A 230,686-nucleotide genomic window follows, 5' to 3' on the forward strand; every position below is an offset into this window, starting at 1 on the left:
AGTTTTGCTTCAGACGAATCACCAGACATTAATGCATTGTGGATCGCAGCCGTTCTGTCTGCTTCAAGCTGGATCGTCGTCACCTGAAGAAAAGCTAATTCGTTCTGTTCTGTCGGGCTTAAACTACCTTTAACACGCGCCTTTTCCAGCAACTCGCCAGTACGACGAGCATATCAGCGACGCACAGCAGAACCACCCGTAAGTGGCTGATAAGGCTTTTTAACGGGATTATCCGGGAGTATGTGGGATAAGACTGGAGAGGCCCTGCTGGCCTCAGCTCGGGCTGTATTGCCCGGCTACCTTCCGGGAGGTATGAAGGACGCGCAGGATGCGCACCCGGGCATTTTCAGTTGCATACACGATAATGAACGGGAAGTGAGGCACCACCAGTTTACGCTGCGTCTCTGAGCGTCCGGCTTTCACCCCGGCAAGCGGGTTTTCTGCAAGGATGCCCGCCATACCCGCCAGCCGTTCATCAGCGGCGATAGCGACCAGTGCGCCCGCTTCCCGGTTCAGATACAGGAAGATATTCTCCCTGTCGCTTTGTGCGCGTTTTTCCCATTCAACACAGACCGTCACAGCTTACCCCGCGTGGCCCGTTGCTTCAGGGCATTCATCCGGTTTTCCATTTCATCGTTGCTGATGTACTCGCCTTCGCCTGCATCATAACGGCTGAACGCCTGTGCTATCTGTTCTTCCAGCCAGCCTTCATGCTCGCTGCTCTGATGGCGGCGCTCTTCAGCGGCCAGCTCTTCCGCACGCTGGCGCATCAGCTCCGTCAGGCTCATCTGCTGACGCTCTGCGGCCTGCATCGCCAGGCGTTTGGTTTCTTCGTCGATACGGAAGTGGATGGTGCTGCTCATCGTCATAACCTCGCGTGGTGTCGATTGTGTTGTCATTATGATGTCAGTCCTCCATGTTGTCATCCGGGATTTCTGTTTCCCGCTCTGCCGGATGTCGGGGCATCGCCCTGATCGGGTAGTTTTTGGGGCACGGCCAACTGGCGGTGGCCACAAAACATTTCCTCCCGGGGGTTTGAAGCACTTTCAGGTCTCAGGATCAAGGCGGCAGGGTGAAGGCGGTACGAGGAGTCTGACCGCTAAAAACACAATCCCGGCGCGAAGGCCGGGATCTGTGCCTCGATTTTTAGTCAGCTGGTTAAGCAATTAGATTGTAAGCATACCTGTTTTAGTTCCACGCACTTTTTGAGATTTCCGGGGTTTCAGCCATCAGCCGGTACTCTTCCGGTGTCAGGTTGTTAAGGGATTCATGAGGCCGCTCGCTGTTATATTCAGCCAGCCAGCGCTCGGTAATTTCCCGTGCTTCATTCAGGGTTCTGAACAGGTAAAAATCCAGGATTTCTGTCCGGTATGTCCGGTTGAACCGTTCGATAAAAGCGTTTTGTGTTGGCTTACCCGGCTTGATAAATTCGAGCTGCACGCCATGTTCTTCAGCCCATTGTGCCAGCGCCAGTGAGACTAGTTCTGGCCCGTTGTCCATCCGCATCTTCAGCGGGTAGCCGCGATTTACCACGATCCTTTCCAGCCCCCGGACGACTCGCTGAGCCGGGATATTAAGGTCAATTTCTATCGCCAGTGCTTCACGGTTAAAATCATCCACCACATTGAAGGTCCGGAAGCGTCTGCCGCAGATCAGCGCGTCGTGCATAAAATCGATGGACCAGCTCTGGTTTAACGCATGCGGCGTCGCCAGTGGTGCTGGATTACGCACTGGCAGTCGCTGTTTTCCCTTGCGACGAAAGTTCAGTTTCAGCAGGCAGTAAATCCGGTGAACGCGTTTATGGTTCCAGGTATTGCCCTGCCTGCGCAGCAGCTGGAACAGCTTCTTAAAACCGTAGCGCGGATAGCGTTCTGCCAGTTCAGTCAGCGCATGGATCACCGGTTCATCACGCCGGGTATCGGGCTGATAAAAATACACTGTCCTGCTCAGCGATAACGTCCTGCAGGCCTGGCGTAAACTCATGGCAAATTGCGCCGTCAGATAGTTGACAAGTTCACGCTTTATCGCTGGTTTTAAAGCTTTTTTTCAATGACATCTTTAAGTGCCCGGCACTCAAGGCTGAGATCAGCAAACATCTGTTTGAGGCGTCGGTTTTCATCCTCCAGATCTTTCATCTTTTTGATATCAGAGGCTTCCATACCGCCATATTTTGCTTTCCAGTTGTAGTACGAGGCTTCAGAGATACCGGCTTCACGGCAGACATCCTTGACGGTACGTCCGGTTTCGACGGACTTCAGAACGGCAATGATCTGGTGTTCGGTGAATCGGGCTTTACGCATGGCGATCTCCTCAGGGGACATAATCAGTATGTCGGAAGATCTCTAAAAGTGAATGGGCCGTTTTGCAGGGATGCTTACACCATCACGGCTCGGATCGCGTACTGCACACTGCTCACGCGTTCCTTCACAACCCCCACCGGCATCCCAGTCATCGCCGTTTGCTGAACCCTTGCTTCCGTTTCCGGTTGCACCGGCTATTGCGGCGGCTGTATTTGCGACTGCTTCCGCAGCAGTTCCCAACACACTCAGCGAGTTATTCTCAACAATACAGGTGGATTATGCGCAGTTGATACTTTCCAACCACGCACAATCAGCATTATGTCTTACGCCCTTTGGGGGTGATAACAATTAAGATGTCTCACCTCAGTTAATATAATTTTACTTTTTAAAATATTTCTTCTTGGCATCATTTAAATTGCTTGAATTTGCTCCACCGGAAAAATCAGGATCCTCAGATTGCACGGGGTCATCTTCCCATCCACAAATAGGACAAATTTCATAATCACCAAGTTCACTTATTGTTTTATTGCCACAACAAGGGCAAGGATATAAATCTTCTATTATCATTTTTGTTTTTCCCAATATTCAAGCCCATTTTGAGGTTTAAACATTGTTTTAGGAGTTCCGTCCGCATTTTTTACAGCAAAAGTATTTGTTGCCGGATTGTAATACATCGTATCTCCGTTCGCTCGTTCTTTTATCAAAGTACCCTTTGGAGGAGTGTTTACAAAATCATGGGCTGCATCAACATACTGCTTTGAATTTTGAAATTCAGGGAATTCACTTTTATGTTTATCCCAGTGACCATAAGCATTAGATACGGGATCTGTTTTTTTAGTTTCAGTCCATATCTGAGAATCTTTTTGTTTACCTGAACCAGTATTTACCTCTACATCATGATCTGGTTTCCATACTCCACTTGATGATTGCGATGTAGGACTTGAGGCAACTTTGTTGGTATACCATCACTCGCTTCTTTTATGAGCTTATTAGCCCCATCAAGATCGCCGGCTTTTAACAGTAATTTAGCCTCTTTCAGTGGTTTCGTGAAAACTTTAGCAAAAGGCAATGTGCCCGCAGCAGCTAATGTGTAATCAATCCAGTCATCAGCTTCAGCAAAACTTTTAAAATCACCGACCACTGGCACAAAATCAATACCTAAAGAAGCGGCTTCTCTGAAAAATTTGTCGCGATCTTCTGCCATTTTAGCTGAGCAGGCACCTGCACTCATTCCTGCACAGTTTTCTTTCCTGTAACGCTCAATCTCTGCATTAACACGCTCTTCAGCAACCTGTTGAGGTGTCTTACCTTGTGATGTGGCATCGATAACATCACTGAGCGAGTTATTCTCAACCTCAACCCGCGCTGCATTACCCGCACTCACCATCCCGCGTGTGTCGCCGCTGGCCACGCTACCGCCCGCAGAAGCCAGTGCAGTAACCAGGGTCGTCACCACACTTTTCTCTTCCGATGTCAGCTCTTCTGCGTCCTTGTTATACAGCGCTTTCGCCAGTTCCTGAGCGCTTACTGAGGATACCAGCCCTCCCACTCCACCGGCTACCGCATTTCCTCCCTGCGCCTTCGCCAGGGCGGCCGAAACCAACGTATGCAATGCCACCCGCGCACTGTCATGCTTCTCTGTCACATCTTTCACCAGCCGCGCCAGTACCGGTGCCGCACCTGATGCCATGCCTCCCTGGATATTCCCACCCAGTACGCCGGATAACAGGCCGGTTACTGCTGTGCCTGCCGTCCAGTATGTGCTGCCAACACCATAATTCGCCTCTGCCTCTTTGTATGTTGCCGATGCCTCCACCCGTTTGTTTACAGCCTCTTCACTCAGCCCCGCCAGTTCTCCGTTGGCGGCCAGTTCCTCACGCGCTTTCTTCCGCGCATCATCAAGTTGGCTGTTCATCCAGGCATCCATTGCCTGTGAACCCAGCGCCGTTGCCTGCAAAGATTCCGCTCTGCTCAACAACAGACTGGTAGTTATTGGTTAACCCGCCGTCGCAACTCACGCTGAAGGGCCGCTGGCTGGAAGATCTCCGCTTTAACACCGGACAGCCCGTTATCGTCACCGTCGAGCGCGGGCGGCTGGAGATTGAGGCGGAGCTTAAGATCTGACAAGCAGATAAAAAATCTCGGCCTGTTAAGGACCGAGATTTTTTAATTAAACGTACTCAATATAGGAGTTCGTCATTAAAAAACACCGCCCTATTCATTCAAGAAAAAATTGAAACTCTTTTTCCTGCCCTTTACCCTGATATCTATCTTTAGTTTTCTCAAATAGTTCAATGATAATATCAAAAGCAGTTCCCAGTTTTTTCCGGGAAACGGCTGATTTTTTCCAATGTAAACACACACCGCAAGCCATCCCTGAACTTAACATGTCCCAAAGGGCATCAGTATTATTACCGTAATATGCCCCAAAATCTAAAGCATTCGCTATTGCACGATGAAAATCGTACTCTGAATCTACTTCATCACCATCTATTGTGACATTGTGGCACATACATACCCCTGATTATTTCCATTTTCCTATTGATGTCGCCGTTTCATAATAATCTGTAGTGATATACAGTAATCCATCGTTAGAATACAACAAGCGTGTACCTGCTTGCTTTGCTCTTGACATCGTATTATTTAATCCAACATCAGCCTCATACCAAGACCGTCCTGGAGCTGAAGGTAGCAAATTGGTTGTATTATGGAATACATCACCGCCTATCTGCCCACCAGAAACATAATTATTTAAGGCTTTACCACCGGCCCATCCATTATCCTCTGCAACTTGCTTGGTTACATAATTTGATGGTAATTTTCCGGTAGTCCGCAAGCTATCCACAACATCATTTGCTGCTTGAGTAGTCTGTAAGTCCAATTTTAATCCAGCATAGCTTGCTGCGTTATGGGCTTCATTACTTATAACCCCAGCCGCCGCTGATTCAGCTTTATTCGTCGTAGCGGTGTTTTTTGCTGTCTGGCTTTCTCCCTGTAAAATATCATCAAGTGTGGATTTTTCCGCTTTTGCAGTTGCAGAAACTGTTGGTGTAGGTAGCGAGCTACCCTTTCCTCCTTTCCCAATCCCAGCCGCTATCCCCGCTGCGCTGGTTCCGGCCACCTGCGCTAACGAGTTTATCGCAAGTTGTTTTGCTTCAGACGAATCACCAGACATTAATGCATTGTGGATCGCAGCCGTTCTGTCTGCTTCAAGCTGGATCGTCGTCACCTGAAGAAAAGCTAATTCGTCCTGTTCTGTCGGGCTTAAACTACCTTTAACACGCGCCTTTTCCAGCAACTCGCCAGTACGACGAGCATAATCTGCTTGTAACTCGCTCACCTCATTGGCTTTATTAACACAGTCCTGAGCGCCTTTACATCCCACAACGCGTTCATGCTGCTCAGCATTTATTTTTTTATATTTATCAACAACAGCATCACAGGCATCACCCTGACACTGAGTCATTTCTCTGGCCCGGTCCTGGTTTTGCTTCACACTCAGCGAGTTATTCTCAACAACAACTCGATCCGACGCATACCCCTGTGATGATAACAGTTTTTCCCTGTACTTTCCGTGAGTTACAATCTATTTTCCCTGCTGTACTTCCGGAGCAGAAACTTTTTACCCTGACGCGCTTTTTTCACAGCTCAATCTTACATTGTCTTTAAAAATGAACAAAGTCATCCAAACTAGAATTATCTTCAACAAGCAATCACAGGATAATCCCCCAAACTAGTTGTAATTACATAAGATTCAAAACCATTTTTTTCAGGAATAATGCGTATATAATTTTCATTGCTAAAACATATGGTTAATATTTCACCATTAAGCATGGGGCATGACTCAACTTTTTGATTAAGCGTAGGGAATAGAAGAATACTTGTTGTTAGATCCTCGCCATGCCCGCTCTTAAGATGACTTTTTTTGCCGCACTGGAAAGGACATTGGATCATAATTCTGCTGCCTGACGAAAATAGCAAAACTAAAGAGCCAACCCCCACAATAACTCCAGTAAGTATCGACTGCTCAAACTCTTTCAGTTCATCGATTGTAATCATTTAAAACTTACCTTTTTGGTGGAATCGTATCCACTGGCAGCGGTATATGAGTTTCCCCACGAGTAAATAGCTTCTCATATTACCGCTCCACCTTTGCCAGCCCATGTTGATTCCCGGGGAAAGGTGGAGCCGCTTTCATAAACTGATTTACCTGTTTGAGTAATTGCCACATACAACAGGGTTATGACGGCTGCCGCTCCACGTTGCGTCAGTATGTGCATCCCAAACGAGCCCTGCGTGCGTCCAAACAGACCGTACGCTTCGAGACGCAGCCTGGTCAGCAACTCCAGCACGACTTGGGTGAAATCGAGACTGTTGTCAACAACCAGCGCTGTAAAGTGAGCTTCGCCGTTAACACCCTCGGTTACTCCCGGCACGTCTATGCATGGGCAACTGATAGCCAGGATGCTGAGCATACCTATGAATCACTGGTCAAAGCCTTTGCCTACTTTGGTAATCCCCCCAAATAAATGCAATCTGTCACTCAAGAGTGATTGTTATTAGTCAAACTCGCCCAGTAAAGCCGGGCGTGTATCTTTCGGGGGTTCAGGCTTCAATCGTGCGGGATCTATCTGGCAAACTGCATGGTCTATAATACCGGCTAATGAGTTTTCTGGAATGTCTTGCCACTGCCCTATTGGGCTTCTTTTAGCGATAACATCCCCTTCCCCCCAATACTGCGAAAAATAGATACGTTCAAACTGCGCTCTCTGATGAGTGTCGCAGTTTACAACATTAATTACCGTTGAACTGGCAACATAGACAGGCTTCTCAGCGCTCATGTGCTGCGCAGGGATATAATGATTGATTAGATGGAATCGCCTTAAATGGTTATTTCCCTGATAAGCAGAGACACTACGCATATCCATATAAGTACCACCGCTCTTATCTTCCAGCATGGTTACCAACCCGGCCGGGCGAGGGCCAGCTTCAGGCTTTTGCGATAGTGTTTCATTGCCAATACTTTTACATCCAGATAACAAGATAAGTGCAATGCATAACATACAGGACTTCATTATTTATTTTCCTCAAGGTCTGGGCGCACAGGTAATATATCTTCTGCTGTAACACTCCCCTGAACCGAACAAAGAAGCCGTGTTTTACCCTGCCAGGTGTCGAGTAACACTAATTTTTCAACACTACCTTTTGCCGGAGCAATACCACTCGCAGAACCGGTATTCACTTGCCACTCACTGTTTGACCCGGCCTGTTTTATCATGGGATTTGCGAAGTATTCACCGTTCCCACCACTTTTGTGCCAGTTTACCTTTGCCAGGGACGCCATAACTGCCTCTGGTGAATCGTCAAGAAGAACGCCCCAGAAGTAGTATTCTCCCATTTCATCAAGGTTACTCTTATCCTGCCAGTAACCAGAAACTGACAATACTCCGGATTTAATTGGCTGAGAGAACCACACTACCTGATTTCCCGGTTCGCTAATAAACCATGCATGATGTGCATTATCTGTCTTCAGCGGAGCAGCATGGTTAAGCGAAATACGCTGGTTATATAACTCGCTAAAAAAACGACTATCACAGTGCAACAGGCTTCCGGGAAGCGTGTCTGCACATGCTGAACCCACCACTGCGATGGCGATGGCAAGTGCCAGCGCTATGCGATATTTCATGAAAACTCCTTAGTAGAAAAATAAAATAAATAAGCCACCATTTCATTTTTGTACCCGGCATTACCGGTGAGCATGAGTGTGCGCCTATTTACAAAAGACCGTATCAATCCTTTTTGAAAACAAGAAATAAGGGATCCAGACAAGAACCCCAACAGCTGCGCCTGTTAAGGCTCGCATGGCATATGAATCGAACGGTGCTTGAAACCAAAGGATGGGGAGCACTGTCAGATAGAGTGCGCCAAGCAACCGAATAACATAATTAATGACCATGATTTTTCGGATACCGGACTTACGCCTGAAAAAGAACCATGAGGTACCGAGCGAGATAACATACCCTATCATCAGAAATGCAACTGCACCCATTGCATAGTACGAAATAAACCCTGTTTTTCTGAAATAACTAACAACAGCATCTATATAGGTATACAGATCAAACAAACCCAGCGTACAAGAAGAAATTAGCCCCAGAGCGGGTAGATACAGCAGCCCATTAATTTTGCGTAACTCTTTTTGTTCACAGTTATCACATAGCCCGGATTCTTTATTTGACTCAAGCTCATTGCATTGAATGCATTTCATTACTCTCTATCCCTTTATGAAAACCAGAAGCTCAGTTACAAGTAGGTATGTATTGCAGCATAGAAGTATCAAACCGAGTTTATTCAGTAAGATGCAAATCAGCTTTATCGGCTCCGTTAGCCATATGTACATATGGATACTAATAACCCCCCATAATAAGTGCATTATCAAAACTTAAATTAAAATATCAGAATATAATAAAAATATTATGCAAACTTATGGTGAATACCCTCCCAGCCAGAATTGTGTTTCTCTTAAAGCAGAATTCTGCCGTACTGACAGGCACAGTTAAACCGTCACCCTTCTGTCATCGTTTTCACACATAACCCTGCCATGCTAACCCTTCCAGTGATCTGCGGAGGACTATGAGATGTTTTTTCCTGCAATCCCAGGCAAGTACAGTACCGACAAGTTTCCGGATACCGTGATGGATGACGAAGCGGAAGCACTGGCAATGAAAATACGGGAGTTAAGGCTGACGCTCTGGAGTGAAGAATCTACTCAGCCCGTTGAAGACCTGCATGGTTTTCATGATGATTAACCAGCAAGTAATGGTTACTACTCATAAGTAATCACTTCCCGTTAATAACACCGGGCGAAGTTTTGTGGGGCGTTAGCCTGCACGAACATCGCCCATTTTTTATTCCCTGCCCCATTACTTTATTATCTTTTTGCAGGCACTGACCTTTTTTATTCCCTGCCCCATTACTTTATTATCTTTTTGCAGGCACTGACCTGTTTCGTTTTTCTGGCTGGTTGTCTCATAAATCCAGATAAACGGTGATTTGCTCGCGCTTTAACCGAACGGCATGTAAACCCTAAATTCTTCTTGACCGTATGGGGATGACTCCCTATAGTAGCGCCCCGTTGCTGCTCACGCAGTAGCGCAAAAATTTGGTGAGGTGTCCGAGAGGCTGAAGGAGCACGCCTGGAAAGTGTGTATACGGCAACGTATCGAGGGTTCGAATCCCTCCCTCACCGCCATCTTTCATAGAAGAGCCTGTACTCACGTACAGGCTTTTTTATTGCCCGTGATTCATTAAGGGAGGGTGAGAACCCTCGCCAGGGTTCGACTGATACCGCAGGTATCAGGACAACCTGTGCAACAGGTTGCCCCGCAGGGGTGAGCGTAGCGAATCAATCCCTCCCTCGCCATTCCCCTGCATACTTCACCCTGCAGGTGTGTTGGCTGTGCTCGTTCGCACCGGTCACTTACTCCAGTAAGCTCCCGGCAACTCTCTGCGCTGCCGCCTTCCTGCACGGCGAATTATTTTGGGGGATCCATCACTCAATGCCGCTCATAAACGGGCAGTTTGCTGGATGTATAAAACCTGAACAATAACCCCACTCACCTGTTCGACTAATACCCTACCGACTCCCCGCTGATTGATTTTCCCCGGCGCACCGGGTAGCGTCACACAATGATTTAACTATGCAGGGATAAACAGCATGAGCGAGTTAACCGCCATTATCGAACGGAACTATGAACAGGCGAAAGCAGGCAATTGGGTGGAGGTTTTGTCTGGCTGGGAATGTTACCCGGTACTGGCACGGCGTTGTAGCCGGTACAGTAAACCCGGGTCGGGTTGGGGTTTTCTTCACCAGGCAGCCTGGTTTGGGCATGAACCAGCCTGCCGCCTGTTAATAAGCCTGGGTGCACCATTAACCGCGCTCACTCATGATTCATCTACCCCGACAGATATTGCCCACCAACAGGGCCACCAGGCACTGGCAGCTTTATTGCAGCACGCCGCTAAAGGCACGGATTCACTCTGGAAGGCGCCAGGTGACCCGGATGTGTTACCAGCCAGCCCGTTATATAAAGAAGCAACGCAGACACAGGCCAGCACCGGGCTGTTGGTTGCTTATGGCGGTGGGCTGGTGCGTATTCCTGCAGGTGCTGCCTGCTTTACTGATTCTTTTGGCCGCATTCTGGTTGGCTGGCACGGTACGTTCAACCCGCCTTGTGGGATGGATGGGGAATCCATGCTAACTGACTCGCCATACCAGACTTAATAAGTAGCGCATTGCACAGACAAAAAAGCCTGCATTCATTTGCAGGCTTTGGCTCTTTCACTACGCCGTTATTCAGACCGGGACGTCATCAATACTCTGTACCCCCTGAGCCGTGCGCACCCAGCGTGGTGCCTTCATTTCTGCCGTGAAGTAGTTCACCAGGTCAAACAACAGCCGGAGTTCTTTGCCGCAAGCCCTTTCCCCTGTGCCACACCATTACACAACAAATCCTCTGCCCTGCTCGCAAAATACGGCAACACCCCATATAACACTCACCCGGCTTGCTACCAGGCTTCCGGCTCTGCCGGGTGGCTGTCATTCATTAAATGCGGGGATTTAACAAACACCCCTTTCCAGGGCACATCGCCACGGTTAACCAGGTAATGTGCTTCGCCGGGTTCACACTGCAAAACATCCCCTTCCTGCAACACATGCAGCACCCCTTCCAGGTAGAGGCACACTTCACCGCTTAGCGTATAAAAAACCTCGCAGGCTTCTTTGTGCCGGTGGTTGCGAAATGACTGGCCCGGGTTCAGTACCACGACGCCCATATCGCACTGTGGGCCACGAACCAGGTACTTGGGCCCGTTATCCCCAAAACGGTACTGGTGCTGCTGCTCACTGGTTTTCAGCATGATTCGCTCTCCTGGGTTACAAACCGGGTGCCTTCCACATTGATGTGGTTAAGCCATGGTCCACCAGCCCGCGCTGGTCCTGGTAAACCGCCAGCCACTTCTGCTGGGCTTCGTGGTACACCGCATAATTGGCCGGGTCTGGTTGGTGTTCCCGGTCCCAGCGCACCAGTTTCTCACCGGTTTCAGCAAGCGATGGGTATATACCGGCCCCCACACCAGCGGCAATGGCACAGCCCAGCGCCGTCGCCTCTTTGACTACCGGAACCCGTACTGTAAGGCCGGTAACATCCGCCAGAATTTGGCTCCAGAGTTTGCCCTTCGCGCCTCCGCCTGCAAATACCAGTGAATCTGCTTCCACGCCGGAGAATTCAGCAATCTGTTTAAGATTACAGGCCGAGACAATGGCTGCATTTTCTTCCAGAGCGCGGAACAACGTGGCTTTATTGCATTTTTCAGGGTCAATCGACAGGTTAATAAACGAAGGTGCCGCGTGGTACCAGGTTTTAAAACGCATTACATCTGAAAAGATGGGCATCACGCCCCAGGCGCCGGCAGGCACCCGGCCCGCCATCTCTTCAAGCAGGGTATACGCATCAATCCCCAGGCGCTCAGCAATCAGCTTTTCCTCCGCGCAGAATGCATCACGGAACCAGCGCATAGTCAGCCCGGTAAAGAAACTGATGGATTCCGTCTGCACCATGCCAGGAATAACATGAGGGTTAATACGTACATTCATGTTTGGGTCGGTGACCGGCTCAGGCAAATTAACCACCTGCTGCCAGAAAGTACCACCCAGTACAGCGGTTTGTGCCGGGCGAACCACCCCCAGCCCCAGGCAACCCAGTTGTACATCGCCACCGCCCACCACCACCGGCGTACCCGCTTTCAGGCCACAGGCTGCAGCGCTCTCAGTGGTAACAACACCCAGTAAACTGCCAGTTTCCCTGACTGGCGAAAGAATATCGGAGCGCAACCCGGCCATTTCCAGCAGGCCTGGTTTCCAGTCCCGGGTTACCAGGTCCAGTAACCCGGTAGTGCCCGCATTGGAAGGGTCCACCGCCAGTTCGCCACTGAGCATAAAGGCCAGCCAGTCGCTGATCATTGTTACGGTGGAAGCCTGGCGGTAGATATCTGGCCGGTGGTGCGCCAGCCACAGCAAACGTGGCATGGCACTCAGTGCCAGCGTTTGCCCGGAACAGCGGTACACCTCATTTTCGAATGTGTAGTCATACAGTTCTTTCAGTTCACTGACTTCATGGGCAGCACGGGCATCAACGTTCGCGCAGGCCCACACTGGCGTGGCATTGCTGTCATAAATCACAATGCCTTCGCGCATAGAGCAGGCAGAAACGGCAACGATAGATTCCGCAACAACATTGCCATTATGCAAAGCCTGGCGAATGCAGTTACAGGTGAGTTGCCAGTTTTTGGTGAGGTCAAATTCCATTGACCCCGGCACATCCGGCACGGCCAGGTGTTGCCACTCAGCCTGGCCGACACTGATTTGATTGCCGTCAAAGTCAAAAATAACGGCGCGGACACTTCCTGTACCGGCATCCAGCGCCATCAGGTAGTGTGGTGAAAGGTTAGGAGTACAGAGTCGGGCCATAAAAAGATCCTCGGCGTTATGTCGCTTCCTGCCGTTGACTGCTCCATGTATCAGGGTAAGTGTTCATTATTAAAATATTTATTTTTCAATCAGTTTCAGTATTTCTGCTGCAGTATTCTGGTCTGTGACCAGTGCGTTGATATAACCGCCTTTCATGGCGGCAAGAATGGTTTCGGCTTTCTCTATTCCCCCAGCCACACCAATCACCAGGGGGATCGTGGTTAATGCATCCAGGCTGAGCCCAATTAACTCCTTGTGAATACGCATGTCTGGCACAATTTGCCCCTGCGCATCAAAGAAATACCCAAGAATGTCGCCCACCGCGCCTTTGCGGCCAATCATCAGTTGTTCGCCTTCGGTGATATAGCCCGAATGCAGAATGGTGGCATCCGTCCGCTGGCTGATGGAGCCAATACCGACAACGGCCACATCGGCAGCCTGCGCCGCCAGCAACACATCACGCACGCTGTTTTCATTTCTCAGGGTTTTGGCAATATCCGCGGACGATGCCCGCAAAGGAGCCGGAATAATATTGACGCTACAAGCGGCATCCAGTTGACCTATCCCGGTCATATAGGGGCCAACACCACCAGACAGCGTCACCAGGCGAATTTGCTGTGAAGAGATAAAACCACTCAGGCGTTTCAGTGTGCTCATGGTGGTTTTACCGAACCCCACCGCCAGCAACTGCTGCGCGCTGAGCGACTCCATTAACATATGTGCGGCGCCAATCCCCAGCCGGGTACAAATATCGGCATCCGGTAACGCCGGGAGCACCCGCACCTGGCGCAAGCCAAAGTGCTGCTTTAGTGTGTCTTCATATTGCAGGCACCCTTCAAAGCGCGAGTTAATCTGCACCCGAATAATGCCCGACTGGTGCCCTTTCTCCAGCAAGCGGGACACTTTCAGGCGGGTCAGCCCCAGGCGCTCGCTGATTTCACTTTGCGTTAAGCTGTCGTGGTAATAGAACCAGGCGATACGCGCCACCAGCTCCTCTTCACTCATTTCATTGCCAGGAATAAATGTGGTTTCACTCATTGTGGTTACTTCGCTTCACTGTGAACATTTTTAAATTTTAAACACAATTGTTCTCATTGCGACAACTAATATCTGTGACATATACCACAAGCCTAACTTTCTTGATGAACAAATAAAAAATAAAAATACAAATATTACAGAAACGTGATCCGTCCAGAGGTTTTATCCTCGCCCCGCAACTATGTTTATGAACAATTAATTTTTCAAAACACATTTGTTCAAATTTCCCGAGTTCAGTTACGGACGGAGGCGCAATGCAAACCAGTCACCCGACAGCCCCACCACTCTTGCAGGTAAGCCAGTTGTGTAAGCAATTTTCCGGCGTCGATGTGCTTAAAAAGATCGATTTCACACTGCAACGGGGTGAGGTACACGCGTTACTCGGTGGCAATGGCGCGGGGAAATCCACCCTGATGAAAATCATTGCCGGGGTTACACCGCAGGATTCAGGCACAATCGCTATTGATGGCGCGGTATGCAGCCGGTTAACCCCGGTTAAAGCACACCAACTGGGGATTTACCTGGTACCTCAGGAGCCGTTGCTGTTCCCCAGCCTGACAGTAAAAGAAAACATTCTGTTTGGGCTGAAAGGTTCGCAGGCAACCACCGCAAAAATGGCCCTGTTACTGAATGAACTGGGCTGTAAATTCGATACCGCCAGCCCGGCGGGAATGCTGGATGTCGCCGACCGGCAAATGGTGGAAATCATGCGCGGGCTAATGCGTGATTCCCGCATTCTTATTCTTGATGAACCGACGGCTTCATTAACCCCTGCTGAAACTGCACGCCTGTTCTCCCGGGTGCGGGAACTGCAGCGCAAAGGTGTGGGGACGGTGTTTATCTCCCACAAGCTCCCGGAGATCCGCCAGATTGCCGACGTGGTGAGCGTAATGCGCGACGGCAACATTGCCCTGAACGGCAAAACACAGGAACTCTCTACTGACGACATTATTCAGGCAATCACGCCAGCGGCCCGCAATGAAGCCCTGTCGCCCACCCAAAAACTGTGGCTCAGCGTTCCCGGCTCCCGCCCGGATGTTGATAAAGGCAGCCCGGTACTGTCGGTTGAACAACTGAGCGGTGAAGGCTTCAGGGATATTGCGCTCGAAGTACGCGCAGGCGAGATTCTGGGGCTTGCCGGCCTTGTTGGTGCCGGGCGCACCGAACTTGCGGAAACACTGTATGGGTTGCGCCCGGTATCTGCCGGGCAGCTTCACCTTAACGGGCTGAACATCACTCACCTGAATACCCGCCAGCGGCTGGCGCATGGCCTGGTGTATTTGCCTGAAGACCGGCAATCCTCTGGTCTGTATCTGGATGCTTCGCTGGTGTGGAATGTCTGCTCCCTCACTCATAACCAGCAGGGGTTCTGGTCCCATACGCAACGTGATAACGCCACGCTTGAGCGCTACCGGCGGGCGCTGGATATTAAATTCAGCGATACCGAACAACCGGTACGGACCTTGTCCGGTGGTAACCAACAAAAAATCCTGATTGCGAAGTGCCTGGAAGCCTCGCCACAAGTTCTGATTGTGGATGAACCCACCCGCGGTGTGGATGTGGGTGCCCGCAACGATATTTACCAGTTGATCCGCAGTATTGCCGACCAGAACGTCGCCATCCTGTTTATCTCTTCCGACCTGGAGGAAATCAGCATGATGGCCGACCGGGTTTATGTCATGCATCAGGGGGAAATCAACAACCTGCCATTGAGTGGTGCAGATATCAGTGTCGACACCATTATGCGCCTCGCCTTTGGCGAAGGGAGCGCCGCACTCCAGCCTCGATCTGACTCTTTAGCCAGCACACAGGGGAAACATGTATGTTGAAATTTATCCAGCAGAACCGGGAAGTGACTGCGTTTATCGCCATTCTGTGTTTGTTTGCCCTGCCTGGTGCGCTCGACAGCCATTACTTTGGTATTGGCACCGTCACCATGGTATTCAGCAGTGCACAAATTCTGATGCTGCTGGCGATGGGTGCAGTGCTGGTCATGCTGACGCGCAATATTGATGTTTCCGTGGGTTCCATCACCGGGATGTGCGCGGTATTACTGGGGCTGATGCTCAATGCTGGTTACAGCCTGCCTGTTGCCATTGCCGCCACTCTGTTACTGGGGCTGTGTGCGGGCCTGGTGAATGGCATTTTGGTTGCCTGGCTGAAAATTCCGGCGATAGTCGCCACACTGGGAACCCTCGGCCTGTATCGCGGCATTATGCTGCTCTGGACGGGAGGGAAATGGATTGAAGGCCTGCCCCCGGAATTAAAAAACCTTTCCGAACCGGTGATTCCGGGCCTTTCCCCAATTGGCATTGTGATTATTTTCCTCGCGCTGGGCTTCGCGTGGGTCCTGGCAAAAACACAAACTGGCCGCAGTTTTTACGCCACGGGAGATAACCTGCAGGGTGCCCGCCAGTTGGGGGTGCGTACAGAATCGGTACGCCTGGCCGCCTTTGCGTTTAATGGCATGATGGCCGCACTTGCCGGGATCGTCTTCGCCTCGCAAATCGGCTTTATTCCCAACCAGGCAGGTACCGGGCTGGAAATGAAGGCCATTGCTGCCTGTGTACTGGGTGGTGTCAGCCTGCTGGGCGGTTCCGGGAGCATTATTGGCGCGGTGCTTGGCGCTTATTTTCTCACCCAAATAGACAGCGTACTGGTGCTGCTGCGTATCCCCGCCTGGTGGAATGATTTTATTGCCGGGCTGGTGTTACTGGGTGTACTGGTCTTTGACGGCCGGTTACGTATGGCACTTGCCCGCAATATTCGCAAACAGAAATATGCACGTTTCGCCCCAAAGCCCCCGGCCAGCAAGAGCGCGATAAACCCGCCAGAAATAACCGCCCATGACAAAAAACGGAGGGTAGCCTGATGAATAACCTCAAACGTTATGGCTGGGAACTGGCACTGGCTGCGCTGCTGGTAATTGAAATCCTCGGGTTTGGTGCAGCTAACTCGCAAATGCTGAACATCAATGTGCTGCTGTTCAGCACCAGCGATTTTATCTGCATTGGCCTTGTTGCCCTGCCGCTGACCATGGTGATTATCAGTGGTGGTATTGATATTTCGTTTGGCTCAACCATTGGGTTATGCGCCATTACGTTCGGGATGCTGTTTCAGGCAGGTGTTCCGCTACCGCTGGCGATTGTGCTCACCGTGCTGGCTGGTACTGTGTGTGGGCTTATCAACGCAGCGCTGATTCTCTACACCGGAATTAACCCACTGGTGATAACACTCGGCACCATGTACCTGTTCGGCGGCAGTGCCCTGCTGCTTTCCGGCCTGGCGGGTGCCACCGGTTATGAAGGCATTGGGGGGTTCCCGGACAGTTTCACCAACTTCGCCAACCTGTCCGTGCTGGGGCTACCGGTTCCTCTGCTGTTCTTCTTATTCAGCGTACTGCTTTGCTGGGCCTGGCTGCATAACACCCACCAGGGGCGCAACGTGTTTTTAACCGGCCAGAATGCCCGCGCCGCCCAGTACAGTGCCACGCCGGTTAACCGCACACTGTTCTTGCTTTACGCCATGACCGGGTTTGCCGCGTCCATCGCTGCCATTTTGCAGGTTTCCTATTTCGGTTCAGCCCGTTCTGACTTGGGTAGCGCCTTTTTAATGCCAGCTATCACTGCGGCTGTACTGGGTGGCGCCAATATTTACGGCGGCTCTGGTTCCATTCTGGGCACAGCGCTGGCGACTTTGCTGGTGGGCTTCCTTCAGCAGGGTTTACAGATGGTGGGCGTACCCAACCAAATTTCCAGCGCCCTGTCTGGCGCACTGCTCATTATTGTTGTTGTCGGGCGTTCCGTCAGCCTTCATCGCGGGCAAATTCGCGACTGGCTGCGGCGTACCCAGGCTGCCTGGCAACGCTAGCGATTACCACTTTTCACGGCCAATGCAACGCACTATTCGGAGAGAACAAATAATGACTATGCAAAGCATCAAAAAAATCGCCTGGCTGGGGGCTGTCGGCCTGGCAACATTAAGCCTGTCTGTGCAGGCGGCTGAGCGCATCGCATTTATTCCCAAACTGGTTGGTGTAGGTTTTTTCACCAGTGGCGGGAATGGTGCCAAAGAAGCTGGCAAAGCGCTCGGCGTGGATGTCACTTACGATGGGCCAACAGAACCCAGTGTGTCCGGCCAGGTGCAGTTAATTAATAACTTCGTAAACCAGGGGTACAACGCCATTATTATTTCGGCAGTGTCACCCGACGGCCTGTGCCCTGCGCTGAAGCGAGCCATGCAACGTGGCGTTAAAGTGCTCACCTGGGATTCAGATACCCGCCCCGAGTGCCGCTCTTATTATATCGACCAGGGAACACCCACTCAGTTGGGCGGCATGCTGGTTGATATGGCGGCACAACAAGTGAAGAAAGAAAAAGCCAAAGTGGCCTTCTTTTACTCCAGCCCAACGGTAACCGACCAGAACCAGTGGGTGAACGAAGCGAAGAAAAAAATAGCCAGCGAACACCCGGGCTGGGAAATCGTCACCACCCAGTTTGGCTATAACGATGCCACTAAATCACTGCAAACTGCCGAAGGGATCATCAAAGCCTGGCCCGATCTGGACGCAATTATCGCCCCGGACGCCAATGCGCTTCCTGCCGCAGCTCAGGCTGCCGAAAATCTCAAACGCGACAATATCGCTATTGTCGGCTTCAGCACCCCCAATGTTATGCGCCCCTACGTTAAGCGCGACACCGTTAAAGCCTTTGGCCTGTGGGATGTCGTCAACCAGGGGAAAATTGCTGTTTACGTTGCGAATACCTTGCTGAAAAACGGCGAACTTAACACTGGCGACAAGCTGGATATTCCCGGTGTCGGCCAGGTGGAAGTTTCACCCAACAGCGTGCAGGGCTACAGCTACGAAGCAAAAGGCAATGGCATTGTTCTGCTGCCCGAACGCGTGGTGTTTACCAAAGACAATATCGATAAATACGACTTTTAACTTTCCGGCACGCTTCAGGCGTGGTTTTACCGCTTTATTATCCGATGGAGTGAACAAATGGCTGACTTAGACGACATCAAAGATGGCAAGAACTTTCACACCGACCAGGCGCAGCGTAACACGGTATTTGCCCTGAAAGGCTGTGGTGCGCTGGACTGGGGCATGCAATCACGCCTGTCGCGGATTTTTAACCCGAAAACAGGCAAAACCGTGATGCTGGCCTTTGATCATGGCTATTTTCAGGGGCCGACAACCGGGCTGGAGCGTATCGATATTTCGATTGCGCCACTGTTTGAACATGCGGATGTGCTGATGTGCACCCGTGGCGTGTTACGCAGCGTGATCCCCCCGGCAACCAACAAGCCCGTGGTGCTGCGGGCTTCAGGAGGCAACTCGATTCTGACCGAGCTGAGCAATGAAGCAGTCGCCGTCGCCATGGATGATGCCGTGCGCCTGAACAGCTGCGCGGTTGCCGCTCAGGTCTACATTGGCAGTGAGCATGAGCACCAGTCCATTAAAAACATTATCCAGCTTGTGGATGCCGGGTTGCGGGTGGGCATGCCCACCATGGCAGTCACCGGTGTGGGCAAAGATATGGCGCGCGACCAGCGTTATTTCTCACTCGCCACCCGCATTGCCGCCGAAATGGGGGCGCAGGTTATCAAAACCTACTATGTGGACCAGGGGTTCGAACGCATTGCCGCAGGTTGCCCGGTTCCCATTGTGATTGCTGGCGGGAAAAAGCTGCCGGAGCGTGATGCGCTGGATATGTGCTACCACGCCATCGATCAGGGTGCCAGTGGTGTGGATATGGGGCGCAATATTTTCCAGTCTGATGCCCCGGTCGCCATGATTAAAGCGGTTCATGCCATTGTGCATGATGGCTTCACAGTCCAGCAGGCTTATGAACTTTTCCTGAGTGAAAAAGGCTAAAAAACCGGTGATAAGGGCCAGTGCAGTCGCCATGCTGGCCCAACCCCAAAGGAGGAAGATTATGCATGTCACGCTGGTTGAAATTAATGTGCATGAAGACAAAGTCGAACAGTTTCTGGACGTATTCCGGCTGAATCACCTGGGCTCGGTGCAGGAGCCTGGCAACCTGCGCTTTGATGTTCTGCAAGACCCGCAAGTGCCCACGCGTTTTTATATCTATGAAGCCTATGCCAGTGAGCAGGCCGTGGCCTTTCATAAAACCACCCCGCATTACCAGGCCTGTGTGGCGGCACTTGAACCGTTAATGACCTGCCCACGCAAAAAGACTGCTTTTATTGGTATTCTGCCCTAAGGAGCCTGCAATGAACGCACACTTTGCCGGGCTGGACAGAGCCGCCTGCGTCCAGTTGCTGCGGCATTACCCGCTGAGTACCGGCATTCTGGCCGGGAAGTGGCTACACCTCAACGACCATTTGCAGGTACTCCGGCAACGGGAGCAACCACTACTCCATGTTGATATTATGGATGGGCAGTTTTGCCCGCAATTCACTGTCGGCCCCTGGGCGGTGGAGCAGTTGCCACAAGAGTGGCTGAAAGATGTGCATCTGATGGTAAATAACCCTTTTCCCGTTGCACAGGCTTGCGTGGCAGCAGGCGCACACTGCATTACGCTACAAGCCGAATCCCCCGGTAATGTGCATGCGGTTTTGCACTGGCTGGGCGAGCAAACTGTACCGGTGGATGGCGGGGAAATGCCGGTGATACGCGGTATCAGCCTGAACCCGGGCACACCACTGGAAACACTGGTACCACTGCTGGAGCAGGTTGAAGTGATTCAGATCCTGGCGGTTAACCCAGGCTTTGGCAGCAAACTCGCTGTTCCGGTACTGAAGCAGCGTTTGGCAGACTTGTTCCGGTTGTTGGGTAATGCACGGGAACACAAAATCATTGCGGTGGATGGCTCACTTCTTTTGCAGGATGTCGCCAGTTTGCGTGCCGGTGGTATCGACCGTGTGGTGTCAGGCAGCGCCCTGTTCAGGGGAAACATGCTGGATAAAAATCTTACTGACTGGCTTGCTGTCTTGACCCCGGCCTGACAACTTTGTGCCTGCCTTTATGGCGGGCACCGCACCCATTAGTCACTTAACCTGTTAGTCCTTATACCCTGATAACCTCACGGCTGTTCGCACCTGCCATTTAACGCCACACTCAGTGTCCTGACATAAAGGAGACTGACTATGCGTGTATTCCTTACCGGTGCCACGGGGTTTATTGGTTCCCATATTGTTACTGAACTACTGGCTGCGGGCCACCAGGTAACTGGACTTGCCCGTTCAGACAGTGGCGAGCAGGTTTTGCGCGCCAAAGGGGTGGATGTGGTGCGGGGAAATTTAGAAGACCCGGCCAGCCTGTTACCCGGTGTCGCCCGGGCAGATGCAGTGATTCACACCGCGTTTGACCATGACTTCACCCATTTTGCCGCCAATTGTGAGAAAGACCGGCGGGTAATTGAAGCACTGGGAAGCGCGCTCAGGGGCACCCACCGCCCGCTGCTAATTACTTCTGGCGTGGGCCTGGGTGATGCAGGAGATGGCCTGCCCGCAACGGAAGCAGTGCAGAATTTCAGCCACCCAAACCCGCGCATTATTTCTGAACAAGCCGGTAACCAGTTACTGGAACAGGGTATCGATGTGCGGGTGATGCGCCTGCCCCAGGTACATGACACCCGCAAACAGGGCCTGCTGACAGCGTATATTCAATTAGCGCTGGAAAAAGGCATGGTGGCGTATACCGGCGATGGCACTAACCGTTTTTCAGCCTGCCATGTGACAGATGCTGCGCGATTATACCGCCTGGTTCTGGAGCATGGGGAAGCAGGTAAACGCTACCATGCGGTTGCCGAGGAAGGTGTGGCGATGCATGCGCTGGCGGCAGCTATTGCCACCCGCCTGGCGTTACCGCTGACTTCGCTGGCAGTTGAGCAGGCACAAGCCCATTTTGGCTGGTTCGCGATGTTTGTTGGCATGAACCTGACGGCAAGCGCCAGCTGGACGCAACAACAATCAGGCTGGTTACCTGAAGGGCCAGGGTTACTGGCAGATTTGCAGCACCTGGAGCTTAGCGGCGCTTAATGGCGCAGCACAGAGTATAAAAAACCTCTCCCCTGAGGGAGAGGTTTTACCAGGCTTACGAGCGCGGTGTTATTCCGGGTTAGTCATAAGCCTGCAGTGTGCGTTGGCACAACTCAGAACGCACGCAGTCATCTTTACCAAACCGCACAACGCCAATCATATCGTCGTTAGCAAAGCGCGCCAGCGCATCACTTAACCCGGAAGCCACGCCACGGGGTAAATCGCACTGGGTGACATCCCCGTTAACGATAACCGTGACATTTTCCCCCAGGCGGGTCAGGAACATTTTCATCTGAGCTGCTGTAACATTCTGCGCTTCATCAAGGATGACGAACGCATTTTCAAACGTCCGCCCGCGCATATAGGCGAAGGGCGCAATCTCCACCTTACCAATCTCTGGCCGCAAACAATACTGCATGAATGAGGCCCCCAAACGCCGGACGAGGACATCGTAAACCGGCCTGAAATAGGGTGCGAACTTCTCTGATATATCCCCAGGTAAGAAGCCGAGGTCTTCATCGGCCTGCAATACCGGGCGGGTGACAATTATCCTGTCCACTTCTTTGTGAACCAGGGCCTCTGCAGCTTTAGCGGCACTAATCCAGGTTTTCCCACAACCGGCTTCACCGGTGGCAAAAATCAGCTGTTTATTGTCGATAGCATGCAGGTACTGCGCCTGAGCGTCGTTACGCGCAACAATTGGCGAACTGTCCCGGCTGTCCCGCGCCATGCCAATTGCTTCAACACCACTCATTTGCACAAGCGAGGTGACCGATTCTTCTTCACGTTGCTTATGGCTGCGTGAATCCCGTCTGAGCACACGTTTGGCTTCACGACGAGCTTTGATCACTGCTTTTTGTCTTCCCATGGATGGCACCTTCTGTTGGTTTCAATTCCCGTATCTGGCGCACAGACACGATTTTAACTAACGTTGAGGTTTGTTGTTGGCTTCCTTGTAAGCCATAGATTGCCTGAAGAGCAGGTACTGCTGTGCGATGGGTTGCACAAGGCAGACCGGTGAAAACAGGTTCAGAGTTGAAAATCAGGGAGTATTCAGGGGTGACGGCTTTTACAGGGTCGGAAGCCCCGGGCCTGTGAAGAAGGCTGTGTTTTCTACAACTTAGTCCATAACAGGACGCTACAACCATTCGCGATCTCCGGCGTAAAAACGCACTTCGTTGAGTTACGCTATGCTCTAAGTACACCAAAAACTATTACAAATGCAACATTTATTTTACGTTGTACTTATTGCATCACATCCAATCACTGTGAATGTTATTGCACAGAAATATTACCGTTTTATAACAGTAAAAAACTCATAGTAAATTCTGATGACCGAATGGCAAAAAAAACGGCGGGCAGTAAGGCATTAATAAGTGCGGGAAAATACTGACGCTCCCCCGGTCCGGCAGGGAGCGTCACATCACGGACTGGTCAGGCTTCAAGCAGTTGCTGAGCCAGGTAGTGCTGTGCATCTGCCACACCTGGCAGGGCAAAAAAGTAACCGCCGCCAATCGGGCGAATATACTCTTCCAGCGGCTCACCATTCAGGCGTTTTTGTACCCCGATAAACCCTTTTTCCAGATCATGCTGGTAGCAGACAAACAGCAGGCCCATATCCAGTTGCCCGGAACCGGTGATCCCTTGGGAATAGCTGTACCCCCGGCGCATCATCAGGCTGTCCTGGGTTTCAGCTGTACGCGGGTTGGCAAGGCGCATATGCGCATCCAGCGGGATAACCTTGCCATCCGGGTCGCTGGCGTAATCCGGCACATCATGCTCATGCTTCATCCCCAGCGGCGCACCGGTGATTTTATCCCGGCCAAAGATATTCTCCTGTTCACGCAGCGGGGTTCTGTCCCAGAACTCAACATGAAACTGAATGATGCGCACGGCCTGGTAGCTGCCGCCATGGGTCCAGGCCGGTTCCTGCTGGCCGGGTGTCACCCAAATCACTTCATTCATCAGCGGCTGGTTCTTGCTGTCCGGGTTACCAGTACCATCTTTAAAGCCCAGTAAGTTAACCGGCGTCACCTTCCCTTTGCTCAGTGCGGCATGCTCGCCAATAAAGCCGTCACGCCGCCAGCGGACACTTAGCAAATCAGGCGTGTGCTTGATAATGTCACGCACGGCATGCACCACGGTATCTACTGAGTTGGCGCAAATCTGCAGCAGCAGGTCGCCATGGCATAAAGACGCATCCAGGGAGTCATTGGGGAAACGAGTCATCACCTGCAGCTTGTCAGGCTTCTGTGCCGCCAGGCCAAAGCGTTCATCAAACAACGCGCTGCCAACTGAAACGGTAATGGTCAGGTTATCCGGCCAGATATGCTCCCCTAAAATACCGGAATCCAGCGGTGGCATTTGCGGGTTTGGCGTGGCTGGTGCTAACCCGCCATGGGTCAGAAAAGCAATTCGTTTGGTCAGCAGCTTAAACAGGCGCACCAGGTCGTCTTTGTTTGCCGCCAGCACGTCAAAAGCCACCAGCATGATGGAAGACTGTTGTGGCGTCAGAATACCGGCCTGGTGTTCACCATAAAAATCCACCGCCTGTTTACGGGCATCTTCATCATCAAAGGTTTTTTCTGCACGTTGCGCAGCCGGTGCCGCGTGAGCCACCGGGCAACCGCCCATCGCCAGCGCGCCACCCAGCATCCCCAGCCCTTTCAATAAGCGCCGACGCCCGGGTTCGGCGCCAGCGGCTAAATGTTTATCAGCCATGATTAATCCAGCCCAAGCACGCCACGCAGCAGTGCAAGGTCTTCCGCCAGGGCGGTAATCGGGCCTTTCAGGGCTTTGCGGTCGGCATCAGTCAGTTTTTCATAACTTTCAAAACCATCTTTGGTGCGGTATTTCGCCAGAATGGTATCCACACGTTTAAAGTTATCGTCCACTTTTGCCAGCAGTTCCGGGTTGGCTTTGCTCAGTTGTGGGCGCAGCAGGTCGACAATTTTCTGGGAGCCATCTACGTTGGCCTGGAAATCCCACAAATCGGTGCGGCTGTAACGGTCTTCTTCACCACTGATTTTGCTGGAGGCCACTTCTTCAATCAGGTCTGCCGCACCACCGACAACTTTGCCTGGCGGGAATGCCAGTTCGGAAATGCGGGTTTGCAGATCCAGCACGTCTTTATACAACTGGTCTGCGTACGGAGTCATACCTTTGGTGGAATGGTCGCCAAACAGCGCTTTTTCCAGGCGGTGGAAGCCACTGAATTTCGGGTCTTCCGCTTTTTTCTCATAATCATCTTCACGGGCGTCAATGCTGCCATCCAGGTCAGAGAACAATTCAGCAATCGGCTCAATACGTTCATAGTGCTGGCGGGTTGGCGCATACAGTGCCTGCGCTTTCTCGATATCACCGGCTTTTACTGCATCGGTAAAGGCTTTAGTGCCAGTAACCAGCGCAGCAGTTTCAGACGTCACCCAGGCTTTGTACTGAGTAATAGCATTGCCCAGCGCCAGGATATTGTCTTTCGCGACGGGTTCTGCTGTGCCGTTCGCCCGCACAATCAGCTTACCTTTCGGGTTGGTCAGCAAGCCACAGGTCATTTCATATTCGCCGGGCTGCAGGTTGGCCGTCATTTTCTGGCTGAAGCCCGGAGCAATGTTTTCCCGCTCTTCGACCACCATCACCCCTTTCAGGATTTCCCACTCCAACGCTTTCTGGCTGTGGTTCTGAATAAGAAATTGCGTTTTACCCGCATCTACAGTGATGCTCATTGGCTCACACTGTTTGTCATTAACGGTCACCTTAACCTGGGGAATATCCGCCGCCAGGGAAGTTGCGGAATAAAACAGCGCGGCTAAAGAAAGTGTCAGAGTGCTGTGTCGAAAATGTTTCATCAAACCCATCCCTATCAAAGTCAGAGTGCAAACAAGAAGATTAACGAGTGCTCCGGGCAGGCTGTACTGCCGGGCGCGCAGGGAGAAAATAGAAAAACAGTGCGGGTATCAGGTAGAGGAAGTACACCGCCACCTCACTCACGCTGGGTGTTTCCTGGTAACCAAGCATGCCTTCCAGCAAAGTGCCAAACAGCGAGTGCGTGGAGAGCACGCCGCTCATATCAAATGCGATGTCCTGGAAGTAGTTCCAAATGCCCGCCTCGTGGAAAGCGCGAACAGCGCCTGCAGCCAACCCGGCAGCAACCAGTAAAATAAACAAGCTGGTCCATTTAAAGAACGCAGCCAGGTTCAGGCGAACACCGCCCCAGTAAATCATAAAGCCCAGTATCACCGCGGTTGCCAGACCAAGCATGGCGCCTAAAGGCGGCCATATTCCCAGGTCCTGCTGGAATGCAGCTAACAGGAAAAACACCGATTCCAGCCCTTCGCGAGCCACAGCGAAAAACACCATCAGTATTAATGCCCAGCTCTGGCCATTGTGCTTTTTCAGCGCAACTTCAACGGCCTGCTCAAGCTGAACTTTTACGTTACGGGCAACTTTGCGCATCCAGAACACCATCCAGGTGAGGATGACCACCGCAATAACCGCAACAATTGCTTCGAACAGCTCCTGTTGTTTCTGGGGAAATTCACCGGTGGTTTCGTTAATAACGATACCCAGCCCCAGGCACAACCCGGCCGCCAGCAGTACCCCTACCCACATAACACCTATCAAATTTCCGCGTTGGGTACGCTTCAGATAACTGGCAATCAGGCTCACGATCAAGGCGGCTTCCAGCCCTTCACGCAACATGATCAAAAAGGGGACAAACATGAATCACTCCCGGTGTGAAGAAACGAATCTTTGCAGTAAAGAAAAGTAAATGGCACTGATAGTGATTATCATTAGTCTTAATCGAAAAACAAGAGCGAATGTTAATTAAAATCGACTGAAACCAGAAAAATTTTGTCATTTGACAACAAACTGCCGTGGCTACGTAGCCAGCTACAACTAAAGTGCTATAAAAGACAGGCAAACCAGGGAACTGAGCCAGAAAAAAACAGGCCCGGCAAAATGCTGCCGGGCCTGTTTTCAGGTGCTAAAACTGCAGAGTGAATTAGCTGTCCGTTTGCAGAGAAACAGGTGCATCACCTTTGTAATGCGCATCTGCTTCAGCAAAACGTTTTGCCATGGCGCTGGACGGTGCTTTACCCAGCAGGCTGAACACCACAATCCCAATACTTGCAAAGATGAAGCCGGGAATAATTTCGTACAGATCAAGCCAGGCGTTCTGTTTCCACACCACAACGGTAATGGCACCAATAATCATCCCGGCCAGTGCGCCGTTACGTGTCATACGGTTCCACATAACAGAGAACAGAACGACCGGGCCAAATGCCGCGCCGAAACCAGCCCAGGCATAGCTCACCAGCCCAAGCACACGGTTTTCCGGGTTCGCCGCCAGAGCAATAGCCACCAGCGCCACCACCAGCACCATCAGGCGCCCGACCCACACCAGCTCACGCTGTGAAGCCCCTTTGCGCAAGAATGCTTTATACAGGTCTTCGGTAATCGCACTGGAGCACACCAGTAACTGGCAACTTAATGTCGACATCACCGCAGCCAGAATGGCTGAGAGCAGCACCCCGGCAACCCAGGGGTTGAACAATATTTGCGTCAATGCAATGAAGATGCGCTCACCATTCTGGTTAACGTCCCCTGCCTGAGCCGGGTTGTTCTGGAAGTAAGCAATACCGAAGAAGCCAACTGCAACCGCACCTGCCAGGCACAAGATCATCCATGCCATACCAATGCGACGTGCTTTAACAATGGTGTGATGCGAATCGGCGGCCATAAAACGCGCCAGGATATGTGGCTGGCCGAAATAACCAAGCCCCCAGCCCATCAGGGAAATAATGGCAACAAAGTTGAGCCCTTTAAGCATGTTGACGTTTTCTATGCTCTTCTGGCGAATCACTTCCAGTGAATCACCCAGTCCACCAACAGAGGCCACCACAATCACCGGCGTAATGATCAAAGCAAAAATCATCAAAGAGGCCTGAACGGTGTCAGTCCAGCTTACTGCCAGGAAGCCCCCAATCAGGGTGTAGAGAATGGTTGCTGCAGCCCCCGCCCACAAGGCGGTTTCATAGCTCATCCCGAAAGTGCTTTCGAACAAACGCGCGCCGGCGACAATACCAGAGGCACAATAGATGGTGAAAAACAGCAGGATAACCAGTGCAGAGATAATGCGCAGTGCGCGGCTGTTATCTTCAAAGCGTGCCGTGAAATAATCTGGCAAAGTCAGCGCGTTATTATTGTGCTCGGTATGGACACGTAAGCGCCCCGCCACCAGTTTCCAGTTAACCCAGGCACCAATAACCAGGCCAATGGCAATCCAGCTTTCTGAAATCCCGGACAGGAAAATCGCCCCCGGCAGCCCCATCAGTAACCAGCCACTCATATCTGAAGCGCCTGCAGATAACGCAGTAACCAGGCTTCCCAGACTACGGCCGCCCAGAATGTAATCGTCGAAGTTTTTCGTCGAACGCCAGGCAATAAACCCTATCAACAGCATCGCGCCAATGTAGATAAGGAAAGTCACCACCATTGGTGTACTCATAGACATTAAAGTTCTCCTGATTATTATGCCGGGTTACACCCCGGATGGTTGCGCCGGAACGTGGTCGCAACCCTTGTTATCACTCTGCAACATTGTTAACGCAGCAGCCATTGTTGTGTTCACAATTGATTTAACACGGTGATTACAATTATTTCACCCCTGCCCAGGTGCTTTTTTGCCACCTGGTTGCACTCGCTCACACTTTCACGAGTTGCACCTTACAAAACTGCCACACAAACCACATAAAACAGACTTCACAGTGATCTTAAGCAATAAACATACCTGTTTTTTAGTTTTAACAAATCAGCATTTCTTAAGCTTGCAACCGAAATCACATTTAACAAGGTTGCACAAAGTTGCAACATAGAGGATATTGCCTGATAACTAACAATAACCGAACAATGCAAACACAGGAGTTGAGGGTATGGGAACCACCACTATGGGGGTGAAGCTGGACGAAGCAACCCGCGAACGCATCAAGACCGCTGCGTCACGTATTGATCGCACACCTCACTGGCTCATTAAGCAGGCAATTTTTAATTACCTTGAACGGCTGGAGAACAACGATGAGTTGCCTGAACTGCCGGCTTTACTGGCGGGTGCTGCGAACGAAAGCGAAGAACCGTCCGCAAGTGGTGATGACCAGCATCAACCCTTCCTCGAATTTGCCGAGCAAATATTACCACAATCTGTGACGCGAGCCGCAATTACTGCTGCATGGCGGCGTCCGGAAACCGATGCCGTGCCAATGATTTTGGAACAGGCACGGTTATCAGGTGAGGTTTCCGGCCAGGTACATAAGCTTGCCTGGCAGCTGGCAGACAAACTTCGGAACCAAAAGAGTGCAAGCGGACGCGCCGGAATGGTGCAAGGTCTGCTCCAGGAGTTCTCACTTTCATCACAGGAAGGCGTGGCATTAATGTGCCTTGCTGAAGCGTTATTACGTATTCCGGACAAAGCCACTCGTGATGCGCTGATCCGCGATAAAATCAGCAATGGTAACTGGCATTCTCACCTGGGCCGCAGCCCGTCTCTGTTTGTTAATGCTGCCACCTGGGGGTTACTGTTCACGGGCCGCCTGGTTGCCACCCATAACGAAGCGAATCTTTCCCACTCCCTTAACCGCATTATCAGTAAAAGTGGTGAGCCGCTGGTGCGTAAAGGTGTGGACATGGCGATGCGCCTGATGGGCGAACAGTTTGTTACTGGCGAAACCATTGCTGAAGCACTGGCCAATGCCCGGAAACTGGAAGAGAAAGGGTTCCGTTATTCCTACGACATGCTGGGTGAAGCCGCACTGACCGAAGCCGATGCGCAGGCCTATATGGTTTCCTACCAGCAGGCGATTCACGCAATTGGTAAAGCTTCCAATGGCCGTGGTATTTATGAAGGCCCGGGGATTTCAATCAAACTGTCTGCCCTGCATCCGCGTTACAGCCGGGCGCAGTATGACCGGATGATGGAAGAACTCTACCCGCGCCTGAAATCCCTCACCTTGCTGGCACGCCAGTATGACATCGGCATTAATATTGATGCCGAAGAAGCAGACCGGCTGGAAATATCGCTCGATTTGCTGGAAAAACTCTGTTTTGAACCGGAACTGGCGGGCTGGAACGGCATTGGCTTCGTTATTCAGGCCTACCAGAAACGCTGCCCGTTTGTTATTGACTACCTGATTGACCTGGCAACCCGCAGCCGTCGCCGCCTGATGATCCGCCTGGTGAAAGGGGCTTACTGGGACAGCGAAATTAAACGTGCACAGCTCGACGGGCTGGAAGGTTACCCGGTTTATACCCGCAAAGTGTACACCGACGTTTCTTACCTGGCCTGCGCCCGCAAATTACTCTCAGTGCCGAACCTGATTTACCCGCAGTTCGCCACCCACAACGCCCATACGCTTTCGGCCATTTATCACCTGGCCGGGCAGAACTACTACCCCGGGCAATATGAGTTCCAGTGCCTGCACGGCATGGGTGAGCCACTGTATGACCAGGTGGTGGGCAAAATTGCCGAAGGCAAACTTAACCGCCCATGCCGTATTTATGCACCCGTTGGCACCCATGAAACACTGCTGGCCTACCTGGTACGCCGCCTGCTGGAAAACGGGGCCAATACCTCCTTTGTTAACCGCATTGCCGACACCGCACTGCCAATTGACGAACTGGTAGCCGACCCGGTAGAAGCCGTTGAGAAACTGGCACATCAGGAAGGGTTACCCGGCTTACCTCACCCTAAAATCCCATTGCCGCGAGACCTCTACGGTAAAAACCGCCATAACTCGAACGGGCTGGATCTGGCAAACGAACACCGTCTGGCATCCCTCTCTTCTGCCCTGCTGAGCACCGCCGGTGAAAAATGGCGCGCGCTGCCAATACTGGAAGGTGATGTAACAGAAGGCGAACTCCAGCCGGTAATTAACCCGGCAGAGCCTGCCGACACCGTGGGTTATGTTCGTGAGGCCAGCACAGAAGAAGTAGAGCTGGCACTGAATAACGCCGTCAATAATGCGCCTATCTGGTTTGCCACCCCGCCTGCTGAGCGTGCTGCCATTCTTGAGCGTGCCGCAGTGCTGATGGAAGACCAGCTACAGCCTCTGCTGGGGGTTCTGGTACGCGAAGCCGGTAAAACATTCGCCAACGCAATTGCTGAAGTGCGTGAAGCCGTGGACTTCCTGCGCTATTACGCAGACCAGGTGAAGCATGATTTCGATAATGAAACCCACCGCCCGCTAGGCCCGGTGGTGTGTATCAGCCCGTGGAACTTCCCGCTGGCCATTTTTACCGGGCAAATTGCTGCCGCACTGGCGGCAGGTAACAGTGTTCTGGCGAAACCTGCTGAACAGACACCGTTGATTGCCGCCCAGGCCATTCAAATTCTGTTGCAGGCAGGTGTGCCTGCCGGTGTGGTGCAGTTGTTGCCAGGCAGTGGTGAACGTGTTGGTGCACAGCTTACGGCAGATAACCGCGTACGCGCTGTCATGTTTACGGGCTCAACCGAAGTCGCCAGCCTGTTGCAACGCAGTATTGCCACCCGGCTCGACCCACAGGGCCGCCCAACACCACTGATAGCCGAAACCGGTGGCCTGAATGCCATGATTGTTGACTCATCGGCCCTGACTGAACAAGTAGTGATGGATGTGGTTGCTTCCGCATTTGACAGTGCAGGCCAGCGCTGTTCAGCACTGCGTGTGCTGTGTGTGCAGGAAGATGTTGCCGAACACACACTGACCATGCTCAAAGGCGCCATGGCTGAATGCCGGATGGGTAACCCGGGCCGCCTGACTACCGATATTGGACCGGTGATTGATGCCGAGGCCAAAGCCAATATTGAACAGCATATTCAGGCAATGCGCAGTAAAGGTCATACCGTTTTTCAGGCCGTGCGTAGCAACAGCGATGATGCCCGTGAATGGCAAAGTGGCACATTTGTTCCGCCGACACTGATTGAACTCAACAGTTTTGATGAACTGCAGCGTGAGATCTTCGGGCCGGTTCTGCATGTGGTGCGCTATAACCGTAACAGCCTTAGCAGCCTGGTTGAGCAAATTAATTCTGCCGGTTATGGCCTGACACTCGGGGTGCATACCCGTATTGACGAAACTATTGCTCAGGTAACGGGCTCTGCCCATGTCGGGAACATGTATGTTAACCGCAATATGGTAGGGGCTGTGGTTGGTGTTCAGCCGTTTGGTGGTGAAGGGTTGTCCGGCACCGGTCCCAAAGCAGGTGGCCCGTTGTACCTGTACCGGTTGCTGTCTCACCGCCCGGAAACTGCCGTACTGGTAACGCTTTCGCGTGATGACACACAACTGGCCACCGAAGCAGGCAGCAAACAAGCTGTCCAGGCGGCACATACTGCACTCACTGAGTGGGCTGCAGGCAAGCCTGAACTGGCGGCACTCTGTGCTCAATTTGGTGAACAGGCTCAGAGTGGTACCCGCCGCCTGTTACCCGGGCCAACTGGTGAGCGCAATGCATACTTGTTGTTGCCGCGGGATACTGTGTTGTGTATGGCAGATAATGAACAGGATGCACTGGTGCAACTGGCAGCGGTTACCAGTGTAGGTTGCCAGGTGTTGTGGCCGGATGATGCATTGCACCAGCAACTGGTCAAACAGTTGCCCAAAGAAGTTGCTGCGCATATCACTTTTACGGGTACAGATGCGCTGGCAGATGCACATTATGATGCGGTAATTTTCCACGGTGACTCGGACCAACTGCGTGACCTCTGTGTCACCGTTGCCAACCGTGCCGGGGCGATTGTTTCGGTACAGGGTTTTGCCCGTGGGGAAACCAACATTCTGTTGGAACGCCTGTATGTAGAACGCTCATTGAGTGTCAACACTGCGGCAGCCGGTGGTAATGCCAGCCTGATGACCATTGGCTAAACAGCAGGTTACCCGTGAACCCTGAGCGGCAAAGGGTTGCCGCGTGGGTTCAAATAGCCAGCTCACGTATCACGACTAATAAGAAAACGCCCTCAAGTCTGAGGGCGTTTTTATTTATCTGTTGTACGTAAGCCTGGCTTACGGCTCTCAGACTCAGGCTTTAGGTTCAGCTTCTTTCAGCTCACCCATCACTTTGAGTTTTTTAGAGATATCACGGCGTTCTTTCGAAATTTCCGCATTTTTGATGATGTAGTCATCAACACGGTCTTCATAGTCGCTTTTCATGCTGGCGATAATGCCCTGAATAGCTTCAACACTCATACCTGGTTTGATGTAATCGCTCAGGTTATCAAGCAACAAGACACGTTTTTGGTTGTCGCGGATTTTCTTCTCAACGTCCTGGATTTCACGTTGCAGTTTGTTTTTACGACGATTCAGACGCACAAACTCCAGCACATCCTGGAATGAAGGTTTGGTATTTTCCATTTTCACACCCCTAATAATTAAGTCTCGGATTCGTTCAGAACGACCGCCTTGCCTTTAAAATACTGACTGAGGCCGTCGATGACAATGCTTTTACGGGTTCACCCTCTTTCAGCCATCATAACCGTAAATAGTGCTGAATCGAAACAAGCTACCACTATTTTGCGACTGGTTGCAGGTTATTTGCGCAATGCTTTACAGATTAATTGCGACAGCAACTCCAGTTGGCGCGCCAGTTCCAGGTTAAGCCAGACATAGCCATGAATGGATGTTTCCTGTAGTGCGCCGGGTGGTTGTTGCTGCATCAGCTCACGCAGTTCGGCAATGATTTCCGTAAGACGTTCACTGTTGGCTTTGACCGGCAAAGGGTTGCCCTCATATAACGCCTGTGAAATTGAAGTAAGCGTGGTATGGGTCAGCGCCTGGGCATCGCGCAGCTTGCGTGAATTAATCATTAAAAAGTGGCTTTCCCGGGAGGCCCAGTGCGCATTTGTTTGTAACTCCAGCGTGCAGATCATATTGCGACTGATAGTCTGAATCGCTTCGAAAATACTTTTCTGTATATGGGTTTCTTTGCTGGCGGGGGTTATCAGTGCGCGGAACTTCACAACATTATTCAGCATCCGGTTAAGGTGGCGTTCAAGCCGGGGGCGCTCAACCAGGTTTGGCGAAACACTGGTCTGATACAGATTACTGAAGGTATGAATGTATTCAGCCATTTGTATACGCCAGTGAATAAATGCCCGCTGCGGGTACAAGCTGGTGAACAACATAGCCAGCAGTGAACCAAAGATGACATCGCCACTGCGCCACAGCGCCGTTGCCATATCACCCGGGGGTGCCCCTACCACAACCGAAAGCGTAATGCCGATTAGCAGTGCCTGGTATGGCCGTTTACCCAGAGCAAGATAACCACAGATAAACATCGCCATACCACACCACAGAAACATCAGCGGCAGTGAATACAGCTCCAGCTTCAGGGCAACCAGGCCGAGTGTGGCACCAAAAACAGTACCGCCAATACGTTGAAAAGCGCGTGGTACCACGTTTCCCCAAAAAGAGATTGGCCCCATCACGACAACCAGCGTAATCAGAGGCCAGGTGCCTTCGGGAATATTCAGCATTCGTACCAGAATAAAAGCCAGCACAAAAGCGACAGCAATGCGAATGCCGTGCACCAGCCGGTAATGGCGGTAGATACGGATCTCAAATGGTGTTAATGACTTGTCGGGACGCACACCCGCTCTCCAGAATACAAAAAGCGCAATTGTACTCTCTTTTTCTCAATGCTCATCCCCATTGTTACAAACAGCAGCATATTTTTTGCAACCGAAATTGACCGGGCGAAGGGGTTTTGTAGTTAAAAAAAGGCAGGTTTATGAAAAAACAGACTTCAGGGGCATCGCTGGTGAAGTTTTTCACCCGGCAACAGTGCAATAGCTGTTACCGGGTGTTGAACACCCAACGTTATACGGGTTCTGATTTACTCGTCACCGGGACATACATATCAATCATCCAGGTTCCTGTTTGAGAGCCATCGCTCTGGTAAACTTCATAGCAGGGTTTGGCATCCATTTGGTAATGGTTGTCCTGCAAGAGTTGCGTAAAAAACGCCCGCCATGGTGTTTCGAAGTCGTTATTCTCGACCTGTACAGAGGCCACGGCATAAGTTCCCCCTGCCAGCGCGGTACAAATTACCCCTTCACTTGCTGGTGGAACAACAAAATCAGCATTCACCCGAATAAAAGTTGAACAACGCAGTTTTTCTGGCGGAACCACATCGGGGTTATCGTAATAAGCGGCAACCCACTCTTCCGGATCCAGTTGCTGGGTACGTACCCATAACATGAGCTGATCAAACCCTTGCTTTACCGTAACATCCCAGGGGCCAACCAGATGAAAGCCGGCAACATGGCGCACAGGCACATCACGAATCTGGTACATGCTACTCTCCTGTTAAACCCGACACACTTGCCACTGAGTTAAGCAAATGCTGAGCAAAACACCACCGTTCAGGGTGAAAACCATGAAGGGCATCGCTTTTCATTACAGGTTACGGCTGTCTTGCGCAGGCCTGTGAGATCCTGGTTATCGATGGTTGCCCATATAGGTTTTTTTATTGTCAAACAGGCTATCCCAGCTATCAATATAGCCATCCACCTTTGCCTTAAGTACTTCATAATGCGGCGATGTCTGGAAAATAACTATTTCGTTCCCGCTTACCGCACGCCAACTGTAGTTAAAAACAGTAAAACCACGTTGTTGCTGATTATAAGTATTCAGACTGCTTTGTTTATCGCCTGTATTTAGTTGATGGCGTGTATGCACCAGGTAAATAATTTGGTTCATAAAACTCAGTTGCCGTGCACTTACCACCCAACGGCTACCTGTCTGGGTATCCGTCTCTACCATATGTAATACACCCCAGCGGCACACCCCTTCATAGTGGGCACTCCCCGCATTAAGGGTCATTTCATAGTTGCAGCCCATACCATTAAAATAAGGCACAGCAAACATTATGCAGGCGACTCCCATCATGGATAACGCAGCAACTGTTCTTTTCTTCATTTCGTTTTCTCTTGAATATTCACAGTCACTGAGCTTTCACCAGAAATAAACATTACCTGATTATTGCCTGGCAAAGGTTTTGCCCCGGTATGTGTTTGCTTATCGGAAACAGAACAGATGTAGCCTTCCCCGGCCTGCTGGCAAGATACCGGTATCCACACGGAATAAAAAAAGTAAACCGTCAACAGCAGCAATAATGCACATCCGGCGACAAATATATTATTAGCGATATTATTAGCAGCCAAATATTTTACCCACTTCGCCACCCCAAAAGTGCCAGGCACTGGTAGCGGGTTATCTTGTGGTACCATTTCAGCAGGTGAAGTTTGTGTTTCTGGTATTAATTCTTCACGAAGTTCACTATCAATTTCAATCAGATACCCTTTACGGGGAATGTTTTTTATTTCCAGCCCATGTTCACCTGAATCAAGATATTTTCTAAGTGTTGCAATTGCGACAGGTAATGACTGAGCACTTACCGGGCGCCCTTGCCACGCAATAGTTGTCAGGTTGTCCTTATCACATAATTGGCCGCAATGAGCCAGTAACTGGTCAAGGATTGCTGCTTCAGCCGCAGACAGGCGCTGACGATATTCGGTATGCGCATGTTTTCTTAACAACAGTTGTAAATGTGGTGCAAAAATAAAGTCACCAAAGTGCCACTTGATATGCTGCATTTCCTTTAGCCAGCAAGCCATTCTTCATCGCGGAATTATAGCATATATTCTAAAAGAAATTAATTAATTGAAAAATAAGCACTTATAAGTTTTTTAATAATTTTTAATAAATATACCGAACCGTTACTATCACTTAAGATTAAAGCCTCCCCATTCCCTGACGATCAATTTATCTTGTTGATATATGAAGTGGTAATGATTCGCAATTACGCATAATCTTGAGTGCTGAACAATGGCTATTGTAGTAATGACAAACAATGACACACTGAAAGCCGGTATTGATTCAATCATTTCCGGTCTTCCCATACAAAATAAACATTCCACCAGAAACTATTATATTGTTGACAGCCATTCACTTACGTTTAATGCAAACACTATTTCACTGAATGACTACGTTATATTATTTTATGAAAACCAGTCTGACCTGAACGTGTTACACTACTTGTATGAATCCTGTCAGATATTTTTTATTTCACTCAAACAAAAAGTGAATGAAATAAAAAACATCATTAAACAAATACTGTCAGCCGGGGGAAAACCCAGTATTGATAATTCCCCTCAGTCAATATGCAAAAATTGAAGAGAAGGCACAACCAGCAGGTATATACCGGCCTGCTGGCTGAACCCAGCCGGGTTACAGTTTCAGGTGAACCCAGTCGCTCAGGCGCGAGAACATGCCGCCTTTTTCTACTGAATCAAGCGCCACCAGCGGCCACTGATCCAGCACTTTATCTTTATCGTACAAAGTTATCTGGCCAATTGCCGAACCTGCCTGTAATGGCGCTTCGAGAATTGGCTGAGTAACGCTGTATTTCGCCTTGATGTTCTGCAGTTCATCTTTGGGTAACACCATCCAGTGATCCTGGTCCGTGCCTACCTGCACCGATGATTTATCCCCGTACCAGACACGTTCATCACCCACTTTCTGGCCCTTGTGCATTACTTCCACTGTCTGGAAGTTTTGCTGGCCCCAGGTGAGCAGTTTGCGGGCCTGGTCTTCGCGCCCTTTGGCGCTGTCAGCCCCCATAACTACCGCAATCAGGCGCTGGTTGCCATTAACACTGGAGGCAATCAGGTTAAAACCCGCACCCGAAGTGTGCCCGGTTTTCAGCCCATCGACATTCAGGGATTTATCCCACAACAGGCCGTTACGGTTATTCTGAGTGATACCGTTCCAGCTCAGTGTTTTCACACTGTACATCTGGTAGAACGAGGGTTCGCCATGAATAATGGCCCGTGAGAGCACCGCCAGGTCATAGGCTGAACTGTGCTGCCCGGGTGCGTCCAGGCCATGGACGGTTTCAAAATGTGTGTCCGTCAGGTGTAATTTCTGAACATACTGGTTCATCAGCGACACAAACTGAGGCTGGCCGCCTGCCACATAATCGGCAAGTGCCACACATGCGTCGTTACCCGAATCAACGATCAACCCGAGGCTTAACTGGTGAACCGACAGGCGGTCGCCAGGCTTGAGGAACATCAGCGAAGAACCATCAAACACCGGGTTGCCTTTCGCCCAGGCATCTTTGCCCACGGTGACCATGTCATCAGCAGTGATGCGCTTACTGTCGATAGCCCGGTCAACGACATAGCCCGTCATCAGTTTGGTCAGGCTGGCCGGATCACGTTGTTGATGCTCGTTGTGCGCAGTCAGCACCTGGCCTGTGGTGTAATCCATTAACACCCATGAAGCCGCCTGAATAGCGGGCGGCGCTGGCGGACCAGAGAAAAAATCTGGTACCTGGGCCGTTGCCGCGCATGCTGTGCCGACGGACGTAGCCAGTAAAGTGGCAATAGTTAAAAAACGGAGCTTCAACGCAATTTCCTCATTCAACGTCAATTATTTCTCTCGCCGCTCTTTTTACGGAAACTGACGTGTCGTTTCCTGTTGAAATTGCAAGAAAATGTGACAGAAGCCGGTTGCAGTTCGTCTTGTTATGTTCCATGCACTTGAAAAGCCTCGGCTCTCAGCACAAAAAACAGGCTGTCTGCCGGATAGCGGTGGTCATCACGACGTTAACTCGCCATAATTCATGGTTAACTGTATTGACCGAAGATGGACACTACCTGCAATGACTGACGCCGCTCAACCAACCTTCCTGTTCCATGATTACGAAACCTTCGGCACGCACCCGGCGCTGGACAAGCCAGCGCAGTTCGCAGCAATACGCACAGACAGCGATTTCAACCCCATTGGTGAACCGGAAGTGTTCTTCTGCCAGCCGGCTGATGACTACCTGCCTCAACCCGGCGCAGTAATGGTTACCGGAATTACACCACAGCAGGCGCGGGAACAGGGTGAAAATGAGGCACTGTTTGCCCGGCGTATTCACGACATTTTCACCGTGCCAAAAACCTGTATCGTGGGCTACAACAACGTCCGTTTTGATGACGAAGTCACCCGCAATATTTTCTACCGTAACTTCTATGACCCTTATGCATGGAGCTGGCAAAACGGCAATTCACGCTGGGATTTGCTGGATGTTATGCGCGCCTGCTATGCCCTGCGCCCGGAAGGCATTAACTGGCCAGAAAATGAAGACGGGCTGCCCAGTTTTCGCCTGGAGCACCTGACTGCCGCCAATGGCATTGAACACAGTAATGCGCACGATGCCATGGCTGATGTCTGGGCAACCATCGCCATGGCACAACTGGTAAAAAAACATCAGCCACGGTTGTTTGATTACCTGTGGCAGTACCGCAGCAAACAAAAGCTGATGACGCTGATTGATATTCCCAAAATGTCACCCCTGGTGCATGTTTCTGGTATGTTCGGTGCCAGCCGGGGCAATACCAGTTGGGTTGCCCCACTGGCATGGCACCCGGACAACCGCAACGCGGTGATTATGGTGGATCTGGCTGCTGATGTTTCGCCGTTACTGGAGTTGGATGCAGATACCCTGCGTGAGCGGTTATATACCCCGAAAGCAGAACTGGGTGCTAACCTGCCCGTGCCGGTTAAACTGGTACACCTGAATAAATGCCCGGTTCTGGCGCAGGCTCGTACATTACGCCCGGAAGACGCGCAACGGCTGAATATTGACCGGGAGCTGTGCCTGTCAAACCTGCGCGTGCTACAGGCCAACCCGGACGTGCGGGAGAAAGTGGTGGCATTGTTTGCCGGTGCAGCGCCTTTTACCCCACCAGAAAATGTCGATGCCCAACTCTACAACGGCTTTTTCAGTGATGCAGACCGCAATGGCATGAAGATTATTCAGGAAACCGAGCCGAAAAATTTACCGGCGCTGGATATTACTTTTGGCGACCCAAGAATTGAAAAACTGTTGTTTAACTACCGCGCGCGCAACTTCCCCGGCACCCTGGATGAAGCCGAACAACAGCGCTGGCTGGCACATCGCCGCGAGGTGTTCTCTCCAGAAAACCTGGAGCACTATGCCAGTGAGCTGGCGCAACTCTGGCAACAGTACGAAGGCCCGGCAGACAAACAGCAACTGCTGAAAGCACTCTACCAATATGTGCAGGAACTGGTGAACTGATAGCTCAGGCAGGGTAAGCCATAAACAATAACGGCCCCAGTGCAGCAACACTGGGGCCATTTATTATTGCAGGTGAGTCAGGTTAATCTCAGGCAATATCTTCGTATTGTGGCACTGGATTACGGAAGACACGGGTCACGCAGGCCAGGTAAATCAGACCGGCAGCCGCCCAAATCAGGCCGAGGATCATGGAGCTTTCTTCCAGATTTACCCACAACGCCCCAACAGTAAGAGCACCCAGTACTGGCAGAAGCAGGTACTGGAAGTGGTCTTTCAGTGTCTTGTTACGTTTTTCACGGATCCAGAACTGTGAAATCACCGACAGGTTAACAAAGGTAAACGCCACCAGCGCACCAAAGTTAATCAATGCAGTTGCTGTTTCCAGGTCAAATTTAATCGCTAAAAGTGCAATCGCGCCCACTAACAGAACGTTCATTGCCGGTGTGCGCCATACCGGGTGCAGGTAACCGAAGAAACGCGACGGGAATGCGCCATCACGCCCCATCACGTACATCAGGCGGGAAACACCGGCATGCGCCGCCATCCCAGATGCCAGTACGGTAACAGTAGAGAATACCACCACACCAAACTGGAAGCCTTTACCGGCAACCGCCAGCATGATGTCTGGCTGGGTCGCTTCTTCTGCAATACGCGGGAACCACAGTTGCAGGAAGTAAGACACCACGATAAACACCACACCACCAATCAGTGCAGTCAGGAAAATCGCTTTCGGAATGACGCGGTCAGCATCTTTGGTTTCTTCAGACAGTGAACTGATACCGTCGAAGCCCAGGAAAGAGAAACACAGAATTGTCGCACCGGTAATCATCGGCACTACGTGTGCATTGCTGTTCCAGAACGGCTGGCTGCTGGTTAGTGTAGCTGCGCCCTGGCCGTGGAATACACCATAAATTAATACCCCGGTGATTACAGCCATCAGCGACAGCTGAAGCGCAACAATCACGGTATTAAAGTTAGCCACTGCCTTGATGCTGCGCAGGTTGGAGATAGTCATGAAACCTACCAACAGCACAACGAAAATCCAGGAAGGAATACTGGGCACCAGCGCCTCAAAATAGATCTTCGCCAGCAGGATGTTGATCATCGGCATAAACAGATAATCCAGCAGTGAAGACCAGCCCACCATAAACCCAACCACCGGGCTGATAGACTTTTGCGCATAAGTATAGGCGCTGCCCGCAGACGGGAAGCGGCGCACCAGTTTGCCGTAGCTCAGCGCGGTAAACAGAATAGCAATTAATGCAAAGGCATAAGCCGTGGCGACGTGACCATCGGTTTTCGCCGATACGATACCAAACGTATCAAACAGGGTCATAGGCTGCATATACGCCAGACCCATCATAATTACAGGGATCAGGGTAAGCGTTTTACGCAAGCCCACACGAGGGGTTGCACCTGGAGTGACGTTATGCGACATGAGCGTTACCTCTTACGGCGTGAGCCATCGCAAAAGCAATAAATTGCCCCATATTGGTATCCTTGAGCGACACGACGGTCGAAATCTGAAAGTGACTATCTATCCGGAACGAAGCCCGGCCTCTTATTTAAACGAAGTGTTTTTTATGCAAAAAAATAACCGACGTGAAATAAACGTCGGCTAATCATCATTTTTACAGGGCGCGTATTCTGCACATTGCGGAGTGTAAAATCAAGCTGACAAAGCACTGACAATAGGTGAAAACGCACTTTCGGTTCAGGGGGGTGTTTAGCGGGCAACTGGCCCGCTGGCTATATTACCGTAACACAATGATAATAAATGATTTTAAATGCCACATAAAATTACTCTACTGGCATAACAAACGGGTCCGCCCAAATGTATTCGAACCCCAGTTCATTACAGATTCGGTTACCGTCCACTTTCTTGCCGCCAGGTTGCCCTGGTTCATCAGTAAATAGTGGCCCAACCACACCCAGCTTTTCAGCCATCATGGGGTAATACTCGCGTTTGGTGGGGTGTGAAGGTGCGCACAGGTTATAGACATGCCCACCTTTTGGGGCTCGCAACAGCAGGCTGATTGCTGCCACCACATCTTCCAGATGCACCAGATTTACCACATTGTTGCCACCTGATACCGTTTTCCCGGCCAGGAAACGCCCCGGGTGGCGTTGTGGCCCCACCAGGCCTGCCAGGCGTAAAATATCCACCGACGTTCCGGGCAAATTATGCAACCAGCGTTCAAGCTCCTGTAACGCCCTGCCACTTGCCGTAGACGGATTTAACGGTGTGGTTTCTTTAACGATGCCGTCAACATCACCATATACCGAGGTTGAGCTGGTAAACAAAATACGGGGTACATGGCGTGCCAAGGCACTGTCTACCAGTTCCTGAACTGCAGTAAGGTAGAAGTTATCCCCCGGCCCTGTTCGCCGGGCGGGTAACGTAATAACCAGCGCATCGACATCCAGCAGTTCATCCAGCGCATCGTTATCGCAGGTTAATCCAGGCTCAAGTTGGAGCTGACAGCAACTGACACCACACATGCGCGCCGCTTCCACGCCATCCTGTGACGTTTTACTGCCCTTCACTTCCCACCCTTGCGCCATAAGGGACAATGCCAAAGGCATTCCCAGCCAGCCCAGACCGACAATGGCGACCTTTTTCATACCTGCTCTCCTTAACGGTGTTCACATCTTGGGTATTAATCAGGGTTTTCCTGGTACGCTATCAGCTTATTGTGCAGTGTTAGCGCTGTGCCAGTTACCCGGCGCATATTACTTAATCCCTTGCAAGCTTAATCCTGGCATTATGGATTAAACCTGCCCGGATTGCCCTGATAGCGTAATCCAGCCCTGATAACATAATCATAGTACTACGCTACGCCTGTCGCGGGTTACCAACAATGTCAGGATGAAAATGAAAGTTCTTAATCTTGTAAAAAAGGGCTTGCGTTCAGCCCTTAACCTGGTTTACGGTAAGTACCACTTAATGAATAGTCATTCATACAGAGAATTTTATGAAAAGCGTTCAATTTAAACACCACCATCATCACCATCATCCTGACTAGTCTTTCAGGCGATGTGTGCTGGAAGACATTCAGATCTTCCAGTGGTGCATGAACGCAATGAAAAGCCCCCGGAAGGTCACACTTCCGGGGGCTTTTTTATTACGTTTTTCGGGCAGAGTTAAACAGGTTAAGAGGTAACAACATAATGTTAGATAATTCACGTTTACGCATAGCTATTCAAAAATCAGGCCGTTTAAGTGATGACTCACGCGAACTGCTCGCCCGTTGCGGCATTAAGGTGAACCTGCACACACAACGCCTGATCGCACTGGCTGAGAATATGCCTATCGATATTCTGCGTGTACGCGATGACGATATCCCGGGCCTGATTATGGATGGCGTTGTTGACCTGGGGATTATTGGTGAAAATGTGCTGGAAGAAGAATTGCTGACTCGCCGGGCACAAGGTGAGGACCCGCGTTACTTCACACTGCGCCGCCTCGATTTCGGCGGTTGCCGCCTTTCGCTGGCTCTGCCGGTTGATGAAACCTGGGATGGCCCGGCTGCCCTGAATAACAAACGTATCGCCACGTCTTACCCGCACCTGCTCAAACGTTATCTCGACCAAAAAAATGTTCAGTTCAAATCCTGCTTATTGAATGGTTCCGTTGAAGTTGCTCCCCGTGCCGGCCTTGCCGATGCCATTTGTGACCTGGTATCTACCGGAGCAACGCTTGAAGCAAACGGCCTGCGTGAAGTGGAAGTGATTTACCGCTCCAAAGCCTGCCTGATTCAGCGTGATGGCGAAATGGATAGCGCCAAACAACAGTTAATTGACCGCCTGATGACCCGTATTCAGGGTGTGATTCAGGCCCGCGAATCCAAATACATCATGATGCACGCGCCAAGCGACCGCCTGGAAGAAGTGATTGCCCTGCTGCCAGGTGCTGAGCGCCCCACCATTCTGCCGCTGGCTGGCGACAAACAGCGTGTTGCCATGCACATGGTCAGCAGCGAAACCCTGTTCTGGGAAACCATGGAAAAACTGAAAGTGCTGGGTGCCAGCTCCATTCTTGTCCTGCCCATTGAAAAAATGATGGAGTAATGACCATGAGCCGCTTCGATACCCTGATTGACTGGAATACGTGCGATGCTGAACAACAGCGCGCACTGTTGATGCGCCCGGCAATTTCTGCCTCTGACAGCATCACCCGCACCGTGAGCGAAATCCTCGATAACGTTAAAAATCGTGGTGATGATGCCTTACGCGAATACAGCGCCCGCTTTGATAAAACCGCCGTCAGTGAATTGCGCGTCAGCGAAGCTGAGATTGATGCTGCAGTGGCACGCCTGGGTGATGACGTTAAACAGGCAATGGCTGTAGCGGTCAAAAACATTGAAACCTTCCACCGTGCCCAGCAACTGGCAACGGTTGATATCGAAACATTGCCAGGCGTGCGTTGCCAGCAAGTCACCCGCCCGGTTGCGGCGGTTGGCCTCTACATTCCTGGTGGTTCAGCGCCTTTGTTTTCAACAGTATTAATGCTGGCAACCCCGGCACGTATTGCCGGTTGCCGCCGGGTGGTGTTGTGTTCCCCGCCACCCATTGCTGATGAAATACTCTATGCAGCGCGCCTGTGCGGTGTAAAAGAAGTTTTCCAGGCCGGTGGGGCGCAGGCCATTGCTGCACTGGCATTCGGTACCGAAACGGTACCTGCGGTGGATAAAATCTTTGGCCCGGGCAACGCGTTTGTTACCGAAGCCAAACGCCAGGTCAGCCAGCGGCTTGATGGTGCAGCCATTGATATGCCTGCCGGGCCTTCAGAAGTGCTGGTCATTGCCGACAGTGGTGCCAACCCGGATTTTGTTGCCTCTGACCTGCTTTCTCAGGCAGAGCACGGCCCGGATTCACAAGTTATTTTGCTGACACCCGACAGTGATATCGCCAGCCGTGTGGCACAAGCTGTTGAGCGCCAGTTGACTGAATTGCCTCGGGCAGAAACTGCCCGCCAGGCGTTGTCAGCAAGCCGCCTGATTGTGGCGCGCGACCTTGCCCAGTGCGTAGAAATATCCAATTTATATGGCCCGGAACACTTAATTATTCAAACCCGTGAAGCACGCAGCCTGGTTGATGACATCACCAGCGCCGGTTCAGTGTTCCTGGGCGACTGGTCACCAGAATCTGCCGGTGATTATGCTTCCGGAACCAACCATGTGTTGCCCACATACGGCTATACCGCCACCTGCTCAAGCCTTGGCCTGGCAGATTTTCAAAAACGTATGACGGTACAGGAACTGTCGCCGCAAGGGTTTGCCAGCCTGGCACAAACCATTGAAACACTGGCTGCAGCGGAACAATTAACCGCACACAAAAATGCCGTGACATTGCGTGTTGCCGCACTGGCGCAAAACAACAAACAGGGTTGAGGGAAACACAATGAGCAGCAAGTCTATTGAAGCACTGGCACGGGAAAATGTTCGCCAGTTAACACCTTACCAGTCAGCCCGCCGGTTAGGCGGCAAAGGTGATGTCTGGCTGAATGCCAACGAATACCCTACAGCGGTACCTTTCGAACTGACTCAGCAAACCCTGAACCGTTACCCGGAATGCCAGCCTGAAGCGGTTATCACTCGCTATGCCGCTTACGCCGGGCTGAATAAAGACCAGGTGCTGGTTAACCGCGGAGCCGATGAAGGTATTGAACTGGTGGTGCGGGCATTTTGTGAGCCAGGCCAGGACGCCATTATGATTTGCCCGCCCACCTATGGTATGTACAGTGTGAGTGCAGAAACCATTGGTGTGGAATGCCGCAAAGTTCCGACTCTCGCCAACTGGCAGCTTGACCTGCCCGCCATGCAGGCACAACTGGATGGCGTGAAAGTGGTGTTTGTGTGCAGCCCGAACAACCCGACCGGCCAGGTGATTAACCCGGAAGACCTGAAATCGCTGCTGGAAATGACCCGTGACCGCGCCATTGTGGTTGCCGATGAAGCCTATATTGAGTTTTGCCCACAAGCCACACTGACCACCTGGTTGCAGGATTACCCGCACCTGGTTGTACTGCGCACCCTGTCAAAAGCGTTTGCTCTGGCCGGGTTACGTTGTGGCTTTACACTCGCCAACAAACCCGTTATCGACCTGCTGTTAAAAGTTATTGCGCCCTATCCGCTGAGCACACCGGTTGCTGATATTGCAGCCCAGGCATTAAGTGAAGCGGGTTTAACCGCCATGCGTGGCCGGGTGGCAGAAATTTTACGCAACCGGCGTGAACTGGTTAGTGCATTACAGGCGCTGCCGGGTGTAGAACAAGTCTACCCTTCAGACACTAACTATGTGTTATTCAAGTTAAGTGAGTGCAGTGTTGTCTTTAAATCCCTGTGGGATCAAGGCATTATTTTACGTGACCAAAGTAAACAACCTGGTCTTGGCGGTTGCCTGCGTATCACTATTGGCACTGAAGCCGAATGCCAGCGTGTTGTTACCGCCCTGAACGCATTGTCAGCCAGCATCACAGCGGAGTAAGTATGAGCCAGAAGTATCTTTTTATTGACCGGGACGGCACCCTGATTACCGAACCGCCGGAAGATTTCCAGGTGGACAGCTATGCCAAACTCGCCTTTGAGCCCGGTGTTATTCCGGCGCTGTTGCAACTGCAAAAAGCAGGCTGGCAGTTAGTGATGGTCACCAACCAGGATGGCCTTGGTACCAGCAGCTACCCACAGGCAGACTTCGATGGCCCGCACAACCTGATGATGCAGGTTCTTAGCTCACAGGGCGTAAAATTCGAAGACGTTCTTATCTGCCCGCATTTCCAGCAGGACAACTGTGCCTGCCGGAAACCCAAAACTGGGCTGGTTGAAAAATACCTGGCTCGCGGGGTAATGGATGCCGCCAACAGCTATGTAATTGGTGACCGCGCAACCGATATCGCACTGGCAAACAATATGGGCATTCAGGGGCTGCAATATGCGCCAGATAACCTCAACTGGGCCGATATCTGCACCAAACTTACCCAGCGCGACCGCTACGCGCGGGTTGAGCGTAATACCCGGGAAACCCAAATTGACGTACAAGTGTGGCTGGACCGCGAAGGTGAAAGCACCATCAACACGGGCGTGGGTTTCTTCGACCATATGCTGGACCAGATTGCCACCCACGGCGGGTTCCGTTTATCCGTTAAAGTCCATGGCGACCTGCACATTGACGACCACCATACCGTTGAAGATACCGGTCTGGCCTTAGGTGAAGCACTGCGTGTGGCACTGGGCGACAAACGTGGTATTGCGCGCTTTGGTTTCGTGCTGCCCATGGATGAATGCCTGGCCCGCTGTGCAATGGATATCTCTGGCCGCCCGCACCTGGAATATAAAGCCGAATTCAATTACCAGCGCGTGGGCGACCTGAGCACCGAAATGGTCGAGCACTTCTTCCGTTCGCTCTCTTATACCATGGGCGTGACATTGCACCTGAAAACCAAAGGTAAAAATGATCACCACCGCGTTGAAAGCCTGTTCAAGGCCTTTGGCCGCACGCTGCGCCAGGCCATTCGCGTGGAAGGGGATACACTGCCTTCATCAAAAGGAGTGTTGTAATGAATGTCGTCATTATTGATACCGGGTGTGCCAACCTGTCGTCTGTCCGCTCTGCAGTACAACGCCTGGGCTATGAGCCAGCCATCAGTAAAGATGCGGATGTTATCCGCCAGGCAGATAAACTGATCCTGCCCGGCGTGGGTACTGCTCAGGCCGCCATGGACCAGTTGCGTGAACGCGACCTGGTAGAACTGGTGAAAACCGCCACTCAACCCTTGCTGGGGGTTTGCCTGGGAATGCAGTTGCTCGGCACCGCCAGTGATGAAAATAACGGCGTGGAAACTCTGGGGCTGGTTGACCAGCCGGTACTTAAAATGAAGGATGCTGGCTTGCCCTTGCCTCACATGGGCTGGAACAAGGTTTACCCTAAAGCCGGTGACCGTCTGTTTCGTGGCATCGAACCAGGTGCCTGGTTTTACTTTGTTCACAGTTATGCGATGCCCGTATGCGCCAACACCATTGCACAATGCAGTTACGGCGAAGCCTTCACCGCCGCCGTGCAAAAAGACAACTTCTTCGGCGTGCAGTTTCACCCCGAACGTTCTGGTTCCGCCGGTGCGCAGTTGCTGAAAAACTTTCTGGAGATGTAAGCGAGATGATTATTCCCGCACTGGATTTAATTGATGGCAAAGTGGTTCGTCTGCATCAGGGCGATTACGGTCAGCAGCGCGACTACGGCAGCGATCCACTGCCCCGCCTGCAGGCCTACGCGGGTATGGGTGCGCAAGTGTTGCACCTGGTTGATTTAACCGGCGCAAAAGACCCGGCGAAACGCCAGATTCCTTTACTGCAAAACCTGCTGGCAGGTGTTGATGTTCCGGTTCAGGTTGGTGGTGGTGTGCGCAGCGAAGATGATGTAGCCGCCCTGCTGGACGCTGGCGCAACCCGGGTAGTGGTAGGCTCAACCGCCGTAAAATCCCCAGAAACGGTTGAGCAATGGTTCACTAAATTCGGCGCTGATGCGCTGGTGCTGGCTCTGGATGTGCGCATTGACGGCCAGGGTAACAAGCAGGTTGCGGTCAGTGGCTGGCAGGAAACCTCTGGCCAGTCTCTGGAGAATGTTGTCGAGCGCTTTCTGCCTTTTGGCCTGAAACATGTACTGTGCACCGATATTTCCCGTGACGGTACCCTGGCAGGTTCTAATGTCGGCCTGTACCGTGATGTGTGCGCACATTACCCGCAAGTGGCCTTTCAGGCTTCTGGCGGCATTGGCGGTCTGGCAGATATCGCCGCTTTGCGCGGCAGTGGTGTGGAAGGTGTGATTGTTGGCCGCGCCCTGCTGGAAGGTAAATTTACCGTAACGGAGGCAATCGAATGCTGGCAAAACGGATAATACCCTGCCTGGACGTACGAGACGGCCAGGTGGTAAAAGGTGTGCAGTTCCGCAACCATGAAATTATTGGCGATATTGTCCCCCTGGCCCAGCGCTATGCAGCCGAAGGCGCAGATGAGCTGGTTTTTTATGATATCACCGCGTCCAGTGATGGCCGTGTGGTCGATAAAAGCTGGGTAGCCAAAGTTGCAGAAGTCATCGACATTCCATTTTGTGTGGCTGGCGGCATTAAGTCTCTGGAAGACGCGGCACGGATTCTGTCGTTCGGGGCAGATAAAATTTCAATTAATTCCCCGGCACTGGCAGACCCGGCACTGATTACTCGCCTGGCAGACCGCTTTGGCGTTCAGTGTATTGTGGTGGGTGTGGACACCTGGTTTGACAGTGAAACCGGGAAATACCATGTTAACCAGTATACTGGCGATGAAAGCCGTACCCGCGTCACCCAATGGGAAACACTGGACTGGGTGCAGGAAGTGCAAAAACTCGGCGCGGGCGAAATTGTCCTGAATATGATGAACCAGGACGGTGTGCGTAATGGCTACGACCTGGTTCAGTTGAAAAAAGTGCGCGAGGTCTGCCATGTTCCGCTGATTGCTTCTGGCGGTGCCGGCACAATGGAACATTTCCTCGAAGCATTTCGTGACGCTAACGTGGATGGTGCGCTCGCCGCCTCCGTGTTTCATAAGCAGTTAATCAATATTGGTGAACTGAAAGCGTATCTGGCGCAGCAAGGTGTGGAGATTCGAGTGTGTTAACAGAACAACAACGTGCGCAACTGGACTGGGAAAAAACCGATGGCCTGTTACCGGTTATCGTGCAGCACGCCGTATCCGGTGAAGTCCTGATGCTGGGTTATATGAACCAGGAAGCGCTGGCGCAAACAGAGCAAAATGGCAAAGTGACTTTCTGGTCACGCACTAAACAACGCTTGTGGACCAAAGGCGAAACCTCCGGCCATTTTCTCAATGTGGTAAGTATTACCGCTGACTGCGACAACGACACCCTGTTGGTAATGGCTAACCCCATCGGCCCCACCTGCCACAAAGGGACGTCCAGCTGTTTCGGCGATACCCACCATCAGTGGCATTTTCTGTACGAGCTGGAAAGCCTGCTGGCAGAGCGCAAACACGCGGACCCGGCCAGCTCTTACACAGCAAAACTTTATGCCAGCGGCACCAAGCGCATTGCCCAGAAAGTGGGTGAAGAAGGTGTGGAAACCGCGCTGGCCGCCACCGTGCATGATAAACATGAACTGACGAATGAGGCATCTGACCTGATGTACCACTTGCTGGTTCTGTTGCAGGATCAGGAGCTGGATTTAGGCACCGTGATTGATAACCTGAAATCACGGCATAAATAATCTCTGCTGTTTTCCATGCACAATAAAACGCCGCAGCTGTGGCGTTTTATTGTGCTGAACAAACAACCTTGCAAAAAACATGTTGAATACAGGTGCCCGTATTCATAATACGGCTAATAGTATAATAATAAACAAACCGCTCCATTATAAAATTATTAACAGCCTGCCATTTTCATTAAAAATAAAACACCTAACCAACGCACACGCTTCCTGGCCTCTGGCGGATTTGTTATTTTTTCCTGATGAACAACCATATAAATAACGTATTTACCGCTGTTTTTTCCTGGCTTACTCTCCGCCCAACTTTCACGAGCGCGATTATCATGGAAAGCTCAGATGGCAGACATTCCCCAGAAGCACCAACAAATTCAGGCAGACACTCTCAACCGTTATTTACTGCTATTTAAACGTACCACCATAGAAACAGATATAGAGTCATTTACCGGGCAGGAAGCGCTGAGTGAGTCGTTTCATTATACAGTCCGTTTTACCTCACCCGAAAAAGATATTCCTGCAGATAACATCATGATGCAGCCAGCCATATTTGTTATACGCCGCCCTAACCCGGATTATTCACGTTACCTGCCAAACCAACCCAAATGGGAATGTCTGCGGGAAATACATGGCATTATTACCACTTTTTCACGCCTGGCAACCAATAAAGATGAATCTTGTTATGAAGCCACAATTGAGCACCCGCTGGTATTACTGCGGCATTCCCGCCGCTACGCTATTTACCAACAAGTTTCGGTGCCAGAGGTTGTTACCCGTATTTTAAAATCCCATGGCCTTCACGGTTATGAAATTAACATGGATAACCTGCTATGGCGTTATCCACAGCGGGAAATGATTGTCCAGTGGGGAGAAACAGACTACGACTTTGTGCTGCGGCTATTATCAGAAACCGGTATCTGGTTCCGGTTTGAGCCTCATGAAAAAGTTGAAAATGTGACAGTTATTGTCTTTAGCGACAGTCTGAAAATGTATATCAGAGGCCATACCATTCAGGCGCTTCCTGAAGCCGGGTTGGTGGGCAACACCTTAACTATTCGCGATATGGTAAGCCATGCACAGGTAACCCCGCGCGCCGCTCACAGCCGTAATTATTACTACCACAATAAAGAAGAACCCTTCCCGGAATCCACCGCAGACCAGGGGCGCGAAGCCCCCTTTACGGTGGGCTGCGATTACCAGTATGGCGACAACACCCAATCAATGGGCGACCGCTATGCGGTGGCACCCGGTGAAGTGGCAGAGAGCGCATGGTTCTATGCCCGTATTCGCCACGAACGCCATTTATGTGCGCGTGTGCAGTTGCATGCCACAGCAGACGACCCGGCAATTTTGCCAGGAATGCTGGTGCAGATAACGGGGGATACACCGCAGGTATTTGAGCCTGGTTTTCTGGTTACCTCACTGGTCTGCCAGGGTGGGCGCGGGCACGGTTTCCAGGCGAAATTGTCCGGTATGCCCAAAAACAACTTAGTGGTATGGCGGCCCGCATATCGCCCTCGCCCGGTGATTACCGGTACTGTTCCGGCACGGGTTTCAGGCTCAAAACGCAACGACCAACTGGCCCGGCCGGATAAATTTGGCCGTTATAAAGTGAAATTTAGTTTTGACCGTGATGAATGGCATAAAGGTGAAGAAAGTATGCCCGTACGCCTGGCCCGAATTTACGCCGGTGACCAATATGGTATTCACTTCCCACTGCTCGATAACATGGAAGTTGCGGTTGCTTTTGAAGGCGGCGACCCCGAGCGCCCGTATATCGCCCATGTGTTGCATAACGCTTTTAATCCCGACGTGGTTAACTACACCAACAGTACCCGCAATGTTATTCGCACCCATGGCAAGAACAAATTGCGCATGGAAGATAAAAAGGGTGAGCAACATATCAAACTGGCTACTGAGCCGGGTAAATCGCAACTCAACCTGGGGCGAATGGTGGATGCTGAGCGCAAGCCGCGGGGAGAAGGTGCAGAATTGCGTACCGATAACCATACCGCAATTCGCTCCGCAAAAGGCATCTTACTGACCACGGCTTCCCAACCGGGTGCAAAGGGTAAGCAACTGGATATGGCGGAGACCATCCGGCAACTGGAGCAGGCCCTTGTTCTGGCGCGCAGTCTGCAAGGGAGTGCGCAACAGGCAGGTAGCGATACCGTAGATACAGGCTCTCAGCAAGAAGCAAACCAGGCGCTGCAACACCTCAACCAACCGGGAATTGTCGCCTGGGGCGATGCGGGGATCACCCAGGTCACCCCCAAAAACCTGCAACTTTCTGCGGGTAAAGATGCCATCGTTACCGCCGAAAACCATGGCAGTATCAATATTCTGAAAACACTTTCTCTTGCCGCAGGCCAGGGGATTTCCGCTTTTGTGCGTAAAGCTGGAATTAAGCTTATTGCGGCCAGCGGTAATCTTAATTTCCAGGCGCAGCGTGGCACGTTATCTGCGCTGTCCGAGCAGAATATGCAACTTACCAGCAGCAAGGGCGAACTCCAACTCAGCGCCAAAAATGGCATATTCCTCCACAGTGGTGGGGGCGGGATACGTATTCACCCTAACGGCAGTGTTGAAATATTTTCGCCTGTCAGCATAGACCAGAAATCCCCCACACTGGCGTGGCACCCAGGGGATACCACCAAACTGGTCGCGCCTGCTTTCAGCCCGGGAGCGTTAGGGCGCAAGGTGCAATTGTGTTGTGCTGGGGAGCCGGGGCAAGTGCTGGTAAACCAGGCGTTCAGAATAAAAAGAGCCGACGGCTCGGTGGTTGAAGGGAAAACCGATGCCAACGGGCACTCGCCACTCCTTTCTCTTACCGAAACAGAAGCCTGCGTTGTTTCACTCAAACGGGAAGCCAAACAATGAGTACGCATAAGGATAATGCCAGCCCGGTTTACAACAACCATGAACTGGGGAACTTTATTGGTGTGCCGGTTGAAACCAGCGGTGCCATGCTGGTGCAGCAATTTACAGCGGGCCGGCCACTGCCCTGTATTGTGATTCTGGTTCATGGGGTAAACGACACGGGTGAAGCCTACCAGCACCAGGAAAAAGGCATTGTTGCCGGGCTGAATACCCGCCTTGCACGCAATGATCTGCATATTCACCAATGGGGGGAACTTGGCGGGCAGACCGACTTGAGCAACCCGCCGCAGCGTATTACCGGCAGTGGCCGTTCACCTGTCATCCCTTTTCACTGGGGCTACCGTCCGGTTGACCACGCCACCTGGCTTGAAGACCAGCGCCGTTACCGGGAAGAAGTGCGTAAACTGGGGCCGGACGCCATGCTGCCTTATGATGCCTGGCTGGAAAATGATGCCAAACGCCTGAAAAAACTGAATCCTGAAGGGCGCGGTTTTCTTAACGACAACTTTGGCAATGTTCTTAACCTTGCCGGGGCAAAAGACGGCGGCACCTTTGCCAACGCCACGACTTGCCTGCCCGATATGCTGGGCCCTGGTGCTGGCGGTGTTGCCACCTGGCTTGCTGGTGGGTACAGCCGCCACTCAAAATTTAACCACAATGATTTCACCCACCCGATTTACCAAAACCCGCACCGCATTTACCAGTTTTTTGCCGCCCAGCGCCTGGCAGATTTAATCCTGGCAATCCGCGGTAATAAAGATACTGAGTTTGATACAATCAATATTGTGGCGCACAGCCAGGGCACCCTGCTGGCAATGCTGGCCAATATGCTGGTAAAGCGGGCAGACAGAACCCCTGCAGACTGTGTGATTCTGTGCCATTCGCCCTACTCCCTTGAACAACGCTTTATGGAAAACCGCCTGCCCGGCCGCCAGCAGACCACCCGCGCCCGCCAGCAAACCTTCGCCAACTTCTGCAACATGATGGCCACTAACCCGAAATATTCCCCGGACGGGCGCTACGCCCCGGATTTTCTCCAGTCCATGGTCAATGACGGCACACTGGGGCTTAACCACCGCTGGCACAGCGACCCACGCCACAGCCGGAATAACTTTGGCCGGGTATATAACTATTTTTGCCCGGACGACGGCACGGTTTCACTTATCAATGTGCAGGGCATGGGCTGGCGTGGCATTCCGGACACCCTTGCCCGCAAGCACCCCAATCTGTTCCAGCGCGTCTTCAGCCAGCGCTACCCTGTGGGCGGGAACCCGGCGCAGGCACCGTTTGAAAAACTCCCTGAACAGCCCGGCGATTTTATCTACGACAGTTGGCCCACCAATGCCAGTTACCCATGGAACAGTGAGGTCACCGTTAACGGTGATGCCCTGCCTGAAGTGTTCACCTTTACCCTGATGGGCCATACCCCCGATGAAGGCAGGCAACGCTACCACAGCGGTATTGGGCGCGAAGACCGCTACATTGACTATTCTGCCCGGTCATACAGCCTGGTCTGGCAGGTAAAAGAGAACCGCAAGGTTATCAATTTGTACGGCCAACCACCCCGCCCCGGGCAGAAACTGACCGATAAAGAGATAGCGGGTATTAACGCTCATTACCAAACCACCTTTACCTCGGGTTATGTGGGTGGCAACCCACAGCATAGGGAGTATGTGCTGTTTCGTAATAAAACCGATGAAGAGATTGACCAGATGGAAAAATATGGCGACCCGGTAAAACTGAGCCAGCACTCCTCAATAGTGATGAGCCCGGATGTACCCGAAAAAGTTATGGCCTGGGACCTGGCAATAGGCAACTGCATGGCCTTTGAAGACCCGGATTTCTGGCAACGCCTGATTCGCCAGGCAGACTGGCGGCACTGGAATAACCCGGATGAATTTACCAGGGAATATTATAAAACGGGTGAATTAAATATAGACAAGACTAAAATCTACATGAACAAGCCTGATGCAATATTACCCACAGGTGAGTTTGGTGTTGTTAATGAATATGCACCCGCAGAGCGCACAGAACCCCCACGCCACCCACAAGACCCGCACCCACAAGTTACCCCCCTGCCCCAGTGGGATATGCCCGCCCCAGCGGGTACCCCATTGCCCAATGCCAACCACAGATGGAACAAACCATGAACCCGGTTAAAAAAAGAGTATTACGGCGCAGCCTGTTAGCGCTACTGGCCTGCGGGTTACTCGCCGCCTGCCACCCACGCCAGCCACCGGTGCAGGTGGTGTACCGCTTCGATGAGCACCGCTGGCTGGAGCTTAAAGGCTGGCACTGTGAAGGTGAACTGTGGTTTATTGACCAGCAGCGGGGCATTCGCAGTGAAGTCAAACCCCAGTTTTATCGTATTTTTACCAAACCCTATATCAATGCCTCTGAACGCTATATCGCCATTCCCTCCTGGCGCACGAAAGGTGTGATGAGTATTTCTAAAGACTACGGGCGTACATGGCAAAACTCGTCTGTCAATGGTGCTGAAGATGACGGTACCACCAGCCCCTCTTATGATGACATCGTCTCACTTACCGTGGTTAATGATCAGGGCTTCCTGCTGACCAGACAGGGCCGGATTTATATGTCCTCCCACCCCTTTGATGACCCCAGGCTGGCGCCCGGCGGCCCCGGTATTGATTACACCATTATGTTTCGTGGCCAACCCCGTCAGCGCCATACCTCACCGCAATTCCCGGGACCAGGGTGGGGCCTTGAATATATCGATCCGCCACGGGTGCTTCACAAGCTGGTTATCCAATATAAAACCAACTTCCAGAACCTGCCGGAAGCCATTCCGGAAGTGAAAGATTACCGCGGCTGGACACATATGCGCTGCGATTTGGGTGCCGGGCTGAAATAGTACTTAAACGCTTTTCAACGAAACCAGATTTCTTTCAAATCATTAACAAACACACTTATAAAGGGATTTTCAGATGATTCGACAACGTGTTATTCGCCTGGGCGATAAACTCAGCAGAGGTGGCTCCGTTACCCAGGCCAGCGGTGCACTCTTTGGCGGAATACCTGTTGCGCTGGCGGGCGATCAGGCATTGTGTGCCATTCACGGCCCAACCATTGTTGCAGAAGGTTACCCGGGATGGCTGATGAATGGCCGCCTTGTCGCCGTTGAACCATGCCATACACAATGTGGTTGTTCCCTCATCTCTTCCTTAGCCGATGCCGGGGTATGCTGAATGATATACTTACGTCATCCTTTACCCGAAAACCCTTATCCCAGTGCGGATACGCTTCATTTCCCTCACAAAACAGCCTGGATTACGGTACTGTGCACCACCATCGTTGTGCTGGTACTCGGTTTAACAACACTGGATGAAACAACGCTTACCTTATCCAGGTTGGTGCAAAAAACCGTGCTACTCCCGTTTCTTTCCGGGGCTCTGGTTATAAGCCTGTTTCTCTGTGCCTGTTTATTCAGAAAACTACGGCACTGGAACCGTGACTCGCTTTATGAACAGCATCGTATATGGTGGAAAGACAAAACATCTGAGGCGATACAAATCGCTGAGCACGCTTCTCTTTTCCCGGTAGATAATGCAACACTAAAAATACTGAATCTGGAAGGAGAAATGCCCGCCAGTAAAGACATTCCCCGAAAACTACCTGTCGCGCCAGATGAACATAATGGCCTTAGCCGCCTCCAGCAGGCATTGTCATTACTCCTGAAAAAACTGTCGTTTTCTGCAGTGCAACAGCCTGAAGCACTAAGTGAAGTATGGTTGTTTATTCGCCATGGCAATGAAGAGGTATTTCAGGATGCCATCACACTGTTCAGCCAATATTACCCACAGTTTCACAAGGTGACTTTCCACACCGAGGCGACCACTCCTGACAGAAACATGCTGGATAAGTGGATAGCAGATGGTTTCAAGGGTTTCAGACTACTGATTATGCTGGAGCTCCACACTGAACCAGAAGATGAATTTTGTGAGCACGGTACAGCCTTCTTGTTCTGCTGGAATGAGCAAGTGGCATCACAGCATGTCCCGGTCTGGTACTTTAGCAGTGTCACCAGCCCATTAAATACGTTAACAAAAACAGTACAAACACTGTTTACCACTGAACGGGTACCTTGCACTGAGTTACGCCGCCTGTGGCGCACCAACATCAATGGAGAAGGCAAATATTTACTGGAGGAGGCCATAAATGCCGCAGGGCTTCCCCCCGGTAGCCAAAAGTGGCATACCCTGCAACCTACTGACCAATGGAGTACGGGGTATTCCTGGCTTATGTTGGAATGGGCCGCCAGTGCGGTTCGCCATGGCCAACAAGGGCAGCTACTGGCGGCAGCGCCTTCACTCAGTGAAATCAATGTCACCCACCTGAGCAGCTATGTGCCTTACCATGAAACTGACTATGAGACGCGGGAAGCTCAAAGCTTTAAATATACCCTGTTCGCCTCGCTTTCAATGGGGTTATGTACCATTCTCGCCAGTAACTTATTGAGCTTCATCTTTTTAACAGGAACCGCGGAGGGAAATATATCTGATGCCTTGATTTTTAGTGTGTTAGCGTTCTATATCATCATATTGGTGGTAATTTTATTCAACGAGCTCAGGTACCAAAGACAACTATTCAGACAGCTGAAATTCTACTATTACTAAGCTAAGCCCAAAAGCCCGGTGACTCCCGGGCAACAAACCGCCCGTTATCTGCAAGCCCCGAACCACTTCCATAGAAAATACTTATACCTTGCATATTACCCTCAGGTTTATTGTGCCATTGCCGATAGCACTTCAGGATTCAATAAAAAAACCTGCATCACTACCCTGCATAACTTTCTGGCTCCCACCGGCACAGAAGCGCATTAGCCGTTTCTGGCCCCTGGCCGCTGTGCGCAAGTGTTCTATTTGAGTGTTAAGGAGTCTGTATGCGATTAATTCCGGCGCGTTTATCCGGGAAGTTGCTTTCCGGTGGTGTCATCATTCTGGCCGTCACAGTGCTGATTGTGTATTTCACCATGCAGTGGTTCGCCCGGCCGCGAATCATTGATGCCAGCAACGAACTGATTCTCCAGGCGGGAAATAACCTGACCGCCAATATTGACCAGCAACTGAAAAAGATTGAAGGCCAGGCCATCAGTATGGCCCGCCTGGCGGAACAACTTCCCCACCAGGATGCGCTCTACAAAGACGCATTACCGGGCATGATAGATGCCCAGCAAAACGACACCATTGCGGGCGGCGGTATCTGGCCAGAGCCAAATGCCTTCAGCGAAGGTGAGGCCCGGCACAGCTTTTTCTGGGCCCGGGGAAGTGACGGTAAGTTGACCTTTTCCAATGGCTATAACGACCCGTCCACTGCGGATTACCATAACGAAAGCTGGTACACCGCGGTGAAAAGCGCACCGGGGAACCAGTGTACCTGGTCTGAAGTTTACCAGGACCCGGTCTCTGGCGTGAATATGGTTACCTGCAGTGTGCCTTACCATAATGCAGCAGGCCAGTTTGCCGGGGTCGCCACCATTGATGTCCAGCTTGATAATCTCGGCGCCTACCTGCAAAAAAGCGGTACGGTGACAGGTGGCTATACCTTTGTACTGGACGCCACCAAACAACTTATTTTTTCTCCTGCCTCACATGAAAAACAGTTGATGTCGCTGGCACAACTGGCGGAAAAACAGCCCTGGCTCGCACCGGTCAATAACGCCGTTAACCAGTTTCACAATGAAGCCAGTGTTACCGCCGTGGCCAACCTGAAAGACCCGTTACTGGGTGAACATGCGCAGGTCAGCCTGTTCCGCATGAAAGGGACTGGCTGGGTCATCGGCCTGGTTACCCCGGATGCCAGAGTATCGGGCCTGGCCGCAACCATCACCCACGGTATTTTGTTGATTCTGGTTCCCGTTCTGGCTGTACTGATGCTGGGTTTCTGGGTAATCAGTAAAACTATTACACGCAGGCTGAATGCCACACAGCAGGCACTGCATGAAATTGCCCATGGCGATGGCGACCTGACCCGGCGGCTCGACGATAGCGGTGAAGATGAATTAGCGGGGATTGCACACGCCTTTAACCAGTTTGCCGATAAAATTGCCGGTGTGGTACGTAGCGCCCAAAGCACCAGTGAAATTGTCGCCCGGGGGGCAACCTCGCTGGCAGACAACAACAGTGGGCTGGCGGATAAAATCGCCGGCCAGGCTGCTGCTCTGGAAGAAAGTGCGGCAGCAATGGAGCAACTGAATGCCACCGTGCGCCAGAATGCCGACAACGTGCGTATTGCCGACCAACTGGCCGAAAAAACAGCGGGTACCGCACAGCAAAATGACCAGGTAATGAAGCAGGTTATCAGCTCCATGAATAATATCCGCCAGGCTTCTGGCCGGGTGGGTGAGATCCTGCGTGTTATTGATGACATTACCTTCCAGACTAATATTCTGGCACTGAACGCCTCGGTAGAAGCCGCCCGTGCGGGGGAACAAGGGCGCGGCTTTGCTGTTGTGGCGGGAGAAGTGAGGTTACTGGCACAACGCAGTGCCACAGCATCTCATGAAATAAAGGCTCTGATTGATGATTCTAACAACCATGTGTTAGCCGGAAGCCAGTTTATCGACAATGCAGGAAAACAACTGGCGCAACTGGTCAATGATGTGGACCAGGTGAAAAATATTATGGCGGAAATACGTGTTGCCGGAGATGAGCAAAGCAAAGGGATTGATGAAGTCACCCGGGCGGTCAGCCAGATGGAACAGACCGTAGCAGAAAACCTCACAACAATTAACCAGACCGCTCATAACACCGCACTGTTGCGCCAGGAAGCGCAGGAACTTGCCAGTGAAATAGCCGTGTTCCGTGTTAGTGAGCAGGTACAGGAAACACCAGTGGTTCAGATGAGGCCAGTGCAGGTATCTGCCCTGCCGGCACCAGTATAATCTGCCGGAATGGCACCGGATGGTGCCATTTCCTGTGCAGCGTTCACCGCACTTTTTATAGCAAGAGAGCCAGTCACCTGGCTCTCAGATTGATGAAAAAGAAGGGAAAAGCGTGGTTTTCCCTTCTTTTTAGTGAGCAGCCGAAAATCAATGAATTGATTTTCCTGGTTTTTATTGGGCGACACCCTCCCGCTCTGTGCGAAAATGAGTTTTGTCACCAGGCTCTCTTTATTTCTTTCAGAGCGTAAAAGCGCCCGATACTGGCAAAGATTAATTACCCTGTAAGCTGGCTATCATCTGGCGTTCATCCAGCCAGGCAAGCAATGCCTGTGGTGTCATTGGCCGGGCAAGCAAATACCCTTGTACTACCGGGTACCCCTGGTCACGCAGGCGGTTAAATTGCTCGCAAGTTTCCACCCCTTCTGCCACCACTGTGAGCCTGAGGCTTTCCCCAATGCCCATAATTGCTTTACTGAGGGAGCAGGCAATCTCATCGTTTTCCAGATCAGCCACAAAGCTGCGGTCCAGTTTCAGCTCACTAAACGGTAACCGGCGCAAATAACTCAGGCTGGAATAACCCGTACCAAAATCATCCATTGATAAGCGGACTCCCAGCGCATTGACCTCATTCAGGCATGTCACGGTATTAACGTTGCTGTCCAGCAGAACACTTTCTGTCAGTTCCAGTGTGAGGTGATGAGGCTCCAGCCCATGTTTTTCGAGGATCCTTGCCACGGTATCTGGCAATGACAGGTCATGAAAACTGGTGGAAGAGAGATTAACCGAGACCGCCGGTACGGGAATACCCTGAGCCTGCCACTCAGCAAGCTGTGCACAGGCTGCATCCATCGCCCAGAGACCTAACGCGGCAATCAGCCCGCACTCCTGAGCCAGGGGAATAAAACGCGAAGGCGGCACCATACCAAACTCAGGGTGATACCAGCGAGCCAGCGCTTCAACACCATATATACTGTTATCACTGAGTGTAATTTGTGGCTGGTAATAGAGCTGCAACCCGCCCTGTTTTACAGCCTGGCGCAGAGCGCTCTCCAGCCGCATACGCTCCTGGGCTGTTTGCCCCATATCATTGCTGAAAAATGCCCACTGCCCACGGCCACAACTTTTAGCCTGAGACATCGCCAGGTCAGCATGCTGAATCAGCTCATCCACGGTTTTGCCATCGTTCGGGAACATGGCGATACCAATAGTTGCCGTGACTGACAGCGACGTGCCGGACAACTCCAGCGGCTCATGGAGTACCGCCTGCAAGCGGGATACCGCTTCCTGAACCTGGTCTTTGTCGCACTGTGGCATCACCACCAGGAATTCGTCCCCGGAAAGGCGACCTGCAATGTCCGTTACGCGTAATGCACATTGCAGGCGCTGTGCAACCTGTACCAGAACATCATCGCCTAACTGGTGGCTGAATGAGTCATTAATCTGCTTAAAGCGGTCCAGGTCAATAAAGAGCACGGCAACGGCTTCGTTGCGATGTGCTGCCGCTTCAATTTCCTGGTCCAGTTTAGCCTGTAACAAACTGCGGTTTGGCAGCCCGGTCAGGCTGTCGTAAAACGCCAGTTGGCTAATACGCTGGCGCGCATGTTCACGGGTCAGCGCCAGTGAACATAAGTGAGTTGAGACATCAATCAGATACTGGTGCAGCAGTGAGATGCGTTCGGTTAGCGGCTGGCGGAAATAAAAAGCAAAGGTGCCAATCACTTTACCCTGGTTATTACATACCGGTGTTGACCAGCAACCAACATACCCCAGCGGCAAGATATGCTCACGAAAAACTTCCCAACGAGGATCAGTGGCAATATCGGTGACCAGGACAGGGTGATTAAACCAGGCGGCAGAACCACAGGAACCCACATCAGGGCCAATCTGTAACCCTTCTATCTGGCGCGAGAAGGATTTTGCCATTCCGGGGCCTGCCAGAGGGAACAGACGCCCCTGGTTATCCAGTTCAAGAATGGTGGCTGTGATATCCGGGGCGATGCGCTCAACTTCATTACAAATCAACTCCAGCACATCGACCAGTGGGCGTTCCTGCACCAGCGCTTCCAGCACCTGTTGCTGCAGAGTTTCATAGATTTTACTGTGTGTGACACTGTGCACCATCCACACCTGGTGCGACACTTGCCGGGTCTGGGTATTCACTATTGGGTAGCAAACCAGCCTTACCCAATGCTGATGCTGGTTTTTGTCCTGAATCAGGTATTCGCCTTCCAGAGGCTCTCCGGCGCTAAGCTCACGGATAACCGCCTGGCGGGCAGACTCATCAATCCCGCCCAACAACAATTCAACCGGGTTCATCCCATTGAGCCCGTTAAGTTCCCAGCCCAGCAACTGTGTGAAACCTTTACTGACATAGCGAATATGGCCGTCACCATCACTCACCATCACAGCAGTGTGGATGACTTCGGTCACCTGGAATTGTTGGTACATCAGAGCGGGTTGTTCAAAATCGTGGCGGGTCTGGTCGGTTGCCGGGCGAACCAGCGCCAGTACGCCTGTTATCTTGCCACTCATGTCCGCGACCGGTACCCAGGTTACATCAACCCAGATAAGACGGCCTGTTTTGTGCAACGCAATAATCACGCCGGAGCCTGAAATACCGCGCATTAAATCCTGCCACAGCACAAGGTAGCGTGGGTGGCTGGCAAAATCAGGCAGGCAGAATTCGCTATGGTGACGCCCTATTACCTCTGCGGCCTGGTAGCCAAACAGATGTAATAAATTATCATTCACCTGGCGTACGCATCCATTGCCATCGAACTCAGCAATGGCAAGTACGTCATCAAGCGCTTGTAGCTGGCTCAATGCTGGCGTAACACCCTGCCCACTCGTTCCGGCATTGTGTATTTTTTCGTACATGGCATCAGCCCTTTCGTCTTGAAGCAAAACCGTCCTTCACCCGGACTGTTATCATCGGTTTTTATTCACCCATTGCTGCAACCTGGATTTACGGCTCAAGAGGGATGCACCGAAAGGTATTGGAAGTATCGGCACTAACTGCTGTTACTTTAGACAATGCTTCACAGTCTTTAGCTATCCCGCGGTAATAAAACTAAAGATAGTCCACATGATTAATAACTGTGGGAAAACAAGTAGGCACAAGGGAAATAGAGGAAGTACAATTGTGCTGACTCAACGGTTTTTGCGGGAAGAGTAACTGCATGCTCAGTATAACGGGGGAGCTGGCGCAAACTATATACTGAAATAGTTCCCTGGTAAGCTCGGTTACCACAGGTTTACCTGCCCCCAGGCCGTTAACGCACCCGAATGCCTTCGGTAATCATGCGCTGGACACCAGACACAGTCTCGGCAAAAAATTGCGGGTCACTGAGGTTTTTTCCGGTTACCGCCTCTATTTGCGTGGCAAAATCGGCATAGTGTTGGGTGGTGGCCCAAATCATAAAGACCAGGTGCTGTGGGTCAACGGGAGCCAGTTTTCCACTGGCAACCCAGTCGGCAATAATCGCGGATTTTTCATCCACCAGCTGTTTTAAATCACCCGATAACTCGGCCATTAATAATGGCGCACCCTGCAGCATTTCCAGGCAAAACAAGCGGGATGCCTGAGGGTAATCGCGGGAGACCTCAAGTTTTCTGCGAATGTAATCACCAATTGCGATCAGCGGCTCCTGGTCAGCGCTGAAAGCCTTGAAAGGCGCCAGCCAGATTTCCAGAATTTCTTTCAAAACTGCTATATAAAGCGCTTCTTTAGACGGGTAGTAATAGAGCATATTCGTCTTGGAAACACCGGCCTGTTCCGCCACCTGGTCAAGGCTTGTGCCATGAATACCATATTGAGAAAAAAGTGCTAACCCGGCGGCCAGAATTGCCTGTTTTTTTGCGGCGACCGCCCGGGAGCGCCGCCCTGTCGTTTTTACCGTTTCACCGGCCATATTTACTCTCCCTGCATGGATGCAGACAGCATAACAAAATCCGCTTCACCTCTCGACAAGCTTGACGAGCCTGCGCTCTGATGGTGCTTTTTTGTGCACCATTTTTGACCAAATAGTCCACTTTATTAACCTTACTTTTTTTGCGTTATTTATTAACTATTTAATAATAAATACTTTTTTGTTTTTGGCATCACAATTGCAACATTTCCGCTACAGCGTGGTGACAGGAAATGCCGGCAGGATGCCAGGCCCATGCATTTACTCAACCAAGACGTGCGAGGTTCGTGATGAAAATCGGTGTATTCATTCCTATCGGTAACAACGGCTGGCTGATTTCAACCAATGCGCCACAGTACATGCCAACGTTTGAGCTGAATAAAGCGATTGTGCAAAAAGCAGAGCATTACCACTTTGACTTTGCCCTTTCGATGATCAAGTTGCGTGGTTTCGGCGGTAAAACCGAATTTTGGGATCACAACCTGGAATCGTTCACCCTGATGGCAGGCCTGGCTGCCGTCACATCAAAAATTCAGATTTACGCAACAGCCGCAACACTGACTCTGCCTCCGGCTATTGTCGCCCGTATGGCATCCACCATAGATTCCATTTCCGGTGGGCGCTTTGGGGTAAACCTGGTTACCGGCTGGCAAAAACCTGAATACGAACAAATGGGCATGTGGCCGGGGGATGAATACTTTTCCCGCCGTTACGATTACCTGACTGAGTACGTGCAAGTTTTGCGGGACCTGTGGGGTAAAGGCCAGAGCGACTTCAAAGGTGAATTTTTCACGATGAACGACTGCCGCCTCAGCCCGCGCCCGGAGCAACCGGTGAAAGTTATTTGCGCCGGGCAAAGTGATGCCGGAATGGCGTTCTCAGCACAATACGCCGATTACAACTTCTGTTTTGGGAAAGGTGTTAACACCCCTGGAGCCTTCGCTCCCACGGCCGCACGTATGAAAGCAGCGGCAGAGCAAGCCGGGCGTGATGTTGGCTCCTACGTGTTGTTCATGGTGATAGCCGATGAAACAGACGAAGCCGCCCGCGCTAAATGGGAACACTACAAAGCCGGTGCCGACGAAGGTGCATTGTCCTGGCTGACAGAACAGAGCCAGAAAGATACCCGCTCGGGGAGCGATACCAATGTACGCCAGATGGCAGACCCGACTTCTGCCGTCAATATCAATATGGGTACCCTGGTGGGCTCATGGTCAACCGTCGCCCACATGCTCGACGAAGTGGCGACAGTCTCTGGCTGTGAAGGCGTACTGCTGACCTTTGACGATTTCCTGACAGGCATTGAAAACTTTGGCAAACACATCCAGCCATTAATGACCTGCCGCAAAGCTGTTCTACCCGCTCAACAGGAGGTTGCCTGATGAAAGATCTGACACTTGAAGCCCGCCCGGAAGCGATTTCGTTTTCCCCCGAACAAAGCGCATTAATTGTTGTGGATATGCAAAACGCCTATGCCAGCAAAGGCGGTTATCTCGACCTTGCCGGGTTTGATGTTTCAGCTACCGGCCCGGTGATTGAAAAAATCAACATTGCCGTCAGTGCTGCACGGGCCGCCGGGATCCCGGTTATCTGGTTCCAGAATGGCTGGGATGAACAGTATGTTGAGGCAGGTGGCCCGGGCTCACCTAACTGGCACAAATCCAACGCGCTGAAAACCATGCGCCAGCGCCCGGAACTGGAAGGCAAATTACTGGCCAAAGGCGGCTGGGATTACCAACTGGTGGATGCGCTTAAACCAGAACCTGGTGACATTTTACTTCCCAAACCCCGCTACAGTGGCTTTTTCAATACCCCGCTCGACAGCATTTTGCGCAGCCGGGGAATTCGCCAGTTGTTCTTTACCGGCATCGCCACCAATGTCTGCGTGGAATCCACACTGCGTGATGGGTTCTTTTTGGAATATTTCGGCATTGTGCTGGAAGACGCCACACATCAGGCAGGACCGGCATTCGCTCAACAGGCCGCGCTATTCAATATTGAAACCTTCTTTGGCTGGGTTAGCGATGTACAAACATTTTGCGACACCCTTGATACCAAACCATTAGCCCGTATTGCATAAGGAACATACCATGCCAAAACAAGTGATTATCCCTGCTGGTACCACAACGCCTATCGCGCCTTTTGTTCCTGGCACACTGGCAGACGGCGTGGTTTATGTTTCCGGCACACTGCCATTTGATAAACAAAACAATGTGGTGTACCCCGGCGACCCAAAGGCACAAACCCGCCACGTTCTGGAAACAATCAAAACCGTTATCGAGACAGCGGGCGGGACGATGGAGGATGTGACCTTCAACGCTATTTTTATCACCGACTGGAATCACTACGCCGCGATTAATGAAGTTTACGCAGAGTTTTTCCCGGGCGATAAACCGGCACGGTTTTGCATCCAGTGTGGTCTGGTTAAACCTGAAGCACTGGTGGAGATCGCCACCACTGCCCATATTGGCAACGGAGCTTCTGCATGAAACTGCACGTCCATGATGCGCCATACCCCGGCGCACCAATAATGGTGCTTAGTGCCGGGCTGGGTGGAAGCGGTAGCTACTGGGTGGCGCAAATCAGCGCCCTCAAAAGCCAATACCAGGTCATCACTTATGACCAGCGCGGTACCGGGGAAAACCAGGCTGAACTCCCGGCTGACTACACCATGGCAATGATGGCCGATGAGTTACACCACGCCCTGGCACACCTGGGTGTAACCCGTTACGCGGTTACCGGGCATGCACTCGGCGGGCTGATTGGCATGCAATTAGCCCTGAGCTACCCACAAGCCATTACCGCACTGGTGATTATTAACGGCTGGTTAAGCCTGAACCCACAAACTGCACGCTGCTTTGCCACCCGCGAGCAACTACTAAGCAGCGGTGGTGCAGCAGCCTGGAACCACGCACAACCGCTGTTTCTCTACCCGGCTGAATGGCTGGGTGAACAACAGCCACGGCTGGAAGCCGAAGAAGCGTTGCATAATGCCCACTTTCAGGGAGAAGCTAATTTGCGTGCACGCCTGGGTGCCCTGAAACAGGCCAATTTTGCCCACACGGCAGGCCAGATAATCCAGCCGGTACTGTTAATTTGCGCCAGAGACGACTTACTGGTTCCCTGGCACTGCTCACAACTGTTGCATGAGTGCCTTCCGGCAAGCCGCCTGTGTGTGATGCCCTGGGGAGCACATGCCTGTAACGTCACAGCCAGTGACACATTTAACAGCCTGTTACTCGATGGCCTGGCTGAATTACTCCCCGCCATGAGTGAAGCGAAATAAAAGGAGATGTTATGCAAGAAGCTCTGACGCCGGATGCGCTGGCGACACTGTATACCGGGGCGCACACGCACAGCCACTGGCTGGAAACACCTGTTCCGGACGCGTTACTGGTTCAACTGTATGACCTGGTGAAAATGGGGCCAACGTCTGCCAACTGTTCCCCTGCCCGCTTTTTATTTGTGCGAAGCCCGGAAGGGAAAGAACGCCTGAAGCCAGCTTTGTCCAGCGGAAACCTGGAGAAAACCATGCTGGCGCCGGTTACTGCCATTGTGGCCTGGGACCCGGCATTCTATGAGCAATTGCCCGCACTGTTTCCTCATGCTGACGCTCGCGCCTGGTTCACATCAAGCCCGGCGCTGGCAGAAGAAACCGCCTTTCGTAACAGCAGCCTGCAGGCCGCGTACCTGATAATGGCCTGCCGGGCGCTGGGGCTGGATACCGGGCCGATGTCCGGGTTTGACCAACAGAAAGTTAACGACACTTTCTTCGCGGATTCTGGCTGGAAAAGTAACCTGCTGATTAATATCGGTTATGGCGACAGCAGCAAAGTACATGCGCGCCTGCCGAGGCTGGATTTCGACGTGGCCTGCGGGCTGGAGTAGGAGGCAACATGCTGGAGAAAACCTTATTTCGTGATGCAATGTCGCGCCTCGGTGCGGCAGTGAACATCATCACCACCGATGGCCCGGCCGGGCGTGCCGGGTTCACCGCATCTGCTGTATGCAGCGTCACAGACGACCCGCCAACGCTACTGGTGTGCCTTAATCGCCAGGCTTCAGTGTGGCCGGTATTTAATGAAAACCGCCATTTGTGTGTCAATACACTGGCAGCTGACCAGTCCGAACTGTCTACATTGTTTGGCGGCAAAACCCCAATGGAAGCACGTTTCGCTGCCGCACAGTGGCGCACTGGAACCACAGGTTGCCCACTACTCGAAGGTGCGCTGGTCAGTTTCGACTGCCAAATAAGCCAGGTGGTGAGTGTTGGCACACACGATATTCTGTTTTGCCAACTGCAGGATGTAGTGAGCGCAGGCGCGCCACATGGTCTGGTCTGGTTTGACCGGCGCTACCACCCATTGATTAGCGCCGCCTGAGCCTTCAGTTATCTGGTGCCTGAGAAGCAGGGACAACTGCATCTTTCGCTTTTTTTCTGTGTTTCAGGCGCATTTCACTCACCAGGACACCCAGCACAATGAATACGCCCCCAACCAGAGCCAGCAACGGCAGGCGTTCACCGGCAAACCGCCCAAAGACACCGGCCCAGACCGGTTCCCCCGTGTAGATAACCGTCGCTCGTGTAGGGGAAACACTGCGCTGGGCCCAGTTCATTGTCACCTGAATAATGGCGCTAAAAATCCCCAGCCCAATGCCCACAAACCACAGCCGGGGCGTCATTACCGGTACAGATTCACCCGCTGGCAGCATGGTGGCAAATGCCACCAACGATGCTGTAGCCAGTTGCACCACCGTTACACGCTTCACATCCACTTTTCCGGCCCAGGCACTGATCAGGATAATTTCCGCCGCAATCGCCAGCGCACTGACCAGCGTTATCACTTCACCATGGCCTGGCGCCAGTAGTGAGCCTTGCGGCCCGGCCAGCAATACCAGCCCGACAAAGGCCAGTGCTATGCCTACCCAGGCCATTACCCCGGGCATTTTGCCCAGGCAAACCCATTGCAACAATGGCACCAGCGGCACATACATCGCGGTAATAAACGCAGACTTACTGCTGGGAATAAAATGCAGCCCCCAGGTTTGCAGGCTGTAACCGAAAGCAATCGAAATACCAATAGCAACCCCGGCTTTTAACTCCAGCATGGTCAAACCACGCAATGAGCGAAGCGAAAGCAGGCCTACTGCTACAGCCGCCGCAGCAAAACGTAACCCAACGAAGAAAAATGGGCCGCTGTCTGCCGTTGCATATTGCACAGCAAGGAATGTTCCCCCCCAGAACATGGTGATAAGCATCAGAATCGCTTCCTGGGGTTTAATGGAGAATTTCATCAGGGATTGCACAACCAGAAGAACCTGTTATCCGGAAAAAAGATGCTCAGTGTGCGCCCGGGATGACTGCGCTTCAAGAGGGCGCTCAAAATATCTCTGGCATACCACCAGCATGAATGGCGCTGGCTAAAAAATTGCCAGCAAATTTGCACTCTGCGCCATGGCACATATCTTTAATAGACAGGAAAGCGGTACGGAAAACCACAACCGCCCACCGGGTTCACAGTAAACATGTTTGGCTAAATACCCTGTTACAGGAGGCGTTATGACAAACCAGGCAAGTAAATTACATCACGTTGGTGAATGGGCTGCCTTGCGCAATACCTCACCGGAAATTGCCGAAGCGATTTTCGAGCTGGTGAATTACGACGAACAACTGGCCGAGAAAATGTGGGAAGAAGGCAACGATACAGCCCTGATTAAGGCCTTCGCCAGTACAGATAAACAAACCCTGTTCTGGGGAGAGCAAGCCATAGAGCGGCAAAACGTTTAATTGCTGTTGTCGCAAGGAGCGGGGTACCGCTCCTTGCCCGGATGCTGTACGCCTTTCATTAAACCGTCATCTCGGTGCCATGCTGTTGCAGTGTTCCCTCACCAGACTGTTTGCCTTCTGAGAGTGGTAATAAGGCAAATGCTGTTATGCGCAGAACCTGGCAAATTTGGTTAATCCTTGCCCCATCGCTGTTTTTTTTAGTGCTGTTTACCTGGTTTCCCCTGGTGCGGTCAGTTTATGACAGCCTGTTTGATACCCGGCTATCCAGTGAGGCCCCGGTTTTTGTTGGCCTGAATAATTTTGCTCGTCTGCTGGCAGACCCGGTTTTCTGGCGCGCGCTGACCAATAACCTGGTGTATATCGTACTGACTGTAGTACCGGGCATTACCCTGGCATTATTGCTGGCCGTCGCACTGTGGGAAAACCACCGGCTTAACCGCTGGCTGCGCACTGCGTTTTTCTTCCCCATGATTGTGCCCATGGTGAGCGCTGCAGCACTATGGTTGTTTATTTTTATGCCGGGGCTTGGGTTGCTGGACCATTACCTGGCTCTGTGGTTTGGCCCACAAAATAACAACTGGCTGGGGCGCAGCAATACCGCGCTGTTTGCATTAGCGCTGATTGGCGTCTGGAAGTTTGCCGGGTATTACATGCTGTTTTTCCTGGCCGGGCTGCAAGGCATACCCGCCTCAACACATGAAGCAGCGCGCATGGAAGGTGCCTCAGCCACACAGCGTTTCTTTCTGGTAACCCTGCCCTTGTTGCGCCCAACGCTTAGCTTTGTCCTGACCACTGCATTGATTTACGGCATTACTCAAATCGACCACGTTGCCGTAATGACCCAGGGCGGCCCGGATAACGCCACCACCGTGCTGCTCTATTACATCCAGAACCTTACCTGGGAAACCCATGATCTTGGTAAAGCATCTGCAGCAACCTTCCTGACACTGGCCGGGTTGTTCGCTTTCTCGCTATTCAACCTGAAGTGGCTGGAGAAAGGAGCCCACTATGAGCGCTGATATATCCCCGGTAACGTTGGCAACACGGCCTCGCCCCCTGGCGCGTGCCCGCACCACGCCTGTGCCTGCAATCACATTAACGCTCCTGTTACTGTGCCTGGCTTTGCTATGGATAAGCCCGTTCCTTTGGATGCTCTCTTCAGCATTCAGTGCCACCACATTTGGCGACGATATGGCATCGCTGCTCCCCCGAGGGCCACTCACGCTGGATAACTTCCGTGATGCGTGGCAGAGCGCCAACTGGCTGAGTCTGTATACCAACACACTGTTTTTTGCTGGCGGAACCTTTGTGGTGCAACTGGTGACCGCCACCACAGCAGGTTATGTGTTTGCCTGCCACCAGTTCCGTGGCAAACAAACGCTGTTCGCACTGTTTCTGGTGCAACTGATGGTGATGCCCGTCGTCATGATGGTGCCCAACATGCTCACGCTGAAAAGCCTGGGCCTGCTCAACACACTCACCGGGGTCATGATGCCCTACTTTACTTCTGCCTTCGGCGTATTTGTGATGCGCCAGGCCTTTATGGCTATCCCCAAAGAGATTGAAGAGGCGGCACTGATGGAAGGCTGTAGTTGGTGGCAGGTGTTGTATCACGTCATGTTGCCGGGTTCGTGGCCTTCCGTTCTCGCCTTTGCCACCGTCAGTATCACCTACCACTGGAATGAATATTTGTGGCCACTGATGATTCTCAATGACCCGGATAAACAAGTGCTTACTGTTGGCCTGGTGTCCTTTGCCATGGGCGCCGAGTCTGGCGGGCAGTGGGGCATGATCAGTGCCGGTACGCTGATGGTATGCCTGCCTTTAATACTGGCCTTCATTCTGTTTCAAAAGCAGTTCCTGAGAAGCTTTGGTTTTTCGGGTATTAAATAACGAGGTGTTTTTATGCTGTTAGCACAAATTTCTGATACCCATTTTCGCAGCCACAACCAGAAACTGTACGGGTTTATTGATGTGAATGCCGGCAACGCAGATGTTGTGGCTCAACTGAATGCACTGCGCGAAGCCCCTGATGCCGTAATTGTCAGTGGTGATATTGTGAATTGTGGCCGCCCGGATGAGTACCAGGTTGCCCGCCAGGTACTCGGCGCATTGCGTTACCCACTACTGGTGATACCGGGTAATCACGATGATAAAGCCCATTTTTTGGAATTTCTGCGCCCGTTATGCCCCCAGTTGGGAACTGACCCGGACAACATTCGCTATGCGGTTGACCACTTTGCCACCCGGCTTTTGTTTATTGATACCAGCCGACCAGGGACATCAAGTGGCTGGCTGACTCCGGAAACACTGGCATGGCTCGATAAGCAACTGGGCGACAACCCCGATAAACCCGCGACAGTCTTTATGCACCACCCGCCTTTGCCGCTGGGCAATGCGCAAATGGACCCTATCGCCTGTGAAAATGGCCATTTACTGCTGGAACTGATCACCCGCCACTCCAACCTTGTTCGGGTGTTCTGTGGGCACAACCATAACCTGTGTATGACGCAATACCGCCAGGCCATTATTGCCACCGTGCCCGGCACCGTACACCAGGTGCCATACCACCATGAAGATAACCGCCCGTATTACGACATGTCGCCCGCTGCATGCACCATGCACCGCCAGGTGGGTGAGCAATGGGTGAGTTACCAGCACTCTCTGGCGCACTTTGCCGGCCCGTGGCTGTATGACCCGCAGGCCAGTTGCCCCACTGAGGAGCCGTCATCGCCATGCTGAAGTTGCGAAACCTGAGTAAAACCTTTGACGGGAAGACTGCGCTACACCCACTGGCACTGGATATTCATGATGGCGAGTTTGTGGTACTGGTTGGGCCATCGGGATGCGGGAAAAGCACCCTGCTGCGCCTGATTGCCGGGCTGGAGGACACCACCACTGGCGATATCTGGCTGGATGACGAGCAAATCAATACGTTGCCAGCCGGGGATCGCAACTTTGCCATGATTTTCCAGAACTATGCGCTGTTTCCGCATTTATCGGTGCGGGACAACATTACCTTCGGCATGAAAGTGCGCAAAGAGGCAAAATCCGGGTGGCAGCCGCGCCTGGAAAAAGCCGCGCAAATGCTGCACCTGGAACCCTTATTAGACAGTAAACCGGGCAAACTCTCTGGTGGGCAACGCCAGCGTGTAGCGATGGCCCGTGCGATTGTCCGTGATCCGCAGTTGTTCTTAATGGATGAACCGCTTTCCAACCTGGATGCGCAGTTGCGTACCGAGGTGCGCGACAGCATTATGGCGCTGCACCAAACGCTGCGCATCAGCACCATTTATGTCACCCACGACCAGACCGAAGCGATGTCAATGGCGGACAGGATTGTGGTTATGAAAGATGGCGTGATTCAGCAAACCGGCCGCCCCGCCGACATTTACCACCATCCGGCCAATGTCTTTGTTGCCGGGTTTATTGGCTCGCCCGCCATGAACCTGCTGCTGTTACCCTGCAAAAACGGCCAGGTTTTCTTGGGGGAACAGGCAATCCCGCTGCCGGTAAGTGCCGGGCAGGCACACCAGGTATGGGTGGGGATTCGCCCGGAACATATTACCGATACCCCACAACCCGGCCAGTTTACCTTCGCCGCCACCCTTCGCCAGCGAGAACTGATGGGGGCCGACTATTTGCTCCACCTGACCACCCCGTTTGGGGATATGCGCTATTGCCGCCGCCACCGGGGAACCATTCCCGAATGTGGCGACATTCTTCAGCCCGGCTTTTCCCACGAAGACTTGCACTTTTTTGATGCTGACACACAGCTCAATTTATTACATCAGGAGACTATTCATGTTTAAGGCCACGCCTTTCCGGTTACCGGCTCTGGTATGCAGTTTAACCCTGGCGTTCACTGCCAGCGCACTGGCAAAAGAAAAGATAGATTTTATGTTTCCGGCCCCGGTCGACGGCAAGCTGACCATGGAAATGAACCGTATCATTAAAACCTTTAATGATTCACAACAGGATGTTGAGGTGCGCGGGATTTTTACCGGCAATTACGACACCACTAAAATTAAAGCAGAATCAGCTCAGAAAGCCGGGCAACCACCAGCGCTGGTGATTATGTCCGCCAACTTCACCACCGACCTGGCACTGAAAAAAGAAATACTGCCCATGGACGAGATCCTGAAATACGGCAACCTGAAAGCAAATGATTTCCTGGAGCAAAATTTCTGGCCTGCCATGTGGAAAAATGCCCAGGTGATGGGTGAAACTTATGCCATTCCGTTCCACAACTCCACGCCAATTCTCTATTACAACAAAACGCTGTTTGCGAAAGCCGGTATAACCCAGCCCCCTCAAACCTGGGCAGAATTACGCGCCGACGCGCTTAAACTGACCAACAAAGACCAGGGCCAATGGGGAATCATGATGCCCTCTACCAATGATGATTACGGCGGCTGGATCCTCTCAGCATTAGTTCGCGCCAATGGCGGTAACTACTTTAACGACACGTGGCCGGGCGAAGTGTATTACAACTCCCCCACCACCATTGGTGCCCTACGTTTCTGGCAAAACCTGATTTACCAGGACCATGTGATGCCCTCTGGCGTGCTGAACGCCAAACAAATCAGCGCGGCATTTTTTTCCGGGAAATTGGGTATGGCGATGCTCAGTACCGGAGCGCTGGGCTTTATGCGTGACAACAGTAAAGATTTTGAGTTAGGGGTTGCCATGCTGCCAGCTAAAGAGCAACGTGCGGTGCCAATTGGCGGTGCCAGCCTGGTCAGCTTTAAAGGCATTTCCGAAGCTCAGAAAAAAGCGGCCTGGGAGTTTCTGAATTACCTGGTCAGCCCGAAAATTAATGGTGAATGGAGCCGCTTTACCGGTTACTTCTCGCCACGTAAAGCAACCTATGACACACCAGAAATGAAAACATACCTGGCAAACGACCCACGAGCCGCAATTGCTCTTAAACAGTTACAGTACGCTCACCCCTGGTATGCCACCTATGAAACGGTTGCGGTACGTAAGGCGATGGAGAACCAGTTAGCTGCTGTGGTTAACGACCCTAAGGTGACACCGGAAAGTGCCGCCCGGGCAGCACAAGAGCAGGCTGACACCATCATGAAACCCTATGTAGACAGCACTGCGCTGGCCCCAGTGAAATAACCTTTTTTAGCTGGTAATCCCCGGCGGCCACAAGGACGTGGCTGCCAACAGATTTACGCTTTACTGGCGTGACCAGGCTGAGGCCTGACTGAAAAGTTCGGCTGAAGGGCGAATACCGGTATACAGTACAAACTGCTCAACGGCCTGAATGGCAAAAACTTCAGAACCCGTTATCACTGTTTTCCCCAGTTCCTGAGCGTAGTGAATCAATGGCGTAACAGCGGGTAGTGCCACCATGTCAAACACCGTGCTTGCTGCCTGGATTTTATCCTCTGCCCACGAAAGTTGGCTTGCCTGTGCCCCCTCCATGCCCAGGGGTGTCGCGTTGATCAATATATCTGCCGCGCACTGCGCTTCTGTTGCACACCACTGGTAACCATATAATTTCGCCAGCGCCTGGCCTGCCACGGCATTACGGGCAACAATATAGCCCTTACTGAACCCGGCATCTTTCAGTGCACAGGCAGCCGCTTTTGCCATTCCGCCACTGCCTTTCAGGGCAAACACCCTGTTCGGATCGAGGGCGTAATCTGCCAGTAATTGCCGGATAGCAATATAGTCCGTGTTATAAGCCTTAAGGTGGCCATTGGTGTTGACAATCGTATTCACTGCCTGAATACCCTGCGCCGAGGCATCCATTTCATCCACCAGTGGAATACAGGCTTCTTTGAAAGGCATGGAAATGGCACACCCACGGATTCCCAGTGCCCGTATTCCCTGTATAGCACCTTCCAGGTTTTGAGTAGTGAAGGCTTTGTACAGATAATCCAGATCCAGCGCATCGTACAGGTAGTTATGGAACCTGGTACCAAAATTACTGGGGCGAGCCGCCAGTGACATACAGACCTGGGTATCTTTGTTCAGTTTTTTTGCCATGCTGGTTTCCTGAGTTGCAGTTTTCTCTGCAGTGGAGTATTGAATAAAAAGATGACCTAAAAAATTGTCCACTTTAGCGAGAAAAATTTCCCCTTTTATGGCTAACCGGCTCACTGAACAGAAATACCTCAAGCTACTGGCGGTTTATGGCAATACGCCAGCCAGTGTAACCTTACAAGAACTGGCAGACCGGCTGTTTTGTACCCGCCGCCATATGCGCACGCTGCTGCAACAAATGCAGGATAACGGCTGGCTTGACTGGCAATCCCGCCCCGGGCGTGGCCTGCGGGCACAATTGCACTTATTGCGTACCCCCACGCAACTCAGCCAGGCTGAAGCCGAACAGTTGCTGGATGCAGGTCGGCTGGACGAAGCGATTGCACTGCTGGGGCAGGATAAACAGCAGGTAACCCAACTGTTGCGCTCGAAACTTGGCTACAGCGTGCAGGCAGATTACCAGCGCTTACGTATCCCTTATTACCGCACCATGCCTTGTTTGCTACCTGGCACCGCCTTACGCCGCTCGGAACAGCACCTGGTCAGGCAAGTTTTTAGTGGGCTGACCCGCATAAATGAGGAAAAAGGTGAAGTGGAGCCCGACCTGGCTCACCGCTGGCACCAGGCGACTCCTCTTTGCTGGCGTTTTTTCCTGCGCCCCTGTGTGCAATGGCATGACGGGAAACAAGTGACAAGCAGCGATGTAGTGAAATCACTGGTGCGCAGTGCCGAACTGCCGTTGTTTTCCCACCTGAACACCATCAGGGCAACTGGCCCACTCAGCCTGGAAATCGCATTATCTCAGCCAGACGACCAGTTACCACAACTTCTGGCGCATGTTGATGCTTTGATAGTGCGTACAGACCAACTGTCTGTGGCAACACCAGTGGGCTCCGGGCCTTATCGGGTGGATGAAAACAGCGACTGGCTCCTGAGGTTTAAGGCTTTTGATAACTACTACGGGCTGCGTGGCCTGTTGGATGAAATAGAGGTCTTTACCTGGCCGGATTTAACATCCACTGCTGCAGGTGCTCCCCCACTGGATATTAAAACCTCTGCCTGGCTCAGCTCCAGCCTGAGCGATGAAGCTTATATTGCCGGGCTTGCCCGAAAGCTGACCGGGAAACCCACAGATGAAAACCCGGAGATGTTCCTGGAGCGCGGTGGTTATTTTTTACTGTGTGACAACCGCTCAGTACACTGGCACACAGACAGCCAGCGGCGCTGGCTGAGAAGCATTCTTAATCCATGGAATATACAGCCCCGGTTACAGGCAGAGATCCGCCCACTTTGGGTACCAGGTGGGAGTGTACTGCCAGACTGGTTCCATACACTGGAAGATGGCCCAGGTGTTTCCCCTTTTTCTGGCAAGGAGCCACACCCAGTATTGCGCCTGGCATACCCGCAAACACACCCGGAATTCGCCATGTTATTTAATATTATGGCCGGGTTACTGGCCGAACATGGCGTGGAGTTGCAAAGCGAAGCGTTGCCCTACACAACCTGGGCCGCCGGGGAATACTGTGCCGATATCTGGCTGGGCACCGTTAACTTCACGGTACCTGAAAACTGGCATGTAGCTGCATGGTTGCTGGGTTCACCATTATTGCGGCGCTGTGCTTTCGGGGGCGAAACGGACAGGGTTAATGCTCAGCTCTCAAACTGGCGAACAGGTGCTGTAAGTGCCAGGCAGTTAATTGGGGAAGTGACTGAATCAGGCTGGTTACAACCGCTTTTTCACCACTGGATGAGGCTGAAAGGCCCTGCGGGGGTACAGGGACTGCACCTGAATAACCTCGGGTGGTTTGATTTTACTTCGGCGTGGATAATGCCTGAATGATGAAGAAATAACCCACTCCCCGTTACCGGAGACAAACCAGCCCAAAGCTTTCTGGCTGCTTGCGGTATATTTTAGAGGGGAGGTTTTTCAAACGCTATTTTACGTAACTTACGTCTACCCCAGTGGCAAGTGACTTTGTCAGCATAATATAATTAAATTTTAATCCTGTATGAGTAACCAATAATCTCCGAAACCTCATCAGGGTTCATGGAGTTGTAAAGCATATTCGCTGCATGATTTTCTGATTCAGCACCAAGCCAAACTTCTTTGCAATTGTGCTCTCTCGCCAGTTGCAGTAATTTCTGCATAATGAATTTACCCACACCTTTTTGCCTTTGATCCATGCAAACATCAATCTCGTCTATGTAAAGCCAGCAGTCGTTGTTATAAGGCTTCATTTCTATTCTCGATGAGGAAATCCCTAGTAGCTTTTCGTCATTACCCCCTGATGAATAGCAGGAAAGAAATATTACCCCTTCCATAGATAAATAATTTCTCAACGCACTCTCAGAGTATCCAAAAATCTGATTTGAGGCATCCCAGGAAGCATTATTTATATCTGATATGATTTTTTCTAAATCATCTCCCAGAGAAAATATTCTTGCTTTCATTTATGTAATCCCATTATTAAGACAAGCAATAATTACGCGCTCTACTAATGAAAACTAACAGTAGTGGAGCGCTATAATCACGAATCATGTAATTTTACAGATTTTTGATACATTGCTGAGTTCTTCAGCCAGATTCAGCAAGCCGGTTTTGTGTTTGATGACGGGATCGGTAGTATGATGCATGAAAGTTACCTCTTTTTTATATAAGGATTCGACACCCATATCAAAACCAGTAACTATCAACCTTCAAGACCATGTGTCAGATCAAATCACGACTAATATATCTAATGAGTGATATTTTTTATCTCTGTAATCCTATTATTATTCATATTAATCAGACAACTCAACATCACTTCACCAAAAGCATGACCACTCTGCTCACTTGTTGTAAGCACTTGGCAAAAATTATCTCTATATTGAATCCAGTCATCTTGACTTTTTTTGAAAGCAGATAACATATTCTGTTTTTGCTCCTTAGTTCCCATCCACCATTTTGTATAATCAGCTTTTTCTAATTCATGATACTTCTCATTATACACGGTTAAAAGTTCACTTTTTGTTTTTTCATTCAATGAACCAAGACATTCATCATCTTCCTCACCATATTTTGCGATGCAATTTTCAAAAGCTTTATTTTTCAATACTGGTAGTGAGTCAGCAATAGCACTAAACTGAAACGCCAGAATGGGTAATAATAAAAATATTTTTTTCATTTTAAGTAATTCAACCGTAAAGTTAGCTTGCGATGAGTATTTTTTGATAAATATCATTTTTCAGACATGTAATAACATCTTGTATACTGCCATTTTTTGCCATTGCAACTACCATACAACCTGCTGTAACATTCCTTTGACATAGCGTATCAACAAAGGTATCTCTAATTTTCTGGGCAATATTATCCCGCGATATACGCGATGGTATTTTTGCCGAAAATTTTACATAAAGATATTTAGCATAATTAACTTTTTCAGCATATGATAGCTCAAAGACCCTGACATGCTGGTAATGACTAATTTCCCTTACAAGGATACCATAAGCTTCAATAAATTTATCAGCCTCACGTCCTGATAAATGTGATCCCAGAGCACAAATCTGTGCTTTATACTCCTCAATCCCGGCCTGTCTTAGTATCGAAGGTATTTCACCAGCACTTCGCTTTTTCATATAAAAACCACGCCCTAACGTTACACCAGTGTTATTGCCAGGATGGTGAAAAATGCGTGAGAACCAAGGCATACAAGAGGGTTGTCGAGAAGATTCCACTGCAATGATATAATCAGCGCCTTCTTTGTCGAAAGTCAACAACCCTTCCTTAACTGTCAAGATCTCCATGTCAATGGAGCCAGGCCTTCAAGGGTTTTAATGATGGACTCGACAATTGGGAAGGCAGAGGAATCTCCTGAACCCTGCGCACATTCTATTTCCCCAATCTTGCCTATTGATACATCTCTGAACGGCATGGGAAAGTCAAAAATATCTATTTAAGCTAAGAGATCACTCACACATCCCATCCCCGCGAGAAGCGTCCTTCTTAAGAATGACTGCTTGCGCTGCAATAACGCATTTCTTATCAGAATCGTAAGCCAGTGAAGGGGAACCATATAATTCATATCCGCAATCCAACATAGCAGATACTCGCTTACAAAAAGCAGCATCATCAGGGCCAGTTAGCAGACGGTATCGAGGCATTTCTGTTGATGATTTTTCGCTCATTACTAATCCCGGATAAAAAATCTGAATACTATATTTACCATAACGAGATCCTTTTGCGCATAAGAGGATACTTGCTCATACAAAAAAGCACTTCACTTCCCCAAAAATAGTCATTTCTACCAATAAACGAGGAAGTCAGTGGCCCGGACAGATACATTAAAGATAATGAATATGAAGCTATCTTTAACCATGCTGATTATGTTGTACAAGTAGGGATGTAGATTACATATTGGTGCGCCGCCCGGCTGGCTGACGTCCTTGGAATTTACTAAAAGAGGTTTTAGCCACCGCTGGGAAAGCGCCAGGCAAAAAGCATCTGTTCATCTCGGGTATGATTTGGACTGTACCTTTCATGATCTGAAGGCTAAAGGAATTTCTGATTACAAGGGGAGCACCAGAGATAAGCAGCTATTCAGTGGACATAAAACCGAGAGTCAGGGGCTCATTTATGACCGGAAAACGAAGGTATCACCTTAACTGGATCTGCCTCTTATTGAGGAATAAATATTCCTACAGCCAAAAGCAAGAAGGGGTTACCTTTCGGTAACCCCTTCTTTTATATGGCGGAAGCGCAGTCCGCCAAATTAATGTCCGAAAATGTCAGAAATAGTTCATTTTTACCATTAATAAACAATATATTGTCAAAATAGATTGTTCGAGGACGTCTTGCGACATCCGAAAAAATCTGACATTTTATGCAGTACCTTATGCATGGCGGGTTGTATGACAGGATTTAACATATGCCAAAGAAAGCCAAAGAACTCACCGGACTGGCTGTTTCAAAGCTAAAAACTGAAGGCTCTTATGCGGTTGGAGGAGTTGACGGTTTGTATCTCCGGGTCCGGGGTCAGTCCCGTTCATGGATACTTTGTATTGCAATGGGAGTCAGAGTAAACAGATTAGGCAGAACAGTCCCCAGACGTTTAAATATGGGACTTGGTGCCTACCCTGAAGTCTCCTTAGCCGATGCCCGTGATAAGGCCCGTGAGCTGCGTAAGCAAGTCCGTAATGGTGTTAATCCACTTGAAGAAAAACACGCCGCCAGAGCAGAACAAGAAAAGCTGGCTCATAAGAGAAAGACATTTACCGAATGCGCCGAAGATGTCATCGAAATTAAGGCCAAGGAACTTAAAAATCAGAAACACATCGCACAATGGCGTTCAACGCTTGAGGCCTATGCTTACCCTGTCGTAGGTGAAAAGCCTATCAGCTCAATCACGAAAGTTGATGTACTGGCAATACTTGAACCTATCTGGTTAACAAAAAATGAAACCGCCAGCCGCCTGCGTGGTCGCATAGAAGCCATTATTGATTACGCCAAGGCGAAAGAATACTTTGAGGGCGATAACCCAGCTTCATGGAAAGGTATGCTTAAACCCCTGCTACCAATGCCAAGTAAGGTGCAGCAACAAAAACATCATGCAGCCCTGCCCTATAGTGAGATCAAACCCTTTATCTCCGAACTGCAGAAACGAGCAGGCATTTCAGCACGAGCACTGGAGTTTTCAATCCTGACCGTTGCCCGTTCTGGTGAGGTCCGGGGTGCTGAATGGAATGAAATTGATCTGAAGAACAAAACGTGGACCATTCCCGCCAGCAGAATGAAAGCCAGTAAAGAACATCGTGTACCGCTGTCTGACGCTGCGGTAGCTTTGTTAAAAGCCTTACCACGTTTCAAGGACAATAATCTTGTATTCCCTGCCCCACGCGGTGGACAGCTATCAGATATGTCTTTGCTGGCAGTATTAAAGCGAATGAATCATTCAGGCTTAACCCAGCACGGCTTCCGTTCAACGTTTCGTGACTGGGCTGGTGAAACAACAGACCACCAACGTGAAGTTATTGAACATGCGCTGGCACATCAACTGGCTGATAAAGCAGAGGCAGCTTATCAGCGGGGAACGTTATGGCCTAAACGCGTTGCACTGATGGATGACTGGGCGGGGTATTGTTCGGCTTGATACGTGCCTTTTCTTTAATGCTGAGGTTAAGTCGTATTTAACAGAGGTTATTAATAGGAAATTCATAATGATAGAAAATATTGACATCAACAAACTTGAGATCATTCCAACATCGAAACTTAGCGCTCAATCTTTAAATGGAAATAAAAAACCCTCTGCTACCAGTAAAACGATTTGGATATTTAAAGAACATATAAGAGCAGTAGATCTTTATTGTTATTTCAATGTAAGGTTTGGAAAACCTAATGGTTTATTTACTCTTCTCAAAAATCATCACGATTCTGATAATTTGATTCATTGGGACTATACTTTTAGCTATGGAGATAAGCAACTAACAATTCTTTGTAAAACATATTACATAGAAGTAATAAAAAACTTCGACATATCAGATGAGAAAAAAGCCAAAGAGAAATTTTTAACTGATATAAAAAATGATTTTCAAAACTATGGACGGGATATTTCAAACTTTAAGAAATCATTAGAGCCTTGGGTCTTATTTGTAAATCCATTTAAGAGACTTAAGCAAGTTATAGAATCGCAATTAGATAAGCTTGAAAAAATAGCAATCAGTGAAATCCCGCATTCTCTTGGATTTGATCCACGCACGAAACCAACAAAAAAAACTATCAAACGATGGGAAAAAGACAGTAAAGAAAAAGTAGATAAATATGTAGAGGCAACCTCATTGGGTCTGTCAGTGAGTATGTTATTACCTGTTTACGCTGAATCATTTATAAATTTCATAATATTTATGCTTGCTAAACCAGAAATTAAAAAAGACAAAAACACTTATGACAATGTATTAAGAATGCGTATCAACGAAAGAGTAAGTTTATTGCATGAAAATTGTATCGGATTCGCTCAACCTGTAGATTACAATCATGTTCAAGCATGCAAAGACTTTCATTCGATCATGAATAAAAGAAATGAGGTCTTGCATGGAAACATCAACCCAATGAATTACCTTTTTGACTCTGTTTATTTTGAATACAGGACCCCGTTATTTGAAACATTTAGAGACATAGAATATGATACTTATAAAGCAACATTACGAGGTATAGAATTTGAGAAAGTTGTAGATGATTATCAAAAGATCCAAGATTTTATTTCTTATATACTTTTATGCCTTGATGCTAAAGTCCTTGAACATGTAAAAATATTAATGGATACCGTACATCCGGGATGGCATAAAAAAGAAAATCGCCTTGGTGTATTATTTCCGAGCCATGCAATTGAGGGAATAGCAGTTTATGGTAAAAGTATAAACATAATATAATCGTATTGGATAATTAAGCTGATAGAAAGATCACACGCGATGAATAATGAAATCTAACAAGGCATTTATCGTCATTACATCCGCACTCTGACAATAGTGCCTTAATTGAATCCGGTTTATTGTCAGTGGATGCTGTAGAGCTTCAAATGAGCGACAAGTAAAGTAACCCTGTCGGTGAGGCTTATATCCACAAAGCCAAGCACATTGATCGGCCCCGCCTGATACTCCAGTGTTGAGCTGATTTCCTTGATGTTAACATCAACGACATGGTCAGGCCGTTTGAGTTTTCTCATCAAAAGTAAAGACTTGAAAAGCAAGAGTGGCTTGCCTCCCTTCTTTGATACATTAATATAAGTAGTTTAACAAAGAATGAAAGAGGCAATATATGTCATCCAGTAATAGCAATAGTAGTTCAACATTTTCTGTATTAAGCTTCGTAGATGGGTTGTGGGATTTAGCAAAAGTTGCAAAAGTAATTTATTTTACCCTGTGCTTTGATGTACTTTTTTTCTGTTTAAAAGGAAATGGTCTATTTGGTATTAAGCTGGGTAAAGAGTTCGACCTCTCATTAGCAGATCTGGCCGGAATGATTATAACTTTAGGTATTTTCTCATCGGTCATATTAGAAATAACAACCCTATGCTTTAATCTACTTCTAATAAGAATTAAATATAGTAATCTACTACAAAGTAAAGATGAGAGGATCTACTCAAAATCATCAACTGAAGTCCTTATGTCAGAGCTACGAGATGATGCCTTAGAAAATGGCGATGACATGTCATTAAAACTGTTTATGGAAGAAAAAAGCAAAAGAGAGAGAAATTATAAAGAAGGGAGAGCAACTGAAATAATTTCTTTTGGGACAATTTTCGTTTTCTCGATAGAATGGTATTTATCTGCATCAAATGGTTCCAGTCGAATGTTTATTGACTGGTTATGGGAGCAATCAAAACATAGTGATCCTACAACACCACATTATCTTATTGGTTTATTAGTTTCTACAGTATTACTTCTCTATGCAGTATCAGTTTGCTGGCCTAAAGAGGATGACCATAAAATATATTATCCCAAGCTTGCTAAAAAGCTGAGAAAAAAGGAAGATGAATGGAAGAAAAAAATTGACAATATGTAACGTAAAATGAAAGGGCTTTTTAGCCCTTTCTGTTTCCCTTTAAGGGAACACTCCACTGGAGTGAATACAGAACTCATTAGTGGGTCAACTAAATCAGACCATGAGTCTGTAAACCGCTCCTCATAAATTTGGCAATCAGACAATTCATTGAATTTAATACCCCCGAACAATTACTACTTAATATAACAATAATTCTTTCATATATATTTCTGTCTTTATAAATTGTATTGTTTTAAACATAAGAAATTGCATTTATTTTTTGAGTCGACTGTTATATAACATCCTGTGTATAAAGGGCTGTGCGAATATAGTATTATATATTCCAAAAAATAAAATCTGATGGATTGAATGGGAGTCCAACCCATACACCGCATCGCCGTATTGATAATTGGTTTTAGCCCCAATCTACGCGGCAGATGCAGATCACGCGATCAATCCATTTATAATCGATAAATAATGATATCTTATTTGAAAATGAAACACAAATTAATAGTTGTATTTTGCAGCGTTTATAACCAACCGCAAATTCCGTCTCGCCCAAGAAATGAGTGCATTTTTCTCAACATACTAATAACCACCTTACAATTATATTATCAGTTCAACTTCAATCCACTTTACTGAAAAATAATAGCATATGATTAAATTAACACTAACTATATAAAGCAATGAATGCCCATGTAATATGAAGAGTATTGAGTTCCATTATGCGCACGCCAGTTCATGTTTCCATTAGAGTCAGGGTTATCTGTCGGTATTAATTGTGTCAGCGCCATTTCTTGACCATCTATTCTGTATGTATTAATACATAATTTAAAACGTCCGAGATCTTTTGTTGTGCCCGGATAAATAGTAAAAACCCCGCCTACCTTCATATATTGTGGATTATTAGCCTTCCAAATACCGGACTGACATGAAAGAGTAGAACCAGCACTATTTTTCGATATCAGGCCGTTTGTGGTGCAGCTCCCTCCTTCGCTCGAAGTCATAGCAGGATAAAGATATTTACCTGTTATGGTTTCTGATGAGGTTATGTTACCTGATGCAACGATACTACCAGTACTATTGCCATCTGACCCTGAACTTACTATGAGATCACCATTATTGCTCTGTTTTCCCCATATCTGAAAGCGGGATTCAGAACTGGAACCACCAGAACGCCATAATGTCAGAGGCTTATTTGAACCTAATCTGAATTCATAATCGTTACCATCGCCGCCACCAATAACATAAGCATCACCGCCTCCATTGTGACCGATAAATTGACCACCGGCAGTAATATTCCCTGTAGAGGATATTGTATTATTAACCTGCATTGCCCCGGCAAACGTGGAAGCACCTCCCACCGTAAGTGTTGAACCAACGGTGGTTGCTCCTGTTGATTTTAATGTTGCTGCTGTTGCTGCTCCAGATGCGGTAATATTAACTGCATTCTTGATATTCTTACCCCCCATATTAAGATCACCTGTCATAGGGAGTGTCCCATCACGACGCAGGTAAACAGAATACATCGCAGAATCATATCCAACACGATAGGCCATAAGACCTGCACTGGAGATATTACTGTAATATGTTGATGTTTCTTTCCACGCCCCCTGCAGCCCTGATACAACGGTTGCTGATTGTGTCATTCCACTATCAATACCAGCTTCCTGCATAGCCTTACCTAATAAATCGTAGCGAAATTTACCGCCCTCACTCCAAGGTAAAGTTGTTGTGATTAGGCCATTAACCACATAGTTAGGAGTGATTCCTGAACGTTTTAACAGTATCTTATAAGAAGATTTATGAGCATTTACCCCGGTATATGATGCTGGCAATAACCCTTCATTAATAAGCGTCTGATAAGTGATTTCACAACCTGAACTATTGCACGTTCTTGGCCCCGGATCACTTGACTGGCTGCTGCTCGATGTAAGAGTGGAAAGCTTGTCATAGCGGATATTAATATAACCATTGACCGCCTCCCCGATCTGCTTTATTTGTTGACCAACAGCCTTAGCTATCACCGTTTCCTGTTCATTTTTCATATCCTGAAAACGCATAAAAGCCATCATACTACCGACACCCAGCACCAAAATGAGTTCCAGTAATGAGAACCCTTTCTTATTTTGTTTTTTCATTTTCATCGTCCTTTTTGTTTCACGTACATATCAATTAACAAAAATAAAAAAGAGGTCAAGGTTGGTGAAGATATAATCCATAAAAATAATTAACAATATATTTTAGGAGGGATAATTTTATCCATTATCGTCTTGTGTATGTTATCCTGCTCATGACCTTAAACACTCAGGATAAAAGATAATGACTGACGCTATTAAAACACTTAATAACATCCGTACCCTTCGCGCACAGGCACGAGAAACAGATCTGGCTACACTGGAAGAGATGCTGGAAAAATTAACAGCTATTGTCGAAGACAGACGCCAAGAAGAATCACTTGCACAGCAACAAAATGCTGAACGTCAGGCTAAAATCGAAGCGCTGCGTGCACAACTGCTTGAAGATGGTATTGACCCGTCCGAACTGCTGGCTAATCCTAAATCGTCTCGTCCGACTGTGGTTCGTGAGCCTCGTCCTGCTAAATACAAATACATTGATGAAAATGGTGATGAAAAGACATGGACAGGTCAGGGTCGTACACCAAAAGCGATTACTGCTGCACTGGAAGATGGTAAAACTCTGGAAGATTTCGCCATCTGAAATGGGGTGTGATTTATTGCCACGGAAGGCAGTAAAAATTGACTACCGCGCCCTCTGGGGCTTGGTCAACAGCTCCCCAGCCTAAAACAAGTTTTAAGCCGGAGAGCTGTTCGGACGTGAAATGATTTTATGGTTTGAATTTTTTGAGAACTCTTTCAATATAGATTTGTCCATTATTCTTATACCGTTCGAAATCGTGTATATGTAGATATGGAACTTCTAACAATATCCCAAAGAGTAATTGTTTATCTACCTCACTTATATCACAGTTTAAAACCTTGGCAACCTCTGCACCGAGAATTATTTTTTGTCGTGTATTTTCTTTTTTGTTATCTCTCTTTTCTTTTGCTTTAAGATAATTGAGCTTATTTTGTGCTCCAGCAATTTTTTGCTCAAGTGTTTTCTTTATTTCTGCCCTGCTTTTGCCACCCTGAAAAGCTTGACCTGTTAGATAGGTATTTTTTATTTCATCATCACTCATTTTTTACTCCATTGATTTCTATGATTATAAGGAACATTATTTCTGAACTCATCATCTGAAAGTGCTCGTTTGATTGATTTAATTCTGGAACGGAATTCTTTCTTTTCCTGTTTCTTTTTAAATTCAACTCTTATTTCTGTGATTATATTTTCTGCTTCACTATACGCTTTTTCCAGATCGGTATAGATTCCATTATCAAGTAATCGCTTTGCCTCAAGATCGATAGCTTCATCGTTATTTTTATACATAAAACCTCCCTGTATTAATTTCCTTATTACTTATTATCACAATTAATAAAATAATCAATAGCATGAGGGGTATTAATTAATATTATCCATTTCATGTTCAGCTAATAATTTTTTAACATATAACTATAATTCATTATTCTTAAAAATGATAATTGATTTTTGTTGTCAGTGTAGCTATAAGGGAGAATAATGACGATGCATCATTTGATGTGGCCCTATTCTAAGGAAATAAGCATGGCTACAAACACAGGAAATGATTCAAGAAAAGGTTCAGTACGAGATCGTACTCAGGTTCAAAATCCCAAGAATGGTAATTATACGAAACGGGATACTGACAGCGGCCAATTTATGGACCAAAAGCAAGATGGTACACCATTCAAAGGTGTAGCTAAAGAAGTTGATAAGCGCCGTAAATAGTCAGAAAGGGCCATAAGGCCCTTTCTTTAGCACTCAGGAAGACTCAAAGGTTATCTAGTTGTTCGTCATCATTTTGTATTTTTAGTATTTATTTGTACTGACTCCTACATGATCTGATAAGCGACACTAAATCGGTTTTGCCCCAAAACCATCCAGCTTCCGATTCATGGCGTCTTCCCATCTTTATTCCTTGACCTACTTTTCCTAATAGCAGATTATGAGTCTAGTTGATCATTTACGACTATACAGACATTGTTAAATGACTTTTGTAGTCACCACATACCTTGTTGTAATAAGGAAATAAAATAATGCTTTTTTATACCATAGTTTTCGTAATTCTCGGTTTCGCACTTGGTGCTTTTATCAAGGATTCCCGTAGTGCAATTATAGCTATTGTAGCCATCTCAGTCATATGGGCATTAGTGTGGGGACCGTGGGCAGTCGCAGCATTTATTGAATTGCTCGTTGGCTATTATATCGCAAAATATGCCTTAGATAAGCCGAAACAGTCATAGCCATTTAATAATAGGCGACAATAGATACATGTAGTTGGGTTCTTGTGGTTTAATGGTATAGCAGTGAGATGCTGCTGCGCCTAACCCTAATTAGGTCAAATAAATCATCATTTGGAAAACTGCCCCTTTACCTCCATTATAATTGCCATGCGTGATTAGTAATGCGATAATGATTTAAGCTTCTTCAAACAGCGAGGAGAATGATCCATACTGATCTTAGATCATATCAACTCAATCTTGAATAGCGTACTTTGTAATTTATGCAACACAAGTGATAGCAATTACTAACTTAAAATATCTAATACTCTCCGCGTTACTTATTTTTGTTTATAAGTGATATTCATTTCACCTTTCCATTTTCTATTCTAATTCCTTATCCTCACCTGTGAATTGTGCAACAGGGAAAACTACCAATATCTTTTCTATTTTAGTGCTTTCCCGCCTTACGGCGGGATAAATTAACACTCTTTTTGTCCTACGGACGTTCTCAAAACCCAATCTGGGTAATACTTCGCCCGTTCATCCAGATTGCGCCGCTTAATTCGGCGTTTTGTTTTACAGGGATTAATATATTTCGTATTAATTAATAAAGGTAAGCTTTATACATTGTTGTTATTTTTTGAGCCATTTATGGCGATAAAAAATAAAGCAATGCCCACTTACGCATTATCGCTTCGCTCTAATGCCGTGGGGTCTACCGACGGTTGCCTGCCGCAGGCTAAAACCATTTCCTTCGGAAACAAAATCAAGGTCAACGTCAACCCCGGCGTTTTCCTTACGTAAAACGAAAAGCAGCATTTGGCATTGAGGAATATTTGGATGGCGATATACAGTTTTAAAATGGAGAACATCAGCAGAGGCGAAGGTCAGTCTTCGGTTAACTCTGCTGCATATCGTCACCGTAAAATGTTCTTCGATAACAGAACAGGTGAAGTGTGTGGCCGCAAAACAGCACATAAAAAGGACCTTGCCTTTGCGCAGATTTTTGCGCCTGAAAATACTCCACCTGACCTGATTGTTGACAGTGAAACACTCTGGAATGCTGTTGAAGCCTCAGAGAAGAGAAAAGATGCCCGTCTTGCCAAAGAGTTTAAAATTGCCCTCCCCGCAGAGCTAACACCAGAACAGAACATTGAACTCACTACAGCTTTTGTTCTTGAGCACTTTACCAAGCAAGGCATCATTGCCGATGTTGTTATCCACGATATCAATGGTCATAACCCGCATATCCATATCATGGGAACAACCCGTGAAATTCTTTCTACCGGCTTTGGTAAAAAGGTCCGTGAGTGGGATAAGCCTGAAACCCTTGATAGCTGGCGTAAAGGCTGGCAGAACATCTGTAATGGCTTCCTTGAGCTGTATGGTCATGATGAACGCGTTGATCACCGTTCTATCAGGGTTCAGTATGAAGAAGCCCTTGAACAGGCAACTGCTGCAGTCACCAATGAAGAGAAAGCTATCTGGCTGGCGAAAGCTATCGAAACGAACCGCGATCCAATACTTCATATCCCTCGTGATCGCTGGGACACTGTAGCCGCTCAGCAACAACGTGCTGTAGAGCAAGCCATACGTGATGAGCTGAAAAAAGAAGCTGTTGAAGCCTACTTTGCCTTTAAGGATTTACCATTAGACATCGTGGTTGATGTTGCCAGCTTTACAGTGCATGCACTGGCTGAACCGGAAGAAATTGTTATCCCGGATAATACAGGGAGAGCGTCATCTTCAGACTCGCAAAAACCTGTTCTGGTGGCCCCTGCACCTCATACACGCACTACGCTGAAAACCCCATCCTCTGCAACGGCAAGAGCGTATAAAAGCACTCCTGTTAAAGCTAAGAGGAAACAGGTTGAACCTCGTCAGAGCGGTATGTTCAAGCGCTTCACCTTACTGGTAGTAGATTATATAAGAGAGAAATTCGTCTGGGCCAAGAAGAAGCCAGCTCCTGTTTCAGTCGATGCGGAACACGATAAGCGTATTGCTGAAAACTATGTCTTTGATGAGGTTCAGGGTATCTATGTGGCACGCGCTGAGTATGAAAGACGAGCCAGATTTAACAAGGATGACTACAAACCTACACCGGATGAAATCAGACGTTTCCCAAGTCGTCTTAAGGAGAAAAAGGTACATATTGACATAGCTATGGATCTAACTCCTGCCATAACATCATTTCAGAACGATAGAACTTCCCCAAAACTTAAACCACCGGGATATAGAAACAAATCGTAATAGAAAATCAATCGACCATATATGTTCACAATAACTTACTTTATACTTCCCAGAGAATAAAAATTAATGTACATTATTTATTCACATGGGGTTAATAGAAGACAAAGGAGTATTACATGAATGCCCCCAAACGTTATCAAATTTTTATCAGTTCCACATATAGCGATCTAATTGAGACTCGTAAGAAAATATCAGAACACATATTGAGCATGAATCATATTCCTGCTGGAATGGAAATGTTTTCTGCAAATGGTAAAGAGCAATGGAACACCATTCAAAAGTCTATAAATAATAGCGACTATTATATACTGATTATTGGTGAGCGTTATGGCACTATTTCAGAAACTGATGGTATAAGCTTTACAGAAAAAGAATATCGATATGCTCGTAAAATCGGGTTGCCTACTCTATGTTTTATCCCTGATGAAAACTATCAAACCACTCGAGCCAATAGAGAGTCAGATCCTGAAAAAATAAAAAAACTTAGTTCTTTAATTGAAGAAATAAAAGGTGAACAACTATGTTCTTTATGGAGTTCGGAAGATGATCTGATTCACAAAGTATCAGCAGCACTATATAAAATCTTTACAGACGAGCCACGCACTGGATGGATTCGAGGGGATTCTGGGGACCCTGAAGTATTAACTAAACTAGTTAATACAATGGAAGAAAACAGTCAACTAAAAAAACAAATTCAACAACTGGAAGAATCTAATAAGACTAAATTACCAATTATTTCACTTCACATTAATAATATCGACCTAAGTGATCATGATCTAGTTTTAAAGATATTAGAGCCTGACGACCTCCCAGAATTAAAACTAGAAACAGTTAAACCTAATTTTGACAAAAATGATATTCCAGAAGATCTTACACCATATATAAATGATGAAGATATTACATTTTATAATGAGAGAAACCCTTCTGTACAGAAGGTTGATGAATACAATAGCGAAATGAAATACTTTGAACAAGTACATTCAATTTCAACTTTACTTCAAATTTCAAATAGTGGTGAGATTAAGGCTAATAACCTTTCAGTTAAAATAACCTTTCCCGACGCAGTTGAAATTTTAGATGCAAAAAGTATTGAGGACATTAAAAAACCTTCAATCTACTTTCCAACATCACCAATAGATTTAGCTATTAAAAGAAAAGAGGATGAAGGAAAAGAGAAGAATATAAGAGGCTTTGCTTCACATAATTTATTTGGTTTATCACCTAGAAGCGATATACAATATGCTCATAGCTCACACTCGATGATTCCATTTTTAAGTAGATCACTTGTAAATGAAGATTGTTTTTATATTTCTGACGAAAATTCAAAAGTAATAATAGGGAGAGTTAAGGGTGTTCGACAGGACTGCATTTCAACAATATCACATAACTTCAAGTTAATCCCATTAAAAAAAGGTGACTTTAAATTCACTATTTCTATTCTTTGTGATGAGTTCAGTAAATGGAATACTAGGGAATTCACACTAACGATAATTTAAAATTCAAGGCCACGCTGTAATAAAGTGGCCTTTGTCAATCTTCAATTACATATGATAAAACTATATTTATATAAATATAAAATAGTTTAAAATTTACATTTTATCAAATAGAACTATACTTATCATAAATAAATACCCCCCGCCTTTAAATTCTTCGCCTAAAAATAATATTTTTCGAGAATATAGGCTTACCAGCAACAGAACTGAACATGGAAATCATTTTTAGGATCTATAAACCCCTCTCTTCACATTATCTATATGTGGGAGGGGTATTTAATCTCAATTACAGTAGCCAATTTTATTATTGGTATTCTCTACACGATGTGTATACAAGCATGATTACTGGATTGAAATATAGCCCCCCAGAGGGTTTTTATGATTACTTGCATCAAAAAACTCACAGCATGATATATTAAATGGTCTATTTGCTGATAGTTCATTTTGAAGACATGTTGTGACAAGAGGTTTTGGTGGAACTAAGATCGTTTCTCTGTTTACATCACCACTTGATCTTAAATTAATAATATTGATGACATTATTATTCTCATTGCGGAGAATTGCGATTTGAAAAGAAGAGCAATACAGAACTACAGAATTAGAAGTTAGCCATAAATCAGAAACAGAATATGTCAATTGAACTAAGTTAGAGTGCCCCATCAAACTGTTAAGAACTTGAGCATCTGAAAACGTAATATCCATGTCAGTATCCTTTTAAATTGAGAATCTACACAACCAGTATCGGCATTAAGAGATAATACTTTAGCGGTTCCTCACACAAAAAATCGACAACGAGTATATCCAAGACCTATCCGGTAATTATTTACTCATCGGCACCAGAATCTATGATGATAACACCCAATTCATTACACTCATCTGAATGTTTTTTACTTTGACATTTACACATAAAAATCGGCTCATGTTAAATATAAGAGTTTTCAGCATACTCTTCCCCCAACTTCAGCTCACCTTAGCCAAACTTGTTGGGTTGAAATTTCCATAAAAACCAATAGTCCATACAAATCTACATTTTTATCTGAGTTATTAAAATGAGTTTTTACTATTTCGTAGTTCTTAACGATATCTTTCCACATATTATTGACTAAAGTTATCGAATTTTTAGCCAATTTAAACTCAAGGTAAATAAAACGATCAATGCGAGTGTTTTTCTTTCTGAATATCAAATCAACATACATATGTTTCCTACCTGACTGATGACGCCGGTCAGCAATAGCGTGAACCCCTCGTTTAGCACTATGTCCTAACGAATTCTCAATAAAATATTCAAATTCAATCTGAAACCATTTTTCCCAATCACTCGTACCTTTATCTAAAATATGAGACATTTTTGTTTTGATATTTTTGTCAGATAGAAATCCTTTAATGTTTATTTGAAGATTTCAAAATCTTAGCGGATCATTTTCATACCCCTATATGTATATAAAACAACAATCAATTATACTAATATACTTTAACTATATCGATTAACAAAGCATCATGTTATATTAATCTAATCACACAAAATTAGTTATGAAAGTCATTGATATTAATAAACCTGATAATAGAGTAAGTTATTAACGATTGAAAACATTCTAATATAACTACGTGATATCAATGTTAATGAAAATGTCTCGCGTGGGTGCCTTGAAGACGCAGATCTCGCAGGGGATAAGGTACGTATCAAAACAGGCGACTGATGGAAGCCAGCACTATCGAGAAAGAATTAGCTCAGCAGTTAGCTCATAATGGTTTCGATGTAGTTTAGCATACGAAAACGATGCGAGTTGTAAAAAAATATTTAATTAACCAGATGCAGATAAGTAAATACAACTATATATCAATACGGAACTAAAAAGCCGACCAAAGTCGGCTTTTTCAAAATAGTAAATTTCTCTTATCAATTCTCCCTTTGTTTTTTCGCAAGTGCATCCCGATAACGCTGCTGCTCAACAATACTCAGATTGGGATCAGACAGAACACTCCGTCCCTTCACCGCAATATCGTAGTCAATTTGAGATTGTGTTTCATATTCTTTGTTCGGCTTAAAATAATCTGATTGTGGTGCAGATGACGATTCAGAAGAACCAGAATATGTTTTACGTCCAGCACATCCTAGATAAGCCAGTAGACAGGAAAGCAGGAAGAAGAATGTCCATACTGTGTTATAGCCGTTAATCGTATATCCACTTCCATTCAAATCTGAAAACACGCCATGAAACCTGACAGCATAGACAATCAGGAATGATGAGAGGATAACAGCCCGACTTTTCCCAACAGTCAAATACTTACGCACTAATTTTACCGTTGGTACTAGCGTGACCGCAAACAGCACTATTGCAGCTAACACCAGCCATATTGGAAACAGCCCGTATTTTTGTGTGATGTTCTGCGATAACGTCACTAACGACAGCACCAAGAAAGCATTAAGCAGAAACAGTCTGACAGCCATCGATACCTTCACGTCCTTTTGTGTCTTCCTCAGAAACAAAACTGGGGCCAGTGATGGTATGTTTATCAGCAGTCCCATGAAAATCACCCAATAGATAGAGTTCATAGCTTTTCCTGTAATTACCTTGCGGCCCAGCCGTTATTGGTTTTCACCAGAACAATTTTGGCTTCTTCTGGTTCAGACATCCCTTTCACGCCAGAGAAGGCATTTTTATCAACCCAGCCCGGAACGCCATCCAGTATCCACGTATAGGTCACTTGCGTGATTTTAGCGCCATTACCCCCACTTGGTTCAGTCCAGCTTTTAACCTCAGCAACTGCCCGATGACCAACACAGGCCCCTTTCTCACGGTCCCAAAACTCAACCTCTTGGCCCTTGTCTGTTACTTCCAGAACATCAACACTGCTAAAGCCGTTAGACTGCTGAGAAACAGTGAGCAGCCCCTGTTCAACAAGTCCTTTAAGGATTTCATTACTGGCACTGTATCCGGCAGAACGGTAGCCACGGTTAACCTTAATCGGAAAACCTTTGTTGAATACAATGTCGTTGTCCTGCAGGGAGTAGCACAGATTTGATTGTGATATTTTCGCGTTGATCGCTTTCTCAAAATCGCCTTTTTCACCGCATCCCGATACAAGAACAGCAAGACCCGCCACGAGTAAAAATTTACGCATAGTGTTATCCCGGAATTAATGATTGATTGTGCCGTTTCTCAGAACAACCAGACGAACTGGCATATCGGCGTTGTTGACGGTAGTGAACCCACGGACTTCGAAATTGTTTACCGTTCCGGTGACGCTGACTTTCTGCCCTTTCTTATAAGTAAGAACTGCATCATCAATACCAGAGTAGTAATCCAGCCAGACCATACCGCCGCAGTAGCTGGTATCGGTTGTTTTAAAGAGCAGGTAATAGTTAGGGGCTGTTTTGGGCATTCCTGTCATCATGTCGCTGGCACTTCTGCCCTTCGTAACTTCAAGAACAGTGGCATTGGTGATAGAGATCCTTTTGCCAGTCCATTTCTTTTCTGCTGCCATCGCATTTTCTTCATAGTCTTTGCATACAGCACCAAGGCCAGATACAGACGATACCGGGCCAAGGTTTTGAGTAGTGGCGGTTCCCCCCAGCGCTTTATCTACTGAAGACAACGACGAGCTGATTGCTCCATTAACTGTATTCACGCCATCGTTGAGCTGCTGGCATCCTGTCAGTGTGGCAGCAGACAGCACCAGAGGCATCACTATCCGTAATTTCATATCTATCCCCAATGTGTGGAAACTTTTTGTCAAAGACAGCCCTACCCATAGGTTGGTCTCTTTGGGCTGTAATAAAGCATTAATCAATTGATAGGATTCAATTTATTTTTCTGTTCGTCATATCGTTTGTATCGATCGAATTCAAATCATTCGATAGACTAAAACTATCGTAATAAAATAATCGATCGATTTAATCAATTAAAATACCGATCAATCAACTTCACTTTGATAGCCATAGGCTATCAAATGTATGTTATCGATCTAAAATAACGATCAATTGAAGATACCTATCGTAAGATATGAATCAGGAGAGGCGGCGTAACGCGTCGCTCATTCGAAGGTTGATGCAGGCAGGGTGAAGAGGATGGTTGGCATTCTCGTGCGAAACTGATAGCCAAGCACAGGATAGATAGCCCCATGAAAGCGCCGTTAACAGAGCAGATTAGGCTATTTTTCAATGCCCACCTCAAATACCAAATTATTTAAGAATATACTTATTTACTTTGAATCCCCCCAGTGTCCTTTTAGTGCTAATAAACTTTTAAGATAAATAATAAATGTGTTATATGAACTTCAAATATCCTTAACTGGATAAGAATCAAAAAAACCTTTAATTAAGGCTGCATTTAGGTCATTGCTGGTATAAATTATGAGGATTATTTTTCTCAACATCACATTGTTTCATAACGATTGGACAAGGAATTAGGGATGAGTAAACGAAGTGATATAGTGGATGGTCGTGATAGCAATAATCTAAAGTATGGGCTGATTTACACCGAGATTCTCGGATGGGTTGACCTCGGACATGCACAAGGTAATGACATCAGAAAACTGCTGAATAGCATAGATGCAGGGGAATCATCAGGCCGGGAAACATACGAAGTAAGCTACTCGCAATCGATGGTCGATCCCACAAGAACCATCAAAATGGGTAAGTTTATTACGTGGAGAATCAAGCATGGTCGTGCATACCACGAAAGAAGAAGTATCGCACTAGCAATGATGATGTCTTTGGCTAGAAAGTTCGAAGGATTACAAGGGGCGTTTCCGATTAGTCTGACTACAGATAGCGGATTTAGTGGTGAGGATCTGGTTTCTGACTTGCTCGGTTTTTATCGTGTCGTATCAATCCAAAACCCCTTTGAGATTTTGCGACCCGTTAGCAAGGAAGAAGCATTGAAACGGTGGGATTACTACGGAAAGATCGGTAATTGGAAAAATACCAACTTCAATCCCTTGTTGTTTCCAGATCCAGAACGATTTCCTAACACTAAACCACGTAAAGGTGTCCTGCCAAACTTTATGCAGACCGTCAGACCGTGGAATGATTTTAGCTCAGGAATAGTCAGAGTTAGCAGTGAAGATGGAAATTATATCGATAAGGCTAAAGGAGGAACATTGCCTTATGCGTAAAAAAAATAAAATATTATGCGTTGTTATTCTTGTCTGCATATGTGTGGTTGCGTATACCATTCCTTACATCAAGATGGAATTCGCAGGTAGCGCACATTATACAGAACAGGATCGGCGTGAGTATAATTTTTATACTCCTGACATTTTAAAAGGAATGCCAAGGATATCTGATCATTATGATTTTGATTTTTCTAATACCACAGGCCCTGCAAACCAAGTGAATGCCATTAAATTTTATGGAACAGAGGATATAAGAATAATTGATTCATATCTTGCATCGTTAGGTTATAAAAAAAAGGAAAAATGTGACATTGAAGCCACCTGCTGGAAAGGAACTGACCCACAAGAAACTATTTACGTAGGTATTCTTAAATCAGAAAAAATTGTCATTATTCAGGTAGTCATGGATTTCTCATAATAGAATAGAAGCCCCTACCTCGTAGAAATACGTTATAAGGGATAACGCATGATGGTCTACTTTTTGGAAAAAAACCTTTAAGTGAACAAGTGAGTTGGATGCTAAAAACGTTATCTATTTTGACTAAATAATATTACGTAGCACTTGCTGCTACGTAACTAACTCCTCCATCCATATAGTGGTATATGATGACCATTATCTCTCACCAAATACTTATCACCTTTATAAGCTCCAGATATAGCATGCAACAGCCTTCGTTTATACTCATCGAAGTTAATGTCTTCAGCATCGCTTAACTTTGTTAAAATAGCTAAAACGATGTTGATCTTTTCTTCTTTAAAAAATAGCATTTTCTTTTCTTCATATGTTTCATACAAGCAAGTAATAGCATATGCGAAATCATCAACATTCAGCTTTGAAACAAAGTCTATATACATAGCAAAGACTTTAGAATCATATTTACTATCAATAAAAACTGAAGTTGAAAAAGCAATTATATATTTAAAAACATTATCAAAAGGTTGTAATTTAATATAAAAAAAACATATATCATCTGGCTCAACAAGCCATTGAAAATCTTTGTTAATTGCATTACTCACTTTAATCCTCCTTTATAAAAAATTATTACTCCAATAATACACAACAGAACACATGTCAATTAAAACTGTTATTAAAATTGTGTAATTGCCGGTTTTTGATATGTTCACTTCAGTAACGGAAACAGGAAAATTATGGATGAGAAGAGACTTAAAGCCCTTGCGGCTGAACTGGCTAAAGGTCTTAAATGGAAGCTAACTTTTAACCAGTTTTCTCGTATACTGACTAAACTCGCCCTCGAAACGGCACATAATGCCAAACTGAGCGACCATCTTTAATCGGGAGGGAAATTACACAGACCTATTTACATAGGTCAAAACCCGCTTATCTATTTAAATTAGAGCGTTTTTTTATGATTAACAGCTTAAGTTGTTCAATTGATAAAGTCTCTTTAAACCTATGAAGCATAGCATGACAATTGGGGCAAACAGGAACTAAATCATGTTCAGGGTTAACTTCATACTCTTCGTTAATAGTATAAAGTGGTTTTAAATGGTGTATATGTATAAAACCGATACCAATTTCACCATAAACATCTTCAAAGTTCATATTACAAACACTGCAGTTTAATCCATGAAGTTCAATAGCCTTATTTCTTGCAGTTCGATCCCTTTCGTATGAATTGACGATAATGTTTTTTTTAGCGCCTTCTATATACTCATTGTCATGTAATAATTCATCTGGGTAGCGAAAATAATTTAATTCATAATCAAGGAAAGATAAATATTTCCTCAAGGCTGTACCGCAATTCCGTACATAACTGTCAGCATAGTACTTACCCGACATTCTCTCTATAATATTTTTAATATCCTGAGCCGAAGATATGGTGTTCCTATTTATATTTATTTTAAGATAGTTAGATACAGAAGTCAGATATCGCCCATAGCTATATGCCGTTTTTGGTAACAAACCAGTATTTACCAAAAAATCTATATATTCGAATTCATTCTCAATCATCAAATAGTCCCTAAAATCACCGAGAGGTAAAAAATCACAAATATAATGTAATCTAAAATTACATTACACCATTTTTAGACGCAATGATAGAAATAACTCCCCTACAATTATAGAAAACCCTTCCTGAGTCAGTCGCCTATTTTTGTCCAAAACCTTATACTACAAGCGTTACAGGCCAATTTCCTCTTAATTTAATTTTGCAAGAAGTAAAAAATAACACTTAATAGGATTAAAGAAACCGGGCGATTTTTATGATCGCAATGTAGCATTTCAACATTCAAAATGAATGACTATTATATGCAAGTTGTATTCTTTTATTTCTCAGATTTCATTTTTCATTTGATTAACATCTTTTTGAAAATCACCATCTTCTATGATAAAGCTCATGTGCTGACGCACGGCTACGCCCTAACGCTGTAAAATATATTTAACGTTTTAACAATGGTATTTGCTATGTTTGCGGAGAAAGTCAAAAGGATCAATCTCTGTTCTTTTAATTATAATAAGATATATATGATCCTATATGTCATAACAATATTAGCACTAAAACATATAGCATTTGCTCTTAAACGTATAGGAAAACTATATACAGAGAAGCAGCACTTAGTGATTGTTCAAAACAATCACATTGCTGAAACAGGGTTCACCCCTGTTAATGATGGATTTATCCATAGAGAATTGCGGCGACAGCCGCCAATAAAATAAAGGTAAAACAATTGCAGTATTCCTGAAACATCAGCAGCGCTGCGTGATTGAACGAAACAATCACTTCGCTGCAAATAACTCTCCGAAAAACCACATATTTTTACGTAAAACTCTCTGCACATACTGTAAAAGGAAAGCTAGACTCTCTTAACTTCTTACTAATTATTTAATTATAAGCACTGTCCCAGCCCAATAAAACCAAGGCTTCACACCTTTTTTTCCTATGTTTAAACATAGCAGTTCCCTATGTTTAAACATAGAATAGTCCTATGTTTAAACATAGCGGGATCTATGTTTAAACATAGTTTTTTTAACATATAGCAATGTCATAATAATAAAAGTTCTATTTTATTTATAGTTTTACTATTGACTTTCATTTTTCTGCATAGTATTAAAATAGGCATAATAAAAACTATAAGAGAGAATAATATGAATACTAATGACACTGAACTACTTCGCTTATTTGAAACATTAACCACAGAGCAAAAGATTGATATCGCAAGACACTTGCTACAAAACAAAGATATAAAATCAACCACCGTTATTGCAACAGAAGAAGATAAAGCGATCTCATTTGCACAGCCTTATGTTTTTGCTTTTACTTCTAACTTTCGTGTTTTTTCTGATCTGGACATATCGAAGAATGAATTCCGTGTATTAACTTATATTTTAGAATATATGGAGTTTGGAAACCTTATCAATCTGTCTCAAGCATCACTCTGCAAGGCATTGAATATCGCATCCGGTAATATGTCAAACATATTCAAAAAGCTAAAGCAAAAAGGTATTCTGGTTGAACATCATGGACACCTGTATATCAACTCTAATATTTTCGCCAAGGGTATGAGCCATCAACTTGATGAGAAACGTAAAGAGCATTTGAGTAATGCTAAAAGCCTCAGTGCTGATATTGAACAATATCCAGAGTATTATGCAGATCTTTCACAGAAAGAAAGACGAAACTTATCTTTGGAAACTAAAAATAAAGAGATCTACACAGATGCCTTTGTTTTTAGCAAGAAGAAGAAAAATAATGCTGTTCCTAATGCTAAAAACAGTGTCCAGATCGATAAACCTCGCAAGGTATATAAAAGAACAAAAGAAAATGAGGTAGCAAAAAAAGACGTGTCTGATATCGACACCTATCTAAAAGCTGCATCCTAAAACAGGACAATAATAAGGAGAAACATCCTTAATACTTTTATGCTACAAAAGTAGAAATGAAATATTTAACCCCCTCATTAATTTGACACCTTCTCTATATATCTTAACATATATATATATCCACTATTTATTAACGAGGTATATATGAGAAAAGTACAATTAAACAACAGTGATTTATTAGCATATTTTAATACGGTTGAAGAACTCAAAAATCATCCATCAATGGAGGAATATAGAACTGGATACCGTAAGCTACGTGATGATGATGCATTTGCATATGAAATAAACAAATATAGGTCTGTACATACCACACTGCGCAGACTGGATAAGAAAAGACAATCTCTTTTGGATAGCTTTATTAGTGAACTTAATCCTATAAGTTACTCAGCAGCTAACACCGCTGCTAAATCATCAGGAAATTTTGATTTAATTAATGAACGAATACTTTACAGAAAATCCCTTGAAGAAAAAAGTGATGCCGAAATCATTGCTCTGGTGATAAAACAACGTACAGAGGCCGCTCTTGAGTTCCAGCGCTCTGTTGAGCTGAGTCTTGAACAGCTTTCCAGTATTTCATCAGATATTGGAGCATCGAATACAAAACGTAGGAAAATGGCTGTTTAAATGAATATAGAAAGACCATATTGATGCCTTCACCAATATGGTATGAAATAATTTAGTGGCCTATCTAGTTAGTTGACCAAAGAGCTGTAAGCAAATCAGTTGACCACTCATAAATATATGAGTCATCATCAAGTGCTCGAAGTGTTATAGCCACTGTATTAATTTTTTCTTTTTGATATCTTGCTCTGCATTGTTCCGCGAATTCTTCCATTCCTAAAAAATTAGTTATCTCTCCTCGCTGGAAATAATCGTCAAACTCACCATCCATTATAGAAATACATGATGGTGGGATGAAAACATTTCCTTCATCTATATCTTTAAATTCTAGTATATATCCTCTAGCTTTTTCAAATAATTCACTTAATTTTATTGAAGAGCTAATATGGAGTAAATATATTGCAGTATTTAACCCCTCCCAACACACCCCAATATTGGTCAGTATATCACTGAGAATCCCTACGAACTCAAGATATAAATCTTTATTTTTACACGATATTGCAATACAAAGTGTAATTAGTTGTGGTGCGCATCCTAAAATGAATTCATCATAATCTCTTGATAACCCGAATGCAGGGGTGATCACCGGCATGTGAGAGCTGTATTTCTGCCATTTAAGCAGTGAAGAAGAGCAATATTTAGACCTTTCGGTATCCTTACTTAAACCGCATAAAAGAGCAGAAATAACCGGAATACACCATTGAGAACCAAGATACGAATCTAAAATTGTGTTGGTAAAATTTTTTTTAGAATCCTCTGTAATCAATTTAACTAAGTCAGGAAAAATACTTGGATCGCAGCGACCTATTTTAATATATGAAGAAATAATGACTTCTTTCGATAAATCTAAGTGGACAGCATCCATAAGTAACTGAGGGTAATCAACTTTTTCTAGCCATAATTCTGATGTAAGTAACTTATGCAACATCAGATAACTTACTTCATTTTTTACTCTAGCATGTTGAGTAAGAACGTCTTTAATAAGATCATTCGCTGCGTTACTACCCAAAAGATAAATTCTATAGTTATGTTTTCCATACAGAGCTTCCAAATTTCTAGGGCGTGCAGAATGATTACCCCCCTGAGCAACAACATGGAAGAAAAAAAGTGGTTTTTCAAATGCTCTGTTCTCTTGAGCATAAATCTTCAATGGGTTATTTGTCATCCCATTAGTAGCTTTACTCTCAACTTCAAAGATAAACAGCGGAAAGCGGTTACCTTTTTGTGAAAACCATGCAACGTCAACTGCTGGAGACTCTCCATATGAAGCCTCATCAACAGGGAACTCTTTTTCAACATGATACCCAAGAACCCGACCTAACTGGACGATCCCTTCTATCAGTTGCTTTCCTGCTGTAAGTTTATGGTTCGCCATTGAGTAACTAGTCCCCTTTCATTGTTAATTCAGTTGATTACTATTATGTGTCATTGATGAATGATCACATTATTAAATAGGTACTAAAAGCGTCATTCAGGGCAAGTGGCATATTGAAAAGAGTACCACAGGGAAGGTAATTTCACTATTTACTTTAACAAAAATGCCAGCGAAATTGATGTGAATTAACCAGCAAAAACTTCATCTTATACCTGAGCTATCATGAGTGATAAATATCTTCTGGTGAAACCCGATCACGCCTCATTTTCTCAATCAACTGTTGTAATCTCTTGGCCCTCAATTTCTGAGCCTTTTTCTCATCAATCTCCTGATAGTATTCTTCCCGGCGCTCCGCGACAACTTGGCGGAACTTCTTCAAAAGCTGTTCCAGCGTTTTCATATCTGTCGTCGCAGCTTCAGCTTGGATTTTTTTATACATATACATAACATGGAATTCATCAATCATATTGGTTATCTCCATTTCATTACAGGATTTTTTCCCTCTGCACGAGGGAATATTGCCATTTTTCAATACTGATTCACAGTCATTTTTAACTTCCAGTAAATACGCTCATCCGCATCATCCGGTTTTATGTTTTTCAGTACAAGTTCAATGATATGCTCTTTATGCCAGTATAAAATCGTGTCCTTTAACTCATCCATATTGATCTCAGATACATCTTTGCCTCTTCCACTTTTAACATAGTCTTCAACTTCACAGACAATCAAAATATCATAAAGTATCTCTGATAACATTTCACCTGTTAAAATATTCATTGCTGTTTCAGGCTGTTTTTCAGAGATGCCATAGATCGTTTCGCAATATCCCTGTAATACATTTGTGATAAGATTTATCGCCATTTTATTACTTTCATTTAAAATAATCTCTTTCATACTGATTCCTTTTATTAAGTTAAATAATAGATAAATATCGAGAAGGTATTAATACTATTTATTAGATACTATTTTGATGATTACAGAATCATATTCCAGATCCATCTCATCATACAGTGTCTCATTTACATAACGATTTAAATCATCTAACAAGGTCTTATCATTCATGATTTCTTCGACAGAGCTACCTCTTAATGCGATAAATATATCCAAGCTCTCTTGGATAAGACTCATCACTTCAGGTGTTTTCTCACATAACATACTTACGATTACTGTCATATCATTCTTCATCTGTTTTTCCTTTTGTTTATAGTTAGCCCCTTGCGGGGCAAGATTAGTTCTTACTTTCTAAAGTTTTCTGAATACCCTACCAGCAGGGCTGCGACTTGTTCAAAGTTAACCTGATTAATATCACCACAGTTTCCTTCTTGCGTGGTAAATCTCTCAAAGTTATTCTGAATATGGTCAATCACATAAATAATAAATGGACTCATAAAATCAGGATCATCCAAATAGTTATTGGCATCTCCATCGCCATTAACTTCCATAAACATATTCCAGCTTGCGGAAAACGATCTACAAGCCAGATCATAAAACAGCTCTGTTGATTTATTTTCAATAACAGTTTCTTTAGACATACTTATATCCTCATAATTAAATGCTTATTTTATTCATTTCGTTTTATATTAGCCCCTTGCGGGGCCGAATAGATGACGCCAGCGATTATGTATGTAAAATATAGTGACTCATCACATGATGTATCTGCCTCAGGTTGACAAGCACTTCATCAAAATATACGTTTTTAATCGATGCTTTATATTTATGTTTTTTCAAGAACTCATTAAAGTCTTTCTTACCGTTCTCTATTATTGATTTTAAAACACCTTCCATATAAACATCGTCTTCAAGGTTATGATAGAACCTTTCCCCCATATACTCATGCATATATCGCAAATAGTAGTCATAGTCTTCGCCACTTTTCAGAACAAAGTATTTTGTATCATCATTACTAACATTTATTCCTATTTTTTTCACTTTCATTTTCGCTTCCTCTTTTATGTTATTTATTATTTCTGCGTGAATCGGAAATGGTATTTTCAATCCATGCATCAATCTCACTTTCCACAAAGGCTACAGATCTTGCCCCTATGATTACCTTATCCGGGAATCGTCCTTCCTTGATAAGCTCATACATTGTGGTTCGACTAAATCCGACTCTTCTCAGAACTTCTGGAACACGGATTAATCTTTTACCTGCGATTTCATTTCTCATTTGTTTTTTCCTCTGTTGTTTCAACGAGGACAATAATAGCGAATTCGCTTATGGCGTTTTAGGGATGTTGGCAAAAGAGTTTTTCAAAAAAAATGGGGGTATGTGAACAGAAAAAAAATAGTTGAGGATGGATGTGATCACGTTCGCTCAGGGCGAACGTAACCCTTTTTTACTTATCTTCTTTCTTCTTCTTCTCGTCTTTGACGTGATCTACAATCTTCGTGTCTTTTAAGACATTGTTTTCCATCATATAATCTTCAAACGATTTCAGATAATTCTCGTCTGTCAGCAACGCCATAGCCAGCGGATAGTCAGTCACCTTAAGCATTCCCTCATCCCTGTCCTTCTCGCTGTTCTCATGCAGCAGCGATGACATCAGTGAAAGTGAGATTTTGGTATCATTATTATCTGCCCCCCAAAAAATCAGATCCATCATCGGGATGAGTCGGTAGTCGATGATTTTTCGCAACGTGCTTTTGCCAAAGCGATACTTCCTAACAGCCGGATCGTTCATTTTTAGCTGTTTCTTCCATTGGGGAATGAGCACTTTCAGGTGTTCGATGATGTCTTCGGTTGAAGCCTCTTGCAGGAAGATATCGACAGTAATTGAAGCCAGACTTTTGATACCGGATTCCTTCAGATACTCCGACATGTATTCAGACTGGCTTATTTTGGATGTTTCAGGATGGGTTCCAATCAGCGTTAAACTTTTCGCATATAATTGTGCGTTGCTCCGGGTAACGGGCACCACTGCATAGGTTCAGGAAAGCCCATGTCCCTGCGTGGATGTGTCGCCGCTAAACAAAATTTCGCCTCTGAGGATCTTATTTCGGTAATCATCCAATAAAAGTCTGCTCAGAGGTGGTAACGTGTCCCGACGCATCAGCATATTGTAGGCCAAGATACGCCGCTCAACCTCAACATAGAATTGCTGTAGGGTGAGTTTTTTTATCACTTCATACCGTTCAACATCAAACCATTCTTCCAATACTTTCCTGAGTTCGCTTCGTTTCATTACTGTGCTATCCGTTTTACCATTTTTAGTTGTTTTAACTGACAGAACAATAGGTTGTCCAGTATTCACGTAATGCAGCTAAGCATCTCATGCAGGTAGGTTCTTAAGATTGGTGAGTATTACAAAATGGACTGCAGGTTTTCTGTTATCAGATTACTGCTTTTAAAGGATTTAGTTGCGCTGGAAGGGCTTAAGACTGGATAAATTTTTGATGAAAAACACGGATTTTAGATACAAAAAAAGCCCGTTTTACACGGGCTTTTAATGCATTACTTTATGCATGACAGAATCAAAAACATTCTGTAAGTTATTGATTTTGCCATAAAAATGGCGGAAGCGCAGAGATTCGAACTCTGGGACCCTTTCGAGTCGCCGGTTTTCAAGACCGGTGCCTTCAACCGCTCGGCCACACTTCCGGAATGAGGCGCACTATAAACGTCCCCTTGCGTCATGTAAAGCACCAATTTGTTCGTTTGCTTTAAAAATCAACAAAACGCAGTTATTTGCATGAAAACACGGCATTATGGTTAGTTATTCGGCAATAAATTCAGCAACAAAGCGTTATTACTTACCTGACTATAACCAGCCGAACAGAGCAATTGTGGGTAAGCGTATTTGCTTAACTGCACATGTTCCATTGATTACTCGCAACCGACAGGTAACCTACAGCCCAAATGTCATGAAAACATCAACCTGGCTCTGAAACCCATCAGGACAGGTAAAGATGGGTAAACGCGCTTTTCTCGTGAAAAAGCCTTACCTATTCTGAACGCTATGACACCTGTATACATATAGAGAGAGTAAAAATGGATCGTATAGTTACCTCTGCCCGCGATCGCTCATCGCTACTCAGTACCCACAAGGTGCTGCGCAACACCTATTTCCTGTTAAGCCTGACACTGGCGTTTTCTGCTATTACTGCAACAGCCAGTACAGTACTTGCTCTGCCTTCTCCAGGCCTGATCCTCACCCTGGTAGGCATGTATGGCTTAATGTTCCTGACTTACCGCCTGGCCAATAAACCCACCGGCATTATTGCTGCGTTCGCATTTACCGGCTTCTTAGGTTATATCCTCGGCCCTATTTTAAATGCTTACTTGTCGGCTGGAATGGGTGATGTCATTGGTATGGCGCTGGGTGGCACCGCGTTGGTATTTTTCTGCTGCTCCGCTTATGTGCTGACAACCCGCAAAGATATGTCTTTCCTGGGCGGTATGTTAATGGCCGGGATCGTTGTGGTTCTGATTGGCATGGTTGCCAACATTTTCCTGCAACTGCCTGCCCTGCACCTGGCTATCAGCGCCGTGTTTATTCTGATTTCCTCAGGGGCCATCCTGTATGAAACCAGCAATATCATTCATGGTGGTGAAACGAACTACATTCGTGCAACCGTCAGCCTGTATGTGTCGTTGTACAACATCTTCGTTAGCCTGCTGAGTATTCTGGGCTTTGCCAGCCGCGACTGATCCTGTCGCCCTGCCAGCCTTTTACTGAATCGCCCCGCCATTGTGCGGGGCGCTTTTTTGGTGCCGGCAAAGAAAGTGCTACACTGAGCGCCATTGTTATTAGTTGATAACCGAATTTAGTGAACAAAATAGTATGTTGATGTTTAACGGCACCGAAATTGAGACAGACACCGAAGGCTACCTGAAAGACACCGGGCTGTGGAGTAAACCGCTGGCAGAAGCTATTGCGCAAAATGAAGGTATTTCCCTAAGCGCAGAACACTGGGAAGTGGTTATGTTTGTCCGCGATTTTTACCTAGAATTTAATACCTCCCCTGCCATTCGCATGCTGGTCAAAGCAATGGCAAAAACTTTTGGGGAAGAAAAAGGAAATAGCCGCTACCTTTACCGTTTGTTTCCTAAAGGCCCGGCAAAACAGGCGACTAAAATTGCCGGTTTGCCCAAGCCTGTAAAATGTATCTAACTAATAGCGGATACCAAAGTTGGTCCACTCGCGCTGAGGGTGGTGAGGCTCTGTGAGAACGCTCTCTACTCTTGCACTGCGTGGGCCGCCCGCTTTCAGCCAGGTGATTAAAGCTTCTACTGCATCCTGCTCCCCGCAGGCCAGTACTTCAACGCTGCCGTCATCCAGATTACGGGCATACCCTGTCACCCCCAATCTTTTCGCTTCAAACTGGGTGCTGTAACGAAACCCCACCCCCTGAACCCGGCCATGAACCCAGGCCATTACGCAATATGCAGCCATTTCCCCGTCTCCTGGCAAAAACCTGTATGCGTTAAGTATACAAGAGTTGCTTTTCTGGTACCTCCCAGAAACAAAACGCAACAGTAAGTGGTTCGGTAATGCTGCCTGGCACGCAATGTGCTACGCTACGCACCTTTCCGATATTAATTCTATGCTGTCTCGCGTTTAAGGTAACCCCTGATGAGTAAACCCTCAATTTCCACTTCATTGTCTGGTTCTCTGCCCCGTCTGGTGCTGGCTAAAGGCCGTGAAAAATCACTCCTGCGCCGCCACCCCTGGGTATTTTCTGGTGCAGTTTCTCGTATTGAAGGGAAAGCCGGTAGCGGAGAAACTGTTGATATTGTTGACCATCAGGGGAACTGGATTGCCAGAGGCGCGCTGTCACCGGCATCACAAATCCGTGCCCGCGTGTGGACATTCGATGCCGAAGAGCACATTGACGTTGATTTCTTTATCCGCAAGTTACGCCAGGCACAACTCTGGCGAGACTGGCTGGCAGAAAAAGACGGTCTGGACAGTTACCGCCTGGTTGCCGGTGAATCTGACGGGCTCCCGGGGATTACTATTGACAGGTTTGGTTCTTTTTTAGTGTTACAGCTGCTCTCAGCGGGCGCCGAACATCAACGAGAAGCGCTGATTACGGCATTACAAACCTGTTACCCGGAAAGTTCGTTATACGAACGTTCTGATGTGGCCGTACGCAAAAAAGAAGGGTTGCCACTTGCCCAGGGGCTTATCAGTGGTGAGATGCCTCCGCCACTGCTGCCGATTAAAGAACATGAAATGCAATTACTGGTGGATATCCGCCAGGGCCACAAAACTGGCTATTACCTCGATCAACGAGACAGCAGGCTGGCTACACGGCGCTATGTTGAAAACAAACGGGTACTGAACTGTTTTTCTTACACAGGTGGATTCGCTGTCTCTGCATTAATTGGTGGCTGTAAAGAAGTTGTCAGCGTTGATACCTCACAGGAAGCGCTGGATGTCGCACGCCAGAACGTCGTGCTGAATAAACTGGATGTGAGCAAGGCTCAGTTTGTTCGCGACGATGTTTTCAAACTGTTGCGCAAATACCGTGACCAGGGGGAAAAATTCGATGTTATCGTAATGGACCCACCCAAGTTTGTGGAAAATAAGAACCAGCTGGCGGGTGCCTGCCGTGGTTACAAAGATATCAATATGCTGGCGATTCAGTTGCTCAACCCGGGCGGTGTCTTGCTTACTTTCTCATGCTCCGGGCTGATGACCAGTGATTTATTCCAGAAAATTGTTGCCGACGCCGCCATTGATGCCGGGCGTGATATACAATTTATAGAGCAGTTCCGTCAGGCAGCGGACCACCCGGTTATCGCAACATACCCGGAAGGGTTATACCTGAAAGGGTTTGCCTGCCGCATCATGTAACTTGAAACCCAATGGTCTTGCCCTCATCTATAGTAGTAACAGAAGAGGCAAGACTCCGGGGAGGTATATATGATTGCCAGCAAATTCGGTATTGGTCAGCAAGTGCGCCACTCCTTGCTGGGTTACCTCGGTGTGGTAGTGGATATCGATGCAGAATATTCGCTGGATGAACCCGCGGAAGATGAGCTGGGTGCAGATTATTCACTACGCAAAGCGCCCTGGTACCATGTTGTGATGGAAGATGACGAAGGCCAGCCGGTTCATACGTACCTGGCTGAGGCGCAATTGAGTGGTGAAATCGCCGACGAACACCCTGAGCAGCCATCAATGGATGAACTGGCTGCCACCATACAGCGTAAACTGGCATCTCCCGTACTTCGTAACTGACTTGCGTTAGCCAGGTATAAGCCTTTATCTGGCCTCAATCTGGCTGGCACATTTTTCCCTGGCTGCAATTATCCTGGTGCCAGACACTGGCTAAAAGTCGTGCAGCATGAGTAATTACTGCTTATTCAGCCCAAGCCGGGGAATTTCAATAGCCGGGCAGCGGTCCATAACAACATTCAGCCCGGCATCTTTAGCCAGTACCGCAGCCTGTTCATTGATTACGCCCAGTTGCATCCATACTGTTTTCGCCCCAACAGCAATTGCGTCTTGCGTCACTTCATACGCAGCTTCTGAATTACGAAACACATCCACCATATCCACTGGCTCAGGGATATCCTGTAAGCGTGCATAACCTTGCTGCCCCATCAACGTTTTGCCTGCCACTTTTGGGGAAACAGGAATAACGTGATAACCCTGTTCCAGCAAAAAGGCCATGACCCGATAACTCGGCCTGTCCGCCTTATCACTGGCACCCACCAGCGCAATAGTGTGAGCCTGTTGCAGAATGCGTGCTATTTCATTATCTGTCATCATGTTTTCCTTATCATAACCAGTTATGAGTCTACTATATCATTACCTGCCTGGCCTGGTACTAACCGGGAAAAACCTGTCAGCCACTTGAACAACATCACTTTTTTTGCGCTGGCGTATTGAAGCTGGAGCAACATCCAGTAATCTGTAGGGACTTTAATCAGGCTGGTGAACTCTTTATGGAACTGACAACTCGTACACTGAGCGCAAGCAAACATATTGCGCTGGTTGCTCACGATCATTGTAAAACACTTCTTCTTAACTGGACCCGGAAGCATCAGTCCATCCTTGAAAAACACACACTGTATGCAACAGGAACTACTGGTAACCTGATTCAGAGAGAAACCGGGCTGAATGTGCACGCTATGCTCAGTGGCCCAATGGGTGGTGACCAGCAAGTCGGTGCGATGATCTCTGAAGGGAAAATTGATGTACTGATCTTTTTCTGGGATCCACTCAATGCCGTTCCACATGACCCGGATGTCAAAGCGTTACTGCGCCTTGCCACCGTGTGGAATATACCGGTCGCGACCAACGCTTCTACCGCAAACTTTATTATTGAATCGCCTGAATTCAGCCAGCCGGTTGATATCCAGATCCCGGATTATCAACGCTACCTGGCTGAACGCCTGAAGTAATCTTCAGGGCTTTTTCAATACAGGCACACCGAGCGCTTTGAGAGTATCCACAAAACGGGAAGGCTGCTCTTTGTTATACAGCAGCCACACTTTTTGCCTTGCCCGGGTCATTGCCACATAGAGTAAACGCCGCTCTTCGGCATCGGGAAACTCTTCAGCTATTGGCAGCAGCCCTTGTTCAAGAATGGTTTCACGTGCAGGTGCCGGGAAACCATCTTTCCCTTCCTGCAAGGCGCAAATAATCACGTAGTCTGCTTCCTGCCCTTTGCTGGCATGAACCGTCATAAAAGTTATCTGCAATTTGGGCCAGCGTGTAGCGGCCTGTTGAAGAAGTTCAGGGCGCAGATAATGGTAACGGGCCAGCACCAGAATGGTTTCATCGGGTTTAACATAACCACTCATTTTGTCGAGCAGTGCATGAAGTTGCGTGTCTTCCAGCAGGTTAACCGCTTTTTTGTCCCCTTTGCGCACGCTGTTCAACGGCTTTTCACGTTGGTTTGGGTTTTGTTGGATGAAAGCGTTGGCGATTTCGCCAATACGGGAATGGAAACGGTAAGTGGTATCAAGAGCACATTCATCCCCCTGGCCGAAATGCTCATTGAATGAAGTAGTTAAATCAATTGCTGCACCACTAAAACGGTAAATTGCCTGCCAGTCGTCGCCCACGGCATACAGTGAAGTCTGTGAGTTTTGCTGCTGTAGAGCACCAAGTAAAGCTGCGCGTTGTGGTGAAATATCCTGAAATTCATCAACCAGAATATACTTCCACGGGCTGATAAAACGCCCTTTTTCCAGTACATTCACCGCCTGATGAATCAGGCCCGAAAAATCGAGCGCATTGTCATCTTTTAGTGACTTTTTCCACGCTTTTACTAATGGTGCCATCAGGCGAATATGCTTCTGGAAAGTGTCCCGAATAGCTTCAGGCGCGCTGGAAATCATATCTGCCTGGGAGCCTCCATGCATACGAATCAACCCCAGCCAGCTTTCCAGACGGGGAGCAAGGCGTTTTTTAACACTGTTATCCTGCCAAAAATCCCCTTCAGGCAAGGTCCATTCCAGTTCCTCTTCAAGCCACTGCCGCCAGCCTTTCGCCTGTGCTTTCTTTTCCTGGCATTGTGTTGACCAGGTATCAAGGAGTAACTGGTGCCTCATGGCAGTGTTACTCTCCAGCTCACTGATTTGCGGTGCCTTACGGCCACCCTGCTCAATAATATAACGGGCAAGAGAATGGAATGTGCGGGCAGTAATATCACCCGTATGAAGCCGGGCCTGGATGCGCTGATCCATTTCTTGTGCGGCCTTACGGCCGAATGCCAGCAGCAAAATTTGGTCTGCACTCGCCAGATTGCGCGTAAGAAGCCAGCCAGCACGAGCAACCAGAACGGAGGTTTTTCCGCTACCTGCCCCCGCCAGCACCAACATATTTTTTTCGCCATTCACCACAGCCCGGGCCTGAGAGGCATTTAACGGCGCGCTTTCTACCTGAGCGAAGAAATCCGCATGGCGCTCCAGCATCACATCCGTGTAGTGCTGATTATGCGCAAGGCGCTTAGCCCGGGCATCATCCAGCCAGTTTTTACAGGATAACCAGGTGTCACGGCACGCATCAAAGGCTGGGATACGCTGGTCAGGAAGAGGTAATGCCTGCAACACTTGCCGGGTACGCTGGCAAATTTCATCCACTTTATCCAGGCTGAGCCATTTATCTTCAGGCGCTGCTTCCTGGTACCAGGCGACCAGGTTATTCAAAGCTTCTGCTGCAACCTGGCTCATTTCCTCACCCCACTGTTCCCAGCGTTCATTGAGGTGATGCCAGAAACGTTGAGTTTCGCTCCATTCCGTTCCATGCAGGCGAACAACTTTATTATCGGGCAGGACAAACTCCAGCTCGCCCCATACCAGACCCCGTTTGCAGTTAATAGCTATCAATTGGTTAAACGGGATAAGATATTCATGCTTATCGCCAGCCACATTTACGCCAGCATTGAGTAATGTGACCCGATTATAAGGGTGCTGGGCCAGGTGTTTCCCCAGTGCGGTTGCTTTTAGTTCCATTATCAGGCCTGATTATCCGGTTTTTATGTCAGTGTACCTGCGAGAGAAATCGTGCTCCAGAGTAAAAACACGATACAATTACCAGGGTTATTCTCCGCCATGTCACATAGCTATGAGATATTATGAGAACCGTATTAAACATTCTTAACTTTGTTCTGGGTGGTTTCCTGACCACTCTCAGTTGGCTCCTGGCAACACTGGTTAGCATTGTGTTGATCTTCACGCTGCCATTAACCCGCTCATGCTGGGAAATTACACGCCTTTCGCTTTTCCCATTTGGTAATGAAGCGGTACATGTTGATGTGTTGTACCCGGAACGCAAAAATGAGCTGATGAATGCGGGTGGAACGCTGCTTAATGTCTTCTGGTTTGTAGTGTTCGGCTGGTGGTTGTGCCTGCTGCATATCAGCACCGGGATAATACAATGCCTGAGTATCATTGGCATTCCGGTGGGTATTGCCAATTTTAAACTGGCGGCAATCGCTTTATGGCCCGTTGGCCGCCGAGTGGTTTCTGTTGAGGTAGCTCAGGCAGCCCGGGAAGCCAATGCCCGTGGTCGTTTCCGCTAAACGGGGCTATGTCTGCAATGTTCATTTCCCAATGGCTGCGCCGTTATACATGGAAAAGTAGCTGGCTTTATAACTTGCGCATTTTTGTTGCTCTGCTGGGTGCGGCTGCGTTTCCCTGGTGGCTCGGTGAAGTTCGCCTCACCATTCCATTAACTTTAGGTGTGGTGGCCGCAGCTCTTACCGACCTGGACGACAGGCTGGCTGGCCGGCTCAAAAATCTGCTTATCACACTGCTGTGTTTTTTTATCGCATCGGCATCTGTTGAGTTGTTGTTCCCCTGGCCCTGGTTGTTCACCCTCGGCCTGATGAGTTCCACCTGCGGTTTTATTCTGCTTGGCGGGCTTGGGCAGCGTTATGCCACCATTGCCTTTGGGGCACTACTGATTGCCATCTATACCATGCTTGGTGTTTCGCTGTACGAGCACTGGTACCAGCAGCCTCTGTTCCTGCTCGCTGGCGCAATATGGTACAACCTGCTGACACTGTCTGGTCATTTGATCTTCCCGGTACGCCCGCTGCAGGACAACCTGTCTCGTTGCTACAAACAACTGGCGTATTTTTTAGAGATAAAATCACGGTTGTTTGACCCTGATATTGAAAGCGATGCACAGGCGCCACTCTATGAACTGGCAATGGCCAACAGTGATGTGGTTAATACCCTGAACCAAACCAAGGCCTCGCTACTGACCCGCTTGCGGGGTGACCGCGGGCAAAAAAATACGCGCCGCACACTGCACTATTATTTTGTGGCTCAGGATATCCATGAAAGAGCGAATTCGTCGCACATTCAGTACCAGGGCCTGCGAGATAAGTTTCGCCACAGCGACATTATGTTCCGTTTCCAGCGCATATTGTTTATGCAATCTCAGGCCTGCAACCAACTTGCACGATGCATTTTGTCCCGCACACCTTATTCACACGATACTCGCTTTGACAATGCGTTCACTCACCTGGATACCGCAATGGCGCGCATTAAAGCCAGCCAGCCGTTAATGCCTGAGTTAACCGCGCTGGATTATCTGATAAACAATTTACGCGCTATTGATGCGCAACTGGCAACAATTGAGTCGGAGCAGACAGAAGCCGGAATCAAGCAGGATACAGACAACCGCCTGGCCGATGACGGGATAACCGGGTTCAGTGACATCTGGCTGCGCTTAAGCCGCAACCTTACACCTGAATCTGCTCTCTTCCGCCATGCTATTCGGATGTCTGTTGTATTATGCATTGGCTATGCCTTCATACAATTTACCGGAATGAACCATGGCTACTGGATTTTGCTCACCAGCCTGTTTGTTTGCCAGCCCAACTATAACGCCACCCGGCACCGCCTGACCCTGCGAGTCATTGGTACTCTGGTTGGGGTTGCCATTGGTATTCCAGTGTTGTGGTTTGTTCCCTCACTGGAAGGCCAACTGGTGTTAATCGTTATTACTGGCGTGTTGTTTTTCGCATTCCGTAATGTGCAGTATGCCCATGCGACAATGTTTATCACCTTGTTGGTGTTACTGTGTTTTAACCTGCTGGGCGAAGGCTTTGAAGTTGCGCTGCCACGAATAATTGACACATTACTGGGTTGCGCAATTGCATGGGCTGCAGTTTCCTTTATTTGGCCTGACTGGCGTTTCAGGCGTTTACCGCAGGTAGCTGACCGCGCCATTAATGCCAACTGCCGCTACCTGGACGCTATTCTTGAGCAATACCACCAGGGCAGAGATAACCGCCTGGCTTACCGTATTGCCCGCCGCGATGCCTACAACCGGGATGCAGAACTGGCATCCGTTGTCTCAAACATGTCTTCCGAGCCACATATGACGCCTGAAGTTCGTGAAGCAGCTTTCCGCCTGTTGTGCCTGAACCACACATTTAATAGTTATATCTCTGCGCTGGGCGCTCACCGCGAGAAGCTCAGTAACAACCAGATACTGGCAATTCTTGATGATGCCGTCTGTTATGTAGACGATGCGTTGCACCACGAACCCGCCGATGAAGATAAAGTTCAGCAAGCCCTGGCAGGGCTGGTGCAACGCATTGGCAACCAGGACCAGAAGTCTGATGGCAAAGAGCCACTGGTTCTTCAACAGATTGGTTTACTGGTTTCTATACTGCCCGAGCTTTCAAAACTGCGCACCCAGATTAGTTAGGTTTGCGCCGCGCTTTGTCTCTGGCTTCCTGCTCGAGTTGTTGCTTTGCCCACTCGTTAAGCTCCCACTGCCTTTGCCGTGGGAGCGCTTCGCTATGGGAACCCGTTATTGCTCCCTCCAAAGAGAGAAGTACTTTGGCTCCCAGGGTATTGCACCGCCGGCGCAGCATTATCCAGCATGCCTTCGCCCCTTTGTTTTTCAGGGTTTCAATATCGCGGATACCCGCTTCCCAGAGCATCATCTCCAGGCCGAAAGTTACGTTGGGCAAATCTTTAATTCTCCGGACAGCCTGTTTTTCCAGCTTTTCTTTTTTAGCGGCATCAAGCGCATGCCCCGCAAGGGTGATGAGCTGAGCGTCATCGTTCCACAACGCTTCATCAACACAGTAATAGTTCAGTGACAAAGGACGGCCACGCTTATGTGTGACCAATAGCGGCAAATTACGCGAGGTAAAGTAGGCTGCATTTTCTTCACAGGCACGTAAGTAGAGCTGCCCTTTACTTACCATGGCAAAAGCAACATTGTCGGCCATAATGCTGTACCCGCCGAACAAAGTCCGGGAAGAAATGTGGCCCAGAGAAGAGAGTTTTTCTAATGACGCCTTGATGCGTGGAGTGGAAACCTTTCCCATAAAAATCCTTACATTTCATTATGTAATAACGAATAATCCCTATCCCGGGACGCCTTTGTTAAACCATAAGAAAGTTATTTCTTTAGAGCAAGAATCCATTACGGGTTTAGGTTATTTGTTATCTGTTTTGCGAGGGAATTTCCAAAATTTTTTGTTGATCTTTCAGTCATTGCGCATTACTGTATATTCATACAGTAACAGAGGCGGAATTCATTATGAACGCATTGGCTTACCAAAACCGAAGTGTCACTCATCATATTAATGAGCATTACCAGGCCGGTTTAGAAGAACAACCGGTTATCACGCAAGGTATTGTCAGTGAAATGGTGTTCCGTGAAGACCAACCCTGGATGTCCCAGTTGATTCTCTTGCCCTTGCTGCGCCAGTTAAGCCAGCAAGCACGCTGGCAGTTGTGGATCACGCCCGGGCAGAAATTAAACCGCCAGTGGCTGGTTTCTGCGGGTTTGCCTCTGTCAAAAGTTATGCATGTTAAGGCCCGGCAGGAACAACAACCCACTACAGTTTCAGCAATGGCCAGAGCCTTAAAATCAGGTAACTACAGTGTCGTTATTGGCTGGTTACCAGAAGAATTGAGCGATCAGGAACGGTTATTATTACAGCAATCTGCTGAAGAAGGACAGGCAATTGGGTTTATCATGCGCCCTGTTTCCCGGGTTAATTTGAGCGACAGACAAAATTTCGGGATAAAAATTCAATCAAATTTGTATCACTAAGTAAATTTAGGATAATTCCTGGACGCAGCGATTCGTCTGAATAACTGGAAATAATCAGCATCAGAGAAGCCCTGTCTGGCGGGATTTCCGCAAAAAGATTCACTTTTTGTGCGCAGTGCGTTGCCTTCATTCTGCTGTAAAAATTTAATCTGCTGTCAGATTTTTTTCATATGTCTGACTGAGTTCACACTTGTAAGTTTCTAACTAAGTTGTAGACTTTAACTCGCCAGGGTTGCTCATTATAAACCGAGTTTATCGGTAGAGTGGCAATTGAGCTATAACCCGGGTGAAGGATTTAACCGTGGGTTTTGATTGATTTAAAGACCTATGGCCTTTTGGATGATAACGAGGCGCAAAAAATGAAAAAGACAGCTATCGCAATTGCAGTGGCACTGGCTGGTTTCGCTACCGTAGCACAGGCAGCACCGATGGATAACACCTGGTATGCAGGTGGTAAACTGGGTTGGTCCCAGTACCACGATACCGGCTTCTATGGCAACGGCTATTCTGCTAACAATGGCCCGACTCATGAAAGCCAACTGGGTGCAGGTGCTTACGGCGGTTACCAGGTTAACCCGTATGTTGGTTTCGAAATGGGTTATGACTGGTTAGGTCGTATGCCTTACAAAGGCAGCGTAACTAACGGTGCATTTAAAGCTCAAGGCGTTCAGCTGACTGCTAAACTGAGCTACCCGGTAATGGACGATCTGGATGTTTATACTCGTCTGGGTGGCATGGTATGGCGTGCTGATTCTAAAGAAAACACTGGCCTGAAAGATCACGATACTGGCGTTTCTCCAGTATTTGCTGGCGGTGTTGAATATGCATTCACTCCGGAAATCGCAACCCGTCTGGAATACCAGTGGGTTAACAATATCGGTGATGCAGGTACCGTAGGTGCCCGTCCTGATAACGGAATGCTGAGTGTTGGTGTTTCCTACCGTTTCGGTCAGAGCGAACCAGCTCCGGTAGTTGCTCCGGCTCCTGCTCCGGCTCCAGCTCCTGAAGTAAGCACCAAACATTTCACTCTGAAATCTGACGTGCTGTTTACTTTCGGTAAATCCAGCCTGAAACCTGAAGGCCGCCAGGCTCTTGACCAGCTGTACACTCAGCTGAGCAACCTGGATCCTAAAGATGGTTCTGTTGTTGTTCTGGGCTTCACTGACCGTATCGGTTCTGATTCCTACAACCAGAAACTGTCTGAACAGCGCGCACAGAGCGTTGTTGATTATCTGGTTTCTAAAGGTATCCCGTCTAACAAAATCTCTGCACGTGGCATGGGTGAATCCAACCCGGTTACCGGCAGCACCTGCAACAACGTGAAAGCACGTGCAGCGCTGATCGATTGCCTGGCGCCAGATCGTCGTGTTGAGATCGAAGTTAAAGGCGTTAAAGACGTTGTAACTCAGCCTCAGGCTTAAGTTACCACGCAACAAAAAACCCACTTCGGTGGGTTTTTTGTTTTTTAGTATTGCGAAAAATGCGCTCAGGGGCAGGCTATTTCTTATCGCCCAGCAACGCCCTGAGGTCGTCTTTAAGTGTAGTCATTTTGGATGCGTATTTTTCTTTACGCTCAGCATCTTCAATTAACTGAACAATTGTTTCTGATAATGTGCTGTTGCGGCGCCGTGCCAGAGATGCCAAACGTTGCCATACCGCAAACTCCAGGTCGATAGACTTTTTGCGGGTATGCTGATGCTCCGCATTAAAGTGCCGCTTGCGGCGTGCGCGAATAGTCTGTTTCATCCTGTTGGCAAGAGCCGGGTTCATGTGCTGGTCAATCCAGCTAAGAACACGCACAGGATTACTTTCCAGTTCCAGCAACGTGGAAACGGCTTCCTGCGCCATGCTGGCTTCAATATGGCGAGTAATGGCCTCACCTTCGCGGTGTTTTTTTACCAGATATTTCCATTTCCAGCCGCTTTCGAGATTTTCGAGTTGTTGATATTTCATTATGATCTCGGCGTAACCGTTTAACCCGTTACAGAATATCAGCTTTTCTGCCTGTTCGCGCACCTGAAATGATAAGTTGTTTGCCTGCAAGGAAAGCAAGTCTTGTTTCAGGTGTGCCACGAAGTGGCTTATTGTATAATCGCTGTTTTGGCAACTAACTTATAAATATCACATTGACCATTAATCGACTGACATCACAAGCACTTACCCTGGATGCAACGCCCTATGACTCGCTGTTTGCACAACCAGGCGATAACGATGCTGTTTCCCAGGCGTTACAGAGCATACAGCCACGCCTTACTGATACACTGACACACTTCCTGCACCCTTCTGTGCCGTCACGGTTTATGGTGATCAAAGCCCCCGGCACACAGCCTTATCTTGATACGCTCCATGAACTGGTTTCTCAACAGTTTACTGGCAGCGATTCACTGTATGGTGGCCATTATCGTTTCTCCACTACAGATGTCACATTTGGCAAACCAGAAACCGAAGATGCGCTGTTCTGCACCCGTCCAAATGTGCTCAGCACAGCCTGGGCGGAAACTGAACAGCTTTGTGGCTGTATTCGCCAGTTCAATGGTGAGCTTTCCGCACAACCCGGGCTTCTCCACCGGGCCAATGGTGGCGTGCTTATACTCAGCCTGCGTTTACTGCTTGAACAACCCTTAATGTGGTTACGGGTGAAGCAGTGGGTCACACGCCAGGTGTTCACCTGGTTTGCGCCGGATGAAACAAAACCGCTGCCAGTAACGATGCCCGCAATTCCTCTGGATATTCGCCTGATTCTGGTTGGAGACCGCGATGAACTGGCAGAGTTAGAAGCTCTCACGCCAGAAATGACGGAAATAGCGGTTTACAGCGAATACGAAGATGAAATTCTGATTAATGACGAACAGGACGTTATTCGTTGGCGAAACTGGATTGATAACCGGGCACAGAACAAAGGTCTTCCCAGACCAGCAAGTGATGCCTGGCCACGGTTGCTGGAGCTCGCAACTCGCTATACTGAAGACCAGTGCTCTCTGCCCGTTAACCCTTTGTGGTTTGAGCGCCTTTTCACATCCATTGCTACCATCACAGGCACTGAGACTTTCAGTGGCGAAGCTTTCCAACAGTTACTGGAACAGCAGGCCTGGCGTGAAGGGTATCTCGCAGAGCGTATTCTGGATGATATTCTCGACGACCAGGTCCGAGTGGACACCCAGGGTGAACAAGTTGGGCAAATTAACGCGCTGTCAGTAATTGAGTTTCCTGGTCACCCCCGCCCTGTTGGTGAACCGTCTCGCATTAGTTGTGTGGTGCATGCTGGTGATGGCGAACTGACAGATATTGAGCGTAAAGCGGAACTTGGCGGGAATATTCATGCCAAAGGCATGATGATTATGCAGGCCTTCCTGATGGCTGAGCTGGATCTGGACCAACAGTTGCCCTTCTCTGCATCGTTAACCTTTGAGCAGTCTTATAGCGAGGTTGATGGCGACAGCGCGTCAATGGCTGAACTCTGCGCCTTTATTAGCGCGCTGGCTGATGTGCCTGTTTACCAGAACATTGCCATTACGGGTTCTGTTGACCAATTTGGCTGTGCACAGCCAGTTGGCGGGCTTAACGAGAAAATTGAAAGCTTCTTTACTCTCTGTGCAGCTCGCGGTCTTACTGGTAACCAGGGGGTCATTATTCCTCTGGCAAATGTGCGTCATCTCAGCCTGTGTGAACCGTTACGCAGCGCTGTGGAACAAGAGCAGTTTTATATCTGGGCTATCGATGATGTGTTCGATGCTCTACCTTTATTAACAGGTTTACCCTGGAGTGATGAAATCCAGGGGCGTAACAATCTTATGCAGTTAGTACAGGAACGCATCGCTCAGGCAAGCCAACAGGATGCCAGGCATCGCCTGCCATGGCCATTACGCTGGTTAAACTGGTTTAACCACAACTGATCGGACTTGTTGAGCGTACACGTGTTCGCTAACCTGCGTGCTTCACTAAAATAAGGCTTATTGTAGACATGGTTGATAAACGCGAATCTTATTCAAAAGAAGATCTACTTGCTTCTGGTCGTGGCGAATTATTTGGCGCCGAAGGTCCACAACTGCCAGCACCTAACATGCTGATGATGGACCGGGTTGTCAAAATGACTGAAACCGGTGGCAATTTCGACAAAGGATATGTTGAAGCCGAACTCGATATTAATCCTGACTTATGGTTCTTTGGCTGCCACTTTATCGGTGACCCCGTAATGCCTGGCTGCCTTGGGCTGGATGCAATGTGGCAGTTAGTTGGCTTTTATCTGGGCTGGCTTGGCGGTGAAGGTAAAGGCCGTGCGTTGGGTGTTGGTGAAGTTAAATTCACCGGCCAGGTGCTGCCCACCGCGAAGAAAGTTACCTACCGTATTCACTTTAAACGTGTGGTAAACCGCCGCCTGATTATGGGCCTTGCAGATGGTGAGGTTCTGGTTGATGGCCGCGTTATTTATACTGCCACAGACCTCAAAGTAGGTTTGTTTAAAGACACATCTGCATTCTGATTTCAGCCATATCCTGGCTAAAACGCGAAACCTCCGCATTGCGGAGGTTTCTTTTTTGCTCTAAAGAGACAGGGTCAAGCGAATGACACCTTGTCCTCAATGGCTTTTCGCCAGCCTCCCAGCCAATGAGACCTCTGATTTAACGTCTGATAAGGACACATCTCTTTTGAGTGGCCAGTAATACCAGCCTGATAGCCTCTCTGGTGAGCCCTTTCCAGGCGATCTCGTTTTTGTCTCTTCATGCCTCGTTTCCCTCATTCATTTGTTGTCTGGTGGAAAAGAAAACAGTGATTACAATCTGTGCAATCACTAATAACGAATACGCTCATTTCAGGGCAGCGTCAATGCGCAAAATTCACGCCAATGTCATATTCATGAGGCATAATTGACATAATCTTTCACCTCAAATTAGCCTCCTGGCAGATAAGTCTCTGATGCAAAAAAAAGCACCTGCCGACAAAAATGCCAGACAGGTGCTGAATAAAAGAAATGTAAATTAGTGTTGTGACTGCAACTGCGCCGCGATACTGCGCGCTTCCTGTTGCCAGGCTGCAGCCAATGCTTTGACCATGGCGTCATAGCCGTCGCCGTGTTGCGGCAAAGTGACAGAGAATGGGCGGCGTGTGTACTGCCCCTGGTGGTTAAGCAACCACTCACCACTCACTACAACCTGCCCGTCATAGCGCCCCTGAAAGCCACTGATGACCACACTCAGGCTGTCCTGGTCATTACCCAGAGGTTGTGACGATACTACCCAACCGGGTAAAGCCGTAGAAAGGTTTGCCACCAGGGTATCACGCAGTTGCTGGTCCAGCGGGCTGGCCCATAAGTTTTGTTTGGCAACCACGTAATTTACATCCGAAGTCTGGTAAACCACACCGCTTCCAGCCAGAAAATCCGGCACGTTAATCTGCGAAACCCACAACAGTTTTTGAGCCGCGCCACTGCTGGCGCTGACTGATGCTACCGGGGTGTGATCCACCGGTAATTGGTACATTTTAGTGGCGGTGGTACTGCTGCATGCCGAAAGCGCCAGTGCCACGACGAACATCATCCATTGCTTCATTATTTAGCCCCCTTCGGCTGCGGATCTTTTTTGGTTTTAGCTTCGAAGATCAACGCATTACTCTTATTATTCAGGGTTTGCAGAACCGGCTGTAACTCACGTAATACCTGGTCGAGGCGCTGCATATCGGCAACCATTTTATTATATGCGGCGGAGCCTGGCTGGAAGCCCTGCATACTCCGGTTCAGTTCACGTAGCGTTTTTTGCATGTCTGCCGGGAGTCCCTGCATGGATTCACTACCTGTTATCTTATTCAGGTTGTTCAGCGTGGACTGCAGCGATTTCATGGTATTTTGCGTTTCTTTCAGTGTACTGGTTGCCTGGCTTAACATCGGGTTAAGTGGCAGCGCGTTGATTTTATCCAGCGCATCCGTCAGCTTCTGTTGGATCTGCGACAACCCGCCGCTGACCGTTGGAATAACCTGGTACGCACCAACCTCCAGAGGGCCTTTATAAGCACCTTCTTTAGGATAAAAGTCCAGGTCTATATACAATGCCCCGGTTACCAGGTTACCGGTTTTCAGGGATGCCCTGAGCCCACGGGAAAGCAGCATTTTCAGGTGCCCCTGAACTTCAGGCGCTTCACCCAGCTCATTCTCAATACGCTGTGGTTCAATGCGTACCAGTACCGGGATCCGGTAATCTTCATTAATTTTTTGCTGCAGTTGTGGCACCAGATAAGGCACTTTCTGTACCGTGCCCAGGCGAATACCACGGAACTCAACAGGCGCGCCCGGCTGCAGGCCACGAATGGAGTCTTTAAAGAACATCAGGTAATCAACATGCTCGGTATAGAACGAATCCTGAATGCTTTTTTGGTCATCAAACAGCTGAAACTCGCTGTGGTCAGCCACTGGCTCACCAGTTAATTGCCCATCCGGCACATCAAAACTTACCCCACCGCTGAACAACGTAGACAAAGAGCCCATTTCGACACGCATCCCGGCAGAAGTCAGGTCAACGGCAATACCGCTGTCTTTCCAGAAGCGGACATTAGTGGTAACCAGGCGATCATTGGGTGCACTGATGAATAACTGATACTGCATGGTCCGTTTCTGGGCATCAAACGAGCTGGTTTCAACAGAACCGACCCGGTACCCTCTGAATAATACCGGGTCACCCGGGTTAAGCTGCCCCGCCCGGTTGCTGTCAAGGATGACGCGAATCCCTTTAGCATCGGGTGGTGCCAGAGGAGGGGAATCCAGCAAATCATAGCGCTCTGGTGCTTCGCCCTGTTTTCCGGGCTGCAACTCAATATACGCCCCAGACAACAGTGTGCTCAGCCCACTGACCCCCTCACGGCCAATCTGCGGTTTCACAACCCAGAAGACAGAATCTTTGTGCAAGAGTTTTTCCATGCCGGTATTCAGGCGAGCTTTGATTTCCACATGGTGCAAATCATCTGTCAGCACCGCACTTTCCACGACTCCGACATCCACACTGCGGCTTTTAATTGCCGTTTTTCCGCCAACAATACCTTCTGCATTGGTGGTGATAAGTGTCACCTCCGGCCCCTGGTGGCTATAGTGATAGAATAAGATCCACGCACCAATCAGGGCGGTGACTATCGGGAAGATCCAAACCGGAGACCAGTTTTTCACTTTATGCACCTTCGCTTCCCCACGGTTTGAATCCATGTTACGACAACTCCTCTTGGCTTGATTCTGGCTTGCGGTCCCAGATGAGACGCGGGTCAAATGTCATTGCAGCAAACATTGTAAGTATGACCACCAGCGCGAACATAAGCGCACCCATCGCCGGGTAAATATTCATTAACGAACCCATGCGGACCAGCGCTGACAATACAGCGATTACAAAAACATCAATCATTGACCAACGCCCAACAAACTCGACAACTTCATAAACCAAATGCATTCTTTCGCTGTCACGCTGTATAAAACCTTTGGCATCAAGGCAAAGCCAGCCAATAGCGATCATTTTAAGGGTTGGCACCATAATACTGGCAATAAAGATGACCAGAGCCACCGGGTAAGAACCTTCACTCCACAGCAACACCACCCCTGCGATGATGGTGGAAGGAAGCTTACTTCCCAGCAGGTCGGTAATCATGATGGGCAGTATGTTGGCAGGGAAATACAGCATCACCGAGGTAAACAGCAGTGCCATCGTCCACTGGAGGCTGTGACGGCGGCGGACATGCCCATGGCTGTGGCAACGCGGGCATTTCTCAACACCCTGCGGCAGTATTGCAGTACAGCATGAACATGACCGTAGCCCTTGTTTCATGCCCGTTTTGCCGGGTTGAAATGCCAGGGGAATAGCAGGAGCAGGGGCAATATCATTCCATAACCAGCGGCGATCCACACACTGAACGGCGCGAAGTTGCAGTACACAGAACAGGCACCATGGAATAAAACTCAGGCCAATACCAATATCACCATAAGCCATCAGTTTCACGAAGCTAACCAGAACGCCGGCAAGGAATATTTCCGCCATCCCCCAGCTTTTCAGGTGAAATAATAGCCAGGCGAGACGCCTTTTTGATACCGGGCTGAGCCGGACACGGTTAACCAGCAGCAGAATGGCTACCAACGACAGAGCAGGCACAGCCTGGACCAAAATCATAAACAATGACCCAAGGCTTGCGTAATCTTCAGAAAACATCACACCAGGGATGGATAACAGTGAAATTTCACTGTTCACACCAGCAACACTCATATTCACGAACGGAAATAAGTTTGCCAGTAACAACATAAATAATGCGGCCAGTGCATAAGCAGTTGGCCGCTTTCGGGGTTCATCCCAGCGAGTAGTCAGCGTATTTCCACAACGTGGGCAACAGGCCTTTTCGCCTGTGCCAAGGGCAGGAAGAGCAACCAGCATATCGCAATGGCCGCACAAAATGGCCTGCTGTGTCAGGTGGTTAGTGCACATATCCTGCCTCTTTGTGTTAATCGCCGTTTTTCAAACCTTCCAGGTATTCCCAACGCTCAAAAGCTGTTTCAAGCGCCTGCTCAGCGGCAGAGAGTTGATCCAGAACCCGTTGGGTAACATCATGAGGCTGGTTGAAAAAACCACCATCGCTAACCTGGCTTTGCAGCACGCCAATGTCGGCTTCAAGCTGTTCAAGTTGAGCAGGTAATTGTTCCAGTTCACGTTGAAGTTTATAACTTAACTTATTGGCCTGCCGTTTGACTGTTTCTGCTTTTGGCACTTTTTGTTGTTCAACCGGCGCATTATTAACCGTTGTTTTCAACGGTTGTGCAGAAGCCTGCTGCCCTTTGGCATCAAAATAGCCGCCAACATACTGACCAATACGCCCTTCACCTTCAAAGATCCAACACTCTGTTACGGTGTTATCAACAAATTGCCGGTCATGGCTCACCAGTAATACGGTTCCCTGGTAGCTGTCGATCAGTTCTTCAAGCAATTCCAGCGTTTCGACATCCAGGTCGTTCGTGGGTTCATCGAGAATTAATAAGTTACTGGGTTTCAGGAATAGCCTGGCCAGTAACAGGCGGTTACGCTCACCACCAGATAACGCACTCACCGGTGTCATGGCGCGTTTGGGGTGGAACAAAAAGTCCTGAAGATAACCAAGGACATGGCGCGAACGGCCATTGACCATCACTTCCTGTTTACCTTCAGCAAGGTTATCCATCACGGTACGGTCAGGATCGAGCTCGGCACGGTGCTGGTCAAAATAGGCCACTTCCAGCTTAGTTCCCACATGCACACGCCCGGACTGAGCCTGCAACTGCCCCAGCATCAGCTTAAGCAGTGTGGTTTTGCCGCAGCCATTCGGGCCAACGAGGGCAATTTTATCGCCGCGCTGCACTTGTGAAGAGAAATTATCCACCAGCACTTTGTCTTCAATGGCGTAATGCAGGTTTTCAATTTCAAACACAATTTTGCCGGAACGGCTGGCTTCTTCAACTTGCATTTGGGCACGGCCCATCACTTCCCGGCGTTCACCGCGTTCCCGGCGCATAGCTTTCAGTGCTCTCACCCGCCCTTCATTACGGGTACGACGTGCTTTGATACCCTGGCGGATCCACACTTCTTCCTGAGCCAGTTTGCGGTCAAACTCCGCATTCTGTAACTCTTCAACGCGTAACGCTTCTTCGCGTGCAACCAGGTATTTGTCGTAATCGCCCGGGTAAGAAACCAGTTTGCCACGATCCAGGTCGACAATCCGCGTGGACATATTGCGAATGAAAGAACGGTCATGGGAAATAAAGACGATGCTGCCCTGGTAACTTTTCAGGAAAGTTTCCAGCCAGTCGATAGTTTCGATGTCCAGGTGGTTAGTGGGTTCATCAAGCAGCAAAACATGCGGGGCACTAACCAGCGCGCGCCCTAATGCTGCTTTACGTAACCAGCCGCCAGATAACGCAGCCAGTTCCGTATTTGGGTCCAGTTCCAGTTGGCTCAGAACATCATTAATGCGGTTTTCCAGTTGCCACAAACCGTGGTGGTCAAGCTGTTCCTGAACCCGGGCCATGGCATTCAGGTTCTTCTCACTCGGGTCCTGCATAACCAGGCGAGAGATTTCATGGTACTCCTTGAGATATACCGCCTGCTCTTCCACACCCTGGGCAACAAAGTCATATACAGTGCCACCCACATCCCGCGGTGGATCCTGTTGCAGCCTGGCAACCACCAGATCCTGTTCATAAATCAGGCGGCCATCATCAAGCGGGATCTCTTTGTTCAGAATTTTCATCAGCGTTGATTTGCCGGCACCATTGCGCCCGACAAGACAAACACGCTCGTTATTCTCGATATGTAATTCAGCATTATCAAGAAGTGGCGCATCGCTGAAAGACAGCCACGCACCATGCATACTAATTAACGACATTATGATTTCCTGGTTACGCGGCGAATAAGCCAGCAGTTATGGATCTGACGATTGCGGGCAAAGTCCTGTGACTGGGTTTTTGCAGTAATATCCTGTGCTTCCAGGCCCAGAGCAGCCAGCCCTTCGTGGTCCATTCTGAAACCGCGTTTATTATTGGAAAAAACGATGGTGCCGCCATCACGCAGCAACCGGTTGAGATCACGCATTACAGCAATATGATCTCGCTGGACATCAAATGTGTTGTCCATGCGTTTTGAGTTAGAAAATGTGGGCGGATCGATAAAAATCAGATCATAGTGTTCATTCGATTCGGCCAGCCAGCCCAGACAATCCGCCTGAATAAGGCGATGCGCACGCCCACTCAGGCCATTAAGCCGCAGGTTGCGTTCCGCCCATTCGAGATAGGTGCGCGACATATCAACTGTTGTGGTACTTCTGGCACCACCCAAACCGGCATGCACACTTGCACTACCGGTATATGAGAACAGATTGAGGAAATCTTTCCCCTTGCTCATTTGCCCAAGCATACGCCGCGCGAGGCGGTGATCAAGGAATAACCCGGTGTCCAGGTAGTCAGTCAGGTTAACCAGGAAGCGGGCATTATATTCGCGCACTTCTTTGTATTGCCCTTTTTCACTGAGCTTCTGGTACTGGTTTTTCCCTTTCTGGCGTTCACGAGTTTTCAGGATAAGCTGGCCTGGAGCCAGAGAGAGCACATCAATCGTGGCTGCGATAATATCGAACAGGCGTTGGCGCGCTTTCACCGGGTCTACTGTTTTAGGTGGTGCATATTCCTGAATAACAATATTGTCAGCGTAACGATCTACGGCAACGTTGTATTCCGGTAAGTCGGCATCATACAGGCGGTAGCATTCAATACCCTCCTGCTTCGCCCACTTATCCAGTTTTTTGGCATTCTTGCGCAGGCGGTTAGCAAAATCCTGCGCAAACTGGCCGGCCTGCTCTGGTACAGTGGCAGACAATTGGTAGTTTTTTTGTACGCAATCCAGTGGGCCGTTTTTCGCTTTAAACTGGCGCTCGGAACGTAGTTGTAAACAACTGAGTAATTCCGCAGAGGCGCTGAACAAAGAGAGTGCCCAACCCGGGAACTGCTGTTTCACAACGCGGCCCAGTACATGGTGCAGTGCAATTAACTCCGGTTCGCTGTCCAGCCGCTCGCCATAAGGCGGGTTACTGATAATAGTCCCGGTTACCTGCACATCCTGTGGGCAGGTAAGTTGAGCCACATCCCCTACGGTAAAACGAATAATTTCGCCAAGCCCTGCTCTCCGGGCATTCGTTTTAGCCCGTTCGATAACCCGGCCGTCAATATCACTGCCATAAAAGCGCGAGGTATACTCAGTAAGGCCCCGGCGCGCACGTACCTGTGCTTCAGTACGAACGGCTTTCCAGGCCTCTTCATCGTGCGCGGCCCACCCGGTAAACCCCCAATGCTGGCGGTAAAGCCCGGGCGCACGGTCCGTCGCCATCATGGCGGCTTCTATCAGTAAGGTGCCAGAACCACACATTGGGTCCAGCAAAGGCGTGCCCGGCTTCCAGCCAGAACGCAAGATGATTGCAGCGGCCAGGTTTTCTTTTATTGGCGCAAGGCCAGTGCTGTCACGGTAACCACGCTGGTGCAGGCCATCGCCACTCAAGTCGAGCGAAATACTGGCAACCTCTTTTTCCAGCCTCACCTGAATGCGGATATCTGGCTGTTCCCGGTCTACATTTGGGCGCGCCAAATTTTTGCGGGTAAAGCTGTCAACAATGGCATCTTTTACCTTCAACGCACCATACTGGCTGTTGCGTATGACATCGTTCAGGCCGTTGAAATGCACTGCGAAAGTAGCATTTTCCACAAACAGAGATGGCCAGTTGATAGCCATAACCCCAAGGTAGAGGTCCAAATCGCTGTAGACTTTGCATTCGCCCAGAGGCAGCAGAATGCGCGAAGCCAGCCGGCTCCACATCAGGCTTTGATACACCAACTGCGTGTCCGCATCAAAATGGACACCCCCCTGAACAACACGGCAATGCTGTGCGCCAAGGTTTTCCAGTTCGGTCTTTAAGAGTTCTTCAAGCCCACGCGCCGTGCTGGCAAACAGAGAGTTCATAGTTTCACTTTGTCTTTCATTAAAATTGTTGCGCATTATAGCTAATCCGGCACACATGTCATAAAGTTGCCCTTTTATTTATTCGTGCAGGGAGACAATGTGGTTACCTTATCTCGTTTGTTTATCCACCCAGTCAAGTCGATGCGGGGAATACAAGTATCACACAGCCAGGTCGATATTCAGGGACCGGCTTTTGACCGCATCTTCATGATTACGAAAACCGACGGTACCTTTGTCACGGCACGCCAGTACCCGGAAATGGTGCTGTTTACACCGGGTCTTCTGAACAATGGCCTGTTTCTTCAGGCACCTGATGGCACCAGTGCCACCGTTCTGTTTGACGATTTTCAGCCCACACCTGCCCCTACAGAAGTCTGGGGGAATCATTTTACTGCACTGATTGCACCTGATGACGTCAACCGCTGGTTAAGCACGTTTTTCCCTCTCCCGGTAGAGCTACGCTGGGTAGGGCCAACACTGACCCGCCGGGTTAAAAAGCGGGATGACGTTCCGCTGGGGTTTGCCGACGGTTACCCTTTCCTGCTGACCAGTGAGAGTTCACTGCGCGACTTACAACAACGTTGCCCCGCCAGTGTCAGTATGAACCAGTTCCGCCCAAACCTGGTGGTTTCCGGTGCTGCAGCCTGGGAAGAAGATACCTGGCAGGTTATTCGTATTGGCAGTGTCGTATTTGATGTCGTGAAACCTTGTAGCCGCTGCATTCTGACCACCGTCAGCCCCGAGAGAGGGCGCAAACACCCTTCTGGCGAACCGCTGAAAACCCTGCAAAGTTTTCGTACTGCTCAGGACAATGGTGATGTTGATTTCGGCCAGAACCTGGTTGCCCGTACCAGTGGCATCATTCGCCAGGGCGATGAAGTACAGATTCTGTCTACCAAACCCGCAAAAGTTTATATCGCTGGCGAAACCGCGGATGAGACTGTTAGCGTGGTTGCACAGGCTGCCGGGGTTAGCATTGACTGGCAAGGCACGACATTCCATGGCGACAACCAGCAAATTTTGCTGGAGCAACTGGAGCAACAGGGAATAAAAGTGCCTTATTCTTGCCGCGCGGGGGTTTGCGGATGCTGCCGGGTGCGTTTAGTGGAAGGGCAAGTCACCCCGTTGAAAAAAAATGCCATCAACGGTGACACAATTCTTGCCTGTAGCTGTGTGCCTTGCGGGGATATAAAAGTGGCTGAGAATCAAACCGCCTGATCAAGGCTTTGTGCATTCTCATCAGTGAATGGCCGTAAGCGGTCATTCATTATTTTAATGGCATCCCCTAACTGCATAGTGCGCCCGGCCAGGGTCAATGCAGGTTGAGCCAACAGGCACAATGCCGCGTTTTCACCCGGTTCGACTACCAGCAGGCGGACACACTGCTGGTCATCGCTAAGCCAGACATTGGCGGGAGAAGCTAATGCAGGCTGCCACTCTTCGCCATGAGCAACAAAATGCCAGCTTTTTGGCATCTGAGGTTTAAGGTAACGGATAGCAACTAATGCATTGAGCACCAGTTCAGCCTGTTGTTCTGCGCTTAAATCAAAGCAGCGGCAGTTTTCTTCAAACGAAAACCAGAGCGCTGCATCATCGACACAAAAACCATTTGTTTCAAAGGCATCAGGCGTCAGCATTTTGCGTGGAAAACGGGAGCGGAAAACCATACCATTCGCCAGGTCGAGCATCATGCGGTCATGGTCTTCATCGTAATACCATTGCCAGGCATCATTGGGTTTTATATTCATTAATCGACCCCGTAATTCACACAATTATTAACACAATTTCTTATACGATTTCTTAGGCAATTTCTTCTGCAGCGTAACCCAAAACCCCTTTTCATACTTCAGGCTGCTGGTGTATATCTTTACCAAACTTTGCAGATTAGATGGCTGAACCACTGCACCTGCCGCCCATGTTATTTAAGGGTATCGCCGCGGGTCTTTCGATTAAATATCACCACTTAAAGGAAAGACTATAAAGCACAAATAAGCAACAAAAAAGGAATATAAAACAACCAGAGCTAAAAATAAAGCCCTGGTTGTCTTAATTGGTGGGTATCAAATATGAGTAACGATATCTTTAATCAGATGTGGGCCTTTAAAAATAAACCCGGAATATATTTGAATCAAAGATGCGCCTGCGGCTATTTTCTCGCGGGCAGCAATGACAGAGTCAATCCCGCCGACACCGATAATAGGTATCTGCCCTTTTAGCTCGGCAGACAGACTACGGATTATTTCAGTGCTCTTTAGTTGTAAAGGGCGCCCACTCAACCCGCCGGTTTCATCGCAGTTCGGCATGCCCTGCACTAATTCACGGCTCAGTGTGGTATTGGTTGCAATTACGCCATCAATATTATGACGCAGTAAACTGTCTGCAACCTGGATCAATTCCTCTTCGGAAAGATCAGGCGCGATCTTCACAGCCACAGGAACATATTTATGATGAATATCGGCTAACTGTTGCTGTTTATTTTTTATCGCAGACAACAGATCATCAAGAGCTTCACCATATTGTAATGACCGCAAACCTGGGGTGTTAGGGGATGAGATATTGATCGCAATATACCCGGCATAAGGATAAATCTTATCCATACAGATCAGGTAGTCATCTTTACCATTCTCAACCGGGGTGTCTTTATTTTTGCCAATATTAATCCCGAGGACACCATCGAAATGCGCCTTTTTGACATTTTCGACAAGGTTATCAACGCCCAGGTTATTGAAGCCCATGCGGTTGATTAACCCCTCGGCGGTGACCAGACGGAAGAGACGTGGTTTGTCGTTGCCCGGTTGTGCTCGCGGTGTAACAGTACCAATTTCAATTGCGCCGAACCCCATTGCGCCCAGAGCGTCAATGCATTCGCCATTCTTATCCAGCCCGGCCGCCAGACCAAGTGGGTTTTTAAATGTCAGCCCCATGCAGGTCACGGGCTTTGCCGGGACAGACTGACGAACCAGCCACTCCAGCGGTGTACCGGTTACCCGGCGTAATTGCTGGAAGGTAAATTCGTGTGCGCGCTCAGGGTCGAGCTGAAAAAGGGCTTTTCGAACGAAGGGGTAGTACATGAACTCTCCTGGATTCCCGGTGTGCAAACCGGGGCAGTATTATTATTCATCTGCACAGGAAAGGGAATTGACTTGCAACAAAAAATAGCCGGACAAGCAAACGTTTTACTCGCCCGGGAACCTCTTGTACCGTGGCAGGCCTGCCGGACGACAGGCCTGTTCTGGTGATCACCCAAGTGCTTTAGTGATTTTCTCGAATAGATCGCCTGAAAGGTTATCCAGCCCTTTCAGTGTTTCCAGTGCCTGGCGCATCAACGCCTGGCGGGACGCATCATAGCGTTTCAGGCGAATCAACGGCTCAATCAGGCGTGAAGCAACTTGTGGATTGCGGCTGTTCAGTTCCGTAAGCATTTCCGTCAGGAATGCATAGCCACTGCCATCAGTTGCATGGAAGGCTGCCGGGTTAGCGCTGGTGAATGCGCCAATCAGCGAACGTATACGGTTCGGGTTACTCATACTGAACGAGCGATGTTGCAATAACCCACGGACATTTTCCAGCACATTATCTGCCGGGCTGGTTGCCTGCAGAATGAACCATTTGTCCATTACCAGGCCATCCTGGTGCCATTTCTCATCGTACTCAGCCATCAGTGATACGTGGCATGGCAGTTGGGCACTGACTGCCGCAGACAATGCCGCCAGCGCATCAGTCATATTATCGGCCTGGTGGTACTGTGCGCTAACCAGCTTATCGGCAAAGTCAGGATCGCTGAACGCCAGGAAATGCAGGCAGGTATTACGCAAGGCACGTTTGCCAATATCGCTATGATCGATACGATAAGCATCAACTTTCATTGCGTTATACACAGCAAGGCATTCATCTGCCAGTTCCACTGCCAGTGCACGGGTTAATGCCTCATGCACCGCAGCAATTGCGCCCGGGTCAATGACCGGGAACAGTTCAGCAATTTCATTTTGCGAAGGCAGTGTCAGAATTTCAGCGGCCAGAGCCGGGTCAATTGACTCATCAAGTAAAATGGCACGGAAAGCGTCCACGACATGCAATGGCAGTGACAGCGGCTGCGCAGCCTGCTGGCGTGCCACGTTGAGTTTAATATAAGTAGACAGCAAGCTCTGAGCGGCATCCCAACGTGAGAAATCATTGCGGGCATGGCGCATCAGGAAGGTCAGTTGCTGGTCGCTCCATTTATATTCCAGTTTGACCGGCGCAGAGAATTCGCGCAGCAAGGAAGGTACCGGCTGGAACCAGACATTATCAAATACAAATGTCTGTTTTTCCTGAGTCACGTTCAGTACATGATGAACCGGATTCCCCTGGTATTGCAGCGGAATCACTTTCCCTTCGTTGTCATACAATTCGATATCAAACGGGATATGCAACGGTAGTTTTTCTGCCTGCTCTGCAGTTGGCGGTGTCTGCTGGCTGATGGTCAGGGTATAACGCTCCGTTGCCGGGTCGTAATCGTCCTGCACACTCAGAACCGGTGTTCCTGACTGGCTGTACCAGCGGCGGAAATGTGACAAATCGACATTGGACGCATCTTCCATCGCCTGAACAAAATCGTCGCAGGTTGCCGCGCTGCCATCATGGCGCTCAAAGTAAAGCTGCATCCCTTTCTGGAAAGCGGCTTCACCCAGAAGCGTATGCATCATGCGAATGACTTCCGCCCCTTTTTCATACACCGTAAGGGTATAGAAGTTATTCATTTCAATAACTTTATCCGGGCGAATGGGGTGTGACATGGGGCTTGCGTCTTCTGCAAATTGCATTGCCCGCATAGTACGAACATTACTGATACGGTTTACCGCGCGGGAACCCAAATCAGAACTGAACTCCTGATCGCGGAATACAGTGAGCCCTTCTTTGAGGCTTAACTGGAACCAGTCGCGGCAAGTCACACGGTTGCCTGTCCAGTTATGGAAATATTCGTGACCGATAACGCGCTCAATGTTTAAATAGTCTTTATCGGTTGCTGTCTCTGCGCGAGCCAGAACATATTTGGAGTTAAAGACGTTCAGGCCTTTATTCTCCATCGCGCCCATATTGAAAAAGTCGACAGCCACAATCATGTAGATATCGAGGTCGTATTCCAGGCCAAAACGCTGCTCATCCCACTTCATGCTATTTTTAAGCGATTCCATCGCCCAGTCAGCACGATCAAGATTGCCTCGGTCTACATATAATTCAAGCGCCACATCGCGCCCGGAGCGGGTTTTAAAGGTGTCGCGCAGGACATCAAAATCCCCGGCAACCAGTGCAAACAGGTAGCAAGGTTTCGGGAATGGATCCTGCCATTGTACCCAGTGACGCCCACCTTCCAGCTCCCCCTGCCCCATGCGGTTACCATTGGACAGCAGGAAAGGATAGGTTTGTTTGTCGGCAATAATTTTGGTACTGAAACGTGCCAGAACATCCGGCCTGTCGAGATACCAGGTAATGTGGCGAAAGCCTTCGGCCTCACACTGTGTACACAACGCTTCACCAGATTGGTACAACCCTTCCAGCGCAGTATTTTGTGCCGGGTGGATGTCATTGACGATAGTCAGAGTAAACCGGGCAGGCAGGTTACTCACAACCAGCGCCCCGCTTTCCAGTTGGTAATCCGGCCACGGTTGCCCATCCACATCCAGGGAAACCAGAGTCAAATCCTCACCATCAAGGCGTAACACCGCCCCTTCTTCCCCCTGCCGTTGTACCTGGCTGACCGCAGTAACCCGGGTTTGCCCGGCATCTAATTCAAACGTTAAGTCAATGTCAGTAATGGTATAGTCCGGCGCACGATAATCATGGCGGTATTTGGCTTGTGGCTGTTGTGTCATAAAACACCTTTAAGGCAGTCTGCAGTTATGATGGTTCAGTCTATTCCTGTTGCAGGGTTGTTTCCATGCAGAATCGTCAGCTTTTCAGCATTTAAGGCATGAAAATATACATCTTCATAACATGAGGCACAAAATGCGCTCGACCAGAATTACGAGTTGTGGTGTGATCCAGCTTTAATAAACGGATAATCCAGGTATACTCCTGCATCTTTAGCTGCTGTTAGCCATTAATGGAAACGCTCCTGTGAGAGGATGCTGAAACGCACCATGACACATTTCGCTTCCCCAATTTTGCACTCTCTGCTGGATACTGACGCCTACAAGCTTCATATGCAGCAGGCAGTATTTCATCATTACTATGATGTCGATGTTGCTGCGGAGTTTCGTTGCCGCGGTGATGACCTGCTTGGGATCTATGCCGATGCGATTCGCGAACAAGTCGAGTCCATGCAAGACCTGGCGCTAACCGATGATGAATACCACTGGCTGGCAAGTTTGCCTTTCTTTAAAGACGATTACCTGTCCTGGCTGCGCACTTTCCGTTACGATGCGCGGCAAGTTCTCATCAGCAACAACAACGGTAAGCTGGATATCCGCTTACGTGGGCCCTGGCGTGAAGTTATCATGTGGGAAGTCCCACTACTGGCGGTAATCAGTGAGGTTGTTCACCGCTTCCGCACACCGGATGTCCCTCAGTCGCTCGCACTTGAGCACCTTGAACAGAAACTGGTGGAATTCAACGCGCTTACCGCCTCTCTTGATATGTCTGGCTTTAAGCTGATGGATTTCGGCACGCGGCGCCGTTTTTCCCGCCTGACCCAACAAAGTATTGTTGAGCGGCTGAGCCATGAACCCTGGTTTATTGGCACCAGCAATTACGACCTTGCCCGCAGGCTCACACTGACCCCAATGGGCACCCAGGCACACGAATGGTTCCAGGCACATCAACAAATCAGCCCGGAACTCGCCAGTAGCCAAAAAGCTGCACTGGAAGCCTGGCTGGAAGAGTACCCTGATCAGTTAGGTATTGCCCTGACCGATTGCATTACCATGGATGCTTTTCTGCGTGATTTTGGGCCGGAGTTTGCAGAGCGTTACCAGGGGCTGCGCCATGATTCAGGGGACCCGGTTGAATGGGGTGAAAAAGCCATCGCTCATTATGAGAGCATGGGGATTGACCCACTGACCAAAACGCTGATTTTCTCTGATAACCTTGATTTAACCAGGGCCGTTGAACTGTACCGCCATTTTATGGCGCGCGTGAAACTTGGTTTTGGTATTGGCACGCGCCTGACCTGCGATATTCCTGGTGTAAAACCACTGAATATCGTGATTAAACTGGTGGAATGTAATGGCAAGCCGGTGGCGAAGTTATCTGACAGCCCGGGCAAGACTATTTGCCATGACAAAGCGTTTGTCAGTGCCCTGCGTAAAGCGTTTGACCTGCCACAGGTGAAAAAAGCCAGCTAAGCCGTGGATTTCCTCAGTCAGAAAGGCACCTTTTGGTGCCTTTTTGCTCAACAGAGCAGTTTTATTGCTTCACACCTTCTAATTCTGCTTGTTTGCTGGCGTCCGCCAGGTAACATAGATATCCCCTTTGCGGGATGCAATTTAACCGTTATTGATAACTAACCAGAGAGAACACTATGAGCGTTGTGCCTGTAGCTGACGTACTCCAGGGCCGCGTAAACGTTGACAGCGAAGTCACCGTACGTGGTTGGGTACGTACCCGAAGAGATTCAAAAGCTGGCTTTTCCTTCCTCGCCGTTTATGACGGCTCCTGCTTTGATCCGGTACAGGCCGTCATTAATAATTCTCTGCCCAATTACAATGACGAAGTGCTGCGCCTGACCACCGGTTGTTCTGTTGTAATTACCGGGAAAGTGGTTGCTTCTGCCGGCCAGGGCCAGTCAGTCGAACTGCAGGCTTCCAGTGTGGAAGTAACCGGCTGGGTTGACGACCCGGATACCTACCCGATGGCTGCCAAACGCCACTCTATTGAATACCTGCGTGAAGTTGCCCACCTGCGCCCGCGTACCAACCTGATTGGTGCCGTTGCACGTGTTCGCCATACCCTGGCTCAGGCACTGCACCGCTTCTTCCATGAGCAGGGCTTTTTCTGGGTATCCACTCCGCTGATTACGGCATCAGATACTGAAGGTGCGGGTGAAATGTTCCGGGTATCCACCCTGGATATGGAAAACCTGCCACGCGATGATAAAGGCAAAATCGATTTCGACCAGGACTTTTTCGGCAAAGAAGCCTTCCTGACCGTTTCAGGGCAGCTTAATGCGGAAACTTACGCCTGCGCGTTATCGAAAGTGTATACCTTCGGCCCAACTTTCCGTGCAGAAAACTCCAACACCAGCCGCCACCTGGCAGAGTTCTGGATGCTGGAACCTGAAGTCGCTTTTGCGAATCTTGATGATGTCGCCGGGCTGGCTGAAGCTATGCTGAAGTACGTCTTCAATGCGGTTCTTGAAGAGCGTATGGATGATATGGAATTCTTCGCACAACGTGTGGACAGCGACGCAGTTGAACGCCTGAAACGCTTTGTTGCAGCTGATTTTGCTCAGGTTGATTACACCGATGCGGTTGCCATCCTCGAAAAATGCGGTCATCCGTTTGAAAACCCGGTTTACTGGGGCGTTGATCTGGCGTCTGAACATGAGCGTTACCTCGCTGAACAGCATTTCAAAGCTCCGGTGGTAGTGAAAAACTACCCGAAAGACATCAAGGCATTCTATATGCGCCTTAATGAAGACGGTAAAACCGTGGCCGCCATGGATGTACTGGCACCGGGTATTGGTGAAATTATTGGTGGTTCCCAGCGTGAAGAGCGCCTGGATGTGCTGGATGCCCGTATGGCTGAAATGGGCCTGAATAAAGAAGACTACTGGTGGTACCGCGACCTGCGCCGTTACGGCACCGTACCACACTCTGGCTTCGGCCTGGGCTTTGAGCGCCTGATTGCCTACGTAACCGGCGTGCAGAATGTGCGTGATGTGATTCCGTTCCCACGTACACCGCGTAACGCAAGTTTCTGATGCACGGCTGACGAAAATCTTCGTTATATTTCTACAAAGACCGCACAAGTTGCGGTCTTTTTTTCGCACTCACTGTTAAAAAACCCGCCCCCAAAGCGCCCGTAAGGACCTGTGCTGCCGTGTAACCGTTAACCAAATTGTTTCATTGCGCACAATAATTGTGCAATGTAAATCCCCCTGCATATCGACTGCCTGTCTGCATCACGATTGTTTATTTTTCGCCCACAAAAAAGACCGATGGTAATAATGCATAAGCAATTCATATATATAAGTTGGTTATCGTGTGCTCATTCGCCAAAGGATTGCGAAATTTGAAGCACTTCACAAAGTTCCCCAAAATACATAAATTGTTACACATTTTTTCTTCCTGAAACTGTATTGCGACATTTGTAGCACTTTCAGGCTGGCGAAACGGTTACATGGATGGAAAGATGCCTCTCAGACACAGAAAGACACCACACTCATGGCAGAAGTTCCGTAAATTTTTTACAGAGTTTATTGGCAGAGATGACAGGTGTTACAAAAAAACCAATGAGGGTAATAAATAATGATGAAGCGCAATATTCTGGCAGTGGTAATCCCGGCTCTGCTCGTAGCAGGTGCTGCAAACGCAGCTGAAATCTACAACAAAGACGGCAATAAACTGGATCTGTACGGTAAAGTTGTTGGCGAACACGACTTCGTTACTTCCGGTGCGACCAGCAACGGTGACAACACCTATGCTCAGATCGGTTTTAAAGGCGAAACTCAGATCAATGACCAACTGACTGGTTACGGTCAGTGGGAATACCGTGCTTACGCTAACGCGCCAGAAGGTGAGCAGACCAACAAAACTCGTCTGGCGTTTGCTGGTCTGAAGTTTGCTGACTACGGTTCACTGGATTACGGCCGTAACTACGGTATCGTTTATGATGTTGATTCATACACCGATATGGCACCAAGCTTCTCTGGTATGACCTGGGCGAACTATGCTGATAACTACATGACAAGCCGTGCTACTGGCGTGCTGACTTATCGTAACAGCAACTTCTTCGGTCTGGTTGATGGTCTGAACTTTGGTGTTCAGTACCAGGGTAAAAATGAAACTGACGCTGTAACCACTCAAAACGGTGATGGTGTTGGTTACTCTCTGGGTTACGATTTCGGTTCTGGCTTCAGCCTGATTGGTGCATACAGCAATGCAAACCGTACTGTTGACCAGAAACTTGATGGTAAAGGTGACAAAGCTGAAGCATGGGCTGTTGGTGCTAAATACGATGCTAACAACATCTATCTGGCAACTACTTATGCAGAAACCCGTAACATGACCCGTGAGAAAGACGGTACATTTGCAAACAAAACCCAGAACTTTGAAGCCATTGCTCAGTACCAATTCGACTTCGGCTTACGTCCATCTGTATCTTATGTTCAGTCTAAAGGTAAAAACCTTGCCAGCCGTGGTACCTTCAACGGTGGCGATGCAGACCTGCAGAAATTTGTTGAACTGGGTGCTTACTACTACTTCAACAAAAACTTCAACATCTATGTTGACTACCAGTTGAACCTGCTTGACAACGATTCTTACGCTAAAAACGTAGGTAACGTAAACGGTAAAGACGACCAGGTTGCAATGGCTGTGACCTACCAGTTCTAATCCCGAACAACATTGTTGTTATGGATATAAAAACAGGGCTTCGGCCCTGTTTTTTTTATTCCGGCCAGCACATCGGCCTGACTTTAGCCGCTGGTCACTCTTTTTATGGCAAACGGTTGGCAATTGCCTTAACTCCCGTTAACCTGATAGCGAAGTTCCCTTCTGTTACCACAATGGAAAAATGTCATGTTTGAGAACATAACTGCCGCGCCTGCTGATCCTATTCTTGGTTTGGCCGATTTGTTTCGTGCTGATGAACGCCCGGGGAAAATTAACCTTGGTATTGGTGTTTATAAAGATGAAACCGGTAAAACCCCTGTTCTGACCAGTGTTAAGAAAGCAGAACATTATTTGCTGGAAAATGAAAGCACCAAGAACTACCTCGGCATTGACGGTATTCCGGAATTTGGCCGCTGTACTCAGGAATTATTGTTTGGCCAGGGAAATGCCATCGTTACCGATAAACGTGCCCGTACAGCCCAAACACCTGGTGGAACAGGGGCACTGCGCGTTGCTGCTGACTTTATTGCCAAAAACACCTCTGCGCCACGTATTTGGGTAAGCAACCCAAGCTGGCCTAACCATAAGAGTGTCTTTAGCGCCGCTGGTCTGGAAGTGTGTGAGTACCAGTATTACGATGCGGCAAACCATTGCCTGGATTTTGGTGGCATGGTCGCCAGCCTGCAGCAAGCTCAGGCGGGTGATGTAGTTCTGTTCCATGGTTGCTGCCATAACCCAACAGGGATTGATCCGACAGAAGAGCAATGGGCCGAGCTGGCAAAACTGTCGATTGAAAAAGGCTGGCTGCCTCTGTTTGACTTCGCTTACCAGGGTTTTGCCCGTGGTCTGGAAGAAGATGCTCAAGGCCTGCGTCTTTTCGCGGCCCTGCACAAAGAACTGTTGGTTGCCAGTTCGTACTCCAAAAACTTTGGCTTGTACAATGAACGTGTGGGTGCCTGTACGCTGGTTGCGGCAGACAGCGACAACGCTGACCGGGCTTTCAGCCAGATGAAAATTTGTATCCGTGCCAACTATTCCAACCCGCCAGCTCATGGTGCATCGGTTGTTGCCACTATCCTGAGCAATGAAGCACTGCGTACACTGTGGGAGCAAGAGCTGACTGATATGCGCCAGCGCATTCAGCGTATGCGGCAGTTGTTTGTTAATACGCTACAGGAAAAAGGCGCGGCGGAAGATTTCAGCTTTATCATTCAGCAAAACGGTATGTTCTCTTTCAGTGGTCTGAGTAAAGAACAGGTGCTGAGGCTGCGTGAGGAGTTTGGAATTTACGCTGTGGCTTCAGGGCGTATCAATGTTGCTGGCATGACGCCTGACAATATGGCGCCATTGTGTGAAGCTATTGTGGCTGTGCTTTAACACCTGAACAAACAGTACCTGCTGTTATTGCAGCGTTCAGAACAAAAATACCCGCCAGCAGAGCGGGTATTTTTATATCTGAAGAATAACTTACCAGACTGGCTGTTCATCCTGCAGGAATGGGTTGTGCAGGCGTTCATAACCCAGTGTAGAAAGAGGACCATGGCCGGGAATAAAAGTGACATCATCGCCCAGGGGTAATAGCTTATTTTTGATTGCCGCAATAAGCTGGCCGTGATCACCACGGGGAAAATCACTGCGCCCTACACCACCTTTAAATAGCACATCGCCGGAAATAAGCAGAGCACTGAGCTTGTCATAAAACACCACGTGCCCTGGCGTGTGCCCGGGGCAATGCAGTACCGACAGGCTCACGTTCCCAACAGTGACGGTATCGCCTTCTTCAAGCCACTGGTCTGGCGTTAATGGCTGGCAGTCTTCCAGACCAAACATGCGGCTTTGTGCTGGCAACCCTTCGAGCCAGAATGCATCTTCCTGCTGCGGCCCAATCACGGGCACATTGTAATGAGCAGCCATTTCAGCAGCCGCGCCAACATGGTCAAGATGGCCGTGAGTCAGCAATATTTTTGTTACATTCACACCCTGACGAGTGACATTATCAATAATGACTTGTGCATCACCACCCGGGTCAACCAGAGCGGCTTGCCGGGTTTCTTCACACCAAATTAATGAACAGTTCTGCGCAAATGCGGTCACCGGAATAATGTGATAATTCATAATTCTCCACACCCGGCTGTGCCGGATTTTTACCAGTGCCTGACCGGCCCGGTATCAATATGAACAAAGTTGCTACGAGGATAATATCCTACACCACCTGCCCGCATCGACAAGGCTGCTTTGCGCACATTGCTCAGAGAGAGGCCTTCGATATGGAAATCCATGGCCTGCCCTTTGGTATGATAGCTCTGTTTAGCCACACCTTTACTGTGAGCCCGTAATTCATTATTGGTATCAAGGCTACGATAGCCCGATATAAGCTGTACAGGCTTGCGCGTGCCCAGCAAACCTTGCAAACGATACAACTGGTCGAAAAGTTTTGGGTCAATATCGCGAACGCGGTTAGCACGGTAATCACGGAAGAAATGGTTCAGGCGGGAAAGTTCATCTTTTATATAACGGGAACCATCAAAAAATTCAGCCTTAATGGACTCTCCGGTATTTAAATTATTCAACATCAGGATACGAGGGCGAGGAGTGGATAACGTCGCGAATGCCTGGCCTGGTAATACGGCCGCGCCCAGCGCTATCCCGCCCAGCGTCAGTAAGCGGCGGCGGTTATGATCTAATTTATTCATCTGGTCGTATTCTGAAGTAAAAAAAGTAAGAAAAAGCCATCTCAGGCGCACTGAGGCACCTTAACTGGCATGTAACGAACAGTCAAGACGGGGTAATCGAGGGAGTAAGCGTAAAAACAGGCCGTTTTTACGCTTCATTACATTTCATACAACCAGAAACTGCTTATTTGCCTGGTAATTAGCGGATCAACTGCTCCGCTTTTGGCAATATTTTGGCTCCCAGAACAGCAGTGTTGTCATAATTGTAAATATCTGTTCGATATTGTGTATGACCATCATCACCCACAAAAGCGGTCAGATAATACAACCGTACCGGGATTTTATGCCGCACAGGTACATACCTTGTATCCCCTACTTTTAACGTTTGGGATATACGTGCATCGTTCCAGCCAGCATCCTGCAGTAACATATTTGCCAGTTCGGAAGCTTTATTCACGCGCACACACCCTGAGCTCAACGCACGCACATCTCTGTTGAACAGATTGTGATTTGGCGTGTCATGCAAATAAATGGCATCGGTACTCGGCATATTAAATTTATACCGCCCCAGGGAGTTATGATCTCCAGGTTTCTGCTGAAAACGGAATGGCAGGTTAGATGGGGTAATTGTCGCCCAGTCTACCATGAACGGATCAATTACCTCGGCATCGCGGCTCCAGCCACTCAGAACAGTGTAACCATGGCGGTCGAGATACCCGGGATCATTCCAGACTTTTGGCAGAATATCTTTACGCGCCAGTGTACCGGGCACATTCCATGGCGGGTTGAGTACCACGTTATTCAGCGCACTGCTCATTAACGGTGTTTTCCTGTCCGGGCGCCCCACGATAACCCGAGATGCCAGCACTTCACTGCCACCAGAATAGTAAATCAGTGAGAAGTTAGGAATATTCACCATAATGGCGGTTTCCATTTTGTCCGGCAGCAAACGCAAACGCTGGATATTCAGTGCCAGTAATGCTGCACGCTGAGCTGGTGAAACGTTCAGCCAGTTACGGGTTGCCGGGCCAACCACACCATCGTCTGCCAGACCCTGCCATTTTTGGAAACGCTCAACCTGGGCTACCAGCGCTTTGTCATAAATCTCACTTGCGGGCGCGGCAACGGTTTCGCTTGCTTTACCGCCCGTTGCGTCTGACGTGCTGGCAGGCTCAGTAGCCACACCAACAGGCGCTGCTGACGGGCTGACTACGCCATTGGCGGCAACGGCAGGTTCTGCAGGCGTTGATGCTAATGGCGCCACAATACCTGCCGCACTGTAAAGCTTGTCAACATCACTGATAATCTGGCGTAACACAGCTACATCGGGGCTGCTGTCACCTGGCCGCAGTGTTTTGCTGGTAGTCAATTGAGGCCATTCGGTTACCGAGGCCGAAGAAGAGAGTAGTTTCAGCAATGACTTGTGCATCACAGCATATTGGGGGTGCTGCGGAGCAAGGGAATCAATGAACTCACCGAAAGCGCCATTACGCAACGCGTCCTGCCACTTCGCAACAGCTTTTGCTGGAGGCGGTGCCAGTTTGTACGGTTTTGAACTGTACAGCCACACGTTACCGTTTTTAGGCACACCAGCGACATACTGCAGGTAACCAAACATGGCATCAGATAATACGATATCCCTGGCCATTCCGGTAACCGCAGGATCTGTTAGCCGCTCCACCCACTGGGTGAACTGTGGCTGGATCCCGGCCATTGCCACTTCAGCCAGTTGTTGCTGAAAGGCTTTCACCGCGTCACGGTTATTCCATACTGGCTGCATTTGGTGCAAAGCATATAACCGTGCCAGTTCATCAGGGTAGGCTGGCGAGAACCCGCCTGCCAGTTGTTGCAATGCTGATTTAGCCTGAGCGACTGACTCAGGAGACACAGACACTGCCTGCGTATCAGTGGCGGAAGAGTCATCACCTACCACCTGAGGTACTTCTACCGCATTGGCATCATCGGGGATGATGGCCGGTTCATCCGCCCATAACTGCGCGCTCGTTGTCAGCCCCACAAAAAAATATGCACTTAATACTGACCAACGAAAGATTTGCTTCGTCTTACTTTGCACGTCCCTGCCCCCTTTAATGCTATTTCATCAGGTAAATCAATTAACAACTCCTGGTGATACTTGCCCCAAGTATATAAAGAGACAGGCGGCTTGTCGCCCTGATTTGTAAAGGTAGTTAAACAGAGCCCTAATGGCAGCGTTTTTTAATGCATTAAGATAAATCAAAAATATATCAGTCGGCAGAGATACCGTACTGGTGTTCTGCATGTGAAACAAAAAACGGGCCGCAGCCCGTTGTTTGTTTGGTATTTAATCAGGAGGCATCGGATGCTGCCGGTGCTGCATCCTGGCCGGCTTCCGCTAATGGCGGAGCAAAACCGCGCAGCCCAACCACATGCACATGTTCGCCCTGAGCAGTCACTTTACGCATCAGTTTATAGGTGGTGCCTTTTTCCGGGCTGATATTTTCCGGTGCAGCAATAATAAGCTGCATTTCAAGGCGTTCACACAATTCAAACAGAGTCGCAATTGACTTCGCATCCAGACGTGCTGCTTCATCAAGGAACAACAACCGGCAAGGTGAAATATCTTTCCCACGCAGGCGGCGTGACTCATCTTCCCAGCTCTGAACCACCATCACAAGGATGGACATCCCGGTACCAATTGCTTCACCCGTTGACAGTGCACCACTTTCCGCACGCAGCCAACCGTCAGAGCCACGGTTAACTTCCACTTCCATATCGAGATAGTTACGGTAATCCAGCAACTCTTCACCAATGGTTTGCGGTGTGCGTTGCCCCATGTCTATTTGCGGGTTAAGGCGCTGATAGAGTTTTGCCAGTGCTTCAGAGAAGGTCAGGCGCTGGCTGTTAAACAGATCCTGGTGTTGCTCATGCTGCTCGGAAAGCACATCCAGCAGTGTGGCATGTGCTTCACGGATATTCACATTAAGCCGAACGCTGTTAACCTGACCGAAAGAGACACTCTGCAGCCCCTGGTTAAGCATACGAATACGGTTCTGCTCACGCTGAATCGTCTTGCGAATAATGTTAGCCACACTACGAGAACTGATTGCCAGTTTCTGCTCACGGGAGGTCAGTTCCTCTGTCAGCCTGCTCAGCTCAATTTCCATTTGTTCAATGGCTTCGACCGGGTCATCAGTGCGAATAATATCCTGACGGATACGCTCACGCAGGTGCTGGTACACCGCCACAAAGAACTGGATCTTGCGTTCCGGGCGCTTCGGATCTTCTGACAGGCGCAACACATCCCGCAGGTGTTCGTTATCGGCTACCGCCTGGCGCAATGCCCCCAGTGCTTTATCCGACATTGAACGCAATTCGTCACCACTCAAATAAGCCAGTTCACGACGATGTAACCGGCGTTCAACACCGTTTTCTTTCACCAGGCGCATCACCGCACACCAGCCTGCTTTCGCAGTCACGACCTGTTCACGAATCTCATGGTAACTGCGCTCCAGGCGGCGTAACGCCCGGGTCAGGTTATCCATTTCGGCTTCACAGAAAGTCAGTTGTTTTTCCAACTGATTACGGCGTGAACGGTTGCCAGACAACTGGTTATGCAATTCATCACGGCGAGTTCGGGCACGCTCTTCTGCACCGGCATCTGCCCTGACACCGATGTCCTGCAGTTCTTTATGGAGATCACTCAGCAGTTCATTTTTGGTTTCCCATGAACTTTTCAGTGACGCCAGAACCTGGTGGTACTGATTAAGCTGTGCGCCATGGCTGCGTAATGCTTCACGGCTACGGCTGCGTTCAGATTCTGCCTGCTCAAGGCGCTGGCGCAATTTTTCATTTAAGTCGGAATTGCCACTGAGGATTTCAACGGCATCAGAGTAACTAAAGTGAGCCCGGCGTTGCACCACCTCAGCCAGAGCAAAGGCTTGCTGGCGTGCTTCTGTTTGAGTGCGTTTGGCGTTCTCGTAGTCACTCTTCAGTTGCTCAAATTGTTCAGGGTCACTTTGCAGTACGCTGGCAACAGGTTCCAGGCGTGCCAGTTGGCTGCCATGTTGCTGTAAATAGCGGGCGGCCTCCTGTGCTTCGTCAACTTGCGCCTGAATCTCTTCAACACGGTCAGCGAGGGTTTCATCACCTAACAGGTTAGCCCGGGGTAACAAGCGGTTAAGCAGTGCGACACCTTCGCGCGCCTGTTCATACTGGGTTTTCTGCTGCTGGTTGTCACTCTCATGCTGCGACAGGGTGCGTTCAATTTCGCTGCGGCGCGTATTCAACTGGCGAATAGCGGCTTCCGGGTCATCATCAAACGCAACCGATAAATGCTGGCCGATAAACCGGCTGAATGCCTGATGCAGGCGCTGCGTTTTCTGCACATCAAAAGAGAGTGTGGCGAATTTTTCGGCCAGTTCTTCACGTTCCGCATGCAGATTTTCAATACGGCTTTCACGTGCAGCGCGGCCAAACAACGGCACAGAAGGAAAGCGAGAATAGCGCCACTGGCGGTCGGCAATTTTCACCACCACCGCTTTTTCCAGCTCTTCGACACTGAAGACGCTGTCGTCAAATGACTGTGGGTCACCTTCAATCAGGTACAAATCTTCCGGGCAGTCTTCAAGACCATCCAGATATTCACGTACCCGCGATAATTCTGGTACCACAATGGCATGACGGGAAGGCCCGTAAAGCGCAGAGAAGTAAGGGGCGTCGTCCAGCCCTACATCATCATAAATCTCTGAAAGCAATACGCCGCCAAAACGCTCAGCCAGAGCATTAAGGCGCGCGTCTTCAGCACCACCTGGCTGGCTCAGGCGTTCGATTTCGTCATCTACTGCCTGTTTGCGAGCGGAAACAGAATCACGTTCAACGATGTTTTCCCGTTCACGTTCCAGCAGTTGCTGAAGGTGCTCAGTTATCTCCTGGCCGGAAGTAAATTCTTCCCCGCTTTGTTCGGATAACTGGTTCAGGCTGCTTTGTGCGGCGAGCCACACTGGCGCTCGCTGCGTCAATAACTGGATTTTCTGCTGGAGTTGTTCATGCTCCTGGCGCAGAGAAGAACGCTCTTCACTGGCCTGAGATACACGCTCAGACAAACTGGCAATTTTGGCTTCGAATTCTTCCCGCCAGGTTTCCAGTTCTTCCGGTAACACCTCACGTCCTTGCTGGCGGCTGAATTCTGCCAGCAGGCGTTCAGCATCCTGCTGTTCACGCAGGCGCTGTTCCAGTTCAGACAACCGCATACGCAGTGCCGGAACTTGCTCGGCCTGGTAGCGCTGGTCTGCAGCGTCACGCAATAAATCACGGGCAACCTGCCAGGCATCACTACGGCTCACCGGCCCGCTAATAGCACAAACCAGTTTCCAGGCTTCTTCAAACTGCGCATGCGCCGTTTGTGAAACGCGCATTTTCTGCTCCAGAGACAGCAGCGTTTCAGTTCCTTCCTGCTCTTTAGCCTGGAAGGTATCAAGCCATTCATCCGCGCTGTCAACGGTTAAATCAGGCAGACTGCACAGTTCACGGGCACGGTTCAGGGCCTGCAACGCCTGTTGATACTGCAAAGCACGAGTTTGCTGAACATCAAGCGCTTGCTGGTAATCGGCCAACTGGTTTTTGAGTTCATCCACCTCCAGCTCTGCTGCTTCGGCCCGCGCTTCGTGCTCCTCATGCTGATCCTGAGCTTCGGCCACCACCTCGTTTTGTTCTTCCAGGCGAATTTGCAGCTCTTCGAGATCTGCCTCATAACGCTCAATTTTCTCTTGCTGGCGTAATGCGGTCTGCACCAGATTCAGGTGATCACTTGCCGCCTGGTAATCAGCTTCCAGATCCCCTTCAGCCCCTGCCTGCTCTGCCAGTTCACGTGCCATTTCTACATGGCGATACTGCTCGGTTGCCAGTTGTTTACGGCTGGTGAATAACTCCTGGCGTGTGGCTAAGGCCTGGTCAAGGTGAATGCGACGCTCATTGGCATGGCGCATGTAATCCGCAGCCACGTAATCTGTCGCTTCGGAAATTAAGTGCTTAAACAAATCACGGTCAGACTGCGTTACCCGAATAGCTTCCAGCGTCATACGGTTTTCGCGCAAAGCGGCTTCCATATCCTGAAATGCTTTACGTACCCCGCTGTTTTCCGGCAACAGGTAATCACGCAATGAACGAGTAATAGCGCTGGAGATCCCACCGTAGAGTGAGGCCTCAATCAGGCGATAATATTTGCTACGGTCAGAAGCAGAGCGCAGGCGACGTGCCACAACGCCCAAGTCAAACATGAGTGCATGGTAATCGGTAATGGAACTGAACTGCCTGAACTGCACCCCTTCCATGGCTTCGGTTTTTTCTTTCAGTTCCTGCAAAGTCAGCACCCTGGCCTGGCGGGCATTAAGCGCCTCAGTCACCAGTTGAGTTGGCTGAACGGCCATTGGCAGGCCCTGAATGGCAAAAGGTTTGATGTCAACTTTGCGATCGCGCCCGGCAACCTGCTGCAAACGTACACCCACCAGCACACGCTGATGACGCGAGTTCACAACATCCAGAAAGGAGTAGCAGACGCCAGCTTTGAGTTTACCGTGCAGGCCTTTATCACGAGAACCTGATGTCGCACCAGCTTCGGTTGTATTACGAAAATGCAGCAGTGTCAGATCAGGGATAAGCGCCGTGACAAAAGCTGCCATCGTGGTTGATTTCCCGGCACCGTTCCCCCCAGAAAGCGTAGTAACCAGCTCATCCAGGTCAAAGGTTCTGGCAAAGAAACCATTCCAGTTAATCAGTGTTAGCGAACGAAACTTCCCGCGTTCAATCATTCCTGTTCATCCTCCGCTGTATCCTGATTATTATTGTCTTCCTGTTCATCATTAAGCTGCAGGCTCTGCTCTACTGGCATAGCCTCTCCGTCGCGAATCATGCGCAATTGCGCCTCGCGCGCATCATCGCCGGCACGGACATCGGCACCAAAGCGGAAAACAGACTCAGATATACGGAATTTGCTGCTGTCATGGCCGAGGAACCAAATCATTCCCAGCCTTCTCAGGCGGTTGAGCGAGGAGCGCACTTTTTCCTGCAGCTTCTGGCGATCCAGGTCGGAGCCGGTCGAGCGGTTGTTCACCAGCTTCAGTAATTTGCTTTCATCTGCCAGTGACAGTAGCTCGTCGTACAGTTCCTGTTGGGTAAAAATCCCTTCATTCGCCAGGCGCTCCGGGCTCAAATAAAGGTAACAGAGGATTTTCCCTACCATCATGTCCAGCTCGGAAAGCACGGAGCGAGGTATAAGGGTTGTTGACCGGGGACGGAGATAAAAGAAACCTTCAGGGGCACGAATAAGCTCTACGTTATAACGAATATAGAACAGTTCAAGTTCTTCCTGAAAATCCATTAAAAAGGCGTGATTATCCAGTTCATCAAGACCAATATGACGGCCAGAACGTAATTGGCTGTCAAGGGCCGGGAACAGTGGGTTGGCAATCGCCTGCGCCAGTTTTACCGGCATTGTTTGTTCAATATTTGTTGATGACATGCGCCTGTACCCTGGCTCCGTAATCATTAATAAGTTGCCACTGAGCGGGAAGCCCAGTGAAATCCGCTTCTGCTATACCCAGCCGTACAGCCTGGTCGACCACGATACGGGCGACATCAAAATGCCGCGCCCGCGGATATTGCGCCAGATATTCACGCATCACCACGCCGAGATCCAGTGGAAGATTTCTGGTTTTGTAGACCTGCAGGGACTGCTCAATCATCGCGGCCAGTTGCTCACGTATTTCATTAAACTCTTCAAATTCAAGGTCAACGGGTAATTCCCCCATGACCTCGTCATCCCGCAAGGACATCTCCTCATCACGCATATCGAATAAACGGTCTGCGTTGGCGTAAGTCAGCGCCCAGGGTGCATCGAAGTAATTTTGTACCGACTGGCGCAAACGCTGGGCAAACACCCGGTTTTTATCCATATCGATAGCTGTACGAATAAATTTATGGATATGACGGTCATAGCCTATCCATAAATCAATCGCCTGTTGACCCCAGCTGACGATACGGTCCAGCTTGCTCTGTAAATCGAAGATTAAGCGTTCGATAAAACCCAGGTCATCCTGCCCAAGAATGGCATCCTGGATCTGCAGCAAATTCGCCTGTAGTTTATCGCCCGCAGCTTCCAGCGTATCCTGCAATTCCCGTAACGTACCGGATGTTTCAGACAACAGCAGCTCACAACTGGAAATTGCTGCGCGCCAGTCCTTGTTCAGCAACTGAGCGATGTCATCTTTCACCTGCTGTTGTTGCTCATCCATAATGCGCTGGGTTAAATCAATGCTGTCGAAAATTTCCGCCACAGAGTATTTCAGTGGCGCAAACACATTACGGTGCCAGTGGAACTCGTCGCCACCTTCATCTGCAGCATCAGCCGCACGTTTGAGCTCCCCGGCAACAATGGACAATTGCATAGACAACCGCAACGTAGAAAACTCACGCTGGCGGATATAATAATCGGTAATGCCTATCCCCAGGGGCGTCAGGCGGTAGATGGCATTGCCTTCTGCCTGCTCGCTGGTAAAGCGGTTGATTAAACGCTGGCGGACCATATCATTAATGGCATTGTTTGCGCGCATGACGACGGTTTCACTGGCCTGCTCAAAAGCTTCGCTCACATAACGAAACGCATCAACCAGCTCACCTTCACTCATTTCTCCTTCCAGCCGCTCGCCATTGAGTGTGGCGACAGCCAGCAAAAAAGCCAGCCTGTCGACAGGCAGTGAAATTGAAAAGTCATTCTTTCTGGCCCAGGCAACCAGTTCAGGTACTGTCTGGGAAAATTCACTCATAGTTTATCCTTGGCTTTCTGGCTTTTGTGCCGTCACATGAATATACCGCCCAAGGCTCACCCAGGGCTCCTGACGACAAAAGCGAGTTTCCAGCTCCAGCAGTTCTTCAAAACAGTCTTGCTGCTGGTGTTTTTCCCGCAAGTAATCATGAAATACCCGCACACCGGTTTTACGGGTAATTCTCCAGCCAATTTGCTCCAGCCAGAGGTAAACGTTCTCTGGCTTTAATGGATGATCTGGCGAAAGTGTGCGCTTTTTACGTTTTGGCATACCCGCCGCCACATAGGCAAAATTACCAGCGACCATGTTATGCATCAGTAAACCATTAGCGTTATAAAACATCAGCGAAAGCACCCCGCCAGGAGCCAGGCATTCCCACAGTTTCGCCAGAACCTGTTCGGGTTCATCTATCCATTCAAGAACAGCATGAAACAATATCAGATCAACCGGGGAATCCAAATGTTCGCGCACCTGTTGCACCGCGGATTGTACAAAATGCATGTTACCGCTCACACCTTGCTCCAGAGCAAGTGCCTGAGCCCGGCTAATCATTTCACCGGAAAGGTCGCACAACAGCACTTCATGGCCCATTGCTGCCAGTTTACAGGCTGTTTGCCCTAATCCACCGCCCGCGTCCAGTATGCGCAATTTGCGCGTGCCAAACCCTTGCAGAATGCAGTCCAGATCCTGCCAAAGAATCGCCTGCCGTAAGCGGCCTTTACTGGTGCCATAGATGTTGCGTGAGAATTTCTCCGCGATGTCATCGAAGTTACGATCTGACACGAACTCACTTCCTTCCGCTAAACGGGCAAATGGCAAAACCCTTATTTTGTCACAGCTACAAGGATATTGAAGCTCTCTGGTGTAAGATCATTCCTGATCAACGGTTATATGGTCAAAAAGGATGCAGAATAATGCTTTTTACCCTTAAAAAATTCATTGGCGGCATGTTGTTACCCCTGCCGCTGGTTCTTTGCTTAATGGCACTGTCACTCATTTTGCTGTGGTTCACTCGTTGGCAAAAAGCAGGAAAGGTCATCATGACTGTGGGCTGGGCTGGGTTATTGTTACTGAGCCTGCAACCGGTGGCCGACCGGTTATTGCGCCCTCTGGAAACCACCTGGCCGACGTGGCAAGGCCCGGTGAACGTCCAGTACATTGTGGTGCTTGGTGGGGGTTATACCTGGGACCCGAAGTGGGCCCCCAGTTCGAATCTGATTAATAACAGCCTGCCAAGGGTAACTGAAGGCGTCAGGTTGTGGTTAAAAAACCCACAGGCGACGCTGATATTTACCGGAGCACCCGCGCAAGGAAACCCGGTGAGCACAGCAGAAGCAGGCGCTCGTGTTGCCCAAAGCCTGGGTGTGCCACGCAGCCATATTATGACGCTGGACCAACCGAAAGATACTCAAGAGGAAGCGGCGGCAGTGAAAAAGGCTATCGGCCAACAGCCTTTTATTTTGATAAGCTCGGCATCACACCTGCCACGAGCCGTGATTTTCTTTCACCAGCAAGGGCTGAATCCACAACCCGCACCAGCTAACCAAATGGCTATCAGCGCAGACCTGAACCCGTGGGAGAAAATCATTCCATCACCATTATGGTTGATGCACAGCGACCGTGCCGCCTATGAAACTTTAGGCCGCATCTGGCAATGGCTTAAGTTTTCAGGTCACCCAGGGCAATAGTTCTTTACGGGCTTTATCAAAAGCTACCCGGTTCATACGGCCAGTGCTGAGTAACTGGCTGACTTCATCCCACAGCACATACAGCCAGCGGCGCCACAGAAAGGCCTCGTCCACAGGGGCCTTTTGCTGGTAATGCCAGAATAAACTTTCCGACAGCCCGGATTCATTGAGGCGGAATAACTCAAATTCACGCGGTGCCCACAGCATGATGCCAGGATTAAGAATCGCCAGTAGCTGGTCCGTTCTTGAATCTTTCAGCATACTGCGCAACGTGAAATTGCCATGCACCAGCACACAGTTATCAGTAAAGCCAGCAAACAGCCCGGGTAAATTTTCTTTGGTGCGCAGTAGAATTGCTTTGTCCTGCATACTCAGGCCGGTATTGGTAAACTGATTCAGTGTGCTCCATAGCACTTCAATACGCTGGCGATACCAGGAAGGCCAGTGGTTTTCCTGGGTGTTATCTACCGTACCGACACAACCCCGGCTGTCCTGCCGGTGCCACGCCAGTAGTCCTTCAACAATTTGGTCTTTTAACTGCGCCCAGCGCTCTGGTGTGCGGGTAGGCGCTTCAACTGGCATTCCCCTTAACCGCTCCATCAGGAGAACATCCGGGCCAGGTTGTTCTTCGTGAGAAATGATACCGTAAACCACAGGCATGCGAACCGTACCTGTGCGGGCTAACAAAGAGATTTTACTTGCCATCTGCGCAGCCATCCCCGGCGAGCTGTAACTTTTCGCCAGCAACGGCAAGGCATTGCCAGAGCTGTCGTAAAGTGACCACAGAGCGGTATCTGGCTTTTCACTGATACATTCAATGCGACTTAACCGTTCACCTAACAGATGGCTTAATTCTGCACGTAATTGCTGCATATTGACCTGCCCATTGAAAAACCACTGTAGTAATAATGAGCGCCACAAACAGGGATGTCACTTTTCCAGATCAATTTACGCGCAGAAAAGAGGGGAAAATTTGAAAGGATTGTATTGCATAGGGAATTTATATTGTGGCGTGGCGGCGAATACCGCCACGAAATAATCACTGGCGGAATACAGCCCGCACATGTTCTAAATCTTTTGGTGTATCAACACCCGTTCCCGGTACTTCTTTAGCAACCGCAACATGAATTTTCTCGCCATACCACAGCACCCGTAGTTGCTCGAGCATTTCGATATTTTCCAGTTGCGATGGTTCCCAGGTTACATAGCGGCGAATAAACCCGGCACGGTAGGCATAAATACCGATATGGCGTAAAAAGCTGTCGCCAATGCTCTCCTTAGACTGAGCAAAACGGTCACGATCCCAGGGAATCGTCGCGCGAGAGAAATAGAGCGCATGCCCTTTGGCATCCATCACCACTTTCACTGCATTGGGATTAAAGGCTTCCTCTGCTGAATCAACAGGTACCGCGAGTGTCGCCATACCTACACCACTGTCGGCCAGGTTATCCGCAACCTGGCGGATAATCACTGGTGGGATCAGCGGTTCATCGCCCTGCACATTGACAATAACGGTATCATCAGCAAATGCGCATTTCTCGATAACTTCAGCCAGACGTTCAGTTCCGGAGTGATGATCAACACGGGTCATGCAAACTTCACCACCAGCCGCCTGCACAGCTGCGGCAACATCCGCGTGATCAGTCGCAACAATAACCCGTTCAGCACCCGATAACCGCGCCTGCTCCAGCACCCTTACCACCATAGGTTTGCCCGCAATATCAACCAGCGGCTTGCCAGGCAAACGGCTGGAAGCATAACGCGCAGGGATAATCACGACAAAACTCATACACCCGCCTCATCATTTTCCAACGGATGCGCTGCTGTTTCGAGCAAGACAGGGATACCTTCATCAATTGGGAAAACCAGGCCATCCACTTTACAAATAAGGGTATGCTTTTCCTGATTAAAATAGAGTTTGCCCTGGCAAACCGGGCAGGCAATGATTTCAAGCAAACGGTGATCCATATTTCCTCCGTCATGGATCCGAAAAATTACGCTCAGCATACCATAATTGGCTTTGAAGGTTAGTTGGTTTGCATGTTCCGCGTTTTCAGGCTGGCAAGCGCTGGCGGCACCTGGCCAAGAGTTATCTGTGTCGCTCCTTGCCAATTGGCAAAATCAACCAATGCCTGCCAGACACCCTGTTCCAGGTGCTGGCTACTGCGAACCCCCTCTTCCAGCCACAGAGCCATCACTTCCAGCACGCCAGTTTTGCGGTGCATTTTGGCATCCATGCGCCCGACAATCTGCCCACGGTGCAAGACAGGCAGTACGAAATAACCGTACTGTCTTTTTGGTGCAGGTGTATAGCATTCAAGCCGGTATTCAAACTGGAATAACTGTGAGGCCCGACGCCGGTCCCACACTACCGGGTCAAATGGAGATAATACCGTTGAGTGAGTGGCATTAAGGGTATCCTGTTCAGCCTGAGGCAACAGGGGCAGCAGGCTGTTATCAAGCCACATGGTTCCGAGGTCTTCCACTTCAACTTGCGTAACCGCCTGCTCACCCAGCCAGCGGTCTGTTACTGTGTTTGCCTGAATATTTTTAAGCCGGTAGTAATCGGCAAGCCAGGCCGGTTTAAAAATACCGAGACACCGGGCACTACGTGACAGCATCACACTTTCGGCTTCACTTTGGGTTAAGCCATGTTGCGCATCATCCCACCCGGGCATGATTCTGTGTGTCAGGTCATAGACCCGCTGGAAATTATGGCGTGACGCCACCATCACTTTCCCGGCAGTGAATAAACCTTCCAGGTGCCGCTTGTGTGGTTTCCACTCCCACCACCCGCTTTGCCCGGGCCTGGGGTGAGCAAAATCAGCAGCACGGACGGGACCATTTTCAGCCATCCACGCCAGTAGCTCAGCAATCTCCTGCTCATGGGTTGCCATCCACTCAGCGGAATACTTCCAGCCCATCTTATGTGGGTTAAGCATCCGGTGACGTATCAGTGCAAAGTCTTCTTTCGGCAAGAAACAGGCCTCATGTGCCCAGTATTCAATCAACTCACCGCGGGACAGTGACTCTTCAAGCCAGGGGAATGGGAAACTCCCTAACCTGCTGAACAGCACAATCCACGGACTGCGGGCAACAATATTAATCGTATCTATCTGGAGCAAGGCCATTTGGCGAATGGTTGTGAGAATATCAGCAGGAACTGCACGCTTACGTGGCTTTTTCAGCAACCCTTGAGCGGCAAGGTGCAAATTGCGGGCTGCTTTACGGGAAAGATAGACCTGAGACATATCGCTCCTTATTAGTCAGAAGATGGCGACTACCTTCAGGATGCCAGCTTAATTATCTCCTGCAGAAGTTTGCCAGCACCAGGTCCGTGCATTTGCGCATCAACCGGCAAGTACCACCAATTGCCCTGGGCAAAATGACGGCATTTCACGGCATCTTTTTCAGTCATGATCAGATGCTGGTGGCTACCCTGTATACTTTCGACCTGCTCACGGTTAAGCGCCTGGTGATCCGGGAGTGAAACACGTTTTACCAGTTCCGCCCCCTGCTGTTCAAGTGTGGTAAAAAAGCGAGGTGGGTGACCAATCCCGGCCATTGCCACTAAATCTTCCAGTGTGGCTACCGGCGTTTCTTCCCCGGTAACCAGATTAACAGCTAAACCCGGAGCGAGTTGCATGGCAATTTCCCCGGGCTTTGGCTGGCCACCATTAACAATAACGGCATCCACCGTTTTCAGGCGGGAAGAGCGTTCGCGCATCGGGCCTGCGGGCAGCCACCAGCCATTGCCAAAGCGGCGCACACCGTCGACAACCACAATCTCTTTATCGCGCCCCAGCGCATAATGCTGCAGGCCGTCATCGGTCACAACAACCTGGACTGACGGATTTCGGGCCAATAAAGATTTAACTGCCTCACTGCGCTGTGGCGCTACTGCAACCGGCGCTCCGGTGCGCTGATAAATCAGAACCGGTTCATCACCCGCCTGTGCTGTTGCAGTATCCGGGCCGACAAGCAGAGGATAATGGGCAGATTTACCACCATACCCCCGGGACACCACGCCAACGCAAATCCCCTGTTGCTGCAATTGCTCCACCAGCCATATCACTACCGGGGTTTTACCGTTTCCCCCGGCAGTCAGGTTACCCACCACTACAACAGGTACCGGGGCCTTCCAGACTTTGCGCAGCCCAATGCGGTAACTGAGCCGGATGCAATAGCTTACCAGCCCATATAGCCAGGATAGTGGCAACAACAACCGCCAGAGTGGTGATTCACCAGACCAGATACGGGAAATCATTCGCCAAATTGCATCCGGTGAAGTTGAGCATAAACACCCGCTTTTTCGATCAGGACACGGTGTGCACCGCGTTCTACAATGCGCCCGTCTTCTACCACAATAATTTCATCTGCCTGTTCAATAGTAGACAAGCGATGTGCGATCACCAGCGAGGTACGGTTTTTCTGCAGTTCATCCAGTGCAGACTGGATAGCCCGCTCAGATTCAGTGTCCAGTGCAGAGGTGGCTTCATCCAGAATCAGTATTGGGCTATTGCGCAGCAGCGCCCTGGCAATAGCAATACGCTGACGCTGACCACCAGAGAGTAACACGCCATTCTCGCCAATCACCGTATCCAGCCCGTTGTCCATCTTATTGATGAAATCCATCGCGTAAGCCATTTTTGCAGCCTGTTCGATATCTTCACGGGTGTACTGCCCGGAACGGGCATAGGCAATATTATTGGCGATGGTATCGTTGAATAAATGTACATTCTGCGAAACCAGCGCAACCTGGTCACGCAATGATGCCAGGGTATATTCACGGATGTCGTGCCCGTCAATTATGATTTGCCCATCGTCGATATCGTAAAAGCGCGTGATTAAACTGGCGATAGTAGACTTACCAGAGCCAGAACGCCCCACCAGTGCAACCGTTTTCCCAGATGGAATAGTCAGGCTGATATCACGCAAAGCAGGCACATCACGACCTGGATAAGTAAAGGTCACATTGCGGAATTCAATGTCGCCAGTTGAACGCTCGATCACTTTAGTGCCGTCGTCTTTTTCCTGCTCACTGTCCAGAATGGAGAACAGTGTCTGGCAGGCGGCCATCCCACGTTGAAACTGTGAGTTCACGTTTGTCAGGGATTTTAGCGGACGCATCAGTGCAATCATTGAAGAAAACACGACGGTGATAGTCCCGGCAGTCAGGTTTTGCATAACACTTGGGAAACTTGCCGCATACAGAACGAAGGCCAGAGCAAGGGAAGCGATTAGCTGAATCAACGGGTCTGAAATGGACGATGCTGAAACCATTTTCATCCCTTGCTGACGCATACGGTTACTGACTTTATTAAACCGTTCGCGTTCAACCTGTTGCCCACCAAAGATCAGCACTTCTTTATGCCCTTTCAGCATCTGCTCCGCGCTGGTCGTGACCTGCCCCATAGTGTTCTGCATGCTTTTACTGATACTGCGAAAGCGCTTAGAGACGACACGAATAGCCATGGAGACAATAGGAGCCAGCACAATGAGGATCAGGGATAACTGCCAGCTGTAGTAAAACATCATGATAAACAGGCCAATAATGGAGGCCCCTTCACGAACCACTGTAATAAGCGCGCTGGATGATGAAGAAGCAACCTGCTCCGAATCATAAGTAATGCGCGACAACAATGTGCCCGTAGATTGTTTATCAAAAAAGGAAACGGGCATCCCCATCATATGGTTGAACAGACGACGGCGCATGTTCATTACCACTTTACCGGAAACCCATGAAATACAATAACTGGACACATAACTGCTGATACCACGAAGCAGCATCAGGCCAATGACCACCAGCGGCATCCACATCAACACGGAACGGTCTGTCTTACCAAAACCATCGTCCAGCAGTGGTTTCAGTAGCGATAACATGAAAGTATCGCTGGCCGCGTTGGCCACCAACGCAACACCCGCCACAATCAGACCTAATTTGAACGGAGCAATAATCGGCCAAAGCCGCCGGAAGGTCTGTAAGGTGGAGAGATCTTTATCGATATGCATTCAATATTAACCAGCACTTGTTGAAATAGCCGCATATTCTACCTGTTATCTGGCCTCACGCCAAACCAGCGTTGATACCAGGGGGTGAAAAAGCGGGCCCGATGCGCAGAAATCCGCCAGCCTGTTGATGAGAAGCTCACACTAACCTGGCCATGCAAAGCGGTGTCGTACCACTGGTAGCTATGCTGCTGGTAACGTTCAATAACCGCAGGAGATGGCATATTCCATGGGTTATAACGTGCAACTGACGCAAGTGCCACAGAGCCTTCAGCCCGCCCGACAAAACGTATCCCGGAAGAGCTTTTGCTGCCATGGTGTGGCACCTGCACGACATCAGCTTTCATGGACGCCGGGTGTTTGGTCAGCAATAATTCAGCTGGCAGCTCAAGGTCTCCCGTTAGCAACACCCGATGAATACCATCACTCACAAGAACAACACATGAGCGGTTATTCTCGCTTCCCTGATATTGTAATGGGGGCCAGACAACATCAAAAGACAGCCCCTGCCATTGCCATTGTTTGCCCTGATAACAATGGCGCCCCCCGGCCCTCGGGGTGTTATGCCATTGGGTTATCCCCGGCCATTGCGCCTGAATTGACGCCAGCCCGCCATTATGGTCCGTATGCTCATGGCTGATAACCACACCCTCTGGCACCAGGTTATGCCAGGCAAGCCAGGGTAAAATGACCTGCTGCCCGGTATTCCCCCCTTCCCACCGGTTACCCGTGTCATACAGAAAAGCATAGCCGTTACGCTCAATAACCATTGCCAGCCCGTGGCCGATATCCAGCATATGTACCCGCCAGCCATTATGGTGGTGACGCAACCACCAGGGCGCGCATAACACCGCGACCAGCGCAGCACAGGTAAACGGGGAAGTTCGTAACCAGTGAAATCGCATAATGACCAGCATGCACCAGGGCAGAAAGGACATTGTGCTCATCCGCCAGTCCACGGGTAACCAGCCTTTTGGCAGCCCGGCCAACACCCAGAACAATGCAGCCAGCAATGTATCCACACATTGCCATATCAAACCTGGAGCCAGCACACTATTTGCCAGCACACTATTTGCCAGCACAATATCAGCCAGAACCCCAAGAAAAATCAGCGGGACAACCAGAAATGTCACCATGGGTACAGCAATAAGATTAGCAGGAAGCGAAGTGAATGATATCCCGTGGAATAAAGGAACCTGTAGTGGCAATAACAGCAGGCATGCCCCAAGTTGCAGGTGAACCAGAGCAGCACAAAAATGCGCTGCCCGGTATTTTTTTACCCCGTAGAAAGGTAACCACTGGCACCAAAAAATAAGTGCACTGACAGCAAAGGCTGATAGCCAAAAACTGTCGGAAAGCAGTGTGAGTGGGTCAAATAACACTACACAGGCAAGACACACCACCAGAACATCCCACGCGCCCCATTGGCGCTGGTATAAGCGAATTCCCCCCCAGGTGCCCAGTGCAATAAGGCTGCGTACAGCGGGCGGGTTGCCGCCACTCAACCAGGTATACCCTGCTGCACAAGCGATACTGGCAATAATGGGAAAAGACGGGCGAATCCAGAGGGCTGGCAAGAAAAACTGAATTAGCCGCGCCAACAACCAGCCAGCACCCCCCGCCTGTGCAATATGTAACCCGGATATCGCCATCAGATGTGCGGTTCCAGTCTCCCGCAATATTTGCCTGACACCTGCCTGCATGTTTCCGCGCTCGCCAAAAGCCAGTGCGTGAATGACGGCATCCCACGCTAAATGCGCAGTCTGTTGCTCTACACGGCGAATTAACGTTGCGCGCCGTGAACAAGAGGCGTTGATAAGCTGAACGTCTGCCATTCGGCCCGATAACACAAATCCACTTGCCATTGCCGCCCGTTGCCGGGAGTAACCACCCGCATTATATTGCCCATGCACTGCTCTTAATGTGCTGCTGACTTGCCAAAGCTGGCCGGAGCAAAGTTGTGACTCAGGTAACTTGCCATACAGTATAACGCCTGGTGGAAACTGCCTTTTTTTGCCCCCCCACTGCACTATTTTACCGTGATGGCGTTCTCCTTGTGTGCGGGTAATTTGGACCACCATACTCTCCCGCTTCCCACTCATTTCGGCCAGGGTAATTAACGCAGATTGCGCATGAACCAGCGCCCAACTCAATGCCAAAGCACCACAGGCGCAATAACGCCACACCATATAGCGAGCGCGGCAGAGCACCCACCCACCAGCGCAAATCAGTATGAGAGCAAACCAGAGTGGTGGGATGACAGGTAACCAAAGAAGTGGGCTTATACCTGCCAGGATCCAGAAACTGAGTTTGGGTAATTGCAGCACAATGTTCTCCTTGTGCTGCCAGTTTGCCGCTGCTGGCAGAAAAACCCAGTGCCAGTCACAATTTCCTGGGGGCGCTTTACGGAATAACTCGCGCTTGCAGTAACAGGGGGGATTTGGTGCGAGGCTCGCTGCAGAAACAGCATGAAGAACCCAGGCTCAACGCCGGGCAGGACCAATGGCGGTAACAAACAGATAAAACAAACGGCACCCTGAGGTGCCGCCTGTGCGAACTAATTAAGCCTGTAAGGCAAATCAGCCATAAATATTGGCGCGGTCACGTAGCTCTTTGCCTGGTTTGAAGTGGGGAACATATTTTCCTTCCAGATCCACTTTATCGCCAGTTTTAGGATTACGCCCGGTGCGTGGTGCGCGGTAATGCAATGAGAAGCTGCCAAACCCCCGGATTTCAATACGCTCCCCCTGCGCGAGGGTAGAAGCCATATGTTCCAGCATTTCTTTAACCGCATCTTCTACAGCCTTGGCTGGAATATGAGATTGCTGGCCGGCAAGTCTTTCTATCAATTCTGACTTGGTCATGTTTCCTCCGGTTTCCATCAGGAAAAATGTTTACAGCTACATTGAACAAGGGCGGCCGAAGCCGCCCTGATTAAGCAGAAAGGTCGATTACTCGCCTTTAGCTGCTTTAAACGCTTCAGCCATTGCGTTAGAGAAGTTGCCGTCTTCTTGTTTGTTAACAGAAGCAATTGCATCTTTCTCGTCAGCTTCGTCTTTCGCACGAACAGACAGGCTTACTACGCGGTTTTTGCGGTCAACGCCAGTGAACTTCGCTTCAACGTCATCACCAACGTTCAGAACCAGAGTAGCATCTTCAACGCGGTCACGGGAAGCTTCAGAAGCACGCAGATAGCCTTCAACGCCATCAGCTAATTCAACTGTAGCACCTTTTGCGTCAACTGCAGTGACTTTACCAGTCACGATAGCGCCTTTCTTGTTCACAGCAACGTAGTTGTTGAACGGATCTTCAGCCAGTTGTTTCACACCCAGGGAGATACGTTCACGTTCTGCGTCAACCTGCAGAACAACAGCGGCGATTTCGTCACCTTTTTTGTACTCACGTACAGCTTCTTCGCCTGCAACGTTCCAGGATATGTCAGACAGGTGAACCAGACCGTCGATGCCACCGTCCAGGCCGATGAAGATACCAAAGTCAGTGATAGACTTGATTTTACCTTCAACGCGATCGCCTTTGTTGTGGGTTTCTGCGAACTGCTGCCACGGGTTAGCCTTGCACTGTTTCAGGCCCAGGGAGATACGACGACGTTCTTCGTCGATATCCAGAACCATAACTTCAACAACATCACCAACGTTAACAACTTTAGACGGATGGATGTTTTTGTTAGTCCAGTCCATTTCAGAAACGTGTACCAGACCTTCAACGCCTTCTTCGATTTCTACGAAGCAGCCGTAATCAGTCAGGTTGGTTACACGACCGGTCAGTTTAGTACCTTCCGGATAACGTTTAGCGATAGCAACCCACGGATCTTCGCCCAGTTGTTTCAGACCCAGAGATACACGGGTACGTTCACGGTCGAATTTCAGAACTTTAACAGTGATTTCATCGCCAACATTCACGATTTCGCTCGGATGCTTAACGCGTTTCCATGCCATATCAGTGATGTGCAGCAGACCATCTACACCGCCCAGATCAACGAATGCACCGTAGTCAGTGAGGTTCTTAACGATACCTTTAACTTCCATGCCTTCCTGCAGGTTTTCCAGCAGTTGATCACGTTCAGCGCTGTTTTCAGATTCGATAACGGCACGACGAGAAACAACAACGTTGTTGCGTTTCTGATCCAGCTTGATCACTTTGAATTCAAGCTCTTTGCCTTCGAGGTGCAGAGTGTCGCGAACAGGACGTACGTCAACCAGTGAACCTGGCAGGAACGCACGAATGCCGTTCAGCTCAACAGTGAAGCCGCCCTTGACTTTGCCATTGATAACACCAGTAACAGTGGCAGCTTCTTCGTATGCTTTTTCCAGCATCAGCCATGCTTCGTGACGTTTTGCTTTTTCACGAGACAGTTGGGTTTCGCCGAAGCCGTCTTCTACTGCATCCAGAGCAACGTCGACTTCGTCACCAACCTGGATTTCAAGTTCGCCCTGGGCATTTTTGAACTGCTCAGCCGGAATGGCAGACTCAGATTTCAGACCGGCGTCAACCAGTACTACGTCTTTGTCGATAGCAACAACAACGCCACGAACGATGGAACCCGGGCGGGTTTCGATTTCTTTCAGGGACTCTTCAAAGAGTTGAGCAAAAGATTCAGTCATGTTGATAATCTTCAGGATCTTCTATTTAACGTCCACCTGGCTCCATGCCGGATGGGGTTGTTTAACATGCCCGCGAACACTCCATTGCCGCAGGTACTACAATTCTGATGCTTGCGCAAAAACAGGAAGTTTACACACTCCCCAGTTTTTCACGTGCATATTCCAGCGCCTTTTCAATCACTTGCTCGATGCTCATCTGGGTTGAATCCAGTAATAATGCATCCTGAGCGGGTACCAAAGGCGCGACAGGCCGGTTGCGATCACGGTCATCGCGTTCTTTTATCTCGGCCAAAAGGCGTTCAAAGTTAACACTAAACCCTTTATCCTGCAACTGCCGCATACGGCGCAAAGCACGTTCTTCCGACGAAGCATCAAGGAAAATTTTAACAGGTGCGTCAGGAAATACCACTGTTCCCATGTCCCGGCCATCCGCAATCAGACCTGGCGCTTCACGAAATGCACGCTGGCGGCGCAATAATGCTTCGCGCACGCGGGGAAACGCAGCAACCTGGGAGGCCGCACTGGCAACTTCCTGAGTACGGATTTCACCACTGACATCTTCGCCTTCCAGCACCACTTCAAGGTTGCCGTTGACAGACAAAAAGCGAACATCCAGATGCGCAGCCAGCGGAACCAACGCTTCTTCACTGGAAGTATCGACATGATGATGTAACGCGGCCAGTGCGAGGACACGGTAAATCGCACCGGAATCCAGTAAATGCCATTGCAATGCTTCAGCCATCGCTTTACACAGAGTTCCTTTACCCGCGCCACTTGGGCCATCGATGGTAATTACGGGAACGTGTGGCGTCATAGTATTCTCCTTCGTAACGAGTGACAGGCCGTTAGCATAAACGCCGCGCATTATACGCCGCATCGCCGCAGACTGTTACCCTCAGGAGAAAATAACGCGTTTTTTGAGAATGGGCCTGCCAGAAGAAGTATGTGCCACCACTTTGGCGGCACATATTATTATCAGGCTAATTCGCTGATACTGGCCAGGCGTTCGAAGTAATCAGGGAAGGTTTTCGCCGTACATTTGGGGTCAAGGATAGTCACTGGCGTATCAGACAACGCAACCAGTGAGAAACACATTGCCATACGGTGGTCATTGTATGTCCCAATTTCCGCAAAGGTCAGTTGGGCTGGTGGGGTGATTGAAATAAAATCATGCCCTTCTTCCACTTCAGCACCTACTTTACGTAATTCTGTAGCCATAGCCGTAAGGCGATCAGTTTCCTTCACACGCCAGTTGTAAATATTGCGCAGTGTGGTGGTACCCTGCGCAAATAACGCGGCGGTCGCAATCGTCATCGCGGCATCGGGAATATGGTTCATGTCCATATCGATGGCATGGAGTTCACGGCGGGTACAGGCAATAAAATCATCGCCCCAGGTTATTTCAGCCCCCATTTTTTCCAGCACATCTGCAAACCGGATATCCCCCTGAACACTGTTGCGGCCAATACCGGTAACTTTAACAGTTCCACCTTTAATGGCAGCTGCAGCAAGGAAATAAGATGCCGAAGATGCATCCCCTTCGACCAGGTATTTACCCGGAGACTGGTAAGTTTGCCCGCCACGAATAACAAATGTTTGATATTGCTGGTTTTCGACCATCACACCAAAAGTCTGCATCAGGTTCAGCGTGATATCAATGTAAGGCTTAGAAACCAGTTCACCCTTAATAGTAATGACGGTGTCCTGAGCGGCCAGCGGAGCAGTCATCAATAATGCAGTAAGGAACTGGCTGGAAACGCTGCCATCCACTTCCACCTGGCCCCCAGAAAAACCACCCTGAATATGCAGCGGTGGGTAATTTTCCTGCTCAAGGTAGGAAATTTTGGCTCCGCCCTGGCGCAGGGCATCGACCAGGTGCCCAATCGGGCGCTCTTTCATGCGTGGTTCGCCTGTCAGCACAATGTCATTGTTGCCAAGGCACAATGCTGCCGCTAATGGGCGCATTGCTGTACCCGCATTTCCCAGAAAAAGTTCGAGAGCATCGGCGGATTTCAGTGGGCCACCCAAACCAGTCACTTCACAATGGGTACGGTCAGCAGACAACTTATATTGCACACCCAGTGCGCTAAGCGCATTGAGCATATGGCGTACATCATCGCTGTCCAACAGGTTTGCCAGCGCCGTGGTGCCTTGCGCCAGTGCAGCCAGCAACAATGCACGGTTAGAGACACTTTTAGAACCTGGCAGGTTAATGGTTCCGTCTACCCGGGCGATGGGTTGTAACGTCAGGGATTCCAGCATGGAGGTAAAGCTCTCAACAAAAAACAAAATAAGCAGAAACCCCGCACCAAGCGGTACGGGGCAAGGAATTAAACACGATGATTAACCGTGGCGGCGTTCAAAATCCACCATAAAATCAGTCAGTGCCTGTACGCCAGCCAGTGGCATTGCATTGTAAATAGAAGCGCGCATGCCCCCCACTACACGGTGGCCTTTCAACGCATGCAGCCCGGCTGCGAAGGATTCTTCAAGGAACAAAGCATCCAGTTTGCTGTCCGCCAGTTGGAACGGAATATTCATACGAGAACGGTTTGAAGCAGCGACATCGTTGCGGTAGAAATCGCTGTTATCAATCACACCGTAGAGTAAGTCAGACTTCTGCTGATTCACTTTATCCATTGCAGCCACGCCACCCTGCTCTTTCAGCCATTTGAAGACCAGGCCTGCAAGGTACCAGGCGAAAGTAGGCGGTGTATTAAACATGGAGTCATTCTCGTTCAGAACGGAATAGTCCAGAATAGACGGGCAGGCTTTACTGGCTTTACCCAGCAAGTCTTCACGCACGACAACCAGAGTCAGGCCAGCAGGGCCGATATTTTTCTGCGCACCAGCATAGATAACGCCATAACGGCTGACATCAATAGGACGAGACAAAATGGTTGAAGAGAAATCCGCTGCAACCACAACATCCGGGCCAAAATCAGGCGTTTCATCAATGGCAATACCATCGATAGTTTCATTGGGGCAATAGTGCAGATAGGCCGCGTTGTCGGACAATTGCCAGTCACGCATTGGGATAATCGCACGTTTGCCATCAACAGTGACTTTCGCATCAATCACATTGGGGGTGAGGTATTTTTTGGCTTCTTTTACTGCGCTACTGGCCCAGTAACCGCCATCGACGTAATCCGCAGTGGATTTATCACCCAGAATGTTCAGCGGTACGCCTGCAAACTGGCCACGACCACCGCCGTGACAGAAGAGAACCTTATAGTTGGAGGGGATTTGCAACAAGTCGCGAAAATCCTTCTCTGCTTCTTCAGCCACCTGAATAAATGGTTTACCACGATGGCTGACTTCCATTACTGACGTGCCGAGCCCTTGCCAGTCGCACAATTCTTGTTGTGCATGACGAAGTACATCTACCGGCAACATTGCCGGGCCAGAACTAAAGTTATAGACCTGAGTCATTTCCCCTCACCACATAAAAGCAATCGTTTTTTCCTGTGACTCCGGTTTTATCACTCACGTGGCAATGCTGCAATGGTTATTCCAGCAGGCCAGATAACATCAGACCAGCACTGGTCGGCAGATTACTCGGGAAAATACTGTATGACTGATAATTTTATCTTTTTATTTGTCACACCCGTGACGCAATCAGCATGTTATAGATGAGTAAACTTTTTGTGTTCATACTCAAGATGATTTCCTTGCGCTGTGGCATATCCGTAGCACAGGAAAAGGAAAAAACGTATCATTGCGCCCTTTTCGTACGAACAAAGTGGACACCATGACTCAAACTTATATTCCCGGCAAAGATGCCGCCCTGGAAGACTCTATCTCCCGCTTCCAGCAAAAATTGACCGATCTGGGGTTCAATATTGAAGAAGCCTCATGGCTTAATCCTGTTCCTCATGTCTGGTCTGTGCATATTCGCGACAAAGACTGTGCACTGTGTTTTACCAATGGGAAAGGTGCAACCCGCAAGGCGGCTCTCGCTTCTGCGCTGGGGGAATATTTTGAACGCCTTTCCACCAACTACTTTTTCGCTGACTTTTGGTTAGGCGACACCATCGCTAATGGGCCTTTCGTTCATTATCCCAACGAGAAGTGGTTTCCTCTGCCGGATGATGATGAATTACCTGAAGGGATCCTCGATACACACCTGCGTGCCTTTTATGATCCGGATCAGGCACTGACTGCCAGCCAGTTGGTTGACTTGCAATCCGGTAATGGCGACCGGGGAATCTGCGCTCTGCCTTTCACCCGTCAGTCCGACGACCAGACGATTTACATCCCAATGAACATTGTTGGTAACCTGTATGTTTCTAATGGGATGTCAGCAGGCAACACCCGGTATGAAGCGCGTGTTCAGGGTTTATCTGAAGTATTTGAGCGCCATATTAAAAACCGTATCATTGCCGAGTCTATTAGCCTGCCAGCTATTCCTGATGAGGTAATGGCTCGCTACCCGGGCGTGGTGGAAGCCATTGCCAAACTGGAAGCGGAAGGTTTCCCTATCTTTGCATATGACGGCTCTCTGGGTGGAAAATACCCGGTCATCTGTGTGGTGCTGTTTAACCCGGCTAATGGCACCTGTTTTGCTTCATTCGGTGCGCACCCAGACTTTGGTGTTGCACTGGAACGTACCGTTACTGAATTACTCCAGGGCCGCAGCCTGAAAGATCTCGATGTCTTCACCCCACCAACATTTGATGATGAAGAAGTGGGTGAGCACGCCAACCTGGAAACACACTTCATCGATTCCAGCGGTTTGATCTCCTGGGATCTGTTTAAAGATGATGCTGATTACCCGTTCGTCGACTGGTCATTTAAAGGCACCACCGACGAAGAATTCGCCACGCTGATGGCTATCTTCCAGACTGAAGGCAAAGAAGTCTACATCGCCGATTATGAACACCTTGGGGTTTATGGGTGCCGTATTTTGGTTCCGGGGATGTCTGATATCTACCCGGCTGAAGATTTGTGGCTGGCGAACAACAATATGGGCAGCCATTTACGGGAAACTATCATGTCGTTGCCTGGCAGCAGGCTGCAACCGGAAGAATATCTGGCACTGATTGAGCAACTTGACGACGAGGGTCTGGATGATTTCACCCGTGTGCGTGAGTTGTTAGGCCTGGCGACTGGCAATAAAAATGGCTGGTATACCCTGCGTATTGGTGAGCTGAAAGCGATGCTGGCACTGGCCGGTGGGTCTTTGGAGCAGGCGTTAATCTGGACTGAATGGACAATGGAATTCAACGCATCCATATTCAGCGCAGAGCGCGCTAACTACTACCGTTGCCTGCAGACATTATTGTTGCTTGCACATGAAGAAGAGCGTGACCCGGCGCAATATCAGTCCGCGTTTACTCGCATGTACGGTGCAGAAGCACTGGCTCATGCTCAGGCGGCACTATCAGGTGAATCAGCCTTCTACGGCCTTCCTGTGATAGATAAAGACCTGGAAGCCTTGCCCGCACACCAGTCATTACTGGCAGCCTACCAAAAGCTACAAAAAGCTAAACAGCTCTGGTGGAGTGAGCAGGATAAATAATGCTTTTGCCTGTAGGCGCAGCGATAACGAAAGGCTATATTACGGGGCAACTTTTTTGCCCCGCTTTTTTATTGTGCTAATTCCTATTAATATGTAGCACATTGGTTAATATTGAGTAACCAAAATATATCCTCACAGAATAATATGTAACTAATCTGACTTATTTATGGCAGATTCTTTAACGCGGATCAGGGGGTTTTAAAAGAAAATTCAAAACTATTTGTAAAATTTAAAAAAAATTTTTATCATTGAATTCATAACGTTATGCCGTTTTCCGCAAGAATCCATGTGGTTTTCGGGTCTATTACACTGGCGGGTTATGATCCATATCAAATTCTACTCTATAATGCTTTGTTAGTATCATCTCGCCGAATTAATTAAGAGAGAGTTAGTGTGAAAGCTGACAACCCTTTTGATCTTTTACTTCCACCTGCCATGGCAAAAGTTGCCGAAGATGCAGGTGTTTATAAAGCAACTAAACATCCGCTAACAACTTTCTATTTAGCGATTACTGCGGGTGTCTTTATCTCAATTGCGTTTGTCTTTTATATAACCGCAACCACTGGCACCGCAGGTATGCCGTTCGGTGTTGCAAAATTGATAGGCGGGGTGTGCTTCTCATTGGGGCTTATCCTGTGTGTCATTTGCGGCGCGGATCTGTTTACTTCAACCGTGTTAATTGTTGTTGCTAAGGCAAGCGGGCGCATCACCTGGGGTCAACTGGCCCGTAACTGGTTAAATGTTTATGTCGGTAACCTCGTTGGTGCACTACTCTTTGTATTGCTGATGTGGCTGTCCGGTGAATACATGACCGCTAATGGTGCCTGGGGGTTAAATGTACTCCAGACCGCAGACCATAAATTACATCATACTTTTGTTGAGGCTGTTTGCCTTGGCATCCTGGCAAACCTGATGGTCTGTCTGGCTGTTTGGATGAGCTATTCTGGTCGTAGCCTGATGGATAAAGCGTTCATTATGGTATTACCGGTAGCGATGTTCGTCGCAAGTGGCTTCGAGCACAGTATTGCAAATATGTTCATGATCCCGATGGGAATCGTGGTTCGTAACTTTGCCAGCCCGGAATTCTGGTCTGCTGTTGGCCTGACTCCGGAACAATTTCCTCATCTGACTGTGATGCATTTCATCACTGATAATCTTATCCCGGTAACAATAGGTAACATTATTGGCGGTGGCTTGTTAGTTGGATTGACGTACTGGGTAATTTACCTGCGTGGCGGCGACAAGCATTAATGTCAATGCTAAGCAGTAAATAAGAAATCCACATTAGAAGGTAGGTGTTACATGTCCGAGCTTAATGAAAAATTAGCCACAGCCTGGGAAGGTTTTGCAAAAGGTGACTGGCAGAATGGGGTCAACTTACGTGACTTCATCCAGAAAAACTACACCCCGTATGAAGGCGACGAAGCTTTCCTGGCCGGTGCGACTGACGCGACTACCGCGCTGTGGGACAAAGTCATGGAAGGCATCAAAATCGAGAACAGCACTCACGCGCCTGTTGATTTTGATACCAATGTAGCTTCCACCATCACTTCTCACGATGCTGGTTACATCAACAAAAGTCTGGAAAAAGTTGTTGGCCTGCAAACTGACGCTCCGCTGAAACGTGGTCTGATTCCGTTCGGCGGCATCAAAATGATCGAGAACTCCTGCAAAGCGTATGACCGCCAGCTGGATCCTCGCCTGAAACAAATCTTCACTGAATACCGTAAAACTCACAACCAGGGCGTGTTCGATGTTTACACTCCGGACATCCTGCGTTGCCGTAAAGCAGGCATCCTGACTGGTCTGCCTGATGCTTATGGTCGTGGTCGTATCATTGGTGACTACCGTCGTATCGCCGTTTACGGTATCGACTACCTGATGAAAGACAAATTTGCTCAGTTCACTTCTCTGCAATCCAAACTGGAAAACGGCGAAGACCTGGAAGCAACCATTCGTCTGCGTGAAGAAATCGCTGAACAGCATCGCGCCCTGGGCCAAATTAAAGAAATGGCAGCTAAATATGGTTGCGATATCTCTGTTCCGGCTGCAAACGCTCGTGAAGCTGCACAGTGGACCTACTTCGGTTACCTGGCTGCCGTTAAATCACAGAACGGTGCTGCAATGTCCTTCGGTCGTGTATCCTCTTTCCTGGATATCTACATCGAACGTGATATCAAAGCTGGCCGCCTGAACGAACAAGAAGCACAGGAAATCGTCGACCACCTGGTGATGAAACTGCGTATGGTTCGTTTCCTGCGTACTCCTGAGTATGATGAACTGTTCTCTGGCGACCCGATTTGGGCAACTGAATCTCTGGGCGGTATGGGTCTTGATGGCCGTACTCTGGTTACCAAAACCAGTTTCCGTTTCCTGAACACCCTGTACACCATGGGGCCGTCTCCGGAACCGAACATGACCATCCTGTGGTCTGAAAAACTGCCTCTGAACTTCAAAAAATTCGCTGCAAAAGTTTCCATCGACACGTCTTCTGTTCAGTATGAAAACGATGACCTGATGCGTCCTGACTTTGACAACGATGATTACGCTATCGCTTGCTGCGTAAGCCCGATGATCGTTGGTAAACAAATGCAGTTCTTCGGTGCTCGTGCTAACCTGGCTAAAACTCTGCTGTATACCATCAACGGCGGTGTTGATGAAAAACTGAAAATGCAGGTTGGTCCGAAAACTGAACCGCTGAAGGGCGACGTTCTGAACTTCGACGAAGTTATGGACCGTATGGATCACTTCATGGACTGGCTGGCAAAACAGTATGTCACCGCTCTGAACGTAATCCACTACATGCATGACAAATACAGCTACGAAGCCTCTCTGATGGCTCTGCATGACCGTGACGTTATCCGCACCATGGCTTGTGGTATCGCTGGTCTGTCTGTTGCAGCTGACTCTCTGTCTGCAATCAAATACGCCAAAGTTAAACCTATCCGTGACGAAGACGGTCTGGCTGTCGACTTCGAAATCGAAGGTGAATACCCGCAGTTCGGTAACAACGACCCGCGTGTTGATGACATGGCTGTTGACCTGGTTGAACGTTTCATGAAGAAAATTCAGAAACTGAATACCTACCGCAACGCTATTCCGACTCAGTCTATCCTTACCATCACTTCTAACGTTGTTTATGGTAAGAAAACGGGTAACACTCCGGATGGCCGTCGTGCAGGCGCTCCGTTCGGTCCTGGTGCTAACCCAATGCACGGCCGTGACCAGAAAGGTGCTGTTGCCTCTCTGACCTCCGTTGCTAAACTGCCGTTCGCTTACGCGAAAGATGGTATCTCTTATACCTTCTCTATCGTTCCGAATGCTCTGGGTAAAGATGATGAAGTGCGTAAAACTAACCTGGCAGGCCTGATGGATGGTTACTTCCACCATGAAGCGTCTGTTGAAGGTGGTCAGCACCTCAACGTTAACGTTATGAACCGTGAAATGCTGCTTGATGCGATGGAAAATCCGGAAAAATATCCGCAACTGACCATCCGTGTTTCTGGTTACGCTGTACGCTTTAACTCTCTGACTAAAGAACAGCAGCAGGACGTTATCACCCGTACCTTCACCCAGTCCATGTAATGGCTGAGGCTTCGCCTTCCAGGCCAGTCGTTCCCCTTCCCGGTAATGCCGGGAAGGATAAAGTAACGGCGGGACTACAACCTGGAAGATGAAGGGTATAAAATAAAGGCTCCACTCTGGTGGGGCCTTTCTTGTAAACCGCACCTCCTCTGTGAGCCCGTTTTGCAAGCTGACTCTGCTTAAGGCCAGCTCGCAAAACAGACTCGACGTGGCGTTCTACGGATTGACCACGCTAAACGCGCCTGAATATTTCAGGCCCGAACGGGAGAATACATCGCAATGTCAGTAATTGGTCGCATTCACTCCTTTGAATCCTGTGGTACGGTCGACGGCCCGGGCATTCGCTTTATCACCTTTTTCCAGGGCTGCCTGATGCGCTGCCTTTACTGCCATAACCGTGATACCTGGGACACCCACGGTGGTAAAGAAGTCACCGTTGAAGACTTAATGAAAGAAGCGGTTACTTATCGCCATTTTATGAATGCTTCAGGCGGTGGCGTAACTGCATCTGGCGGTGAAGCTATCCTCCAGGCTGAATTTGTGCGCGACTGGTTCCGGGAATGCCGAAAAGAAGGCATTCACACCTGCCTGGATACCAATGGCTTTGTAAGGCGTTACGACCCGGTGATTGACGAACTGCTGGATGTCACCGACCTCGTTATGCTCGACTTAAAACAAATCAATGACGACATTCACCAGAATCTGGTTGGTGTTTCTAACCACCGGACAATGGAGTTCGCTCGTTATCTTGCCAAACGTAAGATTAACACCTGGATTCGCTATGTGGTGGTTCCTGGCTGGTCAGACGACGATGACTCTGCTCACCGCCTGGGGGAATTCACCCGCGATATGGGCAATGTAGAGAAAATAGAACTCCTGCCCTACCATGAGTTAGGCAAACACAAATGGGTGGCGATGGGCGAAGAGTATAAGCTCGATGGCATCAAGCCACCCAAGAAAGAGACCATGGATCGTGTAAAAGGGATTCTGGAGCAATACGGGCACAAAGTGATGTACTGAACCCCTATTGGCACACACGCTTTCACAAACACGGATAACAGCCTTTTAAGCCACAAGCGGAATCACTCCGGTGGGTATAAAAAAAGCCTCTGCATTGCAGAGGCTTTTTTGTCTTGAGGGCGGGTTGATCACGCATGAGCAACAGGCGTTGGATGTTTTCCTGCCTTACGCAGCAACATCAGCAAGTAGATAAACGCAACAGTACCAATAGTAATAAACAGCAAGCTGTCGGAGAAACGTTGCATCAGCATTGCAGTCAATGTCGGCCCAAGGAGGCTGCCAACCGTATAGCTGAGCAGTAATGCCTGGTTCATTGAAACCAACTGATGCGGAGCGACACGCTCACACGCCCAGGCCATAGCAACCGGATAAAGGGTGAACCCGGCAGCGCCAAGGATAAACAAAGCAGGAGCCAGTGCAGCCTGAGACAACATGGCGACACAAGCAATAATAACGATAAACACCTGTACGCGCAGAACCAGCAAACGCCCATAGCGGTCTGCAAGGCGGCCAACCGGCCACTGCCCTACAATACCGGCGCTCACCATCAGAGCCATCCAGAAACCGGTTTGCGAATCAGTATAGTTCTGGTGGTTCAACCACAGTGGCATTAAGCCATACAGTGAACCAAGTACCACCCCAGAAATGACACAACCGTTAACACCCAGGCGTGCCTGGCGCAACCGCAACATGCTAAATACCGGAGTACTTTGGTGGTTAATATTTTCCATCGCCGTAATGCGGGTAAACAACAGTGGCAGTATACCGGATAATACAAGAGCCACAGCCCACGGCAGAACACTGAGCAACGCCGTATCCACTTTACTGACCAGTAATTGCCCGATTACGGTTCCAACGTAATACACCATCATGTATGCGGCCAACAGGCGGCCACGATTAGCCGAAGTCCCACTACACATCAGTGCACTTTCAACAACCACCCACAACAGTGCGCAACCAATGCCGGCGATAAAGCGCCAGACAGACCATGACCAAAAGCCGACTGTAAGGCCGAGACCCGCACTGCCAATCGCAAAAATAATCGCGGCAAGATAGTAGCTGCGGTTAAATCCCAGACGTTTAATCAACCATCCTGCCAGTACCGTACCCAGTAAATTCCCGGAAAAATAGGAGGAACTGACAACGCCGACTTGCCAGACAGGCAATTGATCATGAGCAAGCCAAAGCGGAACAAGCGTGTTCAGAACAGCAATCGCCAGAGTCAACAAAAGTAGCCCACAAAGCAACAATTGCACTGGGCGAGAATAGGTACGCATTAAAGTAAAACCGTGAGGGAGGCCACAAAGTGAGCGCATCATGCCACTGAAAAAAACAAAGTCAATATCACTGAAAACCGCGGATGCACAAGAATAATCCATTAATTCAGATTACTTATGATAAGTACATGGTTAGTTTTTTAAATTAAAAGTAAAATACTGTTTTTATTTAAAAAAATAGAAAACAGCGGAAAGAATGATATCAAAAATTTCATGGAATTATTTCCCTTGCTTCTTCCCTGATTTTACCCATTCCAGAGTATGTTTTGCTCAGGCAAACACGCACTACCGTTTCCACCCGGAGCGAAAATAGATAACCACTGCAGTTAACTTTTCTCGTTGCAAAAATCTCATTTAAGGGATATTTTCTCATAAAAGAGATAGTGAGATGAAAAACGATGGATAACTCCTCAGGGCAGGCACTGGCAATAGCACTGCGAAACTTGCGTGTCGCGCGCGGTTTAACCCTGCAACAATTGTCTGAACAGTGTGGCGTCAGCCGCGCGAGCTTATCACGTATAGAAAATGGGGAAGTCAGCCCGACAGCGGATACTCTGGGGCGACTTGCCAGTACCTACGCCCTGCCCATATCGCAACTGCTTGCACCGCTGGAGCAAACTTTTACGCCACTTATCCGCCGCGCCAGCCAAACAACCTGGGAAGATACTGACAAGGGTTTTCTGCGCCGTATTGTTTCGCCGCCAGGTGGTGAACTCGGTATGGAAATTATCGAAGGTAACCTGCAGGCAAACCAGTGTATTCACTACGCACACCCTGCCTTTGCAGGCCACGAGCATCACCTGGTGATGTTATCTGGCACACTGGAGTTGACGATTGAAAATACCCCGCATCTGCTGCATGAAGGCGACTGCCTGCGCTATCGCCTGTATGGCAGTTCACAATTCAAAACGCACAATCAACCAGCACGGTACATTATCGCCATGACGAAAAGGAGCATGTAGTGACAATCGCTTTATTACGACTTGATGGTTCAGAGCTTGAACAGCACCTCAAACCACTGTCCTCCCTGCTGGTTGAGAGCGTGGCACAAGGCGCATCCATCAGTTTTATTAGCCCATTCAGCCAACAGGATGCATGGCAATTCTGGCTTGAAAATGTAAAACCTGATGTTGAATCAGGTGGGCGGGCACTTTTTGCCGCTTTGCTGGATGGTAACCTGCTGGGGACAGTTCAGTTGATTACCCGAATGCCGCCCAACCAGCCACACCGGTGTGAAGTCGCTAAAATGATTGTGCACCCAGGGGCCCGGCGTTGTGGGCTGGGGCGTGCAATGATGCACCACATCATGCAATATGCGCGGGAGCAGGGAAAAACGCTGATGACACTGGATACCCGCACTGGTGCTGCCGGAGAAGCGCTTTACCGTTCAGTCGGTTTTAAGGTTGCCGGAATGACGCCCGGGTTTGCACTGGATACCGATGGCAAGAGTACCCATTCAACAACCTGGATGTACTGCACGTTGTAATGCCCTGCTAACCGCTACGTTTCCCATAAAAAAAGCGCCCGCAGGCGCTTTTTTACTGAGTTTGGCATCAGAATATAGTGCAGGCTTGATTAGCCAATATATTCCAGGCCACGCATATAAGGGCGTAATACTTCCGGTACCTGAATACGGCCATCTGCCTGCTGGTAGTTTTCCAGCACGGCCACCAGCGCACGACCAACAGCCAGACCAGAACCATTCAGCGTATGTACCAGGCGTGGTTTTTTCTCTGTTTTGCTACGGCAACGAGCCTGCATGCGACGCGCCTGGAAATCCCATACGTTAGAGCAGGAAGAGATTTCACGGTAGGTATTCTGTGCCGGGATCCAGACTTCAAGATCATAAGTCTTACAGGCGCTGAAGCCCATATCCCCGGAGCACAACAATACTTTCCGGTAAGGCAGGCCCAACAGTTGCAGAACTTTCTCTGCATGGCCTGTCATTTCTTCCAGAGCGTCCATTGAATCTTCCGGGCGAACAATCTGCACCATTTCGACTTTATCAAACTGGTGCATACGGATAAGACCACGCGTATCACGGCCATAAGAGCCTGCTTCTGAACGGAAACATGGCGTATGCGCCGTCATTTTCAAAGGCAGAGATTCTTCATCCAGAATTTCGTCACGCGCCAGATTAGTCAACGGCACTTCGGCAGTCGGGATCAGCGCGTAATTACTGCTGTCTGCTTCTTCTTCCAGCGGGCGGGTATGAAATAAGTCACCGGCAAATTTTGGCAACTGCCCGGTACCATAAAGCGTGTCGTGGTTAACCAGGTAAGGGACATAATTTTCGCTATAGCCGTGCTGCTCTGTATGCAGGTCAAGCATGAACTGGCTCAGAGCACGGTGCATGCGGGCAACCTGCCCTTTCATGACCACAAAGCGTGACCCGGTCAGTTTTACTGCCGCAGCGAAATCCAGACCACCCAGCGCTTCACCTAAAGTAACGTGATCACGAACTTCAAAATCAAACTGACGTGGCTCGCCCCAACGGAACACTTCCACGTTGTCGTTCTCGTCCTTACCCTGAGGAACACAGTCATCAGGCAGGTTAGGAATGGTCAGAGCGTATTCACGAATATCTGCCAGCAGTGTTTCCAGCTCAACTTTGGCCTTATCCAGTGCCTCACCAAGCTTGTTCACTTCCTGGCGTAATGGCTCAATATCTTCCCCACGCGCTTTCGCCTGGCCGATGGATTTCGATCGTGCGTTACGTTCTGCCTGCAGATTTTCTGTTTCTACCTGCAAGACTTTACGGCGCTCTTCAAGCGCACGCAGCTTATCAACATCCAGCTTAAAGCCCCGGCGTGCCAGTTTTTCAGCGACTGCGTCTGGCTCATTACGCAGCAGATTGGGATCGAGCATGCTTATCCTGTGCTTTTTATCGAATTGAATTTGAGAAAAAAACCCGTGAAACGCATCACGGGCAGTGTTGATAACCTTACCGCAACGACCGCATTAGCGGTAGCGTTTTATAGGGCTATTTTTGTCCTGTTCAGCAAGCCAGGCGAGCTTTTCGCCAATTTTGCCTTCGAGCCCACGGTTGGTAGGGCGATAATAGCGCGTTTGTGCCATTTCTGGTGGGAAATAGTTTTCGCCAGCAGCATAAGCATTTGTTTCGTCGTGTGCATAACGGTACTCTTCACCATACCCCATTTCTTTCATCAGGCGGGTTGGCGCATTACGCAAATGTACCGGTACGTCGTAATCAGGTTGCTCCCGGGCATCATGCATTGCCGCCTTAAACGCCGTATAAACCGCATTACTTTTCGGTGCACACGCAAGGTAAACAATCGCCTGAGCAATTGCCCGCTCACCTTCTGCCGGGCCAACCCGGGTAAAGCAATCCCACGCTGAAATCGCAACCTGCATGGCTCGCGGGTCAGCATTACCAACATCTTCTGAAGCAATAGCCAGGCAACGGCGTGCAACATACAGTGGGTCACCACCAGCTGAAATAATACGCGCATACCAGTACAGGGCGGCATCTGGCGCAGAACCTCTGACAGATTTATGCAATGCAGAAATCAAATCGTAAAAACGATCGCCTTTGTTATCAAAACGGGCGCTACGTTCACCGGCAACTTCGCGTAACAAACTGGCTGTCAAAATGCGTTTACCGCTGGCATCGGTTTGTGCCATATCCGCTAACATTTCCAGCGTATTCAGTGCGCGACGTGCATCACCATTCACCAGTTCAGCAATTGCCTGGCGGGTATCATCGGGCAAAACGAGATTTTGCCCGCCATAGCCCCGCTCACTGTCATTCATGGCCTGCAACAGTACCTGCTCGATATCGGCAGCCGTCAGCGATTTTAATAAATACACCCTGACCCGGGAAAGCAGTGCGGAATTTAGCTCAAAAGAAGGATTTTCCGTTGTCGCGCCAATAAAGGTTACCGTGCCATCTTCAATATGCGGCAGGAATGCATCCTGCTGGCTTTTGTTAAAGCGGTGGACTTCGTCAACAAACAAGATAGTACGGTGGCCTGCATGGCGGTTTTGCCTTGCCCGTTCAATGGCTTCGCGAATTTCTTTTACACCAGAGGTAACCGCAGAAATACGTTCGACATTGGCGTTAGCATAACGCCCAATGACTTCCGCCAGTGTCGTTTTTCCTGTTCCCGGAGGCCCCCAGAGGATCATCGAATGCAACTGGCCTGCTTCAATCGCTTTAGGTAGCGGTTTACCCGGCCCTAACAAGTGCTGCTGGCCAATATACTGCGCAAGATTTTCTGGCCGCATACGCGCGGCCAGAGGCTGGAAAACATTGTCGGAAAAATCGAGTGGCAAATTACTCACAACCGCCTCACTGACGTTGATCGTCTACCGTTACTCCTTTCGGCGGGGTAAAGGTAAACTTGCTCATATCTGTCGCGCCATCTTGCTGGCCGGTGAGCTGATAAACACTACGCTGATCATCCTGCTCAACTGCACTGAACTGGTGGATAGTCCCACTTTGGCTGACATTAATCGTAAATTGTTTAAGGTTACCACTGCTGGTTTTCGGGGTCAGAACAAAGTCATCCCCTTGCTGTTTAACATTATATTGCTGCCAGTCAGATGACTGATTACGGGCAATCAACATAAAGGGGGTGTTACTGGTCGCATCTTTAAGCCATGTGGCACTGGCCTGCTCTACGAACGGGTTATAAAACCAAAGCGTTTTACCATCGGAGATAAGTTCGCTTTCATCAGGCTGAATCATATGCCAGTTGAACAAATTTGGCCGTTTAACCCACAGTTCACCCTGGCCATCCTGAATTTCATTGCCGCTGCCATCAGTCACTTTTTGCGTGAAGCTGGCATGGAAACTGTTCACTTTATCCAGACGGCTTTTCAGAGAGCCAGCGGCATCCGCCCACACCTGAGTGACAGTAAATACTGACAATAACGCACAGGCAATAGCGATCTTTTTCATTACATATCCTCGAATAACACAATTCCAGGTGAAGTTTTTCAACTGGCTAGTCTGGCCGCAAAGCTGTCGCAATAACAGAAGAAAAAGCTGATAGTTGAATTGTTTACGCTTCTTTGCAAAAGAGCCGCAAAAGCGGCTCCCGGGGTTTGTTAACTTATTCAAACGGTGGTGGGGCCAGCACCTCACGGTTACCATTATGGCCTTGTTCACTAACAATGCCCTGGTTTTCCATTTGTTCAATGATACGTGCGGCCCGGTTGTAGCCAATACGGAACTGCCGTTGAACACCAGAAATAGAAGCCTTACGTTTTTCCACAACAAAGGCAACAGCCTGGTCAAACAACGCATCCAGCTCTTCGCCGCCATCAAAACCACCGGCACCACCTTCAGACTGGCTGTCTGCAGTAATGCCATCTACATATTGTGGGCGGCCACGCGCTTTCCAGTCCTGGACCACTGCATGCACTTCCTGATCGCGCACAAACGCGCCATGCACACGCACAGGCAGGGTTGAGTTTGGCCCGGAATAAAGCATATCCCCCATACCCAGCAAAGACTCAGCCCCACCCTGGTCGAGGATAGTGCGGGAGTCAATCTTGCTTGATACCGTAAACGCGATACGTGTTGGGATGTTGGCTTTAATCAACCCGGTAATCACATCTACTGACGGGCGCTGAGTTGCCAACACGAGATGAATACCTGCAGCACGCGCTTTTTGCGCCAGGCGAGCAATAAGCTCTTCCACTTTTTTGCCAACAGACATCATCAAGTCCGCAAACTCATCCACCAGCACAACGATGTTCGGTAATTTCTCCAGTACCGGATGCGTAACATCCATGCTGTCGCCGGGTTTCCAGAATGGGTCAGGAATTGGCCGCCCCATGTTTTCTGCTTCCAGAATACGCTCGTTGTAGCCAGCAAGGTTACGAACCCCCAGTGCCGACATCAACTTGTAACGGCGTTCCATCTCGTTGACACTCCAGCGCAGCGCATTCGCGGCATCCTTCATATCGGTGACCACTTCGGTCAGCAAATGCGGGATCCCTTCATACACCGACAACTCAAGCATTTTCGGGTCAATCATGATAAAGCGCACATCTTCTGGTGTCGCTTTATATAACATGCTGAGGATCATGGCGTTCACACCCACTGATTTACCTGAGCCAGTAGTACCGGCAACCAGTAAATGTGGCATTTTAGCGAGATCAGCTATAACAGGTTCGCCACCAATATCTTTACCCAGAACAACCGTCAGCGGTGACGGGTTATCACGGAATTTCTGGCAATCCAGCACTTCTCGCAGATAGACCGTCTGGCGTTTCTTATTCGGCAACTCCAGCCCAACATAAGGTTTACCTGGAATAACCTCGACCACACGCACAGCAACCGTTGACAGTGAGCGGGCCAGGTCGCGTGACAGGTTTGAAATGCGGGCGGCTTTTACTCCCGGAGCAAGGTTCAGTTCGAACCGGGTAATTACCGGCCCAGGTGAGTAATGAACCACTTCAGCTTTAATACGGAAATCTGCCAGCCGCGCTTCCACCAGGCGCGCCATCTGTTCCAGCGCAAACGTATCTACCGGCTCCACTTCTGAAGGTGGCGGAGTTAACAGGTCCAGTGAAGGAAGTGGCGTCGTTGGGCGCTGCAATGGGCGGCTATCGCCATTTCTCATCAGGAATGGATGAATAAGGCTGTCCTGACCCGGTTGTGATGATTGAGCTGCTGAATGCCCATGCGGGTGCGCGGCCTGAGCATGCTGTTCGGTTTGTGGTGCGGAATTAACCGACTGAACCGGTTGTGCATGCTGGTACCCCGGAGTGGCGACGGGCTGCGAAGGAACCGCAGCCTGTGCCGCATCAGGCGTAAAGACCGGCTCAAACGGCCCTTCAGCCACCGGATGTGTGACCGGTGCCAGGAAATCATCCACAGAAGCTGAATGGCGGGCAGAGGATGCATGGAAATCATGCTGATACTCTTCCCCAAAGCGCGCTTGCTGTGTAGCTGCAAACTGGGCAGCTAATGCCTGTTCTTCTGCATCATCTTCCTGCCCGTCAGGTACAGAAGCCTGAGCAGAAGCAGCATAGTCATGCTCATATTGCTGGCCGAAACGCGCCTGCTGAGAAGCCGCAAATTGCTCTGCCAGTTCAGACTGATATTGTGAATCGTCGTCTTCATTACCAGGCAAGGATCCTGCCTGGTGTTGGTAAGCATGGTGTTGTTGAGAATAGTGCTGTGCTTCGCGGCGTTCCGCTTCCGCTTTCTTACGGGCTTCAGCTTCACGCTGTGAAGGTAGCTTAATACCATAAGAAGCCAGTTCACGACGGGTAGGCACACGCACACGATTTGGCCGCGGTAATTGTGGGCCAATACCCTCTTTCACCTGCGGACGCGGAGCATCACCGGCAACACCAAATACCGGTGGGGCTATATTCACGGCGGAATCGCCATGGTGAGCACCCTGCGCTGCACCAGCAGCAACGGCTGCCGCAGTTGCACTGACTGAAAGGCCATTCGCTGTATGCGACAGACCCGTTGATACCGGAGAGGACTGCTGCGCACGCGCTTGTGCCGCCAGTTGTTCCGGGTCAGGCACGGGCTCATACCATGCAGCTAACTGCTCACGCTCTTTTGCTCGCTTCGCTTCCACTTCTTCGAAGTAATAAAGCGGCGGCCGTACAGCCTTGTTCACCTGGTGTTCAGAGTTATCAGGCTCCGTTGGCGGCAATTCGTCGCGTTCAGTACCGGCATTCTGGCTGTGATACGGGTTATACCCTGATTCTGTGCCTGTTATATCCCCACCCGGTTCAGAAGCAGGATAAGACTCTTGTGGGTAAGCTGGCTGTTCAGCATCACTATAATGCTCTTCAGCATAAGGGCTCAGCGCTGTTGGCACTGGCTCAACAGGTAAGTCAGAAGCCCCTGGATACTGGGAGGGTTCACCATAGCCGCCCGGTGTTGAATACTGAGCTGGCGCAGAACCCACCGGTTCAGCGTAAGGCTCAGGAGTATAAGCTGTGCTGGCCTGCTGCACATATTCTGGCGGCGAACCCTGCGGCTGATGGGCTGCTGGCGCCATACCGGAGTAATAATCCTGCAACAAAACATCCGCTTGCCCGGCACCGCCTGGTTCTGCACCTGCTATGCCCGGATCAGCACCCTGGCCAGGCTGAGCATAGTGCTGATATTCATTTTCCTGAGTGATACGGTAACCGCTCAGTAGTGGGTCATTCTCAACGGCTTCATTTGCCGAATCAGTTACCCGGTTACCGGAAAACAGCACGTCATCAGACGTGGTTGCGGCAGGTATTGTTGGGTCAAAATCAGAATCGTCCATCTTCTTGCCAGAAAACAGCGCTTCGTCTGTTTTTCGACCAAGAGGATTAGCAAATTTTTCACTCAACCGGTGTTTGCGTGCTAAAGCACCACGAAGAATACGCGCCCGGCGGGATTCCCGTTGCTGCGCCTTAACTGGCTCGCGTTGTTCCTCTTCATATTCGTCGTGCTCTTCATAATCATCATATTCTTCGTCATCATCCTGCCAGGTATCATCCCGGCGCGTACGATTACTGGCGAAGGTTAAAACACCCAGTACAACTGCACCGAGTTTTTCCGCAATAGTGACCCACGACCAGCCGGTAAACAGCGTCAGGCCAGCAGCCCAGACACAAAGCAACGCCAGCGTGCCACCACTGCTATTGAGCAGCGGCATCATTGCGGTACTCAGCAAGCTGCCTATCACACCGCCTGAGGCAAAATACCAAATGTCATCGGCATTTATAGCCGCCAGCCCACATGAAGTGAGAACCAGCGCAAGCACGCCAATCAACCGCAGTGAAACGGCAAAATAGTCTACAAGTTCTTCCTGCACACGGTGCCGCCACGCAAACCAGCATGCGCCGATGATGATGACAGGAATGATGTACGCCATGATGCCAAAGATGAAAAACAGCGTATCCGCAAGCCATGCGCCGGGTTTACCACACAAATTGTGGATAGGTTCATGCCATGCGGTCTGTGACCAACTTGGATCTGAGGGGTTAAAGCTCAACAACGCCACCATCAGCCAGACAGCGAACAGGGCCACCACAATCAGCATGGCTTCCAGTGCTCGCCTTCCGCTACTGAGGGAAGTGAGTACAACGTCTTTTTCTTCAGTGTATTCCTGGCTCAAGAAAAACTCTCCAGGGGGGTTATGCTAAAATCGACAACCGTACCGGTTCCCCGATACGGTTGCTGTATGGATTAACAGGAGTGTAATCAAACTCAGCCGATTTTGCACCTGTCTGGTGTTAACGGGTTTTAATAACCAGACGATTACTCTGCTTGACTTCTTCCATAACGACATAAGTACGGGTGTCGTTCACACCCGGCAATCGCAGCAAGGTTTCGCCCAGCAGTTTACGGTAAGCAGACATATCCGGCACACGGGTTTTCAACAAATAGTCAAAATCCCCTGAAACCAGATGACACTCTTGAATTTCCTCAAGTTTCTGTACAGCAGCATTAAACTGTTCAAACACATCCGGCGCACCACGATTCAGAGTAATCTCAACGAAAACGAGAAGTGATGCATCCAGATAATGTGGATTAAGCAGCGCTGTGTAGCCCTGTATAAAGCCCTGTCTTTCCAGACGGCGAACACGTTCTAAACACGGCGTCGGGGAAAGACCCACGCGTTTAGAGAGTTCGACGTTAGAAATACGCCCATCCTTTTGCAACTCATTCAGAATGTTACGATCAATACGGTCGAGATCTTTACCAGGGCGCTTCTTGCTATCTACCATTATTATTGTCTCTCTATATTCCTTCCCTACTCCTGCCATTTCCCCTTTACGTCACTGTTCGAGGATTCGATTGAGAAGACCGCTTGCCCGAAAGCCACCATCGATATCCCACATGGCGTCTGTCCACACCATGGGAGGATGTCAATCGCACGGTAAATGCATAACTTTTCATACAGAACAGACATTCCACATAACAAGTATGCTTTTCTTCAACAAATGTTTTCGCAAAAGCCCAGCGTATTGTCAAAGTAAAACATCATTTTTTAGTGAAACGTGCCAGATTATAGTTGCCAGAGGTGATAATTCGTCATCTTTGTGTCTGTATAACACCATTTTTTTGTCTGTTATTTATTCATTTTGGCGAATTTCGCGCGATCCATAGGTTTCATCTATTAGACATTTCGTTAACAACTTCGCTGCACTCTTTTTTTAGCGTGACAAATTTCCTACAATCTCCCTCACTGTCTGCCAACAACAATGGGGATCTCATGGGCACGGCTAAACATAGCAAACTTCTTATTCTGGGCTCCGGTCCCGCCGGTTATACAGCCGCCGTCTACGCTGCGCGCGCTAACCTGAACCCGGTGTTAATTACTGGAATGGAAAAAGGTGGTCAATTGACGACCACAACTGAAGTCGAAAACTGGCCGGGCGATCCGAACGACCTGACAGGTCCGCTGTTGATGGAGCGTATGCACGAGCATGCGACCAAGTTTAATACTGAAATTATTTTCGACCATATCAGCCGCGTTGACTTGTCTCAGCGGCCTTTCCTGCTGGTCGGTGACAGCGGCGAATACACCTGTGATGCGCTGATTATCGCAACTGGCGCTTCTGCCCGTTACCTTGGCCTGCCTTCAGAGGAAGCATTTAAAGGCCGGGGGGTTTCTGCCTGTGCAACTTGTGACGGTTTCTTCTACCGCAACCAAAAAGTTGCCGTCGTCGGTGGGGGTAATACTGCTGTTGAAGAAGCGCTGTATCTGTCTAACATCGCTTCTGAAGTACACCTTATCCACCGCCGCGACACATTCCGCGCGGAAAAAATCCTGATTAACCGCCTGATGGATAAAGTGGCAAACGGCAATATTGTGCTGCACACCAACCGCACCCTTGAAGAAGTAACGGGCGACCAAATGGGCGTTAGCGGTTTGCGTCTTGCCAGCACTCTGCCTGAAGGTGAAGTAGAAAACCTCGAAGTAGCGGGCCTGTTTGTCGCAATTGGCCACTCGCCTAATACCGCCATTTTTGCAGACCAGCTTGAACTGGAAAATGGTTATATCAAAGTACAGTCAGGGATTAACGGCAACGCAACGCAAACCAGCGTACCCGGTGTCTTTGCTGCTGGCGATGTCATGGACCACATCTACCGCCAGGCTATCACTTCCGCGGGTACTGGCTGCATGGCCGCACTTGATGCAGAACGGTATTTGGACGGGTTGTCTGAAACAAAGTAATTGATCCAAACACATAAGGCGACTGAATAGGTCGCCTTTCTTTTCTGCGCGTTGTAACATTGCCACGCCTCGCCGCCTGTCGGCGCACTTAATCAACCCGGCAAACCGAACGCAATGAATAAAACCCGTCAACAAGAACTGACTCTCTGGCTGAAAAAGCAAAGCATTCTCTCACGTCGCTGGCTCAGCATTTCCCGTGTCCTCGGTACGTTAAGTGGCATCCTGATTATCGCTCAGGCCTGGTTACTGGCATCGCTGCTTAACCAGATGATAATGGCGAAGATCCCCCGGGAAGCCCTGTTGCTCTCTTTCGCATTACTGATTCTGGTGTTCATTCTACGTGCCTGGGTTGTCTGGTTGCGTGAGAAAGCGGGTTTCCATGCCGGGCAACATATTCGCCAGCATATCCGTAAACAGGCACTTGAGCGCCTGCAACAAGCCGGTCCGGCCTGGATTCAGGGCAAACCCGCAGGCGCATGGGCAACACTGGTTCTTGAACAAATAGAAGATATGCAGGACTTCTATGCGCGGTATTTACCACAGATGTCACTTGCCGCCATTGTGCCGTTGTTAATTGTGATTACGCTGTTCCCGGTCAACTGGGCCGCTGCACTGATTCTGCTGTGTACTGCGCCACTCATTCCATTATTTATGGCGATGGTAGGTATGGGGGCCGCAGATGCCAACCGGCGTAACTTTCTGGCGCTGGCTCGCCTGAGCGCGCATTTCCTCGACAGGCTAAGAGGGATGGAGACGCTGCGTATATTTAACCGTGGCGAAGCAGAAATTAAAGCGATGGGTGAAGTATCACGCGATTTTCGCCAACGAACCATGGAAGTGTTACGCCTGGCGTTCCTCTCTTCCGGGGTACTGGAGTTTTTCGCGTCACTGTCTATCGCACTGGTTGCGGTGTATTTTGGCTTTTCCTATTTGGGTGAATTCAATTTCGGCCATTACGGTACCGGTATTACCCTGTTTGCCGGTTTCCTGGCACTGATTATGGCTCCCGAATTCTTCCAGCCATTACGTGATTTGGGCACCTTTTACCACGCTAAAGCTCAGGCAATTGGCGCTGCAGACAGTTTGAAAACCTTCATGGAAGCACCGCTGCAATACCCGCAACAAGGTACACAGCAACTGGAAGATGGGCCAGTTACTCTGGAAGCTAAAGACCTGGTTATCCTTTCCAATGAAGGGCATACCCTTGCCGGGCCACTCTCTTTCACTATTAATCCAGGTGAGCGTATTGCCCTGGTTGGCGTGAGTGGTGCAGGTAAGAGCTCCCTGGTTAATTTGCTTTCCGGTTTCCTCGCTTATGAAGGTTCGCTTACCGTCAACGGTGCCGAGTTCCGCGAAATTGACCTTACCACCTGGCGCCATCTTCTGAGTTGGGTTGGGCAAAACCCGCTCCTGCCAGCAGACACTCTGCGAGACAACATTCTGCTTGGCGCGCCACAAGCCAGTGAAGAACAATTCACCGATGCCATGCAACGTGCCTGGGTACATGAGTTTATCGGCCAGTTACCGAATGGTGTTGATACACGCACTGGCGACGGAGCATCACGCTTATCTGTCGGCCAGGCACAACGTGTTGCCGTTGCACGAGCACTGATACAACCCTGCCGCTTATTGTTGCTGGATGAACCCGCAGCCAGCCTGGATGCGCAAAGCGAGCAGCGTGTTATGCAGGCGCTCAACGATGCAGCCTTACAGCAAAGTACACTGATGGTGACTCACCAGCTTGGTAATATAAAAAACTGGGATCAAATCTGGGTTATGCAGGATGGCAGAATCGTTCAGCAAGGCAATTTCTCTGAATTAAGTAGTAAAACCGGCCCGTTTGCTGATTTGCTGCAACATCGTCAGGAGGCTATCTGATGAAAGCTTTACTCCCCTGGCTGGCTCTGTGGAAACGCCATAAGTGGCTGATGCTGTTGGGTGTTATCCTGGCCATTATCACCCTGCTTGCCAGTATCGGGTTGTTAACTCTGTCTGGCTGGTTCCTTTCTGCATCTGCTGTAGTCGGCACCGCGGGTCTGTATAGTTTTAACTATATGTTGCCTGCCGCAGGTGTTCGTGCCGCAGCCATTCTTCGTACCGCAGGGCGTTATTTCGAACGGCTGGTCAGCCATGAAGCGACATTTCGCGTACTTGAACATCTTCGCGTATTCACGTTTAGCAAATTGCTCCCCCTCTCGCCTGCCGGGTTACAACAATTTCGCCAGGGTGACGTTCTTAACCGCGTTGTGGCAGATGTGGACACACTGGATCACCTTTACCTGCGGGTTATTTCACCACTGATTGGTGCGCTGGTTGTTATTTTAGTGGTCACTTACGGGCTGAGCTGGCTTGATCTTCATCTGGCACTGACACTGGGTGGCATCATGTTGTTAACCCTGCTGATTATGCCCCCCACATTTTACCGGGCCGGTAAGCAAAATGGTGAGCAACTGACTGCCCTGCGCAGCCTTTATCGCCAGCGCCTCACAACCTGGGTGCAGTCTCAGGCTGAGCTCAGCCTGTTTGGCGCCAATGCCCGTTACCGTGAAGAACTGGATGAAACAGAATATGCATGGCACGAAGCACAGCGCCGCCAGGCCGGGCTGACAGCATTATCTCAGGCGCTGATGTTACTTGCCGGTGCGGTGGCTGTCGTCGTGATGTTATGGCTGGCCGCTGGTGGTGTGGGTGGTGATACATCGCCCGGTGCACTCATTGCCTTGTTTGTTTTCTGTGCGTTAGCCGCTTTTGAGGCACTGGCACCAGTAACAGGTGCGTTTCAACACCTTGGGCAGGTGACCGCATCTGCCGTGCGCATCGGCCAACTTACTGAACAACAGCCAGTGGTAAACTTCAACGCAGCCAGCGTTACACAACCCGCTCAGGGTGAGCTGTTGATTAACCAGGTGAGCTTCAGCTACCCGGGCCAGCACCAGCAAGCCCTTACTGATATTTCGCTGCAAATCAGCCCCGGGGAGCGTATTGCTTTATTAGGGCAAACTGGCTGCGGCAAATCGACTTTGCTGCAAATTCTCACGCGCGCCTGGGATCCACAGCGTGGCGAAATCCATATTGGCAATACACAACTCTGCCATCTGGGTGAAGCGGCACTACGTGCATCCATGAGTGCTGTTCCCCAACGTATTCACTTATTCAGTGCCACTTTGCGCGATAATTTACTGCTGGCGTCACCTGGAGCCAGTGACCAGCAAATCAGCGCGGTTCTGGAGCAGGTTGCGTTGCAAAAATTACTGGAAGGTGAAGGCCTTAACCAGTGGCTGGGCGAAGGTGGCCGCCAACTCTCCGGTGGTGAATTACGCCGTATCGGTCTGGCCCGCGCGCTGTTGCATGATGCTCCCATTTTATTGCTCGATGAGCCAACAGAAGGGCTTGATGCACAGACAGAACACCATATACTCGACTTGATTCACCGTGTTACTCAGGGCAAAACCGTATTGATGGTGACACACCGGCTCAGTGGGCTGGGGCGCTTTGACAAAATAATTGTGATGGACAATGGGCACATTATTGAGCAAGGTACTCACGCTGAGTTGCTGGCGCAAATGGGGCGCTATGCACAGTTTTGCCAACGGTGAAACATCACCGGTAACTGTTCACTATCTGCATGCTACCGGTGAAGATTCTGGCTGTATCAGCCGATAATCATTGGTGCGTATTGCTGTTTATACGCACATGGTGACGATGACAGGCTCTTATTCACTATTTCGCCGCAGGCAGCGCCAGGCAGAAGAGTGAATATGCGTGTTTCTTTGCAACTTTTTGTCGTGTGGAGTCCGGTTGTATGCGCCTTGTGCAACTTTCTCGTCACTCTATCGCTTTCCCTTCGCCAGAGGCTGCGTTGCGCGAGCCAAATGGTTTGCTGGCATTAGGGGGAGACCTTAGCCCGTCACGGTTAATGATGGCCTACCAGCGCGGTATTTTCCCCTGGTATTCGCCGGGAGACCCTATTCTCTGGTGGTCGCCGGATCCCCGTGCGGTGCTCTACCCTACCCTGTTTCATATCAGCAAAAGTATGCGGCGCTTCCATCAGCGTTCCCCTTTTCGCGTCACACTGAATTATTGTTTTGAACAGGTGATTACCGGTTGTGCTGATGACCGTGATGAAGGCACATGGATTACGCCTGACGTGAAAAGTGCCTGGATACGCTTGCATGAGTTAGGGCATGCCCATTCGATTGAAGTATGGCAGGGTGAACAACTGGTTGGCGGGATTTATGGTGTAACACAGGGAAGGTTATTCTGTGGTGAATCCATGTTCAGCCGCCAGGAAAATGCCTCTAAAACTGCGCTGCTGGTGTTTTGCGATTATTTCTCCCGCCAGGGAGGAGAATTAATAGACTGTCAGGTTATCAACCCTCACACCCAGTCTCTTGGCGCGGTGGAAATTCCCCGTCGTACTTATCTTGATGAACTGGAACGCTTGCGTAAACAGCCGTTGTCCCATTTATGCTGGGTTCCCCAGGTTATATTTAGCGGACCTTGCTGGAAACCTTCCCCGGTTGAATAATGTGTTACGCATATTTTTATTGAGGGTGGTATAATCATCGCCGCTCAGATTTCGGCACCACCTTTTCACCGTTGAGGAATTGCCTTTCAGGTACCCCGCGCGTATTCCATTTGTGTTTTTGCCAGATGATGGGGACAGCTTTGCTGGGCCTGGGCGAGCACGTGACAAAGTGGCGTAATGGAACAATAAACACGAAATCTTTACATGATACGAGAACTTCGGCATTATCTTGCCGGTTCAAAACTATGGTAGTGATACCCCGAGGATTAGATGGCCAAAGAAGACAATATCGAAATGCAGGGCACCGTTCTGGAAACGTTGCCGAATACCATGTTCCGCGTTGAGCTGGAAAACGGTCACGTTGTAACTGCTCACATCTCCGGTAAAATGCGCAAAAACTATATCCGCATTCTGACAGGCGACAAAGTTACCGTTGAGCTGACCCCGTACGACCTGAGCAAAGGCCGCATTGTCTTCCGTAGTCGTTAAGTGATTTTTTATCATCGCATCTGCGGTGTGTATTTTACACAACATAAAGGCCAGTGAGCTGGCTTTTATGTTCGATGAAAGATCTCTGGTACAGCGATTGCGGTTCACCAGATTTTGCAGCTTGTCGCTCAATTGAGGTTACCCGTAAAGACCTCCCCTCCCGCGTACTGAAAATCATTATCTGGTGTACCTAAGCTGCGCCAGGTCTTAATCTCATGAAAAAGGCCAGGTATTAACCTGGCCTTTTGTCTGGGGCTTATTCACTGATACAGGCGGTTATTCTCAACCCTGTCAGTGAGCAGCTTCAGGCTTGTGTTTTTGAGCGCTCTGAAAATCGTACGTCAGATTGTCTTTCGCCGTATCCAGTTCCACAGTTACCTGCCCGCCATCCACCAGTGAACCAAACAGCAATTCATTCGCCAGTGGTTTCTTCAGGTTATCCTGAATCACACGAGACATAGGACGTGCACCCATCGCACGGTCATAGCCTTTATCTGCCAGCCAGTTGCGAGCATCCTGGCTCACTTCAAGTGACACACCTTTCGCATCCAGTTGAACCTGCAATTCCACAATGAATTTCTCGACAACCTGGTGAATCACATCTGTGGAGAGGTGATTGAACCAGATGATGTTATCAAGGCGGTTGCGGAATTCCGGCGTAAACACTTTCTTGATCTCTTCCTGAGCATCGATGCTGTTATCCTGCTGAATAAGCCCGATGGATTTACGTTCCGTTTCACGGACACCGGCGTTAGTCGTCATAACCAGTACTACGTTACGGAAATCGGCTTTACGACCGTTGTTATCTGTCAGCGTACCGTTATCCATCACCTGCAATAACAGGTTAAACACGTCCGGATGCGCTTTTTCGATTTCATCGAGCAGCACAACCGCATGAGGATGTTTAATGACCGCATCAGTCAGTAACCCACCCTGGTCGAAGCCGACATAACCTGGAGGCGCACCAATCAGGCGGCTGACCGTATGGCGTTCCATGTATTCGGACATATCGAACCGGAGTAACTCAATGCCCATGGCTTTTGCCAGTTGCACGGTGACTTCCGTTTTACCTACCCCGGTAGGGCCAGCAAACAAGAACGACCCAACGGGCTTATGCTCATGACCAAGCCCGGCGCGGCTCATCTTAATTGCTTCGGTTAATGCCTCAATGGCTTTATCCTGGCCGAAGACCAGCATCTTCAGACGGTCGCCAAGATTTTTCAGCGTATCACGGTCACTGGCAGAAACGGTTTTTTCCGGAATACGTGCAATGCGCGCGACAACAGACTCAATATCACTCACATTGACCGTTTTCTTACGACGGCTAACCGGCATCAGGCGGCTACGCGCACCCGCTTCGTCAATGACATCAATGGCTTTGTCTGGCAAATGCCGGTCGTTGATATATTTAACTGACAGTTCCACCGCAGCACGTACCGCTTTCGCTGTGTAACGGACATCATGGTGGGCTTCGTATTTGCTCTTCAGCCCGTTAAGGATCTGAACGGTTTCTTCCACACTCGGTTCAGTAATATCGATTTTCTGGAAACGACGCGCTAACGCACGATCTTTTTCGAAAATATTACTGAACTCCTGATAAGTGGTGGAGCCTATTACCCGAATCTTGCCGCTCGACAGCAACGGTTTAATCAGGTTAGCGGCATCCACCTGGCCACCAGATGCCGCACCGGCACCAATGATGGTATGAATTTCGTCAATAAACAGGATGCTGTTGGTATCCTGTTCAAGTTGTTTAAGCAGTGATTTAAAGCGTTTTTCGAAATCACCACGGTATTTGGTGCCGGCTAACAGTGAACCGATGTCCAGCGAGTAGATTGTGCAGTCGGCCATAACTTCCGGCACATCGCCTTTCACAATGCGCCAGGCAAGCCCTTCGGCAATCGCCGTTTTACCCACGCCTGATTCACCCACCAGCAGCGGGTTATTCTTACGACGGCGGCACAGTACCTGAATTGCCCGCTCCAGTTCTTTATCGCGGCCAATCAGCGGATCTATCCCGCCAACACGGGCAAGCTGATTTAAGTTGGTGGTGAAGTTTTCCATACGATCCTCCCCGCCTGCCTGCTCTTCATTGACTGGATTTTCTGCACCACCGGAAGGTGCACTTCCTGACTCGTCTTTACGCGTGCCGTGTGAAATAAAATTCACCACATCCAGGCGGCTGACTTCGTGCTTACGCAGCAAATACGCTGCCTGCGACTCCTGCTCGCTGAAAATTGCCACCAGCACATTCGCACCAGTAACCTCACTGCGGCCAGAAGACTGAACATGGAAAACAGCCCGTTGCAACACACGTTGAAAACTCAGCGTAGGCTGTGTATCACGCTCTTCTTCTGTCGCGGGCAGAACCGGTGTGGTTTGTTCGATGAAGGACTCAAGTTCCTGTCTCAGTGTTGCCAGATCTACCGTGCAAGCTTCCAGCGCCTCGCGGGCTGAAGGATTGCTGAGCAGAGCCAGTAACAGATGCTCGACAGTCATAAACTCATGTCGGTGCTCACGCGCTCTGGCGAAAGCCATGTTTAAACTGAGTTCCAGTTCTTGGTTGAGCATAGGCACCCCCCTCAATAGATTGCCTTAATCAGGCTTTTTCCAGCGTACAAAGCAACGGATGCTCGTTCTCCCTTGCATATTTGTTCACCATTGAAACTTTGGTCTCCGCTACTTCGGCAGTAAAAACACCGCAGATAGCTTTTCCCCGATAGTGAACAGTAAGCATCAGTTGCGTTGCGCGTTCTACATCATAAGAAAAGAACTTTTGCAGCACGTCAATAACAAATTCCATCGGCGTGTAATCATCATTCATCAGAATGACCTTGTACATGGATGGTGGTTTTAAAGCATCGTCCAGTTTATCTGTCGCAAGTTGTTCAAAATCAAACCAGGAGTTCGTCTTTCCCATCGCCAGTCTTCATCATTTCAGGTTAGCAGACCGCAAAAAATAACCAGCCTTGAGTTTCATAAAACACATACTGAATCTAACTCAGATGCAAGATAAGTATCAGCTATTAGTGCCATTCGCGACTTCGCTCACAATTATGCAAATAGCGTTAACTGCTTCAAATTTTAGCGCATTTCTCACGTTTCCGGCAGCCAGATCTCTTGACGCTGTGCGTGATTTATCTAAATTGTACTGTCGTGCATTGGTGGTGTTTTAACCAGCAAAAAGTGCACTTACCGGCAGTTCCATCTCTACTTAAATAAAAAGCTAAAGGATGTCGAAGCATGGAAACGGGTACAGTTAAATGGTTCAACAATGCCAAAGGGTTCGGTTTTATTTGCCCGGAAGGCGGCGGCGAGGACATCTTCGCCCACTACTCTACAATACAGATGGACGGTTACCGAACTCTCAAGGCTGGGCAGGTCGTCAGGTTCGATGTACATCAGGGCCCTAAAGGCAACCATGCAAGTGTTATCGTTCCTGTTGAAGCTGAACCAGTCACTTAATGTTTCATTCTCATTGTGAACATACCTCTGTCAAAATGCCAGTCACCTTGTCTGGCATTTTTCTTGATTTTTAAACCAAACTTGCGGTTTCTCGCCCGGCATGCGATTCCCCATTCTGGCTACATGGGGGCACACACACCAAATTCAAACCATTTTGTTCAAAACTTATTCACCGGCCTTACACAAAGTATCGGCAGCAAGAAACATCCCTTGATACCGATTATGTGATGCACCCCAAGTCCGGGTAATAAAAATCTGATGCTGTTAATCAGCACGCCCACGCGCAAGCCAGATAACCCGCGAAAACATTTTTTTGAATAATGGGGGAATGGCTTCCAGCCCCCGTTGCGCCGAAACAGCCGCGATTTCAATTGCCAGGTCAGGTTTTGAAGAACGATGAATCGCTTTAGTAATTATACGCCGGGCATTCATCGGTATATTTTCCGGCAACTGTGCAACGCGATGAAAAACATCATCGAACCCTTCCCGGTACATAAAATGTTCCATATCGGGTGCAGGTAGCGGTGTCAGATGATCCCGCTCCAGCTCACGGTTATGTTCCAGTAAACTACGCACTGTGGCGGCATATTTCTTCCCGGCTTCATCACCATCTACCAGCACATGCCACTCAATCCCCATGCGTCGGGCAAAACGAATCAAGGGCTTCAGCCCACACTGCGCAAATTCAATAACCCGCACCCCTTCTGCATCAAAATGGTAGCCACACTGACGAGCCAGCTCGTTCATCATCCAGACTTCGGTTTCCCCTTCCACCAGCAACCAGCAACGGGCAAATAACGAAGAGGCCCGGTTGAACCGGATATGGAATGCAATGCGGCGGCTGTCCTCGGCATTCAGCCCTCCCGGCCCCAGACGCCATGACGACACACGGGATGACTCACGCACCAGGCGGCATACTTCGCTAACCGGGGTTAATGAGAGCAGTTCACCCGAATTAGTGGTGGTGATACGTTGTAATGGCAACAAATTAAGCAACTGCCAGGCGACCGACAGCATGATGGGATGCAAACGAGTTTCCGGGTCTTCCACCAGCAACAGTGGCCGGGCATCCCGGTGGAGATGAACTGCGCCTTTCGCCTGCAACAGCGTGGCAAACATGCCGAGCAGAATCATACGATGATTGCGGCCACCAGGCCGGTCAATCAATTGGTTAATGACATCCAGGTAACGCCAGCTGCGTTGCTCATCATAAGAACGTTTACGCATCAGGCGGTATTGCCCGTTGTCATCACTCTGCTCAGAAAAATAATGTTCCAGTAGCTGCACCATAGCGGAAAGCCCCTGGCGCAGTTGGTTATTAGTAAGGTTCTGCGGGCGCCGTACCAATTCTTTTGCCAGCAAATCCAATTGCTGGGCGGTCATTTCTGTTTCTACCGGCTGAGCCAGTTTTTCGCTGCGCCGACGCCGCAAAAAACGCGCATCCCGCAAGCGCAGGACCGGGTTCAGGCGGCAAATCTGTTCCGCGAGGTGATTAATATTACCTAAACCAAGAGGCTGCCCATGTTGATCAAGAAATGAACGGAGTGTAATGACGCTGTCATCATCCGCCAACGCACCTTCAAGCCGATAAAAAATACGCCGATGCTCATCCCCGCTTTCAGTCCACAGTGGCTCCAGGCAACGGTAACGCCGCCCAAGATAATGCCCGGGAGCTGTTTCTCGAAAGGTCAGAATGATATGCAGATGATGCTCCCGGCCAGCAACATCGCCAGGAGGAAAGTAAAAGTCATCTTTCACAAAGTGGTAGAGTTTCTGGCCCGGAGCAAGTAATAAAGTCAGGGCGTCAAGCAGGCTGGACTTACCCCAGGCATTCTCGCCAATCAGAACATTGTTTTGCTCAAGCGTTAACGACAAACGGTTGATACCACGAAACCCGACTATCTCGACACGTTCAAGCAGCATAGCCACTCCTGTTTGCTTCTGGCGATGCACAACGCAACGCATTGTTTTCTCAGTATAGCGGGGCAAGAAATCAGAAGACATGCCTGAACTCTCAACCGGGGTAAAAACCGGTAAATAATCGCGTGTATCTGTTCACCCTGGTAGCAGTAATAAAGTAATTTAACAGAAATCACCCATAAGTAAGAATTTTCCACCACCTTAGTAAAAATCATCTACACTTTTTTTGTTCGTGATAATATCCACAAAAAGTGAATGAGTTACATATCAATTCACCAGCCTGTTTCTGGTGCGACTGGTATTTCTATTAATGCGCCATCATTTTATTTGCATGGTAACGCATGGCTTTTTCTTAATTTAAATCCGTATTTTAAATACAAAATTTATCTATATTTTTAACGAGGTGAATATGGCCAGAAAATTAGCAGCAGAATTTTTTGGGACATTCTGGTTGGTCTTCGGTGGTTGTGGTAGTGCAATCTTTGCAGCGGCTTATCCAGAATTAGGTATTGGTTTTGTGGGCGTGGCTCTGGCATTTGGATTAACAGTTTTAACCATGGCTTTTGCTGTTGGGCATATTTCTGGCGGGCACTTCAACCCGGCGGTAACTCTGGGGTTGTGGGCAGGTGGGCGCTTCCCGGCCAAAGATGTCGTTGGTTATATTGTCGCCCAGGTCATCGGCGGGATTGTTGCCGCGGCTATTCTGTATTTAATTGCCAGTGGCAAAGCAGGTTTTGACGCAGCAGCCAGCGGGTTTGCTTCAAATGGCTATGGTGAACATTCACCAGACCATTATTCCATGGCCTCCGCGATTATTATTGAAATTGTCCTGACTTGCGGTTTCTTGTTAGTTATTCACGGCGCAACAGATAAAGCCGCACCAGCAGGCTTTGCTCCTATTGCCATTGGCCTGGCACTAACACTGATTCATTTAATTAGCATTCCGGTAACTAATACATCGGTTAACCCGGCCCGTAGCACTGCCGTAGCTATTTTCCAGGGAGGCTGGGCATTACAACAACTGTGGCTTTTCTGGGTTATGCCAATTATCGGCGGTATTCTGGGTGGCATTATTTACCGTACTTTATTAGAGAAACGCCAGTAATTACCCGTAAGTGAGATGCTTTATTATACAGTTGTTACATTTTCCTGCCTTTATGCCCGGTTCAGCCGGGCTTTTTTACGCCTGCTGAGATTACTGTCTTAACAACTATTTATCATTCTTTACTCACTGCCTTTTTTTCGCTAGTGTGACATCTCTTGTTATTTCTCTCATGGATGTCTTCTTAAATGCTTGCGGGACTGCTTATCATTCTTCTGCCCCTTATTCTGGGATATCTGTTACCGTTCAAGAGCCGTTCTGCGCTGAAACTCATCAACCGGATGTTAAGCTGGATTGTGTATATCATTCTGTTTTTCATGGGGATCAGTCTGGCATTTTTGGATAACCTGGGTAGCAACCTGGTAGCAATTTTCCACTATGCCGCTGTCAGCGTTTTTGTCATTCTCACCCTGAATATTGGTGCACTGTGGTTGCTGGAATCACTGCGCCCATGGCGCCACCAGCATCAACAAGAAGCGCTGCCATCGCGCCTTGCCATGGCACTGGAATCACTCAAACTCTGCGGCGTGGTTGTTGCCGGTTTTGTGCTTGGCCTGAGCGGGCTGAGCCTGCTACGCCATGCTACACAAGCCAGTGAGTACACCTTAATATTTTTGCTGTTTCTGATTGGTATTCAGTTACGTAACAGCAGCATGACACTAAAACAGATTGTCCTGAACCGGCGGGGCATGATGGTCAGTGGCGTGGTGATAGCCAGCTCATTGTGCGGCGGAGTGATTAATGCATTTTTACTTGGCCTGCCCCTTAAGGCCGGGCTGGCCATGTCTTCCGGGTTTGGCTGGTATTCGTTGTCAGGCATTTTAATGACTGAGTCCTGGGGGCCGGTCATTGGTAGTGCTGCGTTCTTTAATGATCTTGCCCGCGAGTTGATAGCTATCATGCTGATTCCCGGTCTGATTCGCCGCAGCCGCTCCACCGCGCTGGGTATTTGCGGCGCAACCTCCATGGATTTCACTCTGCCAGTTTTGCAACGCAGTGGCGGAATAGAGATTGTACCGCCCGCCATTGTGCACGGATTCGTACTGAGCCTGTTAGTTCCTGTATTGATGGCTTTCTTTGCCCATTAATCCGGTTTTTGGCGGTAGCATTGCCGCCAAAAATTGCGGTAAATCAAACTAATCTGAAGTTATATTTAAAATACCTTTTCACCAGCACATCCTGATCCTACCCTTAAACATGTATTTAAAATATAACTTTAAGGGTTCAACTATGTTTTGTGTGCAATGTGAACAAACAATGCGGACGCCAGCTGGTAACGGTTGCGCATGGGCTCAAGGGGTTTGTGGGAAAACAGCCCAGACATCTGATTTACAGGATCTGCTGATTGCCTGCCTGCAAGGGCTTTCACTATGGGCGACAGAAGCCCGCGCCAGAGGTATCACCGATAACGACACAGACAGTTTCGCTCCACGTGCATTTTTCGCCACGCTGACCAATGTCAACTTTGATTCCCCCCGTATTGTGGGCTATGCCCGTGAAGCTATTGCACACCGGGAAAGCCTGCGCCAGCGCTGCCTGGCAGTCTCTCCTGACCTGGTGGTAACACACCCAATGGCTGACATTACCCTTACCAGCGATGACCTGGGGGAACTCCAGCGCCAGGCCGCACAGTTTGCCCCCAACCATGACAAAACCGAAATTGGTGAAGATATTCTCGGTCTGCGCCTGTTGTGCCTGTACGGGCTTAAAGGTGCCGCAGCCTATATGGAGCATGCGCGAGTACTGGGGCAGCAAGACGACGATATCTATGCTCGCTACCATAAAATTATGGCGTGGCTGGGCACCTGGCCTGCTGATATGTCTGCACTGCTGGAGTGTGCGATGGAAATCGGCCAGATGAACTTTGCAATCATGCAAATGCTGGATACCGGTGAGACCACGGCATACGGGCACCCAACCCCGACTCAGGTAAACGTCAAACCCGTCGCCGGTAAATGTATTTTAATTTCCGGGCATGACCTGCGTGACCTGCAGAATTTGTTGCAACAGACACAAGGCACAGGCATCAAGATTTACACCCACGGTGAAATGCTGCCAGCTCATGGGTACCCGGAACTGCGTAAATACAGCCACCTGGTAGGGAACTACGGCAGTGGCTGGCAAAACCAACAAAGCGAATTCGCCCGCTTTCCTGGCCCCATCGTAATGACATCCAACTGCATTATTGATCCTGTGCGTGAAGCCTATGATGACCGGATCTGGACTCGCAGCATTGTTGGCTGGCCTGGCGTTAAACACCTGGAAGGTGATGATTTCGCACCAGTGATTGCTCAGGCACAACAGATGCAGGGCTTCCCGTACAGTGAAATTGAACACTTAATTACTGTCGGCTTTGGCCGCCAGACATTACTGGGAGCAGCAGATACATTAATTGATATGGTCAGCCGGGGCGTGTTGCGCCATGTATTCCTGGTTGGCGGTTGCGATGGTGCCCGTGGAGAGAGAAGCTACTTTACTGATTTCGCAACTCAGGTGCCGGAAGATTGCGTAGTGCTGACTCTGGCCTGTGGTAAATACCGCTTTAACAAGCTGGATTTTGGTACGCTGGAAGGTCTGCCACGCCTGATTGACGCAGGGCAGTGTAACGATGCCTATTCCGCAATTATGCTGGCAGTCACTCTGGCTGAAAAACTGGGCTGTGGTGTAAATGACTTGCCACTCAGTCTGGTGCTTTCCTGGTTTGAACAAAAAGCCATTGTGATACTCCTGACACTGCTATCACTGGGGGTGACCAACATTGTCACAGGCCCAACAGCGCCTGCATTCCTGACCCCTAACCTGCTTTCTGTCCTGAACGAAAAATTTGGACTACGCCAAATCACTTCCGTTGAGCAGGATATGCAGCAGTTACTTGGTGCATAAAGGCATAAGGAGCAAGGCTGATGACGATACCCAATCCACGTTGCCCGCACCGTATGCAGGTACATCACATTATTCAGGAGACGCCAGATGTATATACGCTGGCACTCATTTGCCATGATTTTTACCCCTATAAGCCGGGGCAATACGCTCTGGTGAGTATTGGTAACAGCCCGGACACAGTGCGTGCCTACAGCCTGTCATCCACACCGGGAATCAGCCCATTTTTGTCACTGACCATCCGCCGTATTGAAAATGGCACCGGGTCACAGTGGCTGACCCGTGAGGTTCATATTGGTGATGAACTGTGGCTGTCAGAAGCTCTGGGGGAATTCACCTGTGCAGATAAACCGGCTCATCACTGGTTACTGGTCGCGGGTGGTTGTGGCGTAACGCCTGTTATGTCGATGTACCGCTGGCTACAGGCTAAACGCCCGGGCGATGATGTTCAGGTGATTTACTGTGCCCGTTCCGAGCAAGATATTATCTTTGCCCGGGAATGGGAAACCCGCCCGGCCACTCTGGTTGTGGAACAGGGCGCGCGAGCAGGCATGTTAAGTGGGCGGCTTACCGCTGAGGTGGTGAACAGTATACCCAATGTAGCCGGGCGTACCGTAATGACCTGTGGCCCGGCGCCTTTTATGGCACAAGTGGAAACCCTGGCACGGGAAGCCGGAGCAACAGAAATACACAAAGAGGTGTTTTTTGTTCCTCCGGTTAACCAGGCTGGCAGTGGTAAGTTAACTTTCACAACCCACTCGCCACTTAAGAACTTTCAGGCTCTCGCAGGCCTGAGTTTGCTGGAAGTGCTGGAACAAAACCAGGTCGCGGTGAACAGTGCCTGCCGGGCGGGTGTATGTGGTTGTTGTAAAACACGCATTACCAAAGGTAAATACCAGGTCAGCAGCACCGCAACCCTGACAGCGCAAGAGATTGCCGAAGGTTATGTGCTGGCCTGTGCCTGCCAGCCACAAAGTGACCTTGAACTGGCCTGATTCACTGGCAATGAGCAGGAAAAAGCTATTGTTGCCAGGTTGTTAGTAGTAGCACAAACCGGGCGGTTCCGGTAAAACAGAGGCTTCTCTTCGCAAAAACTAAGGAAGCCTCGTGATTGATTTACGCAGCGACACCGTAACCCGCCCCAGTTTTGCTATGCGCGAAGCCATGATGAATGCCCCGGTTGGGGACGATGTCTATGGTGATGACCCAACAGTCAATGCGCTGCAGAATTATGCAGCGCAGTTGTGCAACAAAGAAGCTGCGCTGTTTTTGCCAACGGGTACGCAGGCAAACCTGGTTGCACTACTCAGTCACTGTGAACGCGGAGAAGAGTATATTGTGGGCCAGGGCGCCCATAATTACTTATACGAAGCCGGTGGAGCCGCTGTGTTGGGCAGTATTCAGCCCCAACCAATAGATGCCGCACCTGATGGCACATTACCACTGGATAAGGTGGCCGCGAAAATCAAACCAGACGATGTGCATTTTGCCCGCACCCGCCTGCTCAGCCTGGAAAACACCCATAATGGCAAAGTGCTGCCCGTAGATTATCTCGCCAGCGCCTGGTCCTTCACCCGTGAACACGGGCTTGCCCTGCATATTGATGGGGCACGTATTCTCAATGCCGCCGTCGCCAGCCAGTGTGAGCTGAGTGAACTCACCCAATATTGCGACTCGCTGACTATTTGCCTGTCAAAGGGCCTTGGCGCACCCGCAGGCTCGCTTCTGGTAGGTAGCAAATCTTATATCTCACGTGCATTACGCTGGCGCAAAATGTGCGGCGGAGGCATGCGCCAGGTGGGTATCCTTGCCGCAGCCGGGCTGTATGCACTCAAAAACAATGTTGCACGCCTGCAGGATGACCACGATAACGCCGCCTGGCTGGCGCAGCAATTGCGTGACTGTGGTGCAGATGTCACTCGCCAGGACACCAATATGCTGTTTGTACGCGTACCCCAGGATAAAGTTCAGGCACTGAGTGAATACTTCTCCCGCAAAGAAATCTTGCTTAATGCTGCACCGGTAACCCGCATTGTCACACACCTTGATGTCGACCGTGAGGCGTTACAGAGCGTGGTTGAACACTGGCGTGCGTTTTTCCACAACTGATGGCTCAAAGCGCATTACGTATTCTGGTTTTGGGGGCCAGTGGCTATATCGGCCAGCGTCTGGTTCCCCGCCTGGTGAATGAGGGGCACCAGGTTGTTGCGGCAGCCCGCAATGTTAGCTGGCTGGAAGACCAGCATTGGGAAAATGTGCAATGCCGCCAGGTCGATCTCCTTGATAGTGGCAGCCTGGAACCACTGCTAAACCAGTGTGACATTGTCTACTACCTGGTTCACAGCATGGGTGATGGCGCGGATTTTATTGAGCGAGAAGCCCGTTGCGCCCGCCACCTGCGTGATGGTCTGAAGCAATACCCGGTTCGTCACCTGGTTTTTCTCAGCGCATTGCAATCCCGGGAACCCAGTGCCCGTTCCGGCCATATGCTTGCCCGTTACCAGACAGCACAAATTCTGGCTGAATCTGGCGTGCCGCTCACCGAGTTGCGGGCGGGTATTATTGTCGGTGCCGGCTCAGCGGCGTTCGAAGTCATGCGCGATATGGTTTACAACCTCCCGCTGCTGACTCCGCCACGCTGGGTGCGTTCGCGCACCAGCCCCATCGCCCTTGATGACTTGCTCTATTACCTGGCGCAATTTGCATTTTACTCCCCCAAAGACCACCAGGTTTTCGAAGCAGCAGGCCCGGATGTGCTCTCTTATCAGGAACAATTTCACCGTTTTATGGCTATCAGTGGCGTTCACCGCCCACTGGTTGCCATCCCTCTTCCGGTACGCTGGATCTCCGTGTGGTTTTTGCACCTGATAACCTCAGTGCCCCCTGCCACCGCTCAGGCACTGATTCAGGGAATAGCTCATGACCTGCTCCCGGATGCCAGCCAGTTGCAACAACTATTCCCGCGTAAGCTCACCACTTTTGATGACGCCGTGCGTAAGACGCTGGAAGAAGAACAACACCTTGCACACCCCAGTGACTGGGGGTTTGATGAACATGCCCATGCCCGCTGGCAACCTGAATATGGCTATTTCCCCAAACAGGCAGGCCACACCCAGAACACCACGGCTTCAACAGCCGCTTTATGGCAGGTGATAAACCAGGTAGGGGGGAAAGAAGGCTTTTTCTTCGCAGGCCCACTGTGGGCGACACGCGCCCTGTTAGACCGGTTATTGGGCCACCGGTTACCCAAAGGCCGCCCCAACAGGCTCTGGTTGCAAAAAGGCGATAAGGTGGATAGCTGGAAAGTGCTGATAGCAGACCCGGAGAAACAGTTAAGTTTATTATTTGGCATGAAAGCACCGGGGCTCGGTCGCTTGTGTTTTACCCTGCGGGATAAGGGAGATTCCCGGGAAGTGGATATTCGTGCCTGGTGGCATCCTCATGGCTTCTCAGGGTTACTTTACTGGTTGGTGATGTTCCCCGCACATTTGTTTATTTTTCGTGGCATGGTCAGACGAGTAATCCAGTTGGCTGAACAATCTGGTAAAAAAACCTCGGATTAACCTGTTTTCTTACCTGTCGCCCATTGCATGTACGCGCTTTTCACGGAAAAATGCGCACGTCATTTCAAAAGAAAGCTGAGTTTACATGAAGGTACTGATCACAGGTGCAACCAGTGGCCTGGGCAGAAATGCGGTGGAATACCTGCGCCACAAAGGTGTCAGTGTGCGTGCCACAGGAACCAACGCAGCCATGGGGCAACTGCTGGAAAAACTGGGCGCAGAATTTATCCATGCCAACCTGACAGACCTCGTCTCTTCGCAGGCAAAAGCCATGCTTGCGGGGGTCGATACTCTGTGGCATTGCTCCAGTTTCACCTCTCCCTGGGGAACCCAGGATGCTTTTGATCTGGCGAATGTCCGGGCGACCCGTCGCCTGGGTGAGTGGGCTGTAGCCTGGGGCGTGCGGAATTTTGTCCATATCTCCTCACCTTCACTCTATTTCGATTACCACCACCACCATAACGTACACGAAGATTTTCGCCCTGTGCGCTATGCCAACGAGTTTGCCCGCAGTAAAGCAGCAGCAGAAGATGTCATTCATCACCTTGCGCAATCCAACCCGCAAACCCGCTTTACTGTTTTACGCCCACAAAGCCTGTTCGGGCCCCATGACACAGTCTTTTTCCCGCGGTTGGTACAAATGATGCGCCACTATGGCAGTATTTTACTGCCGCGCGGAGGCGATGCACTGGTGGATATGACTTACCAGGAAAACGCGGTACATGCCATGTGGCTGGCAAGCAGTGAAGCCTGCGACAAGCTGCCATCCGGGCGGGCATACAATATTACGAACCAGGAAGCTCGCCCATTACGGTTAATAGTGCAACGCCTGATTGATGAACTGGGTATAAAGTGCCGCATTCGTTCAGTGCCTTACCCCATGCTGGATATGTTTGCCCGCGGTATGGAACGTTTTGGCAATAAAGCATCGCGTGAACCCGCGCTCACGCACTACGGCGTATCCAAACTCAATTTTGATTTCACACTGGATACACAGCGGGCGGAAACAGAACTGGGGTACCAGCCGGTTATTTCTCTTGATGAAGGCATCCACCTGACTGCAGAGTGGTTAAAAGACCATGGGCGGTTGCGTTAACGTTTTTTTGCTATTCCCTCATTAACCAAAGCGCACCCCATAATGGCTGTGCGCGTTGGTTACCAATACCGCACTCCAGGCGGATGATTAGTGATGCGGGTATTTTTCCAGCAATGCACGGGCGATTGCTTCTGTTTGGGCATCTGGGTTGCCATCATACTTTGCCGGGCGGAAATGCATCTGGAAAGCTGCCACTACCCGGTGTTGTTCTGCATCGCTCATTCCGGGCGTCACTTCATAGCCATAGCGTGAAAGCAACGCCAGCATTTCTGGCATAGGGACTGGCTGCCAGGCAGGGCGCCCGGCAAGATACGCCGTAACCCGAGCTGTGTCGGGCCAGGCGCCAATGCCTTCATGTGCCAGCATTTCCCATGGAAATAACGGGCCAGGGTCTTGTTTACGTTGCGGTGCGATATCTGCGTGGGCCACTACATTTTGCGGCTTGATGTGGTAGCGCTGAATAATATCGCGCGCCAGAGGGATCAAAGCATTAATCTGCGCAACCGGAAACGGAGCAAAATGTTTCACGCCGTGTTCCCGCACCCAACCGGCATTCTCCAGCTCAATCCCAACAGAGACATCATTTAACCGGGTGGTGCCGCGCCAGTAACTGACCCCGGCATGCCACGCGATATCACTTTCAGGAACCAGTTGCCATACCAGCGGTTTATCGCCCGGTCTGGGTTGTAGCTGCGGAATTAAATAGTGTGCGCTGACATTATTACCAACCAGTGTGCTCAGGGAGGTATCGAAATCACCTGCGGTGTAATGAATCACCAGTATGCGCACACGGGGAAATGCGGCATAAGCATGCTGGCTGGTATTAACCTGGTAGGCACCCCGGTCTTCAATGTCATTATTGCCACGGCAACTCACCAGTAACAGCGCCAGCGAAAAATAAATAAATGCCTTGATCATGACTGCATTCTTCCTGCCATTGTTTACTCTTGTTTCCCCAAAAGTAGTGAATACCGGGGAAAAACATCCTGTTAAGGCCAACTATCTTACGCGCTTAGCACAACTGCACCAACCGAATAACACGGAACAAGCTATTCTCTGTAAGAGGTATGCTTGTTCACATCCGTTTTCAAAATACATAAGGAAATAATAATGCGTAAAACATTGGCCGGTTTCTCTCTTGCCAGTACGCTGGTTCTCAGCGCCTGTACCACTGTGACCCCAGCCATTAAGGATACCAGCACTCGCGTGGGTCCATGTGCAGATGGCGGCCCGGACAGCGTCGCACAGCAATTTTACGATTATCGGGCAAACCACCGTAATGCAACTGATGTAGCCGGGTTACGCCCTTATTTGAGCGACAACCTGTGGCAACTGGTTCAGCAGCAACAAAGCAGTACCCTTAAATTCTCCAGTTTCACGCCTGCCCCGGACAGCGCCAGTGTTGCCAGCGCTTCAACCATTCCCAATAGCGATGCACAAAACATCCCACTGCGTGTAAGTATTAAGCAAGGGACAAACGAAGGGAAAGATGAAGTGCTGATGGTGCGTGAAGGCCAGTGCTGGGTGGTGGATGACATTCGTTACCTGACTCCTTCCAGCACTGCGGTCGCAGGAACTCTTCGCCAGTCACTTGAACGCCACTAACTGTAGCTGGCGGCCAATCTCTGCGGGTCAGGAAAAGTAAACCGTATAAATAGTCTGGCATTTTGTTAAATCACCGACATTTATACTCACCTCCCCCTGACCCCGTTATCTTATGCTGCATTTAACTGGATTACCCAGTCGAATTTAAGTTTTAACCCATAAATATTGCATAAGTATTCTGCGAACGTTACTATTTGCGGCCTCAATAGCTATTCGACTGCTTCGCATGAGTATTCAACTAAACAGCATTAATTGCTTCTACGGCGCGCATCAGGCGCTGTTCGATATCACCCTGGATTGCCCTCAGGGCGAAACGCTGGTGCTGCTTGGCCCAAGTGGTGCAGGCAAAAGTTCGCTGCTGCGGGTACTTAACCTGCTGGAAATGCCACGTTCCGGGACGCTGAACATCGCGGGCAACCAGTTTAATTTCACCAAAACCCCAGGTGATATGGCGATTCGCCTGCTACGCCAGAATGTGGGTATGGTGTTTCAGCAATATAATTTGTGGCCGCATCTGTCTGTAATGCACAACTTAATTGAAGCCCCCTGCCGGGTGTTGGGCCTGAGTAAAGATGAAGCCCGCGCCAGAGCGGAAAAGCTACTTAACCGCTTGCGCCTGACCCCGTACAGTGACCGCTATCCATTGCATTTATCTGGTGGTCAGCAACAGCGTGTTGCCATTGCCAGAGCACTTATGATGGAACCACAGGTTCTGTTGTTTGACGAACCGACTGCCGCGCTGGATCCAGAAATTACCGCGCAGATAGTCAGTATTATTCGTGAGCTTTCAGAGACGGGGATCACTCAGGTCATCGTGACCCACGAAGTGGAAGTCGCACGTAAAACGGCCAGCCGTGTTGTGTATATGGAAAATGGCCACATTGTTGAACAAGGCGATGCGTCCTGCTTTAGCGAGCCGCAAACCGATGCGTTTAAACAGTATCTCTCTCACTGATGTTGTTTGGGAAATGACAATGAAAAAAGTAATTATTGCCACGCTGCTTGCCAGCCTGAGCCTTTCTGCGACTGCCGCACAGACAATCCGTTTTGCAACAGAAGCCTCCTACCCTCCGTTCGAATCTATGGATGCCAACAACAAAATCGTTGGTTTCGACGTTGATCTGGCTAACGCTTTGTGCAAACAAATTGATGCAACCTGCACATTTACTAACCAGGCATTTGACAGCCTGATCCCCAGCCTGAAATTCCGCCGTTTTGATGCCGTCATGGCCGGGATGGATATTACTCCTGAGCGTGAAAAACAGGTTCTGTTCAGCAAACCTTATTACGACAACTCTGCACTGTTTGTTGGCCAGAAAGGTAAATACACCACGATTGCTGAACTGAAAGGCAAAAAAGTGGGTGTGCAGAACGGTACCACGCATCAGAAATTTATTATGGATAAACACCCGGAAATCACGGTTGTACCCTACGACAGCTACCAGAACGCTAAACTGGATCTGCAAAATGGCCGTATCGACGCAGTATTCGGTGATACTGCAGTCGTTACCGAATGGCTGAAGGCAGACCCGAAACTGGCGGCTGTGGGCGATAAAGTGACTGATAAAGACTACTTTGGCACTGGCCTGGGTATTGCTGTGCGTATGGGTAATACCGAGTTGCAGCAGAAATTCAACGCCGCGCTGGACAAAGTAAAAGCTGACGGGACATACACCGCCATCTACAACAAATGGTTCCAGAAGTAATCAACTGAATGAACGAAATGTTTCCTTTAGCAAGCGCCGCCGGGATGACCGTCGGCCTTGCCGTTTGTGCACTGGCTGTTGGCCTTGCTCTGGCGATGCTGTTTGCTGTGCTGGAGTCATCGCGCCTGCGCGCCGTTTCGTGGCTGGCCTCCGGGTTAGTTACCCTGCTGCGTGGCCTGCCGGAAATTCTGGTGGTTCTGTTTGTCTATTTTGGCGCTTCCCAGCTGTTATTGACGCTTTCAGATGGTTTTACCCTGCCGCTCGGTTTCACTCAACTCCATATCCAGGTACAGATTGAGAACTTTGATGTCAGCCCGTTCCTGTGTGGGGTTATTGCGCTGTCGATGTTGTATGCAGCTTACGCCTCACAAACGTTACGTGGCGCACTGAAAGCAGTACCGGAAGGCCAGCGTGAATCAGGCCAGGCTCTGGGGCTGAGCAAAGCTGCCATTTTTTTCCGCATTGTTATGCCGCAAATGTGGCGCCATGCCCTTCCCGGTTTAGGCAACCAGTGGCTGGTTCTGCTGAAAGATACCGCTTTAGTTTCACTGATAAGTGTTAACGACCTGATGTTGCAAACCCGCAGTATTGCCACGCGCACTCAGGAGCCCTTTACCTGGTACATTATCGCAGCCGCTATCTACCTGGTCATCACGCTGATAAGCCAGTATGTTCTTAAACGTATTGACCTGCGCGCGACGCGTTTTGAGCGGAGGCCGGAATAATGCTCGCTTATTTACCTGAGTTATTAAAAGGCCTGCACACCAGCCTGACACTGACCGTTGCTTCGATTATTCTGGCGCTCGCGCTGTCACTGGTTTTCACGGTTATTTTAACGCTGAAAACGCCAGTTGTGGCGTTGCTGGTACGTGGCTATATCACGTTATTTACCGGTACGCCTTTGCTGGTGCAGATCTTCCTTATCTACTACGGGCCTGGTCAGTTTCCTTCGCTGCAAAACTACCCGGTGTTATGGCATTTGCTGTCAGAGCCATGGTTGTGCGCAATGCTGGCATTGTCACTTAACAGTGCGGCCTATACCACGCAGTTATTTTATGGTGCAATTCGCGCGATCCCTGCCGGGCAGTGGCAATCCTGCCAGTCACTGGGGATGAGCCGTAAAGACCAGTTGGCAATCCTGTTGCCATTCGCCTTCAAACGCGCCTTGTCTTCATATTCCAACGAAGTGGTTCTGGTATTCAAAAGCACCTCGCTTGCTTATACCATCACACTGATGGAAGTAATGGGCTATGGCCAGTTGCTGTATGGCCGCACCTATGACGTCATGGTGTTTGGTGCAGCCGGAGTCATCTATTTGATAGTAAATGGCATTCTTACATTACTGATGCGTGTAATCGAACGCCGCGCGCTGGCTTTTGAACGCCGTAATTAAGTTTTTAATATTATCAGTCAGTGCAAAAGGCGACTCCGGGTCGCCTTTTTTTTACCCATATAAATAACTAATTATACATTTTAATTGCATATAAATTCATTATGGATAATACTCCCGCTATCACGAACATAAAAAAACAGTGACAGACAGGAGCAACACACAATGAAAAAATGGTTATTGGTTGCCATGATGGCCAGTGCTTTCCAGGTTAGCGCAGCAGAAAAAATTAACTTTGGGCTTTCTGCCACCTACCCTCCTTTTGAATCCTTAGATGCCAATAACCACATTGTTGGTTTTGATATCGATCTGGCCAATGCTTTGTGCCAAAAAATGGCGGCAGACTGCACCTTTACCAACCAGGCATTCGACAGCCTGATCCCGTCACTTAAGTTCCGTAAGTTTGATGCCGTTATTTCCGGCATGGACATCACCCCGGAACGCAGTAAACAAGTCACATTCACCCAGCCGTATTACGCTAACTCTGCTGTAGTTATTGCCAAAAAAGGGCAGTTCACCAGCTTTGCAGACTTAAAAGGCAAACGGATTGGCATGGAAAACGGGACTACTCACCAGAAATATCTGCAGGAAAAACACCCTGAGATTAAAACCGTGGCTTATGACAGTTACCAGAATGCCATCATTGACCTGAAAAATGGCCGCCTGGATGGTGTCTTTGGTGATACAGCGGTGGTGAATGAGTGGCTGAAAACGAACCCGGAACTGGCGGCAGTAGGCCAGCATGTTACTGATCCACAATATTTTGGCACCGGCTTAGGTATTGCCGTTCGCCCACAAAATACGGCGCTGCTGAAGCAACTGAATACAGCACTGGACGCCATCAAAGCAGACGGGACTTACCAGAAAATCAGTAATAAATGGTTCCCGCAATAAACCGGTAGCTACACCAGAAAAACCGCTGTCACTCCGGTGCAGCGGTTTTTTTGTTTATCGCACCTGCCTTCAGCGGCGTAGCAATGCCAGCACTTCATAATGCGCAGTATGCGGGAACATATCAAACAACTGAACCTGCTCAATACGGTAACCAGCAAGGCGACGAATATCTTCAGCCATAGTGACTGCGTTACAACTGGAATAGACAATAAAACCCGGAGCCATATCAGTTAAAAAACGGCACAGCTCAGGGCCAATCCCGCGCCTTGGGGGGTTAACCAGCACCAGGTCTGGTACCGCCTGCTGGCCTGTAGCCCAGGAAGTGGAATCCAGTGCCTGAAAGTCAACATGCTTAAGCCCCAGTTCTTGTGCAGACAGCTGGGCACTATTGATGGCTTCCGGCGCAATTTCTATTCCGGTCAGTTGCATTTGAGGTGTAGCACAGTGCAGGCCGAACCCACCCACACCACAAAATAAGTCCCACATATGTTGCACAGGCAATGCGCGCACCCAGTCTCGGGCAGTGGCATACAATGCACTGGCAACTTGCGGGTTAGTCTGGAAAAAACTTTGCGGGCGGATCCACAATGGCACACCATTGAATACTTCCCGCAAAGCTGTGTCCGGGGTTAACAGAATCTCTTCTTCCCCTTCCATAATGGCCATATGTACCGGCTGGATATTGGCCGTAATCACACGTAACTGGGGAACCTGTTCCTGCAGCCAGGGCAGTTCCTGTTTCAGGCGGGCAATTTTAGCTGCAGAGCGCAACACAAAACGCAGCATCAGGCTGCCATCATGCTGGCTTTGCGTCAGCAACAGGTACTTCAGTTCACCTCGTTGCCGTTCAACGTTATAGGGCGTGAGGCCAACCCTGGCAATAAACGGCTTAATGGCCGCAAACACCCCGGCAAAAGCCGCCGGGTACAGCGGGCAACCCGCCAGGTCCGCCACACTGCCGTCACGGTTACGGACCCCAAGAATTGGGCGTTCAACGCTGCCGCTCACCACCATTTTGGCTTTATTGCGAAACGCCTGCTCAGCACCACTAACCGGCTGGCGCCACTGACCAACAGGCATTTGCGCGAGCAGCTCGCGCAAATGCACCATTTTCTTTTCAAGTTGTTGAGCGAGGGGAAGCGTCAGCCACTGGCAGGAGTGGCAACGCCCTTCAGCATAGAGTTCGCACTGCATAAAAAAGCCCTGAAAAAACGCGGAACGGGATTCTACCACGGCATGGTGCTGCCTGCTGCTTAGTGAACCCGAAAAAAACGCCGACTACGCAGCGGCACAAACAACAGTGCCAGAACCAGTAAGTCGGGTAGTTTTTGCATGAACAACCCATGCAGAATGGCACTTTTGCTTTCACCTGGAATGCTGAATAACTCCGGGTAGCCCCACCCCAGTGAGGCGCACCACAGATACACAGAAGAGATTACCTGAGTTGCCAGAAAAACCCAGCGCCCCCAATTGCGCCCCCGCAAAATAACGAAAGCACAACGTATTTCAATAAAGAGCAAAACCAGGCTGGCAAAGAAAATCAGCGTCAGCGCCCAGGTCTGGACGCTACGCTGTATAAAATCAATACTCCCCTGGACACCCAGCGCGTTAAACAGCATCAGGACATCCAGGCAGCGGGTGGTGATAATGCCAATAGCGGCAATATAAACCAGTGTGGGCACATTCAGTTTTGCCTGACCAGCGGGGTATTTGCTCAAAATATCCACAACCTCGTTTCCTTGTCAGTACATGCTGTTGTAACAGCACGCCTATATCCCACTGATTTTAGGCCTTTCAGTGCTGCCTTGCACGCTGGATATCACGCATACGCTGTTTTTCAGCCCTTGCCATAAACCACCATGCAATCAGGCCGATAACCCCCACTACCCCGAGAATAATTGATGCCAGCGCGTTGATTTCCGGGTTAACCCCCATACGCACACTGGAGAACACCAGCATTGGCAGCGTGGTTGCACCCGGCCCGGAAACAAAGCTGGCAATGACCAGGTCATCCAGTGACAGCGTAAAGGCCAGCAGCCAGCCGGAAATAATAGCCGGCGAAATCATGGGAACTGTTATCACAAAGAACACTTTGAGTGGTGTGGCCCCCAGATCCATAGCCGCTTCTTCAATGGACTGATCCAGCTCACGCAAACGAGAACTTATCACCACCGAGACATACGCTGTGCAGAATGTTACATGTGCCAGCCAGATGGTCATCATGCCACGTTCGCCCGGCCAGCCCAGTGAACTACCCATTGCCACGAACAGCAACAGTAATGACAACCCGGTAATCACATCCGGCATGACCAGTGGTGCGGTGAGCATAAACGCAAAGCCATTCGAGCCACGAAAACGCCCAAAACGCACCATCACCACTGCGGCAATCGTCCCCAGAACAACCGCCATCGTGGCGGATAACGCAGCAATAGACAAGCTCAGCCCAACGGCATTCATCATGGCGGTGTCACGAAACACTTCGCCATACCATTTAGTGGACCAGCCAGCCCAAACGGTTACTAATTGCGAGCTGTTAAATGAGTAGATGACCAGCATCAGCATCGGGGCATACAGGAAGGTAAACCCGACAACCAGGATAAAAATCCGCCATGGAGAACGTACAACAGGTAACGTATTCATTAATGTCCTCCCATGCCTTTGTTCTGATATTTGTGGAACCACATAATGGGCACTATCAATACCACCAGCATTGTAATCGCGACAGCGGAAGCAACCGGCCAGTCACGGTTATTGAAAAACTCCTGCCAGAGGACACGGCCAATCATAATGCTGTCCGGGCCCCCCAGAAGTTCAGGGATAACAAACTCCCCAACGGCCGGAATAAACACCAGCATGGAACCGGCAATAATGCCGCCTTTGGTCAGCGGAACCACAACGCTGAAAAAGGTTTTCAAGGGTTTAGCGCCGAGATCCAGCGAAGCCTCAACCAGGGAGTAATCAATTCGCGTCAGCGCGGTATAAATAGGCAGCACCATAAAGGGCAAATAGGCATAAACAATCCCGATATACACCGCCAGGTTGGTGTGCAAAATAGTCAGCGGATGGTCAATCACGCCCAACCACAACAGCACGTTATTCAACACCCCGTTTTCTTTCAAAATTCCCATCCATGCATAAACACGAATAAGGAATGATGTCCAGGAAGGTAAGATGACCAGCAACAGCAAAATATTACGTGTAGAAGTTTTACTGTGAGCTACGGCCCAGGCGAGTGGGTAACCCAACAGTAAGCAGCAAATGGTTGAAACCGCCGCAACCTGTAACGATTGCAGGTAGGCTTCGTAATACAGTGGGTCATCCGTTAACTGCAGGAAATTACCAAGGTTAATCGACACCGAAAGCTGCTGGTCTGCCCAACTGACCAGGTCAGTATAAGGCGGAATAGCGCGCGCCATATCGGCAAGACTAATCTTGAAAACAATTAAAAATGGCAACATGAACAACAGGCACAGCCACAGATATGGCAAGGCAATAACCAGTTTGCGCCCATGAGCCATTTGCACCCTGCCTAACCAGCGGCGTAATGAACCGGGTGGTGTTTGGGAGGTACTCGACGATGTTGGTGTGGGCTCAGTATAGCTACTCATAGAACAACTCCTAAACTGTCAAGACGACACAGCTATCCGCATCCCAGCAAAGCTTCACTTCGTCGCCCCAGGTAGGCATTCCTTTCCGGTACCGGTGCTCATTCTGTAACTGGGCACTAATCATCTGCCCACTGCTTAACCGCACATGGTAAATAGAGAGGTCACCCAGATAAGCAATGTGCACAACTTCCCCTACCGCAAAGTTAAAACCGTCTGCTGGCGGGTCTTCGCACAAGGTGATCTTTTCCGGGCGCAGGGCCACCCAGACAGGTACGCCTTCTACCACAGAAGCATCCGGGTCCACTTTCAACGGATGGCGCAACCCTGGGGAATCGATAACCAGGCCGTCTTCCTGGCTCTCTTTCAGGATGCCCTCAAATACATTCACCGAACCAATAAATTCCGCGCTATATCTTGTGGTCGGGTGTTCATAAATCTCTTCCGGTTCGCCTATTTGCACAAACTTGCCACGGTTCATAATGGCAATGCGGCCGGCCATAGTCATCGCTTCTTCCTGGTCGTGGGTTACCATCACACAGGTCACGCCAACACGTTCCAGGATATCCACCACTTCCAGTTGCATACGGTCACGCAGTTTTTTATCCAGAGCGCCCATTGGTTCATCGAGCAGTAATAATTTAGGGCGTTTAGCCAGGCTACGAGCCAGCGCAACACGCTGACGCTGACCGCCGGATAACTGGTGAGGTTTACGCTTGGCGAACTCCTGCATATGCACCAGGCTCAACATTTCTTCCACCCGGCTGGCAATTTCCGCTCTGGGTAACTTGTCCTGTTTGAGGCCAAACGCAATATTCTGCTCCACTGTCATATGTGGGAACAGGGCATAAGACTGGAACATCATATTGATGGGGCGCTGATATGGCGGTACATGAGCCAGGTCTACACCATCGAGCATGATTTGCCCTGTTGTTGGTTGCTCAAACCCGGCCAGCATACGTAACAGCGTAGATTTCCCGCAGCCTGAGGCACCAAGCAGTGCAAAAATCTCACCTTTGTAGATAGTCAAACTGACATCATCAACGGCATGCTGGCCGTCGAAGGATTTTGTCAGATTCCGAATTTCCAGTAATGGCGTTAACGCCTTACTACTCTTCGCTTGTGGGCGGGGAATGACATCGTTCACTGATTGTGCTCTCCGGCAAATCTAAAACTTATACGCTAACAGGCGTACAATTTACTGGCTTGCGATGCATAACGTTATTTGCATCATTTTGAGGCAATTGCACCTTATAGCGCACCAAAAAGGTGCATTGCCTCGTTCTATTAACTTACTGACTTATTTACCACTTTTAACTTTTGTCCAGGCTCGTGTTCTTACACGATCCAATTTGGGGTCCTGAACTTTAAGGGTAAACAGTTTTGCCATAACATCTGGCGGCGGGTAAATACCCGGGTTATCACGCACTTCAGCATTCACCAGCGGCGTTGCAGCTTTGTTGGCGTTAGCGTAATAGATATGGTTGCTGATATCGGCCACCACATCCGGGCGCATCAGGTAATTAAGGAACTGATAGGCTTCATCCTTATTCTTCGCATCAGCTGGCATCGCGAAGACGTCAAAAAACGCCAGAGCACCTTCTTTCGGGATTGAATAAGAGATATGCACGCCGTTTTTCGCTTCTTTCGCACGGTTAGCGGCCTGCCATACATCCCCTGCCCAGCCAATCGCCACGCAAATATCGCCATTTGCCAAATCATTAATATATTGAGAGGAATGGAAATAACGGATACTTGGACGCAGTTTCAGTAACAAGTCGGTTGCTGCACCGCTGTAGTCAGATGCATTAGAGCTGTTCGGATCTTTGCCAAGATAGTTCAGCACTGTTGCAAAAATTTCTTCTGGCGCATCCAGGAAAGAAACCCCACAACTTTTTAATTTTTCGAGGTTTTCTGGTTTCAGTACCAAATCCCAGCTATTAACCGGTGCATCTTTACCCAGTACCGCTTTAACTTTATCTACGTTGTAGCCAATCCCGGTAGTCGCCCACATATAAGGCACAGCGTATTTGTTGTCGGGATCATGTTTGGCAACCAGCTTTAACAGCGCCGGATCGAGGTTTTTCCAGTTGGGGAGTTTGCTTTTATCCAGGGGCTGAAACACACCGGCCATCAGTTGGCGTTCAAGAAAGCTGGCCGACGGAACCACCAGGTCAAACCCGGTACTGCCTGCCATCAGTTTGCCTTCGAGTACTTCGTTTGAATCAAAAACGTCGTAAACAACTTTAATACCGGTTTCTTTGGTGAAATTGGCTACGGTATCCGGCCCAATATAATCCGACCAGTTATACACATGCAGCGTCTTTCCATCCGCAGCCAGCGTTGAGGCAGAAGCAGCCATCAGAACGCCAGCCACCAAACCAGACAACCATTTTTTACTTTGGCGGGACATATCTTATTCCTTCTGAATAAAGGGTAAAACTCGCGCTCAGCATGGCGTCGAGTAAAATCAGGCCATTAACCTGATGCAATATTCATGCATATTTTGTCATACGGACGTAAAAAAATTTCACACTCGCGCCAGGCCAGTAACAAGTGATAACGCAGTGTAAATGTAGCCAGGATTTTGGCCGTGGGTGGGGATTAAAAAACGCCTTTTTTCAATTTTTTAGGCATCAATCAGGAAATGAGCAACAAAGCACCACAATATCCACTATTTACACATGGATATAAGCAGCGGGCCGGTACAGGCAGAGAAACAACAGGCGCAGTACACAGATAGCTTTCTGCGCCTCAGGCGGGTAAATCAGTGTAACAGATGGCTGGATACCGGGCGGCGGGAAGCATCATCTTCATCCCCATTCCACAACATTTGTTGGGCGCTGGCTTCCAGAATCACCATGGAGATCTGTTCCTCACTCTGGCGCAAAAAATGCGTAAACTGCTCACGGCTAATACCTACTGCAACGGGAAAAGCCTGGCAAACCACCAGGCGTGGCAGGTTGTCATCCTGAACATCAAGGAACGCTTTCACAGTAAGTGAACTGGCATTGACTGCCGAAATATCCCCTGCCAGTGCCAACAAAGCGGAAGGTTTGACCTCAGCCAGGGCGGAAAAAACCAGCACACTATCAACCAGATCTAACTTGGCATCAAACACACCAGCAAACTCCTGCATATGGGGGAGATGCAACGCCTGGCAGGAATCACACTCGAAAAAGCTTACGCCAGCGTCATCAAGCCAGTGGCGTAGCGTGTCCAGGGTAGGGACGACGAGTGAATCCATACGGGTATAACCTCTTCAATAGAAAATCGACGCCATAGCTTACGCAAAAATGGCGCCCTGTACCACGGCCATATGGCCACAACGCACTTAACCGCCCATTTTGAGACAGAAACCGGGCCGGGCCTGGCTTTCCACCCAGCCGATAATTTGTGCAGCAATATCGATGCCCGTTGTTTTTTCGATACCTTCAAGCCCTGGCGAGGCATTCACTTCCATCACCAGCGGCCCACGGGTGGCACGCAAAATATCCACCCCGGCAACATCCAGCCCCATAGTTGAAGCCGCACGTATCGCCACTTCACGCTCCTGTGGCGTAATACTGGCGACAACTGCTTTGCCTCCCCGGTGCAAATTAGAGCGGAAATCTCCGTCTTTCGCCTGGCGCTCAATGGCGGCAACAACACGCCCGCCGACAACCAGGCAACGGATATCCCGCCCCTGCGCTTCTTTAATAAATTCCTGCACCAGAATATGGGCATTCAGGCCACGGAAAGCGTCAATCACACTTTCAGCAGCCTGGCGTGTTTCAGCCAGAACCACACCAATGCCCTGGGTACCCTCAACCAGTTTTACCACCAGCGGCGCGCCCCCAACCATTTCAATAAGATCGTGGGTGTCGTCTGGTGAGTGCGCAATCCCGGTCATCGGTAAATCGATGCCTTGCCGGGCCAGCAGCTGCATGGAGCGCAGTTTATCCCGGGCGCGAGTTATTGCGACCGACTCATTCAGAGGGTAGCTGCCCAACATTTCGAACTGGCGCAATACCGCAGTACCATAAAAAGTAATTGCGGAGCCAATACGCGGAATGACGGCATCATAATGCGGTAACTGTCGCCCTTTATAATGCACAGACGAACTGGCGGGGTTGATATTCATATAACAGGACAACGGATCGATAATATCGACAAAATGCCCACGATTGAGCGCTGCCTGCTTTAAACGTTTACAAGAATAAAGTGTTCCATCACGGGAAAGAATGGCAATTTTCACCCTGCACCTCTGCAAGAGACTGACCAGCCTTAAAACCCGCGTATAGTACCACCACCCGTTTCCCCCTGTAAGGGGGAAAGCAGAGAGAATATTAGCGGGTTGCCCAGCCTTGCTTATGCAGAAAATCCAGGATAAAAGGGCGACTTTCTGTGACTATTTTGCGGCGAATATGGTCGCTCCAGGTGTCTTTGCGTTTATGCGTAGTGCGGTTGAGGTAATAATCCGCAAGCGTTGCATCATAATTCGCCAGTTCGGCGGCATCTACCGGCTGGTACTGGTTTTCATGTACCAGTAAACTTTCCGGCAGGCGAGGTTTAACTTCCGGTTTTTCATCTGGCCAGCCCAGGCATAACCCGAACAGTGGCAAAACATATTTTGGTAACTTCAACAAGCGGGTTACCGCTTCAATATTATTGCGGATCCCACCAATGTAAACACCACCCAGGCCAAGAGACTCAGCCGCAACCATGGTGTTTTGGCCCATCATGGCGGTGTCCACCGCTCCCAACAATAACTGTTCAGCATAACCCAACTGGGCACCAGGGCAGATTTGCAAATGGCGGTTAAAATCTGCACAAAACACCCAGAACTCAGCAGCACTGGCAACATGTGCCTGGCCACCACTTAGCGTAACCAGTTGCTCCCGTAGTGCCGGGTCGGTAACCCGAATAATAGAACTACACTGTAAAAAGCTGGATGTGGATGTACTGCGCGCAGCAGCAAACAGCGCAGCACGTTGTTCATCGCTGACAGGTTTATCAATGAACTGGCGAATTGAGCGATGCGCACAGAGTAAATCAATGGTTGGCGTCATTATTTTTATCCTTAGCCTTATTGGCAGCTTTTTTGTCATCTGCCGCTGGTGTGTTAGCTCCGTTAAATAATAACGGTGCCAAATTCTTCCCCATCTGGCCAAGTAACACTACTGCAGCAGGCAACATCAGTACAATACCGCTAAATATAAGCAAAATCACAGCCATGTCCGTGGCAAGAAAAGCGGTTACTGATATCACGCCATGGGCAACCAGCCAGGCGACACACAGCAGCACAATGCCAAGGGTTTCCAGCAGCAACACGGATTTAGGTAATGCTCCCAGTGAACGCATGGTCGGTCTCCTTGTGTGGTGGGCCCATTAGTATAGCCCTAAACCACTCCCGGTCAGGCCAATAATGAAAGGATGGCAGACGTCAGGTGAACGCTTTCATTGTTTTCAGTTATCAAAGCAACAGGCAAACTCAACTTCCCCCAACAGGTGCAGAGCAGCAAAATAGTTAGCAAGATAACTTCAGCTAAGGAGCAACTGTGCTTACTGTAATTTTTGGACGCCCCGGCTGCCCGTATTGTGTGCGTGCAAAGGCGCTGGCAGAAGAACTCAGTGCATCACATAGTGACTTTGAGTTTCGCTATGTAGATATTCATGCAGAAGGTATTACTAAAGCAGACCTGCAACAAGCTGCCGGAAAACCCGTCGACACTGTGCCGCAAATATTTGTGGATAAACAACATATTGGTGGTTTTACTGACTTTGCTGCCTGGGTTGAGCAACACCCTGTTCTTTCACCTGCAAACTGAAAAAACACAAAAAAACAAACACCGGGTCTTCGGACCCGGTGACAGGCTGACAGCAAACCGGTGCCCGGCACTGGAGTGCTACCCGGTGGGTTAAACCGCAATCAACACAACCCGTTGACTGTTTTCCAGCTTTTCACCACAAACTAAAAACACTTTTCTGTTTACCCGCAATGACTTACCGGGCTTTATACCCGGTGTTTTCTGGCATCCTGCCGCCAGACAAGCGTAATGAGAAACAGCACACACAGTGCACCCAGGGCATTCCAGAATACCGCACTCAGCAGCCAGGCAAGCTCCTGCAACAAGCCTGCATCGTCCTGTTCCCACACATTGATTAACAACAGGCAAACCGGAACAGCCACTAATGACCCGGCCACAGGCGCAAAAAAGCGCGCACGGCGCGAACACAAACTGCCCAGTACGCCGGGAACAATGAAACACAACATTCCGGGATCCATCTTACCGCTGGCGGGTGCCGAGTCAGTTAAAAAGAGGTTGTGGATCACAAATGCCAGAATGAACAGGATAAAACAGAATAAACCGCCTCCCCATGAACGTTTGAATAACAAAGTCGTCCTCCTTTGCTTTTCCATTACGTTGAGCAACCCAAATGGGCGCTGACTTTACCAATGTCCTTATCAAAACCTGTATTACCCACTCACCTTCACACTGCTTATTTCTGTGTATTCCTACCGGCTCGCTTCACGAACGCCTCATATGAAGCCTCCTTCCGTGGCACATTACCGGTAATGCGAATGATTCCACATATAACAGAGATGCCATTTACTACATTTTTCTTGCTGGCTGTTGATAACCATAACGATTACACTAGCGCCCATCGTACTCTTTGCAGGCGATATAACACTGAAGTTTTTGCCAGCCGATAGTGTTATTTTTATGCGAAAGACGCGTGTAAAACAATCATTTTTTTCAACGAGTTACAAGTAAAGAAGAAGTTAGCTTCCGTGAACATAAACGTCGCAGATTTGTTAAACGGGAATTACATCCTGTTATTATTTGTCGTACTCACCCTTGGCCTGTGTTTGGGTAAATTGCGCCTTGGTTCAATCCAACTTGGTAATTCTATTGGTGTTCTGGTTGTTTCTTTATTATTAGGCCAACAACATTTCACAATAAATACAGACGCACTTAATTTGGGCTTCATGTTGTTCATCTTTTGTGTTGGCGTGGAAGCGGGCCCGAACTTTTTCTCCATTTTCTTCCGGGATGGTAAAAATTACCTGATGCTGGCACTGGTCATGGTGGGTAGTGCATTATTTTTGGCACTGGGTCTGGGCAAACTTTTCGGATGGGATATCGGCCTGACAGCAGGTATGCTGGCTGGATCTATGACATCCACACCCGTTCTGGTTGGTGCGGGCGATACCTTGCGCCATTCAGGAATAAATCACCCGGAACTGGTCAACGCGCTTGACCACCTGAGCCTGGGTTACGCATTAACTTACCTTATTGGCCTGGTCAGCCTGATTGTTGCTGCCCGTTATATGCCAAAACTGCAGCACCAGGATTTGCAAACCAGCGCTCAGCAAATTGCCCGCGAGCGTGGTCTGGATACCGATTCCAACCGCAAAGTTTACTTGCCTGTTATTCGCGCTTACCGGGTTGGGCCAGAGTTGGTCGCCTGGGCCGATGGTAAAAACCTGCGCGAACTCGGTATTTACCGCCAGACAGGTTGCTACATTGAGCGTATTCGCCGTAACGGTATTCTGGCTAACCCCGATGGCGATGCAGTCTTACAGATGGGGGATGAAATTGCCCTGGTCGGCTACCCGGATGCCCATGCGCGCCTGGATCCCAGTTTCCGTAACGGGAAAGAGGTATTTGACCGCGACCTGCTCGATATGCGCATTGTTACCGAAGAGATAGTGGTAAAAAACCACAATGCTGTTGGCCGCCGCCTGGCGCAACTTAAGCTCACGGACCACGGGTGTTTCCTTAACCGCGTTATTCGCAGCCAAATAGAGATGCCAATCGACGACAACATTGTCCTGAACAAAGGCGATGTACTGCAGGTGAGTGGTGACGCACGTCGGGTTAAAACGGTTGCAGAACGCATCGGCTTTATTTCCATTCACAGCCAAATCACCGATCTGCTGGCTTTCTGTGCTTTCTTTATTATTGGGCTGATGATCGGGATGATTACCTTTCAGTTCAGTTCATTCAGTTTTGGTATCGGTAATGCCGCCGGGCTGCTGTTTGCCGGGATTATGCTCGGCTTCCTGCGTGCCAACCACCCCACCTTTGGTTATATTCCCCAGGGCGCACTCAACATGGTTAAAGAGTTTGGCCTGATGGTGTTTATGGCGGGTGTAGGCTTGAGTGCCGGGGGCGGTATTGGTCACAACCTGGGGGCTATTGGCGGGCAAATGCTGGCTTCCGGGCTGGTTGTAAGCCTGGTGCCAGTATTAATTTGCTTTCTGTTTGGGGCTTATGTACTGCGTATGAACCGGGCGTTGCTGTTTGGCGCAATCATGGGGGCGCGCACCTGTGCACCCGCAATGGAAATTATCAGTGATGCTTCCCGCAGCAACATCCCGGCACTGGGTTACGCCGGGACTTACGCCATCGCTAACGTGTTGTTAACCCTTGCCGGGACACTGATTATTGTTATCTGGCCAGGGATGTGACGTTGACCACAGAAAAAAATAAATTTTTTTTAGGTCAGCGGAGAACTTTTTTTGGGGCGTGCAGTCTGAATTAATGCCACTGCTTTTCTTTGATGTCCCCAAATTTGTGGAGCCCATCAATCACGCCATTTTGGTTCAAGATTGATGGGTTTTTTATTGCCTGCGATTTAGCCGCGGTAATAATTTACCCACCATAGAAACATAAGTTACACCTACTCTCTGTTTTCCTTACTGCTTCTTAACCGAGAAAAGTTGGCAATCAACCGTCAGTTACCCTCACCAGCTCCCCACATTCACACACCGCAGACAGCTTGCACTTTGCTTACGGAGCTCGTATCATAATTGTTATGTTATAACATTATTGATAAATAATGAGGCAAAATGAAACCCGGACTTCACCCACAATACCGCACCGTGGTGTTCCATGACACCAGCGCAAATCACTACATAAAAGTAGGTTCAACCATTGCAACAGACCGTGAAATTGAGCTTGATGGCAACACATACCCTTATGTCACCATCGATGTTTCTTCGGCTTCGCATCCCTACTACACCGGTAAGCAGAAAACCTTTACCAATGAGGGAAGTGCCGCCCGGTTCAACCAGCGCTTTGGGCGCTTTTTTAACTCGAAGGACAAGTAATAATGCAGGTACTGAACTCATTACGTTCGGCTAAACAACGCCATCCGGATTGCCAGTTGGTTAAACGCAAAGGCCGTATGTACGTCATTTGTAAGAGCAACCCACGGTTTAAAGCGGTTCAGGGAAGGAAAAAACGCCGCTGAGGTGGTTTAGGTAGTAAAGAAAAAGCCCCGGTACAACTGGACTGTTCCGGGGCTTTTCAGGTTAACGCATCAGTGCTGTGGTTCCAGCACGTTCTGAATCTGTGCAGATGTCAGGTCCAGCCCAAAGAAATTCTGGTAAAAATCGTGGGTCATTTTGCTCATGTCAATATCCTGGAATTGCGCCGGATAAAGCTTTTTCGCCAGCCAGACAAACTGTAATGCTTCTTCACTGGTTTCCCGGCACCACCAGAACATCCCCTGCGGGTTCACAAACACCCGGTGATTTTTAACCGCACTGGTACTTTGCCACTGAGCTGAATGCTCTATCATTTGTGCGGTCTGGCGTGTCATGGCAATGATAACCTGAGGGTCTGCAGCGACGGCACGTTCAACCGGTACTTCTCCGGTGGTGTTGGGTTTGCCACCAAACCATGTTGCCGCTACATTTTTCCCTCCGGCCAGGGTAATCCAGTCATCATTTAAAGACGGTTTTCCCGAAGTCATTACCGGGCTCATCATGGCATGGTAAACACGCAGGCGCTGGCTGTCAGGTATTCCAGCCAGGCGGGACTGCACCAATGCCACATTGTGATTAAAGTAAGCCTGGAACTGCTGCGCTTTTTGCTGAGCGTCTGGCCCCAGAACTTGCGCTGTTTTCATCACCCGCTCAACCATTGCAGCCATTGAGTTATCGGGTAGCACCAGCACTTTTACACCTGCCTGTTCCAGCATATCCTGCTTAGCAATATGCATATTTTCAGGCACAAACAACAATTGAGCACGTTGGGCGAGGATTTGTTCAGGGTTGATATCGTGGCTGGAGGTGAGACTCACATCCGGCACATTTACAATCCCTGGCAACGCCTGGCGAAACAGTGGTATACGTTTTGCTATTGCTGAGGTGCCAACAATATTTTTGCCGTAACCCAGCATGGCAATAATGGTATTTTGCGCAGGCCAGGACGTAGCAATGCGCACATCACTATGTGCTGGTTGTGCTGCAAAAGCGGGTGTAAAAACCGGGCTCAGCAACACCATCAGGCTGGCAACAACTACATGAAAAGATCGTATCATTCGTTTTTACCGCTTCAATAAAGAAGCGGCCTCAGAATCAATCAAAAATCAAACGTTACCGTTGCACGAACTTCGCGGCCTGTCCCCAGGAAAGCGCTGTTGGACGTACCAGAGCCATCGGTTGATGCAGGGAAGATGGATGCCCAATAACGCCGGTTGGTTACGTTATTAACGGAAAGGCGTAATGTCGTGGGAATATTTTCAAATACCGTGGAATAACGGGTACCTAAGTCCAGCGTGGTGTAACTCCCGGCCCAGGTGGTATTCGTATCGTTTGCCGCGCGTTTACCGGTATAGTGCACATTGGCGCTATAGACCAGTTGCGGCATACTCGGCAGGCTGTATTCCACCAGCATATTTGCCTGTACTTTTGGTACCCCAACAACCCATTTATTACTGGTGCTTTCGGAAACAGTATTTTTTAGTTGCGGGTCAAGGAAGGTAACGCCACTGTAGATATTCAGGCCTTCCATAACCGGGCCAGATGCCGTCAGTTCCAGGCCATTATTTACCTGATCCCCTTCTTCTTTGTAAACCATGTCAGTCGAGTCAACATAGGCGAAGGGGCGTTTCAGGCGAAACAGCGCAGCACCAAGGTGCATGTTGTTCACCTCGGCTTTCAGACCAACTTCATATTGTTTGCTGCGAATCGGATCGAGAGTCTGCCCTTCATTGCTCAGCCCTTCTCCGGTGGGAACGGTATCGCCCTGTTCCAGAGAATCCGCATAGCTCACATAAGCCATCACATCAGGTGTGATTTTATACATTAAAGCGACGTTCGGGCTCAGACCATCCTGGTTAACCTGGCTGCTTTTAGTACCGGAGCTGGAGTAATTGGCAGTTTCCAGCCAACTCTGGCTAAGGTAGAACATGGCCGACCATTTTGGTGTAAAGGTCACCGTGTCACCGGCGGTGATGCTTTGCTGGGTATTGGTACTGGAGCGATAACGGTCACCATTGGTGATAATTTTGCCATCACCCGGTTCATCCATAGAATCCGGGTCATATAAATCTGTGGTTCCCAGGCTGTACCGCACACTGCTACCTTTCGCAGAGTAGATACTCCAGACATACCCCGATGTTGCGAAAGCAAGATCGTGCCCAATACTGCCAGTATCAACATGCCCATTAAGGCTGAGCATATTGCTCAACACCCTGAAACGCCCTGCTGCGCTGGAATCCGACAGGCTACGGGTCAGCGTGCCATTGTTATCGCTAATCGTATTTGAGACAGAGCGCATTGCGCGGTCAGCCTGTTGGTAACCCACACCTGCTGTCAGAGACCAGCCATCATTGAAATCCTGTAATAAACGGGTGCTGATGGTGTCAGTTGTCAGATCCATACCCGCGGTATCCAGCGCGTAGTTTCTGTTTTTCGGATTAAGTTTGGACGCTGAAGGAAGATTTATGCCATTGGCATAGCTGAACCCTGAGGGGTAACCCTTCTGAATAAACTCATAATGGCTGGCATCCAGTTGAACCTGCGTGCCGGGCTGAATATTCCAGTCGAGCGCTACAGCGGCTAATTTCCTGCGCAACGTGCTGCCGGCAACATCACCTTCACCTTCTTCGTGCAATAAATTGACTCGATAACCAAATTTACCATCATCAACATGGCCGCCTAAATCAACATGGCCGGTGTAGGCGCCACGGCTCTGATAACCCAGAGTGACACGGTGCAAAGGCTGGTCTGTAGGGCGTTTCGCCACAAAGTTAAATTGCCCTGCCGGGCTTGCCGGGCCATAAAGTGCACCTGTCAGGCTGTTAAGCACATCCACGCGTTCCAGCATTTCTACCGGGAACGCCGTGGTGGCAACCATGTTCAGGCCATCAAGCCGTGTATTCGCCACCACACTGCCTTCCATACCACGGCTTTGTGGGCGGCCCACATCCATACCACCGCGGGCTTCCATCTGGGTACTTGGCGCATATTTCAGTAACTCACTGACACTTTTCGCCTGCTGGTTATCAATCATTTGGTGAGTGATAGTGGTGGTGGAATACGGGGTATCAGTCCAGCTTTTATCACCCAGCGGCCCTAAATTAACCTGCTGTGCGGTAAAACCTGCACCGGATTTTGCCTCCTGAGTTGTGTCGCCCTGGCTTTGTTGCTTCGCCGTCACCACTATTTTGTCTTCTTTACCAGACTTACTGGTGGTTGCTGGCGTGCTACTGGTCGCCGAACTGTCTTCTGAAACTGCGCTGAACCCTGGAGTGGGGAGCGTTCCTGCCAATAAAGGAATGAGTAATGCGAGCTTTGTTTTGTTCATTTTGTAATCATCGTAATATAAAGTATTATATTACGATCTGTGACGAACCTCACCTTTTGATCGAGATCAGACTTTCCCGGCAATTGGTTATATATAAGCAAACATAATCAATTGGTTATCATAGCCATAACAAAAAAGTTTCTTGCTGCACTTATGTACAACCTTTCGTGCAGTTGTTACTGTTCATTAATCGGAATTTAGTTACAGGGATTTTATGCTTTCCTCGTTATCCTCTTCGCATGCCTTGCGCCAGCGCACATGGGCTCTGTTCGCGTTATTTTTTCTCCCCGGCCTGTTGATGGCCTCCTGGGCCTCTCGTACTCCGGCCATTCGCGATGACTTGCAAGTCTCCATTGGTGAAATGGGGATTGTGCTGTTCGGGCTCTCAATTGGCTCGATGAGTGGCATTCTGAGTTCAGGCTGGCTGGTGAACCGTTTGGGTACCCGTAAGGTCATTCGTTTTGCCATGTCATTAGTGGTTACTGGTATCTTGCTGATGTCCGGAGCGCTGTTGCCGGGCCTGCCCTGGCTGTTTTCTCTGGGGCTTGCCTGCCTGGGCGCCGGGTTAGGTGCCTCCGAGGTAGCGGTGAATGTTGAGGGTGCCATTGTTGAGCGGTTGCGCGGGAAAACCCTGTTACCGATGATGCACGGGTGTTACAGCTTCGGTACCTTAATCGGAGCAGGCGCCGGGATTGGTTTGTCGGCGTTAAAACTGCCGGTAAGTTTTCATTTGTTTATTGCGGGCCTGGTCAGCCTGGTTCCACTGGTTCTTGCAGTGCGAGCCATCCCACCACATAACAGTGGTAACACCACCGCAGGTGAGCAAGGTAACGAACCTGCACATATTCCCTTCTGGCGTGATATTCAGTTACTTCTTATTGGGGTTGTTATTCTGGCGATGGCACTGGCGGAAGGTTCCGCTACCGACTGGCTATCTTTACTGATGGTGGATGGTCATGGGTTTTCCCAAACATCCGGCACACTTATCTATACCGGGTTTACACTGGGAATGACGCTGGGACGGTTTACTGGCGGCTGGTTTATTGACCGCTATAACCGGGTTGCAGTAGTGCGCACCAGCGCATTGTTGGGTGCGCTGGGGATTGGCATAATTGTGTTTGTCGATAACCCGTTTCTGGCAGGCTGCGCTGTTCTGTTATGGGGCGCTGGCGCATCACTGGGTTTTCCGCTCACCATTTCAGCAGCAAGCGACACCGGCCCCAACGCGCCAGCCCGGGTAAGCGTCGTTGCCGCAACAGGCTATATCGCCTTTCTGGTTGGCCCCCCAATGCTGGGTTACCTTGGGGAGCACTACGGTTTGCGCCAGGCGATGGTGGTTGTGCTGGCGCTGATGATAGTTGCCGCACTGGTTGCCCGTGCAGTGGCAAAACCCCAGCCAGCAACGACCCGTTCTGACTGAAACCCGGCACGTACTTTCAGGGCTGTTGCTTACTACCTACGGTTTTATCCCACAAAAACCAGGTGGTCAGGGCAGCCCAAATTAAGCCACAGGCCAGGTTTACCGCAGAAAAAGCCCCCATTCCCCCCGCCAGTTCAACATGTTTACTGAATTCAATACCCACAATAAAAATCAGCATCTGCAGCATTCCCATTGCGGCAGAAACCGTACCTTTACTCATATCGCTGGAAAAGAGCGTTAAACGCACCAGGCCGGCGTTAGCCAGACCAATACCAAAAGCATACAGGCTCAGCCCTGCTGTCATCCACAGCCATGCATGTGGGTCAGACCAGGTTGCCAGTGCGGCCAGTAGCAACCCAAGTGTAATAGGCCAGGCACCCAGCCAAATCAGTTTACGTACAGCATGGCGTGCCGTGAGCTTTGCCAGCACCAGATTGCCCGCAATCAACGATCCAAAAATTGGTACCTGCAGCAACCCGTAATCCAGGGAAGACAACCCTTGTTCTTCAATAATCATCACGGGAGATTGCGCTATCCACGCCAGGAGTGGCAATGAGACAAAACCAATGCCCAGAGCACCGGCGACGAAACGCCGATTGCGCAACACTTGCGCGTAATCTTTCACCAGAGCAGGCAGAGAAAGCGGTTCACCAATGCGGGTGGCTGTTTCTGGCATGGTGTGCAACAACCCAATAAAGGCGACCAGTGCCAGAACCGCAAATAACACAAACATCCACTCCCAGGGAGCAACCGCAACCCAGGCCGCACCAGCCAGTGGGCCAAGCAGAGGTGCTATTAGCGCAACATTTGCCATCAGCGCAGTAATTTTTATACAGCGCACTTCATCAAAAGATTCTTGTATTGCGGCGTACCCGACTGCGCCAATAAAGCACAGGCCAACCCCCTGCATAAAACGCAGCACGGTAAAAGTCACAATGTCGTGTACCAGCAATGTTGCCAGGCAAGTGAGAATAAACCACAGGGCGCCAGCCAGCATCACCGGGCGCCGCCCGCGCCGGTCAGATAATGGGCCAAGCAACCACTGCAAAACCATCCCACCCGCCAGGTAAGCAGTCATGGATCCAGAGACCCAGGAAACATCAGCCTGGAATTGTGCCACGACGGCCAGCATTCCCGGCTGGATCATGTCGTTTCCGATATAAGTTGAAAACTCATACAGCACCAGACTAAGCGGGAAAATAACCATATAGCTGAATGATTTACGTTTGTTACCCATTATTTCCCTGATTACTGTCGATGAATGTTCGCGCCGATTT

General features: G+C 49.2%; 209 protein-coding genes, 2 tRNA genes, 1 other RNA gene, 5 pseudogenes and 1 other annotated feature. Of the genes and pseudogenes, 104 read left to right on the top strand and 113 right to left on the bottom strand.

Features of this window, described 5'->3' with window-relative positions; genetic code table 11:
* Positions 1-273 precede the first annotated feature (273 nt).
* The 5 genes from DES37_RS07490 to DES37_RS07520 all read right to left on the bottom strand — a co-directional run bounded on the left by DES37_RS07490 (position 274) and on the right by DES37_RS07520 (position 4,275).
* Positions 274-579, bottom strand: a complete 306-nt coding sequence (locus DES37_RS07490) for a type II toxin-antitoxin system RelE/ParE family toxin (RefSeq protein ID WP_110025404.1) — start codon at positions 577-579, stop codon at positions 274-276.
* The gene (locus DES37_RS07495) at positions 576-863 is read right to left on the bottom strand and encodes a damage-inducible protein J (protein WP_036108070.1); all 288 of its coding nucleotides are present in this window, start codon (positions 861-863) and stop codon (positions 576-578) included. Before DES37_RS07495 ends, DES37_RS07490 begins: the two co-directional genes overlap by 4 nt.
* Before the next feature lie 325 nt (positions 864-1,188).
* A protein-coding gene (locus tag DES37_RS07500) for an IS3 family transposase (protein WP_110025405.1) occupies positions 1,189-2,300 on the bottom strand; the annotation gives its coding sequence in 2 pieces (ribosomal slippage) (positions 1,189-2,039 and positions 2,039-2,300; 1,113 coding nt in all).
* A gap of 378 nt (positions 2,301-2,678) precedes the next feature.
* Positions 2,679-2,867 (bottom strand): CPCC family cysteine-rich protein, encoded by a 189-nt coding sequence (locus DES37_RS07510; protein ID WP_425451693.1) that lies wholly within the window; start codon positions 2,865-2,867, stop codon positions 2,679-2,681.
* A 322-nt stretch (positions 2,868-3,189) separates the two neighbouring features.
* Complete coding sequence (locus DES37_RS07520) at positions 3,190-4,275, bottom strand: VENN motif pre-toxin domain-containing protein (protein ID WP_146211500.1); 1,086 nt, start codon at positions 4,273-4,275, stop codon at positions 3,190-3,192.
* Positions 4,276-4,292: 17 nt separating this feature from the next.
* Here DES37_RS07520 and DES37_RS07525 point away from each other — a divergent pair, with 17 nt between their 5' ends.
* The gene (locus DES37_RS07525; protein ID WP_110025407.1) at positions 4,293-4,424 is read left to right on the top strand and encodes a SymE family type I addiction module toxin; all 132 of its coding nucleotides are present in this window, start codon (positions 4,293-4,295) and stop codon (positions 4,422-4,424) included.
* Between the two features lie 94 nt (positions 4,425-4,518).
* Here DES37_RS07525 and DES37_RS07530 read toward each other — a convergent pair whose 3' ends face one another.
* The 4 genes and pseudogenes from DES37_RS07530 to DES37_RS25860 form a co-directional block, all read right to left on the bottom strand.
* Positions 4,519-4,812 (bottom strand): barstar family protein, encoded by a 294-nt coding sequence (locus tag DES37_RS07530; protein WP_110025408.1) that lies wholly within the window; start codon positions 4,810-4,812, stop codon positions 4,519-4,521.
* Between the two features lie 12 nt (positions 4,813-4,824).
* Positions 4,825-5,766, bottom strand: coding sequence for a ribonuclease domain-containing protein (locus DES37_RS07535; RefSeq protein ID WP_211320545.1), 942 nt, complete (start codon positions 5,764-5,766; stop codon positions 4,825-4,827).
* A gap of 236 nt (positions 5,767-6,002) precedes the next feature.
* On the bottom strand, positions 6,003-6,359 hold the full coding sequence (locus DES37_RS07540) for a hypothetical protein (RefSeq protein ID WP_110025409.1): 357 nt from the start codon (positions 6,357-6,359) through the stop codon (positions 6,003-6,005).
* Positions 6,360-6,438: 79 nt separating this feature from the next.
* Positions 6,439-6,531, bottom strand: a pseudogene (locus tag DES37_RS25860) (hypothetical protein); the annotation flags it as partial.
* Between the two features lie 7 nt (positions 6,532-6,538).
* On the opposite strand from DES37_RS25860, the pseudogene DES37_RS07545 reads away from it, so the two are divergent.
* Positions 6,539-6,826: pseudogene (locus tag DES37_RS07545) on the top strand (DDE-type integrase/transposase/recombinase); the annotation flags it as partial.
* 33 nt (positions 6,827-6,859) lie between these two features.
* Here DES37_RS07545 and DES37_RS07550 read toward each other — a convergent pair.
* From DES37_RS07550 to DES37_RS07560, 3 genes are all read right to left on the bottom strand, one after another.
* Complete coding sequence (locus DES37_RS07550) at positions 6,860-7,375, bottom strand: surface-adhesin E family protein (protein WP_245930028.1); 516 nt, start codon at positions 7,373-7,375, stop codon at positions 6,860-6,862.
* The gene (locus tag DES37_RS07555) at positions 7,375-7,986 is read right to left on the bottom strand and encodes a hypothetical protein (RefSeq protein ID WP_110025410.1); all 612 of its coding nucleotides are present in this window, start codon (positions 7,984-7,986) and stop codon (positions 7,375-7,377) included. The genes DES37_RS07550 and DES37_RS07555 overlap by 1 nt, the downstream gene beginning before the upstream one ends.
* Positions 7,987-8,070: 84 nt before the next feature.
* Positions 8,071-8,565 carry a DUF2569 domain-containing protein gene (locus tag DES37_RS07560; protein ID WP_110025411.1) on the bottom strand — a complete coding sequence of 165 codons (495 nt, stop codon included), beginning with the start codon at positions 8,563-8,565 and terminating at the stop codon, positions 8,071-8,073.
* A gap of 370 nt (positions 8,566-8,935) precedes the next feature.
* On the opposite strand from DES37_RS07560, the gene DES37_RS25625 reads away from it, so the two are divergent.
* The 4 genes from DES37_RS25625 to DES37_RS07575 all read left to right on the top strand — a co-directional run bounded on the left by DES37_RS25625 (position 8,936) and on the right by DES37_RS07575 (position 10,581).
* Positions 8,936-9,106 (top strand): hypothetical protein, encoded by a 171-nt coding sequence (locus DES37_RS25625; protein ID WP_170123744.1) that lies wholly within the window; start codon positions 8,936-8,938, stop codon positions 9,104-9,106.
* A gap of 355 nt (positions 9,107-9,461) precedes the next feature.
* Positions 9,462-9,549: transfer RNA gene (locus DES37_RS07565), tRNA-Ser, on the top strand.
* Between the two features lie 45 nt (positions 9,550-9,594).
* A non-coding RNA gene (locus DES37_RS07570) (RtT sRNA) lies at positions 9,595-9,723 on the top strand.
* A gap of 291 nt (positions 9,724-10,014) precedes the next feature.
* Entirely contained in the window at positions 10,015-10,581 is a 567-nt protein-coding gene (locus DES37_RS07575; RefSeq protein WP_110025412.1) for an ankyrin repeat domain-containing protein, read from the top strand.
* Between the two features lie 284 nt (positions 10,582-10,865).
* On the opposite strand, the gene DES37_RS07580 is transcribed toward DES37_RS07575, so the two are convergent.
* The 3 genes from DES37_RS07580 to lsrR all read right to left on the bottom strand — a co-directional run bounded on the left by DES37_RS07580 (position 10,866) and on the right by lsrR (position 13,863).
* Positions 10,866-11,216 (bottom strand): cupin domain-containing protein, encoded by a 351-nt coding sequence (locus DES37_RS07580; RefSeq protein WP_110025413.1) that lies wholly within the window; start codon positions 11,214-11,216, stop codon positions 10,866-10,868.
* A gap of 16 nt (positions 11,217-11,232) precedes the next feature.
* On the bottom strand, positions 11,233-12,825 hold the full coding sequence (gene lsrK, locus DES37_RS07585; RefSeq protein ID WP_110025414.1) for an autoinducer-2 kinase: 1,593 nt from the start codon (positions 12,823-12,825) through the stop codon (positions 11,233-11,235).
* 78 nt (positions 12,826-12,903) lie between these two features.
* A complete protein-coding gene (lsrR, locus tag DES37_RS07590; protein WP_110025415.1) occupies positions 12,904-13,863 on the bottom strand; it encodes a transcriptional regulator LsrR in 960 nt (319 codons plus the stop codon).
* A 254-nt stretch (positions 13,864-14,117) separates the two neighbouring features.
* Between lsrR and lsrA the strand changes: the two genes are divergently transcribed.
* The 8 genes from lsrA (at position 14,118) to DES37_RS07630 (ending at position 21,873) form a co-directional block, all read left to right on the top strand.
* Entirely contained in the window at positions 14,118-15,692 is a 1,575-nt protein-coding gene (gene lsrA, locus DES37_RS07595; protein ID WP_110025416.1) for an autoinducer 2 ABC transporter ATP-binding protein LsrA, read from the top strand.
* A complete protein-coding gene (gene lsrC, locus DES37_RS07600; RefSeq protein ID WP_110025417.1) occupies positions 15,686-16,735 on the top strand; it encodes an autoinducer 2 ABC transporter permease LsrC in 1,050 nt (349 codons plus the stop codon). Before lsrA ends, lsrC begins: the two co-directional genes overlap by 7 nt.
* Complete coding sequence (gene lsrD, locus DES37_RS07605) at positions 16,735-17,733, top strand: autoinducer 2 ABC transporter permease LsrD (RefSeq protein WP_110025418.1); 999 nt, start codon at positions 16,735-16,737, stop codon at positions 17,731-17,733. The genes lsrC and lsrD overlap by 1 nt, the downstream gene beginning before the upstream one ends.
* Before the next feature lie 52 nt (positions 17,734-17,785).
* On the top strand, positions 17,786-18,808 hold the full coding sequence (lsrB, locus tag DES37_RS07610) for an autoinducer 2 ABC transporter substrate-binding protein LsrB (RefSeq protein ID WP_110025419.1): 1,023 nt from the start codon (positions 17,786-17,788) through the stop codon (positions 18,806-18,808).
* Positions 18,809-18,865: 57 nt separating this feature from the next.
* Positions 18,866-19,741, top strand: a complete 876-nt coding sequence (lsrF, locus tag DES37_RS07615; protein ID WP_110025420.1) for a 3-hydroxy-5-phosphonooxypentane-2,4-dione thiolase — start codon at positions 18,866-18,868, stop codon at positions 19,739-19,741.
* Between the two features lie 61 nt (positions 19,742-19,802).
* Positions 19,803-20,093 carry a (4S)-4-hydroxy-5-phosphonooxypentane-2,3-dione isomerase gene (gene lsrG, locus DES37_RS07620; RefSeq protein ID WP_110025421.1) on the top strand — a complete coding sequence of 97 codons (291 nt, stop codon included), beginning with the start codon at positions 19,803-19,805 and terminating at the stop codon, positions 20,091-20,093.
* A gap of 10 nt (positions 20,094-20,103) precedes the next feature.
* A complete protein-coding gene (locus DES37_RS07625) occupies positions 20,104-20,838 on the top strand; it encodes a beta/alpha barrel domain-containing protein (RefSeq protein WP_110025422.1) in 735 nt (244 codons plus the stop codon).
* Positions 20,839-20,979: 141 nt separating this feature from the next.
* On the top strand, positions 20,980-21,873 hold the full coding sequence (locus DES37_RS07630) for an SDR family oxidoreductase (RefSeq protein ID WP_110025423.1): 894 nt from the start codon (positions 20,980-20,982) through the stop codon (positions 21,871-21,873).
* A gap of 79 nt (positions 21,874-21,952) precedes the next feature.
* Here DES37_RS07630 and phoH read toward each other — a convergent pair whose 3' ends face one another.
* The 5 genes from phoH to putP all read right to left on the bottom strand — a co-directional run bounded on the left by phoH (position 21,953) and on the right by putP (position 28,387).
* Positions 21,953-22,741, bottom strand: coding sequence for a phosphate starvation-inducible protein PhoH (phoH, locus tag DES37_RS07635; protein ID WP_036108027.1), 789 nt, complete (start codon positions 22,739-22,741; stop codon positions 21,953-21,955).
* Positions 22,742-23,307: 566 nt separating this feature from the next.
* Positions 23,308-24,594 carry an iron uptake transporter deferrochelatase/peroxidase subunit gene (gene efeB / locus DES37_RS07640; protein WP_036108025.1) on the bottom strand — a complete coding sequence of 429 codons (1,287 nt, stop codon included), beginning with the start codon at positions 24,592-24,594 and terminating at the stop codon, positions 23,308-23,310.
* Positions 24,595-24,596: 2 nt separating this feature from the next.
* Entirely contained in the window at positions 24,597-25,718 is a 1,122-nt protein-coding gene (gene efeO / locus DES37_RS07645) for an iron uptake system protein EfeO (protein ID WP_036108022.1), read from the bottom strand.
* Between the two features lie 40 nt (positions 25,719-25,758).
* Positions 25,759-26,592: an iron uptake transporter permease EfeU gene (gene efeU, locus DES37_RS07650; RefSeq protein ID WP_110025424.1), complete on the bottom strand. Its 834-nt coding sequence runs from the start codon at positions 26,590-26,592 to the stop codon at positions 25,759-25,761.
* A 283-nt stretch (positions 26,593-26,875) separates the two neighbouring features.
* The gene (gene putP / locus DES37_RS07655) at positions 26,876-28,387 is read right to left on the bottom strand and encodes a sodium/proline symporter PutP (RefSeq protein WP_051691339.1); all 1,512 of its coding nucleotides are present in this window, start codon (positions 28,385-28,387) and stop codon (positions 26,876-26,878) included.
* Between the two features lie 418 nt (positions 28,388-28,805).
* On the opposite strand from putP, the gene putA reads away from it, so the two are divergent.
* A complete protein-coding gene (putA, locus tag DES37_RS07660) occupies positions 28,806-32,768 on the top strand; it encodes a trifunctional transcriptional regulator/proline dehydrogenase/L-glutamate gamma-semialdehyde dehydrogenase (RefSeq protein ID WP_110025425.1) in 3,963 nt (1,320 codons plus the stop codon).
* Between the two features lie 153 nt (positions 32,769-32,921).
* Here putA and DES37_RS07665 read toward each other — a convergent pair whose 3' ends face one another.
* The 6 genes from DES37_RS07665 to dacD form a co-directional block, all read right to left on the bottom strand.
* Positions 32,922-33,254 carry a DUF496 family protein gene (locus DES37_RS07665; protein WP_036108014.1) on the bottom strand — a complete coding sequence of 111 codons (333 nt, stop codon included), beginning with the start codon at positions 33,252-33,254 and terminating at the stop codon, positions 32,922-32,924.
* Between the two features lie 176 nt (positions 33,255-33,430).
* Positions 33,431-34,489 (bottom strand): FUSC family protein, encoded by a 1,059-nt coding sequence (locus tag DES37_RS07670; RefSeq protein WP_110025426.1) that lies wholly within the window; start codon positions 34,487-34,489, stop codon positions 33,431-33,433.
* A gap of 229 nt (positions 34,490-34,718) precedes the next feature.
* Positions 34,719-35,195, bottom strand: coding sequence for a DNA gyrase inhibitor SbmC (gene sbmC / locus DES37_RS07675; RefSeq protein ID WP_036108009.1), 477 nt, complete (start codon positions 35,193-35,195; stop codon positions 34,719-34,721).
* A 144-nt stretch (positions 35,196-35,339) separates the two neighbouring features.
* Positions 35,340-35,819 (bottom strand): hypothetical protein, encoded by a 480-nt coding sequence (locus DES37_RS07680; RefSeq protein WP_110025427.1) that lies wholly within the window; start codon positions 35,817-35,819, stop codon positions 35,340-35,342.
* Entirely contained in the window at positions 35,816-36,496 is a 681-nt protein-coding gene (locus tag DES37_RS07685) for a winged helix-turn-helix domain-containing protein (protein ID WP_170123745.1), read from the bottom strand. The genes DES37_RS07680 and DES37_RS07685 overlap by 4 nt, the downstream gene beginning before the upstream one ends.
* Positions 36,497-37,130: 634 nt before the next feature.
* Positions 37,131-38,318, bottom strand: coding sequence for a serine-type D-Ala-D-Ala carboxypeptidase DacD (gene dacD / locus DES37_RS07695; protein WP_425451698.1), 1,188 nt, complete (start codon positions 38,316-38,318; stop codon positions 37,131-37,133).
* A gap of 250 nt (positions 38,319-38,568) precedes the next feature.
* Here dacD and sbcB point away from each other — a divergent pair, with 250 nt between their 5' ends.
* A complete protein-coding gene (gene sbcB, locus DES37_RS07700; RefSeq protein WP_110025431.1) occupies positions 38,569-39,993 on the top strand; it encodes an exodeoxyribonuclease I in 1,425 nt (474 codons plus the stop codon).
* An 88-nt stretch (positions 39,994-40,081) separates the two neighbouring features.
* Here sbcB and DES37_RS07705 read toward each other — a convergent pair whose 3' ends face one another.
* Together DES37_RS07705 and DES37_RS07715 are read right to left on the bottom strand one after the other, a co-directional pair.
* Positions 40,082-41,431 carry an APC family permease gene (locus tag DES37_RS07705; protein WP_110025432.1) on the bottom strand — a complete coding sequence of 450 codons (1,350 nt, stop codon included), beginning with the start codon at positions 41,429-41,431 and terminating at the stop codon, positions 40,082-40,084.
* 362 nt (positions 41,432-41,793) lie between these two features.
* Positions 41,794-42,618: an SDR family oxidoreductase gene (locus DES37_RS07715; protein ID WP_036107990.1), complete on the bottom strand. Its 825-nt coding sequence runs from the start codon at positions 42,616-42,618 to the stop codon at positions 41,794-41,796.
* 350 nt (positions 42,619-42,968) lie between these two features.
* Between DES37_RS07715 and hisL the strand changes: the two genes are divergently transcribed.
* The 15 genes from hisL to DES37_RS07795 all read left to right on the top strand — a co-directional run bounded on the left by hisL (position 42,969) and on the right by DES37_RS07795 (position 60,026).
* Entirely contained in the window at positions 42,969-43,019 is a 51-nt protein-coding gene (gene hisL / locus DES37_RS07720) for a his operon leader peptide (protein WP_110025554.1), read from the top strand.
* Positions 42,995-43,119 (top strand) — a sequence feature (His leader region). It overlaps the preceding gene by 25 nt.
* A gap of 45 nt (positions 43,120-43,164) precedes the next feature.
* Positions 43,165-44,064, top strand: a complete 900-nt coding sequence (gene hisG, locus DES37_RS07725) for an ATP phosphoribosyltransferase (RefSeq protein WP_036107987.1) — start codon at positions 43,165-43,167, stop codon at positions 44,062-44,064.
* 5 nt (positions 44,065-44,069) lie between these two features.
* Positions 44,070-45,386 carry a histidinol dehydrogenase gene (gene hisD / locus DES37_RS07730; RefSeq protein WP_110025555.1) on the top strand — a complete coding sequence of 439 codons (1,317 nt, stop codon included), beginning with the start codon at positions 44,070-44,072 and terminating at the stop codon, positions 45,384-45,386.
* A gap of 10 nt (positions 45,387-45,396) precedes the next feature.
* Positions 45,397-46,482 (top strand): histidinol-phosphate transaminase, encoded by a 1,086-nt coding sequence (gene hisC / locus DES37_RS07735; protein WP_036107984.1) that lies wholly within the window; start codon positions 45,397-45,399, stop codon positions 46,480-46,482.
* A 2-nt stretch (positions 46,483-46,484) separates the two neighbouring features.
* Positions 46,485-47,552, top strand: coding sequence for a bifunctional histidinol-phosphatase/imidazoleglycerol-phosphate dehydratase HisB (gene hisB, locus DES37_RS07740; protein ID WP_110025434.1), 1,068 nt, complete (start codon positions 46,485-46,487; stop codon positions 47,550-47,552).
* The gene (gene hisH / locus DES37_RS07745; RefSeq protein WP_036107980.1) at positions 47,552-48,142 is read left to right on the top strand and encodes an imidazole glycerol phosphate synthase subunit HisH; all 591 of its coding nucleotides are present in this window, start codon (positions 47,552-47,554) and stop codon (positions 48,140-48,142) included. Before hisB ends, hisH begins: the two co-directional genes overlap by 1 nt.
* Before the next feature lie 5 nt (positions 48,143-48,147).
* Positions 48,148-48,885 (top strand): 1-(5-phosphoribosyl)-5-[(5-phosphoribosylamino)methylideneamino]imidazole-4-carboxamide isomerase, encoded by a 738-nt coding sequence (gene hisA, locus DES37_RS07750; protein WP_036107977.1) that lies wholly within the window; start codon positions 48,148-48,150, stop codon positions 48,883-48,885.
* Entirely contained in the window at positions 48,867-49,643 is a 777-nt protein-coding gene (gene hisF, locus DES37_RS07755) for an imidazole glycerol phosphate synthase subunit HisF (protein ID WP_036107976.1), read from the top strand. The genes hisA and hisF overlap by 19 nt, the downstream gene beginning before the upstream one ends.
* The gene (gene hisIE / locus DES37_RS07760; protein WP_036107974.1) at positions 49,637-50,248 is read left to right on the top strand and encodes a bifunctional phosphoribosyl-AMP cyclohydrolase/phosphoribosyl-ATP diphosphatase HisIE; all 612 of its coding nucleotides are present in this window, start codon (positions 49,637-49,639) and stop codon (positions 50,246-50,248) included. The genes hisF and hisIE overlap by 7 nt, the downstream gene beginning before the upstream one ends.
* Before the next feature lie 336 nt (positions 50,249-50,584).
* Complete coding sequence (locus tag DES37_RS07770) at positions 50,585-53,122, top strand: type VI secretion system Vgr family protein (RefSeq protein ID WP_110025436.1); 2,538 nt, start codon at positions 50,585-50,587, stop codon at positions 53,120-53,122.
* A complete protein-coding gene (locus DES37_RS07775; RefSeq protein ID WP_110025437.1) occupies positions 53,119-55,272 on the top strand; it encodes a T6SS effector phospholipase Tle3 domain-containing protein in 2,154 nt (717 codons plus the stop codon). The genes DES37_RS07770 and DES37_RS07775 overlap by 4 nt, the downstream gene beginning before the upstream one ends.
* On the top strand, positions 55,269-55,997 hold the full coding sequence (locus tag DES37_RS07780) for a T6SS immunity protein Tli3 family protein (RefSeq protein WP_245930030.1): 729 nt from the start codon (positions 55,269-55,271) through the stop codon (positions 55,995-55,997). The genes DES37_RS07775 and DES37_RS07780 overlap by 4 nt, the downstream gene beginning before the upstream one ends.
* 73 nt (positions 55,998-56,070) lie before the next feature.
* Positions 56,071-56,331, top strand: a complete 261-nt coding sequence (locus tag DES37_RS07785; protein WP_110025438.1) for a PAAR domain-containing protein — start codon at positions 56,071-56,073, stop codon at positions 56,329-56,331.
* Entirely contained in the window at positions 56,332-57,759 is a 1,428-nt protein-coding gene (locus DES37_RS07790) for a hypothetical protein (protein WP_110025439.1), read from the top strand.
* Between the two features lie 266 nt (positions 57,760-58,025).
* Complete coding sequence (locus tag DES37_RS07795) at positions 58,026-60,026, top strand: methyl-accepting chemotaxis protein (protein WP_110025440.1); 2,001 nt, start codon at positions 58,026-58,028, stop codon at positions 60,024-60,026.
* Here DES37_RS07795 and DES37_RS25630 read toward each other — a convergent pair.
* The 3 genes from DES37_RS25630 to rutR all read right to left on the bottom strand — a co-directional run bounded on the left by DES37_RS25630 (position 59,981) and on the right by rutR (position 63,937).
* Complete coding sequence (locus DES37_RS25630) at positions 59,981-60,244, bottom strand: hypothetical protein (protein WP_170123746.1); 264 nt, start codon at positions 60,242-60,244, stop codon at positions 59,981-59,983. The genes DES37_RS07795 and DES37_RS25630 overlap by 46 nt on opposite strands.
* A gap of 52 nt (positions 60,245-60,296) precedes the next feature.
* Positions 60,297-62,903 (bottom strand): bifunctional diguanylate cyclase/phosphodiesterase, encoded by a 2,607-nt coding sequence (locus DES37_RS07800; RefSeq protein ID WP_110025441.1) that lies wholly within the window; start codon positions 62,901-62,903, stop codon positions 60,297-60,299.
* Between the two features lie 395 nt (positions 62,904-63,298).
* Positions 63,299-63,937, bottom strand: coding sequence for an HTH-type transcriptional regulator RutR (rutR, locus tag DES37_RS07805; protein ID WP_110025442.1), 639 nt, complete (start codon positions 63,935-63,937; stop codon positions 63,299-63,301).
* 287 nt (positions 63,938-64,224) lie between these two features.
* Between rutR and rutA the strand changes: the two genes are divergently transcribed.
* From rutA to rutF, 6 genes are read left to right on the top strand one after another with little or no spacing between them, the layout of a single operon-like run.
* A complete protein-coding gene (rutA, locus tag DES37_RS07810; protein ID WP_036107956.1) occupies positions 64,225-65,316 on the top strand; it encodes a pyrimidine utilization protein A in 1,092 nt (363 codons plus the stop codon).
* Positions 65,316-66,014: a pyrimidine utilization protein B gene (rutB, locus tag DES37_RS07815; protein ID WP_036107953.1), complete on the top strand. Its 699-nt coding sequence runs from the start codon at positions 65,316-65,318 to the stop codon at positions 66,012-66,014. The genes rutA and rutB overlap by 1 nt, the downstream gene beginning before the upstream one ends.
* A 10-nt stretch (positions 66,015-66,024) precedes the next feature.
* Positions 66,025-66,423 carry a pyrimidine utilization protein C gene (gene rutC, locus DES37_RS07820; protein WP_036107950.1) on the top strand — a complete coding sequence of 133 codons (399 nt, stop codon included), beginning with the start codon at positions 66,025-66,027 and terminating at the stop codon, positions 66,421-66,423.
* The gene (gene rutD / locus DES37_RS07825) at positions 66,420-67,220 is read left to right on the top strand and encodes a pyrimidine utilization protein D (RefSeq protein ID WP_110025444.1); all 801 of its coding nucleotides are present in this window, start codon (positions 66,420-66,422) and stop codon (positions 67,218-67,220) included. Before rutC ends, rutD begins: the two co-directional genes overlap by 4 nt.
* A gap of 11 nt (positions 67,221-67,231) precedes the next feature.
* Positions 67,232-67,822 (top strand): malonic semialdehyde reductase, encoded by a 591-nt coding sequence (locus DES37_RS07830; RefSeq protein WP_110025445.1) that lies wholly within the window; start codon positions 67,232-67,234, stop codon positions 67,820-67,822.
* Between the two features lie 8 nt (positions 67,823-67,830).
* Positions 67,831-68,316: an NADH-dependent FMN reductase RutF gene (gene rutF, locus DES37_RS07835; protein WP_036107944.1), complete on the top strand. Its 486-nt coding sequence runs from the start codon at positions 67,831-67,833 to the stop codon at positions 68,314-68,316.
* A 4-nt stretch (positions 68,317-68,320) separates the two neighbouring features.
* Here rutF and DES37_RS07840 read toward each other — a convergent pair whose 3' ends face one another.
* Positions 68,321-69,229 (bottom strand): DMT family transporter, encoded by a 909-nt coding sequence (locus DES37_RS07840; protein ID WP_110025446.1) that lies wholly within the window; start codon positions 69,227-69,229, stop codon positions 68,321-68,323.
* A 265-nt stretch (positions 69,230-69,494) separates the two neighbouring features.
* Between DES37_RS07840 and DES37_RS07845 the strand changes: the two genes are divergently transcribed.
* From DES37_RS07845 to DES37_RS07870, 6 genes are all read left to right on the top strand, one after another.
* Complete coding sequence (locus DES37_RS07845; protein WP_036107940.1) at positions 69,495-69,722, top strand: YccJ family protein; 228 nt, start codon at positions 69,495-69,497, stop codon at positions 69,720-69,722.
* Between the two features lie 146 nt (positions 69,723-69,868).
* Positions 69,869-70,741, top strand: a complete 873-nt coding sequence (locus DES37_RS07850; protein WP_110025447.1) for a carbohydrate ABC transporter permease — start codon at positions 69,869-69,871, stop codon at positions 70,739-70,741.
* Entirely contained in the window at positions 70,731-71,615 is an 885-nt protein-coding gene (locus DES37_RS07855; protein WP_110025448.1) for a carbohydrate ABC transporter permease, read from the top strand. Before DES37_RS07850 ends, DES37_RS07855 begins: the two co-directional genes overlap by 11 nt.
* 12 nt (positions 71,616-71,627) lie before the next feature.
* Complete coding sequence (locus DES37_RS07860; RefSeq protein ID WP_110025449.1) at positions 71,628-72,464, top strand: phosphodiesterase; 837 nt, start codon at positions 71,628-71,630, stop codon at positions 72,462-72,464.
* Positions 72,458-73,534 (top strand): ABC transporter ATP-binding protein, encoded by a 1,077-nt coding sequence (locus DES37_RS07865; RefSeq protein WP_110025450.1) that lies wholly within the window; start codon positions 72,458-72,460, stop codon positions 73,532-73,534. Before DES37_RS07860 ends, DES37_RS07865 begins: the two co-directional genes overlap by 7 nt.
* Positions 73,527-74,849, top strand: a complete 1,323-nt coding sequence (locus tag DES37_RS07870; RefSeq protein WP_036107924.1) for an ABC transporter substrate-binding protein — start codon at positions 73,527-73,529, stop codon at positions 74,847-74,849. The genes DES37_RS07865 and DES37_RS07870 overlap by 8 nt, the downstream gene beginning before the upstream one ends.
* 60 nt (positions 74,850-74,909) lie before the next feature.
* On the opposite strand, the gene DES37_RS07875 is transcribed toward DES37_RS07870, so the two are convergent.
* Positions 74,910-75,725, bottom strand: a complete 816-nt coding sequence (locus DES37_RS07875; RefSeq protein ID WP_110025451.1) for a shikimate 5-dehydrogenase — start codon at positions 75,723-75,725, stop codon at positions 74,910-74,912.
* Between the two features lie 97 nt (positions 75,726-75,822).
* On the opposite strand from DES37_RS07875, the gene DES37_RS07880 reads away from it, so the two are divergent.
* Positions 75,823-77,562 carry an SgrR family transcriptional regulator gene (locus DES37_RS07880; RefSeq protein ID WP_110025452.1) on the top strand — a complete coding sequence of 580 codons (1,740 nt, stop codon included), beginning with the start codon at positions 75,823-75,825 and terminating at the stop codon, positions 77,560-77,562.
* Positions 77,563-77,714: 152 nt separating this feature from the next.
* Here the strand turns inward: DES37_RS07880 and DES37_RS07885 are convergent, their stop codons facing one another.
* The 4 genes from DES37_RS07885 to DES37_RS07900 form a co-directional block, all read right to left on the bottom strand.
* Positions 77,715-78,173, bottom strand: a complete 459-nt coding sequence (locus DES37_RS07885; RefSeq protein ID WP_110025453.1) for a GNAT family N-acetyltransferase — start codon at positions 78,171-78,173, stop codon at positions 77,715-77,717.
* A gap of 284 nt (positions 78,174-78,457) precedes the next feature.
* Positions 78,458-78,943 (bottom strand): lysozyme inhibitor LprI family protein, encoded by a 486-nt coding sequence (locus tag DES37_RS07890; RefSeq protein WP_110025454.1) that lies wholly within the window; start codon positions 78,941-78,943, stop codon positions 78,458-78,460.
* Positions 78,909-79,475, bottom strand: a complete 567-nt coding sequence (locus DES37_RS07895) for a lysozyme family protein (protein WP_170123747.1) — start codon at positions 79,473-79,475, stop codon at positions 78,909-78,911. The genes DES37_RS07890 and DES37_RS07895 overlap by 35 nt, the downstream gene beginning before the upstream one ends.
* A 192-nt stretch (positions 79,476-79,667) precedes the next feature.
* Entirely contained in the window at positions 79,668-79,886 is a 219-nt protein-coding gene (locus DES37_RS07900; RefSeq protein ID WP_110025456.1) for a DUF1737 domain-containing protein, read from the bottom strand.
* A gap of 336 nt (positions 79,887-80,222) precedes the next feature.
* On the opposite strand from DES37_RS07900, the pseudogene DES37_RS26165 reads away from it, so the two are divergent.
* From DES37_RS26165 to DES37_RS07925, 4 genes and pseudogenes are all read left to right on the top strand, one after another.
* Positions 80,223-80,363, top strand: a pseudogene (locus DES37_RS26165) (tyrosine-type recombinase/integrase); the annotation flags it as partial.
* Positions 80,364-80,626: 263 nt separating this feature from the next.
* The gene (locus tag DES37_RS07910) at positions 80,627-81,847 is read left to right on the top strand and encodes a tyrosine-type recombinase/integrase (protein ID WP_110025457.1); all 1,221 of its coding nucleotides are present in this window, start codon (positions 80,627-80,629) and stop codon (positions 81,845-81,847) included.
* Positions 81,848-81,914: 67 nt separating this feature from the next.
* Positions 81,915-83,123: a hypothetical protein gene (locus tag DES37_RS07915; protein WP_146211502.1), complete on the top strand. Its 1,209-nt coding sequence runs from the start codon at positions 81,915-81,917 to the stop codon at positions 83,121-83,123.
* A 385-nt stretch (positions 83,124-83,508) separates the two neighbouring features.
* Positions 83,509-84,255: a hypothetical protein gene (locus DES37_RS07925; protein ID WP_110025459.1), complete on the top strand. Its 747-nt coding sequence runs from the start codon at positions 83,509-83,511 to the stop codon at positions 84,253-84,255.
* Between the two features lie 653 nt (positions 84,256-84,908).
* Here the strand turns inward: DES37_RS07925 and pilV are convergent.
* Positions 84,909-86,375: a shufflon system plasmid conjugative transfer pilus tip adhesin PilV gene (pilV, locus tag DES37_RS07930; RefSeq protein ID WP_110025460.1), complete on the bottom strand. Its 1,467-nt coding sequence runs from the start codon at positions 86,373-86,375 to the stop codon at positions 84,909-84,911.
* 181 nt (positions 86,376-86,556) lie between these two features.
* Between pilV and DES37_RS07935 the strand changes: the two genes are divergently transcribed.
* Positions 86,557-86,955 carry an H-NS family histone-like protein gene (locus DES37_RS07935; RefSeq protein WP_110025461.1) on the top strand — a complete coding sequence of 133 codons (399 nt, stop codon included), beginning with the start codon at positions 86,557-86,559 and terminating at the stop codon, positions 86,953-86,955.
* Between the two features lie 127 nt (positions 86,956-87,082).
* Here DES37_RS07935 and DES37_RS07940 read toward each other — a convergent pair whose 3' ends face one another.
* A complete protein-coding gene (locus tag DES37_RS07940) occupies positions 87,083-87,436 on the bottom strand; it encodes a conjugal transfer protein TraD (protein ID WP_110025462.1) in 354 nt (117 codons plus the stop codon).
* On the bottom strand, positions 87,433-87,684 hold the full coding sequence (locus tag DES37_RS07945) for a hypothetical protein (protein WP_110025463.1): 252 nt from the start codon (positions 87,682-87,684) through the stop codon (positions 87,433-87,435). The genes DES37_RS07940 and DES37_RS07945 overlap by 4 nt, the downstream gene beginning before the upstream one ends.
* 234 nt (positions 87,685-87,918) lie before the next feature.
* Here DES37_RS07945 and DES37_RS07950 point away from each other — a divergent pair, with 234 nt between their 5' ends.
* From DES37_RS07950 to DES37_RS07970, 3 genes are all read left to right on the top strand, one after another.
* Positions 87,919-88,101, top strand: a complete 183-nt coding sequence (locus DES37_RS07950; RefSeq protein WP_064600082.1) for a hypothetical protein — start codon at positions 87,919-87,921, stop codon at positions 88,099-88,101.
* Between the two features lie 1,334 nt (positions 88,102-89,435).
* Positions 89,436-90,845: a MobQ family relaxase gene (mobQ, locus tag DES37_RS07965; RefSeq protein WP_110025466.1), complete on the top strand. Its 1,410-nt coding sequence runs from the start codon at positions 89,436-89,438 to the stop codon at positions 90,843-90,845.
* A gap of 116 nt (positions 90,846-90,961) precedes the next feature.
* Complete coding sequence (locus tag DES37_RS07970; protein ID WP_110025467.1) at positions 90,962-92,341, top strand: DUF4062 domain-containing protein; 1,380 nt, start codon at positions 90,962-90,964, stop codon at positions 92,339-92,341.
* Positions 92,342-92,680: 339 nt separating this feature from the next.
* Here DES37_RS07970 and DES37_RS25495 read toward each other — a convergent pair whose 3' ends face one another.
* The 5 genes from DES37_RS25495 to DES37_RS07990 form a co-directional block, all read right to left on the bottom strand.
* Complete coding sequence (locus tag DES37_RS25495; RefSeq protein WP_146211503.1) at positions 92,681-93,040, bottom strand: hypothetical protein; 360 nt, start codon at positions 93,038-93,040, stop codon at positions 92,681-92,683.
* A gap of 263 nt (positions 93,041-93,303) precedes the next feature.
* Positions 93,304-93,684 (bottom strand): hypothetical protein, encoded by a 381-nt coding sequence (locus tag DES37_RS07975; RefSeq protein ID WP_110025468.1) that lies wholly within the window; start codon positions 93,682-93,684, stop codon positions 93,304-93,306.
* A 551-nt stretch (positions 93,685-94,235) separates the two neighbouring features.
* The gene (locus tag DES37_RS07980) at positions 94,236-94,892 is read right to left on the bottom strand and encodes a hypothetical protein (RefSeq protein ID WP_110025469.1); all 657 of its coding nucleotides are present in this window, start codon (positions 94,890-94,892) and stop codon (positions 94,236-94,238) included.
* Positions 94,893-94,906: 14 nt separating this feature from the next.
* The gene (locus tag DES37_RS07985) at positions 94,907-95,461 is read right to left on the bottom strand and encodes a DNA-directed RNA polymerase subunit beta (RefSeq protein ID WP_110025470.1); all 555 of its coding nucleotides are present in this window, start codon (positions 95,459-95,461) and stop codon (positions 94,907-94,909) included.
* 15 nt (positions 95,462-95,476) lie between these two features.
* Positions 95,477-96,043, bottom strand: coding sequence for a hypothetical protein (locus DES37_RS07990; protein ID WP_110025557.1), 567 nt, complete (start codon positions 96,041-96,043; stop codon positions 95,477-95,479).
* Between the two features lie 708 nt (positions 96,044-96,751).
* Here DES37_RS07990 and DES37_RS07995 point away from each other — a divergent pair.
* On the top strand, positions 96,752-97,456 hold the full coding sequence (locus DES37_RS07995) for a hypothetical protein (RefSeq protein ID WP_110025471.1): 705 nt from the start codon (positions 96,752-96,754) through the stop codon (positions 97,454-97,456).
* Positions 97,449-97,874 (top strand): hypothetical protein, encoded by a 426-nt coding sequence (locus tag DES37_RS08000; protein ID WP_110025472.1) that lies wholly within the window; start codon positions 97,449-97,451, stop codon positions 97,872-97,874. The genes DES37_RS07995 and DES37_RS08000 overlap by 8 nt, the downstream gene beginning before the upstream one ends.
* A gap of 158 nt (positions 97,875-98,032) precedes the next feature.
* On the opposite strand, the gene DES37_RS08005 is transcribed toward DES37_RS08000, so the two are convergent.
* The gene (locus DES37_RS08005; protein WP_110025473.1) at positions 98,033-98,473 is read right to left on the bottom strand and encodes a hypothetical protein; all 441 of its coding nucleotides are present in this window, start codon (positions 98,471-98,473) and stop codon (positions 98,033-98,035) included.
* Positions 98,474-98,605: 132 nt separating this feature from the next.
* Here DES37_RS08005 and DES37_RS08010 point away from each other — a divergent pair.
* Positions 98,606-98,746 (top strand): annotated as a pseudogene (locus DES37_RS08010) (IS256 family transposase); the annotation flags it as partial.
* A 49-nt stretch (positions 98,747-98,795) separates the two neighbouring features.
* Here DES37_RS08010 and DES37_RS08015 read toward each other — a convergent pair.
* Complete coding sequence (locus tag DES37_RS08015) at positions 98,796-99,428, bottom strand: HNH endonuclease (RefSeq protein ID WP_110025474.1); 633 nt, start codon at positions 99,426-99,428, stop codon at positions 98,796-98,798.
* A gap of 1,134 nt (positions 99,429-100,562) precedes the next feature.
* Between DES37_RS08015 and DES37_RS08025 the strand changes: the two genes are divergently transcribed.
* Together DES37_RS08025 and DES37_RS08030 are read left to right on the top strand one after the other, a co-directional pair.
* Positions 100,563-101,297, top strand: coding sequence for a helix-turn-helix domain-containing protein (locus DES37_RS08025; protein ID WP_110025476.1), 735 nt, complete (start codon positions 100,563-100,565; stop codon positions 101,295-101,297).
* 144 nt (positions 101,298-101,441) lie between these two features.
* On the top strand, positions 101,442-101,921 hold the full coding sequence (locus tag DES37_RS08030) for a DUF4756 family protein (RefSeq protein WP_110025477.1): 480 nt from the start codon (positions 101,442-101,444) through the stop codon (positions 101,919-101,921).
* Positions 101,922-101,985: 64 nt separating this feature from the next.
* On the opposite strand, the gene DES37_RS08035 is transcribed toward DES37_RS08030, so the two are convergent.
* The 9 genes and pseudogenes from DES37_RS08035 to DES37_RS08075 all read right to left on the bottom strand — a co-directional run bounded on the left by DES37_RS08035 (position 101,986) and on the right by DES37_RS08075 (position 106,891).
* Positions 101,986-103,293 (bottom strand): hypothetical protein, encoded by a 1,308-nt coding sequence (locus DES37_RS08035; RefSeq protein ID WP_110025478.1) that lies wholly within the window; start codon positions 103,291-103,293, stop codon positions 101,986-101,988.
* 220 nt (positions 103,294-103,513) lie between these two features.
* Positions 103,514-103,759 (bottom strand): H-NS family histone-like protein, encoded by a 246-nt coding sequence (locus DES37_RS08040; RefSeq protein WP_110025479.1) that lies wholly within the window; start codon positions 103,757-103,759, stop codon positions 103,514-103,516.
* Positions 103,760-103,821: 62 nt separating this feature from the next.
* Positions 103,822-104,187 carry a hypothetical protein gene (locus DES37_RS08045; protein ID WP_110025480.1) on the bottom strand — a complete coding sequence of 122 codons (366 nt, stop codon included), beginning with the start codon at positions 104,185-104,187 and terminating at the stop codon, positions 103,822-103,824.
* 54 nt (positions 104,188-104,241) lie between these two features.
* Positions 104,242-104,478 carry a hypothetical protein gene (locus DES37_RS08050; RefSeq protein WP_110025481.1) on the bottom strand — a complete coding sequence of 79 codons (237 nt, stop codon included), beginning with the start codon at positions 104,476-104,478 and terminating at the stop codon, positions 104,242-104,244.
* Between the two features lie 50 nt (positions 104,479-104,528).
* On the bottom strand, positions 104,529-104,825 hold the full coding sequence (locus tag DES37_RS08055) for a hypothetical protein (protein ID WP_045351992.1): 297 nt from the start codon (positions 104,823-104,825) through the stop codon (positions 104,529-104,531).
* Between the two features lie 85 nt (positions 104,826-104,910).
* A complete protein-coding gene (locus DES37_RS08060; protein ID WP_110025482.1) occupies positions 104,911-105,228 on the bottom strand; it encodes a hypothetical protein in 318 nt (105 codons plus the stop codon).
* A 19-nt stretch (positions 105,229-105,247) separates the two neighbouring features.
* Positions 105,248-105,460, bottom strand: a complete 213-nt coding sequence (locus tag DES37_RS08065) for a helix-turn-helix transcriptional regulator (protein WP_023302112.1) — start codon at positions 105,458-105,460, stop codon at positions 105,248-105,250.
* A gap of 169 nt (positions 105,461-105,629) precedes the next feature.
* Positions 105,630-106,475: pseudogene (locus DES37_RS08070) on the bottom strand (DUF6387 family protein).
* A 328-nt stretch (positions 106,476-106,803) separates the two neighbouring features.
* Positions 106,804-106,891, bottom strand: a tRNA-Ser gene (locus DES37_RS08075).
* A 390-nt stretch (positions 106,892-107,281) separates the two neighbouring features.
* Between DES37_RS08075 and yccA the strand changes: the two genes are divergently transcribed.
* Both yccA and tusE read left to right on the top strand, forming a co-directional pair.
* Complete coding sequence (gene yccA / locus DES37_RS08080; protein ID WP_036107879.1) at positions 107,282-107,941, top strand: FtsH protease modulator YccA; 660 nt, start codon at positions 107,282-107,284, stop codon at positions 107,939-107,941.
* Between the two features lie 133 nt (positions 107,942-108,074).
* Positions 108,075-108,404 carry a sulfurtransferase TusE gene (gene tusE / locus DES37_RS08085; RefSeq protein ID WP_036107877.1) on the top strand — a complete coding sequence of 110 codons (330 nt, stop codon included), beginning with the start codon at positions 108,075-108,077 and terminating at the stop codon, positions 108,402-108,404.
* Here tusE and yccX read toward each other — a convergent pair whose 3' ends face one another.
* The gene (gene yccX, locus DES37_RS08090) at positions 108,405-108,686 is read right to left on the bottom strand and encodes an acylphosphatase (RefSeq protein WP_036107876.1); all 282 of its coding nucleotides are present in this window, start codon (positions 108,684-108,686) and stop codon (positions 108,405-108,407) included.
* A gap of 180 nt (positions 108,687-108,866) precedes the next feature.
* Between yccX and rlmI the strand changes: the two genes are divergently transcribed.
* Both rlmI and hspQ read left to right on the top strand, forming a co-directional pair.
* A complete protein-coding gene (rlmI, locus tag DES37_RS08095; protein WP_110025483.1) occupies positions 108,867-110,093 on the top strand; it encodes a 23S rRNA (cytosine(1962)-C(5))-methyltransferase RlmI in 1,227 nt (408 codons plus the stop codon).
* 69 nt (positions 110,094-110,162) lie between these two features.
* On the top strand, positions 110,163-110,480 hold the full coding sequence (hspQ, locus tag DES37_RS08100; RefSeq protein WP_036107863.1) for a heat shock protein HspQ: 318 nt from the start codon (positions 110,163-110,165) through the stop codon (positions 110,478-110,480).
* 114 nt (positions 110,481-110,594) lie between these two features.
* Here the strand turns inward: hspQ and DES37_RS08105 are convergent, their stop codons facing one another.
* Complete coding sequence (locus DES37_RS08105) at positions 110,595-111,011, bottom strand: CoA-binding protein (RefSeq protein ID WP_110025484.1); 417 nt, start codon at positions 111,009-111,011, stop codon at positions 110,595-110,597.
* Positions 111,012-111,190: 179 nt separating this feature from the next.
* Between DES37_RS08105 and mgsA the strand changes: the two genes are divergently transcribed.
* Positions 111,191-111,649 carry a methylglyoxal synthase gene (gene mgsA, locus DES37_RS08110; protein WP_110025485.1) on the top strand — a complete coding sequence of 153 codons (459 nt, stop codon included), beginning with the start codon at positions 111,191-111,193 and terminating at the stop codon, positions 111,647-111,649.
* Positions 111,650-111,652: 3 nt separating this feature from the next.
* Here mgsA and helD read toward each other — a convergent pair whose 3' ends face one another.
* On the bottom strand, positions 111,653-113,707 hold the full coding sequence (gene helD / locus DES37_RS08115) for a DNA helicase IV (protein ID WP_110025486.1): 2,055 nt from the start codon (positions 113,705-113,707) through the stop codon (positions 111,653-111,655).
* A gap of 122 nt (positions 113,708-113,829) precedes the next feature.
* On the opposite strand from helD, the gene DES37_RS08120 reads away from it, so the two are divergent.
* Both DES37_RS08120 and yccS read left to right on the top strand, forming a co-directional pair.
* Entirely contained in the window at positions 113,830-114,276 is a 447-nt protein-coding gene (locus tag DES37_RS08120) for a YccF domain-containing protein (protein ID WP_036107851.1), read from the top strand.
* A 17-nt stretch (positions 114,277-114,293) separates the two neighbouring features.
* Complete coding sequence (gene yccS, locus DES37_RS08125) at positions 114,294-116,420, top strand: YccS family putative transporter (RefSeq protein ID WP_110025558.1); 2,127 nt, start codon at positions 114,294-114,296, stop codon at positions 116,418-116,420.
* Here yccS and DES37_RS08130 read toward each other — a convergent pair.
* Positions 116,413-117,051: a TfoX/Sxy family DNA transformation protein gene (locus tag DES37_RS08130; RefSeq protein ID WP_036107848.1), complete on the bottom strand. Its 639-nt coding sequence runs from the start codon at positions 117,049-117,051 to the stop codon at positions 116,413-116,415. The two genes, yccS and DES37_RS08130, sit on opposite strands and share 8 nt — an antisense overlap.
* Before the next feature lie 215 nt (positions 117,052-117,266).
* On the opposite strand from DES37_RS08130, the gene sulA reads away from it, so the two are divergent.
* Positions 117,267-117,785, top strand: a complete 519-nt coding sequence (gene sulA / locus DES37_RS08135) for an SOS-induced cell division inhibitor SulA (protein WP_110025487.1) — start codon at positions 117,267-117,269, stop codon at positions 117,783-117,785.
* A 359-nt stretch (positions 117,786-118,144) separates the two neighbouring features.
* Positions 118,145-119,206 (top strand): porin OmpA, encoded by a 1,062-nt coding sequence (gene ompA / locus DES37_RS08140; protein ID WP_072006935.1) that lies wholly within the window; start codon positions 118,145-118,147, stop codon positions 119,204-119,206.
* Positions 119,207-119,282: 76 nt separating this feature from the next.
* Here ompA and matP read toward each other — a convergent pair whose 3' ends face one another.
* Positions 119,283-119,738: a macrodomain Ter protein MatP gene (matP, locus tag DES37_RS08145; RefSeq protein WP_036108733.1), complete on the bottom strand. Its 456-nt coding sequence runs from the start codon at positions 119,736-119,738 to the stop codon at positions 119,283-119,285.
* Positions 119,739-119,911: 173 nt separating this feature from the next.
* Between matP and DES37_RS08150 the strand changes: the two genes are divergently transcribed.
* Together DES37_RS08150 and fabA are read left to right on the top strand one after the other, a co-directional pair.
* Positions 119,912-121,678: an AAA family ATPase gene (locus DES37_RS08150; RefSeq protein ID WP_036107842.1), complete on the top strand. Its 1,767-nt coding sequence runs from the start codon at positions 119,912-119,914 to the stop codon at positions 121,676-121,678.
* A 68-nt stretch (positions 121,679-121,746) separates the two neighbouring features.
* Positions 121,747-122,265 carry a bifunctional 3-hydroxydecanoyl-ACP dehydratase/trans-2-decenoyl-ACP isomerase gene (gene fabA / locus DES37_RS08155; RefSeq protein WP_036107839.1) on the top strand — a complete coding sequence of 173 codons (519 nt, stop codon included), beginning with the start codon at positions 121,747-121,749 and terminating at the stop codon, positions 122,263-122,265.
* Between the two features lie 74 nt (positions 122,266-122,339).
* On the opposite strand, the gene rmf is transcribed toward fabA, so the two are convergent.
* The 6 genes from rmf to rlmKL all read right to left on the bottom strand — a co-directional run bounded on the left by rmf (position 122,340) and on the right by rlmKL (position 130,270).
* Entirely contained in the window at positions 122,340-122,507 is a 168-nt protein-coding gene (gene rmf, locus DES37_RS08160) for a ribosome modulation factor (RefSeq protein ID WP_072006934.1), read from the bottom strand.
* A gap of 254 nt (positions 122,508-122,761) precedes the next feature.
* On the bottom strand, positions 122,762-123,331 hold the full coding sequence (gene pqiC / locus DES37_RS08170; protein ID WP_036107836.1) for a membrane integrity-associated transporter subunit PqiC: 570 nt from the start codon (positions 123,329-123,331) through the stop codon (positions 122,762-122,764).
* Positions 123,331-124,968 carry an intermembrane transport protein PqiB gene (gene pqiB / locus DES37_RS08175; RefSeq protein WP_110025488.1) on the bottom strand — a complete coding sequence of 546 codons (1,638 nt, stop codon included), beginning with the start codon at positions 124,966-124,968 and terminating at the stop codon, positions 123,331-123,333. The genes pqiC and pqiB overlap by 1 nt, the downstream gene beginning before the upstream one ends.
* Before the next feature lies 1 nt (position 124,969).
* Complete coding sequence (gene pqiA, locus DES37_RS08180; RefSeq protein ID WP_110025489.1) at positions 124,970-126,226, bottom strand: membrane integrity-associated transporter subunit PqiA; 1,257 nt, start codon at positions 126,224-126,226, stop codon at positions 124,970-124,972.
* A gap of 16 nt (positions 126,227-126,242) precedes the next feature.
* Positions 126,243-128,153, bottom strand: a complete 1,911-nt coding sequence (locus DES37_RS08185) for an ABC transporter ATP-binding protein (protein WP_036107829.1) — start codon at positions 128,151-128,153, stop codon at positions 126,243-126,245.
* Positions 128,153-130,270 (bottom strand): bifunctional 23S rRNA (guanine(2069)-N(7))-methyltransferase RlmK/23S rRNA (guanine(2445)-N(2))-methyltransferase RlmL, encoded by a 2,118-nt coding sequence (gene rlmKL, locus DES37_RS08190; protein ID WP_110025560.1) that lies wholly within the window; start codon positions 130,268-130,270, stop codon positions 128,153-128,155. The genes DES37_RS08185 and rlmKL overlap by 1 nt, the downstream gene beginning before the upstream one ends.
* A 99-nt stretch (positions 130,271-130,369) precedes the next feature.
* Between rlmKL and DES37_RS08195 the strand changes: the two genes are divergently transcribed.
* Positions 130,370-131,488: a YcbX family protein gene (locus DES37_RS08195; RefSeq protein ID WP_110025490.1), complete on the top strand. Its 1,119-nt coding sequence runs from the start codon at positions 130,370-130,372 to the stop codon at positions 131,486-131,488.
* Here the strand turns inward: DES37_RS08195 and DES37_RS08200 are convergent.
* From DES37_RS08200 to pepN, 3 genes are all read right to left on the bottom strand, one after another.
* Positions 131,476-132,018, bottom strand: a complete 543-nt coding sequence (locus DES37_RS08200) for a cell division protein ZapC (protein WP_036107825.1) — start codon at positions 132,016-132,018, stop codon at positions 131,476-131,478. The genes DES37_RS08195 and DES37_RS08200 overlap by 13 nt on opposite strands.
* Before the next feature lie 312 nt (positions 132,019-132,330).
* The gene (pyrD, locus tag DES37_RS08205; RefSeq protein WP_110025491.1) at positions 132,331-133,341 is read right to left on the bottom strand and encodes a quinone-dependent dihydroorotate dehydrogenase; all 1,011 of its coding nucleotides are present in this window, start codon (positions 133,339-133,341) and stop codon (positions 132,331-132,333) included.
* Between the two features lie 168 nt (positions 133,342-133,509).
* Positions 133,510-136,122: an aminopeptidase N gene (gene pepN / locus DES37_RS08210; protein ID WP_110025492.1), complete on the bottom strand. Its 2,613-nt coding sequence runs from the start codon at positions 136,120-136,122 to the stop codon at positions 133,510-133,512.
* Positions 136,123-136,389: 267 nt separating this feature from the next.
* Between pepN and pncB the strand changes: the two genes are divergently transcribed.
* The 4 genes from pncB to DES37_RS08235 all read left to right on the top strand — a co-directional run bounded on the left by pncB (position 136,390) and on the right by DES37_RS08235 (position 142,179).
* Complete coding sequence (pncB, locus tag DES37_RS08215) at positions 136,390-137,592, top strand: nicotinate phosphoribosyltransferase (protein WP_036108729.1); 1,203 nt, start codon at positions 136,390-136,392, stop codon at positions 137,590-137,592.
* Between the two features lie 176 nt (positions 137,593-137,768).
* Complete coding sequence (gene asnS / locus DES37_RS08220; protein WP_036107817.1) at positions 137,769-139,169, top strand: asparagine--tRNA ligase; 1,401 nt, start codon at positions 137,769-137,771, stop codon at positions 139,167-139,169.
* 547 nt (positions 139,170-139,716) lie between these two features.
* Positions 139,717-140,802, top strand: a complete 1,086-nt coding sequence (locus DES37_RS08230; RefSeq protein WP_110025493.1) for a porin — start codon at positions 139,717-139,719, stop codon at positions 140,800-140,802.
* A 186-nt stretch (positions 140,803-140,988) separates the two neighbouring features.
* On the top strand, positions 140,989-142,179 hold the full coding sequence (locus DES37_RS08235) for an amino acid aminotransferase (RefSeq protein ID WP_110025494.1): 1,191 nt from the start codon (positions 140,989-140,991) through the stop codon (positions 142,177-142,179).
* A gap of 90 nt (positions 142,180-142,269) precedes the next feature.
* Here the strand turns inward: DES37_RS08235 and DES37_RS08240 are convergent, their stop codons facing one another.
* From DES37_RS08240 to cmoM, 7 genes are all read right to left on the bottom strand, one after another.
* Complete coding sequence (locus tag DES37_RS08240; RefSeq protein WP_110025495.1) at positions 142,270-142,917, bottom strand: MBL fold metallo-hydrolase; 648 nt, start codon at positions 142,915-142,917, stop codon at positions 142,270-142,272.
* A 29-nt stretch (positions 142,918-142,946) separates the two neighbouring features.
* Positions 142,947-143,495: a peptidoglycan L,D-endopeptidase MepK gene (gene mepK, locus DES37_RS08245; RefSeq protein WP_036107806.1), complete on the bottom strand. Its 549-nt coding sequence runs from the start codon at positions 143,493-143,495 to the stop codon at positions 142,947-142,949.
* Between the two features lie 178 nt (positions 143,496-143,673).
* A complete protein-coding gene (gene ldtD / locus DES37_RS08250) occupies positions 143,674-145,548 on the bottom strand; it encodes a L,D-transpeptidase (RefSeq protein WP_084172265.1) in 1,875 nt (624 codons plus the stop codon).
* 253 nt (positions 145,549-145,801) lie between these two features.
* Positions 145,802-150,262 carry a chromosome partition protein MukB gene (gene mukB / locus DES37_RS08255; protein ID WP_110025496.1) on the bottom strand — a complete coding sequence of 1,487 codons (4,461 nt, stop codon included), beginning with the start codon at positions 150,260-150,262 and terminating at the stop codon, positions 145,802-145,804.
* On the bottom strand, positions 150,259-150,972 hold the full coding sequence (mukE, locus tag DES37_RS08260) for a chromosome partition protein MukE (RefSeq protein WP_072006933.1): 714 nt from the start codon (positions 150,970-150,972) through the stop codon (positions 150,259-150,261). Before mukE ends, mukB begins: the two co-directional genes overlap by 4 nt.
* The gene (mukF, locus tag DES37_RS08265) at positions 150,953-152,275 is read right to left on the bottom strand and encodes a chromosome partition protein MukF (RefSeq protein WP_036107800.1); all 1,323 of its coding nucleotides are present in this window, start codon (positions 152,273-152,275) and stop codon (positions 150,953-150,955) included. Before mukF ends, mukE begins: the two co-directional genes overlap by 20 nt.
* Before the next feature lie 3 nt (positions 152,276-152,278).
* Complete coding sequence (gene cmoM, locus DES37_RS08270; RefSeq protein WP_110025497.1) at positions 152,279-153,058, bottom strand: tRNA uridine 5-oxyacetic acid(34) methyltransferase CmoM; 780 nt, start codon at positions 153,056-153,058, stop codon at positions 152,279-152,281.
* 131 nt (positions 153,059-153,189) lie between these two features.
* Here cmoM and elyC point away from each other — a divergent pair, with 131 nt between their 5' ends.
* The gene (gene elyC, locus DES37_RS08275; protein ID WP_110025498.1) at positions 153,190-153,963 is read left to right on the top strand and encodes an envelope biogenesis factor ElyC; all 774 of its coding nucleotides are present in this window, start codon (positions 153,190-153,192) and stop codon (positions 153,961-153,963) included.
* Here the strand turns inward: elyC and DES37_RS08280 are convergent.
* The 12 genes from DES37_RS08280 to serC form a co-directional block, all read right to left on the bottom strand.
* Positions 153,943-154,836, bottom strand: a complete 894-nt coding sequence (locus DES37_RS08280) for a YcbJ family phosphotransferase (RefSeq protein ID WP_036108718.1) — start codon at positions 154,834-154,836, stop codon at positions 153,943-153,945. The genes elyC and DES37_RS08280 overlap by 21 nt on opposite strands.
* Before the next feature lie 166 nt (positions 154,837-155,002).
* A complete protein-coding gene (gene kdsB / locus DES37_RS08285; RefSeq protein WP_110025499.1) occupies positions 155,003-155,752 on the bottom strand; it encodes a 3-deoxy-manno-octulosonate cytidylyltransferase in 750 nt (249 codons plus the stop codon).
* On the bottom strand, positions 155,749-155,931 hold the full coding sequence (locus DES37_RS08290) for a Trm112 family protein (RefSeq protein ID WP_036107787.1): 183 nt from the start codon (positions 155,929-155,931) through the stop codon (positions 155,749-155,751). The genes kdsB and DES37_RS08290 overlap by 4 nt, the downstream gene beginning before the upstream one ends.
* Before the next feature lie 59 nt (positions 155,932-155,990).
* Positions 155,991-157,214 carry a winged helix-turn-helix domain-containing protein gene (locus DES37_RS08295; protein ID WP_110025500.1) on the bottom strand — a complete coding sequence of 408 codons (1,224 nt, stop codon included), beginning with the start codon at positions 157,212-157,214 and terminating at the stop codon, positions 155,991-155,993.
* Between the two features lie 35 nt (positions 157,215-157,249).
* Positions 157,250-158,230 (bottom strand): tetraacyldisaccharide 4'-kinase, encoded by a 981-nt coding sequence (gene lpxK / locus DES37_RS08300; RefSeq protein WP_110025501.1) that lies wholly within the window; start codon positions 158,228-158,230, stop codon positions 157,250-157,252.
* Positions 158,227-159,975, bottom strand: coding sequence for a lipid A ABC transporter ATP-binding protein/permease MsbA (msbA, locus tag DES37_RS08305; protein ID WP_110025502.1), 1,749 nt, complete (start codon positions 159,973-159,975; stop codon positions 158,227-158,229). The genes lpxK and msbA overlap by 4 nt, the downstream gene beginning before the upstream one ends.
* Positions 159,976-160,013: 38 nt before the next feature.
* Positions 160,014-162,299, bottom strand: coding sequence for a DNA internalization-related competence protein ComEC/Rec2 (locus tag DES37_RS08310; RefSeq protein ID WP_110025503.1), 2,286 nt, complete (start codon positions 162,297-162,299; stop codon positions 160,014-160,016).
* A gap of 252 nt (positions 162,300-162,551) precedes the next feature.
* Entirely contained in the window at positions 162,552-162,836 is a 285-nt protein-coding gene (ihfB, locus tag DES37_RS08315) for an integration host factor subunit beta (RefSeq protein ID WP_036107772.1), read from the bottom strand.
* Positions 162,837-162,923: 87 nt separating this feature from the next.
* Entirely contained in the window at positions 162,924-164,594 is a 1,671-nt protein-coding gene (gene rpsA, locus DES37_RS08320) for a 30S ribosomal protein S1 (protein ID WP_036107757.1), read from the bottom strand.
* A gap of 130 nt (positions 164,595-164,724) precedes the next feature.
* Positions 164,725-165,408 (bottom strand): (d)CMP kinase, encoded by a 684-nt coding sequence (cmk, locus tag DES37_RS08325; protein WP_064599982.1) that lies wholly within the window; start codon positions 165,406-165,408, stop codon positions 164,725-164,727.
* Between the two features lie 161 nt (positions 165,409-165,569).
* A complete protein-coding gene (gene aroA / locus DES37_RS08330; RefSeq protein WP_036108716.1) occupies positions 165,570-166,853 on the bottom strand; it encodes a 3-phosphoshikimate 1-carboxyvinyltransferase in 1,284 nt (427 codons plus the stop codon).
* A gap of 84 nt (positions 166,854-166,937) precedes the next feature.
* Positions 166,938-168,026 carry a 3-phosphoserine/phosphohydroxythreonine transaminase gene (gene serC / locus DES37_RS08335; RefSeq protein ID WP_110025504.1) on the bottom strand — a complete coding sequence of 363 codons (1,089 nt, stop codon included), beginning with the start codon at positions 168,024-168,026 and terminating at the stop codon, positions 166,938-166,940.
* Between the two features lie 319 nt (positions 168,027-168,345).
* Here serC and ycaO point away from each other — a divergent pair, with 319 nt between their 5' ends.
* The 4 genes from ycaO (at position 168,346) to pflA (ending at position 174,720) form a co-directional block, all read left to right on the top strand.
* Complete coding sequence (ycaO, locus tag DES37_RS08340) at positions 168,346-170,115, top strand: 30S ribosomal protein S12 methylthiotransferase accessory factor YcaO (protein ID WP_110025561.1); 1,770 nt, start codon at positions 168,346-168,348, stop codon at positions 170,113-170,115.
* Between the two features lie 393 nt (positions 170,116-170,508).
* On the top strand, positions 170,509-171,366 hold the full coding sequence (focA, locus tag DES37_RS08345) for a formate transporter FocA (protein WP_036107749.1): 858 nt from the start codon (positions 170,509-170,511) through the stop codon (positions 171,364-171,366).
* Positions 171,367-171,417: 51 nt separating this feature from the next.
* A complete protein-coding gene (pflB, locus tag DES37_RS08350; protein WP_110025505.1) occupies positions 171,418-173,700 on the top strand; it encodes a formate C-acetyltransferase in 2,283 nt (760 codons plus the stop codon).
* 279 nt (positions 173,701-173,979) lie between these two features.
* Complete coding sequence (pflA, locus tag DES37_RS08355) at positions 173,980-174,720, top strand: pyruvate formate lyase 1-activating protein (RefSeq protein ID WP_110025506.1); 741 nt, start codon at positions 173,980-173,982, stop codon at positions 174,718-174,720.
* Between the two features lie 128 nt (positions 174,721-174,848).
* Here the strand turns inward: pflA and DES37_RS08360 are convergent, their stop codons facing one another.
* Entirely contained in the window at positions 174,849-175,997 is a 1,149-nt protein-coding gene (locus tag DES37_RS08360) for an MFS transporter (RefSeq protein WP_110025562.1), read from the bottom strand.
* Between the two features lie 398 nt (positions 175,998-176,395).
* Here DES37_RS08360 and DES37_RS08365 point away from each other — a divergent pair, with 398 nt between their 5' ends.
* Together DES37_RS08365 and DES37_RS08370 are read left to right on the top strand one after the other, a co-directional pair.
* On the top strand, positions 176,396-176,959 hold the full coding sequence (locus DES37_RS08365) for a helix-turn-helix domain-containing protein (RefSeq protein WP_110025507.1): 564 nt from the start codon (positions 176,396-176,398) through the stop codon (positions 176,957-176,959).
* The gene (locus DES37_RS08370; RefSeq protein ID WP_110025508.1) at positions 176,959-177,483 is read left to right on the top strand and encodes a GNAT family N-acetyltransferase; all 525 of its coding nucleotides are present in this window, start codon (positions 176,959-176,961) and stop codon (positions 177,481-177,483) included. The genes DES37_RS08365 and DES37_RS08370 overlap by 1 nt, the downstream gene beginning before the upstream one ends.
* Before the next feature lie 89 nt (positions 177,484-177,572).
* On the opposite strand, the gene serS is transcribed toward DES37_RS08370, so the two are convergent.
* From serS to lrp, 5 genes are all read right to left on the bottom strand, one after another.
* Positions 177,573-178,865, bottom strand: coding sequence for a serine--tRNA ligase (serS, locus tag DES37_RS08375; protein WP_036107733.1), 1,293 nt, complete (start codon positions 178,863-178,865; stop codon positions 177,573-177,575).
* A 93-nt stretch (positions 178,866-178,958) separates the two neighbouring features.
* Entirely contained in the window at positions 178,959-180,302 is a 1,344-nt protein-coding gene (locus DES37_RS08380; protein ID WP_110025509.1) for a replication-associated recombination protein A, read from the bottom strand.
* Between the two features lie 7 nt (positions 180,303-180,309).
* Positions 180,310-180,921 carry an outer membrane lipoprotein periplasmic chaperone LolA gene (gene lolA, locus DES37_RS08385; RefSeq protein ID WP_036107727.1) on the bottom strand — a complete coding sequence of 204 codons (612 nt, stop codon included), beginning with the start codon at positions 180,919-180,921 and terminating at the stop codon, positions 180,310-180,312.
* A 154-nt stretch (positions 180,922-181,075) separates the two neighbouring features.
* Complete coding sequence (locus DES37_RS08390) at positions 181,076-185,092, bottom strand: DNA translocase FtsK 4TM domain-containing protein (RefSeq protein WP_110025510.1); 4,017 nt, start codon at positions 185,090-185,092, stop codon at positions 181,076-181,078.
* Positions 185,093-185,210: 118 nt separating this feature from the next.
* A complete protein-coding gene (gene lrp / locus DES37_RS08395; protein WP_000228469.1) occupies positions 185,211-185,705 on the bottom strand; it encodes a leucine-responsive transcriptional regulator Lrp in 495 nt (164 codons plus the stop codon).
* 488 nt (positions 185,706-186,193) lie between these two features.
* On the opposite strand from lrp, the gene trxB reads away from it, so the two are divergent.
* From trxB to infA, 5 genes are all read left to right on the top strand, one after another.
* Positions 186,194-187,159, top strand: a complete 966-nt coding sequence (gene trxB / locus DES37_RS08400; RefSeq protein WP_170123748.1) for a thioredoxin-disulfide reductase — start codon at positions 186,194-186,196, stop codon at positions 187,157-187,159.
* A gap of 114 nt (positions 187,160-187,273) precedes the next feature.
* Positions 187,274-189,037, top strand: a complete 1,764-nt coding sequence (cydD, locus tag DES37_RS08405; protein ID WP_110025511.1) for a heme ABC transporter permease/ATP-binding protein CydD — start codon at positions 187,274-187,276, stop codon at positions 189,035-189,037.
* Entirely contained in the window at positions 189,037-190,755 is a 1,719-nt protein-coding gene (cydC, locus tag DES37_RS08410) for a heme ABC transporter ATP-binding protein/permease CydC (protein ID WP_110025512.1), read from the top strand. Before cydD ends, cydC begins: the two co-directional genes overlap by 1 nt.
* Positions 190,756-190,961: 206 nt before the next feature.
* Positions 190,962-191,687: a leucyl/phenylalanyl-tRNA--protein transferase gene (aat, locus tag DES37_RS08415; RefSeq protein WP_110025513.1), complete on the top strand. Its 726-nt coding sequence runs from the start codon at positions 190,962-190,964 to the stop codon at positions 191,685-191,687.
* 270 nt (positions 191,688-191,957) lie between these two features.
* Positions 191,958-192,176 (top strand): translation initiation factor IF-1, encoded by a 219-nt coding sequence (gene infA / locus DES37_RS08420; RefSeq protein ID WP_001040187.1) that lies wholly within the window; start codon positions 191,958-191,960, stop codon positions 192,174-192,176.
* A gap of 291 nt (positions 192,177-192,467) precedes the next feature.
* Here the strand turns inward: infA and clpA are convergent, their stop codons facing one another.
* Positions 192,468-194,747, bottom strand: coding sequence for an ATP-dependent Clp protease ATP-binding subunit ClpA (clpA, locus tag DES37_RS08425; RefSeq protein WP_036107704.1), 2,280 nt, complete (start codon positions 194,745-194,747; stop codon positions 192,468-192,470).
* A gap of 28 nt (positions 194,748-194,775) precedes the next feature.
* Entirely contained in the window at positions 194,776-195,096 is a 321-nt protein-coding gene (gene clpS / locus DES37_RS08430; protein WP_036107701.1) for an ATP-dependent Clp protease adapter ClpS, read from the bottom strand.
* A 323-nt stretch (positions 195,097-195,419) separates the two neighbouring features.
* On the opposite strand from clpS, the gene cspD reads away from it, so the two are divergent.
* Positions 195,420-195,641, top strand: a complete 222-nt coding sequence (gene cspD / locus DES37_RS08435) for a cold shock-like protein CspD (protein WP_036107699.1) — start codon at positions 195,420-195,422, stop codon at positions 195,639-195,641.
* Positions 195,642-195,905: 264 nt separating this feature from the next.
* On the opposite strand, the gene DES37_RS08440 is transcribed toward cspD, so the two are convergent.
* Entirely contained in the window at positions 195,906-197,564 is a 1,659-nt protein-coding gene (locus DES37_RS08440; RefSeq protein ID WP_110025514.1) for an ATP-dependent nuclease, read from the bottom strand.
* A gap of 406 nt (positions 197,565-197,970) precedes the next feature.
* Here DES37_RS08440 and aqpZ point away from each other — a divergent pair, with 406 nt between their 5' ends.
* From aqpZ to DES37_RS08475, 7 genes are all read left to right on the top strand, one after another.
* Positions 197,971-198,666 carry an aquaporin Z gene (gene aqpZ / locus DES37_RS08445; protein ID WP_110025515.1) on the top strand — a complete coding sequence of 232 codons (696 nt, stop codon included), beginning with the start codon at positions 197,971-197,973 and terminating at the stop codon, positions 198,664-198,666.
* A 185-nt stretch (positions 198,667-198,851) separates the two neighbouring features.
* The gene (locus DES37_RS08450) at positions 198,852-199,751 is read left to right on the top strand and encodes a LysO family transporter (RefSeq protein ID WP_036107695.1); all 900 of its coding nucleotides are present in this window, start codon (positions 198,852-198,854) and stop codon (positions 199,749-199,751) included.
* A 142-nt stretch (positions 199,752-199,893) separates the two neighbouring features.
* Positions 199,894-201,546: a hydroxylamine reductase gene (gene hcp / locus DES37_RS08455; protein ID WP_110025516.1), complete on the top strand. Its 1,653-nt coding sequence runs from the start codon at positions 199,894-199,896 to the stop codon at positions 201,544-201,546.
* Positions 201,547-201,566: 20 nt separating this feature from the next.
* Positions 201,567-202,538, top strand: a complete 972-nt coding sequence (gene hcr / locus DES37_RS08460; protein WP_110025517.1) for an NADH oxidoreductase — start codon at positions 201,567-201,569, stop codon at positions 202,536-202,538.
* A gap of 112 nt (positions 202,539-202,650) precedes the next feature.
* Positions 202,651-203,652, top strand: coding sequence for a low-specificity L-threonine aldolase (gene ltaE, locus DES37_RS08465; protein ID WP_110025518.1), 1,002 nt, complete (start codon positions 202,651-202,653; stop codon positions 203,650-203,652).
* Positions 203,652-205,106: a DUF2867 domain-containing protein gene (locus DES37_RS08470; protein ID WP_110025519.1), complete on the top strand. Its 1,455-nt coding sequence runs from the start codon at positions 203,652-203,654 to the stop codon at positions 205,104-205,106. The genes ltaE and DES37_RS08470 overlap by 1 nt, the downstream gene beginning before the upstream one ends.
* A gap of 85 nt (positions 205,107-205,191) precedes the next feature.
* Complete coding sequence (locus DES37_RS08475; RefSeq protein ID WP_110025520.1) at positions 205,192-206,202, top strand: NAD-dependent epimerase/dehydratase family protein; 1,011 nt, start codon at positions 205,192-205,194, stop codon at positions 206,200-206,202.
* A gap of 87 nt (positions 206,203-206,289) precedes the next feature.
* Here the strand turns inward: DES37_RS08475 and DES37_RS08480 are convergent, their stop codons facing one another.
* A complete protein-coding gene (locus tag DES37_RS08480; protein WP_110025521.1) occupies positions 206,290-207,120 on the bottom strand; it encodes an N-acetylmuramoyl-L-alanine amidase in 831 nt (276 codons plus the stop codon).
* A gap of 192 nt (positions 207,121-207,312) precedes the next feature.
* On the opposite strand from DES37_RS08480, the gene DES37_RS08485 reads away from it, so the two are divergent.
* The 6 genes from DES37_RS08485 (at position 207,313) to DES37_RS08510 (ending at position 211,797) form a co-directional block, all read left to right on the top strand.
* Positions 207,313-207,807: a lipoprotein gene (locus DES37_RS08485; RefSeq protein WP_036107671.1), complete on the top strand. Its 495-nt coding sequence runs from the start codon at positions 207,313-207,315 to the stop codon at positions 207,805-207,807.
* A gap of 226 nt (positions 207,808-208,033) precedes the next feature.
* Entirely contained in the window at positions 208,034-208,762 is a 729-nt protein-coding gene (gene artP / locus DES37_RS08490; RefSeq protein ID WP_036107668.1) for an arginine ABC transporter ATP-binding protein ArtP, read from the top strand.
* A gap of 19 nt (positions 208,763-208,781) precedes the next feature.
* Positions 208,782-209,513 carry an arginine ABC transporter substrate-binding protein ArtI gene (gene artI, locus DES37_RS08495; RefSeq protein ID WP_036108708.1) on the top strand — a complete coding sequence of 244 codons (732 nt, stop codon included), beginning with the start codon at positions 208,782-208,784 and terminating at the stop codon, positions 209,511-209,513.
* Between the two features lie 8 nt (positions 209,514-209,521).
* Positions 209,522-210,238, top strand: a complete 717-nt coding sequence (gene artQ, locus DES37_RS08500; protein WP_036107664.1) for an arginine ABC transporter permease ArtQ — start codon at positions 209,522-209,524, stop codon at positions 210,236-210,238.
* Positions 210,238-210,906, top strand: coding sequence for an arginine ABC transporter permease ArtM (gene artM, locus DES37_RS08505; protein WP_036107661.1), 669 nt, complete (start codon positions 210,238-210,240; stop codon positions 210,904-210,906). The genes artQ and artM overlap by 1 nt, the downstream gene beginning before the upstream one ends.
* A gap of 162 nt (positions 210,907-211,068) precedes the next feature.
* Positions 211,069-211,797, top strand: a complete 729-nt coding sequence (locus DES37_RS08510; RefSeq protein WP_036107658.1) for an arginine ABC transporter substrate-binding protein — start codon at positions 211,069-211,071, stop codon at positions 211,795-211,797.
* A gap of 69 nt (positions 211,798-211,866) precedes the next feature.
* Here the strand turns inward: DES37_RS08510 and rlmC are convergent, their stop codons facing one another.
* From rlmC to DES37_RS08560, 10 genes are all read right to left on the bottom strand, one after another.
* Positions 211,867-212,991: a 23S rRNA (uracil(747)-C(5))-methyltransferase RlmC gene (rlmC, locus tag DES37_RS08515; RefSeq protein ID WP_110025564.1), complete on the bottom strand. Its 1,125-nt coding sequence runs from the start codon at positions 212,989-212,991 to the stop codon at positions 211,867-211,869.
* Between the two features lie 59 nt (positions 212,992-213,050).
* Positions 213,051-213,524, bottom strand: a complete 474-nt coding sequence (locus tag DES37_RS08520) for a YbjO family protein (RefSeq protein WP_036107655.1) — start codon at positions 213,522-213,524, stop codon at positions 213,051-213,053.
* Positions 213,525-213,591: 67 nt separating this feature from the next.
* Positions 213,592-214,437, bottom strand: coding sequence for a putrescine ABC transporter permease PotI (potI, locus tag DES37_RS08525; protein ID WP_036107653.1), 846 nt, complete (start codon positions 214,435-214,437; stop codon positions 213,592-213,594).
* Complete coding sequence (gene potH, locus DES37_RS08530; protein ID WP_072006931.1) at positions 214,437-215,405, bottom strand: putrescine ABC transporter permease PotH; 969 nt, start codon at positions 215,403-215,405, stop codon at positions 214,437-214,439. Before potH ends, potI begins: the two co-directional genes overlap by 1 nt.
* Positions 215,406-215,415: 10 nt before the next feature.
* Positions 215,416-216,549 (bottom strand): putrescine ABC transporter ATP-binding subunit PotG, encoded by a 1,134-nt coding sequence (gene potG / locus DES37_RS08535; RefSeq protein ID WP_110025522.1) that lies wholly within the window; start codon positions 216,547-216,549, stop codon positions 215,416-215,418.
* Positions 216,550-216,702: 153 nt separating this feature from the next.
* Positions 216,703-217,815, bottom strand: coding sequence for a spermidine/putrescine ABC transporter substrate-binding protein PotF (gene potF, locus DES37_RS08540; protein ID WP_036107648.1), 1,113 nt, complete (start codon positions 217,813-217,815; stop codon positions 216,703-216,705).
* Positions 217,816-218,169: 354 nt separating this feature from the next.
* The gene (locus tag DES37_RS08545; protein WP_110025523.1) at positions 218,170-218,649 is read right to left on the bottom strand and encodes a YbjN domain-containing protein; all 480 of its coding nucleotides are present in this window, start codon (positions 218,647-218,649) and stop codon (positions 218,170-218,172) included.
* Between the two features lie 87 nt (positions 218,650-218,736).
* Complete coding sequence (gene rimK / locus DES37_RS08550) at positions 218,737-219,639, bottom strand: 30S ribosomal protein S6--L-glutamate ligase (RefSeq protein ID WP_036107645.1); 903 nt, start codon at positions 219,637-219,639, stop codon at positions 218,737-218,739.
* Positions 219,640-219,730: 91 nt separating this feature from the next.
* Positions 219,731-220,453 (bottom strand): oxygen-insensitive NADPH nitroreductase, encoded by a 723-nt coding sequence (gene nfsA / locus DES37_RS08555; protein ID WP_110025524.1) that lies wholly within the window; start codon positions 220,451-220,453, stop codon positions 219,731-219,733.
* Positions 220,437-220,745 (bottom strand): DUF1418 family protein, encoded by a 309-nt coding sequence (locus DES37_RS08560; protein ID WP_036107639.1) that lies wholly within the window; start codon positions 220,743-220,745, stop codon positions 220,437-220,439. Before DES37_RS08560 ends, nfsA begins: the two co-directional genes overlap by 17 nt.
* A gap of 197 nt (positions 220,746-220,942) precedes the next feature.
* Between DES37_RS08560 and DES37_RS08565 the strand changes: the two genes are divergently transcribed.
* Positions 220,943-221,212 carry a GrxA family glutaredoxin gene (locus tag DES37_RS08565; protein WP_036107637.1) on the top strand — a complete coding sequence of 90 codons (270 nt, stop codon included), beginning with the start codon at positions 220,943-220,945 and terminating at the stop codon, positions 221,210-221,212.
* 185 nt (positions 221,213-221,397) lie between these two features.
* Here DES37_RS08565 and ybjM read toward each other — a convergent pair whose 3' ends face one another.
* The gene (ybjM, locus tag DES37_RS08570) at positions 221,398-221,781 is read right to left on the bottom strand and encodes an inner membrane protein YbjM (RefSeq protein WP_036107634.1); all 384 of its coding nucleotides are present in this window, start codon (positions 221,779-221,781) and stop codon (positions 221,398-221,400) included.
* Between the two features lie 396 nt (positions 221,782-222,177).
* Between ybjM and DES37_RS08575 the strand changes: the two genes are divergently transcribed.
* The 3 genes from DES37_RS08575 to ykgO all read left to right on the top strand — a co-directional run bounded on the left by DES37_RS08575 (position 222,178) and on the right by ykgO (position 224,645).
* Entirely contained in the window at positions 222,178-223,860 is a 1,683-nt protein-coding gene (locus tag DES37_RS08575; RefSeq protein WP_036107630.1) for an aspartate:alanine antiporter, read from the top strand.
* A 381-nt stretch (positions 223,861-224,241) separates the two neighbouring features.
* A complete protein-coding gene (locus DES37_RS08580) occupies positions 224,242-224,502 on the top strand; it encodes a type B 50S ribosomal protein L31 (RefSeq protein ID WP_036107602.1) in 261 nt (86 codons plus the stop codon).
* A 2-nt stretch (positions 224,503-224,504) separates the two neighbouring features.
* Positions 224,505-224,645 (top strand): type B 50S ribosomal protein L36, encoded by a 141-nt coding sequence (ykgO, locus tag DES37_RS08585; RefSeq protein WP_036107599.1) that lies wholly within the window; start codon positions 224,505-224,507, stop codon positions 224,643-224,645.
* Positions 224,646-224,714: 69 nt separating this feature from the next.
* Here the strand turns inward: ykgO and DES37_RS08590 are convergent, their stop codons facing one another.
* Both DES37_RS08590 and DES37_RS08595 read right to left on the bottom strand, forming a co-directional pair.
* Entirely contained in the window at positions 224,715-225,719 is a 1,005-nt protein-coding gene (locus DES37_RS08590) for an ABC transporter substrate-binding protein (protein WP_425451697.1), read from the bottom strand.
* A gap of 41 nt (positions 225,720-225,760) precedes the next feature.
* Complete coding sequence (locus tag DES37_RS08595; protein ID WP_110025525.1) at positions 225,761-227,989, bottom strand: TonB-dependent receptor; 2,229 nt, start codon at positions 227,987-227,989, stop codon at positions 225,761-225,763.
* A gap of 214 nt (positions 227,990-228,203) precedes the next feature.
* Here DES37_RS08595 and DES37_RS08600 point away from each other — a divergent pair, with 214 nt between their 5' ends.
* Positions 228,204-229,409, top strand: a complete 1,206-nt coding sequence (locus DES37_RS08600) for an MFS transporter (protein WP_110025526.1) — start codon at positions 228,204-228,206, stop codon at positions 229,407-229,409.
* A 16-nt stretch (positions 229,410-229,425) separates the two neighbouring features.
* Here DES37_RS08600 and DES37_RS08605 read toward each other — a convergent pair whose 3' ends face one another.
* Positions 229,426-230,646 carry an MFS transporter gene (locus tag DES37_RS08605; protein ID WP_110025527.1) on the bottom strand — a complete coding sequence of 407 codons (1,221 nt, stop codon included), beginning with the start codon at positions 230,644-230,646 and terminating at the stop codon, positions 229,426-229,428.
* Between the last annotated feature and the right edge of the window lie 40 nt (positions 230,647-230,686).

The organism is Mangrovibacter plantisponsor (assembly GCF_003182475.1).
GTDB classification, from domain to species: Bacteria; Pseudomonadota; Gammaproteobacteria; order Enterobacterales; family Enterobacteriaceae; genus Mangrovibacter; species Mangrovibacter plantisponsor.

Coding starts and splice junctions, on each gene's coding strand:
- pqiB (WP_110025488.1), bottom strand. CDS start 124,968: ATGGATTCAAACCGTGGGGAAGCGAAGGTGCATAAAGTGAAAAACTGG.
- DES37_RS08470 (WP_110025519.1), top strand. CDS start 203,652: ATGGCTCAAAGCGCATTACGTATTCTGGTTTTGGGGGCCAGTGGCTAT.
- DES37_RS08185 (WP_036107829.1), bottom strand. CDS start 128,153: ATGTCGTTAATTAGTATGCATGGTGCGTGGCTGTCTTTCAGCGATGCG.
- artQ (WP_036107664.1), top strand. CDS start 209,522: ATGAACGAAATGTTTCCTTTAGCAAGCGCCGCCGGGATGACCGTCGGC.
- DES37_RS07560 (WP_110025411.1), bottom strand. CDS start 8,565: ATGAAATGCATTCAATGCAATGAGCTTGAGTCAAATAAAGAATCCGGG.
- pflA (WP_110025506.1), top strand. CDS start 173,980: ATGTCAGTAATTGGTCGCATTCACTCCTTTGAATCCTGTGGTACGGTC.
- DES37_RS08240 (WP_110025495.1), bottom strand. CDS start 142,917: ATGAATTATCACATTATTCCGGTGACCGCATTTGCGCAGAACTGTTCA.
- DES37_RS07625 (WP_110025422.1), top strand. CDS start 20,104: ATGAACGCACACTTTGCCGGGCTGGACAGAGCCGCCTGCGTCCAGTTG.
- fabA (WP_036107839.1), top strand. CDS start 121,747: ATGGTTGATAAACGCGAATCTTATTCAAAAGAAGATCTACTTGCTTCT.
- lsrK (WP_110025414.1), bottom strand. CDS start 12,825: ATGGCCCGACTCTGTACTCCTAACCTTTCACCACACTACCTGATGGCG.
- DES37_RS08360 (WP_110025562.1), bottom strand. CDS start 175,997: ATGCGTACCTATTCTCGCCCAGTGCAATTGTTGCTTTGTGGGCTACTT.
- DES37_RS07900 (WP_110025456.1), bottom strand. CDS start 79,886: ATGAGCGAAAAATCATCAACAGAAATGCCTCGATACCGTCTGCTAACT.
- aat (WP_110025513.1), top strand. CDS start 190,962: ATGCGCCTTGTGCAACTTTCTCGTCACTCTATCGCTTTCCCTTCGCCA.
- ykgO (WP_036107599.1), top strand. CDS start 224,505: ATGCAGGTACTGAACTCATTACGTTCGGCTAAACAACGCCATCCGGAT.
- DES37_RS08290 (WP_036107787.1), bottom strand. CDS start 155,931: ATGGATCACCGTTTGCTTGAAATCATTGCCTGCCCGGTTTGCCAGGGC.
- DES37_RS07795 (WP_110025440.1), top strand. CDS start 58,026: ATGCGATTAATTCCGGCGCGTTTATCCGGGAAGTTGCTTTCCGGTGGT.
- pepN (WP_110025492.1), bottom strand. CDS start 136,122: ATGACACAACAGCCACAAGCCAAATACCGCCATGATTATCGTGCGCCG.
- efeO (WP_036108022.1), bottom strand. CDS start 25,718: ATGAAACATTTTCGACACAGCACTCTGACACTTTCTTTAGCCGCGCTG.
- DES37_RS07925 (WP_110025459.1), top strand. CDS start 83,509: ATGTCATCCAGTAATAGCAATAGTAGTTCAACATTTTCTGTATTAAGC.
- helD (WP_110025486.1), bottom strand. CDS start 113,707: ATGGAACTAAAAGCAACCGCACTGGGGAAACACCTGGCCCAGCACCCT.
- rutB (WP_036107953.1), top strand. CDS start 65,316: ATGAAAGATCTGACACTTGAAGCCCGCCCGGAAGCGATTTCGTTTTCC.
- DES37_RS07880 (WP_110025452.1), top strand. CDS start 75,823: ATGGCTAACCGGCTCACTGAACAGAAATACCTCAAGCTACTGGCGGTT.
- artM (WP_036107661.1), top strand. CDS start 210,238: ATGCTCGCTTATTTACCTGAGTTATTAAAAGGCCTGCACACCAGCCTG.
- DES37_RS25625 (WP_170123744.1), top strand. CDS start 8,936: ATGTTTTTTCCTGCAATCCCAGGCAAGTACAGTACCGACAAGTTTCCG.
- DES37_RS08055 (WP_045351992.1), bottom strand. CDS start 104,825: ATGTCTAAAGAAACTGTTATTGAAAATAAATCAACAGAGCTGTTTTAT.
- hspQ (WP_036107863.1), top strand. CDS start 110,163: ATGATTGCCAGCAAATTCGGTATTGGTCAGCAAGTGCGCCACTCCTTG.
- DES37_RS08480 (WP_110025521.1), bottom strand. CDS start 207,120: ATGATCAAGGCATTTATTTATTTTTCGCTGGCGCTGTTACTGGTGAGT.
- DES37_RS07575 (WP_110025412.1), top strand. CDS start 10,015: ATGAGCGAGTTAACCGCCATTATCGAACGGAACTATGAACAGGCGAAA.
- potF (WP_036107648.1), bottom strand. CDS start 217,815: ATGTCCCGCCAAAGTAAAAAATGGTTGTCTGGTTTGGTGGCTGGCGTT.
- pqiC (WP_036107836.1), bottom strand. CDS start 123,331: ATGAAGCAATGGATGATGTTCGTCGTGGCACTGGCGCTTTCGGCATGC.
- DES37_RS08000 (WP_110025472.1), top strand. CDS start 97,449: ATGCGTAAAAAAAATAAAATATTATGCGTTGTTATTCTTGTCTGCATA.
- artP (WP_036107668.1), top strand. CDS start 208,034: ATGAGTATTCAACTAAACAGCATTAATTGCTTCTACGGCGCGCATCAG.
- mobQ (WP_110025466.1), top strand. CDS start 89,436: ATGGCGATATACAGTTTTAAAATGGAGAACATCAGCAGAGGCGAAGGT.
- DES37_RS08590 (WP_425451697.1), bottom strand. CDS start 225,719: ATGATACGATCTTTTCATGTAGTTGTTGCCAGCCTGATGGTGTTGCTG.
- DES37_RS07780 (WP_245930030.1), top strand. CDS start 55,269: ATGAACCCGGTTAAAAAAAGAGTATTACGGCGCAGCCTGTTAGCGCTA.
- yccS (WP_110025558.1), top strand. CDS start 114,294: ATGTTCATTTCCCAATGGCTGCGCCGTTATACATGGAAAAGTAGCTGG.
- lsrG (WP_110025421.1), top strand. CDS start 19,803: ATGCATGTCACGCTGGTTGAAATTAATGTGCATGAAGACAAAGTCGAA.
- mukB (WP_110025496.1), bottom strand. CDS start 150,262: ATGATTGAACGCGGGAAGTTTCGTTCGCTAACACTGATTAACTGGAAT.
- DES37_RS08040 (WP_110025479.1), bottom strand. CDS start 103,759: ATGATTGATGAATTCCATGTTATGTATATGTATAAAAAAATCCAAGCT.
- hisF (WP_036107976.1), top strand. CDS start 48,867: ATGCTGGCAAAACGGATAATACCCTGCCTGGACGTACGAGACGGCCAG.
- tusE (WP_036107877.1), top strand. CDS start 108,075: ATGTTGATGTTTAACGGCACCGAAATTGAGACAGACACCGAAGGCTAC.
- DES37_RS08545 (WP_110025523.1), bottom strand. CDS start 218,649: ATGGATTCACTCGTCGTCCCTACCCTGGACACGCTACGCCACTGGCTT.
- aqpZ (WP_110025515.1), top strand. CDS start 197,971: ATGGCCAGAAAATTAGCAGCAGAATTTTTTGGGACATTCTGGTTGGTC.
- DES37_RS07550 (WP_245930028.1), bottom strand. CDS start 7,375: ATGAAGTCCTGTATGTTATGCATTGCACTTATCTTGTTATCTGGATGT.
- hisA (WP_036107977.1), top strand. CDS start 48,148: ATGATTATTCCCGCACTGGATTTAATTGATGGCAAAGTGGTTCGTCTG.
- lrp (WP_000228469.1), bottom strand. CDS start 185,705: ATGGTAGATAGCAAGAAGCGCCCTGGTAAAGATCTCGACCGTATTGAT.
- yccX (WP_036107876.1), bottom strand. CDS start 108,686: ATGGCTGCATATTGCGTAATGGCCTGGGTTCATGGCCGGGTTCAGGGG.
- DES37_RS07540 (WP_110025409.1), bottom strand. CDS start 6,359: ATGATTACAATCGATGAACTGAAAGAGTTTGAGCAGTCGATACTTACT.
- DES37_RS08450 (WP_036107695.1), top strand. CDS start 198,852: ATGCTTGCGGGACTGCTTATCATTCTTCTGCCCCTTATTCTGGGATAT.
- mepK (WP_036107806.1), bottom strand. CDS start 143,495: ATGAATAAATTAGATCATAACCGCCGCCGCTTACTGACGCTGGGCGGG.
- DES37_RS08120 (WP_036107851.1), top strand. CDS start 113,830: ATGAGAACCGTATTAAACATTCTTAACTTTGTTCTGGGTGGTTTCCTG.
- hcp (WP_110025516.1), top strand. CDS start 199,894: ATGTTTTGTGTGCAATGTGAACAAACAATGCGGACGCCAGCTGGTAAC.
- pncB (WP_036108729.1), top strand. CDS start 136,390: ATGACACATTTCGCTTCCCCAATTTTGCACTCTCTGCTGGATACTGAC.
- DES37_RS08485 (WP_036107671.1), top strand. CDS start 207,313: ATGCGTAAAACATTGGCCGGTTTCTCTCTTGCCAGTACGCTGGTTCTC.
- msbA (WP_110025502.1), bottom strand. CDS start 159,975: ATGCATATCGATAAAGATCTCTCCACCTTACAGACCTTCCGGCGGCTT.
- rutA (WP_036107956.1), top strand. CDS start 64,225: ATGAAAATCGGTGTATTCATTCCTATCGGTAACAACGGCTGGCTGATT.
- mukF (WP_036107800.1), bottom strand. CDS start 152,275: ATGAGTGAATTTTCCCAGACAGTACCTGAACTGGTTGCCTGGGCCAGA.
- rutC (WP_036107950.1), top strand. CDS start 66,025: ATGCCAAAACAAGTGATTATCCCTGCTGGTACCACAACGCCTATCGCG.
- DES37_RS07980 (WP_110025469.1), bottom strand. CDS start 94,892: ATGAACTCTATCTATTGGGTGATTTTCATGGGACTGCTGATAAACATA.
- DES37_RS07995 (WP_110025471.1), top strand. CDS start 96,752: ATGAGTAAACGAAGTGATATAGTGGATGGTCGTGATAGCAATAATCTA.
- DES37_RS07885 (WP_110025453.1), bottom strand. CDS start 78,173: ATGAAAGCAAGAATATTTTCTCTGGGAGATGATTTAGAAAAAATCATA.
- pyrD (WP_110025491.1), bottom strand. CDS start 133,341: ATGTACTACCCCTTCGTTCGAAAAGCCCTTTTTCAGCTCGACCCTGAG.
- DES37_RS07870 (WP_036107924.1), top strand. CDS start 73,527: ATGTTTAAGGCCACGCCTTTCCGGTTACCGGCTCTGGTATGCAGTTTA.
- DES37_RS08365 (WP_110025507.1), top strand. CDS start 176,396: ATGGATAACTCCTCAGGGCAGGCACTGGCAATAGCACTGCGAAACTTG.
- DES37_RS08600 (WP_110025526.1), top strand. CDS start 228,204: ATGCTTTCCTCGTTATCCTCTTCGCATGCCTTGCGCCAGCGCACATGG.
- sbmC (WP_036108009.1), bottom strand. CDS start 35,195: ATGTACCAGATTCGTGATGTGCCTGTGCGCCATGTTGCCGGCTTTCAT.
- efeU (WP_110025424.1), bottom strand. CDS start 26,592: ATGTTTGTCCCCTTTTTGATCATGTTGCGTGAAGGGCTGGAAGCCGCC.
- DES37_RS25495 (WP_146211503.1), bottom strand. CDS start 93,040: ATGGATATTACGTTTTCAGATGCTCAAGTTCTTAACAGTTTGATGGGG.
- pilV (WP_110025460.1), bottom strand. CDS start 86,375: ATGAAAAAACAAAATAAGAAAGGGTTCTCATTACTGGAACTCATTTTG.
- DES37_RS07580 (WP_110025413.1), bottom strand. CDS start 11,216: ATGCTGAAAACCAGTGAGCAGCAGCACCAGTACCGTTTTGGGGATAAC.
- DES37_RS07630 (WP_110025423.1), top strand. CDS start 20,980: ATGCGTGTATTCCTTACCGGTGCCACGGGGTTTATTGGTTCCCATATT.
- DES37_RS08065 (WP_023302112.1), bottom strand. CDS start 105,460: ATGAGAAATGAAATCGCAGGTAAAAGATTAATCCGTGTTCCAGAAGTT.
- DES37_RS07705 (WP_110025432.1), bottom strand. CDS start 41,431: ATGTCGCATAACGTCACTCCAGGTGCAACCCCTCGTGTGGGCTTGCGT.
- DES37_RS07875 (WP_110025451.1), bottom strand. CDS start 75,725: ATGGCAAAAAAACTGAACAAAGATACCCAGGTCTGTATGTCACTGGCG.
- DES37_RS08295 (WP_110025500.1), bottom strand. CDS start 157,214: ATGTCTCAGGTCTATCTTTCCCGTAAAGCAGCCCGCAATTTGCACCTT.
- DES37_RS07860 (WP_110025449.1), top strand. CDS start 71,628: ATGCTGTTAGCACAAATTTCTGATACCCATTTTCGCAGCCACAACCAG.
- DES37_RS07535 (WP_211320545.1), bottom strand. CDS start 5,766: ATGACTCAGTGTCAGGGTGATGCCTGTGATGCTGTTGTTGATAAATAT.
- hisC (WP_036107984.1), top strand. CDS start 45,397: ATGAGCAGCAAGTCTATTGAAGCACTGGCACGGGAAAATGTTCGCCAG.
- DES37_RS07495 (WP_036108070.1), bottom strand. CDS start 863: ATGAGCAGCACCATCCACTTCCGTATCGACGAAGAAACCAAACGCCTG.
- lsrB (WP_110025419.1), top strand. CDS start 17,786: ATGACTATGCAAAGCATCAAAAAAATCGCCTGGCTGGGGGCTGTCGGC.
- DES37_RS08015 (WP_110025474.1), bottom strand. CDS start 99,428: ATGATTGAGAATGAATTCGAATATATAGATTTTTTGGTAAATACTGGT.
- DES37_RS08605 (WP_110025527.1), bottom strand. CDS start 230,646: ATGGGTAACAAACGTAAATCATTCAGCTATATGGTTATTTTCCCGCTT.
- DES37_RS07665 (WP_036108014.1), bottom strand. CDS start 33,254: ATGGAAAATACCAAACCTTCATTCCAGGATGTGCTGGAGTTTGTGCGT.
- DES37_RS07840 (WP_110025446.1), bottom strand. CDS start 69,229: ATGAAATTCTCCATTAAACCCCAGGAAGCGATTCTGATGCTTATCACC.
- putA (WP_110025425.1), top strand. CDS start 28,806: ATGGGAACCACCACTATGGGGGTGAAGCTGGACGAAGCAACCCGCGAA.
- rmf (WP_072006934.1), bottom strand. CDS start 122,507: ATGAAGAGACAAAAACGAGATCGCCTGGAAAGGGCTCACCAGAGAGGC.
- DES37_RS08475 (WP_110025520.1), top strand. CDS start 205,192: ATGAAGGTACTGATCACAGGTGCAACCAGTGGCCTGGGCAGAAATGCG.
- sulA (WP_110025487.1), top strand. CDS start 117,267: ATGAACGCATTGGCTTACCAAAACCGAAGTGTCACTCATCATATTAAT.
- efeB (WP_036108025.1), bottom strand. CDS start 24,594: ATGGCTGATAAACATTTAGCCGCTGGCGCCGAACCCGGGCGTCGGCGC.
- lolA (WP_036107727.1), bottom strand. CDS start 180,921: ATGAAAAAGATCGCTATTGCCTGTGCGTTATTGTCAGTATTTACTGTC.
- hisB (WP_110025434.1), top strand. CDS start 46,485: ATGAGCCAGAAGTATCTTTTTATTGACCGGGACGGCACCCTGATTACC.
- clpS (WP_036107701.1), bottom strand. CDS start 195,096: ATGGGAAAGACGAACTCCTGGTTTGATTTTGAACAACTTGCGACAGAT.
- lpxK (WP_110025501.1), bottom strand. CDS start 158,230: ATGATTTCCCGTATCTGGTCTGGTGAATCACCACTCTGGCGGTTGTTG.
- pflB (WP_110025505.1), top strand. CDS start 171,418: ATGTCCGAGCTTAATGAAAAATTAGCCACAGCCTGGGAAGGTTTTGCA.
- DES37_RS08595 (WP_110025525.1), bottom strand. CDS start 227,989: ATGAACAAAACAAAGCTCGCATTACTCATTCCTTTATTGGCAGGAACG.
- DES37_RS07510 (WP_425451693.1), bottom strand. CDS start 2,867: ATGATAATAGAAGATTTATATCCTTGCCCTTGTTGTGGCAATAAAACA.
- rutR (WP_110025442.1), bottom strand. CDS start 63,937: ATGGCCGGTGAAACGGTAAAAACGACAGGGCGGCGCTCCCGGGCGGTC.
- lsrD (WP_110025418.1), top strand. CDS start 16,735: ATGAATAACCTCAAACGTTATGGCTGGGAACTGGCACTGGCTGCGCTG.
- DES37_RS08280 (WP_036108718.1), bottom strand. CDS start 154,836: ATGCAGCAATTACGTGCAGAATTAAGCCATCTGTTAGGTGAACGGTTA.
- lsrF (WP_110025420.1), top strand. CDS start 18,866: ATGGCTGACTTAGACGACATCAAAGATGGCAAGAACTTTCACACCGAC.
- DES37_RS08035 (WP_110025478.1), bottom strand. CDS start 103,293: ATGGCGAACCATAAACTTACAGCAGGAAAGCAACTGATAGAAGGGATC.
- DES37_RS08130 (WP_036107848.1), bottom strand. CDS start 117,051: ATGGGAAAGGTTTCCACTCCACGCATCAAGGCGTCATTAGAAAAACTC.
- DES37_RS07770 (WP_110025436.1), top strand. CDS start 50,585: ATGGCAGACATTCCCCAGAAGCACCAACAAATTCAGGCAGACACTCTC.
- DES37_RS07910 (WP_110025457.1), top strand. CDS start 80,627: ATGCCAAAGAAAGCCAAAGAACTCACCGGACTGGCTGTTTCAAAGCTA.
- DES37_RS08235 (WP_110025494.1), top strand. CDS start 140,989: ATGTTTGAGAACATAACTGCCGCGCCTGCTGATCCTATTCTTGGTTTG.
- DES37_RS08230 (WP_110025493.1), top strand. CDS start 139,717: ATGATGAAGCGCAATATTCTGGCAGTGGTAATCCCGGCTCTGCTCGTA.
- ihfB (WP_036107772.1), bottom strand. CDS start 162,836: ATGACCAAGTCAGAATTGATAGAAAGACTTGCCGGCCAGCAATCTCAT.
- nfsA (WP_110025524.1), bottom strand. CDS start 220,453: ATGACGCCAACCATTGATTTACTCTGTGCGCATCGCTCAATTCGCCAG.
- DES37_RS07990 (WP_110025557.1), bottom strand. CDS start 96,043: ATGAAATTACGGATAGTGATGCCTCTGGTGCTGTCTGCTGCCACACTG.
- asnS (WP_036107817.1), top strand. CDS start 137,769: ATGAGCGTTGTGCCTGTAGCTGACGTACTCCAGGGCCGCGTAAACGTT.
- DES37_RS07935 (WP_110025461.1), top strand. CDS start 86,557: ATGACTGACGCTATTAAAACACTTAATAACATCCGTACCCTTCGCGCA.
- DES37_RS07680 (WP_110025427.1), bottom strand. CDS start 35,819: ATGAAGAAAAGAACAGTTGCTGCGTTATCCATGATGGGAGTCGCCTGC.
- DES37_RS07940 (WP_110025462.1), bottom strand. CDS start 87,436: ATGAGTGATGATGAAATAAAAAATACCTATCTAACAGGTCAAGCTTTT.
- DES37_RS08030 (WP_110025477.1), top strand. CDS start 101,442: ATGAGAAAAGTACAATTAAACAACAGTGATTTATTAGCATATTTTAAT.
- lsrC (WP_110025417.1), top strand. CDS start 15,686: ATGTTGAAATTTATCCAGCAGAACCGGGAAGTGACTGCGTTTATCGCC.
- pqiA (WP_110025489.1), bottom strand. CDS start 126,226: ATGTGCACTAACCACCTGACACAGCAGGCCATTTTGTGCGGCCATTGC.
- DES37_RS08060 (WP_110025482.1), bottom strand. CDS start 105,228: ATGAAAGTGAAAAAAATAGGAATAAATGTTAGTAATGATGATACAAAA.
- DES37_RS07845 (WP_036107940.1), top strand. CDS start 69,495: ATGACAAACCAGGCAAGTAAATTACATCACGTTGGTGAATGGGCTGCC.
- DES37_RS07555 (WP_110025410.1), bottom strand. CDS start 7,986: ATGAAATATCGCATAGCGCTGGCACTTGCCATCGCCATCGCAGTGGTG.
- clpA (WP_036107704.1), bottom strand. CDS start 194,747: ATGCTCAACCAAGAACTGGAACTCAGTTTAAACATGGCTTTCGCCAGA.
- sbcB (WP_110025431.1), top strand. CDS start 38,569: ATGACTGACGCCGCTCAACCAACCTTCCTGTTCCATGATTACGAAACC.
- cydC (WP_110025512.1), top strand. CDS start 189,037: ATGAAAGCTTTACTCCCCTGGCTGGCTCTGTGGAAACGCCATAAGTGG.
- DES37_RS07800 (WP_110025441.1), bottom strand. CDS start 62,903: ATGTACGAAAAAATACACAATGCCGGAACGAGTGGGCAGGGTGTTACG.
- DES37_RS08025 (WP_110025476.1), top strand. CDS start 100,563: ATGAATACTAATGACACTGAACTACTTCGCTTATTTGAAACATTAACC.
- DES37_RS07855 (WP_110025448.1), top strand. CDS start 70,731: ATGAGCGCTGATATATCCCCGGTAACGTTGGCAACACGGCCTCGCCCC.
- cspD (WP_036107699.1), top strand. CDS start 195,420: ATGGAAACGGGTACAGTTAAATGGTTCAACAATGCCAAAGGGTTCGGT.
- DES37_RS07865 (WP_110025450.1), top strand. CDS start 72,458: ATGCTGAAGTTGCGAAACCTGAGTAAAACCTTTGACGGGAAGACTGCG.
- rutD (WP_110025444.1), top strand. CDS start 66,420: ATGAAACTGCACGTCCATGATGCGCCATACCCCGGCGCACCAATAATG.
- rlmC (WP_110025564.1), bottom strand. CDS start 212,991: ATGCAGTGCGAACTCTATGCTGAAGGGCGTTGCCACTCCTGCCAGTGG.
- cydD (WP_110025511.1), top strand. CDS start 187,274: ATGAATAAAACCCGTCAACAAGAACTGACTCTCTGGCTGAAAAAGCAA.
- DES37_RS08105 (WP_110025484.1), bottom strand. CDS start 111,011: ATGACAGATAATGAAATAGCACGCATTCTGCAACAGGCTCACACTATT.
- hisG (WP_036107987.1), top strand. CDS start 43,165: ATGTTAGATAATTCACGTTTACGCATAGCTATTCAAAAATCAGGCCGT.
- DES37_RS07790 (WP_110025439.1), top strand. CDS start 56,332: ATGATATACTTACGTCATCCTTTACCCGAAAACCCTTATCCCAGTGCG.
- DES37_RS07950 (WP_064600082.1), top strand. CDS start 87,919: ATGGCTACAAACACAGGAAATGATTCAAGAAAAGGTTCAGTACGAGAT.
- DES37_RS07975 (WP_110025468.1), bottom strand. CDS start 93,684: ATGTCTCATATTTTAGATAAAGGTACGAGTGATTGGGAAAAATGGTTT.
- ompA (WP_072006935.1), top strand. CDS start 118,145: ATGAAAAAGACAGCTATCGCAATTGCAGTGGCACTGGCTGGTTTCGCT.
- potI (WP_036107653.1), bottom strand. CDS start 214,437: ATGAATACGTTACCTGTTGTACGTTCTCCATGGCGGATTTTTATCCTG.
- cmk (WP_064599982.1), bottom strand. CDS start 165,408: ATGACGCCACACGTTCCCGTAATTACCATCGATGGCCCAAGTGGCGCG.
- DES37_RS07785 (WP_110025438.1), top strand. CDS start 56,071: ATGATTCGACAACGTGTTATTCGCCTGGGCGATAAACTCAGCAGAGGT.
- rpsA (WP_036107757.1), bottom strand. CDS start 164,594: ATGACTGAATCTTTTGCTCAACTCTTTGAAGAGTCCCTGAAAGAAATC.
- rlmI (WP_110025483.1), top strand. CDS start 108,867: ATGAGTAAACCCTCAATTTCCACTTCATTGTCTGGTTCTCTGCCCCGT.
- DES37_RS08510 (WP_036107658.1), top strand. CDS start 211,069: ATGAAAAAATGGTTATTGGTTGCCATGATGGCCAGTGCTTTCCAGGTT.
- DES37_RS08050 (WP_110025481.1), bottom strand. CDS start 104,478: ATGAAGAATGATATGACAGTAATCGTAAGTATGTTATGTGAGAAAACA.
- lsrA (WP_110025416.1), top strand. CDS start 14,118: ATGCAAACCAGTCACCCGACAGCCCCACCACTCTTGCAGGTAAGCCAG.
- serC (WP_110025504.1), bottom strand. CDS start 168,026: ATGACTCAGGTCTATAACTTTAGTTCTGGCCCGGCAATGTTGCCGGTA.
- DES37_RS07890 (WP_110025454.1), bottom strand. CDS start 78,943: ATGATATTTATCAAAAAATACTCATCGCAAGCTAACTTTACGGTTGAA.
- DES37_RS07530 (WP_110025408.1), bottom strand. CDS start 4,812: ATGTGCCACAATGTCACAATAGATGGTGATGAAGTAGATTCAGAGTAC.
- DES37_RS07775 (WP_110025437.1), top strand. CDS start 53,119: ATGAGTACGCATAAGGATAATGCCAGCCCGGTTTACAACAACCATGAA.
- DES37_RS07985 (WP_110025470.1), bottom strand. CDS start 95,461: ATGCGTAAATTTTTACTCGTGGCGGGTCTTGCTGTTCTTGTATCGGGA.
- DES37_RS07915 (WP_146211502.1), top strand. CDS start 81,915: ATGATAGAAAATATTGACATCAACAAACTTGAGATCATTCCAACATCG.
- DES37_RS08440 (WP_110025514.1), bottom strand. CDS start 197,564: ATGCTGCTTGAACGTGTCGAGATAGTCGGGTTTCGTGGTATCAACCGT.
- mgsA (WP_110025485.1), top strand. CDS start 111,191: ATGGAACTGACAACTCGTACACTGAGCGCAAGCAAACATATTGCGCTG.
- ycaO (WP_110025561.1), top strand. CDS start 168,346: ATGACTCAAACTTATATTCCCGGCAAAGATGCCGCCCTGGAAGACTCT.
- putP (WP_051691339.1), bottom strand. CDS start 28,387: ATGTCTATGAGTACACCAATGGTGGTGACTTTCCTTATCTACATTGGC.
- DES37_RS08580 (WP_036107602.1), top strand. CDS start 224,242: ATGAAACCCGGACTTCACCCACAATACCGCACCGTGGTGTTCCATGAC.
- DES37_RS07685 (WP_170123745.1), bottom strand. CDS start 36,496: ATGCAGCATATCAAGTGGCACTTTGGTGACTTTATTTTTGCACCACAT.
- DES37_RS07850 (WP_110025447.1), top strand. CDS start 69,869: ATGCGCAGAACCTGGCAAATTTGGTTAATCCTTGCCCCATCGCTGTTT.
- elyC (WP_110025498.1), top strand. CDS start 153,190: ATGCTTTTTACCCTTAAAAAATTCATTGGCGGCATGTTGTTACCCCTG.
- rlmKL (WP_110025560.1), bottom strand. CDS start 130,270: ATGAACTCTCTGTTTGCCAGCACGGCGCGTGGGCTTGAAGAACTCTTA.
- lsrR (WP_110025415.1), bottom strand. CDS start 13,863: ATGAGTGAAACCACATTTATTCCTGGCAATGAAATGAGTGAAGAGGAG.
- matP (WP_036108733.1), bottom strand. CDS start 119,738: ATGAAATATCAACAACTCGAAAATCTCGAAAGCGGCTGGAAATGGAAA.
- DES37_RS08045 (WP_110025480.1), bottom strand. CDS start 104,187: ATGAAAGAGATTATTTTAAATGAAAGTAATAAAATGGCGATAAATCTT.
- yccA (WP_036107879.1), top strand. CDS start 107,282: ATGGATCGTATAGTTACCTCTGCCCGCGATCGCTCATCGCTACTCAGT.
- hisD (WP_110025555.1), top strand. CDS start 44,070: ATGAGCCGCTTCGATACCCTGATTGACTGGAATACGTGCGATGCTGAA.
- DES37_RS07945 (WP_110025463.1), bottom strand. CDS start 87,684: ATGTATAAAAATAACGATGAAGCTATCGATCTTGAGGCAAAGCGATTA.
- hcr (WP_110025517.1), top strand. CDS start 201,567: ATGACGATACCCAATCCACGTTGCCCGCACCGTATGCAGGTACATCAC.
- artI (WP_036108708.1), top strand. CDS start 208,782: ATGAAAAAAGTAATTATTGCCACGCTGCTTGCCAGCCTGAGCCTTTCT.
- serS (WP_036107733.1), bottom strand. CDS start 178,865: ATGCTCGATCCCAATCTGCTGCGTAATGAGCCAGACGCAGTCGCTGAA.
- DES37_RS07715 (WP_036107990.1), bottom strand. CDS start 42,618: ATGAAAAAGGTCGCCATTGTCGGTCTGGGCTGGCTGGGAATGCCTTTG.
- kdsB (WP_110025499.1), bottom strand. CDS start 155,752: ATGAGTTTTGTCGTGATTATCCCTGCGCGTTATGCTTCCAGCCGTTTG.
- potH (WP_072006931.1), bottom strand. CDS start 215,405: ATGAGTAGCTATACTGAGCCCACACCAACATCGTCGAGTACCTCCCAA.
- rutF (WP_036107944.1), top strand. CDS start 67,831: ATGCTGGAGAAAACCTTATTTCGTGATGCAATGTCGCGCCTCGGTGCG.
- DES37_RS08560 (WP_036107639.1), bottom strand. CDS start 220,745: ATGCGTTCACTGGGAGCATTACCTAAATCCGTGTTGCTGCTGGAAACC.
- DES37_RS07970 (WP_110025467.1), top strand. CDS start 90,962: ATGAATGCCCCCAAACGTTATCAAATTTTTATCAGTTCCACATATAGC.
- DES37_RS08200 (WP_036107825.1), bottom strand. CDS start 132,018: ATGAATATAAAACCCAATGATGCCTGGCAATGGTATTACGATGAAGAC.
- trxB (WP_170123748.1), top strand. CDS start 186,194: ATGGGCACGGCTAAACATAGCAAACTTCTTATTCTGGGCTCCGGTCCC.
- mukE (WP_072006933.1), bottom strand. CDS start 150,972: ATGTCATCAACAAATATTGAACAAACAATGCCGGTAAAACTGGCGCAG.
- DES37_RS07830 (WP_110025445.1), top strand. CDS start 67,232: ATGCAAGAAGCTCTGACGCCGGATGCGCTGGCGACACTGTATACCGGG.
- infA (WP_001040187.1), top strand. CDS start 191,958: ATGGCCAAAGAAGACAATATCGAAATGCAGGGCACCGTTCTGGAAACG.
- phoH (WP_036108027.1), bottom strand. CDS start 22,741: ATGGGAAGACAAAAAGCAGTGATCAAAGCTCGTCGTGAAGCCAAACGT.
- hisH (WP_036107980.1), top strand. CDS start 47,552: ATGAATGTCGTCATTATTGATACCGGGTGTGCCAACCTGTCGTCTGTC.